The organism is Sulfitobacter sp. M368 (assembly GCF_025141875.1).
GTDB lineage: Bacteria > Pseudomonadota > Alphaproteobacteria > Rhodobacterales > Rhodobacteraceae > Sulfitobacter > Sulfitobacter mediterraneus_A.
This window is the reverse complement of sequence record NZ_CP081113.1, coordinates 1,993,071-2,219,625: the sequence shown is the minus strand read 5'-3', so window position 1 is coordinate 2,219,625 and position 226,555 is coordinate 1,993,071. Positions and strand designations below refer to the sequence as shown.

At 59.0% G+C, this 226,555-nt stretch carries 221 protein-coding genes and 5 tRNA genes (2 of these 226 only partly in view); 115 read left to right on the top strand and 111 right to left on the bottom strand.

The features are described from left to right. Window positions 1-294, bottom strand: the 5' portion of a protein-coding gene (gene tkt, locus K3754_RS11135) for a transketolase (RefSeq protein WP_259937262.1). 1,722 nt of this gene lie to the left of the window's left edge; 294 of the gene's 2,016 nt are visible here — the first part of the coding sequence; it begins with the start codon at window positions 292-294; its stop codon lies beyond the left edge, outside the window. 272 nt (window positions 295-566) lie between these two features. On the opposite strand from tkt, the gene K3754_RS11130 reads away from it, so the two are divergent. Both K3754_RS11130 and K3754_RS11125 read left to right on the top strand, forming a co-directional pair. Further along, complete coding sequence (locus tag K3754_RS11130) at window positions 567-1,061, top strand: hypothetical protein (RefSeq protein WP_203211000.1); 495 nt, start codon at window positions 567-569, stop codon at window positions 1,059-1,061. After that, entirely contained in the window at window positions 1,054-1,455 is a 402-nt protein-coding gene (locus tag K3754_RS11125) for a cell division protein ZapA (RefSeq protein ID WP_025048291.1), read from the top strand. Before K3754_RS11130 ends, K3754_RS11125 begins: the two co-directional genes overlap by 8 nt. On the opposite strand, the gene K3754_RS11120 is transcribed toward K3754_RS11125, so the two are convergent. From K3754_RS11120 to K3754_RS11105, 4 genes are all read right to left on the bottom strand, one after another. Beyond that, window positions 1,452-2,174 carry a Crp/Fnr family transcriptional regulator gene (locus K3754_RS11120; protein ID WP_259937261.1) on the bottom strand — a complete coding sequence of 241 codons (723 nt, stop codon included), beginning with the start codon at window positions 2,172-2,174 and terminating at the stop codon, window positions 1,452-1,454. The genes K3754_RS11125 and K3754_RS11120 overlap by 4 nt on opposite strands. Window positions 2,175-2,294: 120 nt before the next feature. Further along, the gene (gene grxD, locus K3754_RS11115) at window positions 2,295-2,657 is read right to left on the bottom strand and encodes a Grx4 family monothiol glutaredoxin (RefSeq protein ID WP_203211002.1); all 363 of its coding nucleotides are present in this window, start codon (window positions 2,655-2,657) and stop codon (window positions 2,295-2,297) included. A 4-nt stretch (window positions 2,658-2,661) separates the two neighbouring features. Next, complete coding sequence (locus tag K3754_RS11110) at window positions 2,662-3,003, bottom strand: hypothetical protein (protein ID WP_231024130.1); 342 nt, start codon at window positions 3,001-3,003, stop codon at window positions 2,662-2,664. A 4-nt stretch (window positions 3,004-3,007) separates the two neighbouring features. Continuing rightward, a complete protein-coding gene (locus K3754_RS11105) occupies window positions 3,008-3,244 on the bottom strand; it encodes a BolA family protein (RefSeq protein ID WP_025048287.1) in 237 nt (78 codons plus the stop codon). Window positions 3,245-3,411: 167 nt separating this feature from the next. Here K3754_RS11105 and K3754_RS11100 point away from each other — a divergent pair, with 167 nt between their 5' ends. The 7 genes from K3754_RS11100 (at window position 3,412) to K3754_RS11070 (ending at window position 11,645) form a co-directional block, all read left to right on the top strand. Then, entirely contained in the window at window positions 3,412-4,380 is a 969-nt protein-coding gene (locus K3754_RS11100) for an XdhC family protein (RefSeq protein WP_259937259.1), read from the top strand. Next, the gene (locus K3754_RS11095) at window positions 4,377-5,366 is read left to right on the top strand and encodes a molybdopterin-binding protein (RefSeq protein WP_259937258.1); all 990 of its coding nucleotides are present in this window, start codon (window positions 4,377-4,379) and stop codon (window positions 5,364-5,366) included. Before K3754_RS11100 ends, K3754_RS11095 begins: the two co-directional genes overlap by 4 nt. Before the next feature lie 130 nt (window positions 5,367-5,496). Then, window positions 5,497-5,982: a (2Fe-2S)-binding protein gene (locus tag K3754_RS11090; protein ID WP_203211005.1), complete on the top strand. Its 486-nt coding sequence runs from the start codon at window positions 5,497-5,499 to the stop codon at window positions 5,980-5,982. A gap of 167 nt (window positions 5,983-6,149) precedes the next feature. Further along, on the top strand, window positions 6,150-8,513 hold the full coding sequence (locus K3754_RS11085) for a xanthine dehydrogenase family protein molybdopterin-binding subunit (protein ID WP_259937255.1): 2,364 nt from the start codon (window positions 6,150-6,152) through the stop codon (window positions 8,511-8,513). A gap of 118 nt (window positions 8,514-8,631) precedes the next feature. Continuing rightward, window positions 8,632-9,423, top strand: coding sequence for a xanthine dehydrogenase family protein subunit M (locus K3754_RS11080; protein ID WP_203211007.1), 792 nt, complete (start codon window positions 8,632-8,634; stop codon window positions 9,421-9,423). Between the two features lie 155 nt (window positions 9,424-9,578). After that, the gene (locus K3754_RS11075; RefSeq protein WP_259937252.1) at window positions 9,579-11,198 is read left to right on the top strand and encodes an OmpA family protein; all 1,620 of its coding nucleotides are present in this window, start codon (window positions 9,579-9,581) and stop codon (window positions 11,196-11,198) included. A gap of 120 nt (window positions 11,199-11,318) precedes the next feature. Next, window positions 11,319-11,645, top strand: a complete 327-nt coding sequence (locus K3754_RS11070) for a hypothetical protein (RefSeq protein ID WP_259937251.1) — start codon at window positions 11,319-11,321, stop codon at window positions 11,643-11,645. 201 nt (window positions 11,646-11,846) lie between these two features. Here K3754_RS11070 and infC read toward each other — a convergent pair whose 3' ends face one another. Then, window positions 11,847-12,395: a translation initiation factor IF-3 gene (gene infC, locus K3754_RS11065; RefSeq protein ID WP_217621284.1), complete on the bottom strand. Its 549-nt coding sequence runs from the start codon at window positions 12,393-12,395 to the stop codon at window positions 11,847-11,849. Window positions 12,396-12,599: 204 nt separating this feature from the next. Between infC and K3754_RS11060 the strand changes: the two genes are divergently transcribed. Further along, window positions 12,600-13,487: a translation initiation factor 3 gene (locus tag K3754_RS11060; RefSeq protein ID WP_259937250.1), complete on the top strand. Its 888-nt coding sequence runs from the start codon at window positions 12,600-12,602 to the stop codon at window positions 13,485-13,487. Between the two features lie 340 nt (window positions 13,488-13,827). Here the strand turns inward: K3754_RS11060 and K3754_RS11055 are convergent, their stop codons facing one another. From K3754_RS11055 to cysG, 6 genes are all read right to left on the bottom strand, one after another. Further along, a complete protein-coding gene (locus K3754_RS11055; protein WP_259937249.1) occupies window positions 13,828-14,676 on the bottom strand; it encodes a ferredoxin--NADP reductase in 849 nt (282 codons plus the stop codon). 68 nt (window positions 14,677-14,744) lie between these two features. Continuing rightward, window positions 14,745-15,158 carry a DUF934 domain-containing protein gene (locus tag K3754_RS11050; RefSeq protein WP_203211014.1) on the bottom strand — a complete coding sequence of 138 codons (414 nt, stop codon included), beginning with the start codon at window positions 15,156-15,158 and terminating at the stop codon, window positions 14,745-14,747. Beyond that, window positions 15,155-15,937: a phosphoadenylyl-sulfate reductase gene (locus K3754_RS11045; protein ID WP_259937248.1), complete on the bottom strand. Its 783-nt coding sequence runs from the start codon at window positions 15,935-15,937 to the stop codon at window positions 15,155-15,157. Before K3754_RS11045 ends, K3754_RS11050 begins: the two co-directional genes overlap by 4 nt. Then, window positions 15,927-17,606 (bottom strand): nitrite/sulfite reductase, encoded by a 1,680-nt coding sequence (locus tag K3754_RS11040; RefSeq protein ID WP_259937245.1) that lies wholly within the window; start codon window positions 17,604-17,606, stop codon window positions 15,927-15,929. Before K3754_RS11040 ends, K3754_RS11045 begins: the two co-directional genes overlap by 11 nt. Then, window positions 17,606-17,902 (bottom strand): DUF2849 domain-containing protein, encoded by a 297-nt coding sequence (locus K3754_RS11035; RefSeq protein WP_259937243.1) that lies wholly within the window; start codon window positions 17,900-17,902, stop codon window positions 17,606-17,608. The genes K3754_RS11040 and K3754_RS11035 overlap by 1 nt, the downstream gene beginning before the upstream one ends. Next, window positions 17,902-19,296 (bottom strand): siroheme synthase CysG, encoded by a 1,395-nt coding sequence (gene cysG / locus K3754_RS11030; protein ID WP_259937241.1) that lies wholly within the window; start codon window positions 19,294-19,296, stop codon window positions 17,902-17,904. Before cysG ends, K3754_RS11035 begins: the two co-directional genes overlap by 1 nt. A 142-nt stretch (window positions 19,297-19,438) precedes the next feature. Between cysG and K3754_RS11025 the strand changes: the two genes are divergently transcribed. Beyond that, window positions 19,439-19,900 carry an Lrp/AsnC family transcriptional regulator gene (locus tag K3754_RS11025; protein WP_025048271.1) on the top strand — a complete coding sequence of 154 codons (462 nt, stop codon included), beginning with the start codon at window positions 19,439-19,441 and terminating at the stop codon, window positions 19,898-19,900. Between the two features lie 107 nt (window positions 19,901-20,007). Next, complete coding sequence (locus K3754_RS11020) at window positions 20,008-20,685, top strand: nitroreductase (protein WP_259943328.1); 678 nt, start codon at window positions 20,008-20,010, stop codon at window positions 20,683-20,685. Window positions 20,686-20,866: 181 nt separating this feature from the next. Here the strand turns inward: K3754_RS11020 and K3754_RS11015 are convergent, their stop codons facing one another. Continuing rightward, window positions 20,867-22,048 (bottom strand): cytochrome P450, encoded by a 1,182-nt coding sequence (locus K3754_RS11015; RefSeq protein ID WP_259937234.1) that lies wholly within the window; start codon window positions 22,046-22,048, stop codon window positions 20,867-20,869. 60 nt (window positions 22,049-22,108) lie between these two features. On the opposite strand from K3754_RS11015, the gene K3754_RS11010 reads away from it, so the two are divergent. The 5 genes from K3754_RS11010 (at window position 22,109) to K3754_RS10990 (ending at window position 28,492) form a co-directional block, all read left to right on the top strand. Next, window positions 22,109-23,875: an ATP-binding protein gene (locus K3754_RS11010; protein WP_259937231.1), complete on the top strand. Its 1,767-nt coding sequence runs from the start codon at window positions 22,109-22,111 to the stop codon at window positions 23,873-23,875. Then, window positions 23,872-25,101, top strand: coding sequence for a sigma-54 dependent transcriptional regulator (locus K3754_RS11005; protein WP_259937229.1), 1,230 nt, complete (start codon window positions 23,872-23,874; stop codon window positions 25,099-25,101). Before K3754_RS11010 ends, K3754_RS11005 begins: the two co-directional genes overlap by 4 nt. Before the next feature lie 243 nt (window positions 25,102-25,344). After that, a complete protein-coding gene (locus K3754_RS11000) occupies window positions 25,345-26,346 on the top strand; it encodes a DctP family TRAP transporter solute-binding subunit (RefSeq protein WP_203211022.1) in 1,002 nt (333 codons plus the stop codon). Window positions 26,347-26,430: 84 nt separating this feature from the next. Further along, entirely contained in the window at window positions 26,431-27,111 is a 681-nt protein-coding gene (locus K3754_RS10995; RefSeq protein ID WP_203211023.1) for a TRAP transporter small permease, read from the top strand. A gap of 4 nt (window positions 27,112-27,115) precedes the next feature. Continuing rightward, complete coding sequence (locus K3754_RS10990) at window positions 27,116-28,492, top strand: TRAP transporter large permease (protein WP_259937228.1); 1,377 nt, start codon at window positions 27,116-27,118, stop codon at window positions 28,490-28,492. A gap of 74 nt (window positions 28,493-28,566) precedes the next feature. On the opposite strand, the gene K3754_RS10985 is transcribed toward K3754_RS10990, so the two are convergent. Beyond that, window positions 28,567-28,785 carry a DUF6500 family protein gene (locus K3754_RS10985; RefSeq protein ID WP_259937227.1) on the bottom strand — a complete coding sequence of 73 codons (219 nt, stop codon included), beginning with the start codon at window positions 28,783-28,785 and terminating at the stop codon, window positions 28,567-28,569. A 9-nt stretch (window positions 28,786-28,794) separates the two neighbouring features. Beyond that, window positions 28,795-29,541, bottom strand: coding sequence for a triose-phosphate isomerase (tpiA, locus tag K3754_RS10980; protein ID WP_259937226.1), 747 nt, complete (start codon window positions 29,539-29,541; stop codon window positions 28,795-28,797). 116 nt (window positions 29,542-29,657) lie between these two features. Between tpiA and K3754_RS10975 the strand changes: the two genes are divergently transcribed. Then, window positions 29,658-30,563, top strand: a complete 906-nt coding sequence (locus K3754_RS10975; RefSeq protein ID WP_259937224.1) for an isopenicillin N synthase family oxygenase — start codon at window positions 29,658-29,660, stop codon at window positions 30,561-30,563. Next, window positions 30,560-31,195: an HD domain-containing protein gene (locus K3754_RS10970; RefSeq protein ID WP_259937223.1), complete on the top strand. Its 636-nt coding sequence runs from the start codon at window positions 30,560-30,562 to the stop codon at window positions 31,193-31,195. The genes K3754_RS10975 and K3754_RS10970 overlap by 4 nt, the downstream gene beginning before the upstream one ends. Here K3754_RS10970 and K3754_RS10965 read toward each other — a convergent pair. The 3 genes from K3754_RS10965 to K3754_RS10955 form a co-directional block, all read right to left on the bottom strand. After that, window positions 31,192-31,521, bottom strand: a complete 330-nt coding sequence (locus K3754_RS10965; protein WP_203211029.1) for a TfoX/Sxy family protein — start codon at window positions 31,519-31,521, stop codon at window positions 31,192-31,194. The two genes, K3754_RS10970 and K3754_RS10965, sit on opposite strands and share 4 nt — an antisense overlap. After that, window positions 31,518-31,880 carry an iron-sulfur cluster assembly accessory protein gene (locus K3754_RS10960; protein WP_203211030.1) on the bottom strand — a complete coding sequence of 121 codons (363 nt, stop codon included), beginning with the start codon at window positions 31,878-31,880 and terminating at the stop codon, window positions 31,518-31,520. The genes K3754_RS10965 and K3754_RS10960 overlap by 4 nt, the downstream gene beginning before the upstream one ends. Before the next feature lie 79 nt (window positions 31,881-31,959). Then, window positions 31,960-32,322 (bottom strand): SUF system Fe-S cluster assembly protein, encoded by a 363-nt coding sequence (locus tag K3754_RS10955; RefSeq protein ID WP_025048257.1) that lies wholly within the window; start codon window positions 32,320-32,322, stop codon window positions 31,960-31,962. A 105-nt stretch (window positions 32,323-32,427) separates the two neighbouring features. Here K3754_RS10955 and K3754_RS10950 point away from each other — a divergent pair, with 105 nt between their 5' ends. Beyond that, window positions 32,428-33,309 carry a sulfotransferase domain-containing protein gene (locus tag K3754_RS10950; protein WP_259937222.1) on the top strand — a complete coding sequence of 294 codons (882 nt, stop codon included), beginning with the start codon at window positions 32,428-32,430 and terminating at the stop codon, window positions 33,307-33,309. Here K3754_RS10950 and rimK read toward each other — a convergent pair. From rimK to K3754_RS10935, 3 genes are all read right to left on the bottom strand, one after another. Beyond that, entirely contained in the window at window positions 33,301-34,683 is a 1,383-nt protein-coding gene (gene rimK / locus K3754_RS10945; protein WP_259937220.1) for a 30S ribosomal protein S6--L-glutamate ligase, read from the bottom strand. The genes K3754_RS10950 and rimK overlap by 9 nt on opposite strands. A 77-nt stretch (window positions 34,684-34,760) precedes the next feature. Then, a complete protein-coding gene (locus tag K3754_RS10940; RefSeq protein ID WP_203211033.1) occupies window positions 34,761-35,036 on the bottom strand; it encodes an NfeD family protein in 276 nt (91 codons plus the stop codon). Then, the gene (locus K3754_RS10935; RefSeq protein WP_203211034.1) at window positions 35,036-35,929 is read right to left on the bottom strand and encodes an SPFH domain-containing protein; all 894 of its coding nucleotides are present in this window, start codon (window positions 35,927-35,929) and stop codon (window positions 35,036-35,038) included. The genes K3754_RS10940 and K3754_RS10935 overlap by 1 nt, the downstream gene beginning before the upstream one ends. A 113-nt stretch (window positions 35,930-36,042) precedes the next feature. Here K3754_RS10935 and tgt point away from each other — a divergent pair, with 113 nt between their 5' ends. Continuing rightward, on the top strand, window positions 36,043-37,170 hold the full coding sequence (gene tgt, locus K3754_RS10930) for a tRNA guanosine(34) transglycosylase Tgt (RefSeq protein WP_203211035.1): 1,128 nt from the start codon (window positions 36,043-36,045) through the stop codon (window positions 37,168-37,170). An 18-nt stretch (window positions 37,171-37,188) separates the two neighbouring features. Here the strand turns inward: tgt and K3754_RS10925 are convergent, their stop codons facing one another. After that, window positions 37,189-37,842 (bottom strand): isochorismatase family protein, encoded by a 654-nt coding sequence (locus tag K3754_RS10925; RefSeq protein WP_203211036.1) that lies wholly within the window; start codon window positions 37,840-37,842, stop codon window positions 37,189-37,191. Between the two features lie 296 nt (window positions 37,843-38,138). Here K3754_RS10925 and lon point away from each other — a divergent pair, with 296 nt between their 5' ends. Next, a complete protein-coding gene (gene lon / locus K3754_RS10920; protein WP_259937212.1) occupies window positions 38,139-40,550 on the top strand; it encodes an endopeptidase La in 2,412 nt (803 codons plus the stop codon). An 85-nt stretch (window positions 40,551-40,635) separates the two neighbouring features. On the opposite strand, the gene K3754_RS10915 is transcribed toward lon, so the two are convergent. Beyond that, window positions 40,636-40,827: a hypothetical protein gene (locus tag K3754_RS10915; protein ID WP_203211038.1), complete on the bottom strand. Its 192-nt coding sequence runs from the start codon at window positions 40,825-40,827 to the stop codon at window positions 40,636-40,638. Between the two features lie 135 nt (window positions 40,828-40,962). Here K3754_RS10915 and K3754_RS10910 point away from each other — a divergent pair, with 135 nt between their 5' ends. From K3754_RS10910 to K3754_RS10875, 8 genes are all read left to right on the top strand, one after another. Then, window positions 40,963-41,406 (top strand): HU family DNA-binding protein, encoded by a 444-nt coding sequence (locus K3754_RS10910; protein WP_259937209.1) that lies wholly within the window; start codon window positions 40,963-40,965, stop codon window positions 41,404-41,406. A 70-nt stretch (window positions 41,407-41,476) separates the two neighbouring features. Further along, window positions 41,477-41,551: transfer RNA gene (locus tag K3754_RS10905), tRNA-Val, on the top strand. A 172-nt stretch (window positions 41,552-41,723) separates the two neighbouring features. Beyond that, the gene (locus K3754_RS10900) at window positions 41,724-42,308 is read left to right on the top strand and encodes a histidine phosphatase family protein (RefSeq protein WP_259937207.1); all 585 of its coding nucleotides are present in this window, start codon (window positions 41,724-41,726) and stop codon (window positions 42,306-42,308) included. Further along, the gene (locus K3754_RS10895; RefSeq protein ID WP_259937205.1) at window positions 42,305-42,877 is read left to right on the top strand and encodes a histidine phosphatase family protein; all 573 of its coding nucleotides are present in this window, start codon (window positions 42,305-42,307) and stop codon (window positions 42,875-42,877) included. Before K3754_RS10900 ends, K3754_RS10895 begins: the two co-directional genes overlap by 4 nt. 36 nt (window positions 42,878-42,913) lie before the next feature. Beyond that, window positions 42,914-42,989, top strand: a tRNA-Val gene (locus K3754_RS10890). A gap of 461 nt (window positions 42,990-43,450) precedes the next feature. Beyond that, window positions 43,451-43,789 carry a hypothetical protein gene (locus tag K3754_RS10885; protein WP_259937204.1) on the top strand — a complete coding sequence of 113 codons (339 nt, stop codon included), beginning with the start codon at window positions 43,451-43,453 and terminating at the stop codon, window positions 43,787-43,789. Window positions 43,790-44,315: 526 nt separating this feature from the next. After that, a tRNA-Asp gene (locus tag K3754_RS10880) sits at window positions 44,316-44,392 on the top strand. Between the two features lie 117 nt (window positions 44,393-44,509). Further along, window positions 44,510-44,586: transfer RNA gene (locus tag K3754_RS10875), tRNA-Asp, on the top strand. 48 nt (window positions 44,587-44,634) lie between these two features. Here the strand turns inward: K3754_RS10875 and K3754_RS10870 are convergent. Further along, entirely contained in the window at window positions 44,635-45,516 is an 882-nt protein-coding gene (locus K3754_RS10870; protein ID WP_259937203.1) for an alpha/beta fold hydrolase, read from the bottom strand. A 67-nt stretch (window positions 45,517-45,583) separates the two neighbouring features. Between K3754_RS10870 and K3754_RS10865 the strand changes: the two genes are divergently transcribed. Beyond that, on the top strand, window positions 45,584-46,540 hold the full coding sequence (locus K3754_RS10865; RefSeq protein ID WP_203211043.1) for a DMT family transporter: 957 nt from the start codon (window positions 45,584-45,586) through the stop codon (window positions 46,538-46,540). Between the two features lie 85 nt (window positions 46,541-46,625). On the opposite strand, the gene K3754_RS10860 is transcribed toward K3754_RS10865, so the two are convergent. Both K3754_RS10860 and K3754_RS10855 read right to left on the bottom strand, forming a co-directional pair. Beyond that, entirely contained in the window at window positions 46,626-47,996 is a 1,371-nt protein-coding gene (locus K3754_RS10860; RefSeq protein ID WP_259937202.1) for a M20/M25/M40 family metallo-hydrolase, read from the bottom strand. Window positions 47,997-48,071: 75 nt separating this feature from the next. Further along, window positions 48,072-49,277: a multidrug effflux MFS transporter gene (locus tag K3754_RS10855; RefSeq protein WP_259937200.1), complete on the bottom strand. Its 1,206-nt coding sequence runs from the start codon at window positions 49,275-49,277 to the stop codon at window positions 48,072-48,074. 211 nt (window positions 49,278-49,488) lie between these two features. Here K3754_RS10855 and hemA point away from each other — a divergent pair, with 211 nt between their 5' ends. The 3 genes from hemA to ispG all read left to right on the top strand — a co-directional run bounded on the left by hemA (window position 49,489) and on the right by ispG (window position 53,320). Beyond that, window positions 49,489-50,712, top strand: a complete 1,224-nt coding sequence (gene hemA, locus K3754_RS10850) for a 5-aminolevulinate synthase (RefSeq protein WP_203211046.1) — start codon at window positions 49,489-49,491, stop codon at window positions 50,710-50,712. 125 nt (window positions 50,713-50,837) lie between these two features. After that, window positions 50,838-52,121 (top strand): helix-turn-helix domain-containing protein, encoded by a 1,284-nt coding sequence (locus K3754_RS10845; protein WP_203211047.1) that lies wholly within the window; start codon window positions 50,838-50,840, stop codon window positions 52,119-52,121. 74 nt (window positions 52,122-52,195) lie between these two features. Further along, entirely contained in the window at window positions 52,196-53,320 is a 1,125-nt protein-coding gene (gene ispG / locus K3754_RS10840) for a flavodoxin-dependent (E)-4-hydroxy-3-methylbut-2-enyl-diphosphate synthase (protein WP_203211048.1), read from the top strand. Between the two features lie 72 nt (window positions 53,321-53,392). On the opposite strand, the gene K3754_RS10835 is transcribed toward ispG, so the two are convergent. Continuing rightward, window positions 53,393-54,136, bottom strand: coding sequence for a DsbA family protein (locus tag K3754_RS10835; RefSeq protein WP_259937197.1), 744 nt, complete (start codon window positions 54,134-54,136; stop codon window positions 53,393-53,395). An 86-nt stretch (window positions 54,137-54,222) separates the two neighbouring features. Here K3754_RS10835 and K3754_RS10830 point away from each other — a divergent pair, with 86 nt between their 5' ends. The 5 genes from K3754_RS10830 to K3754_RS10810 all read left to right on the top strand — a co-directional run bounded on the left by K3754_RS10830 (window position 54,223) and on the right by K3754_RS10810 (window position 62,087). After that, complete coding sequence (locus tag K3754_RS10830) at window positions 54,223-55,368, top strand: pyridoxal phosphate-dependent aminotransferase (protein ID WP_259937195.1); 1,146 nt, start codon at window positions 54,223-54,225, stop codon at window positions 55,366-55,368. Between the two features lie 75 nt (window positions 55,369-55,443). After that, entirely contained in the window at window positions 55,444-56,658 is a 1,215-nt protein-coding gene (locus K3754_RS10825; protein WP_259937193.1) for an N-acetylmuramoyl-L-alanine amidase, read from the top strand. Between the two features lie 141 nt (window positions 56,659-56,799). Then, a complete protein-coding gene (locus K3754_RS10820) occupies window positions 56,800-59,352 on the top strand; it encodes a penicillin-binding protein 1A (protein ID WP_259937191.1) in 2,553 nt (850 codons plus the stop codon). Window positions 59,353-59,441: 89 nt separating this feature from the next. Beyond that, window positions 59,442-60,566, top strand: a complete 1,125-nt coding sequence (prfB, locus tag K3754_RS10815) for a peptide chain release factor 2 (RefSeq protein ID WP_203211053.1) — start codon at window positions 59,442-59,444, stop codon at window positions 60,564-60,566. 111 nt (window positions 60,567-60,677) lie between these two features. Further along, complete coding sequence (locus K3754_RS10810; protein ID WP_259937189.1) at window positions 60,678-62,087, top strand: amidase; 1,410 nt, start codon at window positions 60,678-60,680, stop codon at window positions 62,085-62,087. On the opposite strand, the gene K3754_RS10805 is transcribed toward K3754_RS10810, so the two are convergent. From K3754_RS10805 to K3754_RS10795, 3 genes are all read right to left on the bottom strand, one after another. Beyond that, entirely contained in the window at window positions 62,080-62,322 is a 243-nt protein-coding gene (locus K3754_RS10805) for a hypothetical protein (protein ID WP_203211055.1), read from the bottom strand. The two genes, K3754_RS10810 and K3754_RS10805, sit on opposite strands and share 8 nt — an antisense overlap. Beyond that, window positions 62,319-63,479, bottom strand: coding sequence for an aromatic ring-hydroxylating dioxygenase subunit alpha (locus K3754_RS10800; protein ID WP_259937185.1), 1,161 nt, complete (start codon window positions 63,477-63,479; stop codon window positions 62,319-62,321). The genes K3754_RS10805 and K3754_RS10800 overlap by 4 nt, the downstream gene beginning before the upstream one ends. A 95-nt stretch (window positions 63,480-63,574) precedes the next feature. After that, window positions 63,575-64,342 (bottom strand): helix-turn-helix transcriptional regulator, encoded by a 768-nt coding sequence (locus K3754_RS10795; protein ID WP_311201423.1) that lies wholly within the window; start codon window positions 64,340-64,342, stop codon window positions 63,575-63,577. Window positions 64,343-64,596: 254 nt separating this feature from the next. Here K3754_RS10795 and K3754_RS10790 point away from each other — a divergent pair, with 254 nt between their 5' ends. Then, window positions 64,597-64,947 carry a hypothetical protein gene (locus K3754_RS10790; protein WP_203211057.1) on the top strand — a complete coding sequence of 117 codons (351 nt, stop codon included), beginning with the start codon at window positions 64,597-64,599 and terminating at the stop codon, window positions 64,945-64,947. Between the two features lie 14 nt (window positions 64,948-64,961). Here the strand turns inward: K3754_RS10790 and ilvN are convergent, their stop codons facing one another. From ilvN to K3754_RS10775, 3 genes are all read right to left on the bottom strand, one after another. Continuing rightward, window positions 64,962-65,522: an acetolactate synthase small subunit gene (gene ilvN, locus K3754_RS10785; RefSeq protein ID WP_025048223.1), complete on the bottom strand. Its 561-nt coding sequence runs from the start codon at window positions 65,520-65,522 to the stop codon at window positions 64,962-64,964. A gap of 71 nt (window positions 65,523-65,593) precedes the next feature. Then, complete coding sequence (locus tag K3754_RS10780; protein ID WP_203211058.1) at window positions 65,594-67,345, bottom strand: acetolactate synthase 3 large subunit; 1,752 nt, start codon at window positions 67,343-67,345, stop codon at window positions 65,594-65,596. Between the two features lie 440 nt (window positions 67,346-67,785). Continuing rightward, complete coding sequence (locus K3754_RS10775; protein ID WP_259937183.1) at window positions 67,786-68,196, bottom strand: GNAT family N-acetyltransferase; 411 nt, start codon at window positions 68,194-68,196, stop codon at window positions 67,786-67,788. A gap of 139 nt (window positions 68,197-68,335) precedes the next feature. On the opposite strand from K3754_RS10775, the gene K3754_RS10770 reads away from it, so the two are divergent. After that, entirely contained in the window at window positions 68,336-68,974 is a 639-nt protein-coding gene (locus K3754_RS10770) for a LysE family translocator (RefSeq protein WP_259937182.1), read from the top strand. Between the two features lie 354 nt (window positions 68,975-69,328). On the opposite strand, the gene K3754_RS10765 is transcribed toward K3754_RS10770, so the two are convergent. Continuing rightward, complete coding sequence (locus tag K3754_RS10765) at window positions 69,329-69,973, bottom strand: response regulator transcription factor (RefSeq protein ID WP_203211059.1); 645 nt, start codon at window positions 69,971-69,973, stop codon at window positions 69,329-69,331. Beyond that, window positions 69,970-71,397, bottom strand: a complete 1,428-nt coding sequence (locus K3754_RS10760; RefSeq protein WP_203211060.1) for a cache domain-containing protein — start codon at window positions 71,395-71,397, stop codon at window positions 69,970-69,972. The genes K3754_RS10765 and K3754_RS10760 overlap by 4 nt, the downstream gene beginning before the upstream one ends. Before the next feature lie 251 nt (window positions 71,398-71,648). On the opposite strand from K3754_RS10760, the gene K3754_RS10755 reads away from it, so the two are divergent. The 3 genes from K3754_RS10755 to K3754_RS10745 all read left to right on the top strand — a co-directional run bounded on the left by K3754_RS10755 (window position 71,649) and on the right by K3754_RS10745 (window position 76,224). Further along, a complete protein-coding gene (locus tag K3754_RS10755) occupies window positions 71,649-72,737 on the top strand; it encodes a TRAP transporter substrate-binding protein (RefSeq protein ID WP_203211061.1) in 1,089 nt (362 codons plus the stop codon). A gap of 145 nt (window positions 72,738-72,882) precedes the next feature. Further along, window positions 72,883-73,851 carry a TRAP transporter small permease subunit gene (locus K3754_RS10750; RefSeq protein ID WP_203211062.1) on the top strand — a complete coding sequence of 323 codons (969 nt, stop codon included), beginning with the start codon at window positions 72,883-72,885 and terminating at the stop codon, window positions 73,849-73,851. An 18-nt stretch (window positions 73,852-73,869) separates the two neighbouring features. Continuing rightward, entirely contained in the window at window positions 73,870-76,224 is a 2,355-nt protein-coding gene (locus K3754_RS10745) for a TRAP transporter large permease subunit (RefSeq protein ID WP_203211063.1), read from the top strand. 139 nt (window positions 76,225-76,363) lie between these two features. Here the strand turns inward: K3754_RS10745 and K3754_RS10740 are convergent, their stop codons facing one another. The 5 genes from K3754_RS10740 to K3754_RS10720 form a co-directional block, all read right to left on the bottom strand. Beyond that, entirely contained in the window at window positions 76,364-77,185 is an 822-nt protein-coding gene (locus tag K3754_RS10740) for an arginyltransferase (RefSeq protein ID WP_259937179.1), read from the bottom strand. Between the two features lie 79 nt (window positions 77,186-77,264). After that, the gene (locus K3754_RS10735; protein WP_203211065.1) at window positions 77,265-77,690 is read right to left on the bottom strand and encodes an RDD family protein; all 426 of its coding nucleotides are present in this window, start codon (window positions 77,688-77,690) and stop codon (window positions 77,265-77,267) included. Window positions 77,691-77,754: 64 nt separating this feature from the next. Beyond that, the gene (locus K3754_RS10730) at window positions 77,755-78,165 is read right to left on the bottom strand and encodes a DUF2852 domain-containing protein (RefSeq protein WP_259937178.1); all 411 of its coding nucleotides are present in this window, start codon (window positions 78,163-78,165) and stop codon (window positions 77,755-77,757) included. Window positions 78,166-78,589: 424 nt separating this feature from the next. Continuing rightward, window positions 78,590-79,303, bottom strand: a complete 714-nt coding sequence (locus tag K3754_RS10725) for a trans-aconitate 2-methyltransferase (RefSeq protein WP_259937177.1) — start codon at window positions 79,301-79,303, stop codon at window positions 78,590-78,592. 609 nt (window positions 79,304-79,912) lie between these two features. Continuing rightward, complete coding sequence (locus tag K3754_RS10720) at window positions 79,913-80,254, bottom strand: hypothetical protein (RefSeq protein WP_259937176.1); 342 nt, start codon at window positions 80,252-80,254, stop codon at window positions 79,913-79,915. A 266-nt stretch (window positions 80,255-80,520) separates the two neighbouring features. Here K3754_RS10720 and K3754_RS10715 point away from each other — a divergent pair, with 266 nt between their 5' ends. Beyond that, a complete protein-coding gene (locus tag K3754_RS10715) occupies window positions 80,521-80,907 on the top strand; it encodes a hypothetical protein (protein WP_259937175.1) in 387 nt (128 codons plus the stop codon). A gap of 80 nt (window positions 80,908-80,987) precedes the next feature. After that, window positions 80,988-81,407 (top strand): contact-dependent growth inhibition system immunity protein, encoded by a 420-nt coding sequence (locus K3754_RS10710; RefSeq protein ID WP_259937173.1) that lies wholly within the window; start codon window positions 80,988-80,990, stop codon window positions 81,405-81,407. A gap of 118 nt (window positions 81,408-81,525) precedes the next feature. On the opposite strand, the gene K3754_RS10705 is transcribed toward K3754_RS10710, so the two are convergent. Then, a complete protein-coding gene (locus K3754_RS10705) occupies window positions 81,526-82,368 on the bottom strand; it encodes a hypothetical protein (RefSeq protein WP_259937172.1) in 843 nt (280 codons plus the stop codon). A gap of 466 nt (window positions 82,369-82,834) precedes the next feature. Here K3754_RS10705 and K3754_RS10700 point away from each other — a divergent pair, with 466 nt between their 5' ends. Next, window positions 82,835-83,227 (top strand): hypothetical protein, encoded by a 393-nt coding sequence (locus tag K3754_RS10700; RefSeq protein WP_259937170.1) that lies wholly within the window; start codon window positions 82,835-82,837, stop codon window positions 83,225-83,227. 456 nt (window positions 83,228-83,683) lie between these two features. Here K3754_RS10700 and K3754_RS10695 read toward each other — a convergent pair whose 3' ends face one another. Next, complete coding sequence (locus tag K3754_RS10695) at window positions 83,684-84,154, bottom strand: YbaK/EbsC family protein (protein WP_259937168.1); 471 nt, start codon at window positions 84,152-84,154, stop codon at window positions 83,684-83,686. 28 nt (window positions 84,155-84,182) lie between these two features. Here K3754_RS10695 and K3754_RS10690 point away from each other — a divergent pair, with 28 nt between their 5' ends. From K3754_RS10690 to K3754_RS10670, 5 genes are all read left to right on the top strand, one after another. Then, the gene (locus tag K3754_RS10690; protein ID WP_259937163.1) at window positions 84,183-87,008 is read left to right on the top strand and encodes a bifunctional [glutamine synthetase] adenylyltransferase/[glutamine synthetase]-adenylyl-L-tyrosine phosphorylase; all 2,826 of its coding nucleotides are present in this window, start codon (window positions 84,183-84,185) and stop codon (window positions 87,006-87,008) included. Then, entirely contained in the window at window positions 87,005-87,277 is a 273-nt protein-coding gene (locus K3754_RS10685; protein ID WP_203211073.1) for a hypothetical protein, read from the top strand. The genes K3754_RS10690 and K3754_RS10685 overlap by 4 nt, the downstream gene beginning before the upstream one ends. Before the next feature lie 181 nt (window positions 87,278-87,458). Then, entirely contained in the window at window positions 87,459-88,091 is a 633-nt protein-coding gene (locus K3754_RS10680; protein ID WP_203211074.1) for a DUF6778 family protein, read from the top strand. A gap of 82 nt (window positions 88,092-88,173) precedes the next feature. After that, window positions 88,174-89,385, top strand: a complete 1,212-nt coding sequence (locus tag K3754_RS10675; protein ID WP_259937160.1) for an RSP_2647 family RNA methyltransferase — start codon at window positions 88,174-88,176, stop codon at window positions 89,383-89,385. A gap of 47 nt (window positions 89,386-89,432) precedes the next feature. Beyond that, on the top strand, window positions 89,433-89,933 hold the full coding sequence (locus K3754_RS10670; protein ID WP_409202385.1) for an RSP_2648 family PIN domain-containing protein: 501 nt from the start codon (window positions 89,433-89,435) through the stop codon (window positions 89,931-89,933). Between the two features lie 14 nt (window positions 89,934-89,947). Here K3754_RS10670 and K3754_RS10665 read toward each other — a convergent pair whose 3' ends face one another. From K3754_RS10665 to K3754_RS10640, 6 genes are all read right to left on the bottom strand, one after another. Continuing rightward, complete coding sequence (locus K3754_RS10665; protein WP_259937158.1) at window positions 89,948-90,640, bottom strand: M48 family metalloprotease; 693 nt, start codon at window positions 90,638-90,640, stop codon at window positions 89,948-89,950. 48 nt (window positions 90,641-90,688) lie between these two features. Next, window positions 90,689-91,846, bottom strand: a complete 1,158-nt coding sequence (locus tag K3754_RS10660) for a cytochrome P450 (protein WP_259937157.1) — start codon at window positions 91,844-91,846, stop codon at window positions 90,689-90,691. A gap of 60 nt (window positions 91,847-91,906) precedes the next feature. Further along, window positions 91,907-93,094 carry a VWA domain-containing protein gene (locus tag K3754_RS10655; protein WP_203211078.1) on the bottom strand — a complete coding sequence of 396 codons (1,188 nt, stop codon included), beginning with the start codon at window positions 93,092-93,094 and terminating at the stop codon, window positions 91,907-91,909. Window positions 93,095-93,104: 10 nt separating this feature from the next. Continuing rightward, complete coding sequence (locus K3754_RS10650) at window positions 93,105-93,272, bottom strand: apolipoprotein acyltransferase (protein WP_203211079.1); 168 nt, start codon at window positions 93,270-93,272, stop codon at window positions 93,105-93,107. Window positions 93,273-93,291: 19 nt separating this feature from the next. Beyond that, window positions 93,292-94,650 (bottom strand): DUF2927 domain-containing protein, encoded by a 1,359-nt coding sequence (locus K3754_RS10645; protein ID WP_259937155.1) that lies wholly within the window; start codon window positions 94,648-94,650, stop codon window positions 93,292-93,294. A gap of 253 nt (window positions 94,651-94,903) precedes the next feature. After that, a complete protein-coding gene (locus K3754_RS10640; protein WP_025048200.1) occupies window positions 94,904-95,743 on the bottom strand; it encodes a MoxR family ATPase in 840 nt (279 codons plus the stop codon). A gap of 138 nt (window positions 95,744-95,881) precedes the next feature. On the opposite strand from K3754_RS10640, the gene dksA reads away from it, so the two are divergent. Together dksA and K3754_RS10630 are read left to right on the top strand one after the other, a co-directional pair. After that, entirely contained in the window at window positions 95,882-96,337 is a 456-nt protein-coding gene (gene dksA, locus K3754_RS10635; RefSeq protein ID WP_203211081.1) for an RNA polymerase-binding protein DksA, read from the top strand. An 80-nt stretch (window positions 96,338-96,417) separates the two neighbouring features. Beyond that, window positions 96,418-97,578: an FAD-dependent monooxygenase gene (locus K3754_RS10630; RefSeq protein ID WP_259937154.1), complete on the top strand. Its 1,161-nt coding sequence runs from the start codon at window positions 96,418-96,420 to the stop codon at window positions 97,576-97,578. A 16-nt stretch (window positions 97,579-97,594) separates the two neighbouring features. Here the strand turns inward: K3754_RS10630 and K3754_RS10625 are convergent, their stop codons facing one another. From K3754_RS10625 to rocF, 3 genes are read right to left on the bottom strand one after another with little or no spacing between them, the layout of a single operon-like run. Beyond that, window positions 97,595-98,644, bottom strand: coding sequence for an ornithine cyclodeaminase (locus K3754_RS10625; RefSeq protein ID WP_259937153.1), 1,050 nt, complete (start codon window positions 98,642-98,644; stop codon window positions 97,595-97,597). Window positions 98,645-98,660: 16 nt separating this feature from the next. After that, window positions 98,661-99,542, bottom strand: a complete 882-nt coding sequence (gene ctlX, locus K3754_RS10620; protein WP_259937151.1) for a citrulline utilization hydrolase CtlX — start codon at window positions 99,540-99,542, stop codon at window positions 98,661-98,663. Between the two features lie 31 nt (window positions 99,543-99,573). Then, window positions 99,574-100,494 carry an arginase gene (gene rocF / locus K3754_RS10615; RefSeq protein WP_259937150.1) on the bottom strand — a complete coding sequence of 307 codons (921 nt, stop codon included), beginning with the start codon at window positions 100,492-100,494 and terminating at the stop codon, window positions 99,574-99,576. Window positions 100,495-100,603: 109 nt separating this feature from the next. On the opposite strand from rocF, the gene K3754_RS10610 reads away from it, so the two are divergent. After that, window positions 100,604-101,029 (top strand): Lrp/AsnC family transcriptional regulator, encoded by a 426-nt coding sequence (locus K3754_RS10610; RefSeq protein WP_203211086.1) that lies wholly within the window; start codon window positions 100,604-100,606, stop codon window positions 101,027-101,029. A gap of 3 nt (window positions 101,030-101,032) precedes the next feature. Here the strand turns inward: K3754_RS10610 and K3754_RS10605 are convergent, their stop codons facing one another. Both K3754_RS10605 and K3754_RS10600 read right to left on the bottom strand, forming a co-directional pair. Continuing rightward, window positions 101,033-101,497, bottom strand: coding sequence for a disulfide bond formation protein B (locus tag K3754_RS10605; protein WP_259937149.1), 465 nt, complete (start codon window positions 101,495-101,497; stop codon window positions 101,033-101,035). Then, a complete protein-coding gene (locus K3754_RS10600; protein WP_203211088.1) occupies window positions 101,494-102,072 on the bottom strand; it encodes a YqaA family protein in 579 nt (192 codons plus the stop codon). Before K3754_RS10600 ends, K3754_RS10605 begins: the two co-directional genes overlap by 4 nt. Before the next feature lie 122 nt (window positions 102,073-102,194). Here K3754_RS10600 and K3754_RS10595 point away from each other — a divergent pair. The 5 genes from K3754_RS10595 to K3754_RS10575 all read left to right on the top strand — a co-directional run bounded on the left by K3754_RS10595 (window position 102,195) and on the right by K3754_RS10575 (window position 106,679). Then, window positions 102,195-102,278 (top strand) — tRNA-Leu (locus K3754_RS10595). A 348-nt stretch (window positions 102,279-102,626) separates the two neighbouring features. Continuing rightward, on the top strand, window positions 102,627-103,391 hold the full coding sequence (locus K3754_RS10590; protein WP_259937147.1) for a DUF7003 family protein: 765 nt from the start codon (window positions 102,627-102,629) through the stop codon (window positions 103,389-103,391). 120 nt (window positions 103,392-103,511) lie between these two features. Beyond that, entirely contained in the window at window positions 103,512-103,853 is a 342-nt protein-coding gene (locus tag K3754_RS10585; protein WP_259937145.1) for a hypothetical protein, read from the top strand. 194 nt (window positions 103,854-104,047) lie between these two features. Further along, window positions 104,048-104,476 carry a YqaA family protein gene (locus tag K3754_RS10580; RefSeq protein ID WP_259937142.1) on the top strand — a complete coding sequence of 143 codons (429 nt, stop codon included), beginning with the start codon at window positions 104,048-104,050 and terminating at the stop codon, window positions 104,474-104,476. 247 nt (window positions 104,477-104,723) lie between these two features. After that, window positions 104,724-106,679 (top strand): DUF4214 domain-containing protein, encoded by a 1,956-nt coding sequence (locus K3754_RS10575; RefSeq protein ID WP_203211091.1) that lies wholly within the window; start codon window positions 104,724-104,726, stop codon window positions 106,677-106,679. Between the two features lie 98 nt (window positions 106,680-106,777). Here the strand turns inward: K3754_RS10575 and K3754_RS10570 are convergent, their stop codons facing one another. Together K3754_RS10570 and K3754_RS10565 are read right to left on the bottom strand one after the other, a co-directional pair. Beyond that, window positions 106,778-107,176, bottom strand: a complete 399-nt coding sequence (locus K3754_RS10570) for a MerR family transcriptional regulator (protein WP_259937131.1) — start codon at window positions 107,174-107,176, stop codon at window positions 106,778-106,780. A 102-nt stretch (window positions 107,177-107,278) separates the two neighbouring features. Further along, the gene (locus tag K3754_RS10565; protein ID WP_259937129.1) at window positions 107,279-108,043 is read right to left on the bottom strand and encodes an SDR family NAD(P)-dependent oxidoreductase; all 765 of its coding nucleotides are present in this window, start codon (window positions 108,041-108,043) and stop codon (window positions 107,279-107,281) included. A gap of 376 nt (window positions 108,044-108,419) precedes the next feature. Here K3754_RS10565 and K3754_RS10560 point away from each other — a divergent pair, with 376 nt between their 5' ends. Then, window positions 108,420-111,872 carry an Ig-like domain-containing protein gene (locus K3754_RS10560; RefSeq protein ID WP_259937124.1) on the top strand — a complete coding sequence of 1,151 codons (3,453 nt, stop codon included), beginning with the start codon at window positions 108,420-108,422 and terminating at the stop codon, window positions 111,870-111,872. A 36-nt stretch (window positions 111,873-111,908) separates the two neighbouring features. Here K3754_RS10560 and K3754_RS10555 read toward each other — a convergent pair whose 3' ends face one another. Both K3754_RS10555 and K3754_RS10550 read right to left on the bottom strand, forming a co-directional pair. Further along, window positions 111,909-112,520: an NTP transferase domain-containing protein gene (locus K3754_RS10555; RefSeq protein ID WP_259937123.1), complete on the bottom strand. Its 612-nt coding sequence runs from the start codon at window positions 112,518-112,520 to the stop codon at window positions 111,909-111,911. Between the two features lie 31 nt (window positions 112,521-112,551). Continuing rightward, on the bottom strand, window positions 112,552-114,969 hold the full coding sequence (locus K3754_RS10550) for an FAD-dependent oxidoreductase (protein ID WP_259937122.1): 2,418 nt from the start codon (window positions 114,967-114,969) through the stop codon (window positions 112,552-112,554). Between the two features lie 278 nt (window positions 114,970-115,247). On the opposite strand from K3754_RS10550, the gene K3754_RS10545 reads away from it, so the two are divergent. Then, the gene (locus tag K3754_RS10545; RefSeq protein WP_259937121.1) at window positions 115,248-117,671 is read left to right on the top strand and encodes an FAD-dependent oxidoreductase; all 2,424 of its coding nucleotides are present in this window, start codon (window positions 115,248-115,250) and stop codon (window positions 117,669-117,671) included. Between the two features lie 89 nt (window positions 117,672-117,760). Here K3754_RS10545 and K3754_RS10540 read toward each other — a convergent pair whose 3' ends face one another. Beyond that, window positions 117,761-119,068, bottom strand: coding sequence for an HlyC/CorC family transporter (locus K3754_RS10540; RefSeq protein ID WP_203211098.1), 1,308 nt, complete (start codon window positions 119,066-119,068; stop codon window positions 117,761-117,763). Between the two features lie 88 nt (window positions 119,069-119,156). Here K3754_RS10540 and K3754_RS10535 point away from each other — a divergent pair, with 88 nt between their 5' ends. After that, on the top strand, window positions 119,157-119,975 hold the full coding sequence (locus tag K3754_RS10535; RefSeq protein ID WP_259937120.1) for a metallophosphoesterase: 819 nt from the start codon (window positions 119,157-119,159) through the stop codon (window positions 119,973-119,975). Here K3754_RS10535 and K3754_RS10530 read toward each other — a convergent pair. The 3 genes from K3754_RS10530 to K3754_RS10520 are packed head-to-tail and all read right to left on the bottom strand — an operon-like array spanning window position 119,912 to window position 122,600. Continuing rightward, window positions 119,912-120,886, bottom strand: coding sequence for a site-specific tyrosine recombinase XerD (locus K3754_RS10530; protein ID WP_203211100.1), 975 nt, complete (start codon window positions 120,884-120,886; stop codon window positions 119,912-119,914). The two genes, K3754_RS10535 and K3754_RS10530, sit on opposite strands and share 64 nt — an antisense overlap. Window positions 120,887-120,889: 3 nt before the next feature. After that, entirely contained in the window at window positions 120,890-122,419 is a 1,530-nt protein-coding gene (locus K3754_RS10525; RefSeq protein WP_259937119.1) for a hypothetical protein, read from the bottom strand. A 31-nt stretch (window positions 122,420-122,450) separates the two neighbouring features. Further along, window positions 122,451-122,600 (bottom strand): hypothetical protein, encoded by a 150-nt coding sequence (locus K3754_RS10520; RefSeq protein WP_203211101.1) that lies wholly within the window; start codon window positions 122,598-122,600, stop codon window positions 122,451-122,453. A 78-nt stretch (window positions 122,601-122,678) separates the two neighbouring features. On the opposite strand from K3754_RS10520, the gene K3754_RS10515 reads away from it, so the two are divergent. Next, entirely contained in the window at window positions 122,679-123,275 is a 597-nt protein-coding gene (locus K3754_RS10515; RefSeq protein ID WP_259937116.1) for a shikimate kinase, read from the top strand. Next, on the top strand, window positions 123,268-124,383 hold the full coding sequence (gene aroB, locus K3754_RS10510) for a 3-dehydroquinate synthase (protein WP_259937114.1): 1,116 nt from the start codon (window positions 123,268-123,270) through the stop codon (window positions 124,381-124,383). The genes K3754_RS10515 and aroB overlap by 8 nt, the downstream gene beginning before the upstream one ends. Window positions 124,384-124,392: 9 nt before the next feature. Here the strand turns inward: aroB and K3754_RS10505 are convergent, their stop codons facing one another. Continuing rightward, window positions 124,393-127,347, bottom strand: coding sequence for a methyl-accepting chemotaxis protein (locus K3754_RS10505; protein ID WP_259937112.1), 2,955 nt, complete (start codon window positions 127,345-127,347; stop codon window positions 124,393-124,395). Window positions 127,348-127,467: 120 nt separating this feature from the next. After that, a complete protein-coding gene (locus K3754_RS10500; RefSeq protein WP_203211105.1) occupies window positions 127,468-127,986 on the bottom strand; it encodes a single-stranded DNA-binding protein in 519 nt (172 codons plus the stop codon). A gap of 204 nt (window positions 127,987-128,190) precedes the next feature. Here K3754_RS10500 and K3754_RS10495 point away from each other — a divergent pair, with 204 nt between their 5' ends. Beyond that, the gene (locus K3754_RS10495; RefSeq protein WP_203211106.1) at window positions 128,191-128,790 is read left to right on the top strand and encodes a lytic transglycosylase domain-containing protein; all 600 of its coding nucleotides are present in this window, start codon (window positions 128,191-128,193) and stop codon (window positions 128,788-128,790) included. Between the two features lie 169 nt (window positions 128,791-128,959). Continuing rightward, a complete protein-coding gene (locus K3754_RS10490) occupies window positions 128,960-129,484 on the top strand; it encodes a hypothetical protein (RefSeq protein ID WP_203211107.1) in 525 nt (174 codons plus the stop codon). A gap of 53 nt (window positions 129,485-129,537) precedes the next feature. Here K3754_RS10490 and K3754_RS10485 read toward each other — a convergent pair whose 3' ends face one another. The 5 genes from K3754_RS10485 to miaA form a co-directional block, all read right to left on the bottom strand. Next, window positions 129,538-131,628: an ABC transporter ATP-binding protein gene (locus K3754_RS10485; RefSeq protein WP_259937108.1), complete on the bottom strand. Its 2,091-nt coding sequence runs from the start codon at window positions 131,626-131,628 to the stop codon at window positions 129,538-129,540. A 109-nt stretch (window positions 131,629-131,737) separates the two neighbouring features. Further along, window positions 131,738-133,204, bottom strand: coding sequence for an ABC transporter permease (locus tag K3754_RS10480; protein WP_259937107.1), 1,467 nt, complete (start codon window positions 133,202-133,204; stop codon window positions 131,738-131,740). 12 nt (window positions 133,205-133,216) lie between these two features. Continuing rightward, window positions 133,217-134,302, bottom strand: coding sequence for an ABC transporter permease (locus tag K3754_RS10475; protein WP_203211110.1), 1,086 nt, complete (start codon window positions 134,300-134,302; stop codon window positions 133,217-133,219). A 262-nt stretch (window positions 134,303-134,564) separates the two neighbouring features. Beyond that, window positions 134,565-135,350, bottom strand: a complete 786-nt coding sequence (locus K3754_RS10470) for an AraC family transcriptional regulator (protein ID WP_203212120.1) — start codon at window positions 135,348-135,350, stop codon at window positions 134,565-134,567. Between the two features lie 104 nt (window positions 135,351-135,454). Beyond that, window positions 135,455-136,345: a tRNA (adenosine(37)-N6)-dimethylallyltransferase MiaA gene (gene miaA, locus K3754_RS10465; RefSeq protein ID WP_259937106.1), complete on the bottom strand. Its 891-nt coding sequence runs from the start codon at window positions 136,343-136,345 to the stop codon at window positions 135,455-135,457. A gap of 98 nt (window positions 136,346-136,443) precedes the next feature. Here miaA and pyrH point away from each other — a divergent pair, with 98 nt between their 5' ends. From pyrH to rseP, 6 genes are all read left to right on the top strand, one after another. Beyond that, a complete protein-coding gene (pyrH, locus tag K3754_RS10460) occupies window positions 136,444-137,172 on the top strand; it encodes a UMP kinase (RefSeq protein WP_259937105.1) in 729 nt (242 codons plus the stop codon). 125 nt (window positions 137,173-137,297) lie between these two features. Continuing rightward, window positions 137,298-137,861 carry a ribosome recycling factor gene (gene frr / locus K3754_RS10455; protein WP_203211113.1) on the top strand — a complete coding sequence of 188 codons (564 nt, stop codon included), beginning with the start codon at window positions 137,298-137,300 and terminating at the stop codon, window positions 137,859-137,861. Between the two features lie 93 nt (window positions 137,862-137,954). After that, the gene (gene uppS / locus K3754_RS10450; protein ID WP_259937104.1) at window positions 137,955-138,707 is read left to right on the top strand and encodes a polyprenyl diphosphate synthase; all 753 of its coding nucleotides are present in this window, start codon (window positions 137,955-137,957) and stop codon (window positions 138,705-138,707) included. A gap of 10 nt (window positions 138,708-138,717) precedes the next feature. Next, entirely contained in the window at window positions 138,718-139,512 is a 795-nt protein-coding gene (locus tag K3754_RS10445; RefSeq protein ID WP_259937103.1) for a phosphatidate cytidylyltransferase, read from the top strand. Window positions 139,513-139,518: 6 nt separating this feature from the next. Next, complete coding sequence (gene dxr / locus K3754_RS10440; protein WP_259937101.1) at window positions 139,519-140,694, top strand: 1-deoxy-D-xylulose-5-phosphate reductoisomerase; 1,176 nt, start codon at window positions 139,519-139,521, stop codon at window positions 140,692-140,694. Window positions 140,695-140,698: 4 nt separating this feature from the next. Continuing rightward, window positions 140,699-142,048, top strand: coding sequence for an RIP metalloprotease RseP (gene rseP, locus K3754_RS10435; RefSeq protein ID WP_259937099.1), 1,350 nt, complete (start codon window positions 140,699-140,701; stop codon window positions 142,046-142,048). On the opposite strand, the gene K3754_RS10430 is transcribed toward rseP, so the two are convergent. Further along, window positions 142,045-142,437: a RidA family protein gene (locus tag K3754_RS10430; RefSeq protein WP_259937094.1), complete on the bottom strand. Its 393-nt coding sequence runs from the start codon at window positions 142,435-142,437 to the stop codon at window positions 142,045-142,047. The two genes, rseP and K3754_RS10430, sit on opposite strands and share 4 nt — an antisense overlap. 371 nt (window positions 142,438-142,808) lie before the next feature. On the opposite strand from K3754_RS10430, the gene K3754_RS10425 reads away from it, so the two are divergent. From K3754_RS10425 to lpxB, 7 genes are all read left to right on the top strand, one after another. After that, window positions 142,809-142,934 (top strand): hypothetical protein, encoded by a 126-nt coding sequence (locus K3754_RS10425; protein ID WP_259274286.1) that lies wholly within the window; start codon window positions 142,809-142,811, stop codon window positions 142,932-142,934. Window positions 142,935-143,078: 144 nt separating this feature from the next. Continuing rightward, a complete protein-coding gene (bamA, locus tag K3754_RS10420) occupies window positions 143,079-145,436 on the top strand; it encodes an outer membrane protein assembly factor BamA (RefSeq protein WP_259937090.1) in 2,358 nt (785 codons plus the stop codon). 4 nt (window positions 145,437-145,440) lie between these two features. Further along, entirely contained in the window at window positions 145,441-146,007 is a 567-nt protein-coding gene (locus K3754_RS10415; RefSeq protein WP_259937089.1) for an OmpH family outer membrane protein, read from the top strand. A 75-nt stretch (window positions 146,008-146,082) separates the two neighbouring features. Further along, window positions 146,083-146,553 carry a 3-hydroxyacyl-ACP dehydratase FabZ gene (gene fabZ / locus K3754_RS10410; RefSeq protein ID WP_259937088.1) on the top strand — a complete coding sequence of 157 codons (471 nt, stop codon included), beginning with the start codon at window positions 146,083-146,085 and terminating at the stop codon, window positions 146,551-146,553. Beyond that, the gene (gene lpxA, locus K3754_RS10405; RefSeq protein WP_259937087.1) at window positions 146,550-147,332 is read left to right on the top strand and encodes an acyl-ACP--UDP-N-acetylglucosamine O-acyltransferase; all 783 of its coding nucleotides are present in this window, start codon (window positions 146,550-146,552) and stop codon (window positions 147,330-147,332) included. Before fabZ ends, lpxA begins: the two co-directional genes overlap by 4 nt. Beyond that, window positions 147,329-148,129, top strand: a complete 801-nt coding sequence (locus K3754_RS10400; RefSeq protein ID WP_203211124.1) for an LpxI family protein — start codon at window positions 147,329-147,331, stop codon at window positions 148,127-148,129. Before lpxA ends, K3754_RS10400 begins: the two co-directional genes overlap by 4 nt. Beyond that, window positions 148,126-149,280, top strand: coding sequence for a lipid-A-disaccharide synthase (gene lpxB, locus K3754_RS10395; protein WP_259937086.1), 1,155 nt, complete (start codon window positions 148,126-148,128; stop codon window positions 149,278-149,280). The genes K3754_RS10400 and lpxB overlap by 4 nt, the downstream gene beginning before the upstream one ends. Window positions 149,281-149,386: 106 nt before the next feature. Here lpxB and mnmA read toward each other — a convergent pair whose 3' ends face one another. Continuing rightward, complete coding sequence (gene mnmA / locus K3754_RS10390) at window positions 149,387-150,529, bottom strand: tRNA 2-thiouridine(34) synthase MnmA (protein WP_203211126.1); 1,143 nt, start codon at window positions 150,527-150,529, stop codon at window positions 149,387-149,389. Window positions 150,530-150,653: 124 nt separating this feature from the next. Between mnmA and K3754_RS10385 the strand changes: the two genes are divergently transcribed. The 5 genes from K3754_RS10385 to K3754_RS10365 all read left to right on the top strand — a co-directional run bounded on the left by K3754_RS10385 (window position 150,654) and on the right by K3754_RS10365 (window position 156,260). Continuing rightward, window positions 150,654-150,932: a DUF1153 domain-containing protein gene (locus K3754_RS10385; protein WP_203211127.1), complete on the top strand. Its 279-nt coding sequence runs from the start codon at window positions 150,654-150,656 to the stop codon at window positions 150,930-150,932. Window positions 150,933-151,028: 96 nt separating this feature from the next. Continuing rightward, window positions 151,029-151,736, top strand: coding sequence for a response regulator transcription factor CtrA (gene ctrA, locus K3754_RS10380; protein WP_203211128.1), 708 nt, complete (start codon window positions 151,029-151,031; stop codon window positions 151,734-151,736). Window positions 151,737-151,826: 90 nt separating this feature from the next. Then, on the top strand, window positions 151,827-153,947 hold the full coding sequence (gene ligA / locus K3754_RS10375; protein WP_259937085.1) for an NAD-dependent DNA ligase LigA: 2,121 nt from the start codon (window positions 151,827-151,829) through the stop codon (window positions 153,945-153,947). After that, the gene (recG, locus tag K3754_RS10370) at window positions 153,944-156,034 is read left to right on the top strand and encodes an ATP-dependent DNA helicase RecG (protein ID WP_259937076.1); all 2,091 of its coding nucleotides are present in this window, start codon (window positions 153,944-153,946) and stop codon (window positions 156,032-156,034) included. Before ligA ends, recG begins: the two co-directional genes overlap by 4 nt. Window positions 156,035-156,131: 97 nt before the next feature. Then, a complete protein-coding gene (locus K3754_RS10365) occupies window positions 156,132-156,260 on the top strand; it encodes a hypothetical protein (RefSeq protein ID WP_259943427.1) in 129 nt (42 codons plus the stop codon). Between the two features lie 185 nt (window positions 156,261-156,445). On the opposite strand, the gene K3754_RS10360 is transcribed toward K3754_RS10365, so the two are convergent. Together K3754_RS10360 and K3754_RS10355 are read right to left on the bottom strand one after the other, a co-directional pair. Beyond that, entirely contained in the window at window positions 156,446-157,840 is a 1,395-nt protein-coding gene (locus K3754_RS10360; RefSeq protein ID WP_259937074.1) for a methyl-accepting chemotaxis protein, read from the bottom strand. Window positions 157,841-157,885: 45 nt separating this feature from the next. Continuing rightward, a complete protein-coding gene (locus K3754_RS10355; protein ID WP_259937072.1) occupies window positions 157,886-158,347 on the bottom strand; it encodes an iron-sulfur cluster assembly scaffold protein in 462 nt (153 codons plus the stop codon). 74 nt (window positions 158,348-158,421) lie between these two features. On the opposite strand from K3754_RS10355, the gene hisI reads away from it, so the two are divergent. Then, window positions 158,422-158,778 (top strand): phosphoribosyl-AMP cyclohydrolase, encoded by a 357-nt coding sequence (gene hisI / locus K3754_RS10350; protein ID WP_259937070.1) that lies wholly within the window; start codon window positions 158,422-158,424, stop codon window positions 158,776-158,778. A 27-nt stretch (window positions 158,779-158,805) separates the two neighbouring features. On the opposite strand, the gene gluQRS is transcribed toward hisI, so the two are convergent. The 4 genes from gluQRS to K3754_RS10330 all read right to left on the bottom strand — a co-directional run bounded on the left by gluQRS (window position 158,806) and on the right by K3754_RS10330 (window position 162,732). Continuing rightward, the gene (gene gluQRS / locus K3754_RS10345; RefSeq protein WP_259937068.1) at window positions 158,806-159,672 is read right to left on the bottom strand and encodes a tRNA glutamyl-Q(34) synthetase GluQRS; all 867 of its coding nucleotides are present in this window, start codon (window positions 159,670-159,672) and stop codon (window positions 158,806-158,808) included. Next, window positions 159,672-160,286: a class I SAM-dependent methyltransferase gene (locus tag K3754_RS10340; protein WP_259937066.1), complete on the bottom strand. Its 615-nt coding sequence runs from the start codon at window positions 160,284-160,286 to the stop codon at window positions 159,672-159,674. The genes gluQRS and K3754_RS10340 overlap by 1 nt, the downstream gene beginning before the upstream one ends. A gap of 37 nt (window positions 160,287-160,323) precedes the next feature. Continuing rightward, on the bottom strand, window positions 160,324-161,661 hold the full coding sequence (gene trmFO / locus K3754_RS10335; protein WP_259937064.1) for a methylenetetrahydrofolate--tRNA-(uracil(54)-C(5))-methyltransferase (FADH(2)-oxidizing) TrmFO: 1,338 nt from the start codon (window positions 161,659-161,661) through the stop codon (window positions 160,324-160,326). A 282-nt stretch (window positions 161,662-161,943) separates the two neighbouring features. Continuing rightward, on the bottom strand, window positions 161,944-162,732 hold the full coding sequence (locus K3754_RS10330; RefSeq protein WP_259937062.1) for an enoyl-CoA hydratase: 789 nt from the start codon (window positions 162,730-162,732) through the stop codon (window positions 161,944-161,946). Between the two features lie 58 nt (window positions 162,733-162,790). Between K3754_RS10330 and K3754_RS10325 the strand changes: the two genes are divergently transcribed. Next, window positions 162,791-163,219, top strand: a complete 429-nt coding sequence (locus K3754_RS10325) for a PaaI family thioesterase (RefSeq protein WP_259937060.1) — start codon at window positions 162,791-162,793, stop codon at window positions 163,217-163,219. Between the two features lie 63 nt (window positions 163,220-163,282). Here the strand turns inward: K3754_RS10325 and K3754_RS10320 are convergent, their stop codons facing one another. Beyond that, the gene (locus K3754_RS10320) at window positions 163,283-163,513 is read right to left on the bottom strand and encodes a DUF1127 domain-containing protein (RefSeq protein WP_203211139.1); all 231 of its coding nucleotides are present in this window, start codon (window positions 163,511-163,513) and stop codon (window positions 163,283-163,285) included. A gap of 97 nt (window positions 163,514-163,610) precedes the next feature. On the opposite strand from K3754_RS10320, the gene K3754_RS10315 reads away from it, so the two are divergent. From K3754_RS10315 to K3754_RS10300, 4 genes are all read left to right on the top strand, one after another. Further along, window positions 163,611-165,023 carry a PLP-dependent aminotransferase family protein gene (locus tag K3754_RS10315; RefSeq protein ID WP_203211140.1) on the top strand — a complete coding sequence of 471 codons (1,413 nt, stop codon included), beginning with the start codon at window positions 163,611-163,613 and terminating at the stop codon, window positions 165,021-165,023. A 161-nt stretch (window positions 165,024-165,184) separates the two neighbouring features. After that, a complete protein-coding gene (gene rplM, locus K3754_RS10310; protein WP_203211141.1) occupies window positions 165,185-165,646 on the top strand; it encodes a 50S ribosomal protein L13 in 462 nt (153 codons plus the stop codon). A 2-nt stretch (window positions 165,647-165,648) separates the two neighbouring features. Next, window positions 165,649-166,137 (top strand): 30S ribosomal protein S9, encoded by a 489-nt coding sequence (gene rpsI / locus K3754_RS10305; protein WP_203211142.1) that lies wholly within the window; start codon window positions 165,649-165,651, stop codon window positions 166,135-166,137. A 198-nt stretch (window positions 166,138-166,335) separates the two neighbouring features. After that, a complete protein-coding gene (locus K3754_RS10300; RefSeq protein WP_259937057.1) occupies window positions 166,336-167,316 on the top strand; it encodes an LLM class flavin-dependent oxidoreductase in 981 nt (326 codons plus the stop codon). Here the strand turns inward: K3754_RS10300 and K3754_RS10295 are convergent. From K3754_RS10295 to guaA, 8 genes are all read right to left on the bottom strand, one after another. Continuing rightward, complete coding sequence (locus K3754_RS10295; RefSeq protein WP_203211144.1) at window positions 167,313-167,930, bottom strand: TetR/AcrR family transcriptional regulator; 618 nt, start codon at window positions 167,928-167,930, stop codon at window positions 167,313-167,315. The genes K3754_RS10300 and K3754_RS10295 overlap by 4 nt on opposite strands. Further along, the gene (ppk2, locus tag K3754_RS10290) at window positions 167,923-168,792 is read right to left on the bottom strand and encodes a polyphosphate kinase 2 (protein WP_203211145.1); all 870 of its coding nucleotides are present in this window, start codon (window positions 168,790-168,792) and stop codon (window positions 167,923-167,925) included. The genes K3754_RS10295 and ppk2 overlap by 8 nt, the downstream gene beginning before the upstream one ends. Window positions 168,793-168,838: 46 nt before the next feature. Then, window positions 168,839-169,810, bottom strand: coding sequence for an alpha/beta fold hydrolase (locus K3754_RS10285; RefSeq protein WP_259937054.1), 972 nt, complete (start codon window positions 169,808-169,810; stop codon window positions 168,839-168,841). Beyond that, window positions 169,800-170,717, bottom strand: a complete 918-nt coding sequence (gene metA, locus K3754_RS10280) for a homoserine O-succinyltransferase (RefSeq protein ID WP_259937052.1) — start codon at window positions 170,715-170,717, stop codon at window positions 169,800-169,802. Before metA ends, K3754_RS10285 begins: the two co-directional genes overlap by 11 nt. Before the next feature lie 92 nt (window positions 170,718-170,809). Further along, the gene (locus tag K3754_RS10275; RefSeq protein ID WP_259937050.1) at window positions 170,810-171,664 is read right to left on the bottom strand and encodes an ATPase; all 855 of its coding nucleotides are present in this window, start codon (window positions 171,662-171,664) and stop codon (window positions 170,810-170,812) included. Window positions 171,665-171,694: 30 nt separating this feature from the next. Next, a complete protein-coding gene (locus K3754_RS10270) occupies window positions 171,695-172,609 on the bottom strand; it encodes a DMT family transporter (protein WP_203211148.1) in 915 nt (304 codons plus the stop codon). Window positions 172,610-172,663: 54 nt separating this feature from the next. Further along, window positions 172,664-173,497: a DMT family transporter gene (locus K3754_RS10265; protein ID WP_203212122.1), complete on the bottom strand. Its 834-nt coding sequence runs from the start codon at window positions 173,495-173,497 to the stop codon at window positions 172,664-172,666. A gap of 61 nt (window positions 173,498-173,558) precedes the next feature. Next, window positions 173,559-175,133 carry a glutamine-hydrolyzing GMP synthase gene (guaA, locus tag K3754_RS10260; RefSeq protein WP_259937047.1) on the bottom strand — a complete coding sequence of 525 codons (1,575 nt, stop codon included), beginning with the start codon at window positions 175,131-175,133 and terminating at the stop codon, window positions 173,559-173,561. A 203-nt stretch (window positions 175,134-175,336) separates the two neighbouring features. Between guaA and K3754_RS10255 the strand changes: the two genes are divergently transcribed. Beyond that, on the top strand, window positions 175,337-176,881 hold the full coding sequence (locus K3754_RS10255) for a trimethylamine methyltransferase family protein (RefSeq protein ID WP_259937045.1): 1,545 nt from the start codon (window positions 175,337-175,339) through the stop codon (window positions 176,879-176,881). Here K3754_RS10255 and K3754_RS10250 read toward each other — a convergent pair. Continuing rightward, entirely contained in the window at window positions 176,836-177,195 is a 360-nt protein-coding gene (locus K3754_RS10250; protein WP_259937040.1) for a DUF6477 family protein, read from the bottom strand. The two genes, K3754_RS10255 and K3754_RS10250, sit on opposite strands and share 46 nt — an antisense overlap. Window positions 177,196-177,436: 241 nt before the next feature. Here K3754_RS10250 and K3754_RS10245 point away from each other — a divergent pair, with 241 nt between their 5' ends. The 3 genes from K3754_RS10245 (at window position 177,437) to lipA (ending at window position 180,251) form a co-directional block, all read left to right on the top strand. Next, window positions 177,437-178,573 (top strand): DUF6456 domain-containing protein, encoded by a 1,137-nt coding sequence (locus K3754_RS10245; RefSeq protein ID WP_259937038.1) that lies wholly within the window; start codon window positions 177,437-177,439, stop codon window positions 178,571-178,573. A gap of 167 nt (window positions 178,574-178,740) precedes the next feature. After that, window positions 178,741-179,196 carry a hypothetical protein gene (locus K3754_RS10240; RefSeq protein WP_259937035.1) on the top strand — a complete coding sequence of 152 codons (456 nt, stop codon included), beginning with the start codon at window positions 178,741-178,743 and terminating at the stop codon, window positions 179,194-179,196. Between the two features lie 101 nt (window positions 179,197-179,297). Further along, entirely contained in the window at window positions 179,298-180,251 is a 954-nt protein-coding gene (gene lipA / locus K3754_RS10235) for a lipoyl synthase (protein WP_203211153.1), read from the top strand. On the opposite strand, the gene K3754_RS10230 is transcribed toward lipA, so the two are convergent. The 4 genes from K3754_RS10230 to hpt all read right to left on the bottom strand — a co-directional run bounded on the left by K3754_RS10230 (window position 180,248) and on the right by hpt (window position 182,405). Next, window positions 180,248-181,129 carry a c-type cytochrome gene (locus K3754_RS10230; protein WP_409202384.1) on the bottom strand — a complete coding sequence of 294 codons (882 nt, stop codon included), beginning with the start codon at window positions 181,127-181,129 and terminating at the stop codon, window positions 180,248-180,250. The two genes, lipA and K3754_RS10230, sit on opposite strands and share 4 nt — an antisense overlap. 12 nt (window positions 181,130-181,141) lie before the next feature. Next, window positions 181,142-181,618: a cytochrome c gene (locus K3754_RS10225; RefSeq protein ID WP_259937020.1), complete on the bottom strand. Its 477-nt coding sequence runs from the start codon at window positions 181,616-181,618 to the stop codon at window positions 181,142-181,144. 80 nt (window positions 181,619-181,698) lie between these two features. Next, window positions 181,699-181,848 carry a hypothetical protein gene (locus K3754_RS10220; protein ID WP_037907582.1) on the bottom strand — a complete coding sequence of 50 codons (150 nt, stop codon included), beginning with the start codon at window positions 181,846-181,848 and terminating at the stop codon, window positions 181,699-181,701. A gap of 20 nt (window positions 181,849-181,868) precedes the next feature. Further along, window positions 181,869-182,405 carry a hypoxanthine phosphoribosyltransferase gene (gene hpt / locus K3754_RS10215; RefSeq protein ID WP_203211156.1) on the bottom strand — a complete coding sequence of 179 codons (537 nt, stop codon included), beginning with the start codon at window positions 182,403-182,405 and terminating at the stop codon, window positions 181,869-181,871. A gap of 67 nt (window positions 182,406-182,472) precedes the next feature. Between hpt and K3754_RS10210 the strand changes: the two genes are divergently transcribed. Both K3754_RS10210 and K3754_RS10205 read left to right on the top strand, forming a co-directional pair. Further along, the gene (locus K3754_RS10210; RefSeq protein WP_203211157.1) at window positions 182,473-182,925 is read left to right on the top strand and encodes a type II toxin-antitoxin system RatA family toxin; all 453 of its coding nucleotides are present in this window, start codon (window positions 182,473-182,475) and stop codon (window positions 182,923-182,925) included. After that, window positions 182,925-184,205 carry an MmgE/PrpD family protein gene (locus K3754_RS10205; protein WP_259937018.1) on the top strand — a complete coding sequence of 427 codons (1,281 nt, stop codon included), beginning with the start codon at window positions 182,925-182,927 and terminating at the stop codon, window positions 184,203-184,205. Before K3754_RS10210 ends, K3754_RS10205 begins: the two co-directional genes overlap by 1 nt. On the opposite strand, the gene K3754_RS10200 is transcribed toward K3754_RS10205, so the two are convergent. The 4 genes from K3754_RS10200 to K3754_RS10185 all read right to left on the bottom strand — a co-directional run bounded on the left by K3754_RS10200 (window position 184,187) and on the right by K3754_RS10185 (window position 187,603). Then, entirely contained in the window at window positions 184,187-185,368 is a 1,182-nt protein-coding gene (locus K3754_RS10200; RefSeq protein ID WP_203211159.1) for an ammonium transporter, read from the bottom strand. The genes K3754_RS10205 and K3754_RS10200 overlap by 19 nt on opposite strands. A gap of 136 nt (window positions 185,369-185,504) precedes the next feature. Further along, window positions 185,505-185,984 carry a CinA family protein gene (locus K3754_RS10195; protein ID WP_259937017.1) on the bottom strand — a complete coding sequence of 160 codons (480 nt, stop codon included), beginning with the start codon at window positions 185,982-185,984 and terminating at the stop codon, window positions 185,505-185,507. Continuing rightward, a complete protein-coding gene (locus tag K3754_RS10190; RefSeq protein WP_203211161.1) occupies window positions 185,985-186,476 on the bottom strand; it encodes a phosphatidylglycerophosphatase A in 492 nt (163 codons plus the stop codon). It abuts the gene before it with no gap. After that, window positions 186,473-187,603 carry a bifunctional 2-C-methyl-D-erythritol 4-phosphate cytidylyltransferase/2-C-methyl-D-erythritol 2,4-cyclodiphosphate synthase gene (locus K3754_RS10185; RefSeq protein ID WP_259937016.1) on the bottom strand — a complete coding sequence of 377 codons (1,131 nt, stop codon included), beginning with the start codon at window positions 187,601-187,603 and terminating at the stop codon, window positions 186,473-186,475. Before K3754_RS10185 ends, K3754_RS10190 begins: the two co-directional genes overlap by 4 nt. Before the next feature lie 178 nt (window positions 187,604-187,781). Here K3754_RS10185 and dusB point away from each other — a divergent pair, with 178 nt between their 5' ends. From dusB to K3754_RS10160, 5 genes are all read left to right on the top strand, one after another. Beyond that, window positions 187,782-188,768: a tRNA dihydrouridine synthase DusB gene (dusB, locus tag K3754_RS10180; RefSeq protein ID WP_259937015.1), complete on the top strand. Its 987-nt coding sequence runs from the start codon at window positions 187,782-187,784 to the stop codon at window positions 188,766-188,768. Continuing rightward, window positions 188,765-189,838 (top strand): nitrogen regulation protein NR(II), encoded by a 1,074-nt coding sequence (locus tag K3754_RS10175; RefSeq protein WP_259937014.1) that lies wholly within the window; start codon window positions 188,765-188,767, stop codon window positions 189,836-189,838. Before dusB ends, K3754_RS10175 begins: the two co-directional genes overlap by 4 nt. Window positions 189,839-189,840: 2 nt before the next feature. Next, a complete protein-coding gene (locus K3754_RS10170) occupies window positions 189,841-191,214 on the top strand; it encodes a response regulator (protein ID WP_259937011.1) in 1,374 nt (457 codons plus the stop codon). A 155-nt stretch (window positions 191,215-191,369) separates the two neighbouring features. Further along, on the top strand, window positions 191,370-193,568 hold the full coding sequence (locus K3754_RS10165) for a PAS domain-containing sensor histidine kinase (protein ID WP_259943322.1): 2,199 nt from the start codon (window positions 191,370-191,372) through the stop codon (window positions 193,566-193,568). Then, a complete protein-coding gene (locus K3754_RS10160; protein WP_203211166.1) occupies window positions 193,561-194,973 on the top strand; it encodes a sigma-54 dependent transcriptional regulator in 1,413 nt (470 codons plus the stop codon). Before K3754_RS10165 ends, K3754_RS10160 begins: the two co-directional genes overlap by 8 nt. An 89-nt stretch (window positions 194,974-195,062) precedes the next feature. Here the strand turns inward: K3754_RS10160 and K3754_RS10155 are convergent, their stop codons facing one another. After that, a complete protein-coding gene (locus K3754_RS10155) occupies window positions 195,063-195,536 on the bottom strand; it encodes a hypothetical protein (RefSeq protein ID WP_259937005.1) in 474 nt (157 codons plus the stop codon). 128 nt (window positions 195,537-195,664) lie between these two features. On the opposite strand from K3754_RS10155, the gene trkA reads away from it, so the two are divergent. The 4 genes from trkA (at window position 195,665) to hflX (ending at window position 200,287) form a co-directional block, all read left to right on the top strand. Continuing rightward, the gene (trkA, locus tag K3754_RS10150) at window positions 195,665-197,041 is read left to right on the top strand and encodes a Trk system potassium transporter TrkA (protein ID WP_203211168.1); all 1,377 of its coding nucleotides are present in this window, start codon (window positions 195,665-195,667) and stop codon (window positions 197,039-197,041) included. A 21-nt stretch (window positions 197,042-197,062) separates the two neighbouring features. Further along, complete coding sequence (locus tag K3754_RS10145; protein ID WP_259936999.1) at window positions 197,063-198,601, top strand: TrkH family potassium uptake protein; 1,539 nt, start codon at window positions 197,063-197,065, stop codon at window positions 198,599-198,601. A gap of 151 nt (window positions 198,602-198,752) precedes the next feature. Beyond that, on the top strand, window positions 198,753-198,992 hold the full coding sequence (gene hfq / locus K3754_RS10140) for an RNA chaperone Hfq (RefSeq protein ID WP_007119530.1): 240 nt from the start codon (window positions 198,753-198,755) through the stop codon (window positions 198,990-198,992). Continuing rightward, a complete protein-coding gene (gene hflX / locus K3754_RS10135) occupies window positions 198,989-200,287 on the top strand; it encodes a GTPase HflX (protein WP_259936967.1) in 1,299 nt (432 codons plus the stop codon). The genes hfq and hflX overlap by 4 nt, the downstream gene beginning before the upstream one ends. 150 nt (window positions 200,288-200,437) lie before the next feature. On the opposite strand, the gene K3754_RS10130 is transcribed toward hflX, so the two are convergent. Both K3754_RS10130 and K3754_RS10125 read right to left on the bottom strand, forming a co-directional pair. Further along, window positions 200,438-201,001, bottom strand: a complete 564-nt coding sequence (locus K3754_RS10130; RefSeq protein WP_259936965.1) for a pseudouridine synthase — start codon at window positions 200,999-201,001, stop codon at window positions 200,438-200,440. Continuing rightward, window positions 200,998-203,466, bottom strand: coding sequence for a penicillin acylase family protein (locus tag K3754_RS10125; RefSeq protein ID WP_259936963.1), 2,469 nt, complete (start codon window positions 203,464-203,466; stop codon window positions 200,998-201,000). Before K3754_RS10125 ends, K3754_RS10130 begins: the two co-directional genes overlap by 4 nt. On the opposite strand from K3754_RS10125, the gene K3754_RS10120 reads away from it, so the two are divergent. Together K3754_RS10120 and K3754_RS10115 are read left to right on the top strand one after the other, a co-directional pair. Further along, entirely contained in the window at window positions 203,420-204,448 is a 1,029-nt protein-coding gene (locus K3754_RS10120; protein WP_259943319.1) for an NAD(P)-dependent oxidoreductase, read from the top strand. The two genes, K3754_RS10125 and K3754_RS10120, sit on opposite strands and share 47 nt — an antisense overlap. Before the next feature lie 52 nt (window positions 204,449-204,500). Next, window positions 204,501-205,739, top strand: a complete 1,239-nt coding sequence (locus tag K3754_RS10115) for a PAS domain-containing protein (protein ID WP_259936961.1) — start codon at window positions 204,501-204,503, stop codon at window positions 205,737-205,739. Between the two features lie 23 nt (window positions 205,740-205,762). Here K3754_RS10115 and K3754_RS10110 read toward each other — a convergent pair whose 3' ends face one another. Together K3754_RS10110 and hemB are read right to left on the bottom strand one after the other, a co-directional pair. Continuing rightward, entirely contained in the window at window positions 205,763-206,329 is a 567-nt protein-coding gene (locus K3754_RS10110) for a YSC84-related protein (RefSeq protein ID WP_203211173.1), read from the bottom strand. A 174-nt stretch (window positions 206,330-206,503) separates the two neighbouring features. Then, entirely contained in the window at window positions 206,504-207,505 is a 1,002-nt protein-coding gene (hemB, locus tag K3754_RS10105) for a porphobilinogen synthase (protein WP_259936957.1), read from the bottom strand. 120 nt (window positions 207,506-207,625) lie between these two features. On the opposite strand from hemB, the gene K3754_RS10100 reads away from it, so the two are divergent. Both K3754_RS10100 and mfd read left to right on the top strand, forming a co-directional pair. Then, a complete protein-coding gene (locus tag K3754_RS10100; RefSeq protein WP_203212127.1) occupies window positions 207,626-208,153 on the top strand; it encodes a component of SufBCD complex in 528 nt (175 codons plus the stop codon). Between the two features lie 31 nt (window positions 208,154-208,184). After that, entirely contained in the window at window positions 208,185-211,649 is a 3,465-nt protein-coding gene (gene mfd / locus K3754_RS10095) for a transcription-repair coupling factor (RefSeq protein ID WP_259936956.1), read from the top strand. Between the two features lie 12 nt (window positions 211,650-211,661). Here the strand turns inward: mfd and K3754_RS10090 are convergent, their stop codons facing one another. The 5 genes from K3754_RS10090 to K3754_RS10070 form a co-directional block, all read right to left on the bottom strand. After that, window positions 211,662-212,891, bottom strand: a complete 1,230-nt coding sequence (locus K3754_RS10090; protein WP_409202353.1) for a multidrug effflux MFS transporter — start codon at window positions 212,889-212,891, stop codon at window positions 211,662-211,664. A gap of 88 nt (window positions 212,892-212,979) precedes the next feature. Beyond that, window positions 212,980-213,387: a hypothetical protein gene (locus K3754_RS10085; RefSeq protein ID WP_259936955.1), complete on the bottom strand. Its 408-nt coding sequence runs from the start codon at window positions 213,385-213,387 to the stop codon at window positions 212,980-212,982. Further along, a complete protein-coding gene (locus K3754_RS10080) occupies window positions 213,384-213,551 on the bottom strand; it encodes a hypothetical protein (protein ID WP_259936953.1) in 168 nt (55 codons plus the stop codon). The genes K3754_RS10085 and K3754_RS10080 overlap by 4 nt, the downstream gene beginning before the upstream one ends. Before the next feature lie 120 nt (window positions 213,552-213,671). Further along, window positions 213,672-214,319 carry a DsbA family oxidoreductase gene (locus K3754_RS10075; RefSeq protein WP_259936952.1) on the bottom strand — a complete coding sequence of 216 codons (648 nt, stop codon included), beginning with the start codon at window positions 214,317-214,319 and terminating at the stop codon, window positions 213,672-213,674. Then, window positions 214,312-215,832: a class I adenylate-forming enzyme family protein gene (locus K3754_RS10070; protein ID WP_259936950.1), complete on the bottom strand. Its 1,521-nt coding sequence runs from the start codon at window positions 215,830-215,832 to the stop codon at window positions 214,312-214,314. The genes K3754_RS10075 and K3754_RS10070 overlap by 8 nt, the downstream gene beginning before the upstream one ends. A gap of 64 nt (window positions 215,833-215,896) precedes the next feature. On the opposite strand from K3754_RS10070, the gene K3754_RS10065 reads away from it, so the two are divergent. Beyond that, window positions 215,897-216,520 (top strand): helix-turn-helix domain-containing protein, encoded by a 624-nt coding sequence (locus tag K3754_RS10065; protein WP_259936948.1) that lies wholly within the window; start codon window positions 215,897-215,899, stop codon window positions 216,518-216,520. Between the two features lie 2 nt (window positions 216,521-216,522). Here the strand turns inward: K3754_RS10065 and K3754_RS10060 are convergent, their stop codons facing one another. Then, window positions 216,523-216,999, bottom strand: coding sequence for an arsenate reductase ArsC (locus K3754_RS10060; protein ID WP_203211181.1), 477 nt, complete (start codon window positions 216,997-216,999; stop codon window positions 216,523-216,525). 47 nt (window positions 217,000-217,046) lie between these two features. After that, entirely contained in the window at window positions 217,047-218,768 is a 1,722-nt protein-coding gene (locus tag K3754_RS10055) for an extracellular solute-binding protein (RefSeq protein WP_311201422.1), read from the bottom strand. Window positions 218,769-219,178: 410 nt separating this feature from the next. Between K3754_RS10055 and K3754_RS10050 the strand changes: the two genes are divergently transcribed. Beyond that, window positions 219,179-219,964 carry a 3-hydroxybutyrate dehydrogenase gene (locus tag K3754_RS10050; protein ID WP_238936639.1) on the top strand — a complete coding sequence of 262 codons (786 nt, stop codon included), beginning with the start codon at window positions 219,179-219,181 and terminating at the stop codon, window positions 219,962-219,964. A gap of 3 nt (window positions 219,965-219,967) precedes the next feature. After that, window positions 219,968-220,999 (top strand): patatin-like phospholipase family protein, encoded by a 1,032-nt coding sequence (locus K3754_RS10045; RefSeq protein WP_259936945.1) that lies wholly within the window; start codon window positions 219,968-219,970, stop codon window positions 220,997-220,999. Window positions 221,000-221,001: 2 nt separating this feature from the next. Here the strand turns inward: K3754_RS10045 and K3754_RS10040 are convergent, their stop codons facing one another. The 4 genes from K3754_RS10040 to K3754_RS10025 form a co-directional block, all read right to left on the bottom strand. Continuing rightward, on the bottom strand, window positions 221,002-221,751 hold the full coding sequence (locus K3754_RS10040; RefSeq protein ID WP_259936943.1) for a DUF502 domain-containing protein: 750 nt from the start codon (window positions 221,749-221,751) through the stop codon (window positions 221,002-221,004). 104 nt (window positions 221,752-221,855) lie between these two features. Further along, a complete protein-coding gene (locus K3754_RS10035; RefSeq protein ID WP_259936942.1) occupies window positions 221,856-222,776 on the bottom strand; it encodes a pseudouridine-5'-phosphate glycosidase in 921 nt (306 codons plus the stop codon). Next, entirely contained in the window at window positions 222,773-223,669 is an 897-nt protein-coding gene (locus tag K3754_RS10030) for a PfkB family carbohydrate kinase (protein WP_259936941.1), read from the bottom strand. Before K3754_RS10030 ends, K3754_RS10035 begins: the two co-directional genes overlap by 4 nt. A gap of 66 nt (window positions 223,670-223,735) precedes the next feature. Next, on the bottom strand, window positions 223,736-224,548 hold the full coding sequence (locus tag K3754_RS10025; protein ID WP_259936939.1) for a DUF4198 domain-containing protein: 813 nt from the start codon (window positions 224,546-224,548) through the stop codon (window positions 223,736-223,738). Between K3754_RS10025 and K3754_RS10020 the strand changes: the two genes are divergently transcribed. After that, entirely contained in the window at window positions 224,547-225,689 is a 1,143-nt protein-coding gene (locus tag K3754_RS10020) for a HupE/UreJ family protein (RefSeq protein ID WP_259936932.1), read from the top strand. The genes K3754_RS10025 and K3754_RS10020 overlap by 2 nt on opposite strands. Window positions 225,690-225,702: 13 nt before the next feature. On the opposite strand, the gene K3754_RS10015 is transcribed toward K3754_RS10020, so the two are convergent. Next, complete coding sequence (locus tag K3754_RS10015; protein WP_259936931.1) at window positions 225,703-226,323, bottom strand: thiamine phosphate synthase; 621 nt, start codon at window positions 226,321-226,323, stop codon at window positions 225,703-225,705. A gap of 138 nt (window positions 226,324-226,461) precedes the next feature. On the opposite strand from K3754_RS10015, the gene K3754_RS10010 reads away from it, so the two are divergent. Beyond that, a protein-coding gene (locus K3754_RS10010; RefSeq protein WP_259936930.1) for an RNA methyltransferase crosses the window boundary here: on the top strand, window positions 226,462-226,555 show its start. The gene runs 659 nt beyond the window's last position; only the first 94 of its 753 coding nucleotides appear in the window; the start codon lies at window positions 226,462-226,464; the stop codon falls past the right edge of the window.

Here is a 226,555-nt window from a genome sequence, read left to right as displayed (position 1 = left end):
CTTGATCTCTTCGATCGGGAACTGCACGTCGCCCACAAGATGCAGCAGCGAATAGATCAACATGGAGCCGTGACCCGCAGACAGGATGAACCGGTCACGGTCAGGCCATGTGGGGTTGGCCGCGTCAAACTTCAGGTGCTTTTCAAACAACACGGTGGCCACATCGGCCATGCCCATTGGCATGCCGGAATGGCCGGAGTTTGCTTCGGCCACGGCATCCAGCGTCAGGGCGCGAATGGCGGTGGCTTTTGACCAATGGTCGGGGTTGGCGGTGCGCAGGGCGTTGAGATCCAAAACGGGGCTTCCTTATCAGGCAATGGATGTGTTGCGCCCGTGCATACCAGCGATATGGCAAAGTTCAAGCCAAAGCCAAGCGCATTGGCGCGTTCGGGGCGCAAGGTGGTTGAACTTCGCCGTTCAAGCTGCTGATCTGAAAGGGGGGCGCAATTGCCCGGCAGTTTGGGTAGGATTGAGAAAATATGTCACACCGGGCGATTCGCGCGTGGATCGGCGGCCAATTGCGGGCCTGCCCCGGTGGGCGGCAGATGAGGGGATGAAAAACGGCTATGAGCAATATTGAGGAACTACAGCGCCGGATTGCCACAGCGATGGATCGCGTTGCGCAGGGTGTCGAACAGATAGGCAATGCCGCACCGGCCCCCGATCCCGCGATCGCACAGGCGCTTGAAGAGGAACGCACGGCCAATGCCCAGCTGAGTGAACGCATTCGCACGCTCAAGACCAAATCCGAAACCGAGGCCGCCGCGCTGCACAGTCAGGTCGAGGAAAGCCGTTCGCGGATCGCATTGCTGGACATAGAACTACAGCGGGTGCGCCGCGCCAATCAGGAATTGACCAATGCCTGCGCGGCCTTGCGTGCGGCCAATTCTGAAGGCGTGGGCGATGCCCATCTGATCAACAAAGCGATGCTGGCAGAGCTTGAGGCGCTGCGTGCGGCGCGAGCGGCGGATGTGGCGGAATCCTCTGCCATCTTGGCGGCACTGACCCCGCTGGTGAATGGCGCGGCTGGCACAAACAACGAGGAGAACGCCGATGCCTGAAGTGCGGATTACAATCGGTGGACGTCAATTCGAGGTGGCCTGTCAGGAGGGCGAGGAAAGCTATCTGCATTCTGCCGCCAAAATGCTGGACGACGAAGCGCAGGTGCTGAGCGATCAGGTGGGCCGGATGCCGGAGGCGCGGATGTTGTTGATGGCGGGCCTGATGCTGGCCGACAAGACCGCATCGGTTGAGGACCGCATCGCCGAGGTGCGCGCCGAACTGGCAGAACGCGAGGCCGAACTGGCCGGGTTGCGCAACGCCACGGTTGAACCTGAACGCATCGAGGTGCCCGTGGTGCCGCAACAGGTCACTGAAACGCTGGCCGATCTGGCCGCTCAGGCCGAGGCGCTGGCCGCATCGGTCGAAGAAAAAGCCGCCGCTTCAAAAGGTTAAAGCGGCGGTATCGCCGCCCTTGGCAGATCGACGATCAAGGGCGGACGCGCCGATTTCTGAGGAAAGCTGACCGCCAGCTTGCGGGCGATGTCCTGGCTCAGCAAGACGGTGACGGCGTTTTCGATAGTCTGGGACTTTTGCATCAGATCGCGCAGGTCCGACACCTCCCACGCGACATAGCTGCAGCCAGGTTCCGCGATTACGGTGGCGGTGGCCGGACCGCCCAACAGGAACGAGATCTCGCCCAGCAGATTGTCCGGTCCCAGCTCGGTTTTGCGGTCATCCCGGATCAGGCCAAACCCGTAGGATGTTGTGAGATATAAATGGGTTGGTTGCTCACCCTGTTGCAACAGCGTAGTGCTTTGCTCCACCGTCACAAACTGCGCCTTGCGCATCAATTTTCGAAATTGGCCGGGGTTGAAGTTGGGAAAGCTGCGATAGAGCGTCAGCATCTCCTCGCTCATCCCCAAGGTGGACCGTTCTTTGAAAATCCGAAAGATCACCGGCACATTGGACAGCGCGATCAGACCACTTGCCACGATGGCTTCCCACAGTGGACGGTCGCCGACGTTGTAATAGTACAGGATATAAAGCAGGCTGCCGGACAGCAAAAATGTCCTGAGGATCAGCTCGTTACGGGTCAAGAGCCCCAGAACATAACATAAAGTGGCGAGATGGACGAAGCTCGCCGGGGAGGCGAGATAGGCAAATATATCCAAGGCAAAAACCAATCTTAAAATCTGGCCGGAGCCTACATTCGCCGCGGCAAAACGCAAGAGATTGATAAGATCGGAAAGGAAAGGGCGGGGCGGCCCGTCGCAGACAGCCCCGCCAAAGGATCAGCCGTTCGCTTCGCGAATTTTGTCGGCGGCCTCTTTGTCGTAAGTCACGCCTTTGTCGTCAAACAGCGTGTCCAGCTCGCCCGACAGGGTCATCTCGGTGATGATGTCGCAGCCCCCCACAAATTCACCTTTGACGTAAAGCTGCGGTATGGTTGGCCAATCAGAGAAATCCTTGATCCCCTGACGCACGCCTTCATCGGCCAGCACATTCACGTCCGAATAATTGACGCCCATGTAGTTCAGCACGCCGGCCACCCGCGAGGAAAATCCGCACTGCGGCATTTCCTTGGTGCCTTTCATAAAGAGCACAACATCGTTGGCAGTGATGGTTTCTTTGATCTGTGTTGCAGCATCGCTCATCAGATTAATCCTTTGTTTTGTCTTTTTGAAACGCGGCATGGAACCGCGCGGCATAGGTTTCATCGTCGGCAAGCGGATCGATGTCGGTATCGGCACTTGTCGTAAAAAATCCAAAGCCCTTGCGGGTCCAGTTGGTTTGCCCCCGCTCAAGGCTTTCGTTGCGGCGCGTGGCGCTGGACACGATACCCATATCCAGCGCCTCCATCCCCAGTGGGGTCTTTTCATTGGCGCGGCGGGCCGGTTGGCGGCTGGACAGGGGGCGGTAAATGCCCTTTTGCGCACGGTATTGGCCATAGCTGATCACGGCCACGACGGCCACGATTGCACCTATGATCCACCACCACATCAGATCAGTCCGGCGCTTTGGTGGTCAGGGCCAGCGCATGCAGATCGCCGTTTGGTCCGTCCATCTTGCCTTTGAGGGCGGCATAGACCGCGCGTTGCTGTTGCACCCGGTTCATCCCCTTGAACGAGGCATCCACCACCATCGCGGCCATATGCACGCCGTCGTTGCCTTCGACGGTGATCTGCGCGTCGGGAAAGGCGGCGCGGATCAGGTCTTCGATTTCGCTGGCTTGCATGGGCATAGGGTGGCTCCGGTCTTGGGTTTTGGCTTGAGACAGATGTAGTCGCGCCGCGGCCCCGGCGCAAGCGATCCGCGCGGAATTGATCGGTGATCTTGGCGCATGCGCCAAGATGCGGTTTCCCACCGCCGCGTTAGCCGCTAGCGTAAAGGCAACACAAAGGAGACCCCATGCAAAACCGTGAGACAGCACCGGAACAGGCGCTCCGCTGGGTGCAGGCGGGCGAAGGGGCCGCGCTGGCCACTGTGATCGAAACATGGGGGTCGGCCCCGCGCCGGGTTGGCGCGCAACTGGTTGTGTCGGGCAGCGGCGCGATGGAGGGTTCAGTCTCCGGCGGCTGTGTCGAGGGCGCGGTGGTGATCGAGGCGCTGGAGGCACTGGAGACTGGTGAAAGCCGCCTGTTGGAATATGGGGTCAGTGATGGCGATGCCTTTGCCGTTGGGCTGGCCTGCGGCGGCACCATTCGGGTGTTGGTCGAACCCATTGGTGCAGGCGGAATGCCGGAAGATATGCTGGCCGATCTGGTCGCGGCCCGCGCGGCCCGCAAGCCCGTGGCCTATGAGGCCGGATTGAAGAGCGACGCCCGCAAACTGGTCACGGACGGCCATGCAGATCGGTTCCGCACGGATCGCTCTGGCCTGTCTGAGGACGGCCAGACGTTTATCGCGATCCACAATCCGCCGCTGCGGATGGCCATCGTGGGCGGCGTGCATATCGCGCAGCATCTGGAGGGTATGGCGCGAGCGGTGGGGTTTGACACTTTTATCATTGACCCGCGTGAGGCCTTCGGGTCCGCGGCGCGGTTTCCCGGCGCACAGGTGATCAACGACTGGCCCGACGATGCGCTGCGCGATTTGGGGGTGGATGCTCGCACCGCGCTGGTTCTGCTGACCCATGATCCCAAGTTGGACGATCCGGCGATCCACTTTGCCTTGGGGGCAGGCCCATTCTACATCGGCGCTCTGGGCAGCGGCCGCACCCATGCCGCGCGGCGGGCACGGCTGGAAGAGGCGGGTTTCAAGCCGGATCAGATTGACCAGATCCACGGCCCCGTTGGCCTAGATATCGGCGCCTCGGGTCCGGCGGAAATTGCGGTCTCGATCATGGCCGAAGTGATCCAGAGCTTGCGGAAACCATGAAGTTCGGGCCGGTTCCCTTAAGCGCGGCTCAAGGCGCGGTGTTGGCCCATTCGGTGGCTGTCGGCAGGGGCCGTTTGCGCAAGGGGCGGGTGATTTCGCAAGCGGATGTGGCGGCGATGCAGGCAGCTGGCCTCACGGAGGTTGTCGTCGCAACGCTGGACGCCGATGACGTCGCCGAAGACGCCGCAGCCGCGACCCTTGCGTCTGCGATATTGGGCCAAACAGGCGGATTGACAGCAACGCGGCCGTTCACAGGGCGGGTTAACCTGATTTCAGACGGGCCGGGGGTGGCTGTGCTGGATGTGGCCGCGCTTGAGGCGATCAACGCTGTGCATCCGATGATCACCATCGCCACTGTCCCGCCATGGCAGCAGATGGCCAAAGGCGGCATGGTCGCCACGATCAAGATGATCTCCTACGCAGTACCACAAGAGGCGCTGAACGCGGCTGTAAAGGCGGCGGGGGCAGGGGCGATCCGTCTGGCGCAGCCGCAGGTCAAAACCGCCAGCCTGATCATCACCGAGATCCCCGGCGGGGTCGGCGACAAGGGGCGCACCGCCATCGCCGGGCGGCTGGAGGCCTTGCAGGTGGATCTGACGGAAACGGTGATGATCCCGCATCAAACCGCCCCATTGGCCGAAGCCGTGGCGCAGGCCAAAAGCGATCTGGTGCTGGTCCTGACCGGATCTGCCACCTCGGATATTGATGATGTTGCCCCTGCGGCCCTTCGCCGCGCCGGGGGGCAGATCACCCGTTTCGGCATGCCGGTTGATCCGGGCAATCTGTTGTTTCTGGGCGATCTCGCGGGCCGTCCCGTGATCGGCCTGCCGGGCTGTGCCCGTGCGCCGGCACTGAACGGGGCTGATTGGGTTTTGTCACGTGTGGCATGCGGGATCGCGGTGTCCTCGGCTGATATTGCCGGGATGGGTGTGGGCGGATTGCTGAAAGAAATCCCGACACGGCCAATGCCGCGACGGGGAAGTTGACCTAGCGTCAGGTGTCACAGGGCAGGCCTACACTATTCCGCCCCTCCCCAAAAATGCTGAGGTTTTCTATTCTCATAAGCGCTTTGCCGTGCTTAACTCCCCTCAAACAAGAACCAAAAGGGAGGAAGACATGACACAGGTCAAGATGACCGTGAACGGCAAATCCGCGTCCGGCGACGTGGAAGGCCGCACACTGCTTTCGCAATTTCTACGCGACGATCTGGGGCTGACCGGCACCCACGTCGGCTGTGACACCAGCCAATGCGGGGCCTGCGTGGTCCATGTGAATGGCGAGGCGGTGAAATCCTGCACGATGCTGGCGGTCGAGGCCGAAGGCGCAGAGGTGGCCACGATCGAAGGGCAAGCCAACGCAGACGGATCGCTCAACGTCATTCAACAGGCGTTTCAGGATCACCACGGCCTGCAATGCGGCTTTTGCACGCCCGGCATGGTGATGTCGGCAGCGGCGCTGCTGAAAGAGAACCCAAAGCCGACAGAGGCAGATGTGCGCCACTACCTTGACGGCAATATCTGCCGCTGCACCGGCTATCACAACATCGTCAAGGCGATCATGGCTGCTTCGGGCCAGGACGTCAGCGCCATCGCGGCGGAATAACGATGCACAAGCCCGCTGCGGGACCGGTTGCAAGCAGCCCGACCCCAAAGCGGAACGCGGTGCAAAGCGCGTCAAATCAAACAGCCATGCGCGGCGGGGAGGCCAGCGCGCGGCTCAGATGACACGGTGGATGTGCCTGCACATCAACCCCATAGGGAGGAATGACTATGCCAAAGGACGGTGGTATCGGCGCCAGCAGCAAGCGGCGCGAGGACGTCCGGTTTTTGACCGGCGCGGGCAATTACACGGACGACATGAACATACGGGGGCAGGCGCATGTCTTCTTCCTGCGCTCTGACGTGGCCCATGGCACATTGACCAATGTGGACACATCCGCCGCGGCGGATATGCCCGGCGTGGTGCAGATCTTTACCGGTGCGGACTTCGAAGAGGTCGGCAGCATTCCCTGCGGTTGGCAGGTCACAGACAGGCATGGCGAGGTGATGCAGGAGCCCCGGCATCCGGTTCTGGCCCATGGCAAGGTCCGCCATGTCGGCGAACCGATTGCCGCCGTGGTGGCCGAAACGCTGGAACAGGCCCGCGACGCGGCCGAGGCGATCTCGGTCGATATTGATGAGCTGCCCGCCGTTGTGAACATGAAAGAGGCGGTGCAGGATGGTGCGCCCAAGGTTCATGACGATCTCACCTCGAACCTGTGTTACGATTGGGGCTTTGTCGAAGAAAACAAGGACGCGGTGAACAAGGCCTTTGACGAGGCCGCACATGTCACCACGCTTGAGCTTGTCAACAACCGACTGGTTGCCAACCCGATGGAGCCGCGCGTGGCCATCGGCGACTATTCCCGTGCTGGGGATGAGCACACCCTTTATACCACCTCGCAGAACCCGCATGTGATCCGCCTGTTGATGGGCGCATTCGTGCTGGGCATTCCAGAGCACAAGCTGCGCGTTGTTTCACCCGATGTGGGCGGCGGCTTTGGCACCAAGATCTTTCACTATCAGGAAGAGGCGTTTTGCACCTTTGCCGCCAAGGCATGCAACCGCCCGGTCAAATGGACCTCCAGCCGGACCGAGGCGTTCATGTCGGACGCCCATGGCCGTGACCATGTGACCAAGATCGAACTGGCACTGGACGCCGACAACAACTTTACCGCGCTGCGCACCGACACCTACGCCAACATGGGCGCCTACCTCAGCACCTTTGCGCCTTCGGTGCCCACATGGCTGCATGGCACCTTGATGGCGGGCAACTACAAGACGCCGCTGATCTATGTGAACGTCAAGGCGGTCTTTACAAATACCGTGCCCGTGGACGCCTATCGCGGCGCGGGCCGGCCAGAGGCGAGTTTTCAGTTGGAACGCCTGATTGACAAGGCGGCACATGAGCTGAAGGTCGATCCGATTGCCCTGCGGCGGCAGAACTTTATCACCGAGTTCCCCTATGCCACGCCGGTGGCGGTGGAATATGACACCGGCGATTACAACGCCACAATGGACAAGCTGGAAGAGATGGCGGATCTGGCCGGGTTCGAGGCGCGGCGCAAGGCCAGCGAGGCCAAGGGCAAGCTGCGCGGCTTTGGTGTGAACTGCTATATCGAAGCCTGCGGCATCGCGCCGTCCAACCTTGTTGGGCAACTGGGCGCGCGTGCCGGCCTATACGAAAGCGCCACGGTGCGGGTCAACGCCACGGGTGGTCTGGTGGTGATGACCGGATCGCACAGCCACGGGCAGGGGCACGAAACCTCCTTTGCGCAGGTTGTCGCGGATATGATCGGCATCGACGAAGGCATGGTCGAGATTGTCCACGGTGACACCTCCAAAGTGCCGATGGGTATGGGCACCTATGGCTCGCGCTCGCTGGCCGTTGGCGGCTCTGCCATGGTGCGGGCCACCGAAAAGATCATCGCCAAGGCGAAAAAGATCGCGGCGCACCTGATGGAAGCCTCCGAGGCGGATATCGAATTGAAGGACGGCGCGTTCAGCGTGGCAGGCACGGATAAATCCGTCGCCTGGGGCGACGTGACCCTCGCCGCCTATGTGCCGCACAACTACCCACTGGAAGACGTCGAGCCGGGCCTTGAAGAGACCGCGTTCTATGATCCGTCCAACTTTACCTATCCGTCGGGCGCTTATGCTTGCGAGGTGGAGCTGGACCCCGACACCGGCGAGGTCAAGATCGAACGGTTCCTCGCGGCCGATGACTTTGGCAATGTGGTGAACCCGATGATCGTGACCGGACAGGTCCATGGCGGGCTGGCACAAGGCATCGGACAGGCGCTGTTGGAAAACTGTTCCTATGACAGCGATGGCCAATTGCTCAGCGGGTCTTACATGGATTACGCAATGCCAAGGGCCAGCGATCTGCCGTTCTACGAGGTGGATCATTCCTGCCAGACGCCCTGCACGCACAACCCATTGGGCGTAAAAGGCTGCGGCGAGGCGGGGGCAATCGGATCGCCGCCCGCGGTGGTCAATGCGGTGCTGGACGCGATGCGCTCTGGTGGTAAGGACGTGGGCCATATCGACATGCCGGTGACACCGGCGCGAGTCTGGGCGGCCATGAACGGATGAGGATGCAGCTTCGGGCGAACGGGGGGCCAGCCCCCCGCACCCCCCGGAGTTTATCTGGCAAGTGAATAAGGGGCGCAGTGACAAGATGGTCCGTGCCTCCTGATCGGAAGGAAAGACAATGTATAATTTTGATGTGGAACGTCCTCAGTCCATCGCAGATGCGGTGCAGGCACTGAGCCGGGAAGATGCGCAGCCGCTCAGCGGCGGGCAAACCTTGATACCGACCCTAAAGGCGCGGCTTGCGGCGCCCTCGGTCTTGGTGTCGCTGAGCGCTGTGGATGAAATGAAAGGGGTGTGCATGTCCGATGACGGGCAGCTTTGCATTGGCGGCGCCACCACCCACGCCACTGTCGCAGCCGAAGCGGCAGCGCATTATCCTGCGCTGGCCTCGCTCGCCGCGCGGATCGGTGATCCGGCGGTGCGCAACCGCGGCACCATCGGTGGCTCTGTTGCCAACAACGACCCCTCTGCCTGCTACCCCGCAGGGGTGCTGGGCAGCGGCGCGACAGTTGTGACGAACGCCCGCGAAATTGCGGCGGATGATTATTTCCAAGGCATGTTCACCACGGCGCTGGAAGAAGGCGAAATCGTCACCGAAGTGAAATTCCCGATCCCGCAGGCGGCGCACTACGAAAAGTTCCTGCAACCGGCCTCGCGCTTTCCGCTTGTTGCGGCCTTCGTGGCCAAATTCAGCGACGGTGTGCGCGTGGCGATCACAGGTGCATCCAACAACGGTGTTTTCCGCTGGGCTGAGGCGGAGGCGGCGTTGTCGTCGAATTTCTCTGCCGGCGCACTGGACGGATTGTCGGTGGACAGCACCGATATGATCAGTGACCTGCATGGCACAGCCGAATACCGTGCCCATTTGATTGGCGTGATGACCAAACGGGCCGTTGCCGCGATCGGCTGATCCGCGCCCGACTGTGACGCAAGGAGAAGGCCGCGTATCCCGATCTGGATGCGCGGCCTTTTGCCGTTGATATTGCATAGCGGAACCCTGAGCCCTCACTTTGCGTTGAGTAGAAAGCGCCGTTTCACGGTGCCAAGCGTAATGAGGACCACCACATGCAACAGATTCTGAAATCCACCACAACTCTCGGCCTGTGTCTGGCGATGGCCATGCCGGCCCCCGCCTTGGCCCAATCTGCGGGTGATTTGCCGCAGTGTGACGTTGACGGGCTGCTGGAGTTTCCTTGCCAGATCGACGGCAACCGGATTGCCGATGCCTATGACGCCGGCCGGGTTCTGGGGCTGGATCGCACCGCTCTTGAAAAACTGATCGCCGAACAGTCCGCGCTGTCGGAGGCCGCGAAGGTCGAGGCGCAGATCGCGGCGGACGCGCAGGCCAAGCTGGATGCAGAAGCGGCCGCACAGGCGGCGGCTGAAACGCAGGCCGAGGCAACAGCCGAAGCACAGGCCGCGGCAGAAGCTGCGGCCGCTGCGGAAGCTGAAGCAGAGGCGCAAGCGGCTGCGGACGCGGAAGCCGCGGCACAAGCTGCCGCCGAAGCGGAAGCGGCAGCGGAAGCCGCAGCCGAAGAGGACGCTCAAGCTGAAGCAAAAGCTGCCAAAGACGCTGAAAAACAGGCCGCCAAGGAGGCTCGCCGCGAAGAGCGCCGTGCACAGCGCCGCGCAGAACGTGAGGCGGAGCGCGCCGCCGCCCGTGCCGCAGCAGAGGCCGCTGCCGAAGGCAATGCCGAGGCGGAAGTGACCACGCAAGAGGTTCAGCAGGATGAGGTCCGCTCATCAGACGAGGAGTTTGACACCGCCGTGACCGGCAGTGACCAGCCTGTAGCCAAAGACGATGGCGGGTTGAGCAAATTCGAAAAAGCCCTTCTGCTTGGCCTTGGCGCTGTGGTTGTGGGATCCGTTCTGAAAAACGGCGACAAAGTGGTCAGCCGCTCGGGCGACCGCGTTGTGGTCGAAGATCCCAATGGCGATCTGCGTGTGCTCAAGGACGATGACGCCCTGATCCGCCGCCCCGGTGACGAAGTGCGCACCGAGACCTTTGGTGACGGTTCCACCCGCACAATCGTGACCAAACCGGACAATTCCAAGATCGTAACGATACGAGGCCGCGATGGCACCGTGCTGCGCCGGATCTCGGTTGATCCGCAGGGCCGGGAATTTGTCCTTGTTGATGATCTGGTCGAAGAACAGGAAGTGATCGTGAACGAGCTGCCGCAGGTGGTTCAGAGCGACAATCAGGTTGGCAAACGTGAAGAGGCCGACTTGCGGGCGGCACTTCAGGCCGAGATGATGTCGGACCAGGGGCGGCGTTTCTCGCTGCGCCAGGTGCGTGAGATCCCGCAGGTTCGTGCCCTCGCGCCGCAGCTTGAACTGGATGCGGTCCAATTCGCCACTGGCTCTGCCGCGATCCGCCCTGAACAGGCACGCAGCCTTGCCCGGATTGGCCGGACGCTGAGTGATCTGATTGCCAAAGATCCGCGCACGGTGATTCTTGTGGAGGGCCACACCGATGCTGTGGGCAATGCCACCTACAATCTGGCGCTGTCGGATCGGCGGGCAGAAACTGTGGCGCTGGCCATGACCGAATATTTCGACGTGCCGCCGCAGAACATGATCACCCAAGGCTACGGCGAGTCGGACCTCAAGGTGCCGTCCCTGGACGACGAGCCTGCCAACCGCCGCGCCGTTGTCCGCAACATCACCGGCTTGCTGCGGTAAGAGATTTTGTATTGAAGAGACAGAGAAGCCCCTGCGAGAGCGGGGGCTTTTTGATTTGGGAAGCAGAAAATAAAGTCACAGAAATGTAGAACTATCGGATCAGAATTTTAGGCGTTTGATATGCGTTACCTTCGGAACGTTCTCGACAGAAAAACAAACAAGTTGGACCAAAAGTCCAATTGGGTCGTTTTACAGTATATTCATGCTGACGACGATGGCGTCATCTTGGAGATTACAGACATCTTCAGCGATGGAACAACAGAATTTAAGGATGGTCGGGCAGGGTTCATTGGGCTTGAAGGTGTCGACCTTCAAAATGGGTTTAAGCCTTGGGCGTGGCCTGATGGGCAACTGTCAGGGCAAATGTACGAGTGCTCGGAAACTGAATATTTGGCTATACGTGAAATGACTCAGAAGCTGCTTAACTTTGAAGGATTGGGAAAATAGATCGGCGTGAAAAACTGCCACCGGCCAAACTTTGATTTCCCAGCGCCGGACCCACCCCCTTTCGCCATAGGCAGACATTCGGTTTGACGAGGCGGGCGCTTCCTTTTGCGCTCCTCGATCCAAGCGCGCTCATCCCAATCGGATAGTGGCAGAAATTTCAGTCGCTCCCCCTTGAGGGAGCGAAGGGAAGACCATGTTGGTCTATTTTGAAGGCAAAGGTCCGATCAGCATGACCATCTGGCGGCCTTCCATCTTAGGGAAGTTCTCCACGCGGCCCACCTCTTTGGTGTCCTCCGCGACCCGCTCAAGCAACTCGCGGCCCAGGTTCTGGTGCGCCATCTCGCGGCCCCGGAAACGCAGGGTGATTTTCACCTTGTCGCCATTGTCCAAAAACTTGAACACATTGCGCATTTTCACATCGTAATCATTGGTGTCGGTGTTCGGGCGGAACTTGACCTCTTTGATCTCGATAATCTTTTGCTTTTTGCGTGCTTCGGCTTCGCGCTTCTGGGTCTCGTACTTGAATTTGCCAAAGTCCATGATCTTGCACACGGGCGGGTTGGCATTGGGCGAGATTTCTACCAGATCGAGCCCGGCCTCATCTGCCATTTCCATGGCGCGGGCCGGCGTCACAACGCCGACGTTTTCACCGTCAGCGCCAATCAGGCGAATTTCAGGGGAGCGGATGTTGTCATTGACGCGCGGGCCGGTGTCACGTTGGGGCGGCGCGTTATGGGGTCTGCGAGCGATGGTGATTGTCCTTTGATTGTTCACTATTAGCGAGGATGTAAAGTAAACCCGCCACGGCACTACTTCAAGCGTGTAATTGCGGCGGAGGGCCGCTTCCGGCCGGAAATTCCCCTTGAACAGATGCCGCAACAGGCGCAATTGACCAAGCAGCAGCCGCAAAAGGGGATCAGCCCCCGAAAGGCGCAGGAATTATGGGGATCATACATGAGAAATGCTATTTGGATTATCGTTGCAGCCGTGATTGGTCTGGGGGGCTATATGTTGTTCTCCGGCAAGTCGCCGACCGAAGTGGCGACGGAGGCGGCTGATGCCGTGAACGCACCTGCCGCGATCGAAGCGGCCACCGAGGCAGCAACTGCCGTGACGGACGCTGCCAGCGACGCCGTGGATGATGCCGCCGCCGCTGCAAGTGACGCAGCAGAGGCCGCAAGTGAAGCTGCCGAAGCAGCGACAGACGCGGCAGTCAATGCCGTCGATACCGCAGCCGAAGCGGCAAGTGACGCCGTGGATGCCGCGGCAGAAGCCGCTGAAAATGCAGTTGAAACCGCTACCGAAGCGGCCAGCGATGCCGCAGAAGCGGCGACAGAGACCGCAAGTGAAGCGACAGATGCCACAGCCGAAGCGGTCAGCGATGCAGCCGACACCGCCACCGAGGCTGCAACGGACACTGTTGATGCAGCCACTGACACAGCCGGCGAGGCCGCAGATGCAGCGGCCGACGCGGCAACCGACGCTGCGACAGACGCAACAGAGACCGCAACCGAGGCGGCGGAAGCAACGACAGAGGCGGCCTCCGAGGCCACAGAGGCAGCGACCGATGCGGTGACCGAAACCACCGAAGCGGCAACAGATTCTGCCACTGACACTGCTGAGGCCATCAGCGAAACCGCCGAGGCGGCTGAAACGTCTATGTTGGATCAGTTGTTGAGCGTGGATGGCTTTGACTTCGAGAAAGTCAGCACCATGATCGAGGACTCCGAACTGGGCGCGGTGAAGAAAAAACTGCTGACCGAAACAGTGCGCAAGGCGCAGGACAATCCTGAACTGCTCAAAGCTGCATTGGAAAAGGTCCGCGAGGCGATGGGTCTGTAATCAGCCCTTTCACCGGAAACAAAAAACCGCGCTCTGGCAACAGGGCGCGGTTTCTTTTTGTCTTTACGTCAGTGGCTTAGGGTCAGGACCCATTCATTTTACGTCGCTGGTTTGGCAGGTTTTTACTGTGGTCAGGCACCTCTGCGCAGGAACTCTTGTTGAATTTCAAGCAGTTGTAACGCAGCTCACAGGGAAAACCCGCCAAATCTTTCAGACGACCAAACCTCTTCATTTCAGCGGCGTGAGCCATTTGCAGTTAACCCGTTAGCTGCTGCATGTCTCAAACCACTGAATTTTCGCGGTTTGGACGCCAGCGGCGCAAAATGAATGGGTCCTGACCCTAACCCACAAACGCCTTTTCGATCACAAAGTGTTTGGGATCTGAATTTGCCCCTTCCTCAAGGCCGAAACCTTCGAGGATCGCAAGGATGTTCTTGTTGAAATCAAGGCTGCCGCAGACCATCGCACGGTCGGTTTCGGCATTGATCCCGTCGATCCCGAGATCGGCAAAGACCGTACCATCCTGCAACAGCGTTGTGATCCGGCCCATCTTTGGGCTCTGCTCCCGCGTGGTGGTGGGGTAATAGCGGATCTTGTTCAGGTTCTCGGCGCCGATCAGTTCCTGCATCAGCTCGTCTGACTTCAGCTCTTCGATCAACCGGCGGCCATACTCCAGCTCTGCCACATCGCGGCAGGTATGGGTGATCACCACCTCTTCGAATTTCTCATAGGTCTCCGGTTCCCGCAGGAGCGAGGCAAAGGGGGCAAAGCCGGTGCCGGTGGCAAAAAACCAGATGCGCTTGCCGGGCAACAGGGCGTCATGCACCAGCGTTCCAACAGGTTTGGGGCGCAGAATGATTTCATCACCGGGCTGGATGTGCTGCAACTTGGAGGTCAGCGGGCCGTCCTGCACTTTGATCGAGTAGAACTCCAACTCTTCGTCCCACGCCGGAGAGGCGATGGAATAGGCGCGCAGTAGCGGTTTTTGTTTGCCGGTTTCGGGATGCGGATCGCCCATCAGCCCGATCATCACAAATTCGCCCGAGCGGAACCGCAGGGAGGCCGGGCGCGTCACCCGAAAGGAAAACAACCGGTCGGTCCAGTGTTTGACGGATGTCACGGTCTGCGCATCGGGCAGGGTCGGCACGGGTTTGGCGGCGGTTTGGTTCACGGGGGTCTGCTCTGTCATTAAAAAATCACGCAAGCGGCGCTTGCGGCCTTGTCTTAGAAGATGAAGCCCCAAAGGGCAATTGCACGTCAGGTCGCAGGGGCGCCGCGCAGACGGGACTGATAATCATGGGCCTGCCAATCGGCACGGAACAGCCATTGATCCGCAGGTTGGCGGGCGGCGATCTCGTCGTTGACCTCAACTTCGTCAAATCCGGAGCGCCGCGCCATCGCATATTGATCGGCCAGCAGATGCCCCTTGGCCCGCAAGCGGCCCTGATACCCGCGCAGACGCAAGGCCCGCGCAATCGTAAAGCCGCGCCCATCGGCCGAGGACGGGAAATCAATGCGGATCATCTCGATCGAGGGGGCCAGTTCGACGCTGTTGGGATCGCTGTCCGATGCCAGATCCAGCGCCACGCAATCATTTGCGGCACCTGCGCCACAGAACCCCTTGGTCCAGTCATCCGCCACAAAACCGGTGTCGTTGATCAACTGTGTCATGTCATATCTCCTGTGCGCACCATTTTGCCGTTCACAAAATGAATGCCGCATTCTTCTTTGTCCTGGTCGCGCCAGCGCCCCGCGCGGGCATCCTCGCCCGGTGCCACCTTGGATGTGCAAGGCGCGCAGCCGATAGAGGGAAATCCCTTGGCCACCAGCGGATGCCGAGGCAGGCGGTTTTCGTCAATGTAATCAGTCACATCCTGCGAGGACCAATAGGCCAGTGGATTGACCTTGATGCGGGCCGGGTTGTTGTCTGTTCCTGCCTCGACCTCAAAGAACTCAAGCGCCGCGCGGGTGCCGGATTGAAACCGTTTTCGTCCTGAAATCCAGCCGTCATAGCCCTCCAGCGCCGCCGCCAGCGGTCGCGTTTTGCGCAGGTCACAACAGGCGTCGGTGTCGCGCTGATGCAAGGTGCCGTCCGGATCATGGGTCTCCAGATCCGCCGCCTTGATGATCCGCACATTGTGCAGGCCCAGCCGTTCGCTGAGTTCCTGCTGGTACACCAGTGTTTCGGTGAACAGCATCTGGGTGTCGATAAACAGCACCGGCAAATCCCGTTTCACCATCGACGCCAGATGCAGCAGTGCGACCGATTCCGCGCCAAAGCTGGACACCAGCGCAAGGTTCGGCAGCACCTCGACCGCGCGGCGCAGCACGTCCGTGGCGCTGTGATGGCGCAGGGCGGCATTCAGATGGGCCACCTCCACCTGCAGTGCATCCTCCGGCGGCAGCCGGTTCGCGTGAGGACTCACAGTCCCGATGTCATCAAGCGGCATTGGCCCGACTTTCCTTGCCCGCAACCTGCGGATAAAGCGCGGCCTTGAACGGCGCGAGACCGAGGCGGCGATAGGTCTGCAAGAATGTCTCTGCGGGATCATTGCGCAGATCCAGATAGGCCAGTACCAGACGTTCCACCGCCGGGATGATCTCATCTGCAGAAAATCCGGGGCCAGCCCGTTCGCCAATGGTCGCATCCTCGGTGCCATCGCCGCCCAGCGTGATCTGGTAGTTTTCCACACCAGCACGGTCGAGACCCAGAATGCCGATATGGCCGACATGGTGATGCCCGCAGGCGTTGATGCAGCCCGAAATCTTGATCTTGAGCGGGCCAACGTCATGTTCCAGCTTCAACTCGTCAAAACGGGTGGCAATCTCCTGTGCGATCGGGATCGACCGCGCGGTGGCAAGGGCGCAATAGTCCATGCCGGGGCAGGCGATGATATCAGAGATCAGACCGATGTTGGCCGTGCCCAGACCTTCGGCCTTGAGCGCATAATAGACCGACGGCAGATCACCGCGATGCACATGCGGAAGGATCACGTTCTGTTCGTGGCTGATGCGCAGCTCATCATGGCCATAGCGTTTGGCCAATGCCGCCATCAGACGCATCTGCCGGCCCGTCGCGTCGCCGGGTGTTTTGCCGTGTGCTTTCAACGAGATAGACACGATGGCATATTCCGGATTGCGGTGCGCTGTCAGGTTGGTGTCGGCCCAGCTGCGGAACAGGGGATCCTGATTATAGGCGTTGAGGTAAGGCGTCTGATCCGCCGACTTGAATTCAGGCGCGGCAAAATCCGCCTCGATCCGCGCCAGCATCTGTTGATCAACGCCGGTGAACTGCGGACGGATCAACGCATAGCGCTCGTTGACCCGCTGACGAATGTCCTCAATGCCGTTTTCATGCACGGTGATCTTGATCCGCGCCTTGTATTTGTTATCGCGGCGGCCCAGCAGGTTGTAGACGCTGACAATGGCTTCCAGTGTCGGCAGCAGGTCTTCCTGAGATACAAACTCATACAGAACCTTGCCAATCATCGGGGTCCGGCCAAGGCCACCACCAACAATCACTTCATAGCCGATCTCTTCGCCGCGTTTGACGATGCGCAGCCCGATGTCATGGGCCTTGATTACCGCACGGTCAGCGGTGTCTCCAGTGACAGCCACCTTGAACTTGCGCGGCAGAAACTGAAACTCCGGATGGTCGGTGGACCATTGGCGGATCAATTCGGCCACCGGGCGGGGATCGGCCACCTCATCCGCTGCGGCACCGGCGAAATGGTCGGCGGTCACGTTGCGGATCGTGTTGCCGGAGGTCTGGATCGCATGCAGGTTCACCTCGGCCAATGCATCCAGCATATCAGGCACATCGCGCAGTTGCGGCCAGTTATACTGGATGTTCTGGCGGGTGGTGAAATGGCCATATCCCTTGTCCCAACGCTCTGAAATCTCGGCCAGTTTCTCCATCTGGCGGCTGTTCAGCGTGCCGTAAGGAATCGCCACGCGCAGCATATAGGCATGCAGTTGCAGATACAGACCGTTCATCAGGCGCAGAGGCTTGAATTCATCCTCGGTCAGTGACCCGTCAATGCGGCGTTCGACCTGTCCCCGGAACTGCGCGTTGCGCTCGGCCAGAAAGGCGTGATCAAATTCGGTATAGCTGTACATCAGATATGCTCCTGCTTGCCATGGGCATAGTTCGAGGGGCCCGTGGCACGGAAATCCTCGCGGAAATGGGTGGGGCGCGGGGTGTCGCCATCCAGCGAGACATCGGCCAGATAAACACCAACCACCAGATCCACCTGGGCGCTGGCTTCGATCATGCGCAGATCGGCGTGGGCCTCATCGGTGAGGATCTCCGCGTCTTTCAGATCGCGGCTCCAGCCAGCGGCGGTTTGGTAGATCACATCGCCTTCAAGCAAGGCATTGGCGGTGACAACTTTGGGGGTGAAGGGTTTTGGCATCAGGCCATCTCCTCAAACGGAATTTCAGTGGCGGCAATGGCGGCGGCACGCGGCGCAAGGCCATAAAAGGTCAGGGCGGGGCCGGTCATATTGGCCTTGGTCAGATCATCAGGCAGGGCATTCAGAGTGGTCTCCAGAATGCGTTGTTCGGGGCGGGAGGCATTTTCGATCACGGTCACAGGCGTGGCACGATCTGCGCCGTGCATGATCAAGCGGCCTTGCACAAAGCGTGCGGATTTCTTGCCCATGTAGATCGCAGCGACTTCATTCGGCCGGGCCAGCGCGGCCCAGTCATGATCGGCAAACCCTTTCATGTCATGGCCCGTCAGGAACCGCACAGAGGCATTGCGCCCGCGCCGCGTCAGGCTTTGACCAATGGCGGCCACAGCGGCAGAAGCCGATGTGATCCCCGGCACGATGTGCCAGCCGATGCCATGGGCATCAATCGCCTCGATCTCTTCGTCCAAACGGCCAAAGACAGTGGCATCGCCTGACTTCAGGCGCACAACCTGCGCCCCGGCCAATCCGTGCTGGACCAGCAGATCATTGATGGTTTCTTGCGATGTGGAGGGGCCAAACCCCTCCTTGCCCACGTCAATCATCAGCGCCTCGCGGCGGGCCAGTTCCAGAATTTCGGCGCTGATCAAGCGGTCATAGATCACCACATCCGCCTCGTCCAAGGCGCGGCGGGCCTTGAGTGTCAGCAATTCAGGATCGCCCGGACCGCCACCGACAAAGGCAATATGCCCCGCGCGCGCGGTGCGGGTCAGATGATCGTCCAAAAGGGCGTCCAGCGCCGGACGCACCTCGGCTTCGCCGGCTGTCATCGCCTTGGGGCCGGTGTCGAAATAATAGTCACGCCAGAAATCGCGGCGGGCACGGCCGAAGGGCAACGCCTCGGCCATCTTGCGAAACCCTTTGCCGATCCGCGCCAGGGTGCCAAGCGTACTGGGCAGGCGTTCTTCGAGATCGGCCTTGATGGCACGGGCCAGAACCGGCGCGGCGCCTTCGGTGCCGATTGCGATGGTTACCGGATCACGGTCCACAATGGCGGGCGTGATAAAGGCGCTGGCCTCCAGATTGTCCACCACATTGACCAGCGCGCCTTCGGCGCGGGCGATTTCGGCGGTTTCGGCGTCCAGCGCGTCATCCTCATCCGCAGCATAGAAAAGCGCTGCACCGGCGACATCTCCGGAACGGAGCGATCGCCGATGCAACTGAAGTTTGCCCCGCGCGGCCCAAAGGTCGATCTCGGCGGCGGGGGCAGGGGAGTAAACGTGGATCTCAGCAGTGGTCTTGAGCAGAAGCCGCAGTTTGGCCAATGCCGCATCGCCGCCGCCGGACAGCACAATGCGCTGGCCGCTGGTGGCAAGAAAGATTGGGAAATGATCCATAACAGGCCCCGACTTCGTTTGACTTGACCCTCAATATAGGAAATATTCCCGATATTCCGCTAGATGCGGCGGTAGATAAGGACATTTGTTCCATACCGCAGCGCAGAAAGAACAGATAACCGCCTGAAATGGAAAATACAGAATGACTGTCCGAATTGATGAGACTGACCGGAAAATCCTGGCCGAGCTACAGCGCGACGCCAGCCAATCGCTTGATGATATCGCCCGCAATGTCGGCTCATCCAAGACCCCGGTGTGGAACCGGATTCGCAAATTGCGCGAGGGCGGGGTGATCGGCCAACAGACCGTGATGCTGGATGCCGAGGCGCTGGGGTTCGAGGCCTGTTTCTTTGTGCTGATCCGGACGTCCGAGCATGAGGCGGACTGGCAAAAAGCCTTCCTCAAGGCGCTGCAAGACCGCCCCGAAGTGCAAGAGGCGCACCGCCTGGCCGGTGACATCGACTATATCCTCAAGGTGCGTGTAAAGAACGCCCGCGCCTATGACGCCTTCTATCAGGCGCTGATTTCAGAGGTGCGTGTGCACAATGTGACTGCGCTTTTGTCGATGGAAGAGATCAAATCCACGGTGATGCTGCCGCTTTGATCGGATACTGCGCCCCAGCTGACGCAGCGTCGCGGCCATAAGGGGTTGGGACGCGCCGCGCCGCGCCGTAGCGTGAGGCCAAACGCACAGCAAGGCAGGGCAAGATGATGAATATCGATCAGGCGATTCAAGAGCGCCGTTCCATTCGGGGGTTTCTGGACAAACCGGTCTCACAGGAGTTGCTGGAAGAAGTGATCGCACTGGCCAATCGCGCGCCCTCCTCGATGAACACCCAGCCCTGGCATTTGCACGTGCTGACCGGAGAACCGCTTGAGCAGGTCCGTAAAGGCAACACCGAACGGATGCTGGGCGGCGTGACCCCGACCCGCGATATCGAAGATTATGCCGCCTACGAGGGGGAACACCGCCAACGCCAGATCGAGATCGCGATTCAGCTTTTCGAGGCGATGGGGATCGAGCGGCACGATGCAGAGCGCCGGCAGGATTGGGTCATGCGCGGCTTTCGCCAGTTTGATGCGCCGGTGTCCATCGTCGTGTGCTTCGACCGCAGCTTGCTGAACAACACGATTGCGCATTTTGACACGGGTGCAATGACCTATGGATTGGTCCTTGCCGCCTGGTCCCGCGGGCTTGGCGCGGTAATCAACGGGCAGGGCATCATGCAAAGTCCCGTGGTGCGTGAGGTGGCGCAGATCCCCGAAGATCAAGTTATCCTGACCTGTGTCGCACTGGGCTGGCCGGATGATGGGTTTGTTGCCAATGATGTTGTGTCACGTCGCCGCCCGGTGGAAAATGTCACAAGATTTCTGGGGTTTGATGACTGACGCAAGCCGTAGTGCCTGACACCGGCGGATAGGGGGCCAGCCCCCACCGCCGCTGCGCGGCGCTCCCCCCGGAGGTTTTTCTGGCCAAATGAAGAGAAGGGCGCCTTTTTCTTCATTTGGCCCTTAAACCTCTGGGGTTCGGGGCAAAGCCCCGGGTGTCTGCGTCATGCAGTGCCGCCTGCTATGGCGCGATCATCAACCGGTCCAGTTTGTGGAAATGATAGCTCATGGCATAGCGCGGCACCTCGGCCAGTGACATCTGCGGCAGGTGCTCAAACAGCGCGGGCAGGGCCACCTGCAGTTCCATTCGTGCCAGCGGGGCGCCGACACAGAAGTGCAGGCCGCCGCCGAAGACGGCATGGGGCTTTGCGAGCCGGTAGGGATCAAACACATCAGGATTTTCAAAGACTGCCGGGTCACGGGCTGCGGCCCCCAGCATCAGGGCGATTTCGTCGCCTTCTTTCAGGGTCACTCCGCCCAATTTGATATCTTCATAGGCAAAACGCGTGAACATATGCAGCGGCGGGTCATAGCGCAGCAGTTCTTCCACCGTGGCACCGATCTGATCCGGTGCAAGTGCGGCCGGGCCGGTTTGATGCTCCAGCAGGCATTTCACCGCATTGCCCATGGAATGCACCGTCGCCTCATGGCCCGCATTCAGCAGCAGGATGCAGGTGCCGATCAATTCATCCGGGGTCAGCTTTTCGCCGTCTTCCTCGGCCGCGATCAGGCTGGTGATCAGATCATCACGCGGCTCATTGCGGCGCTTTTCGACATAGCCGCGCAGGAAATCCACGAATTCGGCGGTGGCGGAGTTGGCCGCGTCTTCGATGGCGCGGCTGCGGCCCGCTTGATACATCGCCACCATCGCATTGGACCAGCGCAACAAATCCGCTGACATCGTTTCGGGCACGCCCAAGAGCCGGGCGATGATCCGCACGGGCAATTCGGTGCAATAGGCGGGGATCAGATCAAGGGGATCTTTCGGCAGACCTTGCAGCAGTTCCGCTGTAACCTCCTCAATATCGGGCAACAGCGCCGTGATCCGGCGTGAGGTAAAGGCACGCAGGACCAGGCCGCGCAGACGAGTGTGGCGCGGCGGCTCCAGCTCCAGCATGGAGTGGCCCTCCATCGCGGCCCAATCGACCAGATGGGCAGGATAGGGCGGGCGTGCGCCCTCCGGCACCTCGCGGCCCAGCCGCCGGTCGCGCAGCAGCGCCTGCACGGTGGCGGCATCAAAGGCGGCGGGCATGGCGTAGTCCCGCCAATACATCACCGGCCCATCTGCCCGCGCCGCGGCATAGGCGGCATAGGGGTTTTGCACAAAGTCGGGATCAAGCGGAGACAGGGAAAGCGTTTTCATGGCGGCAGATAAGCCGCGCAGGACTGGCCTTTGCAAGGGGGAAGGTGCAATCATGGGTGCATGAGTGGCAATCTGCGACAACGGGCCGGATATGTGGTGGCCTTTCTGCTGGTGGTGGCGGCCCTTTCGGGTGGGGTCTGGCGCTATGCCTTTGTCAAAGGTCTGGATCAACTGGCCGCGCGCGGGCAGGCCGATCTGGCCTTGGCGGGTGACCGGCTGGTCGGGCAATTGCAGCGCTATCGCGATCTGGCGGTGATGCTGGCCGATCACCCCACTGTCGCGGCGGAATTGTCGGGCATTGGTGTCACCCGCAGCACAGATTTGCTGCTGGAGGTGGCGGATAAATCGGCGGCACTGGACGTGTTGATCGTGGATGCCCAAGGGCGCGTTGCGGCCTCTGCCATTGGCGCGGAACCTGCCGATCTGGCGCAGCAGCGCTATATCAAACGGGCGCTGCGCGGGGCGTTGGGCTGGGGTCATGGACCGGGAGAGCCCTTGACCCGCCGTGCGTTTTTCCATGCCGCGCCGGTGTTTGATCCCTCAGGCCGTGTGCAAGGCGCGGTCGTGGTCATGACCGATCTCAATGGCATTGATTACAATTGGCGCGGCACCAATCCGCCGGCGTTTTTCACAGATGCGGCGGGGGAGGTCTATATCTCCAACCGATCCGAGATCCTGTTCTGGCAGCGGCCCGAAGACAGCCCCGGATTGCTCCCGCCCCAGGGCGATGCGCCCGACTTTTCGGCGCGGTACATTGGCGGGCATGAAATCTGGCAGCTGGGCTGGGGTCCGTATCTGCCGCGAGAAGGTCTGCATCTGACCCAGGCTCTGCCGGTCATCGGGCTCACCGGCGAGGTTTTGCTTGATGTGGCGCAGACCCGGCAGTTCGCGCTGGCGCAGGCAGCGGCCGTGGCGGCGCTTTGCCTTGCCTTTGGATCGTTGCTGTTTCTCGCAGCGGAGCGGCGGCGGGCCCTCACACAGGCCAATGTGCAGCTTGAGGCGCGGGTGGCGGAACGCACCGCCGCCTTGCGCGACACCAACGCCCAGTTGCGCCGCGAGGCGGCAGAGCGCGAGGAGGCGCAGGCGGCCTTGCGGCGGGCGCAGGATGATCTGGTGCAAGCGGGCAAGTTAAGTGCCTTGGGCCAGATGTCTGCGGGCATCAGCCATGAATTGAACCAACCCTTGATGGCGATCCGGTCCTTTGCCGAAAACGCGGTGCAGTTCATGGACCGCGGCGCACCGGACCGCGCCACCGAAAACCTCACCCGCATTTCGGACATGGCACGGCGCATGGGGCGGATCATCCAGAACCTGCGGGCCTTTGCCCGGCAGGAAAACCGCCCCGATGAACGGGTCGAACTGCGGGCGGTGCTGCAATCGGCGCTGGATCTGACGGCCAATCATATCGCCGATGCGGGGGTTGAGTTGATCTATGATCCGGCAGGGGATGGCCCATTGTGGGTGCGCGGCGGCGAGGTCCGTCTGGGGCAGGTGTTTGTCAATCTGATCACCAATGCCGTGGATGCCATGAGTGACAGTGATCTGAAAGTGCTGCGCATTTCGGTGACAGATGACGACGCGCTGACGGTGAATTTCCGCGACACCGGGCCGGGGATCGAAATGCCCGACAAGGTGTTTGATCCGTTCTACACAACCAAACCGGCGGGTGACACGGGCGGTATGGGGCTGGGCCTGTCGATCAGCTATGGCATTGTGCAAAGCTTTGGCGGACAAATCAAAGGCAGCAATTGTGAGGGCAGCGGGGCGTTGTTCTCCGTGACGCTGGAACGCGCCGCAGATCAGGTGAAGCAGGCAGAGGTGGCATGACAGGGCAGGTACTATTGGTGGATGACGATTCCGCCGTGCGCGAGGCATTGGCCCAAACGCTTGAGCTGGCTGAGATCACCGCGATCACCGCCGGATCCTTTGTGGCGGCCAAGGACCGGATCACGGCGGATTTTGACGGAGTGATCCTGTCGGACATTCGGATGCCGGGGCGGGATGGGTTTCATCTGTTGCAATACGCGCAGAAGCAGGACGCCGATCTGCCGGTGATCTTGCTGACCGGCGAGGGCGATATTCCCATGGCCGTGGCGGCGATGGGGCAGGGCGCCTTCGGATTTCTGGAGAAACCTTGTGCGCCTGCCGATCTGCTGGGCGTGCTGGAACGGGCGCTCAAGACCCGTGCGCTGGTGCTGGAAAATCGCAGGTTGTTGAAGCTGGTTGAAACCGGCGATCCGGCGGCACGGATGCTTTTTGGCACCTCGGCGATGGCGGAGGCTTTGCGCAAGCGGGTGCGTCTGGTGGCGCAGACCGAAGAGGATGTGCTCGTCAACGGTGCGCCGGGGTCGGGCACGTCGAAGGTGGCAGAGGTCATTCACCTCAGCTCGGCCCGGTCCAAAGCGCCCTTTGTCAAACGCGCGGCGGCAGGCCTGACGGCGGAAACGCTTGCCCAGGCGGTGCAAGAGGCCGATGGCGGCAGCCTGTTTGTGGATGAAATCACCCATTTGTCCCCGCAACTGCAACTCACACTCAGCGAAACCGGCAGCCCGTCCGAAGGGGTGCGCCTGATGGTGGGCAACACCCGCGACCTCAAGGCCGAGGTCAACGCGGGCCGGTTCAACGCCGATCTCTATTACCGGATGGAGGGGCTCAGCGTGCGCATTCCGTCTTTGGCCGAGCGGCCAGAGGACATCCCCGTGATGTTCCGCCGTTACGTCGATCAGGCGGCTGAGCAGGCGGGCCTTCAAAAACCGGACGTCACGCCAGAGGTGGTGGCGGGGCTGATGCGGCGTGACTGGCCGGGGAATGCACGTTCGCTCATGTCGGTGGCGATGCGCTTTGTAATGGGATTGCCCGATGATGTGGCCCCCGATGCCGCGCTTGGGCTGAATGAGCAAATGTCGCTGGTGGAAAAGTCATTGCTTGAGGCCGCGTTGCGCCGTGCGGCTGGGCAGGCCTCGGCGGCAGCCGAGGCACTGAAGCTGCCGCGCAAGACCTTTTATGACAAACTGGCCCGCTATGGCATCCGGCCCGAAGATTTCCGCCAATGATCTGTGCGGATTCTCGCACAAGTGCCGGATCGCTTGTGCGGGATTTCGCACAAACCGCCCAGTGGGCTTGGTTGACCATGAGTAGCTTTGGCCGCTAGATGTTTGAATATCATCGAAAAAACGGCCTCACGACCATCAGGGTTAACACAATCTTGTGAGACCGCATTGCGATCTGTTTGATAGCCCCCAGTGCATCCAAGCCGGGTGCCCGATCTGTGATTCTAGTTTTCTGGGAGGAAACCAATGAAGTTTTTCACCGCCGCCGCCGTCGCCCTGACCATGTCTGTCAGCGCAGGCGCAGTCTCTGCCGCATGTGATGATGGCGAAATCGTCATCAAGTTCAGCCACGTCACCAACACCGACAAGCACCCAAAAGGGATCGCCGCGTCGCTGCTGGAAACCCGTGTGAACGAAGAGATGAATGGCAAGGCCTGCATCGAAGTGTTCCCGAACTCGACACTCTATAACGATGATCAGGTGCTCGAAGCGCTGCTTCAGGGTGACGTTCAACTGGCCGCACCATCGCTGTCCAAGTTCGAGCAGTTCACCAAGCAGTTCCGCATTTTCGATCTGCCCTTCATGTTCAAGAACATCAACGCCGTGGATGAGTTCCAGAACTCCGAAACCGGTCAGGCAATGAAGGAAAGCATGACCCGCCGCGGTCTGCTGGGCCTCGCGTTCTGGCACAACGGCATGAAACAGATGTCGGCCAACAAGCCGCTGGAAAGCCCATCGGATGCCAATGGCCTGAAGTTCCGCGTGCAGAACTCTGACGTGCTGAAGGCCCAGATGGCTGCAATTGGTGGATCTCCACAGCCGATGGCGTTCTCCGAGGTTTACGGCGCCCTGCAAACCGGCGTTGTGGATGGTCAGGAAAACACATGGTCCAACATCTACGGCAAGAAGTTCTTTGAGGTGCAGGACGGTGTGACCGAAACCAACCACGGCATCATCGACTATATGCTGGTGACTTCTTCTGACTGGTGGGACAGCCTGGATGCGGACGTCCGTGACCAGCTCGCCACCATCATCAAGGAAGTGACCGAAGCACGGAACGCGGAATCCACCAAGGTGAACGAAGACGCGAAAAACGCGATCATCGAAGCCGGCGGTGTGGTGCGCCAGCTGAGCGATGAACAGCGTGCCGAATGGGTGAGCGTGATGAAACCTGTTTGGGAGCAGTTCAAGGACGACGTCGGTCAGGAAAACATCGACGCGGCGCAGGCGATCAACGCCAAGCACTAAGCGTCAAACGCAGCCAGCCTTTGTCAAAGGGCTGGCTGCACGTTACCATTTTCACCGAAATTCAAGGCAAGTGGGGGGAACCACATGGCAACGCACGGGCAAGCCCAAAGCGGCCTAGGCCGCATTGTGAGTGAAATCGAAGAGACCGCAATTGCGCTGATCTTGGGATTGATGACCATCATCACCTTTATCAACGTGGTGCTGCGATACGGCTTTAACACAGGGATCATCTGGGGTCTTGAAGCGGTGACATTCCTGTTTGCCTGGCTGGTGCTGTTTGGCATGAGCTATGCGGTCAAGGTCACGGCGCACCTCGGGGTAGATGCGGTGATCAACCTCTTTAACGAAGGGCCGCGCAAGGTTCTGGCGGTGATTGCCGGGCTGATCTGTGTGATCTATGCGGGCCTGCTGATGAAAGGCGCATGGGATTACTGGGCGCCATTTGCCGGGCTGGATGCCACATCGGGGCGCTGGTTCCCGACAGGGTTTGAGAACAGCCGTGATCAGGCCTGGTATGAGGTGATCGACATCCCCGTGCCTGAATGGCTCCGCTTTATCGAGCCGATCATGAACGAGGGCGAAGCCTATGAAAAGCTGCCCCGTTTCATCCCCTATTTCATGCTGCCTTTCGGCGCGGCGCTGCTGTTGCTGCGCTTTGTGCAGGCGACATTGAAAGTCATCACCGGACGTCAAACCAGCCTGATCGTCAGCCACGAGGCTGAGGATGCGGTCGAAGACGTCAAACATATGAACGCGGAAGGATAAGATCATGGAAGTTGTGATCCTATTTACAATGGTTGTCGGTCTGATGTTGATCGGCGTGCCTATTGCCGTATCGTTGGGCCTGTCCTCGATCATTTTCCTGCTGGCGCTTTCTGATACTTCGATGGCGTCGATCGCCCAGACGTTCTTTCAGGCGATGGCGGGGCATTACACCCTGCTGGCGATCCCGTTCTTCATCCTTGCCTCTTCGTTCATGTCCACAGGCGGTGTGGCGCGCCGGATCATCCGGTTTTCCATCGCGCTGGTCGGGCATTTGCCCGGCGGTCTGGCGATTGCAGGCGTCTTTGCCTGTATGCTGTTCGCCGCGCTGAGCGGATCATCCCCGGCTACCGTGGTTGCCATCGGGTCCATCGTGATCGCGGGCATGCGGCAGGTTGGCTATACCAAGGAATTTGCCGCAGGCGTCATCGCCAACGCAGGGACGCTTGGTATCCTGATCCCGCCTTCCATCGTGATGGTTGTCTATGCATCCGCCACAGATGTGTCCGTAGGCCGGATGTTTCTTGCGGGCGTCATTCCGGGGCTGATGGCGGGCACCATGCTGATGGTGACGATCTACGCCATGGCCAAGATCAAGAACCTGCCCAAAGGCGAATGGCTGGGCTGGGGCGAGGTCTGGTCTTCGGGCCGCGAGGCCGGTTGGGGCCTGTTCCTGATCGTGATCATCCTTGGCGGTATCTATGGCGGCATCTTCACCCCGACCGAAGCGGCGGCGGTGGCAGCGGTCTATGCCTTTTTCATCGCCTCCTTTGTCTATCGTGACATGGGGCCGCTGCATCAGGCCGAAATGCCGCGCAACCTGTCGCTGATCGAAAAGCCGATGGCGCTGTTCACGGCCTTTTTCCACCGTGACACACGCCACACGCTATTTGAAGCGGGCAAACTGACGGTCACATTGATGTTCATCATCGCCAATGCGTTGATCCTCAAACACGTTCTGACGGACGAGCAGATCCCACAGCAAATTTCGGCGGCGATGCTGGATGCTGGCTTTGGGCCGATCATGTTCCTGGTCATTGTCAACGTGATCTTGCTGATCGGTGGCCAGTTTATGGAACCCTCTGGCCTGTTGGTCATCGTGGCGCCACTGGTGTTCCCTATCGCGATCGAACTGGGCGTGGATCCGATCCACCTTGGCATCATCATGGTGGTGAACATGGAGATCGGGATGATCACACCGCCGGTGGGGCTCAACCTCTTTGTGACCTCGGGCGTGGCGAACATGCCGATGATGTCCGTGGTGCGTGCGGCACTGCCGTTCCTTGCGGTGCTGTTCGTCTTCCTGATTATGGTGACCTACATCCCGATCCTCAGCACATGGTTGCCGACCATGATGATGGGGCCGGAGATCATCACCAACTAGGCGGGTGCGTGAGACAAACAAAAGGGCGGTGCATCACCAGATGCGCCGCCCTTGGCTTATTCGCGCGGCCGCGTTCAAACGCCTGAACGCAGCATGTCGCGGATCTTCACCGCCTTCTCAAAATGATCCAGCCGGTGCGTCTTGATCCACCACTCGGCCACCTCAAACAGTAATTCGGGGGTGTCGTTGCGGTTGGCAAAAAAGGCATAGAAGGACAGGCCGACCCCTTCGCCCTTTTTCGTGATCTTGTCGTCACAGACGGCGGCGGCTTTTGCGCGGAATGTCTTGTCCATCGGGGCCGCTCAGGAATTGGCCAGCGCGGCAATGATCGGCGCAAAATCCGATGCCTTAAGCGACGCTCCGCCAACCAATGCCCCGTCTACATTCTCTGCCCGAAAGATCACCTCGGCATTATCCGGTTTGACCGATCCGCCGTACAAGAGCGCAATCGCATCGCCAACCTCTGCGCCAAAGCGGGTGATGAGGCGGGCGCGGATGAAGTCATGCACCTCGATGATCTGCTCAAGCGTTGGCACCTTGCCCGTGCCGATGGCCCAGATCGGCTCATAGGCGATCACGGTGTTCGCGCCATCTGCGCCGTCCGGCAGTGATCCGGCCAACTGCCCGCCAATGATATCCAGCGTGTTGTTGGCGGCGCGATCCTCGCCGCTTTCGCCGATGCAGACGATGGCCGTCAGCCCAGAGGCCCAGGCACAGCGGGTCTTGGCGCGGATGTCGCTGTTGGTCTCTTCATGGGCGTCGCGGCGTTCGGAATGGCCGACAATGACAAAGCCTGCGCCGGTATCCGCGATCATCTCCGCAGAGATATCGCCGGTGAAGGCGCCCTTGGCCTGCATGTGACAATCCTGCGCCCCGATGGAGATGCCTTTTGGCGCAGCTTCCACGGCACGGAACAACAAGGGGGCAGGCGGACAAATCACAACTTCGGGCGCGGCTGCTGGCATGGCATTGGCCAACGCATCCAGTTCGCTCAGCGCGGCAGCGGTGCCGTTCATCTTCCAGTTTCCGGCGGCAATTTTGCGGCGCATACATCCCTCATTTGTTGTTTTGCCCGTTGTTACCACCCGGCCCGATGCGAGGCAACGCAAGGCATCCCTTGACAGGGCTGTGTGCCTCGATGCTCATGGGCGAGGGGGGATGTGTGATGATACCAAAGATTGATCTGGCCGCATTGACGGCAGGAGACAACGCCGCGCTTGAGGCGATGCAGGGTGCCGCGACGGATGTCGGCTTTGCCACCGTGTACAACACCGCGCTGACCGAGGCAAAGGTGTCAGAGGTGATCGAAACCTACCGCGCCTTTTTCAAGCTGCCTGATGCGCAAAAGGCTGCCTACGACATGGCCAAGACCGGATCCAATCGCGGCTGGGGCGCTGCGGCCTCTGAACAGGTGGACCCGGATGCCAACCCCGATTTCAAACAGGTGTTCGATTGCGGTCTGACACTGCCCGCGGACGATCCCTTGTTGGACAATCCGTTCTACGCGCCAAACCGCTGGCCGGATCAACCGGCGGCGTTTCAGGCCGTTGTGGGCGGCTATTATGAGGCCGCTTGCGTGGTCGCGATGGATGTTCTGCGCGGGGTGGCTGCGTCTATTGGCAAGCCACGCGACAGCTTTGACGATGCCTTCGAAAAACCCATGGCCCTGCTGCGCGGCAATTTTTATCCGACCCGTCCTGCGGATGCAGGTGCCAAGGATTTTGGCATTGCCACCCATACCGATTATGGCTGCCTGACCCTGCTGGCGGCAGATGGATCACCGGGGCTTGAGGTGCGCAAACGCGGAGGCGGCTGGATACCGGTTGCCGCGCCGCCGGGCGAATTTGTTATCAACTTTGGCGAGATGATGGAGTTTTGGAGCGGCGGAACCATCAAAGCGACCCCGCACCGCGTTGTGGGCGGCAGCAACGAACGCATATCGGTGCCGATGTTCTTTAACCCCACCCATGACACCAATGTCGCCCCCGAGGGCAGTGATCAGGTGATCATGGCAGGCGATCACCTGACAAAGCGTTACAACGAAACCTACGTGCATCTGCAGAAAAAGTGACAGCACAGGCCCGATATGAGGCGGAAGTGCTGCGTGTCTGGGGGGATGCGCAGGACGGGGCGCATGATCTGTGGCATTTGCGGCGGGTCTGGGCGCTGTGCCAGCGGATCGCCGGGGACCAGCGCGATGCGAACCGGGAGGTGCTGCTGGCCGCGGCGATTTTCCATGATGTGATCAACCTGCCAAAATACCACCCAAACCGCGGACAGGCCGCACGCTTGTCTGCCGATCACGCGGTCCAATTTCTGGCTCAGGACTTCGACGAAACCGCATTGGATGCCATCCATCACGCGATCCTTGCGCATAGTTTCTCCGCCAAGGTACCCGCCACCACACTGGAGGCGCAGATATTGCAGGATGCGGATCGGTTGGAAGCATTGGGCGCCATCGGGATTGCCCGGTGTTTCAACGTTTCAGGCCAGATCGGGCGTGATCTGTTCGACGGGGCGGACCCTTTGGCAAGGGATCGCCCTTTGGACGACACCGCATTTGCGTTGGATCATTTTGAGGTGAAATTGTTCAAGGTCGCCGCGCAGCTTCATACCAAAACGGCCCGCGCAATCGCGGCAGATCGTATTGAATTTATGAAGAAATTTCAGCGCAGACTTGCGACGGAAGTGTCGCCAGCCTAGTTCAGAGCCGCCAGCGCCCGACGGCCCAGATCAAGCGCCAGTTCACTGTCCTCCAGAGCGGCATCCGGCAGGGAATAGTAAGGCATCGAAGAGGCCGCGCCATCCTTGCGGGTGTAGGTCCATTTGACCGCACCCATCGCTTCGAGTTCATCTGAGAAGGCACCACCGGTCGATTTGATCATGATCTGGCCATCCGAATGCAGAAGGGCAAAGATCACCCCCTCTGAATAGATCCCCATGCCGCCAAACATCCGGCGGGTGGTCAGATCCGGCAGCTCTTCAAACAGTTCGGTGGCAAAGGCGATATCACCGGCGCTCAGGCTCACTTGGCGAACAGGGTTTCGTCGAACTTGATCGACTCGCCGCAACCGCATGCCTCTGAAACATTGGGGTTGTTGAACTTGAAACCGGATTCCAACAGCGTGGTTTCATAGTCGATCTCGGTGCCGAACAAGAACATCTGCGCCATCGGTGCGATCATCACGCAGGCACCGTCCTGGGTGACAACCTCATCGTTGGGATCGGCCGTATCGACGTATTCCATGGTGTATTCCATGCCCGCACAGCCACCCTTTTTGACCCCGATCCGCAGGCCTGCATGGCCCGCCGATTTCATCAGCTTGGTGATTTGCGCCGCGGCCTTGGGTGTGATGGTAACGGCTTGCTTGCCGGGAATGCCGAACATGGTGTGATCTCCTGCTTGGCCTCAAGATAGGAGGCCCGATGCAATATCTCAAGCGGCGCGGGGCAAAGCTTTGCGCCTGTTACATAAAGCCCAGTTCGAGACGCGCCTCGTCAGACATCATGTCCATGCCCCATGGCGGCTCCCAGACCAGTTCCACATTGACCTGCTTCACACCGGGCAGGGGTTCCACCGCATCGGCCACCCAACCGGGCATTTCACCGGCGACAGGGCAACCGGGCGCTGTCAAAGACATCTTGATATCGACCTCGTTTTGGTCATTGATGTCGATGGTATAGATCAAACCCAATTCATAGATGTTGACAGGAATTTCAGGGTCATAGACCGAGCGGCAGGCCTCAACCACCTGTTCATACAAAGGATGATCGGTGCTGGACGGCGCAATCAGCGGCGTACCTTCAAGGGGTTGGGACTGGTCGGTCATATCTGCCTCGGTTCTGGTTCCTGAGTGTTTATATAGGGTTTAAGCGGGCAGGCGTCCATAGGGGCAAGCGGCAAGAACTGCGACAAATGGGGACGGAACGAGAAAATGAGCATGACGCAGCGGCCTCCGGCAAAGGTCTATGGGGACACCATCACCGATTCCACCCGTTGGCAGGCATTTGAGCCCCGCGATGGCGACATCGTGCTGTCTACGCCGCCCAAATCCGGAACGACATGGATCCAGGCGATTTTGGCGCTGCTGATCTCCGGTGATCCCGAAGTAGACGCAAAACCCAGCCTGAATGCGCCCTGGATCGACATGAGCGCCCGCGACATTGCCGAAGTGATGGAGCGGCTGGAAGCCCAGACAGGGCGGCGGCAGGTGAAGTCACACACACCTTTTGACGGGCTGCCGATCTGGGAGGCGCTGCGCTATATCTGTGTCTACCGGCATCCGATTGACGTGCATTTCTCGTTTCGCCGCCATGTCGCCAATCTGGCGCATTCCGGCACTGGTGTCAGCTTTCCTGACGATCCGGTTGAGAGTTTTTATGAATTTCTGGACGCAGACCGTTTTGATGCGGCCAGTTTGCAGATGATTGTGGATCATTACCGCAGCGCATTGGCTTTGGAAGAGGAAGGCACCGGCAACCTGCTGCGCCTGCATTATGCGGATATGTGCCGTGACCCCGAAGCCGCGATCAGTCGCATCGCCGATCACATCGGCATCACGCATCCGGCCGCACTCATGGCACGGTTGGTTGAAGCCGCATCCTTTGCCAATATGAAAGCCAACGCCGTGCGGTTTGCACCGGGCGCTGGCGTTGGTTTCTGGCATGACGACGCCGGGTTTTTCGACACGGCGTCATCCAACAAGTGGGAAGGGGTACTATCAGACAAGGATCTGGCCGCTTATCGCGCCCGGATCGCCGGAATGCTGCCGCCCAAAGAACAACGCTGGCTGGAGCAGGGCAGCAGCCTAGCCTGACTTGCGGCGGCGCACGGGCTGCGGTTTCACGCGCGCTTCTATCTCGTCATAAAGCTTGCCGACGATGTCTTTGCCTGTTGCCATCTCGATCCCCTCAAAACCGGGGGAGGAGTTTACCTCAAGCACCTTTGGCCCGCTTTCCGAGCGCAGCAGATCAACGCCAGCCTTGCCCAGCCCAAAGGCCCGCGCCGCCCGCACGGCGGTTTCGCGTTCTTCTTTGGAGATGCGCACCACCTTGGCCGATCCGCCCCGATGCAGGTTTGACCGGAAATCCCCCTCGGCCCCGGTGCGTTTCATCGCGGCCACGACCTTGCCAGCGATCACCAGACAGCGGATATCCTCACCTGCGGCCTCTTTGACAAAGTCCTGCACCAGAAAATTGGCCTTGAGCCCGCGAAAGGCGTCGATCACAGATTCGGCGGCTTTTTTGGTTTCGGCCAACACCACGCCTTTGCCTTGGGTGGATTCGAGCAGTTTCACGATCAGCGGCGCAGTGCCCACCAACCCCATCAGATTGGAGGTGTCCTTGGGCGAGGCGGCAAAGGCCGTGGTTGGCATGCCGATTTTCTTGGAGGCCAAGACCTGATGCGCGTGCAGCTTGTCGCGGCTGGCGGTGATGCCGGCGCTGCCGTTCACACAATAGGTTCCGATGGTCTCAAACTGACGGATGACTGCGGTGCCATAAGGCGTGATGGAGGCCCCGATGCGCGGGATCACAGCGTCATAGCGCGGCAGGCGTTTGCCATCATAATGCACCTCGGGGGCCATTGCATTGATCGCCATGTAACAGCGGGTCGTGTCGATCACCTCAACCACATGACCCCGCGCTTCGCCAACCTCGACAAGGCGGCGGGTAGAATAGTTGTTCTCACGGCTCAGCACGGCAATGCGCAGCGCCCGTTGTGGGGCGGTGCGGCGCACGGTGGCATCGTGATAGGCGTCATAGCTCAACTCTGGCTGCAAACGCCGTTCTGTGGCGGAAATGGAGATGTGATCGGCCAGCGCCTGACGGCCCAGGAGCATCCGGCTGGTCATACCGGCGCGGTTGGTCAGGGTGATCTCGATCGGCCATTGCTGATCGGCCACTGTCAGGGTGCTGGAAATCACATAGCGTTGCTCGGATTCGCCGTTGGAAGATGTGACCTCGCGCCGGTCCACCAGAGGGGCAGAGCAGGTGATGACAATGTCTTCGCGTCCGGCAATGGGATGCACGTTAAAGCGCACCTTGGGTTTGGCAGCGGGGCCAAACACCTCGATGTCATGGGCATGCAGGGCAGAGGTGCGCGCACCCGTGTCCACTTTGGCCTTGATGGCAGGCAGCCCCAAATCCGGCAGTGCAACCCATTCTTCCCACCCAAAGACCAATTCTTCCATCAACGTATCCTTTAGTTTTATTGAATACGCAGAGGTATCAGGCCGCCCCAGCGCGCACAAGCAGCCTGTTGATCAACTCAGTTGTCGTTGACGTCCTTGGTGACTATACGTGCGCCGCTTGACTGTTTGCGAAAGCCCAGGCGCAGGACGATCCAGCCAATCAGCGACAAAACCGCAAAGAGGGCGAGCAGGGCCGGAACGTTGATGCCCGGTGCCAACAGAACCACCCCGACCATCGCCAAGGCGCCCAGTCCGAAACCCAAGAATATGAACCCCGGCGCCAGCAATTCAACCACGCCAAGGGCCAGCGCGATGCAGATCCAGACCCACCAAAGCGAAAGATAATCCGCCATTATCCGCGTCCTTTCAGCAGTTTGAACGCATCACCGAAGGCTTCCAACGCCTGCGCGGGCACAAAGACCGTCTGGTTGCCATCGCTCTTGCCTAGAATGCTCATTGCTTCGACCTGTTTAAGCGCGATCTGGTACTGCGCCGCCTCCAACCCGTTCTCGTTGATCGCGGTGGCAACAACCTGGGTGGCGTAGGCCTCGGCCTCGGCCAATACCCGGCGTGCCTTGGCTGTCTGTTCGGAGGCATAAAGTTCGGCGTCGGCGGCCAGTTCAACCGCGCGTTTGGAGCCTTCGGCCTCGGTCACTTGCGCACGGCGGGCACGTTCGGCGTTCAGCTGTTGCATCATCGCGGCGCGGGTGGCGGCATCAAGGTTCACGTCCAGAATTTCGGCGCGGGTCACTTCGATGCCCCAATCGTCTACGGCGTCCTCGACACTGGATTTGATGGTGGTGATCAATTGGCTGCGGTTGGCCTGCACCTCGTCCAGATCCATCTTGCCGATCTCGGCCCGCACGATACCGGCCACAGTGGTGGAGATCGCACTGTCCACATCGCGGATCCGGTAGACCGTCTTTTCCGGCTCGGTGATCCGGTAGAACACCGAGGTGTCCACCTGAACCAGCACGTTGTCGCGGGTGATCGCGTCCTGACTGGCAGTGGGCAATTGACGCTCAAGGATCGAGATTTTATGGGCAATCTTGTCAATGAAAGGCACGATCATATTGATCCCCGGCCCAAGCACAGAGCGCAAGCGGCCAAAGCGTTCGACAACGTGTTGTTCGGACTGCGGAACAATCTTGACAGCCTTGACGATCAAAATGACGACCAATGCGGCCAGCAGAAGCCACGCGAGGTTGGTCTCCAAGGCGTTGATCAACAGTTGTTCAATATCCACTTGGCATACCCTTTTGGTTGAAACTTACCCTTCTATTTGTGCATTTTGCGTCCTGATTGCAAGTTTTGCAGGCTGGGTGTATCGCCAGCAATCAGATTACAAGGATGGCCGCGATGACCCGTATCACTTTTGAAAAACAAGCGCAGGATGGCAAGGCGCGGCGCGGTGTGATCCGCACCACAAGGGGCGACATCCAGACCCCGGCGTTCATGCCTGTTGGCACCGCGGCAACGGTCAAGGCGATGATGCCCGAAAGCGTGGCGGCGACGGGGGCCGATATCCTGCTGGGCAACACCTATCACCTGATGCTGCGCCCCACGGCAGAGCGGGTGGCGGCCTTGGGCGGTTTGCACAAATTCATGAATTGGTCCGGCCCGATCCTGACCGACAGCGGCGGGTTTCAGGTGATGAGCCTTGCAGGCCTGCGCAAGCTGACGGAAAAGGGCGTGACCTTCAAAAGCCACATCGACGGGTCCAAGCACGAGATCACGCCGGAACGTTCGATGGAAATTCAGGCGCTTTTGGGCAGCGACATCGTGATGTGTTTTGACGAATGCCCCGCATTGCCTGCGGATCGGGACCGGATTGCCTCCAGCATGGAATTGTCGATGCGGTGGGCGCGGCGGTCCAAGGATGCCTTTGGTGACCGTCCCGGTCATGCGCTCTTTGGAATTCAGCAAGGCGGATTGGAAGAAGACCTGCGGGCCCAAAGTGCGCAGGCGCTGCGTGAAATCGAATTTGACGGTTACGCGGTTGGTGGATTGGCCGTGGGCGAGGGGCAGGAGGCGATGTTTGGTTGCCTTGATTTTGCGCCCGATCAATTGCCAGAAGACAAGCCGCGTTACCTGATGGGGGTGGGAAAGCCCGATGACATCGTCGGCGCGGTGGCGCGCGGCATCGACATGATGGATTGCGTGCTGCCGTCCCGGTCCGGGCGTACGGGGCAGGTGTTCACACGTCACGGCGTGCTGAACATCAAGAACGCGCGGCATCAGGATGATCCGCGCCCTCTGGATGAAAACTGCAGCTGCCCGGCCTGCCGGAACTATTCACGGGCCTATCTGCACCACGTGTTCCGCAGTCAGGAAATCATCAGCTCCATGCTGCTGACATGGCACAATCTACATTACTATCAGGATATTATGGCAGGTATGCGCGAGGCGATCGCGGGCGGAACTTTTGCCGCATGGCAGGCGGATTTCCATGCCGGTCGCGCACAGGGAGACATTGACCCCCTGTGACGCATTTCTGAGGGCCGGTCAGGCCAGACGCAATTCCGGCTTTGCAGAGGTGTCCTCGTTGCCCTGTGCACGGTCCAGATCGGCGGCGTCAGAGGACAACAGGCCAACCAGCTCGTCCGTGGTCAGGGCCGTGCAGAATTCCCCGTGCATGGAAGCGACAGCCATATCATGCACCAGTTCCGGATCGTGGTCCTTGCCGTTCCGATCAATCCGGTTGCAGGTCGCGCAGGCGTCATGGGCGAGATAGACGTCAAAACCCATGTTTCCGGCCATGCGTACGGTGGTCTCTACACAGAAGTTGGTAAAGTAACCGGCCACGACCAGGCGCTGAATACCGGCCCGGCGCAGATCAACCTCCAGCGAGGTGCCGATAAAGCCCGAGTTCACGTCCTTGTTGACGATGATATCGCCTTCGGCGGTTTCAAGGCCATCAAGCTGTGCGCCGCCCGGCAGCGAAAACTTGAGCGGGCTGTCCGGCTCAATGGAATCGTGGCGGGTAAAGGCGCAGCGGCGTCCGGCGGTGCGGAAACTGCGCAGCAATTGAACCAGTTTCTCCTGACAATCAGGGTTGTTCATCCGGCCCGTTGGCCCGCCCCAATGGCTTAGGGTGTGCACGCCCTTTTGAACGTCGATCAGCAGCAATGCGGTGTCTGCTCCGAATTTTTTGATCATTGGAAAATTCTCCTTTTTTCGCCGCAAACCAACCATACGGGAAATTCCCTGTCACCCGTGACGACCGACAAAATTTGGCATTTTCGCGCCATCTGCCGTGCGCTGGCCGTTTTATTTAGTGATCAATTTGCGCAAAACCGTGGTTGCCACTGCCTGCACAGCAGGTGATGATGCGCCAAAGCCCCGTTAAGGGATTGAAACAGGCGGATCAGGTATACATATCTGGTTCTGAACAGGAGACGGCAGAGGTTGCCTACTGAGGAACCTGCACCGTCTTGCTAGAATAAGGAAAGAGCATGTTAGAGCCTTTGAACGCGTCCTACCCCGTTTTGCCGCTGCGCGATATTGTGGTGTTCCCCCATATGATTGTGCCGCTGTTTGTGGGCCGCGAGAAATCTGTACGCGCCCTCGAAGAGGTGATGGCGGACGACAAACAAATCCTGCTGTCCAGCCAGATCGATCCCGGTGACGATGATCCCGATACCGATGGTATCTTCAAGGCTGGCGTGCTGGCCAATGTGCTGCAACTGCTGAAACTGCCCGATGGCACGGTCAAGGTACTGGTCGAAGGTCAGGCGCGTGTGCGTATCACAGAATACCTTGAAAATGATGACTTTTTCGAAGCCCGCGCCGAATATCTGACGGAAATGCCGGGCGATGCGGCCACCACCGAAGCCTTGTTGCGGTCGGTCGCGGATGAGTTTGAGCGTTACGCCAAGGTCAAGAAAAACGTGCCCGATGAGGCGCTTGCCGCCGTGGGCGAAACGGCAGAGCCTGCACGCCTGGCCGACCTTGTTGCGGGCCATCTGGGCATCGAAGTGGAACAAAAGCAGGATCTGCTCGAAACGCTGTCCGTGTCCGAGCGGCTTGAGAAAGTCTACGGTCTGATGCAGGGTGAAATGTCCGTCCTGCAGGTTGAGAAAAAGATCAAAACCCGCGTGAAATCCCAGATGGAGCGGACCCAGCGCGAGTACTATCTGAACGAACAGATGAAGGCGATCCAGCAAGAGCTGGGGGACGGCGAAGACGGCAAAAACGAAGTTGCCGAACTCGAAGCCAAGATCGCCGAGACCAAGCTCAGCAAAGAGGCCAAGGAGAAGGCTGAAGCCGAGCTGAAAAAGCTTAAGAACATGAGCCCGATGTCCGCCGAGGCAACGGTTGTGCGCAACTATCTGGACTGGATGTTGTCGATCCCATGGGGCGTAAAATCCCGTGTGAAAAAGGATCTAGGCCGCGCTCAAACCGTGCTGGACGATGATCATTATGGTCTGGAAAAGGTCAAGGAACGGATCGTCGAATATCTCGCGGTGCAGCAGCGCTCCTCCAAGATGAAAGGCCCGATCATGTGCCTTGTCGGCCCTCCGGGTGTTGGTAAAACATCGCTGGGCAAATCTGTGGCCAAGGCCACGGGGCGTGAGTTTATCCGCATCAGCCTGGGCGGCGTGCGCGATGAAAGCGAGATCCGCGGTCATCGCCGGACCTACATCGGCTCGATGCCCGGCAAGATCATTCAGGCGCTGAAAAAAGCCAAGACCACCAACCCGCTTATCCTCTTGGACGAGATCGACAAGATGGGGCAGGACTTCCGTGGTGATCCGGCCTCGGCCATGCTCGAAGTGCTTGATCCGGAACAGAACTCCACCTTTGTGGATCACTACATGGAAGTCGAGTATGACCTCTCGAACGTGATGTTCCTGACCACCTCCAACAGCTACAACATGCCTGGCCCATTGCTGGACCGGATGGAGATTATCCCGCTGTCCGGCTACACCGAGGATGAAAAACGCGAGATCGCCAAACAGCATCTGGTGCAAAAGCAGATCAAGAACCACGGTCTTAAGGCCAAGGAATTCCAGATCGAGGATTCCGCGCTGACCGACATCATCCGCTATTACACCCGCGAGGCGGGCGTGCGGAATCTGGAGCGTGAAATCGCCAAGGTGGCGCGTAAGTCGCTGACCAAAATCATTAAGAAAGAGGCAGACGCTGTGGTGGTTTCTGCCGACAATCTTGATGAATTCCTTGGTGTACGTAAACACCGCTATGGTCTGGCTGAAAAAGAAGACCAAGTGGGCGTTGTGACCGGTCTGGCCTACACGTCGGTGGGCGGTGAGCTTCTCCAGATCGAAGCATTGCGCCTGCCGGGCAAGGGCCGGATGAAAACCACGGGTAAGCTGGGCGATGTGATGAAAGAAAGCATCGACGCGGCCAGTTCCTATGTGCGCTCCATCTCGCCGCAGATCGGGGTCAAGCCGCCGAAGTTCGACGTGCTGGACATCCACGTGCACGTGCCCGATGGGGCAACGCCAAAGGATGGCCCGTCGGCGGGTCTCGCCATGGTCACCTCCATTGTTTCAGTTCTGACGCAGATCCCTGTGCGCAAAGATATCGCCATGACGGGTGAAGTGTCCCTGCGTGGAAATGCGATGCCCATTGGCGGGCTCAAGGAGAAACTGCTTGCGGCCCTGCGCGGCGGGATCACCACGGTTCTGATCCCGACCGAGAATGAAAAAGACCTGCCGGATATCCCCGACAACGTCAAAGAGGGGCTGACCATCATTCCGGTCAGCCATGTCTCCGAGGTGCTGGAGCAAGCCTTGGTGTCAAAGCCTGAGGCGATTGAATGGGATCAAGAGGCCGAAGATGCCGCCGCAGCGGCTGCTGTGGCGCCCAAATCCGGAGCAGGGGACAGCGCGACCGCGCATTGATCCCGATGTGTTCCAAGTAAACGAAAAAAGCGCCCTGTGATGACAGCAGGGCGCTTTTCTTTTGCTGGTGGATTGATCCTAAAGATCAGTCGCCAAGTGCCGGAATGGCCAGCAGAACTGCCAGCATGGCAACCATGGCGGTGCCGCTGCTGCTGCCCTCTGCATCGGTAACAACCACAGGCTCTTCGACAACGGGATCGGCAAGCGATCCGGCCTGTGCCGCAGATGTAAATGTGGCCGCCGCCAGGGCAACCGCGCAAATTGTGCTTTTCTTCATCATTTTTCCCCAAGTCTGAAACACCGCCCCATGTTACCGACAATGCCGCGCCGAGCAAGGGATACTGGCTTAATTCATCAATATCTGGTATCGGTAAACACAACGATAACAACCTATCAACGGGGCAAACTGAGCATGACATCATCCAAGCCTGCGAAAGCAGTGACAAAATCCGCCGCAAGCGCGGTGAAACCGGCCGTCAAGAAAACCCTGGCAAAAGCCGCGCCGCCGATATCTGCGGTTGCCGGAAAAACGCCCATTTCAGCCAAAACCGCCACGCCAGCGGTCGTAGACGCGCCGCAACCTGTGGTGCTTGGTCCGATGTTGCGCAAAAAAGAGCTGATCGAAAAAGTTGTCGACCGGGCCGGCATCAAAAAGAAAGACGCAAAGCCGGTGATTGAGGCCATGCTTGCGGTGCTTGGCGAGGCGCTCACCGAGCATCGCGAGATCAATCTGCCGGACCTGGGCCGTATCAAGGTGCGTAAGGAAAAGATGCTGCCCAACGGCCGTGTGATGATCACCAAGATCCGTCAACCCCTTGGCAGCACGACCAAAAAAACGCCTGACACTTCTGAATAGATCCCGCGCGGCCAGTTTTTCCAACTCGGCCCTTGCAAGGCCGGGCCCAATTGGCTACTCCGCCGCGCAAGGGTGATTAGCTCAGTGGTAGAGCGCTTCGTTCACATCGAAGATGTCAGGAGTTCAAATCTCTTATCACCCACCATCTTTCTTTGGTTGTCTTTTCTAGATAAGCCTTACAAGGCTGTTGGCCTGACCGACGTCCGCCCGCTACGCGGCCAGTCTGGGTCAGGAGTTCAAATCTCTTATCACCCACCATTCCCTTCCCGCCGTTTCTGATGCATCAAACGGGCATCCAATTCTAAACGGCAGATCCCATGACAAATAACTATCCGAAAATCTGGTTCCTGCGCCACGGGCAGACAGAGTGGAACCGCGAGTTCCGCCTGCAGGGGCAGTTGGATTCGCCGCTGACCCGACAAGGCCAAGTCGAAGCGGCGCGCCAGGCCAGGATCATGCCGGAAATTCTGGCCCAGAATCCGGCAATCTATGCCTCGCCCCTCGGGCGGGTCCGCCAAACGGCGCAGATCGCATTAGGCGATGTGCCGCGGCAGGAAGATGCGCGGTTGATGGAAATTCACGCGGGTAGATGGCAGGGGATGACCCGCACCGAAATTCTGGCTGACCGCCCCGAATGGGCCGCACAATCGCCCACGCCGCTTGAGATCTACGAGGCGGCCGACGGGGGGGAGGGGCTGGCCGCCTTTCATGCCCGGATTGTCGATTTTCTGAACGATCTTACCGGACCAAGCGTGATTGTGGCCCATGGTCTGTTGGGGCAGGTGCTGCGGGCGGAGGTTTGCGGGCTGCCCATCGATCAGGCGGGCAATCTGTCGAACTTGCAAGGCTGCGTCTATCTGCTTGAAAACGGTCAGGAAACGGTGCTTGAGGCGCCGGAGTGAACTCTGCGCCGCCGCTTTATATTCTGCGCCACGGCGAGACAGAATGGAATGCAACGGGCCGGTTGCAGGGGCGGTTTGATTCGCCCTTGACCAAGGCCGGGCGTGCACAAGCCGAGGCGCAAAGAGAGATCCTGCAAGTCAATGATCTGACCGGCTTTTCCGCCATCAGCAGCCCGCAGGGCCGCGCGGTGCAAACCGCTCGCATTGCCTGCGCGGGCCTCATCGATCCCATTGCAACCGACCCCGCGTTGAGCGAAATTGGCCTCGGCGATTGGGCGGGCGGCATCCGCGCAGATCTGATCCAAAGCTCCGGCGCGAGTGATGGTTTTGACCTTTACGAACTGGCCCCCAATGGCGAGGGATTTGCCGCCCTGCATGCCCGCTGCCACCGCTTTCTAAGCGGCCTGACCGACCCAGCGGTTCTGATCACCCATGGCATCACATCGCGTATGCTGCGGCTGATCCTGACGGGCCGCCCGATCAGAGATCTGCGCGATATGGCGGGCGGGCAGGGCGTTGTTTTTTACCTTGAGAACGGAAAACAAAAAAGGTTGGATTTAGGGGCTTGAACCCCCCTTCGACCTTGCGCTAAGAGAGCGCACGGCGGGTCGTTAGCTCAGTTGGTAGAGCGCTTCGTTTACACCGAAGATGTCGGGAGTTCGAGCCTCTCACGACCCACCATTTACTCTCTCTTTTTGTCGTGTCTTATTCATTCAGTTAGCAAAGCTGACCGAACTTGTCAGATGTCGGGTATGAGCCCATAGGAGACGTTGATAAGATAAAATGAGGGTCACGCCCAACGCTGGGTGCGTGGGGTTTTTTAGGATGATGGTTCTGGGTCCAAAGATACTGTCAGATATAGCGCATGAATTGCCAAATCGGAGATTTGGCAGCGCCCGAACCGCCCCGTTTTGCCAAAGGCAAACCTACGGTTTGACGGGGCGGGCGCTTTGCTTCCCGCCTCTCGGTTCGGGCGCGGTGGAAATTGTTGCGCAGCAAAGTCCCGCCTGATCGCCATCCTGAGGCCGCTAGCCTACAGGAATTTGCGCGACATTGTCAGATGTTGGCTCAGAGCCCTTTCTGACCTGTTGTTGTAGCCCGAATGGCAATAAGAATTATCAGTTCATTGTGTCGAGGGTAGAATGGAAAACAAATACACCGATAATATTGTCGAACACGCATTTTTCGGGATCGACGAAAACATCCCCGCTGATCGAACGACCGTCGTATACTTAAGAGACCTGATGAAGGTTCATGCAACTCTTGCAGAACTAATACAGTTCTTCCATCAACCCCTCCATATGCAAACACTTGAAGACGTTGAAAAATATTTGGGGACGCTCGAGACTAATGGCGCTTACAAGCTTATGACGTTAGCTCACCACGACATAATGAGCCGCATGCTCCCCAGTGACATGGAGGCGCTGATTGAAGGAAGTGCTTTGGATGCACCGAATAGCCCCCACTATTTTGAAGAATAGGAAACTATGCAGGTTCATTTCCAAGGACACCACTAGCCCAGTAACACTGTCCGTGCTGTCTTTCAGGCGTGTGGTAGATGGTCGCTTTGTCCACAAAGCCGACATTGGCTTCCGCTTCTTCGCTTTACCCGCGCATACCTGAATGCGGGCAATGGTCATCTCTCATCCCTTTCAAGTGTCGGTATGAGTATGATCGAACAATCGCAATCAGGCCCAAATCCTAGATTTCAGTTATTGGACTTTCTGGCGCAAAACTGCGGTGTGCATCCTGTCCCTTTGCGGAAAGAATGGATGAAATGGGATTGATCGGCATAGGACCAGACCACCCTTCGGTTCAAGGCTTGCCGCAAAGCGGTGTGGAATGTCGATCTTTGGCGATACCTGCCCCCACAAGGAGGGTCATTTGCAACGCCGCATAGCCCGGGCAAACTTTCTTCATAAATCTGCATTTTTGCGGCTTGACCCTGTGCCCATGCAGCCATAGAACCACCAAGCGCTTCGGGGGAACCTGAGGTCGCAGCAGCGGGCGGTTGTAGCTCAGTTGGTTAGAGTGCCGGCCTGTCACGCCGGAGGTCGCGGGTTCGAGCCCCGTCAACCGCGCCATTGCTGCTTGAAAAAGGGTCCTCGTTGAGGGCCCTTTTTTCTTGGCTGATTTCTTTGACAAATTTCCGTGCAAACGCGCTTGACGGCCCTGCGCAACTCTCTTATGTCGCTCCTCACGCGGTTGTAGCTCAGCTGGTTAGAGTGCCGGCCTGTCACGCCGGAGGTCGCGGGTTCGAGCCCCGTCAACCGCGCCACTATCCTGAAATAGGGTCCTCACCAGAGGGCCCTTTTTTCGTTTCAGGTCAGGGTGTTGCAGCGGTGAGGAATGCCAACAGCGCCTCGGTGGTTTCCTGTGGATATTCATCAACAAAGAAATGCCCGCCCGGCACCGGCGCGGCGGTGATATCGCGCAAACGGGCCTCCCATGTGGCAGGTACGTTATAAGCTTTGCCCATTGCGCCATCCGCGCCGTACATCACCAGCGCGGGGCAGGTGACTTGCCGGTCCAGATCCGCCGCGTCGAGGACAAAATCATGATCCAGCGCGGCGCGGTAGTCGGCGCACATGCCCCGGATCGCCTCGGGGTCGCGCCATGCGTCGCGATAGGCGTCCAGCGCGGCTGGGTCGAAATCGGACAGCTTGGTTGCACCCCATCCCTTCAGGCAGCTCTCGAAATAGGCGTCAGGGTCATGGCCGATCATGGTTTCGGGAAACGGCGCGGGCTGAGCGAGAAAAAACCAGTGATAATAAGCGCGTGCCACCTGCTGCGACAGTTGATCAAGCAGCAGATGGGTCGGCACGATATCCATCACCGTCAGGCTTTGCACCGCGTCAGGGGCATCCAGTGCCATCCGGTGCGCCGTGCGCCCGCCACGATCATGACCGACAAGGTGAAACCGGTCAAACCCCAGATCGCGCATCAGCGCCAGGGGATCGGCGGCCATATGGCGAAAGCTGTAGTTTTCGGTGCCCTGCGGCTTGCCGCTTTGGCCATAGCCGCGCAGATCGGGGGCAATCACTGTGAACTGCGCCGCCAATGCAGGGGCCACCGCGTGCCACATGGCATGGGTCTGCGGAAAACCATGCAGCAGCAACAGCGGCGGCCCATCACCGCCCCGTGCATAATGAACCTGCTGCCCGTTGGCGGTCACGGTCTGGCTTTCGAACCCTTGAATAATGGTCATCTATGCGGCCTTTCCCTGTTGGACTTTCACAGCTTACAAACCAAATCGCGCAGGTGTAAGAGGGGGCATGACCAGCGCCGTGACACATCCCGCAAGACTGGGCATTCTTTGCATGGTGGCGGGGATGTTCTTTATTTCTATCAATGACATGCTGATCAAATCACTGTCCGGAGGATACCCCCTGCACGAGTTGGTTTTGCTGCGCTCGGCGGTTGGGATCGGGTTCAGCTTTGTGCTGTTGCAGATCGAAGGCGGGGTGAAATTGCTGCGCACCGGGCGTTATGGCCTGCATCTGCTGCGGGCGCTGTTGGTGGTTTTTGCCAATTCGGCGCTTTACGCGGCGATTGTCGCGATGCCGCTGGCAATGGCCAATGCGCTGTATTTCGTTGCGCCGCTGTTTGTGACTTTGCTGTCCATTCCGGTGCTGGGCGAACAGGTTGGCGCACGGCGGATGACGGCCGTGGCAATCGGGTTTGGCGGTGTCTTGCTGATGATGGCCCCGCAGATCGCCAGGGGCGAGGGGGGTCTGGGCTGGCTTGTGGTGCTGCCGGTTCTGGCGGCGGCTGGATACGCCAGCATGTCGGTGCTAACCCGCAAACTGGGCCAGACCAGCCGCGCCTCGGCGTTGGCGATCCAGATGCAATTTGCCTTTGTCTGTGTCAGCCTGGTGATGTTTTTTGCCGTGGGCGACGGGCGCTTTGTCGATGAAAACACCAATGACAGCATGCGGTTCCTGCTGCGGGAGTGGATCTGGCCGGAAACGGCGGATCTGTTGCCCATCACAGGGTTGGGATGCCTGTCCGCGGTGGTGGGGTACCTGATGACCCAAGCCTACCGCCTCAGCCGCGCCTCGGCCGTTGCGCCATTTGAATATATCCTGCTGATCTTTTCGCTGTTCTGGGGCTGGATGGTGTTTGGCGAATGGCCGGAAAACAGCGTGTTCCTCGGGGCGGCCGTGGTGATCGGGTCCGGGGTCTATGTGTTTGTGCGAGAGGGCCGCAAGCCGCCGACACGGCGGGCTTAGGGTCGAAGGTTGGCTGTGCGGCCCGAGTTGCCCCTAATATGCCACCGCGCCCGAGCAGGGGGGCAGTTTCACCGCCCCCCTCGCATCAGCTCAATGCGTCCAGTATCCGTGCCCAGGACCGGATGCCTTTGTGAAAGCTTTCCATGTCGTATTTCTCATTCGGGGAATGGATCGCGTCGTCGTCTTTGCCAAAGCCCACCAGCATCGGTTCGGTGTCAAGGATCTGTTGGAAGTGACCGGCAATCGGGATCGACCCGCCGCAGCCGATATAGGCGGCCGGGATTTGCCATTCGTCTGACAGCGCCTTGCGCGCCGCTTCGAACATATCGCCAGATGTGTCCGCGCCCGAGGCCTGGCTGGCGCCGTGACCGTTGAATTCGACCTCATAGTCGGCGGGCAGGGCATCGCGCACCATTTGCCGGAAGCTTTCGCGGATCGCCAGCGGATCCTGATCGCCCACAAGGCGGAAACTGATCTTGGCATGGGCCTTGGATGGCAGAACGGTCTTGAACCCGTCACCGGTATAGCCGCCCCAGATCCCGTTCACGTCACAGGTGGGCCGCGACCAGATCATCTCAAGCGGGGTGCGGTCCTGCTCGCCTGCGGGCTGTGACAGGCCAACATCACCAAGGAAGGTTTCATGATCAAAGGCGAGGCCCTGCCATTGCGCTTCCAACTCGTCGGACAATTCCGGCACGCCATCATAAAACCCCGGCACGGTGATGCGGCCGGTGTCATCATGCAGGGATGCAATGATCCCGCTCAGCACCCGGATGGGGTTCATCGCGATGCCGCCGTACATGCCCGAATGCAGGTCCATCGTAGGGCCGGTCAGGGTCAGTTCCTCACCCAGAAGCCCGCGCAGCATGGTGACGATGGCGGGGGTCTTGGATTCGAACAGACCGGTGTCACAGATCAGGGCGATATCTGTCTTCAGCTCTTCTGCGTTCTCTTTCATGAAGGGCACAAGGGAGGGCGAGCCGGATTCCTCTTCGCCCTCAAGGAAAAAGGTGATCCGGCAAGGCCAGTCACCCTTGACCGCTTTCCATGCGCGCAAGGCTTCGACAAAGGTCATCAACTGGCCCTTGTCATCGGACGATCCGCGCCCGCGGATCACCCGGCCCTTGGCGGTGTCCTCAATCTGCGGGTCAAACGGGTCATTGTCCCACAGATCCAGCGGATCTACCGGCTGCACATCATAGTGGCCGTAAAACAGCAGATGCGGGCCGCTGTTGCCCACATGGCCCACCACCATCGGATGGCCCGGTGTCGGGCGTTTGGAGGCATCAATGCCCAGCCCTTGCAGGTCCGACACCAGCCAATCGGCGGCGCGGTCGCAATCGGCCTTGAACGCCGGATCGGTGGAAATCGACGGAATGCGCAACAGATCCAGCAGCCGGTCGGTGGCTTCAGGCAGGTCGGCGTCAATACGCGCAAGGACATCATCAAGGGACATCGGTCACTCCAGTTTTGTTTGGTTTTGCCGGACCGTATCAGGCCGCTGCCCAGTGTCCAGAGGCAGGGCGCGGGATCAGGCGCCTTGGCGTTTTGCCGCGCGGCTGGACCATTGCGCCACCAGAAAGACAGCAAGCGCCGCGCCGGCAAATCCAAGCACCAGAGGGGTGACATTGCCGGTGTAGATTTCGCTGATCACAAAGCCGACCGGGATCGCGATGGCGGTGGACAATGCACCAATGACCGCTGCGCCAAGGCCTGCCATATGGCCAAGTGGCTCCATTGCCAGGGCATTGAGATTGCCAAACAGCAGCCCCATGCAGAAAAAGGTGATCATCAGCCACGCCATGAACAAGGCGAAAGGTGGCAACTCCCCCTGCGCCAAGATAAACGCCGCAAAGGCAGAGGCCGACGCCACAACCACACAAAGCGCGATATTGGACAGGAACCGCATACCCCATTTTTCGACCAATGCCGAGTTCAGGATCGACGCCGCCCCGATGGCCAGAGCGGCAGCGCCAAACCAAAGGGCAAAAGCCTCGCCCTTGTCATAGCTGTTTTGAAAGATCTGCTGCGCAAGGCTCAGGTAGGCCAGAAACGGCCCAAAGATGATGCCGCTGCAAAGGGTAAACCCGATGGCTGCTGGGGTGCGGATGATTTCGGCGATGCCGCCTGCAATGTTACGCAGCGACAGAACCCGCCGGTCTTCAGGCATCAGGGTTTCGGGCTGGCGCAATGAAAACCAGACCCATGTGATCCCCGCCATTGCGAGCAACATGGCAAAAGTGGCCCGCCATCCCGACAGCGAAATCAGCAACTGGCCAATGGCGGGGGCGATCGCGGGCACAATGATAAAGACCGCCATCACAAAGGACATGATCCGCGCCATCGCGCGCCCTTCATAGCCGTCGCGCACAATCGCCACCGCCACAATGCGCGGTCCTGCCATGCCCAGCCCTTGCAGCAAACGGCCCAGCAACAGCATCTCGAACGAGCCTGCAAAAAGACAAAGCAGAGTGCCAAGACAGAACATCAGATACCCGCCATGGATCACAGGGTGGCGGCCATAGCTGTCTGACAGGGGACCAACAACCAGTTGTCCCAGTGCAAAACCGGCAAACAGAACCGAAATGACCAGATGCCCCTTACCAGGATCATCCTGACCTAATTCAAGGGGAATCAGTGACAATGCAGGCAGCATCACATCCGTTGTCATCGCTACGAGCGAGATCATCAAAGCGGTCAGGACGATAAATTCGGGGCGGGAGGGCACAGTGTTCATGTCCGTCCTTTCGCCCAATTACAGACCCGCAACAACCACAATCGACACCGCACGCCACGTCAACGACGCATGTTGATCCAGATCAAGGCTGCGACATCGGGTGCTTCTATAAAGCATTGAATAGCTGAATACGTTTCTGTATTCGTTCTAAATACCCCTTACGGGCGTCAGGCGCCTTGCTGACTGCCCGGACTGCCAGATGGAGAGGCGCATGGACTATACCGACAAGCTCGATGAGGCGATTGCGCGTCTGCATGAAGAGGGCCGTTACCGGACCTTTATCGATATTGAGCGGCGCAATGGCCAGTTCCCGCACGCGGTCTGGACACGTCCCGATGGCACCGAGCAGGACATCACCGTCTGGTGCGGCAATGACTATCTCGGCATGGGGCAGAACCCGGTTGTTCTGCAAGCCATGGAAGAGGCGCTGCATGCCACGGGCGCAGGCTCCGGCGGGACGCGCAACATCTCCGGCACAACGGTCTATCACAAACGGCTAGAGGCCGAACTGGCCGATCTGCATGGCAAAGAGGCGGCGCTGCTGTTCACCTCCGCCTACATTGCCAATGACGCGACACTGTCGACTCTGCCAAAACTGTTTCCGGGTTTGATCATCTATTCCGATGCGCTGAACCACGCTTCGATGATCGAAGGCGTGCGCCGCAATGGCGGGGCCAAGCGGATCTTCCGGCACAATGACGTCGCGCACCTGCGCGAATTGCTTGAGGCCGACGATCCTGCCGCGCCCAAGCTGATTGCCTTTGAATCGATCTATTCGATGGACGGTGATTTTGGCCCGATCGAGGCGATCTGTGATCTGGCCGATGAATTTGGCGCTTTGACCTATATCGACGAAGTGCATGCTGTGGGCCTTTACGGGCCGCGCGGGGCAGGGGTGGCGGAACGCGACCGCCTGATGCACCGTCTGGACATCATCAACGGCACCTTGGCCAAGGCCTACGGCGTGATGGGTGGCTATATCGCGGCCAGCGCCAAGATGTGTGATGCGATCCGGTCCTATGCGCCGGGGTTTATCTTTACCACCTCTTTGCCTCCCGCCATTGCGGCGGGCGCGGCGGCATCGGTGGCCTACCTCAAACGCGCACCCGAGCTGCGCGAAAGGCATCAGGCACAGGCCAAGGCATTGAAACTGCGGCTGAAGGGGCTGGGCCTGCCGATCATCGATCACGGCAGCCATATTGTGCCGGTGATGGTGGGCAATCCTGTGCACACCAAAATGCTGTCCGATATGCTGCTTGAAGATCACGGCATTTACGCCCAGCCGATCAATTTCCCGACCGTGCCACGCGGAACAGAGCGGTTGCGCTTTACCCCGTCGCCGGTACACGGACCAAGAGAAATGGACGCATTGGTACGCGCAATGGATGGTTTGTGGTCCCATTGTGCGCTGAATCGTGCCGAAGCTGCGGGTTAAACAGGGAAAATTCGTATTTCCCGTTGCCTTGTGCTATAGCTCAGTGAAGAAAAGGCCAAAGCCGAATCGTTGGGATGGATGATCAAGGCTTAAGGTTTCAGGCAGGTTAACGACGGGACGGTACTATGATCAGGCGATGGTCCTCCAAGATCGCAACGGACGAAGAGGTTGAACCTAAGGGGTTTGACGCCTTTGAACTGAGGCTTGGAGACCTTATGCGCGGTGAACGCGCCACCATGGGCAAATCGCTTTTGGATGTGCAGCGCGAACTTCGGATCAAAGCGGCCTATATCGCCGCCATCGAAAACGCCGACCCTGACGCTTTTGACACTCCCGGATTTATTGCTGGCTATGTGCGGTCCTATGCGCGCTATCTGTCGATGGACCCGGACAAGGCCTTTGCTGCCTTCTGTGCAGAATCCGGTTTCTCGGTTGCGCACGGCATGTCTGCCGATGCCTCTGTTATCAAGAAAACCAACATCGAAGACCGTCAGCCCCGCCCCACGGGCGGCGACATTTTTGCGCGCTCCAACCCTGCCATGGCACCAATGGGCGACAGCCTGCTCAGCCGTGTCGAACCGGGCGCGGTGGGCTCCATGCTGGTGCTGGTTGCGCTGATCGGTGCTATTGGATTTGGCGGCTGGACTGTTTTGAAAGAAGTGCAGCGCGTGCAGGTTGCACCTGTTGACCAGACACCGGTTGTCTTGTCCGACCTGGATCCGCTGGATGGTGCGCTGATCACAGCGCCGGACAGCGAAAACACCACGGCCGCGCCGCAGATGCCTGCACCGCGCACCGCCGCTCTGGACCGGCTTTATCGGCCTCAGGCACTGGATGTGCCGGTGCTGGTGGCACGTGATGCGCCCATTGCAACAATTGATCCTCGTTCCGTCGGCAGCTTTGCCACCGCGGCGGATCAGTTGCCACAGATCGGTGTTCAGACTGCCGGGTTTGGCGGCACACAATCGGCCACAGATCTGGCTGTTGCCGAGGCTTTGGGCACTCTGCCGAATGTGCCGGTGGTTGTTGGCGCTGCGAAAGAGGGCGTGCGCATGGTTGCCGCTTATCCCTCATGGGTGCGGGTTCGCTCCGCCGATGGCACCGTCATCTTTGAAGGGGTGATGAACAAGGGCGACACATGGGATGTGCCCATCACGGAAGAGCCACCAACCCTGCGCACCGGCGAATCCGGCGCCATCTATTTCGCGATGGCGGATGGCTGTTTTGGCCCGGCAGGTGCACGTGGTGCGATCACATCGAACCTGCCACTGCACCAACAAGCGCTGGCCGAACTTTACGCGCCGGTTGATCCAACCCAGGACACCTCGCTGTCACGGATGTTTGCCGATCTGGAAACCTCCGATATTGATCCGGCCGTTTTGGCCGCGATGCCCTGCCAAACAAACTAAGCGCCCATTGCACCAGAGGGCCGGCTTGACTAGGTACTGAGGGACAACAAACGCCCCCAGACCGAGGTGATCCCATGTCGCTGAACCACATCCGCCCTTGGCGGGACATTTACCGCCGCACCTCGCGTCAGATCATGGTGGGCAATGTGCCTGTGGGCGGCGATGCCCCGATCACCGTACAAACCATGACCAACACCTTGACCACCGATGTGGCAGGCACCATCGCGCAAATCCAGGCGGCGACGGATGCAGGTGCCGACATCGTCCGGGTCTCTGTGCCGGACGAGGCATCCTCCAAGGCGCTCAAGGAGATCGTACCGGAGGTCAGCGTGCCCATCGTCGCCGACATCCATTTCCACTACAAACGCGGCATTGAGGCCGCAGAGGCCGGGGCGGCTTGCCTGCGGATCAATCCGGGCAACATCGGTGACGAGACGCGGGTCAAAGAGGTGATCAAAGCGGCGCGGGATCACAATTGCTCGATCCGCATCGGCGTCAACGCCGGATCGCTGGAGAAACACCTGCTGGACAAATACGGAGAGCCATGCCCCGACGCGATGGTGGAAAGTGGTCTGGACCATATCAAGATCTTGCAGGACAACGATTTTCACGAGTTCAAGATCAGCTGCAAAGCCTCTGATGTCTTCATGGCGGCTGCTGCCTATCAAAAGCTGGCCGAAGCCACGGATGCCCCCATTCACCTTGGCATCACCGAGGCAGGCGGGCTGATGTCCGGCACCATCAAATCTGCCATTGGTCTGGGCAATCTGCTTTGGATGGGCATTGGCGACACGATCCGCGTGTCGCTGTCTGCCGATCCGGTTGAAGAGGTCAAGGTCGGCTATGAGATCTTGAAATCATTGGGCCTGCGCCATCGCGGCGTAAACATCATTTCCTGCCCTTCCTGTGCACGGCAGGGGTTTGACGTGATCAAAACCGTTGAGGCGCTGGAAAAACGGCTGGAGCATATCAAGACTCCGATGAGCCTGTCGATCATCGGCTGCGTGGTCAACGGACCGGGAGAGGCCTTGATGACCGATGTGGGGTTCACCGGTGGCGGGGCAGGGTCCGGCATGGTCTATCTGGCAGGCAAGCAAAGCCACAAACAGGACAACGCCAGCATGATCGAACACATCGTCGAACAGGTCGAAAAGAAAGCCGCCGAGATCGACGCCCAGGAGGCGCAAGCTGCGGAATAGACGGATTGCAACCTTGAAGTTGTCTAGCGATTGCCCGGCGGCGGTCCGCCCATATTCCGGCGCCGCGCGGTTTCAGCCGCGCTTTTCTTCGACCAGGGCCATCATCTGATCAAAGGGCAGATAGCCGCGCAGCAATTCGTCGTGCATCACAAATGTAGGTGTGCCCGAGATATTGAGCTGTTGTGCGAGTGCGCGGGTCTGGGCGATCTCCATGGTCACCTCGTCGCTGTCCATGCGGGCTTCAACCGCTTCCATGTCCAGGCCAAAGGTGCTCCCCAATCGGCGCAGGGCCGGCAGGGTCACATCCCCGTTATAGGCCATCAACGCGTCATTGACCGCCTTGTAACTGTCATCCCCAGCAATCTGCTTGGTCGCAATGGCAAAGCGTGACGCCAGCACCGATTGATCACCCAAAATTGGCAGCTCTTTCACAATCAAGCGGATGTTTCCGTCTGTTTCCAAAAGCTTGGCCACCTCGCCATGTGCGCGTTTGCAATAGCCACAGCGGTAATCGAGGAACTCAACCAGTGTAATGTCGCCGTCCGGGTTGCCGCCGACCCAGGAATATCCGTCGTCAAATATCGCGTCGGCATTGTCGCTGACCAGATTGTCATCGGCGCGGGCCTGCGCCTCGGCCTCGCGGGTTTGCAGCAATGTGACCGCTTCCATGATCACTTCGGGATTGTCCATCAGATAGGCACGCACCTCCGCGCGGAACTGGGCGCGTTCGGCGTCCGTCAGCTCTGTCAAATCCATCGCAGCGGCGGGCAAAGCCAGCGTGGCTGCAAAAATCGGCGCGATCAGGCGGTGCATCATGATTGGAAACCTTTCATTCGTCGCATGTGGGTTGACGGCATGCGCAAGACCCGGTGAAAACACATCGCAACACTAGGAGCAAGCCCATGCGCATATCAACCCGGTCCGCCGTCGATCCCTTTATTGTGATGGACGTGATGCAAGCCGCCAGCGCGGCCGAGGCCGCAGGGCGCCACATTATCCACATGGAAGTCGGCCAGCCGGGCACCGGGGCGCCCAAAGGCGCAACCGCAGCCCTTGCAAAGGCGATGGATGACGGGCCGCTGGGCTATACCGTGGCGCTTGGCCTGCCGGCCTTGCGGGCGCGGATCGCGCGGATGTATGGCGAATGGTATAACGTTGACCTTGATCCGTCGCGGGTGGTGATCACACCGGGGTCTTCGGGTGGGTTCATTCTGGCCTTTACCGCGCTATTTGACACCCATGACAAGGTTGGCATCGGCGCACCGGGCTATCCAAGCTATCGCCAGATTTTGCGGGCGCTGGATCTCGATCCTGTTGATTTGCCTGCACAACTTGAAAACCGCTATCAACCGGTGCCAGCCGATTTTGCCGATATGGACCTGGCCGGTCTGCTGGTGGCATCCCCTGCCAACCCAACCGGCACCATGCTCGACAGGCCCGCGATTGGCGCATTGATCGACGCCTGCGCCGCGCAGAACGCATCATTCATCTCGGACGAGATTTACCATGGTGTGGAATACGAGAAAAAGGCCGTCACCGCGCTGGAATTGACGGATGATTGCTACGTGATCAATTCGTTCTCCAAGTATTTCTCCATGACCGGCTGGCGCATCGGCTGGATGGTGGTGCCGGAGGATCATGTGCGGGTGGTGGAACGGATCGCCCAGAACATGTTTATCTGCGCCCCGCACGCCAGCCAGATCGCAGCACTGGCGGCGATGGATTGTGATGATGAGTTGCAGGCCAATATGGACGTCTACCGCGCCAATCGTGCCTTGATGCTGGACGGATTGAAGGACGCTGGTTTCACCAAGTTTGCCCCGCCTGATGGTGCATTCTACGTCTATGCCGATGTTTCCGACCTGACGCAGGACAGCCGCGCCTTTGCGGCGGAAATTCTGGATCAGGCAGGTGTGGCGGTGACACCGGGGCTGGATTTTGACCCACTCCGCGGTGCGACAAGCCTGCGGTTTTCCTACGCCCGCAGCACCGGGGACATCCGCGAGGGTCTGGCGCGGCTCAAAGCATTTTTGCAAGCGCGCGCATAGCTTCGGCGACTGGCCTGTATTGGCAAAAGCTGCTAGCTTGGCTCGAACAACAAGCCGAAAACAACGGTGGAGCGGATGCAGGCGATACTCAAGCTATTGGCAGTGATCTTGGTCACAGCACAGGGGGCTTTGGCCCAAGACCTGTCTGCATTGGCACGGGTCAATCCAGAGCAAAGCAAGATTGAAGAGGGCTGGTTTGGCAAGACCACGCTGACCCTCGGCCTCAGCCAAGGTGTGCCGTTTCGGGTGTTTCTTCTGAATGATCCGGCGCGGCTTGTTGTCGATTTTCGTGAGGTCGATTGGACCGGCCTGAACGCCGATAGTCTGCTTCCCGAACCGGGGGCAATTTCGGAGATCCGCTTTGGAACGTTTCAACCCGGCTGGTCGCGGCTTGTGGCTGATCTGGCCGAGCCGATGATCCCCGATCAGATCGGCATGCCGGTAGACGAGGCCAGCGGCACTGCACAGCTAGAAATCGTTCTGAAAGACGTAACCCCAGACGCCTTTGCCGAGGCCGCAGGGGTGCCGATTGATCCATCCTGGACGATGTCGCTGTCCCCCAAAAAGCCGATAACAAAACGCGATGATGGCCGTTTTGTTGTGGCGCTGGATCCCGGTCACGGTGGCATTGATCCGGGCGCCCAAACGGACGGGGTGGACGAAAAAGACCTCATGCTGCGCTTTGCCCTGTCGCTGAGCGAAGTGTTGCAGCGCAGCGGTGTGGACGTGGTGTTGACCCGGTCCGAAGATGTATTCGTGGCGCTGGAAACCCGCGTGGCGATTGCCCATCAGGCACAGGCTGACTTGTTTATTTCGCTGCACGCGGACAGCCTGACCCAGGGCGGGGCAAAGGGCGCGACGATCTATACCCTGTCGGAAGAGGCCAGCGATGCGGCGACCGCCCATCTTGCCGCACGGCACAACCGGTCTGATATCATTGCAGGCGTTGATCTGACCGGATCAGACGATCAGGTGGCGGGTATTCTGCTGGATCTGGCGCGGCAGGAGACAGAGCCGCGCTCTGCCGCATTGGCAAGAATCCTGGCTGAAGGCATGGCGCAGGCCGGCGGCCCCATGAACCGCCGCCCGCTGCGCAACGCCGGTTTTTCAGTGCTCAAATCCGCAGATATTCCGTCGGTTCTGGTCGAGATCGGCTTTCTCAGTTCCAAGCGGGATCTCAACAATCTGCGTGATCCGATCTGGCGTGCGGTCATGGTCAATGCGATGGCAGATGCGATATTGGCGTGGCGCGATCAGGACGAAGCCCGCAAGCCTCTGATACGGCAATAAGAAATATCCCGCAGGCGGCAGTTCTGCCCGGCGCAAGATGGGCAAAGATTGGCCGAACCAGATGCGTTTCGTGTTTTGACCATTGCCGCCTGTCCGCGTATACCGGACCCTACCTCGTTGCCCTGAAAAGGTTGTTCATTCGTGTTCCGTTTCATCCTGTCTTTCTTTGGCGGTATTTTTACCGCGATCACCATGAGCCTTGCTATGGTTGCGCTGTCCATCGGGGCGGTGTTCTGGATGTACGGGCGTGATCTGCCCAGCCACGAAAGCCTTGCACAATATACCCCGCCAACGATCAGCCGGATCTATTCGGGGCAGGGGCGTTTGATTGACGAATTTGCCAAGGAACGGCGGCTGTTTGCCCCGGCCGACACCATCCCGGACCTGATCAAACAGGCGTTCATCTCGGCCGAGGACAAGAATTTTTACCAGCACGAAGGCTACGATCTGCGCGGTATTGCGGCGGCGGCGATTGATGCGGTGCGCTCGCGCGGGCGCGATGTGCGCGGAGCCTCCACGATCACGCAGCAGGTGATGAAAAACTTCCTGTTGTCCGGCGATCGCCGGGCGGAGCGCAAGATCAAGGAAATCATCCTTGCCGCCCGTCTGGAAGAAACCCTGCCCAAGGAAAAAATCCTTGAGCTTTACCTGAACGAGATTTTTCTGGGGCAGAACTCCTATGGTGTGGCCGCGGCCAGCCAGACCTATTTCAACAAGACACTGGGCGAACTGGCCCCCCATGAGGCGGCATTTCTCGCCTCCTTGCCCAAGGCACCGTCGGATTTTCACCCCGTCCGTCGTAAAGAGCGCCTGCTGTCGCGCCGTAACTTTGTGCTGCGGGAGATGTTCGAGAACGGATATATTTCCAAGGCCGAATATGAAGCCGAAAAAGCATTGCCGCTGCGGTCCGTCCAAAATGGTGACTTCGAAAGCTTCAAGGCTGAACTGCCGCCCCGCGACTATTTCACCGATGAAATTCGCCGCCAGCTGTCTGAGAACTTTGGCGAAGGTGAATTTTTCACCGGTGGTCTGACCGTCCGTGCGACCATCGACAACGAGATGCAACCGATCGCGGCCAACGCCTTGCGCCTGCAGTTGGAACAATACGACCGTGGCCGCGGCATCTGGCGCGGGACGGGCGAAACCCTTCCGGCCGAGGCTCTTGAAACCGAAGAAAAGTGGCGTGCCGCATTGGCCGAGCTGCGCGTGCCCCGCGATATCGATCTGGAAGATCAATGGTATCCTGCCGTTGTCCTTGAGATTGGCGAAAATGACGCCCGCATTGGCATCGAAGGCGTTGAAGATGACACAGATGGCCATTGGATTCCCGCCAAGGATGTCCAATGGGCCCGCAAACGGCTCGATGATGGCACATTGGCGAAAAAGGCCCGTGTTGCCGGTGATTTGCTAAGCGTTGGAGACGTGGTTCTGGTGCGCCGGATGACCGCGGATGACGATGGCAGCTTTATCCGCTGGACATTGCGGCAGGTGCCGCAGGTGCAGGGCGGTTTTGTCGCCATGGACGCGGACACCGGGCGCGTGATTGCAATGCAGGGCGGCTTTTCCTATCAGTCCTCGGTGTTCAACCGGGCCACGCAAGCCCGCCGCCAGCCCGGTTCAAGCTTCAAACCCTTTGTCTATGCCTCCGCGCTCGACAGTGGCTATAGCCCGGCCACCATCGTTGTAGATGCGCCGATTGAGATTGATACCCCACAAGGGGTTTGGCGGCCCAAGAACGCCTCGCATAAATTTTACGGGCCAACGCCCCTGCGCACCGGCATCGAACAATCGCGGAACCTGATGACCATCCGACTGGCCCAGGAGGTCGGCATGGATGTGGTGGGCAGCTATGCCGAACGATTTGGCGTCTATGATGACCTCTCGCCGGTGCTGGCCAATGCGCTGGGATCGCAGGAAACCACGCTATTCCAGATGGTCTCGGCCTATGCGATGTTTGCCAATGGCGGCGAACGGGTGCAGCCCACGCTGGTGGACCGGGTTCAGGACCGCTACGGGCGCACTGTCTACCAGCATGACCAACGCCTGTGTAACGATTGCAAACAGGTCAGTCTGGCACCGGGGCAGGCACCGAGGGTGATCTCAAACCGCGAACGGGTGATGGACCCCGTGACAGCCTATCAGCTGACCTCGATGATGCGCGGCGTTGTCGAACGCGGCACCGCACGCAAGGCGATCAACCTGCCAGTGCCCATCGCAGGCAAGACCGGCACAACCAATGATGAAAAGGACGCCTGGTTTGTCGGCTTTTCCTCCAACATCGTGGCGGGATGTTACATCGGCTTTGACACGCCGCGTGCCATGGGCCGCGGGTCCGGGGGCGGGGCGCTTTGCGCGCCGGTGTTCCAACGCTTTATGTCTCAGGCCATCAAGAAATACGGCGGCGGCGATTTCAAAGTTCCCGAAAGCTGTGTGTTCATCAACATCGACCGCTTTACCGGTGCACGGCTCAGCGATGGGGCATCGGGGAACAATGTTGTCTCTGAATGTTTCCGCGATGGCGAAGAGCCGATCTTTGGCATCACCTTCGATGGTGGCTTTGCCATGGGCGGTGATTTGCCATTGGTCGAGGAACTGGGCGGCGGCGGGCGTCAGGTGACCACCTCAACCGGCAAGAAGGCCGTGGTCGGCCCCAAGGCCACCTTTGGGACATTGTCCTCGGGCGGTCTTTATTAACCAAACAGGTCAGGGAAAACCGCCCTGCGGCTTGCTGCGCCGCGCGGGCTGGTTTATCTCGTCTTGAACCCAGATGAAGGCAGGCACCCATGCGCGCAGAAGCACAGAATACGGCAGATCAGATCGGGAAATCCCTGGAACTGCTGGCGCAGCGTTTGAACGTTGAAACCGCCCAGCACCGGCTGGAGGAATTTAACGCACGCGTCGAGGATCCGAACCTCTGGGACGATCCGGATGCGGCGCAAAAACTGATGCGCGACAGGCAGATGCTGGTGGATGCCATCGACACCTATGAGGGCATCAAGCAAGAGCTGGCCGATAACATCGAGCTGATCGAACTGGGCGAAATGGAAGAGGATGACGAGGTTGTCGCGGATGCCGAAGCGGCACTGAAGGCGCTGGCCGAAAAGGCCGCCCAGAAAGAGCTTGAAGCCTTGCTGGACGGCGAGGCCGACGGCAATGATACTTTCCTTGAAATCAACTCCGGCGCGGGCGGCACCGAAAGCTGTGACTGGGCCAGCATGCTGGCGCGGATGTATGTCCGCTGGGCCGAGAAAAAGGGGTATAAGGTTGAGCTGCAGTCCGAAAGCGCGGGCGAAGAGGCGGGGATCAAATCCGCGACCTACAAGATCAGCGGACCGAACGCCTATGGCTGGCTGAAGTCCGAAAGCGGGGTACACCGGTTGGTACGGATCAGCCCGTTTGACTCCGCTGCCAAACGTCACACCTCCTTTACCTCTGTCGGGGTTTATCCGGTGGTCGATGACAACATCGAGATCGAAGTAAACCCCGCGGACATCCGCATTGATACCTACCGGTCGTCGGGTGCGGGCGGCCAGCATGTGAACACCACTGATTCCGCCGTGCGGATCACCCACGCGCCCACCGGTATCGTGGTAACCTCCTCGGAAAAGTCTCAGCACCAGAACCGCGATATCGCGATGAAAGCACTGAAAAGCCGCCTCTATCAGATGGAGCTGGACCGCCGGAATGCCGCGGTGAACGAGATGCATGAAAACAAGGGCGATGCAGGCTGGGGCAATCAGATCCGGTCTTACGTGTTGCAGCCCTATCAAATGGTCAAAGACCTGCGCACCAACTATGAGACCTCCGATACAAAGGGTGTGCTGGACGGTGATCTGGACGGGCTGATGGGGGCGACACTGGCACTGGCCGTAAGCGGCAAAAGCCGGGCCGAAGCGCAGGGCGACTGAGCGGTTTCGGGGGCTTTGCCCCCATCGCGGCAGGCCGCGATTCCCCCAGAATATTTTGAGCCAGAAAGAAATGGGATTGCGCAGCGGCCGCAGTCTTGGTCTCATCACTCCATGGATATTTTGGAACTGGGTGCGCTGGAGCTGTCTTCTGCGCTTGAGCGGCGTGATGTATCGGCGCGTGAGGTGATGCAGGCGACGCTTGATCGTATTGCGGCTGTGAACGGGACGGTGAATGCCATCGTATCGCTGCGCGATTCTGATCAACTGCTGGCGGAGGCAGAAGCGGCGGATGCTGCGCCGCGGGGCGGCTGGATGCATGGTATGCCGATTGCAATCAAGGATCTGGCCAATGCGGCGGGATTTCCGACCTCGCAGGGTTCGCCCATTTTTGCCGGGCAGATGGCCGTGCAGGATGATCTTCCGGTGGCGCGGATCAGGGCGGCAGGTGCGATTGTGATTGGTAAAACCAACACGCCCGAGTTCGGTCTTGGCTCGCACACCTACAATCCGGTGCATGGCGCCACCACCAACCCCTATGATCCGGCGCGGTCCTCTGGCGGATCGTCGGGTGGTGCGGCGGCGGCACTGGCCACCCGCATGTTGGCCGTTGCGGATGGGTCAGACATGATGGGATCGCTGCGCAATCCGGCGGGGTGGAACAACGTTTATGGAATGCGCCCCGGTTGGGGCAGTGTGCCGGGGGAGCCGGCGGGCGATGTTTTTCTGCACCAGTTGGCGACTGCAGGACCAATGGCGCGCAGCCCAGCGGATCTCGCGGCCTTGCTGGACACGATGGCGGGGGCTGATCCCCGCCTGCCGCTGAGCCAGGATCAGGCCGCGACCCTGCCACAGATGGCCGAAGCCCTGCCGCCGCAGCGGATTGCATGGCTTGGCGATTGGGACGGGGCGCTGCCCTTCGAGGACGGCCTCCTGGACCTCAGTGCAGAAGCAGTGGCACAGCTGGGCAATCTGGGCCACGAGATCACGCCACTGGCCGCGCCGTTCAACGCCAATGCGATCTGGGACAGCTGGATCACCCTGCGGTCCTTTGCGGTGGCAGGCGGGGCGCGGGCGCTTCATGAAAACCCCGACACCCGCGCCATGCTCAAACCCGCAGCAATCTGGGAGATCGAGCGCGGGCTGGCCCTGAGCGCGATGCAGGTGCAACAGGCCAGTGAGGTGCGATCTGACTGGTTCCGCGCAGCAGTCGCGCTTTTTGACAGTTTCGATGTGCTGGTCCTGCCCTCGGCGCAAATCTGGCCGTTTGACGTGACGCTGGACTACCCCAGAGAGATCGCAGGCATCACGATGGACACTTATCACCGCTGGATGCAGGTGGTGATCCCGGCCAGCTTGCTGGGCCTGCCTGTGGTCAATATTCCTGCCGGATTTGGACAGAATGGCTTGCCAGCCGGGCTGCAACTGATCGGGCCAAGGGGGAGCGACGCAAGGCTTTTGCAGCTGGCGCAGCAGTGGCATGAGGCAACCCGTTGGCCACAGCAACGCCCGCCCGCTATCTAAGCGGCGGATTGGGCGCGGGCAGGGGGCTTTCGCGGCCCATATCGATCAGGCGCTGGCGCAATGCGTCCGTGTCAGGATGCCCGATTTCCATCGCAAAAACATGCGCATGGGTCAGGTAAAAAGCGGCCTGCTCTGTGTTGTTCGCCACTTCGGCAGCCTGCGCATACAACGCAACCAAAGCCGAATTATCGCCAGCGGCATGCGCCGCCAGCAGATCACGATCCAGATCGGTCATTCCGCCGCTTGCGGCGCGGCGCGGTGCCGCTCAAGCTGGCTGGCGACCCAATCGTGGAACATATGGGTCGGGCCGTCCATTGCCGGAGAGAACCGCCCACCATCAAAGCCGGGCCCGTGCCGCCCGCGTTGCATGCCTTCAACGACAAAGACATCCTCGGCAAAGACCTGTTTCCATTGCTCGGTGTTGCGGGCCCGCAAATCGGGGTCGGTCTGGGCGGCAGAGTAGTAAAGATGAATGTTCTCGACCGTTTTTTCAGGCCCCTCCGGCACCAGCACGATAGCAAAGGTATGGTCTCGGTGGACGCCCAGCAGCACGTTTGGGTAGACGGTGATGTATTCTGCGGCCGTGTCCCATTTATCTGACAGATTTTCAAAGTCGGGGAAGGTTTTTCCGTCCTCGCCCGTCAACTGGCGATAGACCAGGGTGCCCTGACCGGAAAACCGCCCCTGCGCCTCGATGTGGTAATGATCTTCAAGCCGGGAATAGCTGTTGAGCCCCGGATGCACCCAAGGCAGGTGATAGCTTTCACAGTAGTTTTCGACGGCCAGTTTCCAGTTGCAGTTGACCTCAAGTTGAAACGCGCTGTCTGCGCCGCCATGAAAGAGCGGCTTGTCAAATTCCGACCACCGCGCCAGCAGATCGCTGTGGGCATCCTCAAACGCCGGGGCGGTGCCGGAGACATTGATGAAAATGACATCCATCCAGATGTGACTGCGGATCTCGATCAGGCCCAGCAGGGCGCGATCAATACCGTCGTGGGTGTTTTGCCCCGGTCCACCCACATGCGGGGTGCTGACCAGACGGCCATCGGTGGAATAGCACCAGCTGTGATAGGGGCAGCGGATGGCCCCTTCGATCTTGCGCGGCTCTTCCACAAGGATCATGCCCCGATGGCGACAGGTGTTCTGGAACACGCGCACATGGCCCTGTTTGTCGCGTACAACCAGCAAAGGCATGTTCAGGAAGGTGACGGGCAGGGCATCGCCGACCTCGGGCACATCGGCGGCGACCGCAAGACCTGCCCAATTGTCGAAGAGCACAGCCTGCTTTTCTTCTGCAAAGATACCGGCATCGATATAGTGGCCATTGGGCAGGCCATTGGCCGTTTCAATGGGACGGCGCACGTTACTCAGATCGGTGGTCGGATGGTCCATGATGCTTCCTCCTGTTGGACACAAGAGTACCACGGCGCCAATCGCCGCTAAAATTCACAAACGACCCGAGTTGTTCTCTGGCGACATATGTCGGTTTAGGAAAAGGGTTCGTCGGGGCGGAGCAGACGGCGTTGGAACGGGCTCAGATCTTCGACCTTGCAAAAGCCTGCCTCACGGCGGGCTTTGAGGCCGTTTCGGAACTCGGTCCCGAGGTAGTCATAGACCAGCCGCGTCGCGCGCGTGCCAATAGCGTCCTCGCCCACCGTGCGGGTGACATAGCCGACCCAAAAGTTGTTCTCGAATGACGCGACCCGCGTGAGATAGTTGAAAGAGGATGTCATGGCATTGCGCCGCGCGGCAAAGATCGCGATGCCGTTTTCCTGACGGAACACCAACCCGCCAAAGACCCGCGTTTGCGGATGGGTTGGCAAATCCTGCGTTCGCATCGCCGCTGTTGTCTCATAGCCCCTCAGGCTGGTCTGGGAGCCCTGACGGGAGATGTGCAGCAGGCCGGTTACAAAATCATCCGGGTTGATGAAGCTGCGCCGGGCAAAGCGGTAGAAACCCGATGGAAACAGGTCTTCCGATACAGTTGAGGATTGCAGCCCCAGAAAATCGGTCAAAACGCCATTGGCGCTGCGCTCTTGTGACAGGCGGATCTCTTCTACAGGTTCCAGCAGGATGCGCGCGTCGATCTCGAAAAACCGGCAGATTCGGTCCAGAACGTCAGGGCGTGGAAAACTTTCGCCTGCCAGATAGCGGTTGAACTGGGTGCGGTTGATGCCAAGCTGCCGGGTCAGATCGGCGATTGACGGAAAGTTTTCTGCCAGATGGCGCAGGTTCCGTCCAAAAATTGTGCGCACTTCTGCTGGGGATCGCTTTTCACCTTGACGTGGGGATGCATCTTCTGATTGTTTTTGCAAAACACGACTCCCCTGTTTAATCGAAGATCCCACTGCGGATCTGATGCTACTTAGCGTCACTGGTGACGCTATACCGTACCACCTTATGGGGTAATCCGACACAAAATGCCAGTATACGTTTCAACTTAGACGCTACAAAAAGCCCCTAGCTTGTTGCTAACTGAATGTTAGGCATAATTCTCGGGGGCTTATTTATGATAGGAATTGTCTTGTGGAGTGATCCTACGGTCGCCAAAGCTGTGTTCTGGTGCGAGGATCAGGGGGATTTGGCCTATTTTCGCTCAAGCGATCCGACAAACGACGCCGCCTCGGCCCTTACCGCCGGCGACATGGTCTGTTTTGACGTTTGGACAGATGAAAACATGCGCCGGGCCTCCAACCCGAAACTGATTTCGGGCTATGGAAGCTCAGATTTGCCCAACCAGCTCAGGGCGACTGCGGGGCAAATGAAAACCGGCAGGACACGCGCAGGCAGCGCAAAAATCCTGCCATTTGAAGCAGAACGCACGGCGAAACTCAAAGAGCCCGCCGCGATGGAGGCCTAGAACAGGCCTGTCATTCAATCGCCGCGCGACAGGGCGGCCACGCCGGTACGGGCCACTTCGACAAGGCCCAGCGGGCGCATCAGATCGGCAAATGCGTCAATTTTTTCAGGCGCTCCGGTGATCTCGAACACAAAACTCTCCAGCGTGCTGTCCACCACATTGGCGCGGAAAATATCTGCAAGGCGCAGCGCTTCGACACGGTGATCGCCTTTGCCGGACACTTTGAACATCGCCAATTCGCGCTCAACACTGGCGCCTTCGACCGTCAAATCATGCACGTCATGCACCGAAACGATCCGGCCCAACTGCGCCTTGATCTGTTCGATGACCTGCGGCGTACCTGACGTTACAATGGTGATGCGCGACAGATGGCCGGTGTGATCCACCTCGGCCACGGTCAGGCTGTCGATGTTGTAACCGCGCCCCGAAAACAGGCCGATCACACGGGCCAGAACCCCCGGTTCGTTTTCGACCAGCACCGCCAGCGTATGGCGTTCGATGACATCGGAAAAATTGGGGCGCAGGTTATAGGCGGAGTGCGAGGTGGCGCCTTTTTTGATTTTTAGGGCTGACATTTTCGTTTCCTTCGTTCTTTTGCATCGGAAACTTTTAAAGTTTCCGTCCGTTTTCTTTCAAAGAAAACGATCTAGACCAGCACGGATCCCTTTGCGTCGATCACGCCTTGGGTCTGCGCATCGCCCAACAGCATCTCGTTGTGCGCCTTGCCGGACGGGATCATCGGGAAGCAATTTTCGTGCTTTTCCACCAGACAATCAAAGATCACCGGACCATCATAGTTCAGCATCTCCATGATCGCATCGTCCAGATCCGCAGGATCTGAACAGATAATGCCTTTGGCACCAAAGGCTTCGGCCAGTTTCACAAAGTCGGGCAGGGCCTCTGACCAGCTTTGGGAATAGCGTTCTCCATGCAGCAATTCCTGCCACTGGCGCACCATGCCAAGGCGTTCGTTGTTCAGGATGAACTGTTTCACAGGCAGGTTGTATTGGATCGCAGTGCCCATTTCCTGCATGTTCATCAGCCAGGACGCTTCACCCGCCACGTTGATCACAAGGCTTTCGGGATGCGCCATCTGCACGCCGATCGACGCCGGAAAGCCATAACCCATCGTGCCAAGCCCGCCCGATGTCATCCAGCGGTTTGGATCTTCAAAGCCAAGATATTGCGCGGCCCACATCTGGTGCTGGCCCACTTCGGTACAGATGTAGCGGTCGTGTTTCTTGGTCAGCTCTTCAAGACGGGCAAGGGCATATTGCGGTTTGATGGTCTTGCCTTCCTGACGGAACTTCAGGCAATCAACGCTGCGCCATTCCTCGATCTGCTGCCACCATTTGGCGACCGCTTCGGAGTTGGTTTTCCGGCCGCGTGATTTCCAGACCTTGAGCAGATCCTCAAGCACATGTCCCACATCGCCGACAATCGGAATGTCGATCCGGATCACCTTGTTGATCGAGGAGGGATCAATGTCGATATGCGCCTTCTTCGACTTGGGGCTAAAGCTGTCGACAACGCCGGTGATCCGGTCGTCAAACCGGGCACCGATGTTGATCATCAGATCGCAGCCGTGCATCGCCATGTTGGCCTCATAAAGGCCGTGCATGCCCAGCATCCCAAGCCACTTTTTACCCGAGGCCGGATAGGCACCCAGCCCCATCAGGGTAGAGGTGATCGGAAAGCCGGTGGCCTCAACCAATTCACGCAAAAGCTGGCTTGCGCCGGGGCCGGAGTTGATCACCCCGCCGCCGGTATAAAAGATCGGACGCTTGGCCTTTTCCATCGCTGCCACCAGTTCGGTGATCTCCTCAAGGTCGCCTTTGACCTTGGGCTGGTAATGCGAGGTTGAGGGCGCCTTGGGGGTGTAGGTGCCGGTGGCAAACTGCACGTCCTTGGGAATGTCCACCAAAACCGGGCCCGGACGGCCTGACGTGGCAACATGAAACGCCTCGTGCAAAACACCAGACAATTGGTCGGTCTCTTTCACCAGCCAGTTGTGCTTGGTGCAGGGGCGGGTGATGCCGACGGTATCGGCCTCCTGAAAGGCGTCAGAGCCGATCATGAAGGTGGGCACCTGTCCGGTCAAAACCACAATCGGAATGGAATCGAGCAACGCATCGGTGAGGCCGGTCACGGCATTGGTGGCACCGGGGCCGGAGGTCACAAGAACAACACCGGGTTTCCCGGTCGAGCGTGCATAGCCTTCGGCGGCATGGACCGCACCCTGTTCGTGGCGCACCAGAATATGCTTGATGCTGTTTTGCTGGAACACCTCGTCATAAATCGGTAGCACCGCCCCCCCTGGATATCCAAAGACGGTATCGACACCCTGATCAATCAGGGTTTGTACGATCATTTTGGCTCCGGTCATCTGGCGTGTCATGGTCTTGCTCCGTAAGGCAATATTTGTGTTGCGCATAAAAAAGCCCCCGATTTTCGGGGGCGCATGGGAAGGATTATGGTTTACCGTTACCGGCCCATGCGCGTGTGTCCTACAATGACGACTAGGGTAGTCATAATTTCAAAGGCTCCTTAAACGTGGCGCGACATTAGAATCGCGGGCAGGGGGCGTCAACACTCAATCCGGCAGAATTTATGTCTCTGGGGGTGAAAAATGCGACATTTTGTTTCACCCGATGGCTTGCGGGGGTAATTTTCCAAAATTTTGGACAGGTTATCTGACGTTTAAGCCGCAGAATCCGTCGTTTCGGCCGGTGAAAAAAACGGTTGAGTTCTGGCACATCCTGCGGCGCGGCGAAGGTCTGGAAGGAGCCCATACCTACTAAGTTGTTGCGCAGCGGCGAACGACCGCAAACGGACCGGCTATCCCGAATTCAAGTTCTTTCTGAAACCGCGATGGGCACCGGAATATCCTGCATTTTCATAGAACCGATGAGCATCACTTCGACCATCATGGACGAAGAGTTCGATCAGTCCGCACCCTAGCTCCGTTGCTTTGGCCTCGGCAAAGGCGAGCATCTGATTACCTATGCCGTGCCCTCGATGAGATTTCACGACGCGCACGTCTTCAACCAATGCGCGCTTGACGCCTCGGTACGACAAGCCCGGAATGACTGTAAGCTGCAAGCAGCCCACCACCGCGTCATCAATCGCTGCAACGAAAACCTGGCTGTTGGGATCGCATTCGATCAATTCTAAGGCAGAAAGGTAGGTGCTGGCCTGATCTTGCGAAACGCTCTCTCGTTTGCGGCCCTGCTCATCATCCCAAAGCATGTGAACGATGGTCGCAACGTCAGCGGCATTTGCGGGTCGCACTACCACAGCGCCTGAATGTTTGAATCGGCTAGTTTTCATGCGGAGACTGCACCATAAAGGGGCCGTAGCATCAATGATTTGAAGGGAGTGGCAGCATATGGAGCTTGCGATCTGGAGCGTTTTTCTACTGACCTCTCTCATCACGACCCTATCGCCGGGACCAAACACGCTGCTTGTCATGGTGCATTCGGCTAAATACGGAATGCGGGCTGGCTTGCTCACGATCACGGCCAACCTCACGAGCCAACTCATCTTCATGACTCTGGTCGTCTATGGGTTTGGCGCAATTCTCGCGCAAACACCCCTTCTTTACTTTGCGATGAAGACAATTGGTGCGCTCTACCTCATCTATCTCGGCCTCAAGATGTTGCTGAACGCCCGGTCCAGTTCATCCGTGGAGGTGAACGCAGACGTGGTTGCGGCCCCTCCGCCATCTAGGCGGCGGTTTGTAGAGGCGTTTCTGGTTTCCTCCAGCAATCCCAAGACCGTCCTGTTCCTTGCCGCTCTGCTTCCGCAGTTTCTCGATCCCGAGCGGATGCTCGCCCCACAGCTTGCGGTCATGTATCTGACCAATGCGATCGTGATCTTGACTATCCACCTGTTCTACGGGTACGCCGCCCGCGCTGTCCGGGGCCGGATCGTTTCAGCGAAGATCAAGGAACGGATCGCACACGTGACTGGGCTGACTTTCATCTCCCTTGGTGCAGGTCTTATGGCGTCGCGCAGTCCGTCGTAGTGCGGTAAATTCCCGACCGCATGCCAAAGCAGACCTTCAATTGGCAAATCAGAACGGCCGCTTCGTCCGCACAGCCGCCATTCGGCCTTCTTTGTGTCTTGCACCACCCTACAAGTTGGCAATGCCGATCGAAACTGTCAGATGTCGGGTATGAGCCCATTGATACCTTAGGAGATGAAGCCGAATTGCCAAATCTCGGATTTGGCAACGCCCGAACCGGCCCGTTTGCCGAAGGCAGACCTATGGTTTGACGGGGCGGGCGCGATGGAGGCTTTAGGGCAGCTAAGTCTCGCGTACCGGCCCCCCCTGCAAAATCCTACCAGTCGAAAACGGTCGTTTCGGTAGGCCAGCCCGTTAAAGCCGCACACCGGTGCCCTGCAAAACCCCATGTTCCAGCGCATAGCGCGTCAGCCCGGCGGTGCTGGAAATGCCCAGTTTGCGTTTGATGTTCTTGCGGTGGGTTTCAACTGTGCGCACGGAAATCTCAAGCGCCACAGCCACCTCCTTGTTGGATTTGCCCGCCGCCAGTTGCAGCAAAATCGTCTGCTCCCGTTCAGTCAACGCCTCGCGCGGCTCGCCGTCTTTGGGCGCGATAGAGCCCTGCGCGCCGGTGCAAAGATATTGCTTGCCCTGCATCACAGTATCAATCGCCAGCTTGATCTCATCGGTCGGCACGTCCTTGAGAAGATAGCCTTTGGCGCCATGGCTCAGGGCCGAGGAGATATATTCAGGGCTGTCATGCATGGTCAGGATCACGACCCGAGTGCCGGGGCGACGCTCCAGCACCATTTCGGTGGCGGTCAGCCCGCCGATCTCGGGCATGTTCAGATCCATCAAGATCACATCGGGGGCCAACGTATCCAGACGGTCCATCAGGTTGCGGCCGTTGGATGCGGTCCCGACCACGGCCACATCGTCATAGCTTTCGAGGATCGATTGAATGCCCTCGGCAACCATTGGATGGTCGTCGACAATCAGAACTTTGGTTTTCTCGGTCATTCCGCGGCAACCTTTGTTGGTTTGGCCTCTGTCTTTTCAGGCGGCAACAGATGCGTCAATGGCACGGTGGCCTCAATCGTCGTTCCGCCGCCTTTTGCTTCAATCAGTCGCAGTGTCCCGCCCAACTGGTCCATGCGTTCTTGCATGTTGCGCAGGCCCAAGCCGGAAGATCCGGCGCTGCGGCCCGTGGTCAGCCCCTTGCCGTTGTCGGTGATCCGCAGCGTACCGCCCCGCCGGTGGCCGCGCAGATCAATTTCGACCCGTGTTGCCCCCGAATGCCGCTCCACGTTTGTCAGGGCTTCTTGAGCAATGCGGTAGAGCGCGATCTTGGCGTCATTGTCCAGCCGGTTGCGGAACACCACGGTTTCAAAGGTGCAGATGATCCCGGTGCGGGCCTCGAATTCCTCGGTCAGGGTCTTGATGGCCGGGCCAAGGCCCAGATCGTCAAGGGCACCGGGACGCAGATCGCGGCTGATCCGGCGCACTTCGGAAATCGCATCGGCGAGGGTTGTGATCCCCTTGTTGAGCGGCTCTTCCGCGGCCGGATCACCCCGTTCCAAGCGCCGCCGCGCGTTGTCCAGCGCATAGCGCACGCCGACAAGGATTTGGCTGATCCCGTCATGCAATTCCCGCGCCACCCGTCCGCGTTCCTCTTCTTGCGCGTCAAACACCCGCAAGGTCAGTTTCTTGAGCTTGGCATCCGCCAGCCGCCGTTCATGCAGGTTAACGAACATCCCCGTGGCAAAAACCACCAGAAGCGCCAGCAGGGTAATCCCGCCGATATAAACAAAGGTCCGTTGCACGCGGGCCTCGACATCGGCGCGGGCGTTGGCGACCGAGGCCAGAACGTCATCAATGAACACGCCTGTGCCCACGGCCCACTGCCAGGAGGGAAAGGAGGTCACATAGGTGATCATCCGCGCCTCTTTGCCGGTCGATGGCTTGGGCCAGAGATAACTGTGATAGCCCGCACCGGAACGGGCAATGCGGATCAATTCATCCACCACAGGCGTGCCTTCGCTGTCGGTCAGGCCGGTCCAGTTCTGGTTGATCCTTTCTGTCTGGCGCGGGCTCACGATCGCGTTGCCGTCATAATCGTAGACAAAGAACTGCCCGTCATCGCCATAGATCATCGCGGACAGGATCTGTGTCACCTGCGCCTTGGCCGCATCATCATCGGGCGCGGCGCGGCCATAGACAAAGTAGAACCCGTTGCGCGCCTGCGTTACGTAATTGTGCAGCTCGGCCTTCTTGGCCTCGATCAACTGGGTCTCAAGCGTGGTGATCTCACGCTCTGCCAATGCCCGTGCCTGCAAAGCAACGATCATCGCGATCGCCGCCACCGCCGCAATCAGCGGGACCGTGGCCAGCAGAGTGAGCTTTTGCGCATAGCTGGGGGAGAGAAAGGAAAGCGGGCGACGCATATTGATTCGATACGCCGAATCTGCGCCGAATCAAAGCCCCGAGAGGTTGTGATCCCCCTTTGGCGGGGGTGCCAATCGCTCAAATTCCCGGTTTTCGGTCAAAAAACTTTACCGAATCTACGATTCCGAGCCTCCCTATACGTAGTAGTAGGTATTTCAAAAACAGCAGCGCCCGTTACTGTAGCGTCACTTGAAGCGACCTGTGCGTGCGGAAATGCGCGTCGGGCGCGGTAATTTGGGAGGAGTATCCAATGGATCGTCGTTCATTTCTGAAGACATCTGCACTTGGCGGGACAGCCGCCGCAGCCACAACGCTGGCAGCACCTGCGTATGCACAAGGCAAGCGCACACTGACAATGGTAACATCTTGGCCACGCGGTTTCGCCGTTCTGGACGATGCGGCCACATACCTGAACAACATGGTCAACGAGATGTCTGACGGCACTCTGACCATCGACAAGAAAGCACCGGGCGAACTGGTTGGCGCTTTCGAAGTGTTTGACGCGGTATCCTCCGGTCAGGCCGACATGTACCACTCCGCCGATTACTATTATATCGGCCAGCACCCAGCCTATGCTTACTATACAGCCGTTCCATTCGGCGGTACAGCGCAAGAGCTGACAAACTGGTACCACCACGGCGGCGGCCATGAGCTGCACAACGAGCTGGGCGAGATCTTCAACCTGAAGTCCTTCCTTGCTGGTAACTCCGGTTCCCAGTCCGGCGGTTGGTTCCGCAAGGAAATCAGCTCCGCAGCGGACTTCAACGGTCTGAAATTCCGTATGCCTGGCCTCGGCGGCAAGGTTCTGGGCAAACTGGGCGCATCCGTTCAGAACATCCCGGGCGGCGAACTCTATCAAGCTCTCTCTTCGGGTGCTCTTGACGGTCTGGAGTGGGTTGGCCCGTTCGCCGACGAACGCGCCGGTTTCCAGGAAGTTGCCAAAGTGTACTACACTGCGGGCTTCCACGAGCCAGGCTCCGGTCTTGCATGCGCTGTGAACCTCGACGTGTTCAACGAGCTGTCACCAGCGCACCAGAAGATCATCGAATATTCCACAATGGCGACAACCCACGTGCAGCTGGCCGAAACGCTGGCCAACAACGGTGCCGCACTGGCGCGTCTGCAGCAGCAGGGTGTGAAAACCATGCAGTTCACAGACGACGTTTGGGATGCATTCGGCGCGGCTTCAAAAGAGGTCATGGATGAGAACATGGGCGACGAGCTGTTTGCAAGAACACGCGAAAGCTTCGAAGCGTCGCTGACGTCTTCTGCCGAATGGCTGTCGAAGTCTGACGCATTCTACGTAGAGCAGCGTGAGCGCGTACGTAACGCAGGCTAAGTGCCGATACTGATTTTTTCGGGGGCTGCATGATCTGCGGCCCCCGGATGCTGACACCAAAACGCGTTTAACGGCCAAAAGGCCGAAACACAGGTGCTTGTGCATGGGGCCAAAGAGGGGCGCCGCGCAATGCGAGGGGGATCATATGGCCGATGAAGTGATGTGTTCGGGGTTTTTCCGGGCGGCGGAGGGTGCAAAACTCAGCTGTCTCGACAAATTCCAAGACGGTGGTTTCGTCCAATTTGTGACGGGCAACATACTGGAGTCCTTTTATAACTTCTTTGCCGCCTTGCTCAATCCGGGCATGTGGCTGGACTGGTCCAACAAAGAAGCCCTGATGCGGTTCATCTATTACGGTGCATCGGTTGAGCTGTTCTTTGTTTTGACGACGTTCCTCATCCTGTTGACCATCGTCGGCATGTGGAAGCGTGAGATCATGTGGTCTTACGTGCGCGGGCTGGAATGGTTCAACAACTCGGTGGGCCGTCTGTTTGCATGGGCCGGTCTGCTGATGGTGCTGCAACAGATCATCATCGTTTTCCTGCAACGGATCTTTACCCGGCCCGATATCTCCATCGGTTTCGGTATCCCGCTGCAATTCGATATCTCCTGGTTTGCTGAAGAGCTGAAACTTTTCAATGCCTTGGTGGTCACTCTTTGTGTGGCTTATACCTTTGTGCAGGGCGGGCATGTCCGGGTTGACCTGTTCTATGCCGGGGCCAAGTTCCGCACCAAGAAGATCGTCGATATGTTTGGCGCGATCTTCTTTATGATCCCGTTTGTAACGGTGACATGGCTTTACGGCTGGTTCTTCATGTGGCGGCATCTGGTGACACCAAACCCATCCGCCTCGGACCGGCTTGATCTGCTGTTGCGCAAATCGCGTTTGCTGAAATGGAATGTGGAAACCATCGGTTTCTCGCCCAATGGTTTCAACGGTTATTTCCTGTTCAAGGTTCTGCTTTGCGCCTTCTGTGTGATGGTTCTGCTGCAAGCCCTGGCGGTGTTTTACCGCAGCTGGTGCGAGTTCCGCGAAGGGCCTGAATCCGAAAACAAATACCTCGACCGCGATACGCTGGGCGAGGGTGAAGAAGCCTACGAAGGCACACATTAATCTAAGGGAGTAGACCTGATGCTATTTGGTCTCGACGGGGTCGAAATTGGCCTGATCATTGTTTTTGTGTGTCTCTTCGGGGGCATCCTGTCCGGCTTTCCGGTGGCCTTTGCCATCGGCGGGGCCGGCATCATCTCCTTCGGGATCATTGCCGCGCTCGACAGTGCGGGTCTGATGATCCATCAGGCGATTGATACATCCTCGCAAGCCTACCGCGATCTGGTCAATTCCGGCGTCAAGGATGATGCGATATCGCTGTTCAGGTATCCCGATTTGCCGCGCGTGGCGGAATCGGTGTTCCCGGCAGGTTGGGAAACCGCGCTGGACCGGAACGTGTCTTTCATCGTGAACCGGATGAACGAACGGGTTCTGGCGGGCCAGTCGATCGAGACGCTGCTGGCGGTTCTGATGTTCGTGCTGATGGGGATCACGCTGGAACGCTCCAAGATCGCCAATGATCTGCTGACCACCATGGCGCGGGTGTTTGGCCCGCTGCCCGGCGGTCTGGCCGTGTCGATCGTGGTTGTGGGCGCCTTCCTTGCCGCCTCCACCGGGATCGTGGGTGCAACGGTTGTGACCATGGGCCTGCTGGCCCTGCCAACCATGTTGCGCAACAATTATTCGCCAGAGATCGCAACTGGCGTGATCGCGGCCTCTGGCACCTTGGGGCAGATCATTCCGCCCTCTATTGTGATCGTTCTGCTTGGCACGCTGGCGGGGGATCTGTATTCCGCCGCACAAGAGGCGCGTGCAACTTCGGTCGGCTGTACCGATGCCTTGACCTATTTGGGCGAGCCTGCGGTGGTCTCCGTTGGCACCCTGTTCCAGGCGGCATTGCTGCCGGGGATCATGCTGGCCCTGCTTTATGCGCTTTATGCCTTTGGCTATGCGCTGCTGAACCCGGACAAAGCCCCGGCCGTGCCTATGGGCGCAACCAATTCGGAGCCTGTCACTCGTGGCGAAGCCTTTACATGGTTTGTTGGCGCACCTGTTCTGTTGATCGTCGGGACCATCTTCCTGGGCAACATGGGTATTGTGGGCAGCCAGAACACCACGGTGTCGTCCTTCTCCGAAATCGGTGACGCGGCAAGTCTGCGCACGAATGTCGGCGATGAATGCAAGGCCGCGATGATTGAACTGCATGGTCAAGAGGCATGGGATGCCGCAATCCAGCAGCAGGTCGATATCGATGCATCCGGCGGTATCAAAGCCAGTGAAAAACTCTCCGAAGAGGCCTTTGCCGAAAAGCAGGCCGCGAAGGTGGCAGCCGCAGCCCCCATCGGGACAGGTGTTGCGATCCTTCTGATCCTGCTGTCGCTGTTCCTGACCACGGGCCGCGGCGTTTCGCCGTCATCGGAGACCCGTCCGCTGATCATCGGCGGCATCGGTGTGGTGCTGGCGGTGCTGGTGGACATTGTATTGATCTCGCCGCTGACCTCGCCGGGAACCACGGTTGTGCTGATGCTGATCCCATTTGCGTTGATCATGTACGGCGTGGTCTATGCGACGGGGCTGTGTGCCAGGAACGAATTGATCCGCGTGGTGTTCCCGCCGCTGGTTCTGATCGTGGCAGTTCTGGGGTCGATCCTTGGCGGCATCACCAACCCGACACCGGCTGCGGCGCTGGGTGCGGGCGGGGCCATCATGCTGGCCGCTTATCGCAAGTTGCGGGATCAGGACCGTTCACCCAAGGTGATCATCTGGTCCACGCTGGCGATCATCGTCTGTATCCTTGTCGGGGTGAACTTTGACCTGCGGATCAACCAAGAGGGTGTGAGTTTTGAAAGCTGGTTTGCCTTCTTTGTGGCCTATGGCGCCTATCTCTATGCGGTCTTTGGTCTGCTGTTCTCCTGCTGGATCCTTTACACCTCCGGTGTTCTGACCCCGGTGGTGCGCGAAACCGCCAAAGTGACCTCAATGGTGTTTACCATCCTCATCGGGTCGCAGCTGCTGAACCTCGTCGTCATCAGCTTTGGCGGTGAGCATTACATCCAGCAATTCCTCAAGTCGTTTGACAATGAGCTGACGGTGTTCCTGATCGTGATGCTGGTGCTGTTTGTTCTGGGCTTCGTGCTGGATTTCCTTGAGATCATCTACATCGTGATCCCGATTGTCGGGCCGGTTATCTATGGCGGTACATTTGATCCCAAATGGGTGACCATCATGATCGCGGTGAACCTGCAAACCTCGTTCCTGACACCGCCTTTCGGCTTTGCCCTGTTCTATCTGCGCGGGGTGGCCCCGGCGAGCGTGACCACAGCGCATATCTACCGCGGTATCATCCCGTTCGTGTTGATCCAGGTGGCGGGTTTGGCGATCTTGTGGTTCTTCCCGTCGATTGTGACCATTGTGCCGGATCTGATCCCGAATTGATCCGGGGTGGTTTGATCCACGGCTGAAACAAAACGAGAGGGCGCCATAGGCGCCCTCATTTGATTCAAGATGTAAGTGGGGCCAGCCCCCGTCCTGCGGACTCCCCCGGAGTATTTAAGAGCCAAAAAGGGGGAAAAGATCAGCGGCGGCTGCGGGCCATGTCAGGCAGGGCAATATTGGCAACTTGTTCCGCAATAGGGTCCGTACTGAGCGGATGCTGTTCTGGCATGAAGGTGTCGGGATCGCGCATCTTTTGCCAGCGTCCGCCAATGTAGACCTCAAGCCCGGAAAACTTGGCCTTATAGCCCATCTTGGGGCTGCCCGGCACCCAATAGCCCAAGTAGACATAGGGCAGGCCAGCGGTGCGGGCGATCTCGATATGGTCGAGGATGATGTGGTTGCCCAGCCCGTCGCGGGGGCGGTCGGGGGTGTAGAAGGAATAGACCATGCTGACCCCGTCGCCCAGAACATCGGTCAGGCAGACGCCCACCAGATCGCCCGTGTCTTGATCCACATATTCAATCACGCGGCTGCGGATCGGGGTTTCCTCGATCATGGCGGCAAATTCGAACACATCCATATCTGCCATTCCGCCATCCGCATGGCGGCTGTCGAGATACCGGCGGAAAAGGTCATATTGGTCTTCGGTCGCCCAGGGCGAGGTGGCCCGGCGCATCAGCGCCTTGTTGCGCTTAATGATACGTTTTTGGCTTTTGCTTGGGGTGAAGGCGGAGACGTCGATCCGTGCCGAGAGGCAGGAGGCGCAATCCGCGCAGGACGGGCGGTAGAGCACATTTTGTGACCGGCGGAACCCTTGCGCAGACAGGCTGTCGTTCAGCTCAGTCGCCGCTTCGCCCTGCAGGGCGGTGAACAGCTTTCTCTCCATCCGGTCCTCAAGATAGGGACAGGGTTGCGGCGCAGTTACATAGAACTGCGGAGTGAGCGGCAAAGAGTGGCGCATGAGACATCCGATTGTTGCGAAAGGATGATAACAACCGGTCCTCCATGCGCCAAGACACGTTTTAATAAAATGCGATCAATCAGCGGCGCCGGTTCATCGGCACGGTGCCCAGCACCATATCGGTGAGGCCCTGTGCGCGGGCCGTGGTGCAGATCAGCACGATCGAAATCAGTTGCAACGGCGCAAAGGCGATGGAGATACTATAGCCCAGCGTATGCAGAAAGGCGGTGCCAAGATCCAGCGCCTCATCATCGCGGGTCCGGATTTCCATCGACATCAGCCGCATCCCCCAAGTGGCAGAGCCATTGGCGAGGGTGATCACCCGATAAGCAAAGCCCGTGACCAGCATCAGCAGCGGAAAGAAAAACAGGCCGGTAAAGGCGGTGAACGGCACGATCACCAGGCACAGGACAAAGATCAGGGCTGCGTCAATGAGCCATGCAAACAACCGCTTGGCCGGGATGCCTTCGTAAAATTGGGGATGCAGATCGGGATCGGGGGTCATCTGTTTGGTTCCTTGGGAAAATGCCCCCCGGCAGGACCGGGAGGCGGGGGGAAGCATGTGCGGATCAGGCGTCTGCCGTGTCATCCTTGGATTTGGCGCGGTCGTTCATGAACTGGTCGAATTCGGCCTTGTCCTTGGCTTCGCGCAGACGTTCCAGGAAGGCTTCGAAGTTGTTCTGCTCTTCTTCGAGGCGGCGCAGGGTATCGGCCTTGTAGGCGTCAAAGGCGCTGTTGCCGGTGCTGCGGGTGGACATCATGTGGCGGCTGCCACGGCGGGCGCAGGATTTTCCAGAAAACATGCGTTTACTCCAGATCATGTACATCAAAAGGGCAAGGCCAACGGGCCAGATGAAGATAAAACCAAGGACCATGGCGGCGATCCAGGCGCCTTTGCCTTTGTCATCCAGCCAGGCTTCGGAGCGGGCGAACCAGCTTTGCCGCGGGGCGTAGGTTTGTTCGGAAGTGATCGTGGTCATCAAATATGCCTTTCAGTTCGGGGTGAAGGCCGCCGGTGCGGCCCGTCTGCGAAAGGGCTATGTGAATGCCTTTCACATTACATAGATTGGCATTTATCGGGTCTCTTGCAAGGGCTTATGTGAATGGTTTTTACATTTATTTGAAAAGTGCATTAATTTCAGATGCTTGTGCTGTGCAAATAGTGATCCGTTGCTGTGGGTGAAATGCATGAACCGGTCCCATCGTCGCCTGTAAGGCCCCTTATGTACCCTTCGAATACTGCTTGAAGCTGATTTCTGTGGACGGTTAGGGGGCTCGACCTGACAAAATGCCGTTGATGTCTGCTATGCGGGACAGAGTTGTCGTTCAAGAAGTGCGGTCCAATGTCGGCTTTGGAGAGCCTCCCTCTGGCTGGTCACAGCGTTCCTTATGCCACCGATCAAGTTAGAGGGCTGTTGCAAGATAGGGATGTAGACCGTCAGGCAGTTCGAACTCGCCATATCCTGACAGATGCTGCACTTCAAAGCCTGCTTTTTCCAGCATTCTAAATATCTGGGTAGGCTCGTAGGTATGCAAGCGGTGAACTTCGTTGGATTTCTCCCAAGCATTGTCGCGCTGAGTAAACGTAACGATTTTTCGGGTGATAATGTCGTCTTTCGCAATGGCCTGCATGGCAACAAAGCTATCTGCTTGTTCAGACCAGACGTATTCGCCCTTCCTATGGCGTTTGGGGCCAGCGCAATCGAAAAGGAACTGACCTCGCACTGGTAGGCTTTCGCGAGCACGACGAAATAGGTTCTCTAAAGAACTGGGTCCTCCAGTGGCTGTAGCATAGTTCACAACCTCGCCGATTGCAGCAATCGCATCGACGTCGCCAAAGTCTGTGGAAAGTATATCGCGCTTTTCAAAGCGCCCAGTGGGCACACGTTGCCTGGCGATTGACAACAGTTCAGCCGAAAGGTCGATACCGTAGACCTCATGTCCATCAGCCGTGAGCAGGAAAGAAAGCGGTCCGGCACCACAGCCAAGGTCCAGGACGCGCCCGGCAGTTGGCATCAGCGACAAAAGTACTTCAGCAGCAGCACGAGCCAAGGCTTCATGATGCTTTGCATGTATGGCCGCAAGGTCGCGCGCGTAGAACAATTCAGATGAAGTCATTCACTTAGAACACCCTAATGTAGGCAAATTTGTAGCCAGCCCAAGCGCAATAGCTGCCGATCGTTCACTTTGCAACATCGTGAAAGTTTTGAGGTCAAGGCCGACATCTGATAATTTTGGTAGGCCATCCGCCTGCAAAGTCCCAAATTCTCTTCCCAGTTCCAGACGCTTGATTTGGCGCTTCAATTTTGCTAAGGCTCTGTTATTACGGCTGTAATCTCTTTCTGGGAAGAGAATGTCGAACTGGGAAGCCCATTTCCCAGTTCACAGCGCTAAATTCCACCCATAAGGCCGCTTATGTGCCCTTCGAATGCCGCTCGAAGCCCTATATAAATGGGTTTTGAGGACGGGCAGGGGCTTTGCAGGAATATTTGTCATAGATTTACAGGATGCGTTGCAGAGGGCTGATTTGGGCTCATTTGCAAGACTTCCTGCAATTCAGCCATTTTTGACCTGAGCTTGTCGGAGACCCTTTTTTATATGGTCCATCCGGCTTCTTCCGCGCTCATCCGGGGTCTTCCGCTTACTGCAATACTTGGTGTCACACTACATCGGCATGACAAAATGCCGTTAATGTCTGCTATGCTGGACGGAGCTGGCGTTCAGAAACTACAAAGAGGTTTCGGCGGAAATGCCGTCACTCCAAATGAGCGGGTCATCATTTATTGCCTGTGCGACCTTCAGAAGATTTTTGCGAATCTCACTCTCGCTTGTTTCAACACCCAACCCCATGTAATCGGTCTCAATAAAGAATAGATACTCGACAACCTCCGCTAGAGCGCATTGATTTCGCAGCATTACCGCTGCTTTGATCAGATAGGCGTCATATTCATCTGCAAAGGTTTCTTCCCTCCAGATACCCGAACTTTCATCCAAACCGATTGGGTCCCACAGAGACCATCCAATTTCTCTTAGCCTTATAAGTTCAAGTCTTGGGTGTTGTTCGCTCATTTTTGTAACATGAATGAACGCCACCAATGTGGCAACGAGCAATGGCTCAAAACTGGGGACTTTGGCCTCACAGCCGACATCTGACAGTTTTGGTCGACCATGCCAACTGCTAGGGTAGGGAACGACAAAAAGGAGCCAATGTCGGCTATGCGGACCTAGCTGCCGTTCCCTGCGCGGAGAATTGAAAACCACAGGGCTGCGTCTTGAAGCCATCCTTTCCCACTGTTACTCGAGACGCAAGTGAAGACATAAATAGTGGATCGAAAATGTTTGAATTCAGTTTGATGGGGCAGACCTATCGTGAAGTTACAGACCCTGACGCATGCATTGGCATAGGTGATCTGATCTACTTTTTCGATACTCACCCAGATCGGGACGCATTTTGTTATATGTTCATCATGTCCGACGGGCACCTCGTCGGGTTCAACTGGTTGGGCTACAAAGCAGGATTGATGGGGAGCTGGTCCATTCACGAGAATGATCTACGTGACAATGGTGCGCATGTGACACTCGGATGGCTTGAAAAGAATTGGGGGCGCTTTTCATCTTTTCCAAGAGCAAAAACAAAGTTCTTGAAATGGCAAGAATGTGACTACGACCCCAATGAAGCTGTAGACGCCGAATTTTTTAAGGCTCGTTATGGTGCAGACTGACATTTATTGCCTCTTCGAGAAGTAGGCTTTGCGGGCAAAGCTGGCCTTGACTTGCTTTGCTGTTAGCTCAGGATCGGATCATGAAGAAAACTGACCATATGACTCTTGAGCAACTGGAATCTCAAGTGTGGCCTGAACCAGATTTTAACTCTCGTCTGGTCACAACCTGCCACCAATTGCGGAAGAAACGGCTAGGCGATTTTAGTGTTGAAGATCTTCGTATCATGCTTGGTCAGTCCATTGGCGCAAAGTACCTTCTTCCGCGAGCCGTTGAAATCCTACGGAATAACCCGTTTGCGGAGGGAGACTTTTTCGAAGGGGACTTACTAGTAGCTATTGCCCGACACCCTGAAAATACCAGTCAATTGGGGCTTGAAGACGTTAGGCACCTTCTTGCAGCCTGCGTCGCTGCAATTGAAGCCGTTGATCCAAAGTTGAATAGTACAGATATGAGCGCCGTTGAGTGTTTAGCGGCTGAACTGCAGACCCGCACTCGGTAGTAGCTTTGGACTCTTTTCGGTCATCTGACAAAACTTGTCAGACTTGTGGGCGTTAGCAGCCACAGGATGTCGGCTTTGCGGACAATGAGACCAGCAGTTGCTATTCGCGAACGTCTGCTTACCTCAACCCCAGAGGATCGAAAGGTATTTCTCCAGTCAGCCTTAAAGACTGCGAAAGACTTTCGGCAAAAGAATGTGCAAAGATTTCTCGTTCCGAGCTCGGCTTCAAAAAATATAGGTCACGAGCAACATCAAAATCTTCATCAAGGGCTGTTCGATCATCGAGAACATCACGGTGATAGTGCGCCAAATGTCCAATCTCATGAAGCAATGTTCGATAGAGCTTGGTATTTCGCACCGCATCTTCAACCAGCTTGGCCTCAAAGTGCCGTTTCGTCTCCACGAATGGATGACCGTCTGCAGCGAGGCGTTCGTATTCGGCTCTATCCTCAATCGTCATGCGCTTTGACCACTTCAACACGGTACCTAGCTCTTGGGCCTCAAGTATGATTGCAGTTCCCTCATGCTTTCCAAATTCTGCAAAATATAGAAAGCGGCCCCAAACGGGCTTTTGTTGTCGCTGTTTTCGGGTTGGTTGCCGGAATGCAATTATGTTTGGCAATTCCGGAGATAGACTTGCAACTGCCCTTAAAATCTTGATCACGTCAGCAGGCGTACATCCATATGTGAAGCCTTCGCGTGGCTCTTCGTAGAGAACTTTTAGCTTGAAGTCGCCTATTGTCGCCTCTTGCTCCTTCGCAGCTTCGAGGCGTTCATAGAACATCGAATAGTTTCCATGCTTGTCTTGCCAGCTTTCTGGAATGCGCATGTCGTTCGACTTCGAATATCCCGACCATGAAGTTCCGATATTGCGATTGCGTCGCTCTGGTCGCCAAACACCACTCACTGAAATATCTCCGGAAAATTCGTATGCGGACGTTAGTTCGGACAGGCCAGACATGCAAAGGGGCTCATAGCCGAAATCTGACAGTTTCGGTCTGACTTGCCAACTGGTAGGCTGTGGGCACGACAAAAGGGAGGCCGCAAGTTGCTTCGAAAGTACCTGACTGCCAGAAGTATTGATTTTAAGATCATTGTTGGTTTCTGGCTTGTATTCTTATGCCTTCACCTATCGTTCCCAGAGGGTTTTGGCGTCCGAAGTGTGGATCGGGCCATTGTTGGAGGGCTTTATTTTGGCGGACCGGTAGCTTTGCTTCTTGATGTGGTAACCTTCTGCATCCGTCGCAGGTAGATGGTAGCTGGGAAGCAACAAAAAGGAGCCAATGTTGGTCCTGCGGACAAAGTGACACTGTTGACCACCTTGCAATCATTAACTCCAAATCTTAACGGTCCAACCGCTGATAGTTTCATTTGTGGCAGAGGATCAAAGGTGTAAATTTGTCTGCGCGCTCCGAAAAGGCTGTGACATGCGTGTTTTTCTAAGTTGGGTAGTCGAGCGTTCCCTTGAAGTTGTGCTTGTAACTGCGTTCATTCATGCAAAGTTTTACGAGCCAACCAGATTTGAGCTGTTCGGAATCGTGGAAACATCGAGCAAGTTCGCTCTCTTTCCTGCTCTATTTTACGTGATGTCTGGTTACATTTTTTCCTGCGTGTATTTTGGGTTAGTGAGGAGGCGGCCTGATGCTTTTGACCACGTAAAGATGATGATGATCGCATACACCGCCCACGCCTTCTTTTTCTTAGCAATTTCATCGTCAGAGATCGAAAGCCTTACATTTGAGATCGCTGGTGTAGGCCTGCTTGTGGTGGCAGTTTCTAGCCTGATTGGGGCTCAAATCGCAAAAACACCAGCTCATTGATTTGGTGAAGTCTAACTGATGCAGTTACATTTCTTTCTCGCTATTCTGCACCTGAGAAACATTAAGTTTGAGAGGCGTTGGCTTTTTAGGACAGCGATGGGTCTGCTATGGGCTCACAGCCGACATCTGACAGTTTCGGTCTGACTTGCCAACTGGTAGGGTAGGGCACGACATAAAGGAGCGGCAGGCGAATGTCGGCTGTGCGAACAGAGCTGCCCTGAAAGAACCACCGCGCCCGAACCGAGGGGCAGGAAGCAAAGCGCCCGCCCCGTCAAACCGTAGGTTTGCCTTTGGCAAAACGGGGCGGTTCGGGCGCTGCCAAATCGGTGATTTGGCAATTCGGCTTCATCTCCTAGGGTATCTTTGAGCTCATACCCCGCATCCGAGGGCTTCGCTTGGCCGTCCACCCAAATAATCCGCGTGTTTTCCTTTTCTGTGCGGGAAAGGGTTTGTCTTCTAAATCACCTTAAAATCAGCCAGTTGCGCGCCCGAAATGCGCAGCATCTCCTTTGGCGCCAAGCCGAACACATGATGCGGGGTGCCGGCGGCGGCCCAGATCATGTCAAACTCCAGCAAAGTCCGGTCAAACCATGACCGCGTCGGATTGATGTGGCCAACAGGGGAAACCCCGCCGATGGCAAAGCCGGTTTGCGCACGGATTAGGGCGGCGTCGGCCTTGCCCAGCGGCTCTCCGGCGAGGGCGGCGGCGGCGGTCAGATCCACCTGTTGCCCGCCCGCGGTCACAAACAGAACAGCCTCGCCGCTGGTCTCGCCGCGCAGCACGATGGATTTGGCGATTTGATCCACTGTGCAGCCGAGTGCCGCAGCGGCGTCTGCTGCGGTCCGTGCCAGTGCGGTTTCACGGACATCTGCGGTGACATTTGCCGCATCCAATGCGGCGCGAACGCGTTTCAGGCTCTTGCTCATGGCGCGACACTGACGCAAAGCTAGTGGCATGACAACATCCCATCTTTCCAGCCAGATCACACGTACACCCCGCATTTTTGATGAGGGCCGCGCCGCCGATGCCGGCCCTCTGATTGACGGGTTTGACCCTTCGGTTGCGGCGCTGATCAAAGGGGCTGTTTCGACCGCGCCCTATCTCATGGGCCTGCTGGAGCGGGAGGCCGATTGGTTGCGCGGCGCGGTGGAAGATCCTGACACTGCGGTGGATCAGGTGATTGCAGGCGTGGCGGAGCTTGCGGCGTCTGATCTGGCCGATGGGCTGCGCCGCGGGAAACGGCGGGTGGCCCTGATGGCGGCGCTGGCGGATCTGGGCGGCGCTTGGTCGCTCGAACAGGTGACCGGCGCCTTGACCGATTATGCCGATGCGGCCTGCGGTGCGGCCCTGCGCGGCGGTTTGGCGGCGCAGATCCGGCGCGGCAAGATGCCGGGGCTGACCGAAGACGATCTGCACGACGCAGGCGGCATGGTGGTGCTCGCCATGGGCAAGATGGGCGCGCATGAGCTGAACTATTCCTCTGACATCGATCTGATCTGCCTCTTTGATGAGACCCGCTTTGATCCGGGTGATTTCCACGAGGCCCGCACCGGGTTTGTCCGTGCAACCCGCGCGATGAGCGGGACGCTGAGTGATCTGACCAGCGAAGGATATGTGTTTCGCACCGATTTGCGCCTGCGCCCCGATCCCGCGGTCACCCCGGTCTGTATGGCGATGGAGGCGGCGGAACGTTATTATGAGTCGCTGGGCCGGACATGGGAACGCGCGGCCTATATCAAGGCGCGGCCAGCGGCAGGCGACCTGGTGGCGGGTGACAGGTTCCTCAAGGCTCTGCGGCCCTTTGTCTGGCGGCGGCATCTGGATTTTGCGGCCATTCAGGACGCCCATGACATGCGGCTGGCGATCCGTGAACACAAGGGGCTGGGCGGGCCGATCACCTTGCCGGGGCACAATATGAAACTGGGGCGCGGCGGCATTCGCGAGATCGAGTTTTTCACTCAGACCCGCCAGTTGATCGCAGGCGGGCGCGATCCGGATCTGAGGTTGCGCGGCACCTGTGAGGGCTTGTCTGTCTTGGCGGACAAGGGCTGGGTGCCGCCGGATGTTGCGCAGGTTCTGGCCGATCACTATCGCTATCACCGCACGGTGGAACACCGGGTTCAGATGGTGCGCGATGCCCAGACCCACAATCTGCCGCAATCGCCCGAAGGTTTTGCGCGGCTTGCCGCGATGATGGACAAAGACGTGCCGGAGCTTGAGGCAGAACTGCACGCGCGGCTCAGTGCGGTACATGAGCTGACCGAAGGGTTCTTTGCCGCCTCCCGCGCCCCTGCGCCCGATGCGGCCAAGGAGGCCGCCGCCGATCATGTGTTTGATCATCAGGTGTTGGATCGCTGGCAAAGCTATCCGGCGCTCCGCTCTGAACGCGGGCTGGAGATCTTTGAGCGTCTGAAACCGGATCTTCTGGCGCGGTTGGCACGGGCGGCAAAACCGGACGAGGCGTTGCTGGCCTTTGATGGCTTTCTCGCCGGATTGCCCGCTGGGGTGCAATTGTTCTCACTGCTCAAGGCAAACCCGCAATTGGCCGATCTGTTGATTGATATCGTCAGCACCTCACCGGCCCTGGCGGTGCACCTGTCGCGCAACGCCGGCGTGTTTGATGCGGTCATTGGCGGCGATTTCTTCAGCGATTGGCCGGGGCAGGCGGGACTGACCGAGATGCTCGCTGAAACACTGGCGGCAGAGCCGGACTATGAGGCGCAGCTGGACGGCACCCGCCGTTGGGCCCGTGAATGGCATTTTCGGATCGGGGTGCATCTGTTGCGTGGTCTCATTGATGCAGCGACCGCAGGCCGGCAATATGCGGAACTGGCCCGCGCGGTTCTCACCGCGCTTTGGCCTGTGGTCACGGCACAATTTGCCCTGCGCCATGGTCCGCCGCCGGGGCGCGGTGCGGTGCTGCTGGGCATGGGCTCGCTTGGGGCCGGGCGTCTGACCGCGACCTCCGATCTGGACATGTTGGTGATCTATGATCCGGACGGGCAGGACAGCTCTGAAGGTAAGCGCCCGCTGGCCTCAAGGCTCTATTATGCGCGGCTGACCCAGGCGATGATCACCGCCATGACCGCCCCGATGGCGCAGGGGCGCTTGTACGAAGTTGATATGCGGCTGCGACCGTCGGGCAATCAAGGGCCGGTGGCCACCAGCCTGTCCAGTTTTGAAAGCTATCAAAAGGAGGAGGCCTGGGTCTGGGAACATCTGGCGCTGACACGGGCCGATGTGGTGGCCGGACCGCCGGGATTGGCCGCAGATGTTGCTGCCCTTTGCGCGGATATTCTCAAGACCGGACATCCAAGCGATCAGATCTTGCCCGAGGTCGCCCAGATGCGCCTGCGCATTGCCGCTGCCAAAGCCCCCGATGGCCCCTTTGACGCCAAGATCGGGGCAGGGCGCTTGCAGGACATCGAATTGTTTGCCCAAGCCGGAGCCTTGATGGCGGGTCGCGCGGCCCACGACATCTCCGACGGTCTTAGCGCGGCAGAGGCATCACAGGTGATCTCGGAAAGCCAACGTACCGCGTTGCAACAGGCCTATGACCAATGTTGGACCTTGCAATGTGCCGGTCGGCTCTTGTCCGCAAATCCGGTACGATCGGACAAATTGGGGCAGGCGGGCGAAAAATTCCTCGCCAGAACGTTGGGATGCGACACTTTCGCCGATCTTGAGGCGCAAATGACCCAGACCTATGCCCGCGCGGCCGAAATGATCGACGCGGCCCTGCCGGCGCCGCCGACAACCCAAGCCAACGAGGCGACATGAAAAAAGGTGATGAAATGGATCCGAAAGGACTGATTTTCGAAGCGTACCGGATGGATGGCATCTCGGCGGCGGAATGCCGGACGATCTTTCTTGACTGGGCGCTGTCCTTGCCATCAGGGCAGGATACGCTGAACAGTCTCGGGGTGCTTTTGGGCCGCTATGGGGATGACTTTCCCGATCACCCGATGACGCAGATCCTGACGGATGGGCGCACCACCATGACCGCCCCGCGCCGCCGCGGCGGTTGGCGCAGCCGGACACGGAACTGATCCTTCGCCTGCGTTCCTGTGGGCCGTGCCGAACAGGCACCATTGAGGCAGCGGGCCTCCCGGCGGACATCGGAACGCCCCGCTCTTTCACAGATTACGCCCAATTCTCGCCCTCATTGCCGGGCATTTGTTTCAATGTGAAGTGAAACAGCCTGCGGCGATGCGCCCAAGCGAGGATGACATGAAAACACTGAAACTGATCGGGGCACTGGCCCTGGGCGCGATGACCGCCGCCTGCGCCCAACTGCCGGATGTAACCAGCCGGAACGCACCGTTTGAGGCAACCGAACCCTTGCTGGGATCATCGCCCCTTGTAGCAGAATCGGTGGCGCAAAAGCAGTTGCCCTATTCGATGAATGTGACAGAGATCAACGTCCGCGCCCCGCGCAGCCTCAAAGTCTCCGAGGCCAACGTCTATTATCCACGCGGTGACATCGTTTGGCGCGGTGATCCGATTGGCGACCGCTATGAGCAGATCGAAGCCATCTTTGAAGAAGCTTTTGCCAGAGGCACGGCAAACATGAACGGCGCTGTTCCGGTGGTGCTGGACGTGGAAATCGCACGGTTCCATTCCGTCAGCGAGAAGACCCGCTATTTCGCCAGCGGCGTGCACAATATGGAGTTTATCCTGACTGTGCGCAGCGCCGATACCGGCATCGCACTGGCGCCGCCGCGCAAAGTCTCAGCGAACCTGCATGCCTTTGGCGGGCAGGCCGCGATTGAGGCGGACCGGGCAGGGCACACACAAAAGGTTCGGGTCACCGGCTATCTTGCCCAGGTGATCCAGGAGGAGCTGGCCAAACCAAGCGTCTGATTGGCTGCGCATTGGGGGCAATGCGGGACCACAACAAAATCGGCGCTTTCGTTAAAGGCCAGAACCCACTAGAGGGGGCGCTATGACAGCGCCCCTTTCTTCATCCGCCTCACTGCCGGTCGTCCGCCTTTTGCCAAAGGCCAACGCCCGTGCCATCCGCCACGGCTTCCCTTGGGTCTATGCCAATGAAATGGTGTTGGACCGCCGGACCAAGAAACTTGACCCCGGCACACTGGCCCGACTCGAAGATGACGCCCGCCAGCCTATGGGGCTGGTTTCGGTCAATCCGACGTCAAAGATCATTGCGCGGATGCTGGACCAAAACCCGGATGCGGTGATTGATCAGCCATGGTTTGAGGCGCATATCGCCCGTGCGCTGGCCCTGCGTTCGCAACTCTTTGATGCCCCGTATTATCGCTTGATCCATGCCGAGGCTGACGGGTTGCCCGGTGTGATCATCGACCGGTTTGGCGACACATGTGTGGTGCAGCCCAATGCCGCGTGGGCCGATGCCCTGCTGGAACCGCTTTGCGCGGCGCTGACATCCGTAACCGGCATCAGCAACATCCTGAAAAACGCAGGCGGGCGCACGCGCACCCTTGAGGGGCTGGACGATGTCTCTGCGGTTTTGACTGGCGCAGCCCCCGAGGCGGCGCTGCCCGTGCCGATGAATGGCGCCACCTATATGGCGGACTTGACCGGTGGCCAGAAAACCGGCCTGTTTTATGATCAACGTCCCAACCATGCTTTTGCCGCCAACCTCAGCAAAGACGCGCGGGTTCTGGACGTTTTTTCCCATGTTGGAGGATTTTCTCTGGCCGCTTTGGCCAATGGTGCGGCTTCTGCACTGGCGGTAGATGGATCCGCGCCCGCGCTTGCGCTGGCCGAGGCCGGTGCCAAAGCGATGGGCGTGCAGGACAAATTCAGCATCCGCCAGGGCGATGCCTTTGACACGCTGGCCGCCCTGCGCAGCGAAGGGGCACAGTTTGATGTGGTGATCTGTGATCCGCCCGCCTTTGCCCCCTCGCGCAATGCGCTTGAGGCCGGATTGCGGGCCTATGAAAAGATCGCGCGTCTGGCCGCGCCATTGGTGGCTGAGAACGGCATTCTGGCCCTGTGTTCCTGTTCGCATGCGGCGGATCTGGCGCAGTTCCGGAATGCATCAGTGCGCGGCATTGGCCGTGCCGGACGGCGGGCGATCATGCTGCACACCGGTTTTGCCGGACCGGACCACCCGCAGCTGCCGCAACTGGCCGAAAGCGGCTATCTGAAGTCGTTGTTCTTCCGCCTGTGAGCGCCCCGCGCATCCTGATCGACACCTGCGTGCTTTACCCCACGGTGATGCGCGAGGTGGTGCTTGGGGTGGCAGCATCAGGCGCGTTTGAACCGATCTGGTCAGCGCGTATCCTGGAAGAATGGGCCCGCGCCGCGATCAAGCTCGGCCCCGAAGGTGAGGCACAGGCCCGCGCAGAGATTGCCCTGATCCGCGCCGCCTGGCCAAAGGCCGAACGCCCCGCAGCCCCCGGCCTCGTAGCCCGGTTATGGTTGCCGGATGCGGACGACATTCATGTCTTGGCAGTCGCGGTGGATGCCGGTGCCGATATGATCATGACTTTGAACGCCAAGGATTTTCCGCGCGGCACCTTGGCCGAAGAGGGCATTGAACGGGTCGATCCCGACAGCTACCTGATGCAGCTCTGGCCCGAACATGATGCCGCCATCCGCGTGGTTTCAGAGCGCATACTGCAAGCCGCGCAGCATATGTCTGGCCAGGACTGGGATATGCGCGGGCTGATGAAAAAAGCCAGGCTGCCGCGATTGGCCAAGGCACTGACCACTTAGAGACCGTATACGAATTACGGATCCGCCTTGTCCCAGCGTGCTTCAAGCTTGCGCAGGGCCGCGATACGCTCGGCGGTTTTGGGATGGCTCAAAAGCCAGGCCGGCGCCGTGCCGTGATTGGATTGGGTCAATCCTTCCAGCTTTTCAAACAGGGAAATCTGCGGACCAACACCGATCCCCGCCTTCGTCAAAAGCGCGGCGGCATAGGCGTCCGCCTCGTATTCGTCGCCGCGCGATAACCGCGCCGCCAGAAGCGTGGTTAACATATTGGCGATCCAAACCCCTGCAAACGGGATAAACCGGCCCAGAACCATCGCCAAAACCGTGCGCATGGCGTTTTGCCCAGAAAAATCAATCATGCGGCGGCGCGAATGGCCAAGTGCCACATGCCCCAGCTCGTGAGCGATCACACTGGCCAGTTCTTCGGCTGTCACCTCTCCCGCACGGAACCTGTTGTAAAAGCCGCGCGTAATGAAAATCCGGCCATCCGGCGCGGCCAGACCGTTCACCGGATCAATCTCGTAGATGTGCACCTTGATCCGCGGCAGATCGAGCGCTTTTGCCATCCGGTCCGACATGTCCTTGAGCGCAGGATCAACCAAAGGGGTGGAGCGTGCGTCGAGTTCCCGCGCGGTGCGCCAAGCGGAAAAGCGATACATCGCAAGGGCATAGGCCACGGCCAGAAGGATAGGTAAAACGCGGATCATAGCATCAATATGGGGTGCACGGCGCGACGGGCAAGGGCGTCTGGGCCGCTACCACGTTACCGGCACCGAGGTTGGCCCGCGAAACGCCCAGCCGGCAAAGGGTACGGGTCCGGCAAGCCGCAATTGTGGAAACCGCTCAAGGATCATTGGCACGGCGTAATGAGCCACCAAGCTGCGGGAGGCCGCAGCACCGGCGCAGAAATGCGGGCCAGCGCCGAACGGGATAGCGGCAGAGGTATCACGGGACAGATCAAATTGATCCGCATTGGCAAAATGGTCTTCGTCCCGGCAAGCCGAGCCAAACATCAAGAACACCCGGTCACCTGGCTCAAACGTCACGCCAGCAACAGTGTCGCGCCGCGCCACCATGCGCGGGGCCATCTGGATGGGCGCAACAAGCCGCGCATATTCGGAAAACGCATCCGACAGTGTGGCATCGCCGGATGTGATCAGGGCGCGTTGATCCGGATGGGCAAGCAAAGCCCATAGCAGGCCCGCAATGGCATCACGCGGCTCATTCTGGCCGCCGCCAATGATCACCTTGATATTGGCCGCGATGGAGGGCAGGGGCATTTCAGCCCGGTCGAGTACACTCAGGATCGAGGGATCAGGCACAGCGCGGACCTGCGGCAAGCATTCCGCAATCGCGTCATCCACACGGGTTGAGGCAGCAAGACCGGTCGCCTCGATTTGCGGGTTGGCTGCATAATTGGCAATGGCATCAATCATTTGCTGGCTGGCGCTGTCCATCTCCTTAGGGGTCATGCAGGTCAGCCCCGTCATGGCACACAGCGCGGCACCGGACACCGGCATGGCAAAATCGCGAACCAGATCGCAGCCGCCCAGAGGGGCCAATTGGTCCAGCCGCGCAGTCACGATCTGTTCAAACTGTGGCGCCCAGTGATCTGCCACGGTGCGCGGGCTGAGCGCGGGAAACAACGCACGGCGTTCCTGCCCATGCGGCTCACCATCACGGCGCATCATATTCAGGCCCATGATCTGTTCCATCAACCCGCCCGGTTGAACCGATGAAAACACCTCGATCCGCTTTTCCTCGCGGTGAATGTCGTCGCGCCGGGTCAGCAGGGTCGCGCCCAGTTCGGGTACAAAGGTGATCGGCGTTTTGGCCCGCATCTGCGCCAGCACCGGATAGGGATCAGCGGCAAACGCGGCGAGGTCGATATGGGTGACGGGGGCATTGGACATGGGCCAAGCCTAGTGCGGAACAGCAGGGGGGCCAAGGGGCAGTATACGCCTAAAAAGCCCCTAGCGGGTCAATTCCTTGATCCCGCGTGACAGCCCCTCAAGGGTCATGGGCACCATAGCGTCAGGTCCGAAAATCTCTTGGATCATCATGATCGACTGGGTGTATTGCCAGTATTTTTCGGGCACCGGATTGATCCAAAGGCTGCTTTTCCACTGCTCGCGCACGCGGTTGAGCCAGACCGAGCCCGCCTCGGCATTCCAATGCTCATTGGCGCCGCCGGGATAGGCGATTTCATAGGGCGACATCGATGCGTCACCGACAAATATACATTTATAATCAGGCCCGTAAGTGTGGAGGATGTCCATCGTGCTTTCCTGGGCATCCCAGCGGCGGCGGTTGTCGCGCCACACACCTTCGTAAAGGCAATTGTGAAAATAGAAATGTTCAAGATGTTTGAACTCGGCCTTGGCCGCCGAGAACAACTCTTCCACCACCCGGATATGCGGATCCATGGAGCCGCCCACATCGAGAAACAGCAGCACCTTGACCGCATTGCGCCGTTCCGGGCGGGTTTTCACGTCGAGATAGCCGTGTTCGGCGGTAGAGCGGATCGTCCCGTTCAGATCAAGTTCCTCATCCGCGCCGTCCCTTGCCCAGCGGCGCAGGCGTTTCAGGGCCACTTTGATGTTGCGGGTGCCCAGTTCAACTGTGTCATCGAGATTGCGAAACTCGCGTTTGTCCCAAACCTTGACCGCTTTTTGGTGGCGGGATTCCTTCTGTCCGATCCGCACCCCTTCGGGATTGTAGCCATAGGCGCCAAACGGCGAGGTGCCAGCAGTGCCAACCCATTTGTTGCCGCCCTGATGACGGCCCTTTTGCTCTTCCAGCCGCTGTTTGAGGGTCTCCATCAACTTGTCAAAGCCGCCCATGGCTTCGATTTCGGCCATTTCCTCGGGGCTCAGATGCTTTTCCGCCATCTTTTCAAGCCACTCGCGTGGGATATCAACGGCCTCCAGTACATCGTCGAAACTGATGCTCTCCAGCCCTTTGAACGCGGCGGCGAAGGCCTGATCGAACTTGTCGATGTTGCGTTCGTCTTTGACCATGGAAATGCGTGCGAGGTAGTAGAACGCCTCAACATCATAGGTTGCCAACCCCGCAGACATCCCATCCAGAAACGCCAGAAACTCGCGCATGGACACCGGCACCTTGTGGCGGCGCAATTGGTCGAAAAAGGGCAAGAACATCGGGTTTGCCTCAGAAGATCCAACGGTCTACCAGGACCGTCAGAACCAATCCGATCAAAGCAAAGGCGATGCCCGCACTGGCGGCATATTGCGCGATATCCTTGCGGTTTCCGCCGCGTTTCTTGGCCGTCAAACCACCATAGATGGCACCCAGGATGCCAAAAACCAAAAAGATCATAACTGCTTGCGCCCCGCGTTTAACCTTTGAGCGGGCTCAGCGATGCAATCTCGCGCAGCTTGGCCCGCACTGCCCAATCTGGGCCAAAGCCGTATCGCGCCCAGCCGATGCTGTCCAGCCTGACGCTGCGCGCTTCGCCAGGGCGGCCCTCCAGTTCAAGCGCTTCGGCCTTGAGCAACAGGCAGGTGGCCAGCAGTGCGGCATTTTCACTTTGGCGGGCGACCTCGATGTGTGGTGCGATGATCCGCAAAGCCTCGGTGCCGCGCCCCTGTGCGATGGCATAGGCGGCCAGCTGCGTTGCGATATAGGCGCGGTGCAGCGTGGTGCCGGGGCTGGCGGCATAATATCCGTCTGCGATCAGGTATTGATGGTGCGCCCGATCCGGTTCTGTGGATTGTAACACCCGGCCCATGGCATAATGCGCAAAAGCGCGGCGATGATCCTGCCACCCCATCGCCGTGGCGATGCGCACGGCCTCACGGGCGGCCGCATTGCGGCGGGCCGCTGGGGTGCCGCGCCCCAATGCCGTTTGGATCGCCTTGCTCCAGCCTTGCGGTGTGCGTGTGGCATAACGGGCCGGCAGGGCCGCGCCCTGTGGGTTGTTGCGGGCCAGAATGGCGGGCAGGGCGCGGGCCACTTGCCCGCGTGTCATGCCAGACCGCAATGCCGGATCATAATAGGTCCGCAGGATCAGCATATCAAAACCGGTCAGAACCGTATGCACATTGTCATCGTTGAAAACGCTGTCGGGCAGACGATAAAGATCATTCAGCGGGCCAAGCGCCTGCGCCAGTTCCTCGTGCAGGCAATCGCGCACCTCTTGCGGGCTGACGTCATTGGGCAAGAAAATTGCAAGCTTTTCGCGGGTTTGCAGCGCGGTCCAATCGGTTTTGGCCTTGCGGCGGGCGCCGCGGTATTCACTGAGCGATCGCACGTTGGGCGCCACGAAACAGGCCGCTTGCGGCAAGATCCGGTGAATATCGGCGCGGCTCACGGCCTCGATGGTGATATTGGCATCGCTGCGTGTGGTATAAGAAATGTCGATCCCCGCCTCATTGCGCAGCCGCGCCATCAATCGCTTGAGATCAGGGCCAAGGGTTGCAGGCGGCTTGCCGGTGACGCGCAGGGTGATCGGGGTTTCGAAACGGGTCAGAACCGGCAGTTGCCGTCCACTTTCCATCTGGAAGGACAGCTCAATGAAATCAATTGCCAGATCGCGGTTTGACCGTATCGGCGCGGCCGGACGGGTGGCGGCGAAGGTCTTCATCGGGGGCAGGGTGCTTTGGGCGAATTGCGCCCGCGTGGGCATGTCGCTCTGCGCTGCGGGCACGCAGGCGCTGAGCAGCATCACAAGTGGCAGGGCAAGACGCGAGGTCACAGGCGATGCCCCGCAGCCGCGCAAGAAAGCGGCCAAACGGGCCGCAGAAAACGGGAAAAGAACGCGCAGTTGGGTGCTGCGAATGGGACTGTCATCTCTGCCTGCTGCCCTATGCTGAGCCTTGAGTGTCAGGTCTGTGCCTGATCTTTCCTCTTTGGTAGAGGGCAAATAAGGCAAATCTTGGGCAATTGGGGCAGAAACAGAAACAGGCTCCCGAGGGAGCCTGCCATTTGGGTCCGGGAAAGCGTGGAAATTACCGTTGCGCCCGCGCCATAAAGGCCAGCCGTTCAAACAGGTGCACATCCTGTTCGTTCTTGAGCAAGGCCCCATGCAGCTTGGGCAAGGCGCTTTTGCCGTCAGATTTCAAATCCTCGGCATCCATATCCTCGGCCAACAACAGCTTGAGCCAATCCAGCACTTCGGAGGTAGACGGCTTTTTCTTCAGGCCTTGCTGATCGCGCACTTCATAGAACTGGGTGAGCGCGGTGGTCAGCAGGCTTTCCTTGATGCCCGGATGATGTACTTCGACAATTTTCTTGAGGGTCTCGACGTCAGGAAACTGGATGTAGTGGAAGAAACAGCGCCGCAGAAACGCGTCGGGCAGCTCCTTTTCGTTGTTTGACGTGATGATCACAATCGGGCGGTTGACCGCCTTGATGGTTTCGCCCGTTTCATAAACAAAGAACTCCATCTTATCGAGTTCCTGCAACAGATCGTTGGGAAATTCGATGTCGGCCTTGTCGATCTCGTCGATCAAAAGCACCACTTTTTCGCCCGCCTCGAAGGCCTCCCAAAGCTTGCCCTTACGGATGTAATTCTTGACGTCATGCACACGCTCATCGCCCAACTGGCTGTCGCGCAGGCGCGAGACGGCGTCATATTCATAAAGACCCTGCTGGGCGCGTGTGGTGGATTTGACGTTCCATTCGATCATCCGCAGCCCCAGTGCAGAAGAGACCTGCCGCGCCAGTTCGGTTTTGCCGGTGCCCGGCTCGCCCTTGACCAAGAGGGGACGCTCAAGCGTCACGGCCGCGTTCACGGCAATCTTGAGGTCATCTGTCGCGACGTAATCGGCGGTACCCTGAAATTTCATATTGCTTTTCAACCCTCTGTCTTGCGCAAAAACTGCCCATGCCTTTAACCAAAATTCCAAGGGATTGTGTAGTGACAATCGCTGGTTGCTCAGGTAGACGCTGCGGCAGGACGAGATCTCGGGGAGAGAGAGTCTTATATGCCAGGACTAAAAACTGTTGAGGGACATACGATGAAGCAGGAAGTTTTCCTGCCGGATGACTATTCTCCGGCTGAGGACGAACCGTTCATGAATGACAGGCAGCTTGAGTATTTTCGGCGCAAGCTGCTGACCTGGAAATCGGAGCTGCTGGCTGGCAGCCGCGACACCATCGAAGGGCTTCAGGACGGCACACGCAACATTCCAGATGTGGCAGATCGTGCATCGGAAGAAACAGACCGGGCGCTGGAATTGCGCACACGGGACCGCGCACGCAAACTGGTCGGCAAGATCGACGCTGCTTTGCGCCGCATTGATGAGGGTGAATTTGGCTATTGCTCTGTGACGGGCGATCAAATCTCGCTCAAGCGTCTGGACGCACGGCCCATCGCGACGATGAGCCTTGAAGCGCAGGAAAAACACGAGCGCCGCGAAAAAGTGCACCGCGACGATTGATACGATTGATCCCCTAATCAGGGTCTGAAATAGCAAGCGCCGGGGCGGGAACGCTTCGGCGTTTTGTTTTGGAGAACGATGTGAAGCACACAAATGCGATTGTGATCGGCGGCGGCATTGGTGGGCTTGCCGCGGCTGCGGGTTTTGCCCGGCGCGGGGTGGCGGTGACGCTGCTCGAACAGGCCCCGCAGATTACCGAAGTGGGCGCAGGACTGCAGATCAGCCCCAATGGCATGGCCGTTCTGCGCGCTCTGGGGCTTGAACCCGGCTTGCGCCGCCGCGGTGCGGTCAAAGGCCGGGCGGTGGTGTTGCACAACGAGGCCGGCGCACAGGTGGCGCGGCTGGACCTGACCCGCCTGAAAAAGGGGCAGGAGTATATGTTCCTGCACCGCGCCGATCTGGTGGATGTGCTGGCCGAAGCTGCCAAACGCGCCAATGTGACGTTCGAACTGGGCGCTCAGGTCGCCTCGATCCGCCCCGGCGAGACCCCGACCGTGCAGATGGTCGATGGCAGCACCCGGCGGGCCGGTACATTGGTAGCCGCGGACGGCATCCATTCCGTAGCACGGCCTCTGCTGAATGGTGAGGATCAGGCGTTTTTCACCGGGCAGGTGGCCTGGCGCGCGGTTGTGCCCAACCACTGCAATCACCCCGATGAGGCGCATGTGCATATGGGTGATGGGCGGCATCTGGTCAGCTATCCGATGCGCGATGGCAGATTGATCAATTTGGTTGCGGTCGAAGAGCGCGACGATTGGGCCGAAGAGGGCTGGCACCATCCTGACGATCCGGCCAACCTGCGCCGCGCTTTTGATGGCTTTGCGGGCCGCGTGCCTGAGATGCTGGCGGCGGTCACGCAGGTCAACCTCTGGGGGCTGCACAGACACCCGGTGGCGCAGAAATGGTACGCACAGAACGTTGCGATGTTGGGTGATGCCGCACATCCCACCCTGCCGTTCTTGGCGCAAGGGGCCAATATGGCGCTGGAAGATGCATGGGTGCTGACCGATGCGGCAATCAAGGGCGGCAACTGGATGGCGGGCTATCAAAATCGCCGGATGGCGCGGGTGAAAAAGGTGATCGAGGCGGCCAACAGCAACGCATGGCGCTATCACCTCAAGCCCGGCCCAATGCGCGGATTGGCCCATCTTGGCCTGCAACTGGGCAGCAAATTGGCCCCGTCACGGATGATCGGGGCCTATGATTGGCTCTACGGCTATGACGTGACCAAAGACGCCTGAAGGGGCGGCGGCGGGCCTATTTTGCCCGCTGCAACATCCCGAACAGGTCGCGCGGATCATCCGGGTCTGCAAGAAGATCCAGTGGGTGGAACAGCCCGGTTTCTTCAATCTGGTCGCGCACATAGCGCAACGCCGAAAAATCCTCGATGGCAAAGCCGACGCTGTCAAAGAGGGTGATCTGTTTGTCGTCGCTGCGGCCCTTGGCCTGACCGGTCAGAACCTGCCAGATCTCCGTGACCGCGTGATCAGGTTCAAGCTGCTGGATCTCGCCTTCAATCCGGGTCTGTTCGGGATATTCCACAAAGATTTCAGACCGATGCAGGATCGCCGGTGCCAGTTCTGTCTTGCCGGGGCAATCGCCGCCGATGGCGTTGATATGCACACCGCTGCCGATCATGTTATCGGTCAGGATGGTCGCATATTGCTTGTCCGCGGTGCAGGTGGTGATGATCTGTGCGCCCAGCATCGCCTCTTCGGCGGTCTCACATGCCACAACCTTGAGGCCGGAACCGGCAAGGTTGGCGGCGCATTTGGCGGTCGCGGCCTTGTCGATGTCATAAAGGCGCACTTCGTCTATGCCAGCGATGGCCTTCATGGCAAGGCTTTGAAACTCCGATTGCGCGCCATTGCCGATCATCGCCATCACATGCGCACCCTTGGGTGCCAATAACCGCGCCACCAGCGCCGACGTCGCCGCCGTGCGAAGCGCTGTCAAAATGGTCATCTCGGTGAGCAACACAGGATAGCCGGTCGCCACATCCGCCAGGAGGCCAAAGGCCGTCACGGTCTGCAACCCGTCCTTGGTGTTGGACGGATGCCCGTTCACATATTTGAACCCGTAAACATCGCCATCGGAGGTCGGCATCAGCTCAATCACACCCTTTTCAGAATGGCTGGCCACGCGCGGGGTTTTGTCGAACAACTCCCACCGTTTGAAATCCGATTCAATATAGTCGGAAATGCCGGTCATCATCTGCTCGACACCGATGTGGTGGATCAGTTTCATCATGTGATCGACAGATACGAAAGGCACCAGGGCCTTTTCGGAGGGTTCTAGCGTTGTCATGGGTAAACCTCTTATTTTATTGGGTGCGGCGGGACAGGTGCAGACCGGCGATCATGCACCGCACGGACCCGCCAGCGGTTTCAATTGTAGGTATGTTCAAGGGCACAATCCGCGCGGATTCTGTGATACGGGCGACCTGATCTGGCTCCAGCGCGGCAAAGGCGCGCGCCGAAAGGGCAAGGATCAAACCGTCCTTGCCTTCCAGCTCGATCGCATTGCCGGCAAAGGCGGCGATCTGCGCCTCGCTCAGGGCAATCACGTCACGTTCGGTCTCGGTCAGCCTGTCTTTCACCATGGCGCGGCGGTGCGGATCGGTGATCATCTCAAGGCCGACAAGCGCCACGCGCGTTCCCACTGCCATCAGCACATTGGTATGATAGACCGCCGTGCCTTTCGCATCAGCGGCGTCAAAGGCGATCGGCTCAAAGTTGAAGTTGGTGCAGAACCGTTCCAGCAGCACCGGATCGGCGCGTTTGGACCGGGCGACGTAAGCCACACGCCCGATGTGATCCAGAACCATCGCACCGGTGCCTTCAAGCGCCAGATTGTCATACTCAAGACCTGAATAATCGATGATGTCCTGCACCCGGTATTCGGATTTGAGCATTTCGATCACGTCCCAGCGCCGCTCGCGGCGGCGGTTGGCCGCATACATCGGATAAACCGCGATATGGCCGCCTGCATGGGTCGAGAACCAGTTGTTCGGAAAAACGCTGTCCGGCGTGTCTGTGCCGGTGTCGTCGAAATCATGCACAGCGATGCCGTGCCCCCGTAGAGTGCCGACCACATGGTCAAATTCGCCGCGGGCAAATGCGGCCACATCGCCCGCACTGTCACTTTGATAGGCATTATCCCCCCGTGTTTCCGGGTTGGACCGGAAATGATGCGGGCGGATCATCACTACCGACTTGGGGGCTTGGACAAACATCTCAGAACGCGCGTGTCGGACGGTCAAAGACACGGCGCCCAAGGGCCGATGCAGCCAGATCCACCATCAGGGACGCGGTGCGCCCGCGTTCATCCAGAAACGGGTTCAATTCCACCAGGTCAAGCGAGGTCATCAAGCCGCTGTCATGCAGCATTTCCATGACCAGATGCCCCTCACGGACGGTTGCGCCGCCCGGAACCGTGGTGCCAACCGCCGGTGCCACGGAAGGGTCAAGAAAATCCACGTCCAGCGAGACATGCAGCAGCCCATTGGCCGCGGCAACCTTGTCCAGAAACGCGGCCAGAGGGCGCGCGATCCCGCTTTCGTCAATCTCACGCATGTCGACATGGACAATCGACGTATCTTGCAGGGCAGCCCGTTCCGCCGCATCCACAGACCGCAACCCGATGATGGCCACGTTTTCCTGTGGCAGTGGGAGGTCGATCACGGGAAAGCCATCAAACCCTTCGCGCCCGGTGACATAGCCCAGTGGCGTTCCGTGCAAATTGCCGCTGTCGGTGGTGTGGGGCGTGTGAAAATCGCTATGCGCATCCAGCCACAGCACAAATTGCGGACGCTCTACTGCCTGCGCATGGCGCATCACGCCCAGGACAGTGCCGAGTGCCAGCGCATGATCACCGCCCATGAAGATCGGCAAACCGTCCTTCATCGTGGCTTCGGCAGCATCGGCCAGGGCTTCGGTCCAGGCGATTGTCTCTTCCAAAGCCACCAGCTTGGGGTGTTCCTTTGCGGTGAAGGGGGCAGGGGCCACGTTGCCCCGGTCGCTGACCTCGTGACCCAGATCACGCAGCGCTTCGGCCAGACCCGCCGTGCGGTAGGCGTCCGGTCCCATCAGGCACCCCTTACGCCGCTTGCCGCTGTCCATCGGCGCGCCAACCAAAATGCAATGCTGTTGTGTCATGGGAAGATCCTCAATCTGTGTTTGTCTATTCATATCTACCAAAAGGATGCATCGACAATTGATCAAACTGGCCGTATTGAGGGGTGATTGTTCGATTTGGAAGGTAAGTATGGACGAAGTGGATCATCGCCTGATCGCCGCGTTGCGGCATGACGCCCGCAGATCATTGTCTGATCTGGCGGCGATTCTGGATCTGTCGCGGGCCACGGTGCGGGCCCGCATTGCCCGGCTCAAGGAACGCGGCGAGATTGTCGGTTTTTCCGTGGTGACGCGGGCCGATGTGATGCATGACCCGGTACGCGGCCTGATGATGATCGAAATCGAAGGGCGCGGCGCCGAACGGATCACCCGTCAGCTGTCCTCCATGCCAGAGCTGCGGGCGGTGCATTCCACCAATGGCCGCTGGGATGTGATTGTCGAGATTGGCACCGAAACGCTGGAAGGGTTCGACGGTGTGCTGTCGCGGATTCGCAAACTTGATGGCGTTGTGGCCAGCGAAACCAGCCTGCTGCTCAAGACCAAAAAATCTGGTTGACGGTCAGGCGCTGCGGGCGGCCTTGACCCAGATCGCGGTCAGGGCAAAGGCAATCACCGCGTTCCAGCCCGCCATCGACAAACCAAACAGCGACCAAACCACCTCATCGCACATCACCATGCCCAAAGGCGCATCCAGCGACAGCAGCGCCGATCCGTCCATGCCGCCCATGTCCATGCCGCCGCCCGTGCAGCTGGATGGTCCAGGCCAGAAGCCCCATTCGACACCCGCGTGATAGGCCCCGATCAGGCCGGTGGTCAGCGCCGCCAAGGCACCAAGCCAAGCCAGAAGGCGTGGTCCGCCAAGCAGCAAGATCACCCCGATCAGCACCGCCGCCGCATGGGGCCAACGCTGCCACAGGCACAGTTTGCAGGGCGCCAGCCCGCCAATATGTTGAAAGCCAAAGGCCCCGAGAAGCAGGCCGGCAGAGCCCAGCGTGGCCAGCAAAATCAAACCATTACGTGTCATAGATACCGCACCGCAAAGAAACCGGCCAACAACAGGGCCACCGCCAGAGTGAACATCAACCCAAGCCGCCGTTCAATGAAATCACGGATCGGTGCGCCAAACTGCCACAGCAATCCCGCGACGATAAAAAACCGCAGGCCCCGTGCCAGGATCGAGGTGACGATAAAGGTCGCCAGCGGCATTCCGGTCCAACCGGACATGATGGTGATCACCTTGTAAGGGAAGGGCGTCACCCCCGCCGTCAGCACTGCCCAGAACCCAAGATCGTTGAACCGCTCGGAGAATTCCGCCATCGCGTCGGCCTTGCCCAGCGCGCTCAGGATCGGCTGGCCCAATGTCTCAAACGCCAAAGCCCCGATCGCATAGCCCAGCAAACCGCCCAAGACAGAGGCAAACAGCGCCACCGAAGCAATCAGCCAGGCCCGCCGCGGCCGCGCGATGATCATCGGGATCATCAGAATGTCCGGCGGAATGGGGAAAAACGAACTTTCGACAAAGGCGACCACAAACAACGCCCAAAGCGCATGAGGATGTTCCGCAAGGCTCAGGGTCCATTGATAAAGACGTTTGATCATCGGTTGTGCATCCCTTCGTTGCCCCTGCAACACCACGGCAGACGGGCGCGGTCAAGGGCTGGGCAAAATATCCCAAGAATTACCCTTGCCCGCACCGATGATGCAGGCTAAATCGGCGCTGTGCCCAAGTGGCGGAATGGTAGACGCAGGGGATTCAAAATCCCCCGCCGCGAGGCGTGCCGGTTCGAGTCCGGCCTTGGGTACCACATTCTCTTGCAAGTGTTGAACTTGCGGGGAGATGGCTCCGCAAAATAGTCTGAAAAGGTCGATCTGACAGTGGTGTGCCGAACCCGAAGGGCCGCTGACCATCGTCCGAATTGCGGTTTCCAATATTGTTCCGAGGTGACGGATCGGTCAGACTTCATTTTCAGTTCTAACGTCGGATGTGCGGACTTTGCTGCCTTTTGCAGTCGGCAATCCAATTTCCGCTTTGAAGACGCAGGATTTGCTATTCTCTTCCTGTTGCTTCAGCTTTGGAGCTCGCAGGCCAACTTCTTTTTACGTGAGCGGCTAAACGCCTTGCGATCACGCTCGCTGCGAACCAAGGTTCGACTATGAAGAAAATCTTTCAAAGACGTCAACGAAGCCTACTAACAGCTAAGGCGATCCTTGGCGTGCTTGACCAATCATCAGAGGCATTTGCGTTCCCGATGCTGGACAACGGTTATGTTTATCTCGCTGCGTCGAGATTGTCGTTGTTCCGATCTGATGAACACTGGGCTGTTGTTTTTGAAATCTTCGGGTTTTCGCCCAGAGCGGGTCGCCCCGACCTGTCGATTGTAACTATATCAAGCGAATTGCATGACAGGAACAAGCCGACAGACTACGTATCCAAGGAAGCATACGATAACTATTTGAAGCATAATCCATATTGGGAAATGCGAAACTTTTGGCCAATCTCAAACGAAGAATGGATGGACCAGGAAAACTGGGAGTTTGTCGCGGGCAATGGCCAGATAGTCATACGCGGTCAATCAGTGGATATTCCGCAAACAAATGCCTACTCATCGAAGGGTGTGGATTTGGAAAAAGCGCAGCCTGCAGTCTTTGAGTTGTGCCGTTTTCTTGCCCATGATCATCGCGAAGAACTTTTAGCGACGGAAACTGAAAGGCGCGTCAGTGTTCTTCCAAGCATGAAGCAAATTATGCTCATTGATGAGTGGCACCACCCCGATTTGGTCAATGGGCAGACCCCAAGCCAGACAGAGACTTTTCGGCAGCTTGCTCGGGTGCTCGAAGCGAATGACACGACCCTGTATTCAACAGCGGAACTGCCAAACAATCACTGGAAAAACTGGCCTGAAGGCGGAACCCTTTAGTAAAGCAGTCATTCGTTTGCATTGTAGCATTGGTCGACTTGGGCTCACAGCCGACATTTGACCAATTCAGTAGATCTTCCCGACTGGTAAAGATCCGAGAGCGCAAAAGGAGTATGACGCATGAGACTATGGGCGCCGATCAGCCCGGTTTTGTTCGTTCTGGCGGCCTGCCAACCGCAGAAAGCCAGTGATCAATGCAGCGAGAACGTCACTGTAGACCAAAAAAACCGCCTGATATCCCTTGTGTGGCCAAAAGCCAAACGAATAGTGGCGTCCAGCGATCCTGACTATGATCTGGCAAAACATCTGGATAGTTACGATATGCATTTCTTGAATTGTAACCAGAGCTTCCGGGTGGTTTTTTCTCCAATACAGAATGAAGACGTGGTGATCGTAGGATGGAAATCAACCTTTGTCGTTGACAGGAATGAGTCCACAATCCTGGATTACTATCAGGAATAGTTGAGAGAGGTGGCCCCAGGAGCGTCGTAAAAGCGGAAGCGCAGCGGTTTGCGCGGCTGGCTGGACTTTCCTGATGTGAAACACAAATGCGCAAGATTGCAGGGGCCGCAGCGCTGGGATAGCTACCGGCAAGGATGATCTGTCCAGCCTACGCAGATCGCATCTTTTTGTGACCAACTGGACTATGCCCGCCCATGATCGCCTATATTGGTCTATTCCTGTCCGCGTTGATCGCCGCGACGATCCTGCCGATGCAGTCAGAGGCGGTTCTGGTTGGGTTGCTCCTTGGTGAGGTCCATCCGGCGATGACCTTGCTGGTGGTGGCGACCGTCGGCAACGTGTTGGGTGCGGTGATCAACTGGTGTCTGGGGCGATACCTGCTGCGGTTTCGGGACCGGCGCTGGTTTCCATGTACAGAGGCCCAACTGGCCCGTGCGCAAAGCTGGTACAGGCGCTATGGACGTTGGTCGCTGTTGGGCAGTTGGCTGCCGATCGTCGGGGATCCGCTGACCGTCGCGGCAGGGCTGATGCGGGAGCCGCTTGGAGCATTCCTGGTGCTTGTGACCATTGCGAAAGGCACGCGATATCTGGTTTTGGCGGTGCTCACGCTGGCGTGGGTCTGATTGCGGGCATCGCACGGGTGCCGAGATCTGAAAGTCGCCGCGCCCTGGCATGTCGCAGCCCATACAACTATCAGGATATGTCAGCCCGCGGCGCTACCCGCAAATTGCTGCTTTTGCACCTTAATCCCCCCGAAACGTGGGGGTACGGCCCTGAAAAACCATTAAATTCACCCAAAATCCCAGTTTTCAGAACGCAAAATACCGTGTTTAGTATCGCCATATTTTGATTCAACGAGTGGGCTGTTCCATGGACATAGATTACGAAGCGTTTACGAACGCATTTAACCAATCCTTTGACTCATTTGGCACCATCGGCGCCTACAGCGGCGGTTTTTCCCCGCCGGGGTCGGTGGATGATATTCTTGGGATGAGCGTCGGGCAATATCTGGATCTGCTTGATGCCGCGCAAACGGCGCTGGAATCGATCAGCCCGTTCATCTTTCAGCAACTGCTGAACAATCCCAATGTGCAACTTCCCCCAGAGGCCCGCGCATTTATCGAAGCTTGGGCGCAGGGCGATTATTCTGGCATCACCGGTCCGCTGGATCAGGTTCGCGCCGCAATGGCCGATTTCCCGCGCGACATGTCATTGCGCGATGCCATCGACAATCTGGACCCGTCGGGCGGCACAACCGATGAGATTGAGCAATTGTTCAATGCCGCGCAAGCGCGCGCGGCAGAGCTGCTTTGGGGCCAACAGGACGGGATCTTCAATTCGCCGATCTTTGACATCGACCCCGCCACCGGCATCTGGTCGGTCTTTGGCGATCCGGCCAACGGCTATGGCGGCAGCACGCTGGGCGAATTCTACAGCCTGCTGGGCGAGGCCGCCGGCAATGCGATCATGGCCTTCATCGGCTCCAACGACAGTGTGATCGGCGAACTGCTGGGGCAGGGCGCGAACAACGCGGCATTCAACGCCGCCACCAACGCGGCCGAAATTGCCACAGCGCAGGCCTTTGAGGCACTGCAGGGCATCGGCGCTTTGCTGACCGAACAGGCTGGCGGTGATGCGGAACAATTGCAAGAACAGGCCGCAGGTCAGGTGCAGGCCCTGATCGATGCGCTGGTCAATGCGTTGCCGGGGATTTCGGCCTCGCTCAACACTCTGATTCTCGGCTCGCGCAATTCCGATCCAAGCTTTGTCGTCAGTCTGGATGGCAATGTGGAGGGGTCGGAACATGGCGATTGGTTCTATCTGTCCAAGAACGCCGACAGCTTTGATGGCGGACTGGGCACCGATGTTCTGTTCGGGATGGAAGGCAACGACACGCTGACCGGCGGCGCGGACGAGGACGTCTTGTTTGGCGGCGCGGATGACGATCATCTGACGGGCGGCGCGGCCAATGACGGCATCAATGGCGGTGATGGCGAAGATACCGCCGGGTTCAGCGGCGCGATGGGGCGCTATACCCTGCAGATGTCCGCAGATGGCGGGATTGTCATCGAAGACCGGCAGGCAGACGGGGATGGCACCGACACGCTGACCGGTATCGAAACGCTATCCTTTTCCAGCGGTTGGTCCATCTTCGATCAGGGCAGTTTTGATCTGTCGATCGTACAGGGCATCACCGGTCTGGACCAGGCGCAGATCGATACCTTTATTGAGCTCTACATCGCATATTTCAACCGTGCGCCAGATGCGCTTGGCCTTTACTTCTGGGGCTCGGCCTTTGCCAATGGCACGTCTTTGGATGAAATGGCGGCGCTGTTTCTGGATCAGGATGAAACCCGCGCCACATATCCCGAAGATGCGACCAATCTGGACTTTGCCACGCAGGTCTATTCCAACGTGCTGGGCCGGACACCGGACCAGGCGGGCCTGGACTTCTGGGTGGGGCAGCTGGATCAGGGCAACGTGACGCGCGGCACTTTCATTCTGCGCGTGTTGGAAGGTGCCAAAAGCGATCCGCCAGTAGATGCAACGCAGGATTTTATAGACCTGCAACGCGGTGATCAGGCGTTCTTGCTGGATAAGACCGATATCGGCACCTATTTCGCGGTGATCAAAGGCATGTCAGATACCGCAGATGCCAGTGCCGCAATGGCCCTTTATTTGCGCGATGATACGGCATCCAAACAGGCCGCGGTGGATCGTGTCGATGTGGATTTTGCCGAAGCCATGGCGGCAGACAGCGGCGAGATGCTTTTGCAACTGGTCGGCGTGGCCGAAAACCCGTTTGAAGCGGATGGCGGCCTGTAATCGAAAAGGCCCGAACCGGACGATAAAACACCCCCGGCAATCTGATTGCCGGGGGTGTTACCATTTTCGGGACTTCGGTTCTGAATGCGGTGGTTGGCTCAAACCTGGCTGTCTTCTGTTATCCACTCCGCCAATGCCGCCTTTCTTGCAAGGCTCTGTTCCAAGACCTCAAGGCGATCCAGAACTGTAGCCCGACGCCGGGTCAAATCATCCCGAAGCCGATCAATATTCGCAAGTTTTTGCTTCAACATCTCGACACCACCTTCGCAGGGACCAGAACCATCGTCGGACAGACATGCGCTCATCCCTCTGATCTCGCGCGTGGAAAACCCCGATGCGATGAGATCACGGATTCGCCCCGCGCGGCGCAGATCGGCCGCGTTGTAGTGGCGATAACCGTTGAGGGTACGATCCACCGTCAGCAGCCCTTCTTTTTCGTAATGGCGCAACATGCGGGGTGTGATCTCTAGCCTTTCGGCCGCTTCTTTCGCCTGCATTTCTGTCTCCTTGTCGGCAGCCCTGACAGATGTGGTAGGGTTGCATTGGTGGATCAAGTCGCAATGGGCAGATGATGTCACCTGCCCATCCGAAATCCTGGTTCAGGTTCGCAAGGTCCATCCGCCATCGATGGTCAATATCTGACCGGTCAGCCATTCATTATCCGAACCGCCCAGTCGCAGGATCCAAGGCACGATGTCACCGGGGACGCCCCGCCGTCCCAATGGGACCTGCGCCGCTTCTTGCGCTTCGATCTGCTGCGCCATCTCATCGGGCAACCCCATCATTCCCGTCAACGCACCACTCTTAACCGGACCGGGGGCAATGGCATTGACGCGGATCCCATCCCCGGCAAGCTCCATCGCCCATGATTTGGTCAAATGCTCCAGCGCCGCTTTGGTTGCAGCGTAATGTGCCAGCATCGGTACGGCATTTCGGGTCACGGCGGTGCTGATGTTGACGATGGCCCCCTTGCTGTCTTTCAGGGCGGCATGGGCTGCGGCGACAAGCTGGGACGGCGCGGTGATGTTCACCGTGGCCATTGTCGCGATAATGCCCGCGTCATAGCCCTCCATCGGCAGGGGCTGGCCGGCACCGGAATTGTTTACGATCAGGTCAATCCGCCCCCAGTTGTCCAGCGCCGCCTCAACGATTTGTTTGCCGCTGCCCGCATCTGCGCTGTCTGCCTGCAGCGACCTGATCGCGGGCTGCGCGGACGTCACCTGCGCCAGACGATCTGCATTGCGCCCTGTGATCAAAACATGCGCCCCGCGTGCAACAAGCGCCAGCGCTGTCGCCTTGCCAATGCCAGAGCTGCCGCCGGTCACGATGGCAACCTTACCGTGCCAATCTCGCGTCTGTGTCATTTCTTGTGTTCTCCTGTCTGAAATGATGTCTCATCCATGATGAGGAGGCAGCCTTAGCGGTATGACACTAACGTCAGTGTCAAGCGCGGCTTTGGGGGCTGTGTCGTTTTTTTGGCATGGTCGTGCGCAGGGCGGTGGGCCAATCAGGTATTGCGATCTGCCCTCGTCGCCCAAAACATCTTGAATAAAATGCACCACATTATTCGCCTGTCCAGCGGGCCGCTCTCCACCCTCTGTTGAGATTTGTTGGGCAGGGTCCGCCTGCCGCGCAAAGCGTTCGGTTTCGAAAAGGATCGTTTCGGGCCATCGCGACATGCTTGCCGGTCATCGACGGTGCAAAACGCGCCGGATGCATCATTGCTTAGGAGAATCCGCTATGATCAAAACGATTGATTTCAATGCTTTGGCCGCAGGAACGGCGGTTGCAGATGCCTATGCGGCGCAAGGGGTTCACATCTCGGCAACAGGCGGCGCAGGGCAGGCGCGTGTGATCGACACCGCGGCAGCCACTGGACAAGATGCCGATCTTGCCTCTGCAAAGCTTGGCGGCGCGTTGATCATTGCCGCACTCGATGATCCAGAGGACGAGACCGGCAGCGATGCCGCTGGCAGCCTGTTCTTTGATTTCGAAGGGCCGGTGCGGATCAAATCCCTGACCTTCAAAGACATCGAAGCGGTGCCCGGCAGCGCGACCCGGCTGATTTTTTATGATGCGGATGGGGAGGTCATGGAAAACCATTGGGTCGATCCAACCGAAGATGGAGGCGAGCGGCGTGTCGAACTTTCCGTGCCGGGCACTGCCCGTGTTGAGGTGGTTCTGCCCAAAGGAGGGGCGGTCGACAATCTGGTGTTCGAAGATAAAAACCCGCACCCCGTTAATCATGACCCCAATGCCAAAGATGACACCGCAGAACTGGACGAAGACGGCAGCATTGTCCTGCAGGTTTTGGACAATGATCTGGATGTTGACGGTGATCCACTCACCCTGACCGCGGCAAACAGTGAACAGGGTGAGGTCATCATCAACGACGACGGCACGGTGACCTTCACACCGGACCCCGATTTTTCCGGCGATGCACAAGTCAGCTATACCATCGAAGACGGGCATGGCGGGACGGATGATGGGTTGGTCGCGCTGACGGTAAATCCGATCAACGATGCACCGGTGGCGCAGGATGATATGGCCAGCACGCCCTACGGCGAGGCAGTGGTTATCGACCTGCTGGCGAACGACACGGATGTCGATAACGCACCAGAATCGCTTGGCATAGCCGATTTGGCCAGCGAAGGCGGCATCGTGACGGACAACGGCGATGGCACGGTCACTTTCACCCCCGATGACGGATTCACCGGCGAGGCGCTGATCACCTATGCGGTTGTCGATCCCGACGGGGCAAAGGACACGGGCGAGGCGGTGGTCGCAGTGGGCGACGGCAATGCACCCCCGTTGGCCGCGGAAGACAGCATCGAGACCGACGAGGACACGGCGGTGGTGATCGACGTTCTGGCCAATGACAGTGACCCCGATGGCGATCCCCTGACCTTGATTGAGGCAAGCAGCCCCGACGGCGGTGTCACGCTGCAAGACGGGCAGGTGCTGTTCACCCCAGCGGCGCATTTCCACGGCGAAACCACGGTGAGCTACAGCATTTCGGACGGCAAAGGCGGCACTGCAAGCAGCACGGTCAAGCTGGACGTCCTGCCTGTCAATGACGCGCCCAGCGCCGAGGAGGACAGCGCAGAAACCGCTTACGAAACGCCGATCCTTGGCCACCCGGTCTTGACCAATGACACGGATCCGGATGCGGAGGACACATTGACCCTCACAACCGCCCATAGCGAGGAAGGCACGGTTGAAATCAACCCGGACAATACGGTCAACTTCACGCCCAATCCGGGGTTCAGCGGCGCGGCCACCGTTCTCTATACCGTCAGCGACCGCCCCGCGGATGATCCTGAGGCGGCAACAGATCAGGGGATGCTAACGATCACGGTGGCCCCTCCGAGCGCCAGTGACGGCTTTGTCGATGGGGGTGAAGGCTCTGAACTCATTGATGAAAATTACGTCGCTGATCCGGATGGAGATCTTGTCGATGGCGGGGATGCCCTGCTTTATGGCAGTGGACCGGATGACGACTTCATTCGCGCGGGCGCGGGTGACGACACAATTCTGGCCGGTGCGGGCGACGACGTAATCGAAGGCGGCGCAGGCGATGATCTGATCACCGATGGCGCAGGTCGGGAGACCGTGACAGGCGGTGCAGGCAATGATGTCATCGACACCTCTCGCGAAGGGGTGGCAGCGCCCGATCTGGGTTATCCCGCCGACGTGAGCGATGATCTGACCTTTGCGCCGGACACCGATCCCGAAGACGACCGCGACGCCGTTGATGGAGGCGCAGGCGACGATGTGATCCGCACGGGTGACGATCGGGACACCATCACCGGCGGCGCGGGCGCGGACTTGATCGACGGCGGTATCGACGACGATGTGATCAGCGGCGACAGCGAGGCAGACCTGATCATCGGCGGCGAAGGCAATGACAATATCTTTGGCGGCAGCGGCGATGACACGATCTATGCCGGGCTTGATCCGGCACTTGGTCTCGACGTGCTGAGCATCCCGGATGCCCCCGACGATGAGACCCCCTATGCCCCGGACCGAAACCCTTTCAATGGCCGCGATACGGTCAGCGGCGGCGACGGCAATGACGTAATCTATGGCGCAGATGATGATGATCTGCTGCTTGGCGGTGCAGGGGACGATCTGTTGGATGGGCAGATTGACGACGATCACCTCAGCGGCGGAACAGGCGCCGACACCTTGTTTGGGGGGCAGGGCCAAGACAGCCTTTTTGGTAATGAAGACAGTGACATACTGGACGGCGGCAGCGGCGATGACCTGCTGGATGGCGGCGGCGACGACGACATGTTGGCGGGCGGCGATGGCGATGATCTTCTGCTTGGTGCTATGGGGGATGACATCCTTATCGGCGGCGCGGGCAATGATACGATGTCGGGCGGCGAAGGCATGGATCTCTTCTCCGGCGTAACCGTTGGTGATGTGATCGACGGAGGCAGCGGGCCGGTGGATTTCGACACGTTGGATCTGCGTGGATCAACGGTTGAGGGCGGCCGGTTTGAGATCAACTATCTGACCGAGGATCAGCAATCAGGCGAGGTCCAGTATTTTGACGCCGATGGGATGGCAACGGGATCATTGCGGTTCGACGAGATCGAAGCGGTGGTGCCCTGTTTCACCCCCGGCACATTGATCGCAACGCCGCAGGGCCAGCGGCGGGTCGAGACATTGCAGGTGGGCGATTCCGTGATCACCCGCGACAACGGCTTGCAGCCGATCCGCTGGGTCGGGCAGCGGCGACTTTCGGGGGCCGAGCTGGCCCGCGATACCGATCTGAGGCCGGTACTGATCCGGCAAGGGGCGCTTGGCAAGGGCATGCCGGAACGCGATTTGCTCGTTTCACCGAACCACCGGATTCTGATCGTCAGCGATCAAAGCGCGTTTTATTTCGAGGACCGCGAAGTGTTGGTCGCGGCCAAACATCTGACCTGCCGGGCGGGGATTGATACAGTTGAGGCCAGTGATCTGACCTATGTCCATCTGATGTTCGACCACCATGAGGTGATCCTGTCTGATGGCGCCTGGAGCGAGAGCTTTCAACCCGGTGACAATTCCCTTGCCGGTGTCGAACAGGAGCAACGCAATGAAATATTTAGGCTGTTCCCCGAATTGGCGACCCAGGAAGGTGTCATGGCCTATGGCGCGGCACGGCGGTCGTTGCGCAAACACGAGGCGCAGCTCCTGTGATCCTCAAGGCTGGCTCCGGGGACTTGTTTTCGGGCGCTAGCCACGCGCCCGTCGCCATGCGGCCCAGTCTTCGGGCGTGTCGAGATCGGCACGGGCACGAGCGCCTTTCAGCGGAATCAGCTCAACCCGGCCTTCGGCTTTTGCCACCACCTCGCGCCCGCCACTGTCGCCACGGAGCGTGGCAAATGCATCAAACAAACTGTTGTGAAAAATGATGGGATGGCCCGCTCCACCTTGAGCCGTTGCGCCGCGCCAGATCTGGGTGCCGCTGGTCAAATCCACCGCTGCGGCGACCTGGCAAAGGTCCGATACTTCCAGATCTGGCAAATCGCCGAGCAACACCATGGCGCAGGGGGCATTCCTGGGCAGCGCGGCAAAGCTGTGGCGCAGGCTGGCGTTCATTCCTGTGTCGGCGTCGGGCACTGACAACAGGGTCACATCCAGACCATCAAGCGCCCGATAACGTGGATGCGGACGCGGGGGCAGCGCAACCATGACAGCGCCGGTCGTGGCGGATCGGGCCGTCTTGACCTGCCTTCGGATCAGCGGCGCACCGTCCACATCCTCCAGCAGCTTGTCACGGCCCTGCATGCGGCGGGATTGCCCCGCCGCAAGCACGATTATGGGAAAGTCGAACACAGCGGTCATCCGGGCAGTCTAGGCCCGGACGACAGGGTTGTCAGCCGCGCATCCGCGCCCCTTCGGGATCAAACAGCGGTGTTGTGATCAACTTGGCCGGACGCATCTTGCCCAGAATTTCGATCTCGACTGCCAGGCCTTCCTCCGCGTGTTCTGTTGGCACAAAGCCCATGGCGATGGATTTCTGCGCATGGTGCGAATAACCGCCCGAGGTGCAGAACCCAACCACAGCGCCGTCCAGCCAGATCGGCTCATAGCCATGCACATCCGCATCATCCGCATCGACCTCAAAGGCCATCAACTTGCGGGCAGGGGGCGTGGCCCGTTCTGCTTCGGCGGCTGCGCGGCCAATGAAATCGGTGTTCTTTTTGAAGCTGATAAAGCGGTCCAGCCCGGTTTCGGCAGCAGTGTAATCGGGCGAGAACTCCGACAACCACGAGCCAAAGAACTTGTCCAGACGCAGGGACATCATCGCACGCATACCAAAGGGCACCATGCCGTGATCCTGACCCGCGCCCCAAAGCGCGTTCCACAACGCACGTTGGTCCATCGGATCACAGTAGATCTCAAAGCCCAGATCACCTGTGTAGCTGACCCGCTGCACGATACAGGCGACTTGACCAATGGTCATTTCCCACACATCGAGGAACTTCATGGTCGAGACATCAGTGCGCGTGCAGGCCTGCAGTACATCGCGGGCCTTCGGGCCAGCAATCTGGAAGCCGTTGCGGCGATCAGAGATCTTTTCGACCTCAACGCCATCCTCAAGATGGCTCAGGAACCAGCGATGGTGATAGGCCTGCGAGCCATAGGAGGCCGTAAGCTGGAACAGGTCTTCTGCCAGACAGGAAATGGTGAAATCACCAAACAATCTGCCCTTTTCTGACAGCATTGGCGTCAGGGACAAACGGCCCTTTTGCGGAACGCGGCCCGCCATGATCCGGTCCAGCCATGCACGCGCCTTTGGTCCTTTGATCAGGAACTTACCAAAGTTCTGCACCTCGTTGATGCCCACTGCGTTGCGCACGCCAGCCACTTCACGGGCGGTTGCGTCAAAGGCGTCCGAGCGGCGGAAGCTGGGGGTTTCATAGGTTGGCTCGTCGCCTTGGGCGAAGTAGTTTGGCACTTCAAGGCCAAACTGTTGGCCCCAGACCGCGCCCATTTCCGTAAAGATGTCATACATCGGCGTGGTCCGGTGTGGACGCGCGGCGGGCAGTTCTTCGTTTGGATAGGCAACAGAGAAGCGTTTTTGATAGTTCTCGATGACCTTGGGCAGGGTGTAGCCCGGCGTGATCCAATCGCCGAAACGCGCCACGTCCATCGCCATAACGTCGCGCTCCGGCTCGCCTTCGACCATCCATTGCGCCAGCATCAGGCCAACGCCGCCGCCTTGGCTGAACCCGGCCATAACGCCGCAAGCAGACCAATAGTTGCGCATGCCCGGCACCGGACCCACCAGCGGGTTGCCATCCGGAGCAAAGGTGAACGGCCCGTGAATAACGTTCTTGACGCCCGCTTTCTCCAGATCGGGGAAGCGTTTGTAGGCGAAGGCGATGCTGTCTTCGATCTTGTCGAAATCGTCTGGCAACAGATCCTGACCAAAGCTCCAGGAGGTGCCATCAACGGCCCATGGGCGGCAGGTTTGCTCATAAAATCCGATACACAGACCTTTGCCCTCTTGCCGCAGATAGCTTTCGCCAGCCGGGTCCATCACATGCGGATGCTCTTTGCCGTCGGCCATCATTTCGGCGATCAGAGGCACTTCTTCTGTGACAAGGTATTGGTGCTCCATCGGATGCAGCGGGAAATAGACCCCGGCCATCGCGCCGACCTCACGCGCCCAAAGGCCACCGGCGTTGACCACATGTTCGGCATGAATGGTGCCTTTGTCAGTGACCACATCCCAGGTGCCATCGGGGCGCTGGTTGGTCTCTTGGACCATGCAATGTGTCTCAATCGTCGCGCCGCCCATCCGGGCTGCCTTGGCATAGGCGTGGGTGGTGCCGGAGGGGTCGAGGTGCCCGTCAAGAGGATCGTAAAGCCCGCCAATAATCCCCTCGACAGAGGTCACAGGTGCGATTTTCTTGATCTCTTCGGGTGTGACAATCTCTGTCTCCAGGCCCATGAAGCGGTGTTTGGCCCGCTCCGCCAAAAGCATGTCAAACCGGTCCTGATTGTCGGCCAGTGTCACGCCGCCCACATGGTGCAACCCGCAGGACATGCCGGTAAGCTCTTCCAGCTCCTTGTAAAGGCGAATCGTATAGCCTTGCAGCGCGGCCATATTGGTATCGCCGTTCAAGGTGTGAAAGCCGCCCGCGGCATGCCAGGTCGACCCCGAGGTCAGCTCGGAACGCTCCAGCAGCATCACATCGGACCAGCCGAGTTTTGTCAGGTGATACAAAACCGATGCGCCGACGACGCCGCCACCAATAATTACGACACGGGTTGAGGTCTTCATATAATTCTCCATTCAATTTGGTCGGAGGTTGCACAGGGCGACCGACCGATTCATGTGGGTTCCCGACAAAACATGTCGATTTTGCCGCATGAATTGAGGCGTTGATATGTGTTGTTGCCGGGATCGACTGCTGTCGGTTACCCGGCCTGCAGACCAAAGACCCTCAAACAATGCCGGAAACTTTCCATTTGGCGACAGGCCATGTCGGGTTCCGGCAATCTGAGTGAATGTGCAAGGGTCAAGTTCTGAGGCAGTGAAACCAATTGGAAAGCAAAATCATGCGCACCCAGGCCCAAGCTGTCGTTATCGGAGGCGGCGTTATCGGCTGTTCTATTCTGTACCACCTGACCAAATTGGGGTGGACAGATGTTGTCCTGCTGGAGCGGGACGAATTGACCTCAGGATCCACCTGGCACGCGGCGGCCAATATTCACGGATTGCATGACAACAACAACATCACCCGTATCCAGAACTATACGATGGACCTGTACAATGCGCTTGAAGCCGAAACCGGCCAAAGCTGCGGTGTGTTCCAGCCCGGATCGCTGTATCTGGCCCAGACCGAAGCCCGCGAGCATCAGTTGCGATTGCAAGCGGCCAAGGCCAAGTACTACGGGTTGAACTTTCACGAGGTCAGCCGCGCCGAAGCCGAGGCGCTGCATCCGCTGGTCAATTACGACGGCATCCGCTGCATCATGTTTGAACCCTCGGGCGGAAATGTGGACCCGTCAGGCGTGACCAACGCCTATGCGGTGGGTGCACGGCAAAACGGGGCTGAGATTATCCGCTTTTGCCCTGTCACCGGGACTGAGCAACAGCCTGACGGCACATGGATCGTGCGCACGGAAAAGGGCGATATCAAAACCCAATGGGTGGTGAATGCCGCTGGCCTTTGGGGGCGCGAGGTTGCGGCGTTGGCAGGGATCAAACTGCCGCTGCAACCCACAGAGCACCAATATTTCGTTACCGAAACAATTGCCGAGATTGACGCGCTCGACCGGCGCTTGCCTTCTGTCGCGGACCGCGATGGCGAATATTATCTGCGCCAGGAGGGCAAGGGCCTGCTGGTTGGGGCTTATGAGAAAGATCTGCGGTTCTGGGCCGAGGATGGCACGCCGCAAGGCTTTGGTCATGAATTGTTTGCCGACGATCTGGAACGGATCGAGGACAACATGATGCGGGCGATCGACCGTGTGCCTGCTGTGGGCGAGGCAGGCATCAAACGGGTGATCAACGGGCCGATGATCTGGTCGCCGGACAGCAATGTGCTGTTTGGTCCGGTGCCGGAATTGTCAAATTACTTCTGCTGCAACGGCATCATTCCCGGCTTTTCCCAATCGGGCGGCATGGGTTTGCTGGCCGCCGATTGGATTGTCACCGGCGAAAGCCGCTATGACATGTTCGCATGGGATGTGGCGCGGTTTGGCGATTGGGCCGATGCGGCCTTTACCAAGGCGCGGGTGGGCGACCAATACGCCAACCGCTTCAAAATTCACTTCCCGAATGAGGAACGCAGCGCCGGACGCCCGATGCGCAAACGCCCCGCTTATGAGGCGCAGCGCGAAATGGGGGCGGTCTTTGGCCTCAACTATGGCTGGGAACATCCGCTGTATTACGGATTTCCCGTTGGTGCGGAGGATGAGACCGAAGGCTTCACCCGTCAGGGTTGGTGGGATCAGGTCGGCCGCGAATGCAAGATGCTGCGGGACAAGGCCGGGATCATCGACATCTCCAACTTTGCCAAATACGTCTGCAAGGGACCGGGGGCGGAGGACTGGCTGAATGCCGTCTTTGCCAACAACATGCCACGGGCGGTGGGCCGGTCCTGCCTGACGCCGTTGATTGGCGTGCGCGGCGGCATCGCGGGAGATTTCACAGTGACCCGCATCGCAGAAGAGGAATTCTGGATCATCGGGTCTGGCATGGCCGAACGCTATCACGCGCGGTTCTTCAAAGAGGTGCCGCTGCCCGAAGGCACCACGTTCGAAAGCCGGACCGAGGCGGTTTGCGGCTTCAATGTCGCGGGTCCAAAATCACGCGAATTGCTGGGGCGGTTGACCAATACCTCGCTTGCCACCGCAGATTTCCCGTTCATGCGGTCCAAATGGATCGAATTGGCCGGCATTCGCGTTCTGGCCTTGCGGGTGTCCTTCACCGGCGATCTCGGCTGGGAGCTGCATTGCGCCGTTGAGGATCAGGCACAGCTTTTTGCAGCACTGATCGAAGCGGGCGCAGATTTTGGCGCAGGGCCAGTGGGCAGCCGCGCATTGATGTCGCTGCGGGTCGAGAAAGGCTACGGGTCCTGGAGCCGCGAATATTCACCCGAATACTGGCCGCAAGAGGTCGGCCTGGACCGACTGTGCAAGATGGACAAGGCGTTCTTGAACAAGGCGGCCGTGGCGGAGACCTTGGCCAAATCCCCGCGCGAGCATCTGGTCATTCTCGCCTTGGATACCGATGCGACAACGGCTTCAAACGCGGATGCCACAGGGGGCGAGCCGATCTTCAAGGACGGCAAAGGCATCGGGCGCGTCACCTCGGGCGCCTATGGCTATACCGTTGGTCAATCACTGGCCTTGGGTTTTGTCAAAGACGCAGGGCCGGGGGATGAGGTCGAAGTGATGGTTCTGGGCCAGCCGCACAAGGCGGTGATCCTGGCCGAACCGCCGTTTGATCCCAAAGGAGAAAAGCTGCGCGCCTGACGGGGCGCAGTGTCTGGACGAAAGCGCCGGGGGTTTTGCACCCCCGGACCCCCGCAGAGTATTTTGGGCCAAAAAGGGCAGGCTTTCCGCTAGAGAGGGCGGATCTTCAACTGCGCGATGCGGTTGCCGTCCTTGGCCATCACTTCGAACCGGAAGCCATGGAAGCTAAAAACCTGACCGGGGGTCGGGATCATCTGCGCCTCGTGGATCACCAGACCGGCAACGGTGTTGGCCTCATCATCGGGCAGGGACCAATCAGTGGCGCGGTTCAGATCGCGGATCGTCATCGCGCCATCGACGTAATGATGCCCGTCCTCCGCCGGGGTCACGTGATGATCGGCATCGGGGTCAAATTCATCGGTAATCTCGCCCACGATTTCCTCAAGGATGTCTTCCAGCGTGATCAGACCTTGCAGCGACCCGTATTCATCCACCACCAGCGCAAAATGGGTGCGGCGGCGCAGGAACTGGCGCATCTGTTCATCAAGGGTCGAGGTCTCGGGCACGAAATAGGGTTTCATGGCCACGCTGACCACGTTGAAGTTCTTCAGTTCCGCCGCTTCGCCATCGGGGCCACCGATCAGCTTGTACATCGCCCTCAGCAGATCTTTGGCATGCACCACGCCGATGATGTTTTCAGGGTCATCGCGATAGACCGGCAGGCGGGTGTGGTTGGACTGCAGACATTGTTCAAGAATATCAGAGGGCTCTGCCTGGGCATCGATCATCTCAATGCCGGAACGGTGCAACATGATTTCCTCCACCACCCGTTCACGCAGATCAAGGGCGCCCAAAATCCGGTCGCGGTCCTCTTTTTCCACCACCCCTTCGGAATGGCCCAGCTGCAATGCGCCAGCGATTTCTTCGCGCACCGCGAGGATGTTGCTGTCGGGATCAATGGTCACGCCAAAAATCCGGAGAACGGCACGGACAAACAGGCGTACGGCGCTGACCACCGGGGCAAAGACCAGCACCACCAGCGCGATCGGGCGCGAGACCAGCGCGGCGGCGCGTTCGGCATTGGTAATTGCATAGGTTTTGGGCAGCACCTCCGCAAAGATCAGCACCAAAAGGGTCATCACCAGCGTCGCCAGTGCCACACCGGATTCGCCAAAAAGCCGGGTGAACATCGCCGTGGCAAGAGAGGCGGCAAGGATGTTCACAAGGTTGTTGCCCAGCAGGACCGAGCCGATCAGACGTTCGTTGTCTTCGGTGATCTTGAGCGCCCGCGTTGCCCCGCGCGAGCCCTTGTCAGCCTGCGCACGCAATTTCCCCCGCGAGGCCGCGGTCAGGGCCGTCTCGGAGCCGGAGAAGAAGCCGGAGAGGACAAGCAGAAACAAGATGATGCTGCTGCTGATCCAAAAAGCGCCATCAAGAATAGGTGCGCTGGGTTCCATGGGTGTTGTTATCCGTTTGTTTCATTGTAGCAGTGGTTATGGGCATCATGGGCATGTCATTCAAGGGTGTGCAGGAAGGACAGACGCAATGCGGCATGTTGATTTGGGTGTTTTGGATGGTCCGGTCCTGTTGTTTGGCGGCCCCTATTCAAATGCACAGGCCTTGGGCGCGCTCTTTGCTGCGGCTCAAGATCGCGGGATTGCCCCGCATCATATGATCTGTACCGGTGACGTTGCGGCCTATTGCGGTGCGCCGCAGCGGACCACAGCGATGATCCGGGCGATGGGATGTGCCGTGGTGGCGGGCAACTGCGAGATCCAGTTGGGCAGCGACGCGGCAGATTGCGGTTGCGGCTTTGACGATGGCACCGTCTGTGACGTGTTGAGCGCCCGGTGGTACGGATTTGCCGCCCAAGCGCTGAGCGATGGGGACAAAATGTGGATGGCGGCGCGGCCAGATGTGATCAGCTTTCACCATCAAGGCAACCGTTACGGGGTGATTCACGGCGGTGTTCAGGATGTGGCACGCTTTATCTGGGAGACCTCGCCAGAGAGTGTTTTCGCAGAGGAATGGGACGCATTGGAACGCCGGATCGGGCCGGTGGATCACATCATCGCGGGCCATTGCGGACTGCCGTTTCTGAAGACCACGCCAAGGGGCCGGTGGATCAACGCCGGTGTGATCGGCATGCCGCCCCATGACGGGCGGCAACAAACGCGGTTTGCCCTGCTCGATGGCGGCGAGGTGCAGTTTCACCGGCTCAGCTATGATGTGGAAGCTGCACAGGCCGATATGACAGCCGCAGGGCTGCCAGAGGACTACAAGACCGCGCTGCGCACCGGTTATTGGCCGTCCGAGGATGTCTTGCCTGCCGGTTTACGCTTTGGTGCATCGGCCAGGGGGTGATGATCCAGCACCAGCTCTGACAACCGTTCTTGCAAAACATGGGTGTAAATCTCGGTTGTGGCCACATCGGCATGGCCAAGCATCGTCTGGATTGCCCGCAGATCGGCGCCATGGGCCAACAGATGCGTGGCAAAGGCGTGGCGCAGGGTATGGGGCGTGACCTTTGAAGGATCGACGCCGCCCGCAACGGCAAATTCCTTTATCAACAGATAGAACCGATGGCGCGTCAGATGGCCCGATGCACCGCGCGAAGGGAACAAGAATCGCGACACGGGCTTGCGCAATTTTTCAGCCGCTGCATCCTGCGCGTCACGCTCGATCAGCCATTCGGACAACGCCTCACGCGACGGAGGTGACAACGGAACCATACGTTCCTTGCCTCCTTTGCCCATGATCAGCAGCAGCCGCGGATCACCGCGCGTGGCGCTCACAGGCAGGCTGACCAGCTCGCTTACCCGCATGCCGGTGGCATAAAGCAGTTCCATCAGGCAGGTGTTGCGGATCTGGTCGGATTTGCTGCGCCCGGAATTGCGGGCGGCGTCCAAGAGGGCATCCACTTCGGTCTCGCTCAGGATCTTGGGCAGGCGTTTGTCCTGGCCCGGACCGGCGATCTGGATCGCGGGGTTGTCACTGCGCAGCCCTTCTTCAAAGGCAAAGCGGTAAAGTTGTTTGATCGCGGACAAGCGGCGTGCACGGGTGGATTTGGCCAACCCCTGCGCGTCGCAATGCACCAGATAATCCTCCACATCCGCACGGGCCGCATCCTGAAAATCGCGGCTGCGGCGGGCCAGAAACAGATCAAAATCCTTCAGATCACGGCCATAGGCCAGTTGCGTGTTGGTCGCGGCGCCCAGTTCGGCTGCCTGTGCCTCAAGAAAAGATGAAATCCAATGAAACGTGGCGGTTTGCATGCTTCAGGGCTCCAGCAACAGCACTTGCAAAGCCGAACGGCGTGCCGTGTCTTCGAGGCCAAGCGCCCGCAGTGTTGCCAGCGCATCGCGCAAAGCTGCGGCATCGCCGTTTGCGCCCTGTTGCAGCAGGCCCAGCAGTACAAGAATGCTTTCCCCCAACCGATCCTGTGCCACGTTCGCAATCAGGTCGGAGCGGGGGGTGGCCTCTGAAAAGGCATCATAAATGGCACCTGCAAGCGGCGCATCGGGCCGCCGGTCTGGCACTTCGCCCTTGGCGATCAGATCAACAAAACCGCCATCCGGCGCGGCGGCGCTTTCATACTTGGGCGACAGCAACATGATTTTCTTTGCGATGCTGCCTGCGGTCCCATCCAGATCAAATTCCGCCAGTTTTTCGTGAAACAGGCTTGCGAATGTCACTTCCAATCCGGCGCTGCCCATGGCCGACCAGACCGCAGGAAGGGTTTTGGCGACCGCTTCGGCACTGCCAGTGGACAGGGCTGTTTCGAACCGCTGCAAGGCCGCCACACGATCCCAGATGCCGCCCGACGCAGCGGGGGAGCGATCCGTATAGAGGCCCAGCAGACGGTTGTCCGGCAATGCGCCTGCGCGGGTCAGCCGCTCCGCCGCTTCCAACTGGGCCTTCCATCCGGCCAGATCACGCAGATCAGCAACGGCAAAGGCGCGGGGCAGGTTTCGGGTTGGTTGCGGCTCCCCGATCGCTTCGAAAAGCCGGAAGCTCAGCGGATCCATCTGGCGCGGCGCGGGCAGGGCGGCCGCCTCTTCAAAAGCGTCGGGATGCAAAAACCTGTCAGCAAGTTCCAGCTTCTCGGCGCTCATCAATCCCAGGGCCTGCGCCGATCCAAAGGTCAGCGATGCATTGTCCCATTTCTGTTCTCGTGCTGCGCAGAAAATGCGGGTGCCATAGTCTCGGGTCAAATGCGCCGACCGCGACAGCATGTTGCACGCGCGATCTTCGGTGCCGCTGAGCAAGCTGATCTGCATCCACAGATCAAAATGCGCCGCACTGGTTGTCACATTGGCCTGTTCGATCAAGGAAAGCGCCGGGTCCAGGGCACCCTCTTTCAGAAGTTTTTCAACCCGCAAAAGCGCCAAGGCATCCCCCGCTGCGCTGCCGCCTTTGGGGGCTTGCGCCTCTGCCAAGAGGACGGTGAAAAGCAGCGATTGCGCCGCCGGCAGGCGCAAGTCAGGCAATGTTTCGATCAATGTTTTCAATCGGGTCACGTCACTGCCCGCCCAAAGGCCAGGCGGCAGTCCGGTGATTGCGGACGGCACCAGACCAATTTCGCGGGGTGCCCCATCGCCAAGCGGGACAACCGACACCTCCGGCACGCTGCCGGTTTTGGCCACTGGAACCTCGTCGATGATCAGGCTGCGTGGCTGTGATCCGGGGACAGTGGCCGATTGTGTGCCAAGCCAGTCAATGACTGAAAGGGGCGCGGCGGGCACCGTCTCTTGTGACGCCAAGGGCAGGGCGGCCAAAACACCAATGGCCGCTGCGGTGAGGCGCAAGATTAAAAATTGGCTGCGAAGCGGCATCAGATCATTCCGCGATCAATGTGACCGGAACATGGGTTTCGACCTGCGCGGGGTTGAAATCAGCCCCAAAAAACGGCCCGATATAGGCATAGCCGATCAACCCAATACACCCGATGATCAGGAGATATATCAGCAGTTTGATCAATTTGCCCATGATTTGCCCGTTTGTTTTTTGCTTTGTTCCTCAATCTATATATGGCCTTTTGGCCAAGATCACGTCATTCAGATGAAAATGAGCAAAATTGAGCAAACCATGGCCGATGACCACGCGTCAGCCCCGCGTTACCACCTGAAAAAGACCGCTGTGATGGTGGGTATGATGGGTGCGGGCAAGACGGCGGTGGGGCGGGCCCTGGCGTCCAAACTGGATGTGCCTTTTCTGGACAGCGACGCAGAGATCGAACGCGCGGCCAATCTGACCGTACCCGAAATATTTGAACGTGACGGTGAGGCGTTTTTCCGCAAACGCGAGGCCGAAGTGATTTCCCGCTTGCTCGACAGTGAACGGGGCATCCTCTCCACGGGTGGCGGCGCGTTCCTGGCCGAGCAGAACCGGACCAACATTTCGGCGCGGGGCGTTTCGGTTTGGTTGAATGCGGACATCGAGTTGCTTTGGAACAGGGTACGGCACAAGGACACGCGGCCCTTGCTCCGCACGGCCGATCCCAGAGCCACGCTCACTTCGCTGTTTAACGCGCGGGTTCCGATCTATCAAAAGGCCGATTTGTCAGTGGCTTGCATGCCGAACCTCACCATAGAGCAAATGGCGGAGCGGGTGATTGATGTCTTGCTGACGCGGCCAGATGTGCTGGAGAAAACAGATGCTTGAAACCGTTCATGTTGACCTGCCCGGACGTGCCTATGATGTGCATATCGGGCCCGGTTTGCTGCAAGAAGCCGGCACGCGGATTGCGCCCCTTGGCGGCCGCAAGAAGGTTTGTGTTGTCACTGACCGCAACGTTGCGGCGCTGCACCTTGAAACCTTGCGCAATGGTTTGAGTGCGGCAGACATCGATATGGCGGTGCTGGAGCTGCCACCGGGAGAGGCGACCAAATCCTGGCCCTATTTGACGCAAGCCGTCGAATGGCTTCTCGACCAGAAAGTGGAACGCGGCGACATCGTGATCGCGTTTGGTGGCGGCGTTATCGGCGATTTGGTTGGCTTTGCCGCCGCGATCCTGCGGCGCGGCGTGCGGTTTGTACAAATCCCTACCTCGCTGCTGGCGCAAGTCGACAGCTCCGTCGGCGGCAAAACCGGCATCAACGCACCGCAGGGCAAGAACCTGATCGGCGCGTTTCATCAACCGTCCCTGGTGCTGGCCGATACCGCGGTTCTGGGGACGATGAACGCGCGGGACTTTCTCGCCGGTTATGGCGAGGTGGTCAAATACGGGCTCTTGGGTGCCGCTGATTTTTTTGACTGGTTGGAAGTGCAAGGGCCAGCATTGGCCGCAGGTGATATGACCGCTCGCGTGGAGGCGGTGCGCAGGTCCGTTCAGATGAAGGCTGACATTGTGATCCGCGATGAGACCGAACAGGGCGACCGGGCCTTGTTGAACCTGGGCCACACCTTTGGTCACGCTTTGGAAGCGGCAACGGGGTATTCGGATCGGTTATTGCATGGCGAAGGCGTGTCTATTGGCTGCGCTTTGGCGTTTGAGCTGTCGGCCCGCATTGGCCTTTGCGCTCAAGAAGACCCCAGCCGCGTGCGCGCCCATCTCAAGGCGATGGGAATGAAAACAGATTTGTCTGACATCGAGGGTGAATTGCCGGATGCGCAAGGGTTGATAGATCTGATGGGTCAGGACAAAAAGGTGGTCAAAGGCCAGCTGAACTTTATCCTCGCCCACAGCATCGGTGCGGCTTTTGTCACCTCTGACGTGCCTTTACATGCTGTATCAGAAACCTTGTCTGACGCTTTGGCAGCGCGGCGCTAAGCTGCTTGATCACGACACAATCTGCTGCGATTGCGGTGGATTGACGGGGCGCTGGCCAATGTTGAATTCTGATATTTTCTGAAACAATCCATGGGCTTGACCACGCAACGCATGGCTGGCCGCGGTGGTTTCCTCGAACATTGCGGCGTTTCGCTGTGTCACAGCATCCAGCTTGGCAACAGATGCGTTGATCTCTTGCAGAACCGCGGCTTGATCCGCCGATGAGGTGGACAGGGTGGCAACAAGCTCTGCAATTTCGGCCACCGCCGCGACGATGCCCTTTAGGGACGTACCTGTACGCCCCACCAAAGCAACGCCGTTGTCGACCTGTGATCGGCTTGCCGAAATCAGCGATGTAATCTCCTGCGCCGCATTGGCCGATTGCAATGCCAGCGCCCGCACTTCCGAAGCAACCACGGCAAAGCCCCTTCCGGCTTCACCTGCGCGGGCGGCTTCCACGCCTGCGTTCAGGGCCAACAGGTTGGTTTGGAAGGCAATATTGTCAATGACGCTGATGATATTTGTAATTTCGGAGGAGGATTTGGCGATCCCGTGCATGGCCGTTTCGGTATCATCGACCACTCCTTCGCTTTGCATCGCCATTTGATGTGCGTTTTCAACCAATTGTGCGGCACGCCGGGTGCTGTCTGCTGCGGTTCTGACGGAGCCGGTGATCTCATCCAACGCGGCGGCGGTTTCTTCCAGCGTTGCGGCCTGGGTTTCAGTGCGCTGCGCCAGATCGTCGGCTGCGCTGGTGATTTCGCTGGTCTCGCTGTCGATGTTGCTGGCATTGGCGCCAACGGTTTCTATGACAGTGAGCAGGGTTGAGATTGCAAGGTTAAAATCATCGCGCAAGGCGCTGTATTCCTGAGGAAATGCCTTGTCGATTTGAGTGGTCAGATCTTTTTGAGAAACCCGGTGCAAGGCCACGCGCAGCGTGTCCACAACCTGCTCCTGTGCCTGCGTCATGGCACGATGTTGGGCTTTGTGGGCCTGTTGAGTCAGATGCGTTTCTGTGATGTCGCGCCCGATCAGGATCATGCCCTTGGACAAGCCGGTGTGATCGGCCATCGGCGTGAGGCTGCCATCCAGATATTTCGGGCCACCGGCAGTCGAAATCTCGAAAACACCGAACAGCGGCTCTTCTGCTTCGAGGATCTGGTCAAATGCGCTTGAGGAACCGGGCAGGGTGATGATCTGATCTGCCTGCGTCCCTTCGAGAGATGCGCCGTTGGTCTGCAGCAACTCTGCGAAGGTATCATTTGCGGACACGATGATGCCTGTCGCCGAAATCTCCAGCTGCGCGTTGGCCTGATCCAGAGACGCCATGATGACGGCATTGCGCAGATCGCCTGTTTGATCTTTCCATTCAACCACATGACCAATCGGATCACCGTCCTTGTTGTGGACGGCGGCAATGGCCAGACCCAGGATCAGCCGCCCGGCGCGGAAATAGCGTTGGATCGGCGCGTCCATCGCCGAGCGAGACATCGCAGGTTTCAGATCAGAAAGCGGATGTAATTGGTGGAAATCCGTGCCGGTGACGGCCTTTGGGTCGAACGTTGCCCTGATCTGGCGAAGCTCTGCCGCTGCATCTGAAAACAAGCGATCCAATGCATGGTTGGTCCAGACCACCTGGCCATCTGTCCCGATCAGCATCATGGCCGAAGATGACGCGGCAAATCCGGCACCCTTGTAGGCAGCTTCTTCTTGCAGCCGGCCGGCGGCGATCAGGGACTTCCGAAACCCTTCCAAAGCATTGGCAATGCCGCCAATTTCATCATTGCGCGTGATGTGCGGCACCTCCAGATCATAATGCGCCGCGGCGACCTCACGCATGGCACGATCAACCGCACGGAGCGGGTTTGAGATTGAGCGCGCAAAGATTGCGGCAAAGAGTAATCCCACCCCAATGATCAAAGCGCCGATCAAGGCAAAGATGTTCCGCAAACGTACGGTTGGCGCGAGGATCTCCTCCATGGATTGCGTAACTGCCAAGGTCCAATTCGTGCCCAGGAAGGGCAGGGGTACCCGATGGATCGCGGCCGGATCACCAGTCAGGCCAACTTCGGCTGTGCTGTGATGTGACCCTTCGGCGGGACTGGCACGAAAGGAGGTGGTCAAAATGTCGTTTTGCTCCGTCTGGATGGAATCGCTGCGCAGAACGTTGTCCTCTCCGACAATAAACACATCACCGGACCTGCCCAGTCCGACAACGCCGCGGGTCACTTCGTTAATCCGGTCCACCGGCATCTGAAAGGCCAGAACCCCCAACCGTTTGCCATCACGGGAAAAAATCGGACGCGCAAGAAAGGCGGCAGGTGCATCGGCGCTGGGTCCATAGGGGCTGAAATCAACAAAAGCCGGCGCGGCATCCGGTGCAAGTTTTGTCGCCGCGCGGTAGGCCTGTCCCAGGCCGCTGTCTTTCCATTTGCCGCTTAGCAGATTGGTGGCAAAATCGCTTTCCTTGAATACCGAATAGATCAATGTTCCCTTGGTATCGAACAGAAAAATATCGTAATATCCAAGCTTCTTCTGGAGGGCGTGAAAGAACGGATGATATCGTTCATGCGCCTGATCATAGGCGGTGTTTTCGCCGCTGTTATAAAGCTGGTCCTTTTTGCCCTCAGGGTGCGGATTATCTTTGATATAGGCTTTGCTCAGGGCCGGTCCGGCATTGTTCAAAGCCTCGTAACCCTCAGAAAGTGCTTTTAAGGCATCATGGACATGCGGATTTCCAGCCTCCAGCGTAATATGGGTGGCGATGGCGTTTAGATATCCGGTGACGGACCTGTTCATCCCCTGAGCGACAGCATGAAGCGTATGTTCGGCCTGTTTTTTGGCTGCGGCCCGCGCCATTTGAAAGGACACCGCGCCCATCGCCAGAACGGCGAGCACGATCATCAGGGCGGTTATGACAGGTAGCTTCAGCCGGATCGGCATATTCTTGAATTGGGAAAACAAATCTGGCCCCTCGATGGAATAATGGGGCGGAGTATCCGAGCGCTTCCTGAAGTTTCCCTTAAGCCTCGCCAAAAAAAACGGCCCGAAAATCGGACCGTTTCTGCGTTTGTCTTTCGCTGATCAGAACGGGATTTCGTCGTCCAGATCGCGGGAACCGCCGCCGCCGCCACCCGACGGGCCACTGTCGTAACCGCCGCCGCCATTGCCGCTGTCATAACCGCCGCCGCCGTAATCGCCGCCACCGGAACCGCCGCCATAGCCGCCACCACCGCCGCCGGAACCACCATCGCGGCCATCCAGCATGGTCAGCGTGCCACCATAGCCTTGCAGCACAACTTCGGTGCTATACCGGTCATTGCCGGACTGATCCTGCCATTTGCGGGTTTGCAACTGTCCCTCAATGTAAACTTTGGAGCCTTTCTTGAGGTATTGTTCGGCAATCCGCACAAGACCTTCTTGAAAGATGGCCACCGAATGCCATTCCGTTTTCTCTTTGCGTTCACCGGTGTTGCGGTCTTTCCATGTCTCGGAGGTGGCGATGCGCAGATTGCAAACCTTGCCGCCATTTTGAAACGACCGTACCTCGGGATCACGCCCCAGATTGCCGATAAGGATCACTTTGTTAACTGAACCGGCCATATTGCCCCCTGATCTATCAATTCATTCCCGTGCTGCGAATCCGCGCGGCCCCGGTTTAAGCCGTTATATCGGGGTGAGCTTGGCTGAACCATGGTTAACAAACGGTTTCATGGCAATTCTCTGCCACCGCAGGGAAACTTGGGCTGGCACGAAGGTCAGGTTTTGATATAGTTCGCCCAATCAACGTTGGGGGCGTCGGGCAGGATGCGCAATTCAAAAAAATCACTGACCTGGGCAGTGGCTGTTGCCATGGCTTTGGCTGGGGCACCGGCCAGCGCGGATATTTTCTCAAGCAAAAGCCGCAGCGGATTGTTCAAGTCCCAGAAAAAGATCCTCGATAACCGGGCGTCCAAGCAGTATTCGGCCTCTGTGCGGCTCAAGCCGCCAACTGTCATCACCCCGACGAAATGGGGCAACACGCCGAAATACAAAGGCAAATACAAAGGCGTCTACTTGCAGGTCGCAAAAGACGCCGCAGCTCGCCACGGCGTGCCGGTGGATCTGTTTCTGCGATTGGTGCAGCAAGAAAGCGGTTGGAACCCCAACGCTAAGTCCCACAAAGGCGCGATGGGACTGGCACAGTTGATGCCCGGCACAGCCCGCAAGCTGCGGGTCGATCCCACGGATCCGGCCCAGAACCTCGAAGGTGGGGCACGTTACCTCAAACAACAATTCAAACGGTTTGGCACATGGCGGCTTGCGCTGGCAGCCTATAACGCCGGTCCGGGCGCGGTGAAAAAGTATGGCGGCGTGCCGCCCTACAAGGAAACGCGCAACTATGTCCGGATTATTGCGGGGAGCTGACCCCTTCCTGTTTTCGTTTTAGAACAACGCCTTACTGCATGGGTCGGCGTGTTTTCGCCCGTTCCCTGAACACCTGCCGGAACCAATTCACTTTCCGCCCGTTCTTTACTCAGAGCGCCGCAACCGGAATTCTCCGGATCTTGGCGCCAGAAAGAGTAAGGAGCATATCATGTTCACAACGATCAAAAGTTTTACATTCGCCGCTGGCGTCAGCCTGTTGGCCCTCACATCTGCAACTGCGGCCGAGCTGCCCAAAATCTCGCAGATCAGCGTCGACGCCTCTTATGACGCCGCGCAAGACAGCAACGCAGCGGCGCTCTACCCGGAGCTGCAGACCGACATCAACAAAGCGGTGGCCGAGATGGTGCCGACCAGCGACGATGCGGCCGACCCGACAATCCGGATCGACATCCGCAAAATCGCCTTGGACGGTGATACATATCTGCCGGACAGCGCGGAATTCAACCAGATCGAGGGTGTGGTTGCCATCGAAGGCCGTGATGGCAGCGTTGGCGATGTGACATTCCCGGTCAATATCGTGGCCGCGACCGCCGACACTGTTGCGCCTGAGGGCTACTTCCTGGTGCCGCCATCAACCGAAGATTTCTACACGGCGATGGTCTATGGTTTTGCCAAGACCGTGGCGGAAGAGCTGGCTCGGGTGAACACATCCGGTGACGCAATCACCCGCTAAATACTTTTATAGACTAAGAAAAAGCGCGGATGGGAAACCATCCGCGCTTTGCTTTATTCTGCCGCGACTCCCACTTCGATCACCGGCTCCATCTCTGAGAACTTTTGATCGCTCAGATGGCATTTGACCTGATGCCCGTCGGCCATCTCTCGAATGGGCGGAACCTCGCGTTCACAAAGCCCGTCCGGCACCTCCGATTTCCAGCGGCACCGCGTCTGGAACGGGCAACCCGGTGGCGGGTTCATTGCGGATGGAATGTCGCCCTCAAGCACGATGTGCTTTTTCTTGACTGAGGTATCGGCAATCGGCACCGCAGACAGCAAAGCCTCGGTATAGGGGTGATAGGGCGGCGAGAACACCTGATCGGTGCTGCCCAGCTCAACCACATGGCCCAGATACATCACCATGACCCGGTCGCTGAGATAGCGCACAATTGACAAGTCGTGGCTGATGAACAGCAAGGTGGTCTTTTGCTCGCGCTGGATCTCCATCAACAGATCTGTCACCGCGGCCTGCACGGACACGTCAAGCGCCGACACCGGCTCATCCGCCACAACAATCCGCGCATCCCCGGCAAAGGCGCGGGCGATGCCCACACGTTGCTTTTGACCACCGGACAGCTGCCGTGGCATCCGATCGGCAAACTCGCGCGGCAGTTTCACCAGATCGAGCAGTTCCAGCATCCGCTGGCGCCGCTCGGCTTCGTTCTTGCCAACCTTGAAGATCTCCAGCGCGCGGATGATCTGCCGGCCCACGGTCATCGACGGGTTGAGCGTGTCAAACGGGTTCTGGAACACCATCTGGACATCGGCGACATTCTTGGTGGTGCGGTCCTCGATAGGCACATCGCCAATATTCACGCCATCCAGCAGGATCTTGCCCTCGGTGGCGGTCTCAAGACCCATCAGAACCTTGGCAAAGGTGGACTTGCCGCAACCGGATTCGCCCACAATCGCCAGCGTTTCGGATTCGCGCGCCTCAAAACTCAACTCTTCGTTGGCCTTGACCACCTTGGTGTCACCGCCGCCAAACATCGCATTAGCTGCCACCTGGTAATATTTTTTCAGCTTGTCCATCTTCAGGACAACCTTGCCGACATCACCTTTGGTTTTGACCTCTGCCAGTTCCAATGGCGCTTTCCAGTCGATCTCCTCGAATTTCAAACAGCGCGTGGAATGACGGTCATTGCCCGCGACATTCTGCATCGGGATGTAGCCCTGATCACAACGCCCCGCCTCGAAATAATCGCAGCGCGGGCCAAAGTTACATCCTGGCGGGCGTTCATGGGGCAGGGGAAAGTTGCCGGGAATGGCCACAAGGGGACGGGCATTCTTGTCCGCACCGGGCAGCGGAATCGACCGGAACAGCGCCTGCGTATAGGGGTGCTGCATCTCGTCGAACACATCCTCGATAGAGCCCCGTTCGACCGCTTCGCCGGAATACATCACGCAGATCCGGTCACAGGTCTCAAGCACCAGACCAAGGTTGTGACTGATGAACAGCATCGATGTGCCGTACTTTGTGCCCAGTTCCTTGACCAGCTCAACGACAGCTGCCTCAACCGTCACGTCAAGCGCCGTCGTCGGCTCGTCCAGGATCAATAGGGACGGTTCTGACATCAACGCCATCGCGATCACGATCCGCTGCTGCTGGCCACCCGACAACTGGTGCGGATAGGCATTCAGGATCCGTTTGGGATCGGGCAGTTTCACATCCGTAACCACCTGCAGGGCGCGGTCATAGGCGTCCTTCTCGTTCATGCCGGCGTGGATCATCGGCACTTCCATCAACTGCTTGCCGATCTTCATTGCCGGATTGAGGCTCGCCATCGGTTCTTGATAGATCATCGCGATCTCGGAGCCGCGAATGTCGCGCAACTCGTCATCGCTCATCTCTCCCAGATCGCGGCCCTTGAACTTGATCGAACCGCCGACAATGCGGCCGTTCTTGCCCAGATCCTGCATCACGCCCAGCGCCACTGTGGATTTGCCGCAGCCGGATTCGCCCACAAGGCCCAGCGCCTCACCGGGCTGAACCGTCGCGGAAAAATCCATCACCGCAGGGATTTCCCGCAGCCTTGTGAAAAACGAAATCGAAAGCTTGTCGATCTCCAGAATTGGACCGTCATATGCATCTTTTACCATTCTACTCTCCTTCGGGAGGGGCCAAAATCTGCGGGGAATATCCCCTTTGCCTTTTTGGCCGTAAATATTCCGGGGGTCCGGGGGCTGGCCCCCGGTCCAACTCTTTCAATCAGTCGCGCAGGCTTTCTTCGCGCAGACCATCCGCCAACAGGTTCAGACCCAGGACGAGGCTGAGCAGCGAAAGCGCGGGCGCGATGGCCGCGTGCGGATACAGCGACAACAGACGCCGGCCTGAGTTGATCGTGCTGCCCCAATCCGGGCTTTCCGATTCCAGACCCAGACCAAAGAAGCCCAAGGTGCCAAGCAGGATGGTGGTATAGCCAATCCGCAGACAGAAATCGACGATCAGCGGCCCACGTGCGTTGGGCAGGATCTCCCACAGCATGATATACCATGGTCCTTCACCACGGGTTTGCGCCGCCGCCACATAGTCACGGGTTTTGATATCCAGCGCGAGACCGCGCACGATACGAAACACGGTGGGCGAGTTCACAAACACCACCGACACAAACACCACGAGGATGCCAGATCCGATGTCAAACAAGTCCAGCGCCGCCGGAATACCGGGGATGGAATAGTTGGGTGTCTCCACAATCGTGCCATTGCTGGACACCATCGACAGGTAGAGCCACGCGCCAACCCCCAACACCACAATCAGAAGCGGTGTGCGGAAACTTGGCTGCGTGTAGAACCGCGAGTTCAGCAAGATCGCCAGGAACACCAGCGGGAAGATGAATAGGAACAGCGCCATATAGTTCGGGATACCGGTCAGCACGATCTCGGGTGTCACCAGCAGGTAGAACAGCAAGATCACCGGGAAGGCGAGGATCAGGTTGGCCAGAAAGCTCAGGATCGTGTCCAGGCGGCCGCCATAGTATCCGGCAGGCAGGCCCAGTGTGATCCCGACCATGAAGGCAAAGAGCGTCGCAAAGGGCGCGATTTTCACAACCACCCACGAGCCCTTGATCAGGCGGCTAAAGACATCCCGTGCAAGGTTGTCACCGCCCAGCAGGAACCACTGGTAGTCACCCTCTTCTGCGCCGCGCAGGGGCGTTCCGGGCAATTTGTTCTTCATGCCCGACACCTGGCTCAGGCTGTCATGCGTCACCAGAAGGTCAAACACACCGCCCATAATGCCGGTGAACACCCAGAACATCACGATCGCAAACCCGATCATGCCTACGGTGCTGTCAAACAGCTTGCCATAAAGGCCGAGGTTCCGTTTGAAGGTGATCGACAACACGAAGGTTACGATCAGGGCGGTCCAGACCGGCAAAAGCTGCCGGGCCATGCCGCCGATGATACCTGCGCCGGTGCCCATCACGATGCCTAGCACCAGATAGATCAACGCCAGCCCCACGGTGGCATAGAACAGGTAGTTCACGACCATGTTGATAAAGCCGCTGGCGCCCTGATTGCTGGCCAAAGTGCCGTCACCGGCCACGGCGCGGGTGTCAGATTGCGGCACAAAGGAAATCAGGATTTGCCCCACGATTCCCAGCACCAGCAGGACCAGCACTGCGGTAAAGATAATATTCAGCCCACTCAGAGAGCCCGTCCATGTCAAAGGTTCCATGTCCTTGCTCCCTTAAGAAATGCGAATGCGTGGGTTGAGGTAAACATAGCCGATATCGGAAATCAGCTGGGTCACCAGAACCACCACAACAGAAACAACAGAGACCGCCAAAAGCAATTCAATGTCGTTGTTCGATGCCGCCTGCACCAGAAGCCAGCCAAAACCCTTGTAGTTGAACAGGGTCTCAACGATGACCACACCGTTCAGCAGCCACGGGATTTGCAACATGATCACCGTGAACGGGGCGATCAGCGCGTTGCGCAGCGCGTGTTTGAGTACGATATCGGAGAACTTCACACCCTTAAGGCGCGCGGTCCGGATATATTGCGCCGTCATCACCTCGGTCATCGAAGCCCGCGTCATCCGCGCGATATAGCCCATCCCGTAAAGCGAAATGGTCAGCACCGGCAGGAAAAAGTTCCAGAAATTGGCATCATCCATCGCCTTGGTGGCAGAGCCAAAGAACAGCGTCTTGCCGTCGATCCAGCCCCATTCGGCCAGGATCGGCGACACGCCGAATTTCGATGACGCCAGAACCGCGATAAAGATAACGCCGGATACATATTCAGGCGTGGCCGTCGTCGCGATCGAGAAGGTCGAAAGCGACCGGTCCAGCTTGGATCCCTCGCGCATCCCTGCCAGAACCCCGACAATCAGCGCCGATGGCACCATCAACATCAAAACCCAGAACATCAATTTGCCCGTCAACGCCAGCCGGGTCATCAGGGTCGATCCGACCTCATCTTTGAAAACGGTAGAAAACCCCCAGTCGCCTTGCAAAATTCCGCAGCGGGTGGGCCGCTCGGCCTCTGGTGTGCCTTCTGAAAAGCAGCGCCCGAAGGTTTTGCCTTCGTCCTTCTCAGTCACCCAGCCGGGCATCACGCCCAGCCATTGACCAAATTTGACCGGCATCGGCTGTAGATAGCCGCGGTCACCCAGATAAGACGACACAGCTTCGTCCGACATCCGGAAGTTGCCTTGTGTCTTGGCCAGTTTTTCGAGGTTTGGATAAAGATTTGTAAGCCAGAACACGATGAACGTCAGGCAAAGAGCCGTCAGTATCATCACGCCCAGGCGGCGCAGAATAAATAGTCCCATGTCGTGCCCCTGTTGGTGGCGCAGCGGGTTCGTCCCGCTGGAATTGATTGGCCTGTGGCCATTTTGATCTGCGGTATCGTGCGTACAATACCGCTTCCACGAGGCGCAGACCGCGCCTCGTAGCTCTCCCATCGGGCCCATGAGGCACCATCGCTTGCGTCAGGTCAATGTCAGGTTCCGGCAAAAAATTAGAATTTTACGACATCACATCATTCTAAAAACGACATTTTCGATTTTTGAAAATGTGACATTTACCGCAGATTTATTGGGAGCCTTGCCGCAGCTTGCTGGGCGGCATTCCTGTATGATGCTGAATAAAGCGGGTAAAATACGCGGCTGAGCCAAATCCGAGATGTCGTGCGATGTCTTTGGCCGGCTCTGTGGTCTCACCCAACAGGCTGCGTCCGGCATGCAGCACCCGTTCGGTCAACAGATCCGCCGCGGTTTTTCCGGTCGCCGATTTCACGGCGCGGGTCAGATGGGTCGAGGTCACACCCAATTCATCCGCATAGGCTGCCATGCTTGCCCCGGTTTGATAACCCGCAGACAACAGGTTGCAATAGCGTTGGCTCAGCCGTCCGGCAGCATTGCGCCGGTCAGGGACATGTTCATCCTGCATGATCTGCCGCCGCAACCAGACCGAGATCAGCGCGGCGTGGGCCTCAAGCGCATCCTGGCGCAGCGGCCGTCGCTGCGATTGCTCGCGATGTGCGGCCTCGATCAATGCGGTCAGTTCCGATTGGGTCGTGACATCCCGAATGCGCAGATGCCGGGGCATCTCCGGCAAGCGCAGCGGGGTGCCTTGCGGGATCAGCACCGCCTGTCCCATGCTTTGCCGCCCCATATCCAAAGAAAACAATGCCCCCGCAGGTACCCAAAGGGCATTATGCGCCCCGATACCGCGCCGCAGCCCATCCAAGAGCGCACGCCCCTGACCACGGGTGATCCAGACCAACAGATGATGGCTCCGGTCATGGGCCAGTTGCACCTGCCAATCCTGCCCGCCGCTGAGCTGGGCAAGGGTCAGAACCTGGATGTCGGTTGTCATCGGGATCATGCAATTATCGCTTTATTGAAATTCGAATGGAATTTCTTGAAGGAATAAAGGGGCAATTGTGTGTAAAATGCAAGTCAATGCTGCAGGCAAAGCCACTACCCGCGGGTGATCTTGTGCCAGTTGGCCATTTTGGAGCGCATCCAGGTCCGCTGCCGTTTGGCAAACTGGCGGGTCGCGATCACCGCGTTTCGTTTGGCCTGATCCAGCGTCAGATCTCCGTTCAGATATTGCATCAGCTCGGGTACACCGATGGCGCGGTGGGCGGGCAGGGCAGGATCATAGACACCGCGCACGGCCTCTGCCTCTTCCAATGCGCCTTGCTCGATCATCAAATCAAAGCGCCGCGCGATCCGGTCGTTGAGCCAATCCTTGTCCACGTCAAAGACTACAGGAACGCAGTGATCCAAGGGTAACGGGGCCGGACCGGTCTGTTTTTGCCACTCTACCAAGGGTTTGCCTGTGGTTTGCTGCACCTCCCATGCGCGTTGCACACGCGCCCGGTTCTGGACATCGATCTTGCCCAGTGTCGCAGCATCCACCCCTTGCAAAAGCACCTCAAGCGGCAGGTCATCGGCCTGTTCACGCACCTCCGGCGGGGTGGCGGGGATCTCGGCAAGGCCTTGTGTCAGCGCAGAAAAATACAATCCGGTGCCGCCTACAATGATCGGGCGTGGCCCCTGCGCCAGCAAGGGCACCACCTCGCGCAGCCAATGCCCTGTCGAATAAGGCGCCGTGGCCGGTATATGCCCATAAAGCAGATGTGGCGCCTGCGCCTCTTCTTCCTTTGTGGGCCGCGCGGTGATCACCCGCCAACAGTCGTAAACCTGACTGGCATCCGCATTCACAACCACGCCGCCCTGCGCCGCCGCGATTTCAAGCGCCAGCGCCGATTTGCCCGATGCCGTCGGCCCCGCGATCAGAACAGGTTGCTCTGGTGACAGCCGATCCAGCAGGGTTTCGAATTGAGAAGACGTCTGATGCGGCATTTCTTTGGGCAGACCTGATGCTTTACATTGAACCTTGCCGCCATTTGCGACATTTTGCGCCCAAATGAAAACCCCAGAGCCCTCCGAAAGGTGCCACCATGTCCCAAGACACCCCGCAGACCAGTTTCAACCGCGTGATGCTGAAGATTTCAGGAGAGGCGCTGATGGGGGATCTGGGCTTTGGCTTGCACCCGCCGACTGTTGAACGCATCGCCCGCGAAGTGCAAAGCGTGCATGAGATGGGCGTCGAGATCTGCATGGTCATCGGGGGCGGCAATATCTTTCGCGGCTTGCAAGGCAGCGCGCAGGGGATGGAGCGGACAACGGCGGACTACATGGGCATGCTGGCCACGGTGATGAACGCGCTGGCGATGCAATCGGCGCTGGAAGGTCTGGGCATTCACACACGGGTCATTTCGGCGATTACCATGAACGAAGTGGCCGAGCCCTATATCCGCCGCCGCGCCGTGCGGCACCTTGAAAAGAAACGGGTTTGCATCTTTGCCGCCGGTACCGGCAACCCCTATTTCACCACCGATACCGCCGCGACCCTGCGGGCCAACGAGATGTCCTGCGAGGCGATTTTCAAGGGCACCAAGGTTGACGGCGTCTACGACAAGGATCCGAACAAATTTGACGATGCCAAGCGCTATGACAACGTGTCTTATGATGATGTGCTGGCCAAACGGCTGGGCGTTATGGACGCATCGGCCATCGCACTGGCCCGTGACAACAACCTGCCGATTATTGTCTTTTCGCTGGATGAGCCGGGCGGCTTCCGCGGCATTCTGGCGGGCGAGGGCACCTACACCCGCGTGCACGGCTAGGGCCGGGCGAATGCCCACTGGTCATTGTCCCAACTGTTGATTTATACTTGTACCAACGCGTGTTCCGAGGGCCAAATGGCCGGTCCGCGCCTGAATTGAGCCCGAATTGAGGATAAGAAAACCCCATGGCAGATGAATTTATTCTGGACACTGACGACCTTGAGCGCCGCATGAACGGGGCGATCAGCGCATTGCGCACTGAATTTTCGTCCCTGCGCACGGGCCGCGCGTCTGCGTCGATGCTTGAGCCCGTGATGGTTGATGCTTACGGGTCGATGACCCCGATCAATCAGGTCGGCACCGTCAACGTGCCAGAGCCGCGCATGGTCACCATCAATGTTTGGGACAAAGGTCTGGTAGGAAAGGTCGAAAAGGCAATCCGCGAAAGCGGCCTTGGCATCAATCCACAGCTCAACGGCACCATCATCATGCTGCCCATTCCCGAGCTGAACGAAGAACGCCGCCGCGATCTGACCAAAGTGGCGGGGCAATATGCCGAACATGCCCGCGTTTCGATCCGCAACCTGCGCCGTGACGGAATGGACCAGATCAAAAAGGCCAAGGCCGATGGCATGTCCGAGGACGATCAGAAGTTCTGGGAAACCGAAATGCAGGATTTGACGGATAAGTTCATCGCGATGATCGACGAACAACTCGAATCCAAACAAGCCGAGATCATGCAGGTCTGACCCTGCTACAGGGCCGTCCCAAGGGCGGCCTTTTTTCTGGGACAACAGCCGTGGCACTGCGCCCACGCCCCCTCAAGCGGAGCACCGCACGCCATGAACATCCCCCAAGAGGCGGACCAGACCCCGGAGCCCGATATCACACCGGGCGGTCCACGCCATGTTGCGATCATCATGGATGGCAACGGCCGTTGGGCCACACAGCGTGGTCGCCCGCGCCTGTTTGGCCACCATGCAGGTGCGCGCCGGGTGCGGGAGATCGTCCAATCTTGTCCGGATTTTGGCGTTAAGTACCTGACGATATTTGCCTTTTCGACAGAGAACTGGAAGCGCACGCAGGTCGAAGTGGCCGGTCTGATGAGCCTGTTCCGACGCTACATCACCAAGGAAACCCGCGCCCTCAGCGAAGATGGTGTGCGCGTCCGTTTCATCGGCGACCGGCTGCGCCTTGATGACAAGCTGATCAAGCTGATGAACGACCTTGAGGCTGCGACCGCCCATAACGACAAGGTCAATCTCACCATCGCGATCAACTATGGTGGCCGTGACGAGGTGGCCCGCGCCACCAAACGGCTGGCGCAGGATGTTGCGGCAGGGCGGCTAGACCCAGAGTCGGTGGATGAAGAAACTCTGCCAAGGTATTTGGATACTTACGTTTTACCGGACCCAGACCTGGTGATCCGCACCAGCGGCGAGGCGCGGATATCTAACTTTCTGCTATGGCAATCGGCCTATGCGGAATATGAGTTTATTGACACGCTTTGGCCCGATTTCACCCGCGAGGAATTTGGCAGTCTTTGCGCCTCATTCGGCGGACGGGATCGGCGTTTTGGCGCAGTGAAAACCTGAGGAAAAGACAATGGCCAAAAACCCTGAACAATGGTCTGATCTCTCTGCGCGGATGTTTTCCGGCGCGGCAATGGTGGTGGTTGGCCTGCTTGGCATCTGGTTTGGCGGCCATGTCTTTCACGTGCTGGTCGCGATCATTTGCGGGCTGATGGTCTGGGAACTGGTTGGCATGCTGCGCCCCGGTGCGCGGCACGTGCAATTGCAAATGGGTGCATTGACCGGCGCGGCGGTGTTTCTGGCGATCTATCTGCCGGTTGGCTTTGCCCTGCCGGTGTTGCTGGCACCGGCCCTGATCGGTTTTGGTCAACTCAGTCATAACCGCACGATTTATATGGCTTTTTCGGTCATGATCCTGCTGTCCGGTTATGGCATGATGCAGGTGCGTGACGATCTTGGCTTTGGCTGGATGCTGTGGCTGGTGCTGGTTGTTGTGGTCACGGATGTGGTTGGTTATTTTGCCGGACGAACCTTTGGCGGTCCGAAGTTCTGGCCAAAGGTCAGCCCCAAGAAAACATGGTCAGGCACCGGCGCTGGCTGGATTGGCGCTGCGGTTGTGGGCCTGTTGTTTTCGATCAACACCGAGGTGAGCCTGCAACTGATCGGGATTTCCATCGCGGTTTCAATGGCATCGCAGATGGGCGACATCGCCGAATCCGGGATGAAACGGCGCATGGGCGTCAAGGACAGCTCAAACCTGATCCCGGGTCATGGTGGTTTGCTGGACCGGTTTGATGGCATGCTGGGCGCGTCGGTGTTCCTGCTGATCATTGGCCAGTTTATTGGTTTCCCTCCGGGGCTTGGGTAGGCCCGCATGCCGCGCAAGGTTTCGATCCTGGGGGCGACGGGCTCCATCGGGCAGAACACGATTGATCTGATCCGCCGTGATCTGGACGCCTATGATGTTGTTGCCCTGACCGGCGCGGGCAATATCGCGCAACTGGCGGCAGATGCGATTGCACTGAATGCAGACATTGCGGTCACGGCCCATGATCATCTTCTGCATGATCTGCGCGATGCTTTGGCCGGAACGCAAGTTGCCGCGGCGGCAGGGGCGCAGGCAATCACCGAATGCGCCTCCCGTCCTGCGGATTGGACCATGTCTGCCATCGTCGGCGCGGCGGGTCTCGCACCAGGGCTTGCAGCGGCGGAACAGGGCGGCACATTGGCGCTGGCCAACAAGGAATCGCTGGTCTGTGCAGGCGCGCTGATGCTGCAAACCGTAGCGGACAGCGGTGCGGAAATTCTGCCCGTAGATAGTGAACACTCCGCAATTTTCCAAGCGCTGATCGGCGAGGACATTGCCGCTGTGGAGCGGGTGATCATCACTGCCAGTGGCGGCGCGTTCCGGGATTGGCCGATTGAAAAACTGGCGGAGGCAACGCTTGATCAGGCCTCAAGCCATCCCAATTGGGATATGGGCCAGAGGATCACAATCGACAGCGCCTCTATGTTTAATAAGGCGATGGAAGTCATTGAGACAAAAGAATTCTTTGACGTTAGATCCGACCAGATCGAAGTCCTGGTGCATCCGCAATCCATGATCCACGCACTGGTCGGTTTTGTGGATGGGGCCTTGATGGCCCATGTTGGCCCGCCCGACATGCGCCATGCCATCGGCTTTGCGCTACACCACCCCAAACGGGCGAAATTGCCGGTGCAGCGGCTGGACCTTGCCGCTATCGGCCAATTCGAATTTCGCAACCCCGACGACCGCCGTTGGCCGGCCTTGTCGCTGGCACGGCAAACCATGGCCGCAGGCGGCATGACCGGCGCCGTGTTCAACGCGGCCAAGGAAACGGCGCTGGACGGATTTATTGCCGGCCAGATCAATTTTGTGCAGATGGCCGAGGTTGTCGATCAGACTTTGGACCAGATGGAAGGGCACAGCAGCCTCATTCATGACACCATGACACTTGATAACGTCCTCCAAGTAGACCATTTGGCACGTAAGGCGGCCCAAGCCGCGATCAACAAAAGAGCAGGGTAGCATTTTGGACATTCTTGGACTTCTTCCGCAATTTGGCAGCTTGATCTGGACCATCGTGGCCTTTGTTGTTGCACTGTCGGTGATTGTTGCGGTGCATGAATACGGCCATTACATCGTGGGCCGCTGGTCCGGCATTCATGCCGATGTGTTCAGTCTTGGCTTTGGTCCGATCCTCTGGTCCGGTCATGACAAACGCGGCACCCGCTGGCAAATTGCTGCGCTGCCTTTGGGCGGTTATGTGAAATTCGCGGGCGATGCCAATGCCGCGTCAGGCAAGGACGAGGCGGCGATGGCGGCCGTGGCAGACGATCCAGACAAACTGCGCCACACTATGCATGGCGCCCCGCTTTGGGCCCGTGCGGCCACGGTGGCGGCCGGCCCTGTCTTCAACTTTGTGATGTCGATCCTGATTTTCGGGGCGATCGCTTATACCGTTGGCGTGACCAAAGACCCTTTGACAGTGGGTGAATTGCGCGATCTGCCCCAGCAGGGCATCGAGTTGCAAGCAGGTGACGAGATCCTTGCGATCAACGGTCTCAAGGTGCCATCCATCGAAGATCCGGCCTATGGATCCTTCCTGGGCACAGTCCCCCAAGAACCTGTGCTGACCTATGAGGTGGAGCGCAACGGCCGGAAACAAGCGGTAACCGGTCCCTATGTCATGCCGCCGCTCGTGTTGCAGGTCCTGCCACAATCGGCCGCCTATGCCGCCGGCCTGGAACCGGGGGATGTGATCACGGCGATCAATGGCCGAGAGATCTTTGCCTTTGCCCAGCTCAAAGAGGTGGTCGAAGCCTCCGAAGGGGCGGCGCTGGAGCTGACCGTCTGGCGCGAGGGCCAAAACCTGCCTTTCACCATGACACCCAAGGTGGTGGATGAACCGCAGGAAGATGGCACCTTCAAACGCTCTGTGCGGATCGGGATCGCGGGCGGTATGGCCTTTGAAACGGCCACCGAACCGCCCGGATTGGGCGCGGCGGCAACGACCGGCGTGGCAAACACCTGGCGGATCATCACCGGCTCCATCTCGGGGCTCAAGCAAATGATTATCGGCAATATCAGCACCTGCAACCTGTCCGGGCCGGTCGGCATCGCCCAGACCTCCGGCGCCATGGCCAGCCAGGGCGCGCAATCCTTCATCTATTTTATCGCAGTGCTCAGCACGGCTGTCGGATTGCTTAACCTCTTTCCGATCCCGGCGCTGGATGGCGGGCATCTGGTGTTCTACGCCTATGAGGCCGTTGCGAGAAAACCGCCGAGCGATAAGGCACTGCGGGTGCTGATGACGATCGGTCTGACGCTGGTGCTATCCCTGATGATCTTCGCGCTTGGCAATGATCTGTTCTGCCCCTAAGGGCGCATGGACGCGATCACCCTGATTTCAACCACAGCCCCTTCCCGGCGAATACCGGCCACCTCAACGGCGGTCCAGGCCGGGTAGGGCGGGTTAAAGACTGACAGGCGCACCGCGTCGAAATCATCAAAATGATCCCGCAGACCCACGTGATAGCTGGTCATCTCGACAATCGCATCCATGCCCAGACCGGCCTCGGCCAGAACCATGCCGATCTTGGCAAAGGCCTGCTCAAACTGGGCGGTGGGATCGCCGGGCATTGCGCCATCCGGCCCTGATCCGGTTGTGCCGGTCAGATACAGATGATCGCCTGAGACAATGCCGGGCGACATATTGAGCGCCTCTGCGGCGGCGGCCACGGCGGCAGGGATGATGGCGCGTTTCGGCATGGGAGGATCCTTTTTGAGGGTTTTAGGGTATCAATAGGTCCGGCAATGCGGAACAGTCAGATGTCGGGTATGAGCCCAAAATGCCCTTAGAAACGGAGCACGATTTGCCAAATCTCCGATTTGGCAGCGCCCGAACCGCCCCCACGGGGCGGGCGCTTTGCTTCCTGCCCCTCGGTTCGGGCGCGACGGATCCTTATGGGCAGCAAAGTCCACAAACCCGATATTCAGCATATTCTCTGCACCCCGGCCTTGATCGCAAAGCAACCTAAAGAAAGTAAGCATTCACCGCATTGCCCCAAAAACGCCACAATTGATCAAAATCATGCCGCATTGCCCGGATACAACCGATTCAGGTAAATCGGAGCAGACCCATGCACACACTTCAGCAATCCTATCGCGGCCTTAGCCTGTTGGCGGATATCAACATGGATCGTCTGCTCTACATTGGTGCAATTGGTGCCGCTTTGGCGGCCGGGGCGTTCATCGGATCGCTCTGATCCTTTTGCCAGACCACTTCATGATGTTTCGACTTTGAAAAGCACTGCATAATGTAGTGCTTTTTTGCTTGTCCGGGTTTTGACAATCCGCGTTAACCTGCGTACTCAGGTTGGCAATGGATGTCGCAAAATTGGGTTTGAACCATGAGGCTGAATACCTGGGGCGGTGTGCCTGTGAAACAGGCGCGAAAGAAAGATTTCGCTAACGCAATTCGGGGCGCTTCTGTTTGCGCTTTGTTGTCAGTGGCTTGGCTGGTTCCAGCCGCCGAGGCGGTGGCGCAGGAGTACCGGTTTAACTCGGTTGTGATCAACGGAAACGAACGGATCGGCGACAGCGCGATCCTGTCGCGGGCCGGAATCAGGCGCGGGGCGGTGGTGTCAGGCGGTCAGCTGAATGACGCCTACCAGAACCTGCAAAACTCCGGATTGTTCGAAACGGTCGCGATTGAGCCGCGTGGCGGCACATTGGTGATCACGGTTACCGAACTGCCGACCCTGAACCGCGTGCGCTTTGAGGGCAACAAGCGGATCAAGGACGACAACCTGCAAGGGGTGATCACCTCGACCGAGCGGCGGGTGTTTAACCCGGCCCAGGCCGAGGCGGACGCAGCCGCAATTGTCGAGGCCTATGCCAACGATGGCCGGATCGCCGCACGTGTGCAGCCCCGCATCATCCGCCGCAGCCAGAACCGTGTGGATCTGGTGTTTGAAATCTTCGAAGGCGACAATGTCGAGATTGAACGGCTCAGCTTCTCCGGCAACCGCGTCTATTCGGACCGCCGTCTGCGCCGGGTGCTTGGTACCAAACAGGCTGGCTTGTTCCGGCGTCTGGTGCGCCGGGATACCTTTGTTGAAAGCCGTGTTGAGGCTGACAAACAGATGCTGCGCGATTTCTACCTGTCTCGCGGCTACGTCGATATGCGCACCACCGCGGTGAACGGCGAATTGACCGAAGAGCGCGACGGTTTCTTCGTGTCCTACAACATCACCGAGGGCCAGCAGTTCAGCTTTGGCGAAGTGAATGTTGTCTCCGAGATGCCGAATGTGGATGCCGACGTCTATCGCAAGATCATCAAGGTGCGGTCGGGTAAGATCTATTCACCCACCGTGGTTGAGGCGGACATCGCCCGTCTGGAACGTCAGGCGATCCGCGATGGTGTGGACTTCATGCGCGTTGAGCCACGGATCGAGCGCAATGACCGCGATCTGACGCTGAATGTGACCTATGTCCTCAGCCGTGGCCCGCGCGTGTTCGTGGAACGGATCGATATCGAGGGCAACACCACCACGCTTGACCGCGTCATCCGCCGTGAATTTGACAGTGTTGAAGGCGATCCCTTCAACCCGCGTGAAATCCGGCAGGCCGCCGAACGCATTCGCGCACTTGGGTTCTTTGAAACCGCTCAGGTGAACGCCCGCGAAGGCAGCAGCGGCGAACAGGTTGTTGTGGATGTGGATGTCGAGGAAAAACCAACCGGGTCTTTGAACTTTGGCGGGACATTCTCCAACAACGACGGCTTTGGTGTTGTGATCAGCTTTGCCGAGAACAACTTCCTCGGGCGCGGACAACGGCTTGGCCTGTCGCTTTCCACAGCGTCAGATGCAAAGCGGTACGGGATTAAATTCACCGAACCACGCCTGTTGGGCCGTGATTTGGCGTTTGGTCTTGAGCTGGATTATGCCGAAACAGATTCGCAATATTTCTCTTACGACACCAACAATTTCGTGTTCAGACCCAGCCTGACCTTCCCGGTCAGTGAAAATGGCCGTCTGCAACTGCGCTACACCGCAGAAGAGATCGAAACAGTGGCACGTGAGGTGCCGGTTCATGGCCTTACGGCGGCGGGCGACATCGCAGCCGGCGCGCAACTGTCGTCTTCCATCGGCTATGAATACACCTTTGACACCCGGCGCACCGGTCTCGACCCAACGTCGGGCGTGTTGTTCAAATTCAGCCAGGATTTTGCCGGACTTGGCGGCGACAGCAAATTCATTCGCACCACGGCGAAGGTTGTTGGGGAAAAGAAGATCTTTAACGAAGAGGTCACTTTGCGGGCGACCCTTGAGGGCGGCGCATTGGCGTGGTCCGAAGGCACCAACCGCATCGTGGACCGCTTTATCCTGACCCCGTCGATCATTCGCGGTTTTGAGCCGGGCGGCATTGGCCCGCGCGACGTGAGCGGCACAGCCAATGACCCATTGGGCGGCAACCTTTACGTCGCGGCGCGGTTCGAGGCGGAATTCCCGCTTGGTCTGCCCGAAGAATACGGGATCACCGGCGGCGTATTCTACGACGTTGGCAACCTGTGGGATCTCAGCGATGTGAACTACAACGGCGGAACCGTCGTTGGCGAAAGCGGTTCCTTCCGCCATGTGGTCGGCCTGTCTGTGTTCTGGCAAACCCCTGTCGGTCCGCTGCAGTTCAATGTCTCCAAGGCCCTGAAAAGCGAGACCTTTGACAAGGAACAAAGCTTTGAGGTCACGTTGCGCACCGAGTTCTAGGGCGATGAAATCGCCTTTTGCCTGCGTCATTGCGGTGCTGGCCCTGCTTGGGGCCACACCCACATATGCACAGCAACAAGGTGGCAGCAGTCTCAATCTCGGGTCCATCTCAAGCCCTTTGCTGACTTTGGATTCGGACCGGGTCTTTCTCGAAAGTGCCTTTGGCCGCCGCGTGGCGGGCGAGGTGGAAAGCAAGGCAGCAGAATTGGCCGCTGATTTTCGCCAGATCGAGGCAGAGCTCGAGGCAGAAGAGCGTGAATTGACCGATCTGCGCCCGACCTTGCCGGCAGAAGAATTTCGCGCGTTGGCGGACCAGTTTGATCAGAAGGTGCAAACCATCCGGCAGGAACAGGCTGCCAAGGAACGCGATCTGAACCAACTGCTCGACAAAGAGCGGGAAGTGTTTTTGGGGGCCGCGGCACCGGTCATGGAACAACTGATGCGCCGGAGCGGCGCCGTGGTGATCCTTGAGCGACGGTCGGTTTTCTACAGTGCCAACGCGATCGACATCACGGACGCCGCCATCGCGTTACTGGATGAAACATTGGGCAGCGGGATCGAGCCGAAGTAGCGCCGATCTGATGCTTGCCCCAATGGGCCTGAGTTGATAGCCCTGTTATACGCCCTTGCAATCAAAGGACATTCCATGAGCCAAGAGAAATTGCGCGCCGACATTCAAATGATTCAGCGCATCCTGCCGCACCGTTATCCGTTTTTGCTGGTCGATAAAGTCGAAGAGATCGACGGCACATCCTCCGCAGTGGGCTACAAGAACGTCACCATGAACGAGCCGCATTTTCAGGGCCATTTCCCCGGCACGCCGATCATGCCGGGCGTCACCATTGTCGAGGCGATGGCGCAGACCGCAGGCGTGATGGTTGGTGTGGCGCTGGAACAGATGGACAAGGAAATGTTGATCTATTTCATGTCCATCGACAAATGCAAATTCCGCCGCAAGGTTGTGCCGGGCGATGTGTTGCGCATGGACCTGAAGACTGTGCGGGGCAAACCGGGCGGCAAGGTCTGGCGATTTGCCGGTGTGGCCACCGTCGAGGGCGAAATGGCCGCTGAGGCGGAGTTTATGGCGATGCTGGATCTGCCGAAAGAGGGCGCATGAGCAACATCCACCCCTCAGCGGTGATCGAAGGCGGGGCGCAGATTGACCCCTCCGCCCTGGTGGGGCCATTTTGCGTGGTTGGTGCCCAGGTCGTCTTGCATGCAGGCGTGGTACTGAAAAGCCATGTAGTGGTCACCGGCCAGACCGAAGTTGGCGAAGGCACCGAAATATTTTCATTCGCGGTGATTGGCGAAATCCCCCAGGATCTGAAGTTCAAGGGCGAGGCCAGCCGCCTTGTGATCGGCAAGCGCAACCGCATCCGCGAACATGTCACCATGAACTGCGGCACTGAGGGTGGCGGCGGTTTGACCAAGGTTGGCGACGACGGCTTGTTCATGGCTGGCTGTCATATTGCCCATGACGCGATCATCGGCGACCGGGTGATTGTTGTGAACAGCGCCGCGGTGGCCGGCCATTGCGTGCTGGAGGATGACGTAATCATCGGTGGCCTGTCGGGCATTCACCAGTTTGTCCGCATCGGGCAGGGTGCCATCGTGGGGGCCGTGACGATGGTGACCAACGATGTGATCCCCTATGGGCTGGTGCAGGCCCCGCGCGGCGATCTGGATGGGCTTAACCTTGTCGGGCTTAAACGCCGCGGCGTGGCCCGCAGTGATATCACTGCCTTGCGCGCCGCTTTTCAGATGCTCGCCCAGGGCGAAGGCACATTTCATGACCGCGCCCGCCGTCTTGGTGAAGAAACCGAAAGCGACTACGTGCGCCAGCTTGTTGATTTTGTGGCCGCCGACAGCAGCCGCAATTTCCTGACCCCGAAATGACGCTGGCCTTGATCGCAGGGCGCGGCGATCTGCCCGCCAAAGTCGCCGCCGCGCAGGATCAGGCGCCATTGATCTGCGGCTATGAAGGCATGTTGCCCGACAGCGTGTCCGCTGATCTGACTTTCCGTCTTGAAACCCTTGGCACATTGCTGGTGCAACTGGGCGAGCGCGGCATCACAAGGGTTTGCTTTTGCGGAGCAATCGACCGGCCCGCGCTGGACCCGTCCAAGCTGGACGCAGAAACGCTACCGCTGGTACCGCTGTTTCAAAAGGCTCTGGCCGCAGGCGACAATGGCGCGTTGCAGATCCTGATGGAGATCTTTGAACAAACCGGGTTTGACGTGGTTGGCGCGGACGAATTGCTGCCCGACCTGGTCGCGCAGCAAGGGGTCTTGTCTGAAAAATGGCCCAATGCGCAAATGCGCAAGGATGCTGCCAAGGGTGAGGCGGTTCTGGCCGGTTTGGCCCCGCTCGACATCGGGCAAGCCTGCGTGATTGGCCGCGAACAGGTGCTGGGCGTCGAAACCATTGGCGGCACAGATCATCTGCTGTCCACATTGCCGCCCGAGGCGAAAGGCGCCGATGCGATCCTGTGCAAAGGGCCCAAAGAGGGCCAGATACGTGAGATCGACATGCCCACCATCGGGCCAAACACCCTGACCGCCGCCCATGCCGCCGGTCTGGCCGGTGTGGTGGTGGATGCAGGCGATGTGATCATCCTCGATCAGGACCGTTGCGCCGCCTTGGCCGATGAGCTGGGTCTCGTGCTATGGGTGCGGCGCGGGGGCGAAGGGTGAAGGTCTTTATCCTTGCCGGGGAGCCGTCTGGCGACAAGCTGGGCGGGGCCTTGATGGCAGGGTTAAAGGAGCTGCGCCCGGACGTGCAGTTCGACGGGATCGGGGGGCCGGAGATGATGGCCCAGGGGTTGGTCAGTCGTTTCGATATGACCGAATTGAGCGTCATGGGGCTGGCAGAGATCCTGCCGAAGTACCGGGCTTTGATGGCGCGGATAAACGAGACCGCGCAGGCGGTGATCGACACCGCACCCGATGTTTTGATCACCATCGACAGCCCCGATTTCTCGCTGCGCGTGGCGCGTCGGGTTAAGGCCAAAAGCAGCATCAGAACAGTGCATTACGTGGCGCCTTCCGTCTGGGCGTGGCGTCCGGGACGGGCAGAGAAAATGGCCCGTTGGGTCGATCATGTTCTGGCGCTTTTACCCTTTGAGCCCCCCTTCATGGAAGCGGCAGGCATGGCCTGTGATTTTGTCGGACATCCGGTGGTTGCGGAACCTGTGGCCCAGTCCGATGAAATTGCTGCGTTTCGGGCATCGATGGATCTGGCGGATGCGCCGCTTGCACTGATCCTGCCCGGATCGCGGCGCAGCGAGGTGAGCCGTTTGCTGCCGATCTTCCAACAGGTTGCCGCCCGATTGGTGCGGGCGCGGCCGGATCTGCGCATCGTGGTGCCCGCAGCCGGGCCGGTTGCTTCAGATGTGCGCCGGGCCATGCGCACCTGGGAAGGGCGACCGATCGTTCTGGACCCCACCGAGATGGAACTCAGCGCAGCGCAGGCGCAAAAACGGGCCGCCTTTGCCGCCGCCGATGTGGCGGTCGCGGCCTCTGGCACCGTATCGCTGGAACTGGCGGCGGCGGCCACACCCATGGTGATCGCCTATGACATGAATTGGCTCAGCCGCCAGATCATTGGCCGGATGGTCAAGATCGACACGGTGACACTGGTCAATCTGGTGTCGGAAACCCGTGCGGTGCCGGAGTTTATTGGCGCAAATTGCCGACCCGGACCCATTGCCGAGGCAGCGTTGAAGGTTCTGGATGACCCGCAAATGCAACTGGATGCGATGGCCCTGACGATGCAGCGTTTGGGGCAGGGCGGTGCAGCGCCAGGACTGCGCGCGGCGCAGGCTGTTTTAGGCCGGTTGCCGTAATGGCCGCGCCTTGCGGCGCGATTCTATCTGTTTTACGGATGGGGGACGCTGTCCCCCAGACCCCCTGAAGTATTTGGGGCCAAAAAGGGCGCAGGTGGGGCCTGGGCTAGCCTTTGTGGATCCAGCCCCCACCAAAGATGCGGCTGCTGTTCGGGTCATAGAACACACAAGCCTGACCGGGAGAGATGCCTTCCTCGGCGCTGAGCAGTTCCACCTCCGCGGTGGTGTCTGTGATCGGGCGCAGGATTGCGTCGCGTGGCGGGCGGGTGGATCGCACCCGGACCGCGATGGGCCATTCTTTCTGGGAGGTCAGGGGCATGTCGCCCAGCCAGTTGATCTCGCGCACCGGCACGCGGCGTGTGGCGAGCATGGATTTGGGGCCAACCACCACTTCCTTGCGGTCGGCGTCCAGTTTGACCACATAAAGCGGATCGGCCAGTCCGCCGATGCCAAGCCCGCGGCGCTGGCCGATTGTGTAGTGGATCACACCCTCGTGCTTTGCCAGGACATTGCCGTCCAGATCAACGATATTGCCCGGATCGGCCGCTTCGGGGCGCAGTTTGCGGATCACCGAAGCGTAATCGCCATTGGGCACAAAGCAGATGTCCTGGCTGTCCGGTTTCATCGCCACGCTGAGCCCGTATTTGGCGGCCAGGGCGCGGGTGTCGTCCTTGGACGGCAGATGGCCCAGCGGGAAGCGCAGGAAGTCGAGCTGTTCCGGGGTGGTGGAGAACAGAAAATAGCTTTGATCGCGGCTGGCATCAGCTGCGCTGTGCAGCTCCGGCCCGTCCGGGCCCATCTTGCGCTGGATGTAGTGGCCCGTCGCCATACAGTCCGCTTCGAGGTCTTTGGCTGTTTCCAGCAGATCTTTGAATTTGACCCGCTCGTTGCAACGGATGCAGGGCACAGGGGTTGCCCCGGCAAGATAGCTGTCGGCAAATTCGTCGATCACGGCATCCTGAAAGATGTTTTCGTAATCCAGCACGTAATGGGGAAAACCCATGTCTTCGGCCACGCGGCGGGCGTCGTGAATGTCGATCCCGGCGCAACAGGCGCCTTTCTTGGCCAATGCCGCGCCGTGGTCATAAAGCTGCAGGGTCACGCCAACCACGTCATAGCCTTCTTCGGCCAGCATCGCCGCCACAACGGAGCTGTCCACACCGCCGGACATAGCGACGACCACCCGCGTGTCGGCGGGCGCTTTGGCAAAGCCCAAGGAATTGAGCGGCGGGGTCTGGTCAAGGGGCATTGCAAGTCTCCGGGAGGCGTTAGTGGGGAATATAGGAAAATCCTATGCACTCACAAGGGGGGGGCTTCACCTGCCGTTAAGGAGGCTGGGTGCATCCCTAAGCCGCGGCAATTTGGAGTGGCTGATGTTTCTCAAGAAAGTGGATGGGCCCAGATCCGTGACCCTTGCGGATGGCACGGTGATGAGCCAGGCGGATCTTCCGCCGGCGCAGACCCGGCGCTGGGTGGCATCACGCAAGGCGGCGGTGGTGCGCGGGGTTTTGTATGGTTTGATCACGCAAGCCGAAGCGTTGCGCCGTTATCAGATCAGTGAAGAGGAATTTGTTGAATGGGTGCGCGCGGTTACAGATCATGGTGAGGCGGCGCTCAAGGCGACTACGGTACAAAAATATAGACAACTTTAAGTTGTTAACGTAATGTTATCCACATGGGTAACGGGTGGTTAACCTTTTTTGTTCACGATCCAGTCCAATGTCGTAATGACCGTGCGGAGGAACCAAATGCGCGTATTGCTTGTTGAAGATGATCCAACGACCTCTCGAAGCATTGAATTGATGCTGACCCATGCAAACCTGAATGTCTATGCGACCGATCTGGGGGAGGAAGGCATCGATCTGGCCAAGCTGTATGATTATGATTTGATCTTACTGGATCTCGATTTGCCGGATATGAACGGCCATGAGGTGCTGCGCCAGCTTCGGCTCAGCCGGATTGAGACGCCCATTCTGATTCTGTCAGGGTCCGACGATACGGAAAGCAAGATCAAGGGTTTCGGTTTTGGGGCAGACGATTATCTGACAAAACCCTTCCACCGCGAAGAACTTGTTGCCCGTATCCATGCGATTATTCGCCGGTCCAAAGGGCATTCGCAATCGGTGATCAAAACCGGGCAGATTGCCGTCAATCTGGATGCCAAGACGGTGAGCGTGGATGACGCCACGGTGCACCTGACCGGAAAAGAATATCAAATGCTCGAACTGTTATCTTTGCGCAAAGGCACGACGCTGACCAAAGAGATGTTCCTGAACCACCTTTATGGCGGGATGGATGAGCCTGAGTTGAAGATCATTGATGTTTTCATCTGCAAACTGCGCAAAAAGCTCAGCTTGGCGACGGGTGGCGAAAATTACATCGAAACGGTTTGGGGGCGCGGCTATGTCCTGCGCGATCCGGAACCGGCAAGCATGGACATTGCTGCCACCGGATAACCGGCCAAGACCGGGGCGGAAACTGCTAGACCTGCTGTGCCCTGCCACCTATCTAAGGGGTGACTGGAACAGGCAAAAAGGGGCAGGGCCGTGACATCCGAAATAGCGGTTGATGCGCTAAGCAAAACCCAGGCTGAAGCAGAGCTGGCCCGTCTGGCGCAGATCCTGTTGGCTGCAAATAATGCCTACCATGGCGCAGATGACCCTGACATTTCGGATGCAGAATATGACAGGCTCAAGCGCCGTAACTCTGCAATTGAGCTTCGTTTCCCCGAGTTGAAACGGGATGACAGCCCAACCGAACAAGTGGGGGCCGCGCCCGCCGCAGGGTTTTCCAAAGTTGCCCATGAAGTGGCGATGCTGTCCTTGTCCAACGCTTTTGATGCGGAAGACGTGCGCGAATTTGATGGACGTATTCGGAAGTACCTCGGCCTGGCGGCGGATGCGCCTTTGCGTTACACGGCAGAGCCCAAAATTGATGGTCTGTCCCTTTCCTTGCGCTATGAGAACGGCGTTTTGGTGCAGGCGGCCACCCGCGGTGATGGCGAAACGGGTGAAAACGTCACTGCAAACGCAAAAACCATTGCCGATGTGCCACACCAGATCGAGACCGATCTGTCGGTTCTTGAGGTGCGCGGTGAGGTTTATATGAGCCATGCCGATTTTGATGCCCTCAACCACAGACAGCAAGACAAGGGCGACAAGACCTTTGCCAACCCCCGAAACGCCGCGGCCGGATCGCTGCGGCAATTGGACACCGAAATCACCAGATCGCGCCCATTGAGGTTTTTCGCCTATGCTTGGGGCGCTTTGTCTGATCCTCTGGCCGATACGCAAATGGGGGCGATTGAACGGTTGAGTGGATTTGGGTTTTCGACAAACCCGCTCACCACTTTGTGCAATGGGCCGCAACAGATGCTGGACCACTATGCCAAGATCGAGACCCAGCGCGCAACGCTTGGCTATGACATTGATGGCGTCGTTTATAAAGTGAACGATCTGGCGCTTCAGGGCAGGCTTGGATTTCGCTCAACCACGCCGCGTTGGGCCATTGCGCATAAATTTCCGGCAGAGCTGGCCTGGACCCGCCTGGAGGGTATCGATATTCAAGTTGGCCGCACAGGTGCATTGTCGCCCGTCGCGCGCTTGCATCCGGTGACAGTGGGCGGCGTTGTTGTGTCAAACGCGACCCTGCACAACGAGGACTACATCAAAGGGTTTGACAGCAAGGGCGCAGAAATTCGCCAGGGCAAGGACATCCGGGTAGGCGATTGGGTACAGGTTTATCGTGCGGGCGATGTGATCCCGAAAGTTGCCGATGTAGATCTGAGCAAACGGGAGGCGGACGCCGCACCCTATGCGTTCCCGCACATCTGCCCCGAATGTGGATCAGAAGCCGTCAGGGAGCCGGGAGATGCTGTGCGCCGCTGTACAGGTGGATTGATTTGCCCGGCGCAAGCTGTTGAAAAATTGAAACATTTTGTATCACGCGGTGCCTTCGACATCGACGGTCTTGGTGCAAAACAGATCGAACAATTCTACGCCGATGGCTGGATCGCGGAACCTGCGGATATTTTCACACTGAGAAAGCGCTTCGGCGAGGGGCTGCAACAGCTCAAAAACCGTGAAGGTTGGGGAGAAAAATCCGCTGCCAATCTCTTTGACGCGATTGACGACAAACGAAATATCCCGCTGGGACGGTTAATCTTTGCCCTTGGCATTCGCCATGTCGGAGAGGCAGCCTCGAACCTCTTCGCGCTGCATTACGGCACCTGGGAGGCCTTCGAAAGCGCTGTGGTGGCTGCGGCGGATCCGGACAGCAACGCCTGGGTCGACCTCATCGGCGTGGATGGCGTGGGCACCGTCATGGCCGGATCGTTGGTCAGCGCCTTTGCCCAAGAGGCCGAACGCGCGTCCATTGATCGGCTTGTGGCGCATCTTTCGGTCAAACCGGCGCAGCGGGCCGACACCAGCGGCAGCCCGGTTGCCGGAAAAACTGTGGTTTTCACCGGAACACTGGAAAAAATGACCCGCGCTGAAGCCAAAGCCCGTGCCGAACGGCTTGGTGCCAAGGTGTCCGGATCGGTCAGTGCCAAGACAGATATCCTTGTCGCGGGCCCGGGCGCGGGATCCAAAGCCAAAAAGGCGGCGGAACTTGGGATAGAAACCTTGGACGAGGACGGCTGGCTGTCCCTGATCGAGGGCGCATGAGCACTCGGCCGGAGCCACTTTTCCCGCTTTTTGCCGGCCTTGAAACCCTTGACGGGGTCGGGCCGAAGACCGCGCAGCATTTTGCACAACTTGGTGTCGCTGCACCCCGTGACCTGTTGTTTACATTGCCCTATTCAGGCATCGATCGCGCCCTTTCCGTCACCGTCAAAGATGCCCTTTTGCCGGCAACTCTGACGGTTGCGATCACCGTTGGGGCCCATCGTCCGTCACGCAATCGCAATGGTGCTTACCGGATTCACGTAGAGGATGCACAAACCAGTTTCCAATTGGTGTATTTTCATGCGCGGGGTGATTATTTGGCACGGCAACTGCCGGAGGGGTCTCGGCGGATCGTGTCAGGCCGGGTGGAACTGTTCGACGGTGTCGCCCAAATGGTCCATCCGGATTTTGCTGTGCCGGAAGATGACCTAAGCGACATTCCAGCGTTTGAGCCGGTCTATCCGCTGACCAGCGGGATCACGCAAAAACTGATGTACAAGGCCACCCGCGCCGCGATCAGCCGGATACCGGAAATGGCGGAGTGGGTTGATTCAGAACAGAAAAAGGCGGCTGGTTGGCCGGGGTTCGCGGATGCTGTCCGTGCGGCGCATGATCCGGAAAAACTGTCTGATCTGGCCGCAACCGCGTCCCCGCGTGAACGGCTGGCCTATGATGAGCTTTTCGCCCACCAGATTACGCTGGCCCTCGCACGCCAACGGGAGCGGCGCAAATCGGGGCGCGAAACCCATGGGGATGGCCAGTTGCAAGCGCGGGTTCTGGCGTCACTGCCCTACAAGCCGACGGGGGCGCAAAGCCGTGCCGTCGAGGAAATCACAACCGACATGGCCAGTGCCCAACGGATGAACCGGTTGTTGCAAGGGGATGTGGGTGCGGGCAAGACGCTGGTTGCGTTCTTGGCTTTGTTACGCGCGGTTGAGGCAGGCGGGCAGGGCGTTTTGATGGCGCCAACCGAGATTCTGGCCCGCCAACATTTGCAAGGGCTGCGGCCTATGGCCGAAGAGGCCGGTGTGGTTCTCGAAATTCTCACTGGGCGCGACAAGGGAGCGGAAAGACAAGCCAAAATCGACGCGCTGCAGCGCGGGGATATTCAGGTTTTGGTTGGCACCCATGCGGTGTTTCAGGCCGATGTGCATTTTCGCGATCTGCGGTTGGCTGTGGTGGACGAACAGCACCGGTTTGGTGTTCGGCAGCGGTTGGAGCTTGGTCAGAAGGGGGACAGGGCGGATATTCTGGTGATGACGGCGACGCCGATCCCCCGCAGTCTGGCGCTGGCGCAATATGGCGATATGGATGTTTCGGTGCTGGACGAAAAACCGCCGGGCCGCCAGCCGATCAAGACCGCTTTGATCAGCACGGAAAAGCTGGATCAGGTGATTGACCGCCTGCGTGCCGCGATTGCGGACGGGCGACAATGCTATTGGGTTTGTCCATTGGTTGAAGAGAGCGAGGCCAGCGATCTCATCGCCGCTGAAGAGCGTTTCAAACGCCTGCGTGCGGCCTTGGGTGAAGGGGTGGCGGGGTTGGTCCATGGTCAAATGCCCGCCGCCGAGAAAGACGCGGCGATGCGGGCTTTTCAAGAGGGAAAGACCAAGGTTCTGGTGGCCACCACCGTCATCGAGGTGGGGGTCGATGTGCCAAACGCGACCATCATGGTGGTGGAACGGGCTGAAATATTTGGCCTTGCGCAATTGCATCAGTTGCGCGGTCGGGTGGGGCGCGGGCAGGCGGCATCGACTTGCCTTTTGATGTATCAACACCCCCTGTCCGAGACCGGTCAGCGCCGGCTTGAAGTGCTGCGTGATACTGAAGACGGCTTTGTGATTGCCGAGACTGATCTGCAAATGCGGGGCACAGGCGATTTGATCGGGACGGCGCAATCCGGGGTGCCACGGTTCAAGGTCGCAGACCTTGAAAGGCAGGCGGGCTTGATGGCAACCGCGCAATCAGATGCCCGAAAATTGTTGAACGATGATCCCGCACTGGAAACGGAACGCGGCAAAGCGGTCCGGATGCTTTTATGGCTCATGCGGCAGGATGAAGCTATTCGTTTGATTTCAGTTGGTTAACCTCTGACGTTCCATTTTGTTCGCAAATGTTCTCATAAAGTTCTTTACAGAGGCTTAAGAAAATGAGAACAAAGAGGCAACAGAACAGGAGGTTCACATGATCACACTCAAAACACTCAAGATGATTGCATCACGGTCTCATGCAACATTGTTGCAGGATTCCATTGGCGCCGCTGCTTTGATTGTCATGTTTGTGGTTGGCCTGCATCTGCCTGCTTTTGTTTGATTTCTGCCTGCGGTCTCTTGCCGCTGTTGCTGTCGCATCCGTCCCAATTTGATGCACCAACGGTCACTGCCTGTCTTGTTGGATCTGGTTTTCCATACAGCGCAGCGGGTCCCACATGAGAAACGCTTTCCTTGCGCCGCCATCCCCTGCCGGGATGTGCGGCGTTTTTTTGTCTGCGGGTCGGATCAATAGCCATAGGCCAATCGCAGACCGCCCCAATGACGCCCCGCGGCATAGATCGGCGCGGACAGGTCTTTCATCAATTTGAATTCCCCGCCGCCCATGTCACGGCGGTAGACCTGCAACAGGAAATTCTCGGTGTTGCGGCCGGCCTTTAGGCCCACACGATCATCAAAGATCCGCCGGTTCCGGCAATTGGCGGTATTCCACACCGGATCGTCGCCCTGCGGGTGCGAGAATTTCAGGTTGTGCGTGGGCAGATAGCCGTTGGTGTCAACGGCGGCGCAAAACACGACCCTACGATCGAATTTGAAAGCGGGCTCCTGAAAATCCGGCAGCAATTGATCCAGAAAATCATTGGCCTGGGTTAAGACCTGTTCGGGATTTGTATTGGGGATGGGCCTGTAGTTCCGGTCAAACAACTGTTCCATGGCGATTGTGCCGTCGGACAAGGCTTGATCAAAGGCCTGCGACACTTCGCGGGCGGTTTTTTGAACAAAGCTGATGAAGGGCGCATCGATCGACGCACCGCCAAGCGCGGCAGAATGCTGGACAATCTGCTCTGACGTTTCAATCAGGTTCAGCATACGGGTGTTGGTCTTGGCAATGCCGGTGGTCGCCTCGCGCACGGTGCTGTCAATCTCGCGCACCGCCGGGCTGAGCCGTTGCATGGCGTCCTTGACCCTCTGTGTGCGCGACGAAATCTTCTGGATCTGGGCATGTTCGCTTTCGATGGTGGCTTCCATCCGGCGGAGCGCAGTGTCGGTTTCTTCGGATTTGCCCAGCACATCGGTGGCATTGTCCGCGGCATTCTTGGCTTCCCTGCCAAGGTCTGAGATCCAGCTTGTCAGATTCTCGATGTTTTGCGAAATCTGGGTCGCGGCGACGCTGGTTTTTTGTGACAGATCGTTGATCGCATCGGCCACCACGGCAAATCCGCGCCCGGCGTCGCCGGCCCGCGCTGCCTCGATCTTTGCGTTGATCGCCAATGTGTTGACCTGCGCGGCAATCACGGCAATCTCGCTGTTATTGGCCTTGACCGCGTTCAGGGTGTCGCCCACAGACCCGGTGCGATCCCGCACGGATTTGACCCAACCGGCCACGTTGCGGGTGCGGTCCCCGACATCGCGTACCAAGGTGACGGAGGTCTTTACGTCGCTCAACGCCTGATCCGATGTGACAGTCAGCGCGTCCACCAAGGTGCCCATTTCGTCATTGACGCTGGTCACTTCTTTGGCGCTGGCCCCCAGGGCATCAAGGGCCGACCGTTGGTGTTTTGCATGATTGTCCGCAAGATCCAGAAATCCCGCGATATCGACAATCTCAAAGCCAAGCGCCGCCGCGGCCTTGGCCAGCTTGTCCATCCGCCCGGTGGCATCAATGGGGATTTGCGCGGTCATATGCCCTCCTGATCTTCCATCAGGCAAGGCTTCGCAGGAATTGACTTACAATTTGCTAATTTTTTCCACGCCATCGGCTTTGCGCATGGCCTCGGCGATGGCTTCAATCGCCAACATGATCGAGGCATGGCGGTTCTTGTAATCCACAGCGGGGATCAACACCTCAAACCCGTCAAAGGGCGCATCCGGTACACGACCGGACCCTTTAAGCATCGCATGCAGCTGGTCACGGCCCTTTTCGATCACACCAAGCGTTTGACCGGGCGCAGCCGCCCCCGTCACAGCAGCGGCTGCCTGACCCAGTGCACAGGCCTTCACATCCTGTCCGAGGGATGTGAGCACGCCGTCCTTCACCGCAACATCCACCGTTACCGTCGATCCGCACAAGGGCGAGCGGCGTTTGACCGTCGCATCGGCATCCTCCAATCGGCCCAGATGCGGGATCTCTGCGGCCAGCGCCAGAATACGCGCAGAGTACAATTTGATCAGATCGGTCTCGCCGGACATGGCTGTTTCCTTTGTCGCTTATTGCCTACATAAGCTCTTGAGACAAAGATGCAAAACTTTTGAAGAGGCCGCAAATGACCTTTGATCCCGAGACTTTGAAATTCAACGAGGCTGGATTGCTGCCGGTGATTGCGCAGGACGCCGACAGCCTTGAGGTCCTGATGCTGGCCTGGATGAACGCGCAGAGCATTCAGCGCACTCTGGACAGTGGAAACGTCACCTATTGGAGCCGGTCGCGGCAGGAATATTGGGTCAAGGGCGCGACCAGTGGCCATCATCAGGAATTGATCGATTTGCGTTATGATTGTGACCGCGACTGCATCCTGGTTCTGGTCCGGCAAACCGGCCCGGCCTGTCACACCGGACGGCGCAGCTGTTTCTACACGGCCGTCCGTGAAGGTGCAGAGGTTGAGCTGTCAAAGCCGCTGTAAAGCAATCTACAAGGTCAATTTCGTCTTTTAAGGCATTGCCAAAGAACGAATTTCCTGACGGGAAAGCCCTTCTGACCGATACAGCGAAATTGCCCGCGCATCATCCCGTTTTGCCAACCGCTTGCCGTGTTCATCCCTGACGAGATCATGATGATGATAGATTGGCTGTGGCAGGTTCAGAAGATGTTGCAGGACCACATGGATCTTGGTGGCATCGAACAGATCCTGCCCGCGCACAACGTGAGTGATCTCTTGCGCCGCATCATCAAGCACGACGGACAGGTGATAAGAGGTCCCCATATCGCGCCGCGCCAAGACGATATCGCCAATCTCGTGGATCATTTGATCGGCGGTGAAGGTGATACGCCCATGCGCTCCCGACGGACCATTGCCGGTTTCCTCAAATATAAAGGCCTCTTGGCCCGCAACAGCGCGGGCCATATCAAGACGCAGCGCCGCATCTGTAGGTATCGTATCGGGCCGGTCTTCCGAATTGTCCGGGCGGCAGGTGCCCGGATAGACAAGGCCGTCCGGCCCGATCAAGGGGTCGGCACCTTCTTGCGGTGCCGCAACCGCCGCAGCGATGTCTTTGCGGCTGCAATGACACGCATAGATCAGTTTGCGATCCCAAAGAGTTTGCAAAGTGTGTTTGTAAATTTGCAAACGTTCCGATTGCCGCATGACCGGTTTTGACCAGCTTAGCCCCAACCAGGTCAGATCTTCATAGATCTGGTTTTCCCATTCCGGCCTTGCGCGGGACCGATCAATATCCTCGATCCGCAGCAGGAATTCCCCCTCATGCTGCACCGCCATGTCATGGGCGAGCAGAGCAGAAAAAGCATGTCCAAGGTGCAGCGGGCCGGTTGGTGACGGCGCAAATCTGGTGCGAAACATCAATTCTTTTCAAGTACATATACCTTGGCCTTAAGGCCAATGCCGGGAATATGATCGCCGTGTTTCACAAACAATAGCCGCGCCGCGCCGCAATCTGTCCATTCCATCACACGGGCCTCGTATTGCGGCTCTTGCAGCGCATGATCATTGAAGGAAAACACAAACAGCCCCGATTTTGCCAACCCCCGCATTATGGTGTCAAACACCGAAATTGGCGCAGCTCCGGCACCGATAACACCAATCGCGGCAATCGCTGCATAGTCACCGGGCCTATGGCCCAGATCCTGACCGGGTTCGATCTGTCTCAGGTCGCGGTAGACCGATTTGCCCTTCGCCTGCGCCAACATATCCGCAGAAACATCAAGGCCATCAATGGTCTCGAACCCGGCCAACCGCAACGCCAGACCGGACAGGCCCGTACCGCACCCAAAATCGAGGACCGGACGGGATTTGTCAGCCGCGTGTTGCGCCAATGCCGCCGCACAGCGACCCGGCGTGGCATAGCCATGTTCGCCCAATTCGGCCTCATAGCTTGCCGCCCAATCATCGTATAATTTGCGGGTTTCGTCGGCATCCCGCGCGCCATATGCCTTGTCCAGAAATCTTTCACTCATGACACAAGCGTAGGTTCCCCGTGCCAGCGGGTCAACGTTAACCGGCCAGCCAGCCTTGCCAGTCAACCTTGGCGCGATCGGTGTAGGCCTTGTACCTGTCTTTGCGGCCACGTCGACCCGATTTCAGACCGTCTACAGGCGGGAACAACCCGAAATTGACGTTCATCGGTTGGAATGTCTTGGCCTCGGCCCCGCCGGTGATGTGGGTGATCAGGGCCCCCGTGGCCGTGGTGTCAGGCGGCGCGCTGGCGGATCGGCCGAGGATCTCTGCACTGGCCAAACGCCCGGCCAGCAGACCCATCGCGGCACTTTCGACGTAGCCTTCCACACCTGTGATCTGACCGGCAAAGCGCACATTGGGGCGCGATTTCAGGCGCATCTGATCGTCCAGAAGGGTCGGAGAATTGATAAACGAGTTGCGGTGGATACCGCCCAAACGGGCAAAGCTGGCATTCTCCAATCCGGGAATCATTTTGAAAACATCGGTTTGCGCACCGTACTTCATCTTGGTCTGGAACCCGACGATGTTGTAAAGAGTACCAAGCTTGTTGTCGCGCCGGAGCTGCACAACCGCATAGGCTTTGACATCCGGCTGATGCGGGTTGGTCAGCCCGACAGGTTTCATCGGTCCAAAGCGCAGGGTCTCGCGCCCACGCTCAGCCATCACTTCAATGGGCAGACATCCATCAAAATATCCCGCGGTTTCACCTTCGCGAAACTCGGTCTTGTCGGCCGCCAAAAGCGCGTCAATGAACGCCTCGTACTGGTCTTTGTCCATCGGGCAATTGAGGTAGGCTGTGCGCTCTTCCTCTGTCTCGCCCTTGTCATAACGTGACTGCATCCACGCCTTGTCCATGTCGATGCTCTCGGCATAGACAATTGGCGCGATGGCATCAAAAAACGCCAAAGCCTCGGAACCTGTTTCAGTTGCAATCGCCTCTGCCAATGCCCCTGAGGTCAGCGGCCCGGTGGCAATGATCCACTGTCCTTCTGTCGGCAGTTCGGTGATCTCGCCATATTCGACGGTGACATTGGGGTGCGCCAAAAGCGCATCTGTCACCGATTGGGCAAAGGGATCACGGTCCACGGCCAATGCGCCACCTGCGGGCAGCTTGTGCTTGTCCGCGCTGGCCATGATCAACCCATTTGCGGCGCGCATTTCCCAATGCAACAGCCCGACGGCGTTTTGCTCGCTGTCGTCAGAACGGAAGGAATTGGAACAGACCATTTCCCCCAAAAGCCCGGTTTGATGCGCAAATGTACCCACTTTGGGCCGCATTTCGTGCAAAACCACGGGAACGCCCGCATTGGCAGCCTGCCAGGCGGCCTCTGATCCGGCCATGCCGCCGCCAATGATATGAAGTGTCTCTGTCATGCCTGCGATGTAGGGGAGGGCGCGGCAAGAGGCAATACACGCTGGACCTTTGCCCTGGGGATCTCATCTGATTTTGAGGAGTGTTGTGTTTTGGGGGCGCCGCTGCGGGAATGGTCGGTCAGTGAGAGGCTGACCTGGAGGGACCTTCCGCCGGCGGCGACCCAAAATCATCATAGACGTGTTCGTCTTGCCCCAAACATGCCCTAATCGTGCCCCATTTGAAAGCGCTAAAAATTCAACACTCTGTTTCAAATGGGAAACAATCGAAATTCAGAGGCAGACTCAGTCCTGCGACCAGTCAGGCGGGCGTTTTTCGAGAAAGGCGTCGATGCCTTCCTTTGTGTCACCGCGCAGCGTATTTTGCACCATGACATCGCCGGCAAAGGCGTAGGCTTGTGCAGTACTCATCTCAAGCTGTTGATAAAACGCCTCTTTCCCGATTCTCACAGCGGGGCCAAGTTTCCCTGCGATCCGTTCGGCAAGGGCGGCAGTGGTATCCTCAAGCTCTGCCTCTGGCACGGCTTTGTTGATCAGGCCCAGATCAACGGCGCGGTCTGCGCCGATAAATTCACCAGTGGTCAGCATCTCAAATGCTTGTTTTCTGGGGATATTCCGGGTCAATGCCACCATGGGTGTGGAACAAAACAACCCGATGTTGACGCCATTCACCCCAAACCGGCAGGTGTCGGTTGCCACCGCCAGATCGCATGTCGCAACCAACTGGCACCCTGCGGCAGTGGCCAGCCCATGCACCTGCGCGATCACCGGCTGGGGCAGGGATTGGATGCGGGTCATCAGGGCCGTGCAGCGATCAAACAGATCCTTGAACGCTGCCGCGCCACCATCGGGGGCTTGGCGCATCGCGGTCATCTGGCGCAGATCGTGACCGGCACAAAACGCCTTGCCTGTCCCGGCGAGCGTGATGACACGGGTTTTCGGGTCATTTGCAAAATCGTCCAGAGTCGTTTGCAAAGCTGCCAACATCTCATCCGACAGGGCATTGAGCCGTTCTGGCGCATTCATCGTCAGATGTGCAACGGCGCCCCTTTGTTCCACTGTCAAAATTGTCATCTTGCCCTCCGCCGCTTTCCACGCCAACTCTAGGCCAAGCGTTAAGGAGAGAACAAGTATGGCCGCTGTCATGACCGCACAGGAACTTACTGAATTTCTGCGCCTTGTGTTTGAACAGGTCGCGGATGATTTTTCAGTAGATCACGTGGGTGACGGCGAAGTCACCATGCGGCTTTTGACGCAGAATAAACATCTGCGCCCTGGCGGAACAGTGTCCGGCCCGTCAATGTTCGCGCTGGCGGATGTGGCGGCCTATGTGGTCACACTGTCGATGATCGGACCGAAGGCGCTGGCGGTGACGACAAATTGTTCGATTGATTTCATGCGCAAACCGGTGGCCGATGTGCCGCTTGTCGCCCATGCAAAGCTGCTCAAACTGGGCAAACAACTGTCGGTCAGTGACGTGATGATATATTCTGAAGGTATGGACAAGCCGGTGGCACGGGCCACGCTGACCTACGCCATTCCACCCAAGGCGATGGGATAAAAGCAAAAAGGGGCCGGGGTGACCCGGCCCAAGTGAAGAGGTCTGGAACCTGTCACGGGGAAGTTACAGCTTCCAGAACACGCGGGAGGCCTCGCTCAAAGCCTGGTCCGGTGTCAGTCCCACATCGCGCAGCTGCCACGGTTCAAGCTGTTTGAGCGCTTGTCGTGTGCGATAGCGAGTGGCCCAATCCGTCACGCAGACCGCAAATTTCACCGCCAGAATTGCGACAATCGGCATGCCGCGCTGGTTCAGGTGCTTCATCACTTCGTGAGTGTGGGTCAATGCGTGTGCCATGGGAATCTCCTTCAAAAATTGTATTGACACAATGCAGCCAATTGCTACAATTGATGTGATACAAATAATGATACAAAGCTGCCAGAGGTTTATTGTAATGGGTACAATTTGGTCTCCCGAGGTACTGCAAGGCCCCGGGCCTAAGTACAAAGCAGTCGTGGATGCCATTCGGGCGCAAATTGTATCAGGTACAATGCCGGAGGGGACCAAACTGCCCCCGGTGCGGGATCTGGCCTGGCAGCTCAAGATCACCCCGGGCACCGTGGCGCGGGCCTATACGATCCTGACCGATGACGGCACATTGCGGGCCGAGGTGGGCCGCGGGACGTTTGTCGCAGCCCCCCGTCAGGGGGAAGCGCCGCTCGGGCCCATCGAAGTGGACGTGGTGCGCCACAACACCCCTGACACAAGCGGATATGTGAACCTGTATTCGCCGCATTTGCCAACCGTGGGGCAGGCAGGATTGATCCGGAAACTGATGGGAGAAATTGCCGCTGACCCGCCATCGGGCGTGATGCATTACCCAACCCGTAACAGTTCCGAACCGGCCCGCGCGGCGATGGCGGAGTGGCTTAAAGGCACGCCTATCGGGCCGGTGGATGCCCGCGATGTGGTGCTGTCCCATGGCGGGCAAAGCGCCATCATGCTGATTTTGCAGACCATTCTGCGCGGTCGCCGTCCAGTCGTCTTTATCGAGGAACTCGCCTATCCGGGCTTCCGGCGCACCGCGGAGCTGTTGCGGGCCGAGGTCGTGCCAATCGCCATGGACAAAGACGGGGTGATCCCCGAAGCCCTTGCAGCCGCTGCAACACGCCATCCGGAGGGGCAGGTGTTTTGCACATCACCCGAAGTGCACAGCCCAACCTGCAGCTTTACCCCGATGTCGCGCAGGCGCGCGCTGGTGGAGGTGTGCCGGGCCCATGATTTGCAGATCATGGAAGATGACTGTTATCGCATGGGCCGGGCCGAGGGGGCAGGGTATCGGCAATTGGCGCCTGAGCGCGGCTGGTATCTCAGCTCGCTGTCCAAATCCATCACACCGGCGCTGAGGGTGGGCTGTGCGGTTGCGCCGCGCGGCATGGAAAACGCGCTGCACCGGACAGCAGAGCACAGCTATTTTGGCCTGGCGACGCCAATTACCGATCTGGTGGCCAAATTATTGGTACATCCTGCCTTGCCGCCCATTACCGATGCGGTTTTGAAGGTTTTGGGCCATTATGTGCAGACCGCCGTGAATGTTCTGGGCGGTTATGATCTGCAATGGCGCGAAGATGTACCATTTTTATGGCTGGCCCTGCCGCAGGGCTGGCGCGCAACGGCCTTTTGCCAGGCGGCAGAGAAACAGGGGGTGCAGATCAGGGCGGCAGAGGAATTTGCCTGCCGAGACGCCCACAGCCCCCATGCCGTACGGATTTCAATCAATGCAGGCATTGATCTTGAAACATTTGAGGCGGCAATGGTGCGCCTGGTCGGGCTGCTTGACAATCCGCCGGAGCAAATTGGCGTCTGAGGTTGGGGTAATATAATACCTAATTAGCAAGCCATTGTTTTTAAACAAATATATATGACTTGCACCGCTTGACGTGACATTGGGGATGTTTATAACCCGCCCATCACTGACAGGTGTCGTGCATTTGCGCGGGGCCGATCACCACCAAACGGGAATTTCCGATGAAAACCTTCTCTGCAACACCGGCAGACATCGACAAGAAATGGATCATCATCGACGCTGAAGGCGTTGTTTTGGGCCGTCTTGCTTCGATCGTTGCCATGCGCCTGCGCGGCAAGCACAAGCCTTCTTACACGCCTCACATGGATTGTGGTGACAATGTCATCATCATCAATGCTGAAAAGATCCAGATGACTGGCAAGAAGCGCGAAGAAAAGTTCTATTGGCACACCGGTCACCCCGGCGGCATCAAGGAGCGGACCAAGGAACAGATCCTTGAAGGCGCGCACCCAGAGCGTGTTCTGACCCTCGCGGTCAAGCGTATGCTGCCTGGCAACCGTCTGAGCCGTCAGATCATGACCAACCTGCGCGTCTATGCCGGTTCTGAACATCCACACGAGGCGCAAAGCCCCGAAGTTCTGGACGTGAAGTCCATGAACAGCAAAAACACGCGGAGTGCATGAGCATGGCTGACGAAATCAACACACTCGAAGATCTCGCACAGGTTGCCGGTATCGAAGCGGCGCCAGAAGTTGAGATGACCCCACGTGAGCCCGTCCGCGATGAACTGGGCCGGTCATATGCCACTGGCAAACGTAAAGACGCGGTTGCCCGCGTTTGGATCAAGCCTGGCTCCGGCAAGGTCATGGTGAACGGCAAAGAGCAGAACACATATTTTGCACGTCCCGTTTTGCAGATGATCCTGGCGCAGCCGTTTGGCATCACCAACACCGAAGGTCAGTTTGACGTTTATGCCACCGTGAAAGGTGGCGGTCTGTCTGGTCAGGCCGGTGCGGTCAAGCACGGGATTTCCAAAGCGCTGCAGCTTTATGATCCCTCCCTGCGCGGCGCATTGAAAGCGGCAGGCTTCCTGACCCGCGACAGCCGTGTGGTTGAGCGTAAGAAATACGGTAAAGCCAAAGCGCGTAAGAGCTTCCAGTTCTCCAAGCGTTAAGTTTATCGCAACGATTTTGGGAAAGGCCGTGCCGCAGGGTGCGGCCTTTTTCATTTTTCCCGGCGCATTTGCGCCGCGACCCGCCGGGGGAGGCCAGCCTCCCCCGGACCCCCACCGGAATATTTTGAGCCAAAAAGGGGAGCGACGGTTTCACCTGTCCGCCATGGTGCTTAGATTGAGGCAAAGCAGGAGCATGTGATGGAATATTCGGTTTTGGATTTAGCACCGGTGCCGGAAGGAACGGATGCCGTTCAGGCGATGAAGAACACGGGCGATTTGGCGCAAAGGGCCGAGGCATTGGGCTATCACCGCTATTGGATGGCGGAGCATCACAACATGCCCGGGATTGCCTCAGCCGCGACTGCGGTTCTGATCGGTCATGTGGCGGGGCAAACCAAGCACATTAGGGTCGGGGCCGGTGGGATCATGTTGCCCAATCACGCGCCTTTGACGGTGGCGGAGCAATTTGGCACCCTGGCCAGCCTTTACGGGGACCGGATTGATCTGGGACTGGGCCGGGCGCCGGGCGGCGATCCGGCGGTCTATCATGCGTTGCGGCGTGTGGGCAGCGACGATTTTTCCGGAGATGTGGCGGAGTTGATCGGCTACCTTGGCGATCCGCGCCCCGATGCGCCAGTGCGGGCCTTGCCCGGTGAAGGCACCCATGTACCGGTCTGGATCCTTGGGTCTTCGCTTTACGGGGCGCAATTGGCGGCGCAGATGGGGTTGCCTTACGCCTTTGCCTCGCATTTCGCACCTGATGCGCTGGATCAGGCAGCGGAGATGTACCGTCGGTATTTCAAGCCATCGGTACACTTGGACGCGCCAAGATTCATGTTGGCGATCAATGTGTTCGGGGCGGATAGCGATGCGGAAGGCGCTTATCTTCGCAGCACCATGCAGCAGGCTTTTGCGCGGCTGCGCACAGGGCAGAGGGGCAAGTTGCCGCGTCCGGTTGAAGATGTTGACGCGGTGATCGGGGCGGGTATGCGCCGGGCCGTGGATCAGGCCTTGCGGGTGTCGGCGGTTGGGTCTGCTGATACGATCAAGCGGCAATTGGCGGAGTGGATCGAACGCTATGGGCCGGACGAAGTGATCCTGACCGGGCAGATCCATGATCACGCCGCGCGGGTGAAAAGCTTTGCCATGGCGGCGGAGGCGCTGGACAGTTTGGCCTAGATGTCGCCATCCACCAGTCCGAGGCCGCGCAGGTAGATGCCGATCCCGGTTTCCAACAGGTCATCTGGCGGAAAGGGCGAGGCGCGGCCCGGCGAATTTCGGGCAAACAATTCGACCACGCCGTGGCTCATCGCCCAGATATGGGCAGAAAACATCGTGGCAGGCGGGCGTTTGTCCGCTGGGATGTGCTGGCTGAGATCTTCGGCGGCCTTTTCCAGCACAGCGTTGGCGCGGTTGGCGGCACTGGCCAGTTCGGGCGTGCGGTTCACCGATATGCCGCTTTCGAACATGGCGATGTAATGGCCGGGATGCTTGCGGGCAAAAGCCAGATAGGCCCGGCCCGTGGCCTCAAACGCCTTGAGCGCCGAAGGTTGCCCGGACTGATAGGCAAAATCCATCAAATCGGCAAAGATTTCATACCCTTGGCGTGCAGCTTCGGCGATCAGATCTTCGCGCCCGTCGAAATGCCGATAGACCGCCGCAGGGGTCACGCCGGCCTGTTTGGCGGCCTCTGACAGGGTGAATCCCATAGGTCCGCGCAGCTCAATCAGCTTGAGCGCGGCGTCTATCAGAGCCTGACGCAGATTGCCGTGATGATAGCCCTTTTTAGGCATCCCAAAGGTCCGGACCGCCGCAGATCGCATCGTCGATCTTGCCGATGGCCTTGCTGTCCTTGCGGTCATACTCAAAGGCATGCAGCACGGTGCGGATTGCATTCAACCGCGCCCGGCGTTTGTCATCAGAGCGCACGATGGTCCAGGGGGCGTTGTCGGTGTGGCTCCGGGCGAGGGTGTCTTCGATGGCACTGGTATAGTCGTCCCATTTCGCCAGACCTTTGACGTCAATCATGCTGAGCTTCCATTGCTTCAGCGGGTCAGATTCGCGTGACAACATGCGGCGCAACTGTTCGCCGCGTCCAACGTTCAGCCAGAATTTGAACAGATGGATTCCGTCGTCCACAAGCTGTGCTTCAAAGGGATTCACCTGCCGGAAAAAATGCGCGTTTTGCGCGGGGGTGCAAAAGCCGAAGACCGGTTCGACCACGCCGCGGTTGTACCAGGACCGGTCAAAGAACACCATTTCCCCAGTTGTGGGCAAATGTTTGATATAGCGCTGGAAATACCACTCACCCTGTTCGGTTTCGGTGGGTTTTGACAGCGCGATCACATGGGCTGAGCGCGGGTTGAGATGCTGGCGAAAGCGGCCAATTGTGCCGCCCTTGCCAGCCGCATCGCGCCCTTCAAAGAGACAGGCGATGCGGGTGCCGCTGGACCTTGTCCAGGCTTGCAGTTTCACCAGCTCGATCTGTAACCGCTCCATCTGCCGGTCATAGACCTTGCGGGCCATGCGTTCAGGGTGCGGATAGCTGGCGGTGATAATGTCGTCTTTGTCGGCGCGCCGGATCGCGTTGCGGATGGCCTCGGGCGCATCATTCTCGAAATAGGCGCTGATCGCGCCGTCAAAGGGCAGGTCCATGGGGCCTCCTGATCACTGTTGATCTTAATATGGGATGTTAACAGGCTTAACGCAAACCCGCAGAGGCTGCCGCGCGGTCAATTGCGGCGATCACGGCCTCCGGCTGTGTGTGTTGTGGCATATGCCCTTCGCCCGGCAGAATGGTCAGGTTGCCGTTTGGGACATCATTGATCAGCACCTTGGCATGTACCACCGCGGGAACGATTGTATCGGCATCGCCATGGATGATCTCGATCGGCATGGTCAGCGTGTGATATTCTTTTTGCATTTCAACAACATGGGGGCGCAGCGACATGACCTGTTGGGCATTGGCGCGCAGGGTGCTGCGGCGCAGGCTGAGGTCCACGCCCAGATGGCTGGCATAGCCCGGTGGGGGCGATTGTGGTGCAAAAATGCTTTCGATGCTGCTGGCGATATAGGGTTCCGGCACAAAGGCCGTGATCAGGGGCACAGCCAATCCGCCTCCGATCGACGATCCGGTGATCTTGTAGGTCCAGCCCAGATCACCGGGCCAGGGTTCGGACACCGCCGAGACCAGCACCAGCGCCGCGGTTTCGTCCGGGCGTGAAAGCCCCCAGGCCAGAGCCACAGCGCCACCAAAGGAATGGCCCAATACAATGGGCTTGGTGACACCGATCTGATCTGCGGCGCCCTGCAACAGCGCGGCCTGTTCCTGCGGGCTTTCGGCGCGGGTGTTCCAGGCGCCTTTTGCGTCCGGCAAACGGCCAGTCCAACCCAGACCGGGGCGGTCAAAGAGAATCACGCGGTAGCTATCCGACAGGCGGTCCGCAAAACCGAGGGTGAAATCACGCAGATTGCCGCTGGCCCCGTGGATCATTACCAGATCAGGGCCAGTGCCCATGATCTGGTAATGCACGGCTACGCCATTCACATCGGCAATCTGGCCGGTTGGCGGATGTGCAACCACAGCACGACGTTCCTGCACCCCAGCCCGCCACTGGGTCAGCGCTACGATCCCTGCGATCAGGATCAGGAGGAGGGCAATTTTACCGGCCAATTTGGTCCATATCGAAATGTGTCGTTTGATATATCTCGTTGATCCAATTGCCATATAGGAGATGGGCATGGCTGCGCCAGCGGTTGGTGGGCATCACATTGGGATCATCTTGAGGGTAGTAATTGCATGGCACATTGATCGGCGTTCCGGCAGCCACATCGCGATCATATTCCTGCTTCAGGGTGTCGCTGTCGTATTCAAAATGGTTGAACACATAAAGCGCACGGTGATCGGGGTCTTCGATCAGACAGGGGCCAACCTCGTCACTGACCAACAAGGTGTTGAGCGCAGGCACCGCATCGACCTCATCCTGTTTCACTTCGGTCCAGCGGGACACAGGCACCACACATTCATCGGAAAACCCGCGCAGATAGGGCGATGCGGGCGCCATGTTCTTGTGCCGGAAACAGCCAAAAGCCTTGTGCTCCAGCATATGCTTATTCACGCCATGGAAATGTTTGATCATCGCCATACCGCCCCAGCAGACACCAAAGGTGGAATGCACATTGGTTTGGGTCCAGTTCATGACCCGCTCCAGCTCTTCCCAATATGTGACCTCTTCAAAGGGCATATGTTCGATAGGGGCGCCGGTGATGATCAATCCGTCAAACTTTTCGTCGCCGACCTCTTCGAAGGGGCGGTAGAAGCTCTCCATATGTTCTGCGGCGGTGTTGCGGGTCCGGTGTTCGGACATGCGCAGCAGGCTAAATTCAATCTGCAGGGGGGTTGCACCGATCAGACGGGCGAACTGGTTCTCCGTCTGGATCTTTTTCGGCATCAGGTTGAGCAGCGCAATTTTCAGCGGGCGAATGTCCTGCCGCGCGGCCAGTTCCTCATCCAGCACCATAACACCTTCGCGCGTCAGCACGTCATAGGCGGGCAGGGTGGCGGGGATCTTGATAGGCATGGCTCAACTTCCGTAGGTCAGAGACGATTAGATAGACCGCCCAAGGCAGAGTGCCAAGGGGGCGGTCGCGGGGCCGTGATCGGAGGCCAAGGCTAGGCCGGCAGGCGGCCCGCGATCAGGTCAACAAAATCATCCTGCATGCGCAGTTGCCCGATATCATCCGCCGTGATGGTCACACCCCAGTTTGACATCGCCTCATAGCGTGGCTGGCGGTGTGAGAGAGCCTGTGCATAGGTCCAGCGGATGAAGGCATCTGGATCAACGTCGCCTTCTACAATGTTGTTTTCTTTCAGATAACGCGCCCATGCCTCTGCCAGAAATTCCGGCTGATAGGCCATCGGTTTGGGCGCCCGGTCAAAGCGGCGGATCAATTCCTGAGTATGTGCCTCATCGCCCTTGATCCAGACCAGCAGACATTCCTCCGACAGTTTGGTCAGCAGCGGATCGTTCGGATCTTCGGGATCGACCCATTCACAGATCGATCCGCCCGTGTCGCAGATAAAATGGTCATACCCGTAAAGTGCCTGCGCCCTGGCGGCGAAATGCGCGGTGTCTTCGAGGGCCGCAATCTCGGCCTGACGGAACGCTTCCTGGCGTTTGGCATAGTCGGCCATGGGCAGCCCGCCCTTGTCGGGATCACCGGGTTTGCCCAGCCATGTTGCAACCGGGCTGAGGTTTTCGAATGTGATGTTGGAGCCGATATAAATGCTGTCACTCAGCAGCAGATCGCGCAAAAAAGGCACTTTCATCGCTTCGGCCTTGGCGTTGTCGGCAATCAGTTCGCCCAAATAGCGAGTGCCGATACGGTAATCGATGGAATAGTGGAACCAATCTCCAGAGCCGCGCAGCAAGCCGGACAGATGGGTTTTGCCCAGACCGGACATGCCAAAGATAAGCACCTTTCGGTGGGGGGCATCACGCCATGCTTGGGCGGTGGGGTACAGCATAAATTCGGGTCCGTGGTTCAGTGTTTTTCTTTACCTAGCGGAGCCTTTTAAATAACGCCAGATGCGCCCGTCCAATACCAGCAAACCAATCGCCAAAAGGGCAAATCCGCCATAGGCCGCAGGGCGCAGGGATTCGCCCAGCAAAACCGCCCCAAGGACAATGGCGAAGGGCGGGATCAGCAGTGTCACCAGCATCAGATTGCCGCTGCCCGCCATGGCAAGAACCCGGTAATACAGCAGATAGGCAAGTGCCGTCGCGATCAGGGCGTAATAGCCGATCGCCGCCATGGTGCGCGGCTCAAGCGCGAGGGTGATTGGCCCCTCAACGCACCACGCTACGGGCAGGATGATCAAGGTGCTGCCCGTGACCATGCCCGCCGCCGCCACCTGCGGCGGATGCCCGGCAAGGCGTTTGCGGGCCCAAACACTGGCCAGCGCATAGGAAATCGTGCCGCCAATCACCGCCAGCTGCCCCAACGAGCGCAGATCAAAGCTGCGCAGATTGTCCAGACCGATGGCCGTGGCCACACCGGCAAAGCCAAGACCGACGCCGATCACCTTGCGCAGGCTGAGCCGTTCATCGGCAAAAAACATTGCCGCCGCCAGAACCCCAAAGATCGCTGTGGCTGCATTCAGGATCGAGGTCAGCCCGCTTTCGATATGCAACTGCCCCCAGGCCATCAGGCCAAAGGGAATCACATTGTTCAAAAGCCCCATCACCAGAAACGCACCCCAGACCCGCGGATCACGGGGGATCTTCAGCCCCATCACGAGCACGGCCCCCCAAAGGGCCAATGCGGCCCAGCCCACTCGGTGCGCAACTGATGTCAGCGGCCCAACTTCATCCAGCGCAATACGAATAGAGACAAAGGACGCACCCCAGATGGCGGCCAGCAAAAGCATTTCTACCCATGCGCGGGAAGAGACTGTTTTTTGTTCACTCATGACCATCATCTAGCCCGCCCGTTTCCCTGCCATCGACCCGAAACCTGCGCATTGTCAGGCGGTTTTGCGGGTCTCGTGCCAGATGTTGAAATAATTGCCTGCAAAAATGATCACCGCGCCGACAAACACCCAGATATCCAAGGCCTCACCATAAAACAGCATCGCGACAATCGCGATGATCGGCAGGCGGGCAAAATCAATTGGCACCACTACGGTCGCAGGTGCGATGGTCAAGGCTTTGGTGATGCAGAAATGCGCCACCAGACCGCAGATCCCGATCAATACCAAAAGCGGCATGTTGGACCAGCCGGGCAGGGCGATATCGCCGTCGTAACCCGCGCAAATGATCCCAAAAACCAATTGCATAACAGTAAGATAGAACAGGATGCAGGTGATGGACTGGCTGCGGGTCAGACGTTTGGTGAACATTGCCACAAGGGCAAAGAAAATGGCGCAACTGGCGGCGGCGATCATCCCGCTGTTCAGCCCGCCCATATCGGGCCGCGCGACGATCAAGATCCCGACAAAGCCCATCACGGCGGCGGTCACACGCACCCGCGTCATCCGCTCACCCAAGATGAAAGGCGCCAACACAATCACCCAAAGTGGGCTGGTAAATTCGAGCGCAAAAAGCTGCGCCATGGGGATTACTGTGACCGCGTAGAACCACAGGTTTTGCCCCGCAAAATGCGCAATGTTGCGGATGAAATGCAGACCAAGCGCGTCTGTCTTGATCTCGCGCCATGTGCCGCTGCCAAAGGCGAGCGCCACCACGATAATCACCCCGAAAAACGAGCGATACATCATGATTTCAAAGGTATCGAGGATCGGACCCAATTCGCGGCCCGCAACCGCCATTGCGGAGAACGATCCAATAGCGCCCAGCATCCACAAAGCCGCCCCCAAAACGCGGGTTGGATTGGCAGATGCAGCAGTGGTCACGGGGCGGTTATTCCCATTCGATGGTGCCCGGAGGTTTGGACGTGATGTCATAGGTGACGCGGTTGATGCCCGGCACTTCGTTTATGATCCGGGTTGCGGTTTCACCCAGGAATTCGTGACTAAAGGGGTAATAATCCGCCGTCATCCCATCGACCGATGTCACGGCACGCAGCGCGCAGGCAAAATCATAGGTACGCCCATCGCCCATCACGCCGACGGTGCGCACGGGCAGGATTGCCACAAACGCCTGCCATATCTCGTCATAAAGACCGTGCTTGCGAATCTGGTCGATATAGACCGCATCCGCCTCGCGCAGGATCTCAAGCTTTTCACGGGTGATCTCACCGGGGCAACGGATCGCCAGACCCGGACCGGGGAAAGGATGCCGGCCAATAAAGCTGTCGGGCAGGCCCAGTTCGCGGCCCAATGCGCGGACCTCGTCCTTGAACAGCTCGCGCAGGGGCTCGACCAGTTTCAGACCCATCTTTTCCGGCAGGCCACCAACATTGTGGTGACTTTTAATTGTGACCGAAGGACCGCCGGAAAAGGACACCGATTCAATAACATCGGGGTAAAGCGTGCCTTGGGCAAGGAACTCTGCCCCTTCGATGTCATTGGCGTATCTCTGGAACACATCAATGAACAGACGGCCAATGATCTTGCGCTTGGTTTCAGGGTCTGACTGGCCCTCCAGTTCGCCCAGGAACAGCTCGACCTCATCGGCGTGAATCACATGCAGGTTCATGTGATCGCGGAACATGGTGACGACCTCTTGGGCCTCGTTCTTGCGCAAGAGCCCGTGATCGACAAACACACAGGTGAGCTGATCGCCGATAGCCTCATGCAGCAGCGCAGCGGCCACGGAAGAATCAACGCCGCCAGACAGGCCGCAGATCACCTTTTTGTCGCCCACCTGTTCGCGGATCGCAGCCACGGCTTCTTCGCGGTAGGCACGCATGGTCCAGTCGCCCTCAAATCCGGCCAACTTCACGAAGTTTTCGTAAAGCTTCGCGCCATTTGGGGTGTGATGCACCTCGGGATGGAATTGCACCGCATAGAAATTGCGGCTGGTGTCGGCCGTGATTGCAAAAGGCGCGTTGGGCGAGGTGCCAAAGACCTCGAATCCTGGTGCGATCTTGCTGACGTGATCGCCATGGCTCATCCAGACCTGTTCGCGGTCATTTTCGAACCAACCGTCAAGCAGCGCCAGTTTTTCGGCGCCCGGTGTCACATAGGCCCGGCCAAATTCGGCGGTGCCATGACCGCGTTCCACCTTGCCGCCCAGAACCTCCATCATCACCTGCTGGCCGTAACAAATGCCAAGGATCGGAACATCCAGTTCAAACACCTTTGCCGGAGGGCGGGGCGATCCGGCGTCAATCACCGAAGACGGTCCTCCCGAAAGGATCACGGCCTTGGGATCGAACTCCGCCAGAAAGGCGTCATCAACGCTGTTGAACGGGTGAATTTCGCAAAACACGTTCAGCTCGCGCAGGCGGCGGGCGATCAGCTGGGTCACCTGGCTGCCAAAATCAATGATCAGCAGGCGGTCATGGTCGGTGGGGGATACGATCTCTGTCATAGCGTCTGATTAGGCGCGGTTGATCTGCGTGGCAAGGGCGGATGGGGGCCAGCCCCCAAACCCCCGGAATATTTTAAGCCAAAAAGGGGCGCAGGGAGACAGGCAGATGTCGTTTTTTGCCCTAGCGGGACGTAATCCGCGTGAGGGTCCAGTCGGGAATCCGGTAGGCACTGTTTCAACAATCGTTGTGAAGGATAAAATCAATGGCGGAACAAGCACGGCGCGGACGGACACGCGGGGGCGGCGGCGCAGCACGGCGGGCAGAGCGCAGCGCGGTTTCTTTTGAGACTGCACGCTATATTGAGCGCAACATCCCCAATTTCGAGGTGCTGACCGAAGAGGCGCTTGAGATCATCGAACAGAATGCCGATACCATTCTGGAAGAAGTCGGCGTGAACTTTCTCGACAATCCGGCGGCCTTGCAGCGCTGGCGTGATGCGGGTGCGGATGTCGACGGGGAGCGCGTGCGCATCCCGCGCGGCCTGGCCCGGAAACTCTGCGCGACAGCGCCGGCGCAGTATACCCAGCATGCCCGGAACCCGGAACGTTCCGTGGTCGTGGGCGGGCGCAACCTGGTGCTGGCCCCGGTCTATGGCCCGCCCTTCGTGCGTGATGCCGCTGGCGGTCGCCGTTATGCCACGATGGCCGATTTCAACAAGTTCGTGAAACTGGCCTATATGTCCAAATGGCTCCACCATTCTGGCGGCACGGTGTGTGAGCCAACGGATGTGCCGGTGAACAAGCGCCATCTGGACATGCTGTTCGCCCATATGACGCTGAGCGACAAGCCGTTCATGGGTTCGGTAACAGAGCCAAGCCGCGCACAGGATTCGGTCGATATGGCCGGGCTGCTGTTTGGCAAGGATTTTGTCCAAGACAACACCGTGATGACCTCGCTCATCAACATCAACTCTCCGATGACGTTCGATGATGTGATGATGGGTGCGCTGGAGGTCTATGCGCAGAACAATCAGGCCTGCATCATTTCGCCCTTTATCGTGGGCGGCGCGATGGCACCTGTCTCTGTGGCGGGCACCCTCACGCAGGTTCTGGCCGAAACATTGGCCGGTATCGCCTATAGCCAGCTGATCCGTCCCGGCGCGCCAGTGATCATGGGGGCCTTTGTGACCTCGATTGATATGAACTCAGGTGCACCGACATTTGGCACACCGGAAGCCGCGCATATCACCTATGGGGCGGGCCAGTTGGCGCGGCGTCTGGGGCTGCCTTACCGTTCTGCGGGGTCGTTCTGCGGCTCCAAACTGCCGGATGCGCAGGCGGCATATGAAACCGCGAACAGTCTGAATATGGGGCTGCTGTCGGGCGTGAACTTCATGCTGCACTCATGCGGCTGGCTCGAAGGCGGGCTTGTCAGCTCCTTCGAGAAGTTTGTCATGGATGCCGATCAGCTTGGCACTCTGCACCATTTGGCCAAGGGTGTGTCGGTGGACGAGAATGCACAAGCCATGGACGCCATTCGCGAAGTGGGTCCGGGCGGGCATTACCTTGGCTGTGACCACACCCAGAACAACTTCAAAACCGCGTTCTGGAAATCCGATCTGCTGGATTACAAGCCGTTTGAAACATGGGAAGACGAAGGTGCGCGGGACACGCAAGCCCTTGCCAGCCTGCGGGTTGAAAAGATGCTGGCAGATTACCAGCAGCCAGCGCTTGACCCTGCGATCCGCGAATCCCTTGAGGCCTATGTCGCGGAAAAGAAAGCGGCGGAGCCTGACAGCTTTATGTGATCCGCGCCCGGCTTTTGGGCCGATGAACGATCGAGTGAGGCGCGCAAGATTTGCGCCTCACCCACCACGGCAATCAGCACGTCGATATGGCGTAGCAAATGATAGGCCGCGTCGGATGTCTTGCGTTGATCATCCAAGTCCGCTTCCAGCTCAATCAGTTTGAAAAGAGCCGCCCCATGGCGCGGCAACGCCCCGTAGCCCAGAAGGCGCGGCAGGTGGATCTGGCGTTTGTACTCTTGTGCGCCGATCCGTGCCGCCCGCATCAATAGGGCCGGGCGGTGCAACCTGGCCAATATGGAAAGGGGATCTCTCATTCTGCATGTCCTCCAAATGGGGCAGAGCCGACAATCGGCCCTCCGCGGGGCGCATATTGATCGCAAAACCCATGTGTTGCGCGGGTTTGACCAGCGCCGGACGGGGCGTTTCCAATTGTTTACGATTTGGAGACAATCCTTAACAAACCAGCAGATTTTAACGATCGTGTAACCAATACACTTCTAAGTTGTGTGGATAACGCTGTGGATATCTGCTGCCAGACATCATGGAGGGGATGGCATGAGTGCATCAAACGAGATGGGCAATCTGCGGGTTTCACAAAAACTGCCGGAATGGGTGCCAATCGGCGCACGCAATTATCTGGCCCATACCGAAGAAGGTGCGCCGATCCGTGTTCTAGCGCGGGAGGCGGGCTGCCATGCTTCGACCATTCTGCGGCGCATCCGCAAGATCGAGATGTGCCGTGATGACCCCCTGATTGATGCCGCTCTTTGCAGGCTTGGTGCGGTGCGTGCCAAGCGCCCGACGACCAGACCCAGACAAAAGGATACAACCGCAATGGCGCAACCGGAGATGACCGCAATTCCCGATCAATCAACATTGCAGCGCGAGGCCTTGCGGGTCTTGCGGCGATTGGCGGAAACGGGGGCCGTGCTGGCGGTCGCACCGGAAATGGAAAAGGCTGTTGTTGTGCGTGATATCGCGGGCGGCGGCAGCACCCGCACGGCTGTGGTGGACAGCGGTGTGGCACAGGCTATGGCACTCAAGAACTGGATCACATCGATCAGCACCGGCCGTGTGACACGGTATCAGATCACCCGTGCCGGGCGGGCCAAATTGACGGCGATGCTCAAACATCCGCCACGCGCGGCCAATGGTTTTGCCGAAGCGCAAAGCGGGTTCGAGAACACCGGCACCGGATGGCAAGACAGCCACGATCCTGAAACAGATGCGCCACGGCGCCAGCGTATGCGGTATTGTCTCGCCGAAAGCCCGCTTTCCGCGCTGTCGCGGCGCAAGGACAAGGACGGCAAACCGTTCTTGAGCGAGCCATTGGTGCAGGCCGGTGAACGGCTGCGCGAGGATTTTGAACTGGCACAGATGGACAGCAAGGTCACGCAGAACTGGGAAGGATTTCTGACCGCGGGGACATCCACCGGCCGGAACGGAGCCCAAACCGGTGACAGTGCGCCGCAGGCGGCCCGGGCCCGTGTGGCGGCGGCGCTTGCTCATCTGGGGCCGGGACTGTCCGACGTGGTCTTGCGCTGCTGTTGTTATCTTGAGGGGTTGGAGACCACCGAGAAACGCTTGGGATGGTCGGCGCGATCTGGCAAAGTGGTGTTGCGGATCGCCCTTATCCGGCTGCGGCGTCACTACGATGAAACGATTGGCGCGCGAGGGCCGATGATCGGATAGGGCGCGGCGGTTCAGGGCCAAAGGACTGTTCCCGGCCCTCCCCTCAGGATCGGCCATGGCACCATGAAATCGGGCCTGTATGGCGCGACATTACCTATTGTGATTTCCCAAATCTGTGCAGCTTTGTAGGGTAGGGGCCGCAACCATAATCGGGCGGGGCACCCATCATGACATCTCAAGACCGGCGCGACGCCGCCGCACTGTTGGTTCTGCGCCTTGGGCTGGCGTGGTTCATGTTTCTTTGGGCCGCGCATAAACTGATCACCCCCAAGCAATATCAACAGCTTGCCAAACATTTTGACGGCGTGACGGTGGACATCAGCCAGATCTATCTGGCCGGATCAGTGCAAATTCTTCTGTGCCTTCTTGCAGCGCTCGGGATCTTTCGTTTTGCCAGCTATGGTGCATTGGCCGTGATGCATTTCTACACCATCACCCGCCGTTGGGAGGGGTTCTTTGACCCTTTTGCCCTCAACGACAAGGGATTTCCGATCCACCGCAATCAGGTGATTGATCTGGCTGTGATGGGCGCGTTCATTGCGCTTTTGCTGATGATTGCCCGCGATCATTGGTCTGTTGGCGGCTGGCTGCGCCGCCGGATGGGGCCGCGTTGGTGGCAATAACTGCGCGATGATGACGCGCCGGATGCATGGCTGCCTTGCAGCGGGTGGGGTTTTGCACGCCAGATTTTCTGTTACATAAAGCAAAATGCCCGGAGGACATCATGCGTGATCTGAAGATACCTGAACAGCGCCACCCCGAAAAAGCGCGCAAGCCTGACAATGCCCAACCCAAGAAGCCGGCCTGGATCAGGGTCAAGGCACCGGGCGGCAAGGGATATGCCGACACCGCAAAGATCATGCGCGACAACAAGTTGGTCACGGTCTGCGAAGAGGCCGGATGCCCAAACGTGGGTGAATGCTGGTCGCAAGGTCACGCCACGATGATGATCATGGGCGAAGTGTGCACACGCGCCTGTACCTTCTGCAACATCGCGACCGGTAAGCCGCCCGAGGCGCTGGATAGCTTTGAGCCCGGACGGGTGGCCGATGCCGTGGCGAAACTGGGCCTCAATCACGTGGTGATCACCTCCGTGGACCGGGACGATATCGAGGATGGCGGCGCCGAACACTTCGCCCAGACCATCCGCGCGGTGCGCCATCGCAGCCCCGGCACCACAATCGAGATCCTCACACCGGATTTTATCCGCTGCGATCCCAAAGTGCTGGAACAGGTGGTCGAGGCACGCCCCGACGTGTTCAATCACAACCTTGAAACCGTGCCGGGCCTCTATCCCGAAGTGCGCCCCGGTGCACGGTACTTCCATTCGCTGCGCCTATTGCAGCGGGTCAAGGAAATGGACCCTTCGATGTTCACCAAATCGGGCATCATGGTGGGCCTTGGGGAAGACCGCCAGTCAGTCATTCAGGTGATGGAAGACATGCGCGCCGCCGACATTGATTTTCTGACCATCGGTCAATATTTGCAGCCGACCCCGAAACATCACCGGGTGGATCGTTTTGTCCATCCCGATGAATTTGCCGCCTATGAAAAAGCGGCCTATGGCAAGGGTTTCCTGATGGTGTCAGCCACGCCGCTCACGCGGTCAAGCTATCACGCAGGTGACGATTTTGCGAAGCTGCGCGATGCCCGGAATGCAAAGCTGGCCAAAGCTTAAGGGATCGCTGGTACGGCTTTGAGATAGGCCGCGATCGCTTCGCGGTCGCTCTGCGGCAATTGCGCCAGATTGCTGACCACCTCGGCCATCTCGCCGCCCGCGCTGTCATAATCCGGGGTGAAACCGGTTGTGAAATAGGCGACCAGATCACTTTCGGACCAGTCAAGCTTGCCCGGTGTGATGTTGGGAATGCGACCCTTGCCCGAGGGATTCGGCGCGCCCGCCAGCCATTGCGACCGGTCCAAACCGCCCAAGGCGTTGCGTGGCGTGTGGCATTCGGCGCAATGGGCCAAGCCTTCTGCCAGGTAACGCCCGCGCATGACCTCTGGTGAGTGATTCCCAGATAGCACGAAATCCTCTTTCATAAACAACAACTTCCATCCGCCCAAAGACCGCCGGATGCTGAACGGAAAGCCCACATCATGCGCCTTGCTGGGCGTCGGATCGGCAGGCAGCGTTTGCATATAGGCAAAAAGGTTCACAACGTCCTGATCCTGCATGTGCTGGTAGGCCGCGTAGGGAAAGGCAGGGTAATAATGCTGTCCCTCGGGAGAAACGCCGCGGGTCACGGCACGGGCAAAACCGGGCAGGGACCACGCGCCAATGCCGGCATTCGGATCGGGCGAAATATTGGGGGCATAGAAGGTGCCAAAATCGCTGGCAAAGGGCAAACCGCCAGCAAGCACTTGTTTCTCATCACCTTCTGCGCCCGGCGCCGCATGGCAAGAGACACAACCGCCTGCTGCAAACACCAAGGCGCCGGCCTCGGGATCGGCCGTCAAACCTGCGCCAAACGCGGGGTCAAGCGGATCAGGTGCGGTGAGGAACCAGCCCAGACCCGCGCCGATCACGGCGCAGGCCCCTAGGATTTTGACCAAAGCGACCAAGGATCAGTTTTTCGGGCCGCGATAGGTCTCGTGGCACGCCTTGCATGCGCCGCCAATTGCCCCCATGCCAGCGCCAACCGCAGCGGCATCACCTGCGTTCATCATGTCCATGCTGGCCTTTTCTAGATCGGCAAACTTCGCCGCAAACCCTGCCGCATCTGTCCAGATTTCCGCCTTCGCGCGCGAGCCGTCAACTTCGCCCTGCGCGGTACCTTCAAGCCAAAGCGTGGAGCCATCCATCTTGGCCAAGGCATGAAGATTACCGGCGGCGGCCTTGACCGTGGCAGCATCAAATTCGACCTCACCCTTGGCAATCGCGCCCAGAACGCCAGTGTGATAGCCGATCATCTGCATCTGGGCGTGCCGTGCGGCAACCGCCTTGTTGCTGGATGTGGCCGCATGGCTGGCAGCATATCCTGCGGTGGCGATCAATGCGCCGCTCAAAGTCAGAACAAGTGTTTGTTTCTTAAGCGATTTCATGGTGTCCTCCCTAATACGCTATGAGCCTAACACAGCACCCGTCTGGCGTGTCTAAAGTTTTTGTGATCAGATGTATTTTTCTAGAACTTCCGTGGAATACGCTCTGCCGTCGCCCAATCCGGCCAGTAGCCCAGCCATTCAATGCCCCAGATCACAAAGGCCAGGGCGATAATGCCGAACACCAGTTTGACCCGCTTGGCCGAGGGCGGATTGCGTGCCCACCTGGACATGCGAAACAGCCAATTTGGGTTCACACGAACCGCACTTTGCCGATGAACGGCAGGTTCCTGTTGCGTTGGGCAAAATCAATGCCGTAGCCGACAACAAATTCATCCGGAATTTCAAAGCCGGTCCAATCCGCCTTGAGATCGACCTCGCGGCGGCTGGGTTTGTCGAGCAGGGCAATCGACTTCAGCCGCCCCGGCTCACGCGATTTCAGCAGGGCAGTGACGTGATGAAGTGTATGACCGGTGTCAACGATATCTTCAACGACAAGCACATCGCGCCCTTCAATTGCGCCGCGCAAGTCTTTGAGAATGCGCACTTCCCTGCTGCTTTCCATGCCGTCGCCATAGCTGGAGGCTTCCAGAAAATCGACCTCGATCGGCAGATCCAGTTCACGCACCAAATCGGCGATGAACACAAACGATCCCCGCAGCAGCCCCACAACCACCAGTTTGTCGGTGCCTTTAAACTCTTGCTGGATTTCCTTGCACAAATCCTCAATCCGCGCCGCGATGGATTTGGCAGAGATCATTTCATCTATCACATAGCGACGATCTGTCATGGCTTCGCCCTTGAATTTACAGCCTCAAGCAGAGACATAGGGCTAACGTGACAAGACCCGGATAGCAATGCCAACCCATTCTGAAACCCGCCAATTGCCCTACAGCGCCCAGCAGATGTACAATCTGGTGGCAGATGTGGCGAAATATCCCGAATTCCTGCCCTGGACCGCCGCTGCGCGGATCCGGTCCAACGAGGATCGGGGCGATCATTGGGTGATGGACGCCGATCTGGTGATCAGCTTCAAAGTGTTCCGTGAGCGATTCACCAGCCGTGTTGTGCTGTGGCCTGACCAGCATAGAATTGACACCGAATATCTGGATGGACCGTTCAAGCACATGCATTCCAATTGGAAATTCGAGGATGTGCCGGGCGGTTGTGCGGTGCAATTTCACGTTGATTTCGAGTTTCGCAATGCGATCCTGCAAAAGATCATTGGCGTGGTGTTTAACGAGGCAATGCAACGGGTTGTGCGGGCGTTTGAACAACGGGCAGAGGCGCTTTACGGGGCGCAAGGCTGATGGACAAAACCATCACGGATCAATTGTTGAAGTTTCGCAAGGCCACCGTGCCAGAAGATGCAGTGGCCATGATGCGTCTGTCGCTGTTTGATTGGGCCGCCTGCGGGATTGCCGGTGCGCGGGAGCCTGAGTTCGCCGATTTTGTGAAGATGCAAAAACGGCTGGGCACAGGTCAAAGTACGGTTCTTGGCGGGGGTCATGCGCCTGCGGCCACTGCTGCATTGATCAACGGCACGCTCAGCCATGCGCTGGATTACGACGACACACATTTTGCCCATATCGGCCATCCCTCCGTGGCGGTTTTGCCTGCGGTCATTGCCCTGGCTGAGGACGTTGGTGCACCGCTGGACGTGGCGGTAGATGCCGCGGCAGTTGGGGTGGAAAGCTCTATCTTAACAGGGATTTGGCTGGGCCGCGCTCATTACCAGATCGGCTACCACCAGACCGCAACGGCGGGTGCTTTCGGGGCCACCATGGGGGCTGCACGGCTGCTTGGGCTGGACAAAGAAGAGCTGCGCCATGCGCTTGGCCTTTGTGCGAGCATGGCCTCCGGGATTAAGGCGCAGTTCGGCACCATGGCCAAACCGCTTAACGCCGGACTGGCGGCCCGCAGCGGAGTTGAGGCCGCACTTTGGGCGCAGGGGGGTATGACCGCCGCGCAGGACGGATTGGCCGGACCGCTTGGTTTTGGTGCCACCCATCACGGCGAAGCGGCAGAGATCAAACCGGGCAAGGGCGCCTGGCACCTGCTCAGCATAAGCCACAAATTTCACGCTTGCTGTCACGGGCTTCATGCGATGCTTGAGGCGCTCAGCACCGCTGAGATTGACCCCGATCAAATCGCATCGGTGCATATCCGCACCCATCCGCGCTGGATGTCAGTGTGCAACATCGCAGAACCGACGACGGGTCTCGCGGCCAAGTTCAGCTATGCCCAGACTGCCGCGATGGCGCTGATAGGCCATGCCACTGGCGCTATTTCAAATTTTACGGACGAGATCACCAAAGATCCGCAAGTGGTTGATCTTAGGTCCAAAATAAAGGTCAGCGAAGAAGACCGTCTGAGCGAGACCCAAACAGAGATTTCCGTCAGCCTGGTCGGCGGCGGCATGCGGCGGCTGCGTCATGATCTGATGGCGCCGATGTCCTTCGAGGACCGCAGCGCGAAGCTGCAACGAAAATCCGCGGACCTGCTCGGGCAGGACCGCGGCGCATCTTTGTGGGCGGCGGCGCAGGGCGATGACCTGCGCGCGCTCAGTGATCAACTTGTGATGTCGTAGGCGCGTTCGCCATGAACACTGAGATCCAGACCATTGGTTTCAGTTTCCAGATCAACACGGATCGGCAGGACCGCCTTGCAGACATAGATCAGCACCAGCGTCACAACTGTGGTGAACACCCCGACAATTACCAGAGATCCCAGCTGCGCCGCCCAAGAGCCCGCCCCCAAGGCAGCAATCATGATCGTCCCAAAGATCCCGCCAACGCCGTGCACGGCAAAGACATCCAACGTGTCGTCAATTTTCACGCGGTTGCGGATCAGGACAACTGCTTCTTGGCATAGAATCCCGGCCACTGCACCGATCAGCAGCGCCGCCCATGGCCCGACAAACCCGGACGCCGGTGTGATTGAGGCAAGGCCCGCGATGGTGCCTGTGACAATGCCGACCAAGGAGGCTTTGCCGAACTTGATCCGCTCCCACAGCGCCCAGGACAGGGACGCCGTTGCCGCGGAGATATGCGTGACTGTGATCGCCATCGCCGCGCCGCCATCTGCGGCCAGTTGCGAACCACCGTTGAAACCGAACCACCCGACCCAAAGCATCGCCGCGCCAATCATCACCATGCCAGGATTGTGCGGCGGTGTTGTCTGGTTCTTTCGTGGCCCCAGCACCACGGCAAGGATCAGTGCGGCCAGACCTGCGGTTTCATGAACCACAATCCCGCCAGCAAAGTCCTTGACCCCGGTCTCGCCAAAGATGCCGCCATCGGCCAGCATGCCGCCGCCCCAGACCCAATGCACCACAGGCGCATAGCAGATCAGCATCCAAAGCGCGGAAAACAAAAGCATAAAGCCAAAACCGATACGTTCCACATAAGCCCCCACGATCAGCGCCGGTGTGATGATGGCAAAGGTCATCTGAAAGGCAAAGAACAGGATCTCGGGCAGGGTGCCAGAAAGGCTGTCTGCGGTGATACCGGCCAGACCCACCTTGGCCAGACCGCCCCAAAGCCCGCTTTCACCGGGGCCAAAGGCAATGGAATAGCCGACAAAGAACCAAAGCACCGACATCAGACAGGCAATGGCATAACAATGCATAAACACGCTTAGCACATTGCGGGATCGGACAAGCCCGCCATAAAACAGGGCCAGCCCCGGCAGGGTCATAAACAAAACGAGGGCGGTGGCGGTCATGATCCACGCAGAATCAGCGGCGTTCATCGGGCTCTCCAACAGAAATTTCAGCTCTGCCCGCAGATTGCGCAGCCCTGCCGCGCAGAACAGCGTTCGCCGCCGATTTTAGGGGCAGTTCTGCAAGATGACGCGCATTTGGGCGCCCCGTCTGGCCTTTTGCCCATTATTCGGGCAGTTTTTGAAGTTCTTCAAGAAATAGCGCCAAGGCATGATCCCGTGCAGCCATCCTTACGGCATGACGGCCAAGGGCGCCGAATTCAACGGTCTGGGTCCGGGTGCCGCCCTGATGCGCCACGCCAAAACACACACGGCCTTCAGGCTTGTGCTCTGATCCACCAGGGCCGGCAATGCCGGTGATTGACACCGCCAGCGCCGCCTCGGATCCGTTCAATGCCCCTTTGGCCATCGCGGCGGCCACGGGTTCGGAGACCGCTCCAAAATCAGCCAGCACCTGTTCCGGCACACCCAGCAGATCCATTTTGGCTTGATTGGTATAGGTGACAAAGCCCCGGTCAAACATCGCCGATGACCCCGGCAGATCGGTTAGCGCGGCCGCGACCATGCCCCCCGTACAGCTTTCTGCGCAGCAGAGCATGACCTGCTTTTTTAATGATAATACAAGGAGTTCAGCGGCGATACTCATCTACATCACGCCATGAAACAGAGCCGCCAGCACCATCACACCGATGGCCGCGAAAACGCCCGCGATCACATCATCCAGCATCACCCCCAAGGCATCACCGCGCCGGTCCGCCCAGCCGATGATCCAAGGCTTGGTGATATCAAACAGCCGGAACAGCGCAAAGGCAGCAATCCAGCCCGGCCACATGTTCAGAATGCTGATCCCCAAAGAGCCCGCCGCGTAGCTCAGCGGGATCAGTGCGATCCATTGGCCGATGACCTCGTCCACGACAATCTCGGAAGGGTCATGATCATCGCTGCCCTTGGTCATCTGCGCCGTGGCCCACCACCCCTTGAGAAAGCCGACGGCGATCCCGATCAGCAGCAAGGGCAAGCCGCCAATCACGTGCAAAAGCCAGCCATAGGGCAGTGCGGCCAGCGATCCCCATGTGCCGGGGGCAGGGCGGATGTATCCGACCCCCATGAATGTGCCAATCAGTTTTGCAAGTGTCATGATTTCACCAATGTTGCTGTGGCCATGCACGCGACCCCTTCGCCCCGACCGGTAAAGCCAAGGCGTTCTGACGTGGTGGCTTTGACTGACACGCGGCTCACGTCAATTTCAAGGATATCTGCCATGACTTTACGCATCTCTGCCGCGTGCGGCCCGACTTTCGGATGTTCGCAAATCAGCGTACAATCCACATGGGTCAGCACAAAGCCCATCTCGCGGGCCAATCCGGCCGCATGGCGCAGGAACACATGGCTTTCTGCGCCTTTCCACTGTGGATCTGAGGGCGGAAAATGTTGGCCAATGTCGCCCATCGCCAAGGCGCCATAGATCGCATCGGTCACTGTGTGCAGTCCGACATCCGCATCAGAATGCCCCACAAGCCCATGATCATGCGGGATTTTCACCCCGCACAGCATTACATGATTGCCGGGTCCAAAGGCATGCACGTCAAAGCCGTTGCCGGTACGAATGTCCATCGAGTTCTCCAATATGCGCCCCGCACGGGCAAAATCGCCTGCGGTTGTGATCTTGATGTTGTCGGGATCGCCGGGTGTGATCCGCACGGGAATACCATAGGCGCGGGCGACCTCCACATCATCGGCGGCAGGGCCCTGATAGGCGGCATGGGCCTGTTTGATCACCGCCAGATCAAACCCTTGCGGTGTCTGCGCGGCAAAGAGGCCGGCGCGGTCCTGCGGGCCGGTTACATGATGATCCGTGCCGCGCCACAGGGCATCTGTGACGGCCAGACCGGGTGCGGCGGCGCGGGTCTCGGTCAAGGCGGAAAGCACATCATCAATCACCTGTGCTGAAACACAGGGTCTTGCGGCATCATGGATCAGCACTTGACCGGTTTCGGGCAGCATCGCCAATCCATTGCGCACCGATGCCGCCCGGTCCGCGCCTCCCGCGCCCACGATCAGCCCCGGCACGTCAAAACTCTGCGCCAGATGCAGATCATCGGGATGCAGCACAACGGCAATCTGGTCAATCTTCGGATGGCGGGCGAAGGCCGCGATCGTGTGGTCGATCACCCGCGCGGCGCCAAGCGGCTGCCACTGCTTTGGCAGCGCCCCGCCAGCGCGGGTGCCGCGACCTGCGGCAACGATAAGAGCAGTGATGGTCATAGGCATGTCCGCTGTTTCATGCTCCTGTCTAGGCAATGGCAGCGGTACAGGCAATCATTCACCTTGTTGCACAAAATTTAGGCAAATAGGCGCGTGACCCAACGAAAATCTATCTGTTTTTATTGAGTAACCGCGGGGTTACCGCTAAACCCGTCACAACTGCACAAGGATTAAGCACATGCGCCCGCCGGTCTGGCCCATAGATCTCAACCCGCCGGTTTTCCTCGCTCCGATGGCTGGAATCACCGATTTGCCCTACCGGACCTTGGTGGCACGCTTTGGCGCGGGTCTTGTTGTGTCAGAAATGGTCGCCAGCCAGGAACTGCTGTCGCGCCGCCCTGGCACCCGTGAAAAGGCGGAACTGGGGCTGGGGGTCGAAGGCACATCTGTCCAGATCGCCGGCCGCGAGGCTGCGCCCATGGCGGAGGCCGCCCGCATGATAGAAGCACAGGGCGCGCGGCTGATCGATATCAACATGGGATGCCCTGCCAAAAAGGTAACGCAAGGCGCCTCCGGTTCGGCCCTGATGAAAACACCAGATCACGCGCTGCGCCTGATTGAGGCGGTGGTGGAGGCCGTCAATGTGCCTGTCACCCTGAAAACCCGTCTGGGTTGGGATGATCAGATGCTCAATGCCCCGGATATTGCCCGCCGCGCCGAGAGTGCGGGCATCAAGATGATCACCATTCACGGGCGCACCCGGTGCCAGTTTTACAAAGGCAGCGCCGATTGGCAGGCGATCCGCGCGGTGCGCGAGGCGGTTGATGTTCCGGTGGTGGCCAATGGCGACATCACCAGCGCCAATGCGGCAAAACAGGCGTTGGATCAATCCGGTGCGGATGGGGTGATGATCGGACGCGGTGCGCAGGGGCGGCCTTGGGTGTTGGCCGAGATCAGTCACGCGCTTTTTGGCACGCCGGCGCCTGACATTCCCTTGGGTGATGCCTTTGCCGCGATGGTAGAAGAACACTACGATGAGATGCTTCGGTTTTATGGTGCTGATCTGGGTGGGCGCGTCGCCCGCAAACACCTGGGCTGGTATATGGACACCTGTGCCACGCCGAACGCCCTGCGCCGCGACGTGTTAACCAGCAAAGACCCGAAACAAACCAAAGGTTTGATCCGGCAGGCCATGCAACTTGGCGCGGGGGCACAGGCGGCATGAGCCATGATCGCAACATCTGGGTATCATTGCCGGTTCCGGCCATTCTGATTGCGCCAGACGACAGCATCGAAGATATCAATCCCGCCGCCGAGGGTTTTTTGAACCTTTCGGCAAAATCGGTGATCGGCGTACCGGTGTGGGACATTATCGCGGTCAATGACCCGCTAGAGGATGCATTCGACCGTGCCCGCGCCAGTGGCACACCGCTTTTTGTCAATGACGTCGATGTGGGGTCCGGCCAACGGGCGCCTTTGCAATCGGCCCTGCAGATCGCACCGCTCAGCGGGGCGGAGGGGCATATGCTGATGATGATCTCGCCGCGTGAACTGGCCGGGCGGATGACCCAGAACCACTCTGTGAAATCCGCCGCCAAATCGGCGATTGGCATGGCTGAAATGCTGGCCCATGAGATCAAGAACCCGCTGGCCGGGATCACCGGCGCAGCGCAGCTTCTGTCAATGAACCTGCCCGCAGATGAGCTGGAGCTGACCGATCTGATCGTCGCGGAAAGCCGCCGGATCGTGAAATTGCTGGAACAGGTTGAACAGTTCGGCAATCTCAACCCGCCGCAACGGCAGGCGGTGAACCTGCATGACGTGCTGGACCGCGCGCGGCGCTCTGCCTTGCTGGGCTTTGGCGCCCAGATGAAAATCATCGAAGACTACGACCCTTCATTGCCCATGGCACTTGGCGATAAGGACCAACTGCTGCAAGTGGTACTGAACCTTCTAAAAAACGCCTCCGAAGCCGCCGGAGAGGGCGGCGGCACCATCCGTCTGCGCAGCTACTTCGAACATTCATTCCGTCTGCGCCGCGCCGATGGCACCGGTCAGGCGCTGCCGCTGCAAATCGAGATCATAGATGACGGTCCGGGCCTTCCGGATCACATCAGGGGCGATGTCTTTGATCCCTTTGTCTCGGGCCGTGAAAACGGCACTGGGCTGGGCCTTGCGTTGGTGAGCAAGATCATTTCCGAACATGACGGTTGGATTTCGGTGACTTCGGTGCCCGGGCAGACGGTATTCCGCATCTCACTGCCCCGCGCAGCCGCACAGAAAGAAGAGGAATAACAATGGATGGCACGGTATTGGTCGCCGATGACGATCGCACAATCCGCACGGTCTTGACGCAAGCCCTGACGCGGGCGGGTTGCAAGGTTCATGCCACCTCAAGCCTGACCACGCTGATGCGCTGGGTCGGAGAGGGCAAAGGCGATGTGGTGATCACGGATGTGGCGATGCCGGATGGCAACGGTTTGGAAATGCTGCCCAAAATATCGGCGGACAGGCCCGGATTGCCGGTGATCGTGATCTCGGCGCAAAACACCATCATGACCGCGATCAAGGCCGCAGAGGCCGAGGCGTTTGACTACCTGCCCAAACCCTTTGATCTGCCGGATCTGATGAAGCGCACGGCGCGGGCGCTGGAGAAAGGCGGCACAGCCCCAAGGGCAACCGCCAGCAAAGCGCCGGAAGAAGACCGCGATGATCTGCCGCTGATTGGCCGAACCCCGGTGATGCAGGCGCTTTACCGGCTGGTGGCGCGGGTGATGAACACCGATTTGCCGGTTCTGATCTGGGGGGAAAGCGGCACGGGTAAGTCTTTGATCGGAAAGGCCATCCATGACTTCTCTGATCGTCGCAATCTGCCCTTTGTCACGGTCACGGGCACCGAACTGGTGGATATTGACGCCCCTGCACGGCTGCTGGCCAAGGTGCGCGGCGGCACGTTGTTGATTGACGAGATCGCCGATATCCCCCCCGAGGTGCAGGCGCGTATCTCGCGGATGATGGATGCGCCGGGCGAATACAGCCCGCGGTTTCTGGCCACCAGCCAATCGGATCTGGCCGCCGCGATGAAAGAGGGCAAATTGCGCCGCGATCTTTATTATCGCCTGTCCGGTGCGACCTTGCACGTGCCAACCCTGCGCGACCGCGTCGAAGACATCCCTCTCTTGGCCGACCATTTCCTGAAACAGGCCGAAGACAGCGGTCTGGGAGTTCTGCGCCAATTGTCCGATGCCGCCGCCAAGGTTTTGTCCAACTACGCCTGGCCCGGCAATGTGCGCCAACTGGAACATGCGATGCGGCAGCTTGCCCTGACCAGCCGCGCCAGTGAGGTCAGCCAGACGGAGGCTGAACAAGTGCTTGGCGCCCAGCCCACAAGCGAACCCTTACGGGCTCATGCCAGCACCGAACGACTGGGCGCCAGCGTGGAACGGCATCTGCGCCGCTATTTCGATCAACACGGAAATATGTTGCCGCCGCCCGGCCTCTATGCGCGGATCCTGCGCGAAGTTGAAGCACCGTTGATCGAAATTGCCCTTGGTGCGACCGCCGGAAATCAGGCAAAATGCGCCGATCTGCTGGGCATCAACCGAAATACATTGCGCAAGAAAATCACCGACCTCGATATAGAGGTGACACGGGGCCGCAAAATGATGTAAAACCGCCACATAACCGTGGCCATCGGGTATCACGCCGGATCAGGACCACAAAATACGGCGGTTGGTGCCGATGCGCACCACATCATGAGTGAGGGCAACGGGTGGCAACCCGGTCACGCAGTTTCACATTGGATAGGCTGGGGCGTTTCCGGCGGATGCGCCGTGTGCGCAACCTTGCAACCTTGTCCTTGGTTGTGTTGGGGCCGGTTCTGGCGATGGCAACCTATCTGGCGTTGGGTCCATTGGGGCAGGGCGCCAATACCTTTGGGCTGCGCCTCATCCTGCTGACCGATCTTGTGTATGTCCTGCTGGTCGCTGCGCTGGTTCTGTCACAAGTCGCCCGTCTGATCGCGGCGCGGCGGGCCAAATCCGCCGGATCGCGCTTGCACCTGCGCCTCACCGGGGTGTTTGCCCTTATGGCCCTGATCCCCACGGTCAGTGTGGCGGTCTTTGCTGGTCTGACGGTGAATGTGGGCCTTGAGGGATGGTTTTCGGACCGGGTGCGCAGTGTGGTTGGCAATTCGCTGGCCGCCGCGCAGGCCTATGAAACCGAACAACGCGAAGACCTGATCGCGGATGCCCGCACGCTCGCCCGCAGCATCGACAACGCCCGCAAGAAAGGCATCAACCTCAGCGACAGCGCCCTTCTGGGCGAAGGCCAGCGGCAAATTCAAAGAGGTCTGCGCGAAGCCTATCTTATTGATGGAACTGCCCAAATTCGCGCCCGTGGCAACCGGTCCTATCTGTTTGATTATGAACAACCAGACCTCGCCCAGATAGAGACCGCCAGCGCCGATGGTGTGCTGATCATTGAGGATTGGACGAACAACGAATTTCGCGCGCTCGTGCCAATGGAAAGCTTTGTCGATCGCTATCTCTACGTCAGCCGCGAAGTTGATGGCGAGATCCTGTCGCTGCTTGATGAAACCAAGGAAACCGTCCGCCTCTACCAACAACTCGAAGCGGATCGCGGGCGGCTGTTGTTTGAGTTTGCCCTTGTTTATCTGGGCTTTGCGGTGATTCTGATCCTGGCGGCGGTCTGGCTTGGCCTGTGGTTTGCCGAACGTCTGTCTGGACCTGTCGGGCGGCTCACGGGGGCGGCGCAGCAGGTCGGCGCTGGCGATCTGTCCGTTCAGGTGCGCGAAGAAGAAGGCGATGACGAAATCGCGATGCTGGGGCGGTATTTCAACCAGATGACCCGCCAGCTCAGCGGTCAGCGTGAAACCCTGCTCGACAACACACGGCAGATTGAACGCCGCCGCCGGTTGTTTGATTCCGTGCTCAGTTCTGTCACATCCGGTGTCGTGGGGCTTGATCCAGAGGGGCGCGTGGCCTTTGTGAACCGTTCCGCCAAGCGGCTTCTGGATTGGCATGAGGATCAGCAATCGCTGGCGTTGGCCGTTGCGGTCCCTGAATTCGGCCCGTTGTTCGAGACCCTTACCTCTGGCGGCGGGACCGCCGTTCAGGGCGAGGTCAAGGTCTCGCGGCAGGGGACGCAGGAAAACCTGTTGGTGCGCATGGCCCCGCGACGGTCTGATGATGGCCGTCTGGAGGGCTACGTGGTGGCCTTTGACGATGTGACCGATCTGGTCAGCGCCCAACGGATGGCCGCATGGGGCGATGTCGCGCGGCGCATTGCCCATGAGATCAAGAACCCGCTGACCCCCATCCAGCTCAGCGCCGAACGCATCCGGCGCAAGTTTGCCCCCAAACTGGGCGAGGACAGCGACACATTGGAACAGATGACAGGGGTGATCATCCGCCAGACCGGCGATCTGCGCCGGATCGTGGATGAGTTCAGCAAATTCGCCCGCATGCCCGAGCCGGAAACCTCCGATCAGGATCTGACCCAACTGGTGCGCGACGCGGTGTTCTTGCAGCAGGCTGGCCAGCCGGAAGTCAAGATCGTCTCAGACCTGCCTGATAGGCCGGTGGTCGCGCAGATCGATGCGACGATGATCTCACAAGCCCTGACCAACCTGATTAAGAATGCCGGAGAAGCCATTGAATCCTTATCCAAAAAAGGCACGCAGGATGATCTTTCCCCAAGGATCGAAGTGACCTTGACCTGCACCGACAACACTGCTCGCCTGACCATTGCGGACAACGGGATCGGCCTGCCCGAAGATCGCGCCCGCCTGTTTGAACCCTATGTGACCACCCGCAGTGAAGGCACCGGCCTTGGCCTGCCCATCGTTAAGAAAATTATTGAAGAACACGGCGGCACATTAACCCTCGAAAACGCGCCAGTATTTGACGGGCAAACCCATTTTGGCGCAATGGCGGTCATTTCCCTGCCCATCGCGCCATCAAGTGACAGTAATGAGAATAGAATGGAGACAACGCATGAGTGACATTCTGATTGTAGACGACGAACGCGATATCCGCGAATTGATCTCGGACATCCTGATTGACGAAGGGTTTGCCACCCGCCTGGCCGGGAATTCCGACGATGCGATGAAGGAGATCACATCAGAGCCACCGGCGCTGATGATCCTCGATATCTGGCTCAAGGACAGCCAGATGGACGGCATTGACATCCTCAAGGCGGTGAAACGGGATTACCCCGATGTGCCGGTGGTGATCATCTCCGGCCATGGCAATATCGAGATCGCGGTCGCGGCGATCAAACAGGGCGCTTACGACTTCATTGAAAAGCCGTTCAATATCGATCAGTTGCTGGTCGTGATCCGCCGTGCCATGGAAACCTCACGCCTGCGCCGCGAGAATCTCACGCTCAAGAAGCGCGATGTCTCCAGCGCGGAAATGCTTGGCAATTCAGCGGCTTATCGCGCGTTGATCGGTCAACTTGATAAAGTGACCAAATCCAACGGCCGGGTCATGCTGACCGGCCCCGCCGGGTCAGGCAAGGAGATTGCCGCGCGCTATATCCATGCCCATTCCAACCGCGCCTCGGCACCTTTTGTCACTGTCAATTGCGCGGGCGTCGAGCCTGACCGGATGGAAGAAATGCTTTTTGGCCGAGAAGGTGGTGATCGCGGGATCGAGCCGGGGTTGCTCGAACAGGCCCATGGCGGCGTGATCTATTTTGACGAGGTCGCGGATATGCCGCTGGGCACCCAGTCGAAAATTCTGCGGGTCCTGGTGGACCAGCAATTTACCCGCGTCGGCGGGAACGACAAACTGCGGGTGGATCTGCGGGTGATCTCCAGCACCAACCGCGATCTGACCGCCGCCATCCGCGATGAAACCTTCCGCGAGGAGCTTTATCACCGCCTCAACGTGGTGCCGATTGCCGTGCCATCCCTCGAAGAGCGCCGCGAGGACATCCCGCTTCTGGCAGATCATTTCATTGCCGAATGCAACGCCACCCAAGGTCTTCCCTTGCGCAGTCTGTCCGATGACGCCATTGCCCTGATGCAAACGATGGTCTGGCCGGGCAACGTGCGCCAGTTGAAAAACCTTGTGGAACGGGTGTTGATCCTTGGCGACGGCACCGGACCGATCGAGGCCCGCGAACTGCCCGGAGAAGAGGACAAGGGCGAGGATGACGGCCGCGTTGTGCTCTCCGGCGCTCTGGCAACCCTGCCGCTGCGCGAGGCCCGCGAGGCGTTCGAACGCGAATATCTTCTGACACAGATCAACCGGTTTGGCGGCAATATTTCGCGGACGGCCAATTTTGTCGGCATGGAGCGCTCCGCCTTGCACCGCAAACTCAAATCGCTCGGGGTGGTCACCTCCGCCAAATCCGGCGTGCGCGTGGCCCATGTGGATGAGGAAAGCGAGGCAGAGGGCTGATTCTTCTCCCTTTCTGGCCCTAAATACTCCGGGGGTGCGGGGGGCTGGCCCCCCGCCGATCCGCCCCAAGCGCTTAGGTTTCTGGTCGCTTACCCGCGTGCAACAATCTGAAAACTTCCATCGCGGTTGCGGATCACACAGGACTTTGGCGTCAGCGTCGGCAAGGTCCGCGTTTTGCCCACAGTCGCGGCCTTGGCCACATGGTCCGGACAGGGCGGGATCGACACGGGCGCATAGCCCTTGTCGGCCATACATTGCCCCTCCACCCGCTTGCGCAGCCCGTCATTGGGATCAAATGTGATGGTTTCACCGGGAATCACATACCCGGGCACAATGGTGCAATTCCCCGCAGAATCGCAGCGTTTGTAGGCTGGTACAAACTCCGGGGGGGTGCGCCGCACCTGAACCGATGCCGGCACATCGCGCAGCGCCTTTACCTCACAGGCCGTGGTGTCGCGGTTGAGCCGGTCAACGCTGACGCCGGCGCGGTAATAGGTGTTCAGCGGCGCACAGGCGGTCACGGTGGCCAGCGCGATCACAAGAAGGGTGATTTTCTGTTGCATGGCATCAGTTTGCACCGGACCGCGCGTCATGACAATCGCTTGACCCTTGCTTTGGGCGCTGTCATGCCCTCTAACCGACATCAGACCGTGCAGCCTTTGGGCCGCACAAACAGCGTGAGGACGCCATCATGAAAGTGATCATTTGTGGTGCAGGGCAGGTGGGCTGGCAAATCGCCCGCCATCTGAGCGGTGAGCGCAATGATGTGACCGTTGTCGACAACAACGCCGATCTGGTGCGCCGCGCCACGGATACGCTCGATGTGCAGGGCATTGCAGGTTTTGCAAGCTATCCCGATGTGCTTGACCGGGCCGGCGCCCGCGACGCCGAGATGATCATCGCCGCCACCCATTCCGATGAGGTCAACATGGTGACCTGTCAGGTGGCCCACTCGGTTTTTGGGATCAACCGCAAGATTGCCCGCCTGCGCAGCCAATCCTATCTGGATGCGATCTATTCCGATCTCTACCGCCGCGATCATATGCCCATCGATGTGGTGATCAGCCCCGAAAAAGAAGTTGCCAATGCCGCGCTGTTGCGCCTTTCGGCCCCGGCTGCCTTTGACACAGAGGTGTTCATGGACGGCAAGGCACATCTGCTGGGTATCACTCTGGATGCCGATTGCCCGGTGGTGAACACGCCTCTGCGTCAGTTGACGGACCTTTTTTCAACCCTGCGGGCCGTTGTGGTGGGCGTGCGCCGCGATGGCACGCTCTTTGCCCCTGAATCCAAGGACCAGCTTTTTGTCGGGGACGATTGTTATCTTTTCTGCCACCGCGACGACATTCCGCGCACGATGGAAATCTTTGGTAAAAAAACCTCCAAGCAGGAACGGGTGGTTCTGGTGGGCGGCGGCAACGTGGGCCTGACCGTGGCGCAGCACCTGGAATCCGACGCGCGGCGTATTCGCACCAAGATCATCGAGAAAAGCCGCCGCTGCGCTGAAAAGGCCGCCGAAGCTTTGGAGCGCACCATTGTTCTGAACGGTGATGGTCTGGATGCGGCCCTGTTGGCCGAGGCCGGGATTGCCCGTGCCGACGCCATGCTGGCGGTCACAGATGACGACAAAACCAACATGCTGGCCTGTGTGCGGGCCAAGGCGGAGGGGTGCCATTACGTGATTGCCCTGATCAACGATCCGACGCTGGTGCCGCTGATGACGCCGCTGGGTATTGACGCCTATATCAACCCCCGCGCCACGACGGTCAGTTCGATCCTGCGCCACATCCGACATGGCCGGGTGCGGGCGGTCTATTCCATTGGCGATGCCGAAGCCGAGGTGATCGAGGCCGAAGTGTTGTCCACATCGCCCATGGCGGGCCAGCTGGTCAGTGAGATTGATTTTCCCGAAGGTGTCCTGATGGGGATGGTCCGCAAGGGCGACGAGGTGATCCGCCCCAAAGGCAGCACCCGCATCGACGAGGGGGATGTGATTGTCCTGTTTACATTGGCCAAGGACGTGCCACAGGTCGAGCAGCTGATGCAGGTTTCCATCGACTTTTTCTAACCGCAAAAGGACAGAACGCCCTTGCGCCGTCAAAGCTACATCCGTGCTGAACTCGTGAAACTGCCGCTGTTCCTGTTGTTGTTCGGGGCGGCCTCGGTTTCGATGATTGTGCCGGCCCTGCATGGGCTGGCGGTCAATGATCACGCAGCCTCTCGGGCATTCTTTTACGCTGGGCTGTTGGGCACGGTGGTCTTTGTTCTGCTGGCAGTGGCTTTGTCCGGCCGGCCTGCGCGCTCCACGGCCTTGGGGCCGCTGATCTCGCTGTTCTCCGCCTTTGTGTTTCTACCGCTGGTGCTTGCCGTGCCCTTTATCGAAGCCTTGCCCACCACGCGGTTTCTGCATGCTTATTTTGAGATGGTCAGCGCCATCACCACCACCGGGGCGACGATGTTTGACGATCCGGGCCGCCTCAGCGGGACGTTGCATCTTTGGCGGGCGCAGGTTGGCTGGATGGGCGGTTTGCTGATGTGGGTGGCCGCATCTGCGATTTTGGCGCCGCTGCATTTGGGCGGTTTTGAGGTCACGGCACAGGCCGAGCCGGGCCATATTGACCCCGAAGCCAGCGGCCGCATGGCCCCGATTGACCCGCGCGAGCGGCTGCTCAGGGTCTCGCGGGCGTTGCTGCCGATCTATGCCGGTCTGACGCTGCTGCTGTGGTTGCTGCTTCTGGCCGGAGGCGCCGCCCCGTTGACAGCGCTTTGCCATGCGATGTCTGTGATGGCGACCTCGGGCATTTCGCCGGTGGGCGGTGTGGAGCAGGCCCAGACCGGCCTCACGGGCGAGGTGGTTATGGTGCTGTTCATGCTGTTTGCTCTGTCGCGGCTGACCTTTTCCAAAGACACGGTGACGGCAACCCAGGGCGGATTGCTGACCGATCCGGAATTCCGCATCGGCGTCTTTGTGGTGATCGCAGTGCCATTGATCCTGTTCGGGCGACATTTTCTGGGGGCTTTTGATGTGGCCGCGATGGAAAACCTGACCCAAGCCGGCTACGCGCTTTGGGGCGCGGTCTTTACGGTGATGTCCTTCCTGACCACCACGGGCTTTGTGTCTGAACACTGGGGGGAGGCCAAAAGCTGGTCCGGGCTGGCAACCCCGGGGCTGATCCTGATGGGGCTCGCCCTGATTGGCGGCGGCGTGGCGACGACCGCAGGCGGCGTCAAGCTGCTGCGGGTCTTTGCCCTTTACCGCAACGGCACCCGCGAGATGGAGCGTCTTGTGCACCCCTCATCGGTCAGCGGGGCAGGCCTGTCAGGCCGCAGGCTGCAAAGCAACGGGGCATTCATTGCCTGGATCTTTTTCATGCTCTTTGCCCTGTCGCTGGCCGCGGTTACGCTACTTTTGACCTTGGCTGGCACAAAATTTGAAGCCGCTTTGGTGCTGTCCGTGGCCAGCCTTTCCACCACGGGCCCGCTGGTGCAATATGCTACGGACACGCCCATCCACCTGATTGAACTCAGCCTGACAGCCAAGGCCGTGCTCTGCGGTGCGATGGTTCTGGGGCGGCTGGAAACCCTTGCGATTATTGCACTTCTGACACCGGATTTGTGGCGCACCTGACGTTGCACCTGTGGCGCACGTGACACGGCAGGGTGCGAGATAGGCAAAAATCCCTGATATGGGGCTGGAATCTCCGCATGGCGCACTTCATACTGCTCCGAATGGGGGGGTCCACGCGTGGACGCCAGCAAGAAAAAAAGCGAGAATAACCATGGCGTCAGACAGACAGAACCTTCAGGACGCGTTCCTGAACCACGTACGCAAGACCAAAGTACCGGTTACAATTTTCCTGATCAACGGTGTGAAACTGCAAGGCGTCATCACATGGTTTGACAATTTCTGTGTGTTGCTGCGCCGCGATGGCCAGTCCCAGCTTGTCTACAAACATGCGATTTCGACCATCATGCCGAGCCAGCCGATCAGCCTTTATGAGGGCGAAGACGCGTCTTGAGCCGCGCACAATTTCAAATTGACGACACGGATGGCCCGCGGGTGACCCGCGCTTGGGTGCTGCACCCGGACATCCGGTCCAATCCCGATCGCCGTGATCCCAAACCCGCCTTGGAAGAGGCGGTGTCGCTGGCGCGTGCCTTGCCGCAACTTGAGGTGGTGGGCGCCGACGTGGTGCCGCTGCGTACGGTCAGCGCTGGCATGCTGTTTGGGTCGGGCAAAATCGAGGAGGTCCATGACCAGCTTGAGGCTGCTGAGGTTGAACTGGTGCTGGTGGACGGCCCGGTCAGCCCGGTGCAACAGCGCAATCTGGAAAAGGCCTGGGGTGTGAAACTGCTGGACCGGACCGGCCTCATTCTGGAGATTTTCAGCGACCGTGCGGCAACCCGCGAGGGTGTATTGCAGGTCGAAATGGCCGCGCTGAACTATCAGCGCACGCGGCTGGTGCGGGCCTGGACCCACCTGGAACGCCAACGTGGCGGGCTGGGCTTTGTGGGCGGTCCCGGTGAGACCCAGATCGAGGCAGACCGCCGGGCCATCGATGAACAACTGGTGCGTCTGCGCCGCCAGCTGGAAAAGGTCGTGAAAACCCGCGCGCTGCATCGCGCAGCACGGGCCAAGGTGCCTTATCCGATCGTGGCGCTGGTCGGCTATACCAACGCAGGAAAGTCGACGCTTTTCAACCGGTTGACCGGCGCAGATGTGATGGCGAAAGACATGCTGTTTGCCACGCTGGACCCCACGATGCGGTCTCTGGTGCTGCCGGATGGGCCGGAAATTATCCTCAGCGACACGGTTGGTTTCATCAGCGATCTGCCGACCGAATTGGTCGCGGCCTTCCGCGCGACGCTTGAAGAGGTGCTTGCCGCAGATATCATCTGTCATGTGCGCGATATTTCCCATGATGAGACCGAGGAACAGGCCCGCGACGTACTTGAAATCCTGACCTCTCTTGGGGTGCCGGAGGAGACGCGGACCTTCGAGATCTGGAACAAAATTGATCAACTGACGCCAGAGGCCGCCGACGCCATGCGCCAGCGGGCCGAGCGGGATGAGAACGTTCTGGCGATCTCTGCCATCACCGGCGAGGGGCTGGACGCGTTGCAGGCCGTGATCGCCGAGGCATTGCAAGGGGCCGTGCGCGATGCAGACCTGACGCTGGGTTTTTCCGAAGGCAAGAAACGTGCGTGGCTCTTTGCGCAGGACGTGGTCCAAGAAGAGCGCCAGACCGAGGACGGGTTCGAGATGACCGTGCGCTGGTCAGCCCAACAAGAGGCGCAGTTTCAGCGTTTGTGAGCCAAGAATTTTGAAAATTCTTGTTCGGAAAAATTGAAATTTTCCGGCCCCTTGAGATTTTCTGTCATTTTATTGTGAGAGCGGGCTAGGGGGCCAGCCCCCGTCCTGCGGACTCCCCCGGAATATTTTGGGCCAAAAAGGGAACGGAGGTCAGGCGCCGGTTTCGCTGGCCCAACGCCATGTGCCGGGGCGCAGTGCATTCAGGTGCCAAGCGCCGATCTGGCTGCGGATCAGCCGCAATGTCGGCAGGCCGACATGGGCGGTCATGCGGCGCACCTGTCTGTTACGGCCCTCGCGGATGGTGATTTCCAGCCAGGCGTCCGGTACGGATTTGCGAAAGCGCACGGGTGGGTCGCGCTCCCACAGGTCTGCGGGCGGATCGATCTGGGTGATGGTGGCCGGGGCGGTCTTGCCATCCTTGAGCGTAACGCCTTTGCGCAGAGCGTCCAAGGCGGCCGCGTCCGGTGTGCCTTCGACCTGGACCAGATAGGTTTTTGGGCGTTTGTATTTTGGATGGGCGATGCGGGCCTGCAGGGCGCCGTTGTCGGTGAGCACCAGCAGACCTTCGCTGTCTTTGTCGAGGCGTCCAGCAGGGTAGAAGCCCGGCTCGTCAATGAACCCCGAAAGGGTGGGACGTGCACTGCCCTCGGTGCCTTTGTCGGTGAATTGCGACAGCACGCCATAAGGTTTGTTGAAAAGGATCACGCGATTCATGGGGTCTCCGGCGTCAGGATCGTGATGCCAACCGAGGCAGCGCGGGCCAGATCAGCGTCCAGCGACATCGGGATATATTCACCGCGCCGCCAAAGCTGTGCCAGATCGTCATAGTGGCGCGACAGGAAATGCCCCGATTGCCCGGTGGAGGTGACAAACACCGAGCTGTCTGGGTCGGCAAAGTCATAAACCCCGCGATAGCCCGCGCCATGCACATTGTGAAACGGGTCTGGATCGCTGCCTTTGGTACGGCCGCGCAGCAGGGTGTTATCGCCGCCTGAAGTGGACTGGCGGATGTTCATGAAATAGCGCAACACCGGCACATCGCCCAGCACCTGATGGTCGTGGGTGGCCTGATGCGCATCGCCCCAGCGCAGGCTCTCCAGCTCTCCGCCCCAGGTTTCGCTGATCCACAACAGGGCGTCATCGAGGGCGAGGCGGGCCATTTCCGGGCAGCTTTCGGTCTGAGCCGATTGCAGCACGTCGCACCATGCCGCCGCGCCGTTCACATCGCGGAACACCCTTTCGATAAAGAGCGGCTCAACGTGGTCAAACTCCGCTGCCAATGGGCCCAGTTCGTCCTGGATGAGCCGGTCCTGAAGCGCCCGCAGCCATGCCATGTAGATCAGCGGTTCCGGCAGGTGTTCGTTCATCTCGCCGGACCATGCCGCAAGCAGGATCAGCGCCCGCTGGCGCTGGCGTTCGGCTGTGCCTTCTGCTGCGGCCTCACCGGTGAACCACAGCTCTGCGCCGATCAGGGGCAGCAGGGACCGCGCGGTGAAGCTGACCGTGTCCAGCTGCGCCTCGATAAAGCTGTCGCGGGTGTGGACCTGCCGGGTTTGCATCAGCCGGTTCCAGCGTTGCACCCGCTGCGTATCACCCCAGACAAAGGAAACATGGTTGGGGAACGGACGGTCCACGGTCTTGTTATTGGTATTGCCCAGAATGCCCCCTGCGGGCGCGACAAATTCGGGGTTGGCGGTATAGGGCAGCATGCCTTGCCAACGGTTTGCCGCGATCCAGCCCGGTGAGGGCATGCGCCCCTGGCTTTGATGATCCGCATCGCGGCGTGGCATCGCGCCGATGGTTTTCATCGCAATCTTGCTTCGGTCCACCAGCGTCAGGTTCTGCGCCGGTGCGATATAGCTTTGGGCGGCTTCAATCGCTTGCTCAACGGTTTTGGCCTCCATCACACCCATCGCGGCGTCCAGCGTGGTGTCCCGCCCGCTCAGCACTGTCCAGTTGACCGAGGCCACGTGGCCCGGCGGGGTGACCGCGGCCAGATTGTAGTGACTGCCCGGCAGCAGTGGGCCATTGTCGGTCCAGCGCAGGGTCAGGGTAACGGGATCTGCATCCTTGACCGTGATGATGGAAGAGCGTGTGCGGAATTGTTTGAACCCTGTTGGCGTGCGGTACTCCTGCGGGTTTTCGGGGTTCAGTTCTTCGATATAGACGTCCTGATCATCGACATAGGCCGAGGTCAGCCCCCAGCCCAAATCGGCGCTGCGCCCAGTCATCACGGCGGGCATGCCGGGGATTGTGCCGCCGATCACCCCGCCCGATTGCAGCTCAAGCCGGGCCAGATACCAGATGGCCGGTGCGGTGAAGCCAAGATGCGGATCATTGGCCAGCAAGGTGCCGCCGGAGGCCGAGCGCGAGGGGGCTGCCGCCCAGGCGTTTGATGCGCCCGCAAAAGCCATATGTTTGAAAGGCGACAACGGGTGCGGATCCAGCGGGATGTTGGCTGAAAATTGTCTGGTACCGGGCACAAGGGCGGCGTATTCCGGCAGGGCTGCCACGCCGGTTCCGGGCGCATCGGGCAGGATATCGGACAGCCGGTCCGCGTCCGGCAGGGCCAGAGAGCTGCGCGCGCGGATCACCTCGGCCTCCAGATGGCCCGAAAGCTGCAAGCCCATCAGCTTACCGATGGCCACGGAATCTGCCGGACGCCAAGGCGCCATGGGCGCGTTGAAGAGCAGCATTTCAGGCGCACCGCGCCCCAGGGCTTCGGTATTGATCTGTGTCAGGCGGGCGTTTACGCCTGCGGAATAGGCCTCAAGCGCGGAGCGGGTTTCGGGCGCCAGAGCCTCAACCGATTGCACAGAAAGCGTATAGATATCAAAGCGTCGCAGCAGCTTATCAATGTTCAGCGTGGCACTGCCGTAGACCTCGCTCAGCCGTCCTTGCGCGGTGCGGCGCAGATTGATCATCTGCCACATGCGGTCCTGCGCATGGGCAAATCCCAGACCAAAGAAAACATCCGCATCTGACTGGCCAAAGATATGCGGCACATTGGCGTTGTCGCGGACGATTTCGACCTCTGCGCCCAGCCCGCGCACCGCCACCTGGTCATCGTAATCGGGCAGGGACCGTGCGGCGATCCAATAGACCAAGGTCACGCTCAGCACGCTCAACACGATCAACAAGACAGCAAGCCGGACCAGCCAGCGAAAGATGAGGGCCATTGAACGCTCCGATAAGGCGGCACCGATTGACCAAGGCGCACGAGGTGTTAGGTATCTAATCGCAATAGCGCAACTGGCAGACAAGGAAAAGCAGATGGCAAAGCTCGCATTTTTGGGACTTGGAGTAATGGGCGCGCCCATGGCAGGGCATCTGCAAAAGGCCGGGCATGAGGTCACGGTTTACAACCGCACCGCGTCCAAGGCCGAAGATTGGGCCAAGACCTATGGCGGGCAGGCAGCGGCGACCCCGCGCGAGGCTGCGCAAGGCGCCGAATGTGTGATGGCCTGTGTGGGCAATGATGATGATCTGCGGTCCGTCTGCGTCGGCGACGATGGGGCGTTTGCCGGAATGGACGCGGGGGCCATCTTTGTCGACCACACCACCGTTTCGGCCGCTGTCACACGAGAGCTTTATGCAGCGGCGGATGCGGCGCAAATCTCATTTGTGGATGCACCGATTTCCGGCGGGCAGGCGGGTGCGGAAAATGCCCAGCTGTCCATCATGTGCGGCGGTGATCAGGGCGCGTTTGATCGCGCGTTGCCGGTGATGGAGGTTTATTCCAAGATTTGCCGCCGCATCGGGGATAGCGGCGCGGGCCAGATGACCAAGATGTGCAACCAGATTGCCATCGCCGGTGTGGTGCAAGGCCTGTCCGAAGCGCTGCATTTTGCCGAGAAGGCCGGGCTGGACGGACGTGCCGTTGTCGAAGTGATCAGCCAGGGCGCGGCTGGATCATGGCAGATGGCCAATCGCTATGAGACCATGCTGGACAACGAATTTGACCACGGCTTTGCGGTGGATTGGATGCGTAAGGATCTGGGGATTTGTCTGGACACAGCCGATGAAACCGGAGCCAGCCTGCCGATCACCGCGCTGGTGGATCAGTTCTACAAAGACGTGCAGAAAATCGGCGGCGGGCGCTGGGACACCTCCAGCCTGATCCAGCGGTTGCGGGCCCTGGACGGAACCCAAGACACTTAACCCTTTGCAAAGGTTTCTTTGACATCAGGGGGGCAGTTTCGGGAGATTTTCCATGACCGCTGCCCCCTCTCACGCTGCCCAAGACCCAAGTGGGTTTGAATCCCGGCATTTCGGCATCGACGATATCTTTTATTCGCGGACCGATCGCCGGGGGATCATTCTGGCGGCAAATGCGGTGTTTCAGCGGGTGTCGGTCTACGATTGGGCCGATCTGATCGGCGCACCTCACAATGTGATCCGCCACCCCGATATGCCGCGCGGTGTCTTTCATCTCATGTGGTCGATGTTGGCAGATGGGAAACCGTTCTGCGGCTATATCAAGAACAAGGCCGAAGACGGCAGTCACTATTGGGTGCTTGCCGTGGCTTGTCCGTCGGAGGAGGGGTTTGTCTCTGTTCGGATCAAACCAGGCAGCCAGATGTTTCGCCAGGCGCAGCAGATGTACATCGATCTGTGCCATCGTGAGCGGAACGAGGGTCTTTCGCCCGAGGCCAGCAGTGCCGCTTTCTTGACCGCTGTCCAAATGGCAGGTCACGGCGATTACGACAGTTTCATGACCCAAGCCTTGACCGAGGAAACCAGACAGCGCGACATCGCCTTGCAACGGCCAGTGGACTGGCGGCTCAGGTCAATTCTCTCCATCAAGGAAGGCGTGAAGCAAATCGAAGATCATGCCGGTGACGTGGTGCGGATCTTCAAACAGACCAACCAGATCCCCTATAATATGCGCCTTCAGGCAGGCCGGCTGGAGGGAACAGACGGGCCGATCAGTGTGATTTCAAACAACCACCGCCAAATGACGCAATCCTTGGCCGATGCGGTTGCGACATTCAGTGAGAAATCATTGCTCGGAAATGATTATCTGTTGCAGGCCGAGTTTTTGCATGGGGTCTCGCGGGTGCAAGATGATCTGCTGCAACACTTTGCTGTTGAGCCTGTGATCGAAGGGCAGGACAAACCCCACGAAATGGCCTTGTTGTCGGGCCAGCAGTCGGATTTCATCTGCAAGGCGCATAAGGCAGTGGTGGAAGTGTCCGACAGGGTCTGCGCGTTTTCAAAGATTTGCAATGATGTCAGACGCTTGAAAGCGGGTTTGGAAATGACACGGGTGATGTGCAAGATCGAACGCTCGCGCATCGCGGAACGGGTCGATGGGCTTGATGAAATCGTCCAGCAGTTGGGCAAGGCGCAGACCGATCTCGATGACCTGCTGAGCAAGATGGACGGTGCGGTGCAGCAGATACTTGAGGCGGCGGAACGGTTGACGCAATCCCGGCAGAAGGCCGCATAGCGCCTTCCGCCGGTGATCTGTAATCAGGGGATAATGCGCGTGTATTTCGTGCCCTCAAGGGTGGCACCGATCCGCAGACCGGCGCGGCCAAAGACCGCCGCCAAAACCGGCGCAAGTGCGGTTGTGGTCTCTGCCGCGACGCTGTCACCCTTGTCAGAGATCACGTATTCCAGATCGGCCCCCGCCGCCCAACCGGGCGCACGGCGGAAATCGCCAAGCGCTTCTTCGGTCATGAAGAACAGAACATGGGCATATTGCTGTGCGCCGATCTGCAACCCGCCAGAGGCTTTGGCGACCGAATAATAGTCCACGGTGATGTCATTGACGCGCAAGGCACCGCGCCCGTAGGCACCGCCAAGGCCCAAACCGGCCTCCGTGACCAGCGGCATCACCAGCATCCCGTTGGCCTTGGCCGCCAGTTGCTGTGTGTTGGGGAAGCTGCGGTACATTTCGTTGATCGTCGCATCGACCCGCGCGTCAATGGTCTGCGGTCCGCGCCCGCCAATACCGTTGCCGCAGGCCGCGACGGCCCCGACAGACGCCATTGCGCCGAGGGTAAACGCACGCCGTGAATAAATCGGATTGCTCATTTGATTTGCCTGTTTGTTGCCTGATGCCGGTTTTTCCGACTTGAGCGCAATCATAGGCGGGTTTTCGCCCCTTGTCATGCGCTTTAGACCCATGGGCGAAATGGTGCCGCTGGGGGACCGATCAGATCGCGGCGAAGAGGGGCGCCATCTCTACGCTTTCCCCCTGCGGCCCGCTCACCCTCCGTTCAGGATCCGTGCCGCTGCAGGGGCGAAATAGGTCAAAACCCCGTCACATCCGGCCCGCTTGAACGCCATCAGGCTTTCCATCATCACCCGTTCCTCATCGATCCAGCCGTTTTGGGCGGCAGCCTTGATCATGCTGTATTCGCCAGACACCTGATAGGCGAATGTGGGTGCGCCAAACTGATCTTTGACCCGGCGGCAAATGTCCAAATAAGGCTGGCCCGGCTTGACCATGACCATATCCGCACCCTCTGCCAGATCCCGCGCCACCAGACGCAGCGCCTCGTCCGAATTGGCAGGGTCCATCTGATAGGTCTTTTTGTCGCCCGTGAGCGCACCCGAAGCGCCAACCGCATCGCGGAAGGGACCGTAAAATGCAGAGGCATATTTGGCTGCATAGCTAAGGATCGCAACGGAGGAATGCCCCGCGCCCTCAAGCGCGGACCGGATCGCGCCAATCCGGCCATCCATCATATCCGAAGGGCCAATGATATCCGCGCCGGCTTCGGCCTGGCTCAGGGCCATCTTGACCAAAGCCTCAACGGTGCGATCGTTGACGATGATACCATCCTCCACAAACCCGTCGTGGCCGTTGATGTTATAGGTATCAAGCGCCACATCGCTCATCACGGCGATATGGGGATAGGCTTGCTTGATGGCCGCGATAGCGCGGTTGGCCGGGTTCTGCGGATCCCAGGCACCGGCGCAATCCTCGGTCCGGTCCTCAAGTCCGGTATAGGGAAACACGCAAATCGCACCGATCCCCAGTGCATCGGCCTCGGCTGCGGCCTCCACCACCTTGTCCACACTGCGGCGCATCACACCGGGCATGGAGGGCACAGGTTCCACAATGCCATTTCCGGCACGCACAAAAATCGGCCAAATCAGATCACCGACCTCAAGCGCATTTTCCCGCACCAAGGCCCGCATGGCAGGGGAAACACGGCTCCGGCGCAGGCGTGTGGCGGGGAAGGGGGCGTGGACAGGGTGCATGCAAAAATACCTCAATTTGTCTTCCCCAAGGCTTGCCACGAAAAATCTGCCTCCTCAAGGCTAGGAATTGCCGGGCGGCTTGGGTATGTCCTGCGCATTCTGCCAAAGTGGATGACGACCTTGGACTGGTATCAAACTCTTTTTGAATTGATTGACATGCGCTCTTTCTCGAACCTGTGGTTCTGGATAGTGCTTGCAGTGGTCTGGTCCACGGCCAGCCATTGGGTGCTGGGCGTGCCTTATGACATGGTTCTGCGGGCGCGGCGCCATGCCGGACAGGCCGAGGTAGACCTCGAAGATATGGTGCGGATCAACGTCAATCGGTTGCTCTATATCGGACGGGTGTCCGGACTTTGGCTGCTGGGCTTTGGCTGTTTCTTTTTGACGATGCTGGTTCTGATGGGGTTTGTCTACGGCATGGAGTTTGCCCAAGCGGTGTTTCTGCTGGGCTTTCCGCTGTCCTTGATCGGGATGTTGAGCCTGTCGACAGCCCGTTTGATCCAGATGGAAGAGGCCGCTGGCGATCTGTTGCACAAGCGGCTGATGCGGCACCGGCTTTACACGCAAATTATCGGTATGATCTCGATTTTCGTGACCGCGCTTTGGGGCATGTACCAGAACATGACCATTGGCGCACTTGGCGGTTGACTGCGCGCCCGCCCGCGCCAAGTGAGACGGTATGGCACAAAAGAGCAAACTCACCCTGTCCGGGGTTCCCGAAGGATTTGACGCCCAGGCGATCCTGACCGAAATCGGCAAAAGCGATGCGCCGGTATTGCACGTCGCGCGGGACGACAAACGCATGGCCGCGATCAAGGCCGCGCTCAGCTTTTTTGCACCTGACATGCCCGTCGTCACTTTTCCCGGCTGGGATTGCCTGCCCTATGATCGGGTGTCGCCCAATGCCGATATCTCGGCGCAGCGGATGTCGACACTGGCCGCCTTGGTGCATGGCATGCCGGAGAAATTTATTCTGCTGACCACGCTGAACGCCGCGACACAGCGGGTGCCGGCCCGCGCCATCCTGCGGGACGCAGCGTTCACTGCCCGTGTGGGGGACCGGATCGACGAGGCCGCGCTGCGCAATTTTCTGGTGCGCATGGGTTTTGTCCAAAGCCCCACGGTGATGGAGCCGGGCGATTACGCGGTGCGCGGCGGGATCATCGACATTTTCCCGCCCGGTGATCTGGGGCCGGTGCGGCTTGATCTTTTTGGGGATGTGCTGGACGGCGCGCGCCGGTTTGACGCGGCCACCCAGCGGACCACCGAAAAGCTTGATCTGGTGGAACTTGCCCCGGTCAGCGAGGTCATTCTCGATGAACCTGCCATCACCCGGTTTCGCCAAAACTACCGGATCGAATTTGGTGCCGCCGGGACCGATGATCCGCTGTATGAGGCGATCAGTGCGGGCCGCAAGCATCAAGGGGCGGAACATTGGCTGCCGTTTTTTCACGATGGCTTGGAGACCCTTTTTGACTATCTGCCGCAGGCCACGATCACGCTGGATGATCAGGTCACGCCCACACGCATCGCCCGTTGGGACAGCATTGCGGATCAATATGAAACCCGCCGTTTGGCCATGGCCAACCGCAGCCGCATGGACAGCGTCTATAAGCCCAGCCCGCCAGAGGGGCTTTACCTGACGGATGAGGCCTGGCTCTTGGCCACGCAGGATCACCGGATGATCCAGTTCAATCCATTGCCGCAGCCGACAGGCCCAAATGTTCTGGACGCAGGCGCACGGATTGGCCGCAACTTTGCACCCGAACGCCAACAGGAATCTATCAGCCTTTTTGGTGCCTTGGCGTCCCATGTGAAAGCAAAACTTCAAGACGGACCGGTGTTGATTGCCAGCTATTCCGAAGGCGCACGCGAGCGGCTCACCGGTCTGATCGAAGACGAAGGTTTGGCCGAGGCGATCCCGGTGCCCAATGCCACGCGGATCGGTAAACGCGGGTTGCATCTGGCCGTTTGGGCGCTGGAACACGGTTTCGAGGCCCCTGGCCTCACGGTGATTTCAGAGCAAGACGTGCTGGGGGACCGGTTGATCCGCGCGCCCAAGCGCAAGCGCCGCGCCGAGAACTTCCTGACCGAAGCCCAAAGCCTCAGCCCCGGTGATCTGGTGGTGCATGTCGATCACGGCATAGGGCGTTATCTGGGCATGGAGGTGGTCACCGCCGCCGGGGCCGCCCATGAATGTCTGGTGCTGGAATACGCCGAACAGGCAAAGCTGTACCTGCCGGTCGAGAACATCGAACTGCTGTCGCGCTACGGCCATGAAGAAGGGCTGCTGGATCGTCTGGGCGGCGGCGCGTGGCAGTCCAAGAAGGCCAAGCTCAAGGAACGCATCCGTGAGATGGCGGACAAGCTGATCCGGATTGCCGCCGAACGCGCCCTGCGCAAAGCGCCGGTGCTGGAGCCGCCCGCGGGCATGTGGGACGCATTCTCGGCCCGTTTTCCCTATACCGAAACCGATGATCAATTGCGGGCCATCGGCGATGTGATCGACGATCTGACCTCTGGCAACCCGATGGACCGTTTGGTCTGCGGCGATGTCGGCTTTGGCAAGACCGAAGTGGCGATGCGCGCGGCTTTTGTTGCGGCGATGTCAGGTGCGCAGGTGGCAGTGATTGCGCCCACCACCTTGCTGGCCCGCCAACACTACAAAAGCTTTGCCGAACGGTTTCGCGGCTTTCCAATCAATGTCCGACAACTCAGCCGTTTTGTCACCGCAAAAGACGCCGCATTGACCCGTGACGGGATGACCAAAGGCACCGTCGACATTGTGATCGGCACCCATGCGCTTTTGGCGAAAAACATTAGATTTCAAAATCTTGGCCTGCTCGTGATTGACGAAGAGCAGCATTTTGGCGTTGGTCACAAAGAGCGGCTCAAGCAGCTGCGCTCTGACATACATGTTCTGACCCTGACCGCGACACCCATCCCGCGCACCCTGCAATTGTCCCTCACTGGCGTGCGCGATCTGAGTATCATCGGAACGCCGCCGGTGGATCGTCTGGCGATCCGCACCTACGTCAGCGAATTTGACGCCGTGACCCTGCGCGAGGCGCTGCTGCGCGAACATTATCGTGGCGGACAAAGCTTTTACGTGGTGCCGCGCATCAGCGATCTGCCTGAAATCGAAGAATTCCTCAAAAACCAGCTGCCTGAGCTGACCTATGTGATTGCACACGGGCAAATGGCAGCGGGGGAACTCGATGACCGGATGAATGCCTTTTACGATGGCAAATTTGACATTCTGCTGGCCACCACAATTGTGGAATCCGGTCTCGATATCCCAACCGCAAACACCATGATCGTGCACCGCGCCGATATGTTTGGTCTGGCACAGCTTTACCAGATCCGGGGGCGCGTTGGTCGGTCCAAAACCCGCGCCTATGCCTATCTGACCACCAAACCGCGTGCGCGGCTGACCGCCACGGCAGAGAAGCGTCTGCGCGTGCTTGGATCCCTCGACACCCTTGGCGCGGGCTTTACGCTGGCCTCTCAGGATCTGGACATTCGCGGGGCAGGGAACCTGCTGGGCGAGGAACAATCGGGACAGATGCGCGATGTGGGTTTTGAGCTTTACCAATCCATGCTGGAAGAGGCGATTGCCAAGATCAAAGCCGGTGAGATGGAAGGGCTCTCAGAGGCCGATGATCAATGGGCGCCGCAGATCAATCTGGGCGTGCCTGTCCTGATTCCCGAGGCTTATGTGCCAGATCTGGACGTGCGTCTGGGCCTCTATCGGCGCCTGTCGGGCCTTAGCACCAAGGTGGAGTTGGAAGGGTTTGCCGCCGAACTCATTGACCGCTTTGGCAAATTGCCACGTGAGGTAAACACGCTGATGCTTGTCGTGCGGATCAAGGCCATGTGCAAACGGGCTGGCATTGCCAAGCTGGACGGCGGGCCAAAGGGGGCCACGATCCAGTTCCACAACGACAAATACGCATCGCCCGAAGGTCTGGTGAAATTCATCGAGGATCAGCGTGGGTTGGCCAAGGTGCGCGACAACAAGATCGTTGTGCGCCGCGACTGGAAGAAGGACAGCGATAAGATCAAAGGCGCCTTTGCCATCGCCCGCGATCTGGCCGAACATGTGATTGCCAAGGAAAAACAGCGCAAAAAGGTCAAGGCCTGAGCTGCGGGCGGCTTACTCCGCCGCCTGCATCTGTGTCTCTATGCGCCCCAATTGCAGCATCAGGGCAAAGCCGATCACCGCCATGGCCATCACGGCCGCAAACAAAAGCTGCACCCCGCCATCAAAGTAGATGTCGATCAGCGAGGCCACGACAGCGGCAATCACGGTCGAAAATGACCCGATAACAGAGGCGGCCATGCCCGCGATATGGCCCATCGGCTCCATCGCGATGGCATTGAGATTGCCCAAGGTCAGCCCGGCCTGAAAGAAACAACAGGTCTGCCAGAACAGGAAGGCGGCAAACCCGTAAGGTTCGGCCATATTCGCAACCCCGCTGACCAGCAGCGCGGCCGAGATGATGATCTGTGCGCCAAGGGTCATCGTCACCATCCGCCGCATCCCAAAGCGCATCACAAGCTTGGCGTTCAGCAGGCTGGAACTGCCCGCGACAAGGGCAATCGCACCAAACCAATAGGGAAAGTTTTCGGCCCGGCCATAGGTCACGTCATAGATTGACTGCACGCGCATCAAGGTCAGGAACAAGATCCCCATGGCAAGCGATTGCACAAAGATCGAGATCCGCACGCCGGGGTGGGCGAACATTTCCTTAACCGCGCTGCGCATCAGATGAAATTTGAGCGGCCTGCGGTTTTCCACAGGCAGCGTTTCCGGCAGGCGCAGGCCCATCCAAACCACGGATATGATTGAGAAAAGAATAAAGGCGACAAAGATACCGCGCCATCCGACACCGGCGATAATCACAGCGCCCATGGCCGGGGCAAAGGCAGGGATCAGGGTGAAAATCAGCATGACGATTGACACGATCCGCGCCATTTCACGGCCCGCATAAAGATCACGCACAACGGCCACCGCAACAATCCGCGGACCGGACGCGCCAAGCCCCTGGAACAGCCGCGCGACCAGCATCACCTCAAGTGTGGAACTGGCCCAGGCCACCGCCGCCGAGACAATATAGAGGCCCGCACCGATAAAGATAATCCGCCGCCGTCCAAAGGCATCAGACAGCGGACCGCTTATAAAGGTGCCAAGCCCCATGCCGAGCACAAAACTGGTCAGGATCAGGGCGGCGTTTTGAGGGGCATCCGGGGCAAGTTCGGCCCCCATAACCGGCAGGGCGGGCAGCATTGCATCGATCGAAAAGGCGATCGTTGCGAACATCATCGCGATGAGCGCAACAAATTCGGCGCGGCCCATGGCAAACCGGTCTGATTGCTCTGTCACGAAATGCTCCCTCAATGTGCACAAGGCATAACTCAAGGTTGCAATAGCGGCAATCGGTATTCCGGATTGTGCAAGGGTCGGTGGGGGTTTAGGCTATCAGCGACATAGAATTGTCGAAATACGACATCTCCGCGCCCTCATGGTGCAGTATTTGTGCAATATCCTGCACCCCATCGAAGGGGCCGGCGCAGTTTGGCGCCGCGATAAGGGCGCAGATGTCATGGTTCACGATGTCGGTTCGTATTTGGGCAAAGCTGTCCTGGGTGATCACCTTTGACACAAACCGGCAGCTCTCCAACATGTTGCGCCGTTGTCCAAAGCTGTTGTTGCAAGGCTGGCCGCATAGAGCGCTGAACCCATCGGTGCGGCAGCCGACAATCACATCGCTGCCCAAACGGGTTAATTCCTGCAAAAACCGGATCTGATCGGGGCCAAATAGGTCAAATGCGCCATAGGTCAGCACAGAGCGATAGCGGGCAGGGCGCAGTTTCATCATGCTGGGCGCTCCAGTTGCGAGGCGGAGGCTGCAACGCTTTCATTGCGCCAGATCGCCTTGATGCCGCTGGTATCGACCGTGGTCAGTGATGTGAATATTAGCCCTGCTCTGCCAAACACTTGCACTGTGTTCGGGGCAGGCACATTTGCCTGTTTGTCTGCCATTTTACCCGCTCTCTCGATGGGGTCTAACGCCCCTTATGAACAGAACTCTACGTCAGCTTGTGCAGATAGGCAAAAGGGCGCGGGCCGCTGGGCTGTGCAACTGTACCCCAAACGCCACAGTCAGGACGGATCAGCGCCGGTCAACTCGTCAATCACCTTGAGCCAAAGCGCAGGTGGCTGTGCGCCTGGCACGGCATGCTGGTTGCCAACAATGAACGTCGGAACGGAGCTGATCCCCATCTGGCGGCTGTGCGCATCGCGGTCACGGATGGCTTGTATGTCTTCGTCGGTCAGCAGCAGTTTGGCGACCACCGCGGCGTCCATTTCGATGCTGTCAGCAATATCTGCCAGAACTTCGGCATCGCCAATGTCCCGCGCATCGACAAAATAGGCTTTGAACAGGGCCGAAACCGCCGCAGTCTGCCGCCCCTCGATGCCCGACCAATGGATCAGCCGATGGGCATTGAGCGTATTGGGCGTGCGCTGCATCGCCTCGAAATTGATGTTCAGGCCCGCTTTCTCAGCATGTTCCACCACCGGGGCATAGGCCCGCACCGCCGCTTCCTTGCCGCCGAACTTGCCCTCAAGATAGTCGCGCCGGTCCATTCCGCCTGCAGGCATGTCGGGGTTGAGCTGGAACGGATGCCATTCGATCACGAAAGGATGGTCTGGCCGCTGTGCCAGCGCCTTGTCCAGATGCGCCTTGCCGATATAGCACCACGGGCAAATCGGGTCTGACATAATGTCCAGCTTGATCGGATCACGCATTGTTCTTGCCCTCATAATCGGCCCGCAACGCCCGGCGCAGCAGTTTGCCATTCGCGCCCATCGGCAGCTCTGGCACATGTTGATAAAGACGCGGCTGTTTGTACCGCGCCAGATTGTCCTTGGCATACTGGTCCAGCGCCTGATGGTCCAGTGGGGCAGGCGCGGTGTAGAAGGCGGCGATTACGGAAACGCCCTCCTTTATGGTCACCTCGACCACACCAATACCGGTGATCCCCGGCGCAGCGGCCAGCGCGGCCTCAACCTCAAGTGGCGAGACACGAAAGCCGCCCGCGTTCATCATATCGTCATTGCGCCCCAGATAGGTGATCTGCCCGTCCGCATCCATATGCGCCTGATCACCGGTCAGGAACCAATCGCCGCGATAGCGCGAGGCTGTTTGGTCCGGCGCATCCAGGTATCCCAGCATCAATCCGGGGTCCGTGTTGTGAATGGCGATAATGCCGGACTGACCAGCTTCGACGGGTCCGTCATCGCCCATCAGGCAGACGCGCCGCCCCGGTTGCGCCCTGCCCAAAGCGCCGGGGCTTGCCGGATGGTCCGGACAGCCCGAAATGAATGTGGAACATTCCGACATGCCAAAGGCCTCGTAAATCGCGGTGCCGGTGGCGGCGTTCCAATGCCCACGCACCCCATCGGCCATCTTTTCACCGGCGCTAAGACCATGGCGGAGTTGGGGAAGGACGGGCGCATGGTCCGACTTGAGCATCTGCCGATAAACCCCCGGAGCGGCTGCAAAAATTGTCGCATCGTGGTCTCGCAATAACTGCCACAGCCCGGATGGCGCAGTTCCGGCCTCCGGGATCAATGCGGTTGCGCCGCAGGTCCATGGGTCCATCAACCCGGTGCCAAGGGTATAGGTCCAGTTGAACGCGCCCGCGTGCAGCAGCCGGTCCTGCGCCCGCAGACCGTACCAGCCATCGAACATCATCCGCCGCGCCCAGATCGCCCGGTGTGCATGCATCACCGCTGAAGGTTTGCCGGAGGTGCCGGAGGTATAGATGATATATCCCAGCCGGTTGGGATCGCCCCGATGCCATGCGGCAGGCGGCAGGTCGCGCATGGCCCGCAAGCGTTCCAACGAGACCTCAAGAGGGGCCGGGGCGCTGGCCACATCCGGGTCGCGCAGAACCGCAGCGGGCTTGAGCATCGGCGACATCTTCGCCACCTCTGCCTCGGTCAATGCCGCCGCGGTCGGCACCGGCACCAGACCTGCGGCCAGTGCGCCCAGATAGGCCAGCGGGAAATCCGGCGTATTGCCAAGACGCATCAGAACGCGATCCCCGGGCACCAACCCCAGTTGCAGCAATCCTGTCGCCGTGCCGCGCACTGCGCTGCGCAACCGGCCATAGTTCCACTCCTCCACGTCCGTGCCGGAAACAATCATCAGGGCGGTTTTATCTGCCGCTGCTCCGCCGGAGGTCAGCACATATTCGGCCATGTTAAAGGGCGCGGGGCAGGGTGGGAAACGGTCGTTTTCGGCTGTAAGGTCCATATATCCGCGCTACCGCGTCCGCGCCGCCGTTGCAAGGTGGCCAGCCTGCCGATATAGCATGGCCATGACCAAAGATGCCCCTGTCAGCCTGATCCAGATCGCCCGCGCCAGCGGCGAAAGCGATGAAACCCCGCCTGTCGATCTGGGGGCGCGGGTGCGCGAGCTGCGCAAGGGGCGCAGTTGGACATTGGAGCAGGCGGCCAAGCAGGCCGGGCTGGCCCGATCGACCCTGTCCAAGATCGAAAACGGGCAGATGTCTCCGACCTATGACGCGTTGAAAAAGCTGGCCGTGGGGCTGGAAATTTCGGTCCCGCAATTGTTCACGCCGCCCGCTGCGGACAAGATCAATGGCCGTATGGCGGTGACCAAATCGGGCGAGGGGGCGGCCAAGGCGACCACCACCTATGAGCATGAGCTGCTGGGCGATACCCTGCGCAAGAAACAAATGCTGCCCTACCGCGCCCGTATCCGCGCCCGCAGCATGGATGAATTTGACGGTTGGGTGCGCCATGACGGCGAAGAGTTTCTCTATGTGCTGACCGGTGTTGTGCAGCTTTACACAGAATTTTATGAACCTGTTGAACTGCGCCGGGGTGACAGCGCCTATTATGACGCGACCATGGGCCATAACGTCATTTCCACCAGCGCGGATGACGCGATGATCCTATGGGTGACGTCGCTGGCCTGAGGTCAAAGGATCAGGGCGCAGGCGTTCAAATGCGTCCGCAACGCTGCGGCGTCCATCTTTTCCACGGGTTCGGCAAGGAAGGCAGCGGCGCGCCTGTACAAAATATCATAGGCCTGGGAAAAAGCGCCGGGAACGGCCTTTCCCTGCGCGGCGGCTGGATCTTCGACACCCCAATGGGCGCGGATGGGTGCACCCGGCCACATCGGGCAGGTCTCGCCTGCCGCCGATCCGCAGACCGTGATCACTGCATCCATAACCGGCGCGTCCGGCAGGGCAAATTCATCCCAGCTTTTGGAACGGGCATCAGAAACATCCATGCCTTTTTCGCCAAGCAGGACAATGGATTGCGGGTGCACCTGACCGGCAGGCTGGCTTCCGGCGGAATAGGCCCGCACGCGGCCTTTGCCCAGATTGTTGAGGATCGATTCAAGCAAGATCGAGCGGGCGGAGTTGCCGGTGCATAAAACAAGTATATTCATGAGCCTCGCCTACAAGAGGGATGTTTCGGTTTTATGACAGAGACAGGTCAGTTGCCCGCGTCCTGCCACCACCAGACCTGCGGCATGTAATACGACCCATCCCCATAAAGCGGCAGTGTTTCGGGATAGACCATCCGCGCATCATGGGCGATCAAACCCTCGTTGAATTGCCAGAACGGGATGACATAGCGCCCTGCGGTTAACACCCGGTCCAGTGCGCGGGTGGCAGCGGTAAACCCTTCGCGGTCGCGGGCTGACAGCATCTGGTCAATCAATCCGTCAATCGCCGGGTTCCTGGCCCCCATCAGGTTGCGCGATCCCGGCTGATCTGCCGCTGCACTTCCCCAGTAATATCGCTGTTCGTTGCCGGGGCTCAGCGACAGGGCACGACGGAAATGAGCCATATCGAAATCGAAATCGGAGGTTCGCGCCACCAGTTGGGCATTGTCGACAACCTCGACTGAGGCCTCCACGCCCAAACGCTTGAGCGCCTGAATGTAGAGCTCGGCAATCTTGGTGTGCTCGGCGTTGTTCTTGGACAGCAGAATGCGAAAGCTGAGCGGTTTGCCGTTGGCATCACGCATCTGGCCATCCTGCGGGCTGTAACCGGCGGCCTCAAACAGTTTCATCGCGGCGCGAATGCCCTTGCGGTTGCGGGCCGTGCCATCGGCAACGGGCAGGGTATAGCCTTCCAATGTGCCGGGCAGCAGGTGATCGGAATAGGGTGCCAATGCCGCCAGAACCGCGCCCTTGGCGGGACCGGGCTGCATCGCCAGTTCGGAGTTGGAGAAATAGGAGGAAATCCGCGGCAACGATCCGCCCGTTAAGGCATCATTTATATATTCAAAGTTAAACGCCGCGATCATCGCCTCGCGCAGACGCCAATCGTCAAACGGCGGGCGGCGGGTGTTCATCACAAATCCCGTCATGCCCGATGGTTTTTGATGGGCAAAGGTGGATTTTAGCACCTCACCCCGATCGATGGCGGGGAAATCGTATTGTGTGGCCCAGGTTTCGGCGTTGAACTCACGCACCGCGGAAATTTCACCGCCTTTGAACGCCTCGAACAACACATTGGCATCGCCGTAAAAGTCGATCTTGATCTGGTCAAAGTTGTTGGTGCCGCGCACCACGGGAACATCCGCTCCCCAGTAATCGGGGTTGCGTGTCAGAACCACCTGCGCGCCGGCCTTGTAATCAGTGACCACATAGGGACCGCTGCCCAGCGGGATGTCCTGCAAAGGGGCATTGGCAAAGTCTTTGCCTTCCCACTGCGCCTTGGACAGGATCGGGCGCATCCCGGCCAACAGGGCCAGTTCCCGGTTGTCGGTGTTGAAAGTCATCCGGACTTTGCGCGGGCCGGTGGCCTTAATCGTTTCGATCTGGCTGCGCAGCCCGTGATATTTGGGATGCCCTTCGGTCCCGAGCAGGTCATAGGAGAAGATCACATCCTCCACAGTGACAGGCGAGCCATCGGAGAATCGCGCCTCTGGCCGCAGGGTAAACTCGACCCAGGAGCGGTCATCCGGGGTTTCAATCGATTCGGCGAGCAGCCCATAAAGCGTAAATGGCTCATCCCAAGAGCGCCCCATCAGGCTTTCGTGGGTCAAAAATGGCAGCTGCCAGGGTTTGTTGCCCTTTCGGACAAACGGATTGAGACTGTCGAAACCGCCGTTGTCGCCCAGAGTGATCTGCCCGCCCTTGGGCGCATCTGCGTTCACATAAGGCAGCGACACAAAATCAGGTGGCAGCGCGGGTTCTCCATACATAGATATCCCGTGTTTTGGCGCAGCCTGTGCCATCGCCGCGAAGAGAATCAGTGAAGAAGCCCCCGCAACGCCCCGCAATTTTTGGAAAAAATCCATTGCCATTTCTGCAACAATCCCGCTCTGCCCTTGTTTTATTGAGGCCATGAATAGCGGGGGTTAACGGGGAGTTGCAACTTTTAGCTTGGCCTGAGGCATCGAATTGCTTATAAAGGTGTCACTGCTCGATAGGTTTCTTGCCTGTATGAAACCTGCCTCAATAACTTAACGCCCGCTTCGTGCGGGCGTTTTTTTTGGCAGAAACTGGTTTGGACCCTGCACAAAGCAGGGCGGAACCAAATCAGAAATAGGGCGTTTCCTTTGCAGCCGCAGCACGGCAAGATGCGTGCGCAGCATACTCAAGGAGACATCCCATGGCATTCACGATTGACCTGTCCGGCAAAACCGCCGTCATCACCGGCTCGAACTCGGGCATTGGCCTGGGGATTGCTTGGGAACTGGCCCGCGCGGGGGCGGATATTGTCCTCAATTCCTTTACCGACAATGACGAAGATCACGCGCTGGCGCAAAGCATCGCGGACGAGGCCGGAGTAAGCGCACGCTACATTCAGGCCGATATGTCCAAGGGCGATCAATGCCGTGATCTGATCACCAAGGCAGGGCGCTGCGATATTCTGGTTAACAATGCAGGTATTCAACATGTCGCCGCAATTCCCGATTTTCCGGTCGAGAAATGGGATGCGATCATCGCGATCAACATGTCATCTGCCTTTCACACCACCGCCGTGGCCCTGCCGATGATGCGCAAGGCAGGTTGGGGCCGGGTGATCAACATCGCCTCGGCACATGGGTTGACGGCGTCGCCCTACAAGGCGGCCTATATCGCTGCCAAACACGGGGTGGTCGGCCTGACCAAGACCACCGCACTGGAAACCGCCAAGGAAGACATCACCTGCAACGCCATTTGCCCCGGTTACGTGCTGACCCCGATTGTGGAAAAGCAGATCCCCGACACCATGAAGGAATACGACATGACCCGCGAAGAGGTCATCGAGAACGTCATGCTCACCCGCCAGCCCAGCAAGGAATTTGCCACTGTTGAACAGATGGGCGGCACGGCGACGTTTCTGTGTTCCTCTGCGGCGGCACAGATCACCGGCACCACCATCAGCGTCGATGGCGGCTGGACCGCGCTGTAATTCATGGCAAAGAAACGCATCAATCTGGCGCTTCAGGGCGGCGGGGCGCATGGCGCCTTCACCTGGGGTGCCCTTGACCGTTTGCTCAAGGACGACGAAGTCGAGATCTGCGGCATCTCCGGCACCTCGGCAGGGGCGCTCAACGGCGCTGCGCTCAAGGCTGGGATGGTGCAGGGCGGCAAGGCGGGCGCACGGGACAATCTGACATGGCTTTGGGGACAGGTCGCGGGTGTCACCGACATGCGTCTGGCCCATTGGATGGCCCCTTTCGGCATAGGGGCGCTCAGCCAGGCGATTGAATACAGCTGGCCTGTGACGCTGTCAGATGCCGTTTCTGGCCAGATTTCGCCCTACGCCTATGGCCCGTTCTATCGCAATCCACTGTCCGATATTGTGCAGCGGTTCGACTATGACAGGGTCTGCAATCACGTCGCGCCGCTATTGTTCATCTGCGCCACACGGGTGCGCAACGGCAAGATCAAGATTTTTGAAGGCGACGAGATCGGCCCTGACGCTTTGATGGCCTCGGCCTGTCTGCCGACGATTTTCAAGGCGGTGGAGCTTTTCGATCCCGAAACCGGCCGGAATGAGGCGTTTTGGGATGGCGGCTATACCGGCAATCCGGCGCTGTTCCCGCTGTTTCAACGAGATCTGCCTGATGACATCGTGATCATCAACATCAACCCGTTGGAGCGGGACGAGCTGCCGGTCACTCCCAAACAGATCCAGAACCGGATCAACGAGATCAGCTTTAATTCTAGCCTGTTTCGCGAGTTGCGCGCCATCGAATTTGTACAACGCTTGCTGGACGACGGGGCCGTGTCCGAAGGGCATATGAGCCGTGTACGGGTGCATATGATTGCTGATGATGAATTGATGGCGCAACTGTCCGTGGCCACCAAACTGGTGCCCAATGCAGCCGTGATCAAAACCCTGCACGATGCGGGGTACAACGCCGCCGATCAATTTCTGGCCAATCATAAGGATGATCTGGGCCAACGCAGTTCGGTCGATCTGCCAGCGATGTTTGGCTGAAATCAGTCCTTGGCCGGGATCTTGTCCAACAAATCCGTCAATCCGCCCGTGCCTGTCTGCCCCTCGGAGCGGTCGGAGGGGTAAACCAGCCCCGCAGAGATCACCAGTTTGGCAGCGTCCTCGACGCTCATATCCAGCTCAATCACGTCTTTCCGCGGGAAAAACAGCAGGAAACCCGAGGTCGGGTTCGGCGTTGTCGGCAGAAAGACCGAGACCATGTCATCCGATGGATCGGTCTTGGCGGCGACCTCGCCCTTGGCCATGGTCGAGATAAAGCCCAGGGCCCAGATGCCCCGGCGCGGATATTCGATCAGACAGGCCGTCTCAAAGCTGCGCTCGGACTGGGCAAAGATGGTTTCGGAAATCTGTTTGATCCCCGAATAGATCGACCGCACTACCGGTGTGCGTTCCACCAGACCTTCGGCAAAGCGGATCAGGGACCGGCCCATGATCCCCTTGGCCATCCAACCGACAATGATCGTGAACAGCAGGAAAATAACCACACCAAGGCCGCGCACGTTGATCTGCACCGACGGATCGAGGCCAAGGTAGTCCTGCAACATCCGGTCGGGGTGATAGACCTCCGGCACCAGCGGCAGAACAAATCCGTCGATCCAACCCACAACCGTCCAGATCAGCCACATCGTCAGCCCAACGGGCGCGATCACCACCAATCCGGTCAGGAACGAGGCCCGCAAACGGGCCAACACGCCGCGCTTGGGCGTGGGTTCAATGTCAAATGGCGTGTTCATGTCTCAAGGGTTCCAAAATCGATCTGGCTATAGCTAGTTCCTTTGCCGGGGTCCGACAATGGCTGCACCTGAAAATGGCGGAGGATCACCTGATTTTTATGAGGTCAAACGGGCAGTTCGGTCAATTCACGGGCAATATCTGCCGCCAGACGGGCATTGTTGCGCACCAGCGCGATATTGGCGATCAAAGACCGCCCCTCGGTCAGCTCGAAAATCCGTTGAAGCAGATAGGGCGTGACCCCTTTGCCAGCGATCCCGTGGGCATCTGCATCAGCCTGTGCCTGCGCGATCACCGGGGCCAGTTCGGCGGCAGGGATTTCATCTGCGGCGGGGATGGGGTTGGCGATCAATTGTCCGCCGGGCAGGCCCATCGCGCCGCGCATCCGGTGGGCGCGGGCGATCTGTGCGGCCTCATCCATCCGCAAGGGGGCGGGCAGGGGTGACGTCGCGCTCCAGAACGCAGGAAAGCTGTCTTGGCCGACGGCAATGACCGGCACACCCTGGGTTTCCAGCACTTCAAGGGTTTTTGGCACGTCCAAAATCGCCTTGGCCCCGGCGGCCACCACGGTCACGGGTGTTTGGGCCAGCTCCATCAGGTCCGCCGAGATGTCAAAGCTGTCTTCGGCGCCTTTGTGTACACCGCCAATGCCGCCCGTGGCAAAGACCCCGATCCCAGCGAGATGCGCCGCGATCATCGTGGCGGCCACCGTCGTGGCACCCGTGCCGCCCGTGGCGATGCAAACGGCCATGTCCGCGCGGCTGAGTTTGGCCACGCCCTTGGCCTGCGCCAAGCTGGTCAATTGCTCAGGATCCAGCCCGATGTGGAGGGTTCCTTCTATCACCGCAATCGTGGCAGGCACCGCACCGGCGGCGCGAATGTCGTCCTCAACCTGCCGGGCGACCTCCAGGTTTTGCGGATAGGGCATGCCGTGGGTGATGATCGTGCTTTCAAGCGCAACAATCGCAGCGCCCGATGTGCGGGCTTTGGCCACTTCGGCGCTGTAGGTCAGGGGCAGGGTGGTCATATCTTGGTCTCTCCGGACACATAAAGGGCGGCGGCTTCAAGCGCATCGGACAAGGCCGATTGCGGATCGCGGTCGCGTAATTCTGCAGCGACATGGGCCGCCATAAAGGTATCGCCAGCACCGGTCACACGGGCCACATGCACCTGCGGCGGCGTCATGGTGATCAGGGCATCCGATTGCCCTACGGTCGCAGGATTGCCGCCATCGGTCACAACCGCCCGCGCCGCACCGCGCGCGAGCAGGCCAGCCGCCGCATCGGCAGAGCTTTCAAACGGGGCTTCACACAGCAGCCCGGCCTCTTCGAGGTTTACATAAAGTGTGCCGCGCCCCGATTGCACAAACGGGCTGAGCCGCAACGCCTTGCCGGGGGAGGCGGGTGCAACCCGCAGATCGGCCTGCGCCAACAACGGGCTTTGCGCCACCTGCGCCAGCAAATCCAGCGTCAGATTGCCATCCAGCGCGACCGCCCCGCAATAGGGCGCAGCGAGACTGCCGTCCGACAACGGGCGCAAGATCTTGTCTCCTGCCGCCTCAAGCGAATGGGCATCGGCAATCGCTGCAATCAGCCCGTTTGATCCTTCGACAGCCATATACTGATCTGTTGGCAAATCATCCGAGCGGTAGATGTGCTCTGTGTTCAGCCCGCGCAGGGCGCAAGCGCGGATCAGTTCATCGCCTTCAATGTCGCGGCCCACGGCGCTCAGCAAGGCCGGCTTCAGGCCGAACCGCGCCAGCGCCATCCCGATGTTCAGCGCCACACCGCCGGGCAGTCGGGTGATCCGCCCCGGCATATCGGAGCCTTGGCGCATCGCGGTCTCTGACCGGCCAATCACGTCCCATAGAACGGAACCGATGCACAGAATATCGGGGGTTTTGGAATTTGTGTCAGACATAGGCCGGATGTAGCCGCTGTTGCCACTTAAGGGCAAGGCGGCTGTGACCGCAAAATGCCGTTGTCCTTACGGCACCGCAAAGGTCAGCGCTGCCCAAAGGGTTTCCCAGACCGGATCAGTCTTTGGGTCCACCATGTCAGCTGCAGGACGCAGAACCACCGCATCAAAGATATAGCTGTGTCCGGAACTAACAGGGATCACCGCCTCGCCTTGCGCATTGGTCCGGTACAGCGTGACAGTCACATCACCGCTGCGCGCGCGGTCGAACACCTCGACCTGCGCATCTGGACGTACGGCGCCCTGATAAAGAACCCGGACCCGCATCTGGCCATCAAAATCCGGCGCGTAAGGATTGCTGAGCGCGACAAATTCCGTTTGCATTCCGGTGCTTGCGTCCGCACCCGCACCGGACCCAACCGCGATCAAGGACTTGGCGTGCCGGGTGTAGCGTTCCTTGAAACCTTCCATGGGCCAACCTGCCGCCGCATGGTCCGTCGCTGCAGACTGAAAATCCTTGTGCTCTGCAAATTTCAGGAACTTGGCCCATTCCTTGTAGGTCAGAGTTGACGGAGCGGTTTCGTGGATCACCACCGCCAAGGTATCCGCCAGAGGGGCCGGCACATTGAGCGCAGGCCGATCCCCGGCGCGCGGCATCAACTCAGTGCGCTTGTCATTTGCGATCAAGGCATAGGTTTCAGAGCGCCGATCAAAAAACCCCAGCGTTGTGCCACGAAAATTCTGGCCGTTCTTAAAATCCGCCTGTAGCGTGCCGCCAATTGGCACTTGATATTGATCCGGTTCGATCCAGAATTCATGGGACGCAACCGGCGCAGCAAGCGCAACAAGAAACGGCAAGGGCAGAAGGCGAGACAGAAACATGTGGCATACCTTTGATGGGACCAAACTCAAGCTGACGCTGGTGGCGTTAATGTCAAGTCTGCTTCTGTGGATCGCAGACACCGCCCGCGCCCATGAGGTGCAGCCGACCATCGGTGATTTCACGGTGACTGACGGCCAGTTGGAATTGACCCTGCAGATCAATCTTGAGGCCTTTCTGGCCGGGATTGATCTGGATGAGCTGGACGATACCAACAATGCGCCGAACGCGGCCGACTATGACACATGGCGCGGGCTGAGCGCGGCTGAGGTTGCCGAACGCGCGCCTGTCTTGCTGCCCGGTTGGAACGCTTTGCCGGTCCTGATGTCGGGGGACCAGGCACTGCCGCTTGAAACACGCGATTTGCAGGTGCCTGAAGGTGTCGATTTGGAACTGCCGCGATTGTCCACTTGGACTTTCACCGCCGATCTGCCCGCCGATGCCCGCAGTATTATAGTGAACTGGCCTGACGGCGCTGGCGCGATGGTGCTGCGCCAACAAGGGGTCGAGGCGCCCTTTACGGGATATCTCAGTGGCGGCGAAAGCTCTGGCACAATTGCGCTGGCGGGCGGCGGGGCGCAGACCCCGATGCAGGCCTTCATGAGCTATATTCCCGTTGGTTTTGACCATATTCTGCCCAAGGGTCTGGATCATATCCTGTTCGTTCTGGGGCTGTTTTTCCTCTCTACCCGTCTGCGCCCACTGATCTGGCAGGTCTCGGCCTTCACGCTGGCGCATACCGTGACCCTGGCACTGGGGGCGCTGGGATGGGTGTCCGTTCCAGGTGAAATTGTCGAGCCGCTGATCGCTGCATCGATTGTCTATGTGGCGATTGAGAACGTCTTTGCCTCCAAGCTTAATGCCTGGCGTCCATTGGTGATCTTTGGATTTGGTTTGCTACACGGGCTTGGCTTTGCCTCCGTGCTGGGCGAATTTGGCTTGCCGGAAGCGCAGTTTATTCCCGCATTGATCGGCTTTAACGTTGGCGTTGAATTGGGACAGTTGACAGTGATCGCACTCGCCTTTGCCGCCGTGGGCTGGGCGGCAAATCACGCATGGTACCGCAGCCGCATAGCGGTGCCTGCCTCCTGCGTGATCGCAGCCGTCGGGGCCTATTGGTTTGTAGAACGGGTATTTTTGTAATAGGGGCCGTTGGTTAGCCCATTGCCTTGATCAATTCACCAAGCGCGGCAGCGGGATTTTCCTGCTGCCAGATCTCATCACCCACCCCAAAGAAATCGGTATAGGGCGTCAACGTGCGGACCATCGCCGCGTCCAACGCGCCTTCGGCAACAACCGGCACTTCGATCATCTCGGACCACCACTGAAACACGTCCAACTCGGCAAAGCTGCCGTCGTCCAAGGGCGAGGCCTGCACCGGCCCAAAGCTGATGTAATCGGCGCCCGCCTCACCAGCCGCCATACCATCATGGCGCGAGATGCCGCAGAAACTGCCGACGATTGCATCCTCGCCCAGCTCCTTACGGGTGTATCGCACCGACCGCGCCGCATCTGACAGATGCACACCATCCAGCCCCAGACGTTCAACCAGCAACAAGTGATCGGAAATCACCAAGGCTACATCACGGGCATGGGTCACTTCGCGCAGGGCATCTGCGGCGCGCGACAGGCGGTCCTCGTCACGGGTGGACAGGGCAAGGCGCACACAGGCGATGGGATGGGCATCCAGAACACCGGCCAAAACATCGGGAAAGCTGCTCAGTTCAATTTCTGGCGGCGTGATCAGATAGATCTGCGGCTGTTCTGGCTGGTCCATGTCGCGTCCTTTTCATAGTCTTGAGCGCCTGATTATCGGATGGGGCGGCAAATGCAAAACCCTATCTGGGGCCATGGACGATTTCGCCCGTGTATCCGCCATCTTGCGGTGCTCTGCGGCGGCGCGTAAGAGGCGGGCATGAGCGATGAAATTGGTAAGTTGAAGATGCCAGCCGTGGTGCTGGTGCGCCCGCAAATGGGTGAAAACATCGGCGCGGCGGCGCGGGCGATGT

What these genes read in the sequence shown, in the direction of transcription:
- K3754_RS11130 (WP_203211000.1), top strand. Translation starts at nt 567, where the DNA reads ATGAGCAATATTGAGGAACTACAGCGCCGGATTGCCACAGCGATGGAT.
- K3754_RS11125 (WP_025048291.1), top strand. Translation starts at nt 1,054, where the DNA reads ATGCCTGAAGTGCGGATTACAATCGGTGGACGTCAATTCGAGGTGGCC.
- grxD (WP_203211002.1), bottom strand. Translation starts at nt 2,657, where the DNA reads ATGAGCGATGCTGCAACACAGATCAAAGAAACCATCACTGCCAACGAT.
- K3754_RS11110 (WP_231024130.1), bottom strand. Translation starts at nt 3,003, where the DNA reads ATGTGGTGGTGGATCATAGGTGCAATCGTGGCCGTCGTGGCCGTGATC.
- K3754_RS11105 (WP_025048287.1), bottom strand. Translation starts at nt 3,244, where the DNA reads ATGCCCATGCAAGCCAGCGAAATCGAAGACCTGATCCGCGCCGCCTTT.
- K3754_RS11100 (WP_259937259.1), top strand. Translation starts at nt 3,412, where the DNA reads ATGCAAAACCGTGAGACAGCACCGGAACAGGCGCTCCGCTGGGTGCAG.
- K3754_RS11095 (WP_259937258.1), top strand. Translation starts at nt 4,377, where the DNA reads ATGAAGTTCGGGCCGGTTCCCTTAAGCGCGGCTCAAGGCGCGGTGTTG.
- K3754_RS11090 (WP_203211005.1), top strand. Translation starts at nt 5,497, where the DNA reads ATGACACAGGTCAAGATGACCGTGAACGGCAAATCCGCGTCCGGCGAC.
- K3754_RS11085 (WP_259937255.1), top strand. Translation starts at nt 6,150, where the DNA reads ATGCCAAAGGACGGTGGTATCGGCGCCAGCAGCAAGCGGCGCGAGGAC.
- K3754_RS11080 (WP_203211007.1), top strand. Translation starts at nt 8,632, where the DNA reads ATGTATAATTTTGATGTGGAACGTCCTCAGTCCATCGCAGATGCGGTG.
- K3754_RS11075 (WP_259937252.1), top strand. Translation starts at nt 9,579, where the DNA reads ATGCAACAGATTCTGAAATCCACCACAACTCTCGGCCTGTGTCTGGCG.
- K3754_RS11070 (WP_259937251.1), top strand. Translation starts at nt 11,319, where the DNA reads ATGCGTTACCTTCGGAACGTTCTCGACAGAAAAACAAACAAGTTGGAC.
- K3754_RS11060 (WP_259937250.1), top strand. Translation starts at nt 12,600, where the DNA reads ATGAGAAATGCTATTTGGATTATCGTTGCAGCCGTGATTGGTCTGGGG.
- K3754_RS11055 (WP_259937249.1), bottom strand. Translation starts at nt 14,676, where the DNA reads ATGACAGAGCAGACCCCCGTGAACCAAACCGCCGCCAAACCCGTGCCG.
- K3754_RS11050 (WP_203211014.1), bottom strand. Translation starts at nt 15,158, where the DNA reads ATGACACAGTTGATCAACGACACCGGTTTTGTGGCGGATGACTGGACC.
- K3754_RS11045 (WP_259937248.1), bottom strand. Translation starts at nt 15,937, where the DNA reads ATGCCGCTTGATGACATCGGGACTGTGAGTCCTCACGCGAACCGGCTG.
- K3754_RS11040 (WP_259937245.1), bottom strand. Translation starts at nt 17,606, where the DNA reads ATGTACAGCTATACCGAATTTGATCACGCCTTTCTGGCCGAGCGCAAC.
- K3754_RS11035 (WP_259937243.1), bottom strand. Translation starts at nt 17,902, where the DNA reads ATGCCAAAACCCTTCACCCCCAAAGTTGTCACCGCCAATGCCTTGCTT.
- cysG (WP_259937241.1), bottom strand. Translation starts at nt 19,296, where the DNA reads ATGGATCATTTCCCAATCTTTCTTGCCACCAGCGGCCAGCGCATTGTG.
- K3754_RS11025 (WP_025048271.1), top strand. Translation starts at nt 19,439, where the DNA reads ATGACTGTCCGAATTGATGAGACTGACCGGAAAATCCTGGCCGAGCTA.
- K3754_RS11020 (WP_259943328.1), top strand. Translation starts at nt 20,008, where the DNA reads ATGAATATCGATCAGGCGATTCAAGAGCGCCGTTCCATTCGGGGGTTT.
- K3754_RS11015 (WP_259937234.1), bottom strand. Translation starts at nt 22,048, where the DNA reads ATGAAAACGCTTTCCCTGTCTCCGCTTGATCCCGACTTTGTGCAAAAC.
- K3754_RS11010 (WP_259937231.1), top strand. Translation starts at nt 22,109, where the DNA reads ATGAGTGGCAATCTGCGACAACGGGCCGGATATGTGGTGGCCTTTCTG.
- K3754_RS11005 (WP_259937229.1), top strand. Translation starts at nt 23,872, where the DNA reads ATGACAGGGCAGGTACTATTGGTGGATGACGATTCCGCCGTGCGCGAG.
- K3754_RS11000 (WP_203211022.1), top strand. Translation starts at nt 25,345, where the DNA reads ATGAAGTTTTTCACCGCCGCCGCCGTCGCCCTGACCATGTCTGTCAGC.
- K3754_RS10995 (WP_203211023.1), top strand. Translation starts at nt 26,431, where the DNA reads ATGGCAACGCACGGGCAAGCCCAAAGCGGCCTAGGCCGCATTGTGAGT.
- K3754_RS10990 (WP_259937228.1), top strand. Translation starts at nt 27,116, where the DNA reads ATGGAAGTTGTGATCCTATTTACAATGGTTGTCGGTCTGATGTTGATC.
- K3754_RS10985 (WP_259937227.1), bottom strand. Translation starts at nt 28,785, where the DNA reads ATGGACAAGACATTCCGCGCAAAAGCCGCCGCCGTCTGTGACGACAAG.
- tpiA (WP_259937226.1), bottom strand. Translation starts at nt 29,541, where the DNA reads ATGCGCCGCAAAATTGCCGCCGGAAACTGGAAGATGAACGGCACCGCT.
- K3754_RS10975 (WP_259937224.1), top strand. Translation starts at nt 29,658, where the DNA reads ATGATACCAAAGATTGATCTGGCCGCATTGACGGCAGGAGACAACGCC.
- K3754_RS10960 (WP_203211030.1), bottom strand. Translation starts at nt 31,880, where the DNA reads ATGTTCGGCATTCCCGGCAAGCAAGCCGTTACCATCACACCCAAGGCC.
- K3754_RS10955 (WP_025048257.1), bottom strand. Translation starts at nt 32,322, where the DNA reads ATGACCGACCAGTCCCAACCCCTTGAAGGTACGCCGCTGATTGCGCCG.
- K3754_RS10950 (WP_259937222.1), top strand. Translation starts at nt 32,428, where the DNA reads ATGAGCATGACGCAGCGGCCTCCGGCAAAGGTCTATGGGGACACCATC.
- rimK (WP_259937220.1), bottom strand. Translation starts at nt 34,683, where the DNA reads ATGGAAGAATTGGTCTTTGGGTGGGAAGAATGGGTTGCACTGCCGGAT.
- K3754_RS10940 (WP_203211033.1), bottom strand. Translation starts at nt 35,036, where the DNA reads ATGGCGGATTATCTTTCGCTTTGGTGGGTCTGGATCTGCATCGCGCTG.
- tgt (WP_203211035.1), top strand. Translation starts at nt 36,043, where the DNA reads ATGACCCGTATCACTTTTGAAAAACAAGCGCAGGATGGCAAGGCGCGG.
- K3754_RS10925 (WP_203211036.1), bottom strand. Translation starts at nt 37,842, where the DNA reads ATGATCAAAAAATTCGGAGCAGACACCGCATTGCTGCTGATCGACGTT.
- lon (WP_259937212.1), top strand. Translation starts at nt 38,139, where the DNA reads ATGTTAGAGCCTTTGAACGCGTCCTACCCCGTTTTGCCGCTGCGCGAT.
- K3754_RS10915 (WP_203211038.1), bottom strand. Translation starts at nt 40,827, where the DNA reads ATGAAGAAAAGCACAATTTGCGCGGTTGCCCTGGCGGCGGCCACATTT.
- K3754_RS10910 (WP_259937209.1), top strand. Translation starts at nt 40,963, where the DNA reads ATGACATCATCCAAGCCTGCGAAAGCAGTGACAAAATCCGCCGCAAGC.
- K3754_RS10900 (WP_259937207.1), top strand. Translation starts at nt 41,724, where the DNA reads ATGACAAATAACTATCCGAAAATCTGGTTCCTGCGCCACGGGCAGACA.
- K3754_RS10885 (WP_259937204.1), top strand. Translation starts at nt 43,451, where the DNA reads ATGGAAAACAAATACACCGATAATATTGTCGAACACGCATTTTTCGGG.
- K3754_RS10870 (WP_259937203.1), bottom strand. Translation starts at nt 45,516, where the DNA reads ATGACCATTATTCAAGGGTTCGAAAGCCAGACCGTGACCGCCAACGGG.
- K3754_RS10865 (WP_203211043.1), top strand. Translation starts at nt 45,584, where the DNA reads ATGACCAGCGCCGTGACACATCCCGCAAGACTGGGCATTCTTTGCATG.
- K3754_RS10860 (WP_259937202.1), bottom strand. Translation starts at nt 47,996, where the DNA reads ATGTCCCTTGATGATGTCCTTGCGCGTATTGACGCCGACCTGCCTGAA.
- K3754_RS10855 (WP_259937200.1), bottom strand. Translation starts at nt 49,277, where the DNA reads ATGAACACTGTGCCCTCCCGCCCCGAATTTATCGTCCTGACCGCTTTG.
- hemA (WP_203211046.1), top strand. Translation starts at nt 49,489, where the DNA reads ATGGACTATACCGACAAGCTCGATGAGGCGATTGCGCGTCTGCATGAA.
- K3754_RS10845 (WP_203211047.1), top strand. Translation starts at nt 50,838, where the DNA reads ATGATCAGGCGATGGTCCTCCAAGATCGCAACGGACGAAGAGGTTGAA.
- ispG (WP_203211048.1), top strand. Translation starts at nt 52,196, where the DNA reads ATGTCGCTGAACCACATCCGCCCTTGGCGGGACATTTACCGCCGCACC.
- K3754_RS10835 (WP_259937197.1), bottom strand. Translation starts at nt 54,136, where the DNA reads ATGATGCACCGCCTGATCGCGCCGATTTTTGCAGCCACGCTGGCTTTG.
- K3754_RS10830 (WP_259937195.1), top strand. Translation starts at nt 54,223, where the DNA reads ATGCGCATATCAACCCGGTCCGCCGTCGATCCCTTTATTGTGATGGAC.
- K3754_RS10825 (WP_259937193.1), top strand. Translation starts at nt 55,444, where the DNA reads ATGCAGGCGATACTCAAGCTATTGGCAGTGATCTTGGTCACAGCACAG.
- prfB (WP_203211053.1), top strand. Translation starts at nt 59,442, where the DNA reads ATGCGCGCAGAAGCACAGAATACGGCAGATCAGATCGGGAAATCCCTG.
- K3754_RS10810 (WP_259937189.1), top strand. Translation starts at nt 60,678, where the DNA reads ATGGATATTTTGGAACTGGGTGCGCTGGAGCTGTCTTCTGCGCTTGAG.
- K3754_RS10805 (WP_203211055.1), bottom strand. Translation starts at nt 62,322, where the DNA reads ATGACCGATCTGGATCGTGATCTGCTGGCGGCGCATGCCGCTGGCGAT.
- K3754_RS10800 (WP_259937185.1), bottom strand. Translation starts at nt 63,479, where the DNA reads ATGGACCATCCGACCACCGATCTGAGTAACGTGCGCCGTCCCATTGAA.
- K3754_RS10790 (WP_203211057.1), top strand. Translation starts at nt 64,597, where the DNA reads ATGATAGGAATTGTCTTGTGGAGTGATCCTACGGTCGCCAAAGCTGTG.
- ilvN (WP_025048223.1), bottom strand. Translation starts at nt 65,522, where the DNA reads ATGTCAGCCCTAAAAATCAAAAAAGGCGCCACCTCGCACTCCGCCTAT.
- K3754_RS10780 (WP_203211058.1), bottom strand. Translation starts at nt 67,345, where the DNA reads ATGACACGCCAGATGACCGGAGCCAAAATGATCGTACAAACCCTGATT.
- K3754_RS10775 (WP_259937183.1), bottom strand. Translation starts at nt 68,196, where the DNA reads ATGCTTTGGGATGATGAGCAGGGCCGCAAACGAGAGAGCGTTTCGCAA.
- K3754_RS10770 (WP_259937182.1), top strand. Translation starts at nt 68,336, where the DNA reads ATGGAGCTTGCGATCTGGAGCGTTTTTCTACTGACCTCTCTCATCACG.
- K3754_RS10765 (WP_203211059.1), bottom strand. Translation starts at nt 69,973, where the DNA reads ATGACCGAGAAAACCAAAGTTCTGATTGTCGACGACCATCCAATGGTT.
- K3754_RS10760 (WP_203211060.1), bottom strand. Translation starts at nt 71,397, where the DNA reads ATGCGTCGCCCGCTTTCCTTTCTCTCCCCCAGCTATGCGCAAAAGCTC.
- K3754_RS10755 (WP_203211061.1), top strand. Translation starts at nt 71,649, where the DNA reads ATGGATCGTCGTTCATTTCTGAAGACATCTGCACTTGGCGGGACAGCC.
- K3754_RS10750 (WP_203211062.1), top strand. Translation starts at nt 72,883, where the DNA reads ATGGCCGATGAAGTGATGTGTTCGGGGTTTTTCCGGGCGGCGGAGGGT.
- K3754_RS10745 (WP_203211063.1), top strand. Translation starts at nt 73,870, where the DNA reads ATGCTATTTGGTCTCGACGGGGTCGAAATTGGCCTGATCATTGTTTTT.
- K3754_RS10740 (WP_259937179.1), bottom strand. Translation starts at nt 77,185, where the DNA reads ATGCGCCACTCTTTGCCGCTCACTCCGCAGTTCTATGTAACTGCGCCG.
- K3754_RS10735 (WP_203211065.1), bottom strand. Translation starts at nt 77,690, where the DNA reads ATGACCCCCGATCCCGATCTGCATCCCCAATTTTACGAAGGCATCCCG.
- K3754_RS10730 (WP_259937178.1), bottom strand. Translation starts at nt 78,165, where the DNA reads ATGACCACGATCACTTCCGAACAAACCTACGCCCCGCGGCAAAGCTGG.
- K3754_RS10725 (WP_259937177.1), bottom strand. Translation starts at nt 79,303, where the DNA reads ATGACTTCATCTGAATTGTTCTACGCGCGCGACCTTGCGGCCATACAT.
- K3754_RS10720 (WP_259937176.1), bottom strand. Translation starts at nt 80,254, where the DNA reads ATGAGCGAACAACACCCAAGACTTGAACTTATAAGGCTAAGAGAAATT.
- K3754_RS10715 (WP_259937175.1), top strand. Translation starts at nt 80,521, where the DNA reads ATGTTTGAATTCAGTTTGATGGGGCAGACCTATCGTGAAGTTACAGAC.
- K3754_RS10710 (WP_259937173.1), top strand. Translation starts at nt 80,988, where the DNA reads ATGAAGAAAACTGACCATATGACTCTTGAGCAACTGGAATCTCAAGTG.
- K3754_RS10705 (WP_259937172.1), bottom strand. Translation starts at nt 82,368, where the DNA reads ATGTCTGGCCTGTCCGAACTAACGTCCGCATACGAATTTTCCGGAGAT.
- K3754_RS10700 (WP_259937170.1), top strand. Translation starts at nt 82,835, where the DNA reads ATGCGTGTTTTTCTAAGTTGGGTAGTCGAGCGTTCCCTTGAAGTTGTG.
- K3754_RS10695 (WP_259937168.1), bottom strand. Translation starts at nt 84,154, where the DNA reads ATGAGCAAGAGCCTGAAACGCGTTCGCGCCGCATTGGATGCGGCAAAT.
- K3754_RS10690 (WP_259937163.1), top strand. Translation starts at nt 84,183, where the DNA reads ATGACAACATCCCATCTTTCCAGCCAGATCACACGTACACCCCGCATT.
- K3754_RS10685 (WP_203211073.1), top strand. Translation starts at nt 87,005, where the DNA reads ATGAAAAAAGGTGATGAAATGGATCCGAAAGGACTGATTTTCGAAGCG.
- K3754_RS10680 (WP_203211074.1), top strand. Translation starts at nt 87,459, where the DNA reads ATGAAAACACTGAAACTGATCGGGGCACTGGCCCTGGGCGCGATGACC.
- K3754_RS10675 (WP_259937160.1), top strand. Translation starts at nt 88,174, where the DNA reads ATGACAGCGCCCCTTTCTTCATCCGCCTCACTGCCGGTCGTCCGCCTT.
- K3754_RS10670 (WP_409202385.1), top strand. Translation starts at nt 89,433, where the DNA reads ATGCGCGAGGTGGTGCTTGGGGTGGCAGCATCAGGCGCGTTTGAACCG.
- K3754_RS10665 (WP_259937158.1), bottom strand. Translation starts at nt 90,640, where the DNA reads ATGATCCGCGTTTTACCTATCCTTCTGGCCGTGGCCTATGCCCTTGCG.
- K3754_RS10660 (WP_259937157.1), bottom strand. Translation starts at nt 91,846, where the DNA reads ATGTCCAATGCCCCCGTCACCCATATCGACCTCGCCGCGTTTGCCGCT.
- K3754_RS10655 (WP_203211078.1), bottom strand. Translation starts at nt 93,094, where the DNA reads ATGTTCTTGCCCTTTTTCGACCAATTGCGCCGCCACAAGGTGCCGGTG.
- K3754_RS10650 (WP_203211079.1), bottom strand. Translation starts at nt 93,272, where the DNA reads ATGATCTTTTTGGTTTTTGGCATCCTGGGTGCCATCTATGGTGGTTTG.
- K3754_RS10640 (WP_025048200.1), bottom strand. Translation starts at nt 95,743, where the DNA reads ATGAAATTTCAGGGTACCGCCGATTACGTCGCGACAGATGACCTCAAG.
- dksA (WP_203211081.1), top strand. Translation starts at nt 95,882, where the DNA reads ATGCCAGGACTAAAAACTGTTGAGGGACATACGATGAAGCAGGAAGTT.
- K3754_RS10625 (WP_259937153.1), bottom strand. Translation starts at nt 98,644, where the DNA reads ATGACAACGCTAGAACCCTCCGAAAAGGCCCTGGTGCCTTTCGTATCT.
- ctlX (WP_259937151.1), bottom strand. Translation starts at nt 99,542, where the DNA reads ATGATCCGCCCGCATCATTTCCGGTCCAACCCGGAAACACGGGGGGAT.
- rocF (WP_259937150.1), bottom strand. Translation starts at nt 100,494, where the DNA reads ATGACACAACAGCATTGCATTTTGGTTGGCGCGCCGATGGACAGCGGC.
- K3754_RS10610 (WP_203211086.1), top strand. Translation starts at nt 100,604, where the DNA reads ATGGACGAAGTGGATCATCGCCTGATCGCCGCGTTGCGGCATGACGCC.
- K3754_RS10605 (WP_259937149.1), bottom strand. Translation starts at nt 101,497, where the DNA reads ATGACACGTAATGGTTTGATTTTGCTGGCCACGCTGGGCTCTGCCGGC.
- K3754_RS10600 (WP_203211088.1), bottom strand. Translation starts at nt 102,072, where the DNA reads ATGATCAAACGTCTTTATCAATGGACCCTGAGCCTTGCGGAACATCCT.
- K3754_RS10590 (WP_259937147.1), top strand. Translation starts at nt 102,627, where the DNA reads ATGAAGAAAATCTTTCAAAGACGTCAACGAAGCCTACTAACAGCTAAG.
- K3754_RS10585 (WP_259937145.1), top strand. Translation starts at nt 103,512, where the DNA reads ATGAGACTATGGGCGCCGATCAGCCCGGTTTTGTTCGTTCTGGCGGCC.
- K3754_RS10580 (WP_259937142.1), top strand. Translation starts at nt 104,048, where the DNA reads ATGATCGCCTATATTGGTCTATTCCTGTCCGCGTTGATCGCCGCGACG.
- K3754_RS10575 (WP_203211091.1), top strand. Translation starts at nt 104,724, where the DNA reads ATGGACATAGATTACGAAGCGTTTACGAACGCATTTAACCAATCCTTT.
- K3754_RS10570 (WP_259937131.1), bottom strand. Translation starts at nt 107,176, where the DNA reads ATGCAGGCGAAAGAAGCGGCCGAAAGGCTAGAGATCACACCCCGCATG.
- K3754_RS10565 (WP_259937129.1), bottom strand. Translation starts at nt 108,043, where the DNA reads ATGACACAGACGCGAGATTGGCACGGTAAGGTTGCCATCGTGACCGGC.
- K3754_RS10560 (WP_259937124.1), top strand. Translation starts at nt 108,420, where the DNA reads ATGATCAAAACGATTGATTTCAATGCTTTGGCCGCAGGAACGGCGGTT.
- K3754_RS10555 (WP_259937123.1), bottom strand. Translation starts at nt 112,520, where the DNA reads ATGACCGCTGTGTTCGACTTTCCCATAATCGTGCTTGCGGCGGGGCAA.
- K3754_RS10550 (WP_259937122.1), bottom strand. Translation starts at nt 114,969, where the DNA reads ATGAAGACCTCAACCCGTGTCGTAATTATTGGTGGCGGCGTCGTCGGC.
- K3754_RS10545 (WP_259937121.1), top strand. Translation starts at nt 115,248, where the DNA reads ATGCGCACCCAGGCCCAAGCTGTCGTTATCGGAGGCGGCGTTATCGGC.
- K3754_RS10540 (WP_203211098.1), bottom strand. Translation starts at nt 119,068, where the DNA reads ATGGAACCCAGCGCACCTATTCTTGATGGCGCTTTTTGGATCAGCAGC.
- K3754_RS10535 (WP_259937120.1), top strand. Translation starts at nt 119,157, where the DNA reads ATGCGGCATGTTGATTTGGGTGTTTTGGATGGTCCGGTCCTGTTGTTT.
- K3754_RS10530 (WP_203211100.1), bottom strand. Translation starts at nt 120,886, where the DNA reads ATGCAAACCGCCACGTTTCATTGGATTTCATCTTTTCTTGAGGCACAG.
- K3754_RS10520 (WP_203211101.1), bottom strand. Translation starts at nt 122,600, where the DNA reads ATGGGCAAATTGATCAAACTGCTGATATATCTCCTGATCATCGGGTGT.
- K3754_RS10515 (WP_259937116.1), top strand. Translation starts at nt 122,679, where the DNA reads ATGAGCAAAATTGAGCAAACCATGGCCGATGACCACGCGTCAGCCCCG.
- aroB (WP_259937114.1), top strand. Translation starts at nt 123,268, where the DNA reads ATGCTTGAAACCGTTCATGTTGACCTGCCCGGACGTGCCTATGATGTG.
- K3754_RS10500 (WP_203211105.1), bottom strand. Translation starts at nt 127,986, where the DNA reads ATGGCCGGTTCAGTTAACAAAGTGATCCTTATCGGCAATCTGGGGCGT.
- K3754_RS10495 (WP_203211106.1), top strand. Translation starts at nt 128,191, where the DNA reads ATGCGCAATTCAAAAAAATCACTGACCTGGGCAGTGGCTGTTGCCATG.
- K3754_RS10490 (WP_203211107.1), top strand. Translation starts at nt 128,960, where the DNA reads ATGTTCACAACGATCAAAAGTTTTACATTCGCCGCTGGCGTCAGCCTG.
- K3754_RS10485 (WP_259937108.1), bottom strand. Translation starts at nt 131,628, where the DNA reads ATGGTAAAAGATGCATATGACGGTCCAATTCTGGAGATCGACAAGCTT.
- K3754_RS10480 (WP_259937107.1), bottom strand. Translation starts at nt 133,204, where the DNA reads ATGGAACCTTTGACATGGACGGGCTCTCTGAGTGGGCTGAATATTATC.
- K3754_RS10475 (WP_203211110.1), bottom strand. Translation starts at nt 134,302, where the DNA reads ATGGGACTATTTATTCTGCGCCGCCTGGGCGTGATGATACTGACGGCT.
- K3754_RS10470 (WP_203212120.1), bottom strand. Translation starts at nt 135,350, where the DNA reads ATGACAACCGACATCCAGGTTCTGACCCTTGCCCAGCTCAGCGGCGGG.
- miaA (WP_259937106.1), bottom strand. Translation starts at nt 136,345, where the DNA reads ATGCCGCATCAGACGTCTTCTCAATTCGAAACCCTGCTGGATCGGCTG.
- pyrH (WP_259937105.1), top strand. Translation starts at nt 136,444, where the DNA reads ATGTCCCAAGACACCCCGCAGACCAGTTTCAACCGCGTGATGCTGAAG.
- frr (WP_203211113.1), top strand. Translation starts at nt 137,298, where the DNA reads ATGGCAGATGAATTTATTCTGGACACTGACGACCTTGAGCGCCGCATG.
- uppS (WP_259937104.1), top strand. Translation starts at nt 137,955, where the DNA reads ATGAACATCCCCCAAGAGGCGGACCAGACCCCGGAGCCCGATATCACA.
- K3754_RS10445 (WP_259937103.1), top strand. Translation starts at nt 138,718, where the DNA reads ATGGCCAAAAACCCTGAACAATGGTCTGATCTCTCTGCGCGGATGTTT.
- dxr (WP_259937101.1), top strand. Translation starts at nt 139,519, where the DNA reads ATGCCGCGCAAGGTTTCGATCCTGGGGGCGACGGGCTCCATCGGGCAG.
- K3754_RS10430 (WP_259937094.1), bottom strand. Translation starts at nt 142,437, where the DNA reads ATGCCGAAACGCGCCATCATCCCTGCCGCCGTGGCCGCCGCCGCAGAG.
- K3754_RS10425 (WP_259274286.1), top strand. Translation starts at nt 142,809, where the DNA reads ATGCACACACTTCAGCAATCCTATCGCGGCCTTAGCCTGTTGGCGGAT.
- bamA (WP_259937090.1), top strand. Translation starts at nt 143,079, where the DNA reads ATGAGGCTGAATACCTGGGGCGGTGTGCCTGTGAAACAGGCGCGAAAG.
- K3754_RS10415 (WP_259937089.1), top strand. Translation starts at nt 145,441, where the DNA reads ATGAAATCGCCTTTTGCCTGCGTCATTGCGGTGCTGGCCCTGCTTGGG.
- fabZ (WP_259937088.1), top strand. Translation starts at nt 146,083, where the DNA reads ATGAGCCAAGAGAAATTGCGCGCCGACATTCAAATGATTCAGCGCATC.
- lpxA (WP_259937087.1), top strand. Translation starts at nt 146,550, where the DNA reads ATGAGCAACATCCACCCCTCAGCGGTGATCGAAGGCGGGGCGCAGATT.
- K3754_RS10400 (WP_203211124.1), top strand. Translation starts at nt 147,329, where the DNA reads ATGACGCTGGCCTTGATCGCAGGGCGCGGCGATCTGCCCGCCAAAGTC.
- mnmA (WP_203211126.1), bottom strand. Translation starts at nt 150,529, where the DNA reads ATGCCCCTTGACCAGACCCCGCCGCTCAATTCCTTGGGCTTTGCCAAA.
- K3754_RS10385 (WP_203211127.1), top strand. Translation starts at nt 150,654, where the DNA reads ATGTTTCTCAAGAAAGTGGATGGGCCCAGATCCGTGACCCTTGCGGAT.
- ctrA (WP_203211128.1), top strand. Translation starts at nt 151,029, where the DNA reads ATGCGCGTATTGCTTGTTGAAGATGATCCAACGACCTCTCGAAGCATT.
- recG (WP_259937076.1), top strand. Translation starts at nt 153,944, where the DNA reads ATGAGCACTCGGCCGGAGCCACTTTTCCCGCTTTTTGCCGGCCTTGAA.
- K3754_RS10365 (WP_259943427.1), top strand. Translation starts at nt 156,132, where the DNA reads ATGATCACACTCAAAACACTCAAGATGATTGCATCACGGTCTCATGCA.
- K3754_RS10360 (WP_259937074.1), bottom strand. Translation starts at nt 157,840, where the DNA reads ATGACCGCGCAAATCCCCATTGATGCCACCGGGCGGATGGACAAGCTG.
- K3754_RS10355 (WP_259937072.1), bottom strand. Translation starts at nt 158,347, where the DNA reads ATGTCCGGCGAGACCGATCTGATCAAATTGTACTCTGCGCGTATTCTG.
- hisI (WP_259937070.1), top strand. Translation starts at nt 158,422, where the DNA reads ATGACCTTTGATCCCGAGACTTTGAAATTCAACGAGGCTGGATTGCTG.
- gluQRS (WP_259937068.1), bottom strand. Translation starts at nt 159,672, where the DNA reads ATGTTTCGCACCAGATTTGCGCCGTCACCAACCGGCCCGCTGCACCTT.
- K3754_RS10340 (WP_259937066.1), bottom strand. Translation starts at nt 160,286, where the DNA reads ATGAGTGAAAGATTTCTGGACAAGGCATATGGCGCGCGGGATGCCGAC.
- trmFO (WP_259937064.1), bottom strand. Translation starts at nt 161,661, where the DNA reads ATGACAGAGACACTTCATATCATTGGCGGCGGCATGGCCGGATCAGAG.
- K3754_RS10330 (WP_259937062.1), bottom strand. Translation starts at nt 162,732, where the DNA reads ATGACAATTTTGACAGTGGAACAAAGGGGCGCCGTTGCACATCTGACG.
- K3754_RS10325 (WP_259937060.1), top strand. Translation starts at nt 162,791, where the DNA reads ATGGCCGCTGTCATGACCGCACAGGAACTTACTGAATTTCTGCGCCTT.
- K3754_RS10320 (WP_203211139.1), bottom strand. Translation starts at nt 163,513, where the DNA reads ATGGCACACGCATTGACCCACACTCACGAAGTGATGAAGCACCTGAAC.
- K3754_RS10315 (WP_203211140.1), top strand. Translation starts at nt 163,611, where the DNA reads ATGGGTACAATTTGGTCTCCCGAGGTACTGCAAGGCCCCGGGCCTAAG.
- rplM (WP_203211141.1), top strand. Translation starts at nt 165,185, where the DNA reads ATGAAAACCTTCTCTGCAACACCGGCAGACATCGACAAGAAATGGATC.
- rpsI (WP_203211142.1), top strand. Translation starts at nt 165,649, where the DNA reads ATGGCTGACGAAATCAACACACTCGAAGATCTCGCACAGGTTGCCGGT.
- K3754_RS10300 (WP_259937057.1), top strand. Translation starts at nt 166,336, where the DNA reads ATGGAATATTCGGTTTTGGATTTAGCACCGGTGCCGGAAGGAACGGAT.
- K3754_RS10295 (WP_203211144.1), bottom strand. Translation starts at nt 167,930, where the DNA reads ATGCCTAAAAAGGGCTATCATCACGGCAATCTGCGTCAGGCTCTGATA.
- ppk2 (WP_203211145.1), bottom strand. Translation starts at nt 168,792, where the DNA reads ATGGACCTGCCCTTTGACGGCGCGATCAGCGCCTATTTCGAGAATGAT.
- metA (WP_259937052.1), bottom strand. Translation starts at nt 170,717, where the DNA reads ATGCCTATCAAGATCCCCGCCACCCTGCCCGCCTATGACGTGCTGACG.
- K3754_RS10275 (WP_259937050.1), bottom strand. Translation starts at nt 171,664, where the DNA reads ATGCTGTACCCCACCGCCCAAGCATGGCGTGATGCCCCCCACCGAAAG.
- K3754_RS10270 (WP_203211148.1), bottom strand. Translation starts at nt 172,609, where the DNA reads ATGAGTGAACAAAAAACAGTCTCTTCCCGCGCATGGGTAGAAATGCTT.
- K3754_RS10265 (WP_203212122.1), bottom strand. Translation starts at nt 173,497, where the DNA reads ATGCTGGGCGCTATTGGATCGTTCTCCGCAATGGCGGTTGCGGGCCGC.
- guaA (WP_259937047.1), bottom strand. Translation starts at nt 175,133, where the DNA reads ATGACAGAGATCGTATCCCCCACCGACCATGACCGCCTGCTGATCATT.
- K3754_RS10255 (WP_259937045.1), top strand. Translation starts at nt 175,337, where the DNA reads ATGGCGGAACAAGCACGGCGCGGACGGACACGCGGGGGCGGCGGCGCA.
- K3754_RS10250 (WP_259937040.1), bottom strand. Translation starts at nt 177,195, where the DNA reads ATGAGAGATCCCCTTTCCATATTGGCCAGGTTGCACCGCCCGGCCCTA.
- K3754_RS10245 (WP_259937038.1), top strand. Translation starts at nt 177,437, where the DNA reads ATGAGTGCATCAAACGAGATGGGCAATCTGCGGGTTTCACAAAAACTG.
- K3754_RS10240 (WP_259937035.1), top strand. Translation starts at nt 178,741, where the DNA reads ATGACATCTCAAGACCGGCGCGACGCCGCCGCACTGTTGGTTCTGCGC.
- lipA (WP_203211153.1), top strand. Translation starts at nt 179,298, where the DNA reads ATGCGTGATCTGAAGATACCTGAACAGCGCCACCCCGAAAAAGCGCGC.
- K3754_RS10225 (WP_259937020.1), bottom strand. Translation starts at nt 181,618, where the DNA reads ATGAAATCGCTTAAGAAACAAACACTTGTTCTGACTTTGAGCGGCGCA.
- K3754_RS10220 (WP_037907582.1), bottom strand. Translation starts at nt 181,848, where the DNA reads ATGTCCAGGTGGGCACGCAATCCGCCCTCGGCCAAGCGGGTCAAACTG.
- hpt (WP_203211156.1), bottom strand. Translation starts at nt 182,405, where the DNA reads ATGACAGATCGTCGCTATGTGATAGATGAAATGATCTCTGCCAAATCC.
- K3754_RS10210 (WP_203211157.1), top strand. Translation starts at nt 182,473, where the DNA reads ATGCCAACCCATTCTGAAACCCGCCAATTGCCCTACAGCGCCCAGCAG.
- K3754_RS10205 (WP_259937018.1), top strand. Translation starts at nt 182,925, where the DNA reads ATGGACAAAACCATCACGGATCAATTGTTGAAGTTTCGCAAGGCCACC.
- K3754_RS10200 (WP_203211159.1), bottom strand. Translation starts at nt 185,368, where the DNA reads ATGAACGCCGCTGATTCTGCGTGGATCATGACCGCCACCGCCCTCGTT.
- K3754_RS10195 (WP_259937017.1), bottom strand. Translation starts at nt 185,984, where the DNA reads ATGAGTATCGCCGCTGAACTCCTTGTATTATCATTAAAAAAGCAGGTC.
- K3754_RS10190 (WP_203211161.1), bottom strand. Translation starts at nt 186,476, where the DNA reads ATGACACTTGCAAAACTGATTGGCACATTCATGGGGGTCGGATACATC.
- K3754_RS10185 (WP_259937016.1), bottom strand. Translation starts at nt 187,603, where the DNA reads ATGACCATCACTGCTCTTATCGTTGCCGCAGGTCGCGGCACCCGCGCT.
- dusB (WP_259937015.1), top strand. Translation starts at nt 187,782, where the DNA reads ATGCGCCCGCCGGTCTGGCCCATAGATCTCAACCCGCCGGTTTTCCTC.
- K3754_RS10175 (WP_259937014.1), top strand. Translation starts at nt 188,765, where the DNA reads ATGAGCCATGATCGCAACATCTGGGTATCATTGCCGGTTCCGGCCATT.
- K3754_RS10170 (WP_259937011.1), top strand. Translation starts at nt 189,841, where the DNA reads ATGGATGGCACGGTATTGGTCGCCGATGACGATCGCACAATCCGCACG.
- K3754_RS10165 (WP_259943322.1), top strand. Translation starts at nt 191,370, where the DNA reads ATGCGCCGTGTGCGCAACCTTGCAACCTTGTCCTTGGTTGTGTTGGGG.
- K3754_RS10160 (WP_203211166.1), top strand. Translation starts at nt 193,561, where the DNA reads ATGAGTGACATTCTGATTGTAGACGACGAACGCGATATCCGCGAATTG.
- K3754_RS10155 (WP_259937005.1), bottom strand. Translation starts at nt 195,536, where the DNA reads ATGCAACAGAAAATCACCCTTCTTGTGATCGCGCTGGCCACCGTGACC.
- trkA (WP_203211168.1), top strand. Translation starts at nt 195,665, where the DNA reads ATGAAAGTGATCATTTGTGGTGCAGGGCAGGTGGGCTGGCAAATCGCC.
- hfq (WP_007119530.1), top strand. Translation starts at nt 198,753, where the DNA reads ATGGCGTCAGACAGACAGAACCTTCAGGACGCGTTCCTGAACCACGTA.
- K3754_RS10130 (WP_259936965.1), bottom strand. Translation starts at nt 201,001, where the DNA reads ATGAATCGCGTGATCCTTTTCAACAAACCTTATGGCGTGCTGTCGCAA.
- K3754_RS10125 (WP_259936963.1), bottom strand. Translation starts at nt 203,466, where the DNA reads ATGGCCCTCATCTTTCGCTGGCTGGTCCGGCTTGCTGTCTTGTTGATC.
- K3754_RS10115 (WP_259936961.1), top strand. Translation starts at nt 204,501, where the DNA reads ATGACCGCTGCCCCCTCTCACGCTGCCCAAGACCCAAGTGGGTTTGAA.
- K3754_RS10110 (WP_203211173.1), bottom strand. Translation starts at nt 206,329, where the DNA reads ATGAGCAATCCGATTTATTCACGGCGTGCGTTTACCCTCGGCGCAATG.
- hemB (WP_259936957.1), bottom strand. Translation starts at nt 207,505, where the DNA reads ATGCACCCTGTCCACGCCCCCTTCCCCGCCACACGCCTGCGCCGGAGC.
- mfd (WP_259936956.1), top strand. Translation starts at nt 208,185, where the DNA reads ATGGCACAAAAGAGCAAACTCACCCTGTCCGGGGTTCCCGAAGGATTT.
- K3754_RS10085 (WP_259936955.1), bottom strand. Translation starts at nt 213,387, where the DNA reads ATGATGAAACTGCGCCCTGCCCGCTATCGCTCTGTGCTGACCTATGGC.
- K3754_RS10080 (WP_259936953.1), bottom strand. Translation starts at nt 213,551, where the DNA reads ATGGCAGACAAACAGGCAAATGTGCCTGCCCCGAACACAGTGCAAGTG.
- K3754_RS10075 (WP_259936952.1), bottom strand. Translation starts at nt 214,319, where the DNA reads ATGCGTGATCCGATCAAGCTGGACATTATGTCAGACCCGATTTGCCCG.
- K3754_RS10070 (WP_259936950.1), bottom strand. Translation starts at nt 215,832, where the DNA reads ATGGACCTTACAGCCGAAAACGACCGTTTCCCACCCTGCCCCGCGCCC.
- K3754_RS10065 (WP_259936948.1), top strand. Translation starts at nt 215,897, where the DNA reads ATGACCAAAGATGCCCCTGTCAGCCTGATCCAGATCGCCCGCGCCAGC.
- K3754_RS10060 (WP_203211181.1), bottom strand. Translation starts at nt 216,999, where the DNA reads ATGAATATACTTGTTTTATGCACCGGCAACTCCGCCCGCTCGATCTTG.
- K3754_RS10055 (WP_311201422.1), bottom strand. Translation starts at nt 218,768, where the DNA reads ATGTATGGAGAACCCGCGCTGCCACCTGATTTTGTGTCGCTGCCTTAT.
- K3754_RS10050 (WP_238936639.1), top strand. Translation starts at nt 219,179, where the DNA reads ATGGCATTCACGATTGACCTGTCCGGCAAAACCGCCGTCATCACCGGC.
- K3754_RS10045 (WP_259936945.1), top strand. Translation starts at nt 219,968, where the DNA reads ATGGCAAAGAAACGCATCAATCTGGCGCTTCAGGGCGGCGGGGCGCAT.
- K3754_RS10040 (WP_259936943.1), bottom strand. Translation starts at nt 221,751, where the DNA reads ATGAACACGCCATTTGACATTGAACCCACGCCCAAGCGCGGCGTGTTG.
- K3754_RS10035 (WP_259936942.1), bottom strand. Translation starts at nt 222,776, where the DNA reads ATGACCACCCTGCCCCTGACCTACAGCGCCGAAGTGGCCAAAGCCCGC.
- K3754_RS10030 (WP_259936941.1), bottom strand. Translation starts at nt 223,669, where the DNA reads ATGTCTGACACAAATTCCAAAACCCCCGATATTCTGTGCATCGGTTCC.
- K3754_RS10020 (WP_259936932.1), top strand. Translation starts at nt 224,547, where the DNA reads ATGTGGCATACCTTTGATGGGACCAAACTCAAGCTGACGCTGGTGGCG.
- K3754_RS10025 (WP_259936939.1), bottom strand. Translation starts at nt 224,548, where the DNA reads ATGTTTCTGTCTCGCCTTCTGCCCTTGCCGTTTCTTGTTGCGCTTGCT.
- K3754_RS10015 (WP_259936931.1), bottom strand. Translation starts at nt 226,323, where the DNA reads ATGGACCAGCCAGAACAGCCGCAGATCTATCTGATCACGCCGCCAGAA.